Raw genomic sequence first — 225501 nt, 5'->3', positions numbered from 1 at the left:
TCGCCCACGCAGGCCACCACCACGTCACTCTCTTTTGCCGCGCTCACGGCGTCGGGGATCAGATCCGTGCGTTGTGAAACCGGCGATTGCTGCATCGGTTTACCGCCGCTGTCGCCCGGGAACACCGGCGCGCCCGCCATCCGTTTTTCGATAATGTGGCACCCTTTGGCGTAACGTATCTGCGATGCACCAAGGTACTGTTCCAGCGCCGCGCGCGGGGTGGTCACCTGCGAAGTCTCTTCAACCATATCGCTGATAATCAGGTGAACCGGGAAGCTGTAGCCGCTCAGTAACGCCAGTGGATCGTCCGCCGTCGGCCCCACTACCGCTACACGGGGTTTTCCGCCGAGGGGCAAAATGCCGTTATTTTCCAGCAGCGTGATCGATTTTGTTGCCACCTCGCGCGCCACCTGCCGGGTCGCCTCATTCTGCAAATCGATACCGTCTTCGTCGGCGTACGGTTTTTCAAACAGCCCAAGACGGAATTTTTCACTTAGCACGCGCGCCACAATCTCATCCACTTTCGCCATTGAGATGAGCCCACGCTCTACCGCTTCAGCCAGATGACGCGCGCAGTCATCCTTCGGCAGTTCCACGTCCAGCCCGGCATTAAACGCCAGCGCCGCCGATTGTGCTGGATCGTGAGAAATCCCGTGGTGCTGGTGCAGCAGGCTGACGCCGCCGTAATCCGCCACGATAATGCCGTCGAAGCCCCACTGTTCACGCAGCACGGTGGTGAGCAGAAAATGGTCGCTGTGCCCTGGCTGATTATCAATGTCGTGATAGGCTGGCATCACCGAACCGGCGTTGGCCAGCTTTACCGCCATCTCAAACGGCAGCAGGAAGGTATCGTTAAGCTCGCTGAAACCGAGATGGACCGGCGCATGATTGCGCGCCCCTTCGCTGAAGGAGTGGCCGACGTAATGTTTCAGGGTCGCCAGCAGATCGCGCTTATCGCCCTGTAACCCCTTCACGTACGCCGTCGCCATCACCCCTACCAGCCACGGATCTTCCCCAAAGGTCTCTTCCGTCCGTCCCCAGCGCACGTCGCGCGAGACATCCAGCACCGGGGCCAGCCCCTGCTGGCACCCGACAGACCGGGCCTCTTTGCCAATCTGCTCCGCCGCGCGCTGCACCAGCGCCGGGTCCCAGGTAGAACCGTAGTTCAGCGACGACGGGAACAGCGTTGCATCTTTGCACAGCAGCCCTACCAGACACTCCTCATGAAACAGCGCCGGAATGCCGAGCCGGGTCTCCTCCATCATCATGCGTTGCAGGCGGTTGGCGGCACGCACGCCGGTTTTTGCATCAACAATGTGCGTGCCGAGCGGGCGGGTGATCTGCCCGACGCCGAACTTCAGTCTTTCGCTGAGGGACGCCTGTTCGCTCACGCCGGCGAATTCATCGCTCAGATCGCTGCGCTCGCGGTGGTTGCCGTGTTCATCGAGGATCAGCCAGTACGCGTGCATTTGGGCAAATTTCTCTTCCGGCGTCATACGCGCCAGTAAATCAGCGACACGCTCGTGTACGGAACGTCCCGCGTCCTTGTAGATCGCAGTCATGGTTTACTCCTGTAGTGCGGATTGGGTTGCCGGGCTGAGCTGCCCCGCATCGTTTCGACTATCGCGTTTGCTGGCCAGCTCGCGGGCGATGCTGTCCACCAGCCGGCTGTTAAGTTTGTAGATGGCAAGGAGCGCCACCATGCAGAGGAACAGCGCGCAGGGGATCAGGCTGAACAGGGCATTGATGGTTGCGAGAACGTGAGGCGCCTGGTTTGCCTGACCGGGAGCGTAATCCACCATGCCAAGCACCCAACCGACCACCGCCCCACCCAGCGCCAGCCCAAACTTGATGGCAAACAGGGCGGTAGAAAAGACCAGCCCGTCCAGGCGGCGGCCGCTACGGTGTTCTTCGTAGTCCACCACATCGGAGAACATGGTCCATTGCAGCGGCGTGGTCAGGTTCTGAATAAAACTAAACACAATATTCAGACCGAATATCAGCCACACCTGCGAAGGCGGAATGAAGAAAATCAGCGCGCCAAAAATAACGAAAGAAATAATGGTCCACTGATAGGCACGCACCCGGTCAAATTTCCCCAGCAGACGTTCAGATAATAATGCGCCACTTAAGGAGGCCACCATGCCGGAAACAATAAAGGCAAAAACCAGTTCCGGACGTAACAGAACATAGTTAACGTAATACATGGTCGCAGAGCCACGCGTCACGACGGCGGTTAACAGTAAAATATTAAACAGAAAAACAATTCGCCACTGGCTATTGGCGGCCAGCAGTTTTAAATCCGTCAGCATCGAGCCGGAGGTGTCATTGCGCGGCGAGTAACGCTCCCGGGTCATAAAGAAGCAGCAGAAGAATAAAACAATACCCAGCAGCCCCATCAGGCTCATGGCATAGAAATAGCCTTTTTGCACATTCCCCTGGCCTAATAATGAGACCAGCGGCAGCGCGATGACGGTTACAATCAACCCGCCGATAAACGACAGGCCAAAGCGCCAGGATTGCAGCGAGTGGCGTTCGCGCGGGTCGAGCGTCAGCGCGCCAGGCATGGCACAGTAAGGGACGTTAATCGCGGAATAGATCAGACTCAGGATGGCATAGGTTACGCAGGCATAGACAATTTTCGCCGTCGCCCCGGCATCGGGTACGTAGAAGGTAATCAGGCAGCTCACGCCAAACGGAATGGCAAACCAGAGCAGCCAGGGACGAAAACGACCGTGGCGGGTCTGAGTGCGGTCCACCAGCGCGCCAATGCACGGGTCGACAAACGCATCGACCACGCGCACCACTAAAAACATGGTGCCCATAATGGCCGCAGGCAAACCGAATACGTCCGTATAGAAATAAGCGAGAAATAACGTTGCCGTTTGCCAGACCAGCGCGCTGGCCATATCGCCGAGGCCATAACCTATTTTATCTTTGGTACGTAATACAGAGGAGATTGTCATTGTTATTTGCCTTTTTATCAGGTTAAAACGTATTTCAACCAGTCGCGCATCATCCCGAAGGATGTACGCGGTAAGGCTCAAGTATTAGCAACGCCCTGCCCGCTAACAATTGTCTAAATTAACAGATAAATTATGATATTTGGTTTTTTGCTTTATTTGTGATGGTGAGCATATTCGCAGGAAAATAAAAAAGGCGAGGACAGATATCCTCGCCTTTTTCAGGTTGTGCAGGTTTTACTTGTTCAGCTCTGCCAGGCTCAGCCAGGTCTGCACCACGGTGTCCGGGTTCAGGGAGAGGCTATCAATCCCCTCATCCATCAGCCAGGCCGCAAAGTCTTCATGGTCAGAAGGACCCTGGCCGCAAATCCCGACATATTTACCCTGTTTCTTCGCCGCGCGGATGGCCATGGAGAGCAGCGCTTTCACCGCCTCGTTACGCTCATCGAACAGCTCAGAGACGACGCCGGAGTCGCGGTCCAGGCCGAGCGCCAGCTGCGTCATGTCATTCGAGCCAATGGAGAAGCCGTCGAAGTGCTCCAGGAACTGCTCGGCCAGCAGGGCGTTGGACGGAATTTCACACATCATGATGATCTTCAGCCCGTTCTCGCCGCGCTTCAGCCCCTGACGCGCCAGCTCGTCCACCACCGCTTTCGCCTGGTCCACGGTACGCACGAACGGGATCATGATCTCCACGTTGGTCAGCCCCATGTCATTGCGCACGCGTTTTACCGCCTCGCACTCCAGCGCGAAGCAGTCGCGGAAGCTTTCCGACACGTAGCGTCCGGCGCCGCGGAAGCCCAGCATCGGGTTCTCTTCTTCCGGCTCGTAGCGTTCGCCGCCCACCAGGTTGGCGTATTCGTTGGACTTAAAGTCCGACAGACGCACGATCACGCGTTTCGGGTAGAAGGCCGCGCCGAGCGTGGCGATCCCTTCCGTCAGACGACCCACATAGAACTCTCTCGGCGAGTCGTAACCCTTCATCATCTCGCGGATTTCGTTTTGCAGTTTTGCGTCCTGGTCGTCGAACTCCAGCAGCGCACGCGGGTGCACCCCGATCATACGGTTAATAATAAATTCCAGACGCGCCAGGCCCACGCCTTCGTTCGGCAGGCAGGCGAAGTCAAACGCGCGGTCCGGGTTGCCGACGTTCATCATGATCTTCAGCGGCAGGTCCGGCATGGTATCCACGCTGGAGCTTTTCACGCTGAAGTCGAGGATATCGGCATACACGTAGCCGGTATCGCCTTCGGCACAGGAGACCGTCACCTTCTGGTCGTCCTTCATGCGCTCGGTGGCATCACCGCAGCCGACTACCGCCGGGATCCCCAGCTCACGGGCGATAATAGCCGCGTGACAGGTACGGCCGCCGCGGTTGGTGACGATGGCAGCCGCTTTTTTCATGATCGGTTCCCAGTCCGGGTCGGTCATATCGGTCACCAGCACGTCGCCAGGCTGAATGCGGTTCATCTCGCTGATGTCGTGGATCACTTTCACCGGACCGGCACCGATGCGGTGACCAATTGCGCGGCCTTCCGCGACAATTTTGCCCTGCGCGTGCAGGGTGTAGCGCTCCATGACCTGACCGCGTGAACGTACGGTTTCCGGACGCGCCTGCACGATAAACAGCTTGCCGGTGTGTCCGTCTTTCGCCCACTCGATGTCCATTGGACGGCCATAGTGTTTTTCAATCTGCACCGCCTGCTTCGCCAGCTCTTCCACTTCGGCGTCGGTCAGTGAGAAGCGATCCCGCTGCTCCTGCGGCACATCTTCAATGGTGACCTGTTTGCCATGCTCTTGCGTCGGAGCATAGATCATGCGAATTTTTTTCGAACCCATGGTGCGACGTACCACTGCCGGACGGTTAGCCGCCAGCGTAGGCTTGTGCACGTAGAATTCGTCAGGGTTCACTGCCCCCTGCACCACCATCTCGCCCAGACCCCATGCGGAGGTGATAAACACCACCTGGTCGAAGCCGGATTCAGTGTCGATAGAGAACATCACGCCGGAAGAGCCTACGTCCGAGCGCACCATGCGCTGCACGCCGGCGGAAAGCGCGACGCCGCGATGGTCGTAGCCCTGGTGCACGCGATAGGAGATGGCGCGGTCATTAAACAGGGAAGCAAACACGTGCTTCACCGCCACCAGCACCGCATCGTAACCCTGAACGTTCAGGAACGTTTCCTGCTGACCGGCGAAAGAGGCGTCCGGCATATCTTCCGCGGTGGCGGAAGAGCGCACGGCAAAGGAGGCCTGCGCGTCGTCAGCGGAGAGCTGGTTGTACGCGTCGTGAATGGCTTTTTCCAGTTCCGGCTGGAAAGGTGTGTCGATAATCCACTGGCGGATTTGCGCGCCGGCTTTGGCAAGCTCGGTGACATCATCAATATCCGTTTTATCCAGCAGGTCGTAAATGCGCTGGTTTACACCGCTCTGGTCTAAAAACAGGTTAAACGCATCGGCGGTTGTGGCAAACCCGTTAGGTACGGAGACACCCATACCGGACAGATTTGTAATCATTTCACCCAGGGAGGCATTTTTGCCCCCAACTCTGTCTACATCATTCATGCCGAGTTGGTTATACCAAAGCACCAGCGGTGACGAGCCATTGTTGGACATCGAAACAATCCTTTTGTGATATTTGATCGGAGTAAGAAACACCTGACTACGTATTTATAATGGCATATTTATTTCCGCTAAAAAAACGGTGAATCGTGTAAGCAATTTAAATTTTCAACTTTTCGGACAGTTTCCCGGCACTCGCTAACCCGATGATTCCTATAGATTCCGGCAAAAACCATAGAAATAAAGCCGCTATTCGAAAAATGAAATCCACTTTTCAGGAAAATCAAAAACACCATTTCATTTTAAATTCAGATAAGTTCTTTGCTGTGAAATTAACTTTTTTAATTTATGCTTTCAGGCAATTACGTACGCTATTCAGGGTGGATAAAATGGATAATGCTGTCGATCGCCACGTTTTTTATATTTCTGATGGGACGGCGATAACCGCCGAGGTGCTGGGACACGCGGTGATGTCGCAGTTTCCGGTATCGATAAACAGCATCACGTTGCCGTTCGTGGAAAATGAGAGCCGGGCCAAAGCGGTCAAGGACCAGATCGACGCCATTTACCAGCAGACCGGCGTTCGTCCGCTGGTGTTCTATTCCATTGTGATCCCTGAGATCCGCAACATCATTTTGCAAAGCGAGGGCTTCTGTCAGGACATCGTGCAGGCGCTGGTTGCTCCCTTGCAAAGCGAGCTGAAGCTCGACCCGACGCCGATCGCCCACCGTACCCACGGGTTGAACCCCGGTAACCTGACCAAATACGATGCGCGTATTGCCGCCATTGACTACACCCTGGCGCACGACGACGGGATCTCGCTACGCAATCTCGACCAGGCGCAGGTGATTTTGCTCGGCGTGTCGCGCTGCGGTAAAACCCCCACCAGCCTTTACCTGGCCATGCAGTTTGGCATTCGCGCCGCCAACTACCCCTTTATTGCCGATGATATGGATAACCTGGTGCTGCCCGCCGCGCTCAAGCCGCTCCAGCATAAGCTGTTTGGGCTGACCATCAACCCGGAACGACTGGCAGCGATCCGCGAAGAACGTCGCGAGAACAGCCGCTACGCCTCGATGCGCCAGTGCCGAATGGAAGTCTCCGAAGTCGAAGCGCTGTACCGGAAAAATCAAATTCCCTGGCTGAACAGTACCAACTATTCAGTAGAAGAAATTGCCACCAAAATCCTCGATATCATGGGGCTGAATCGCCGCATGTACTAATATGCTAGTACATTATTCCGGTTTCAGTTATTATTACGCCATCCTCGGGGCGACGTGCCCCGAACTTGAAATCAGCAGGGATTGGTTTAAGGTGATGCCCATCACTTCCCGGTAGTCTGCCGATGAAGCAAAAAATTTCTGAGACATTCCATGAATAAAACCGACGAACTGCGCACCGCGCGTATTGATAGCCTGGTCACACCGGCTGAACTGGCCCGGCTGCATCCCGTTTCCGCCGAGGTGGCGGACCATGTGACGGCCTCCCGTCGCCGCATCGAAAAAATTCTCAATGGTGAAGACAAACGTCTTCTGGTGGTGATTGGCCCCTGCTCCATCCACGACCTCGACGCGGCAATGGATTATGCACAACGCCTTCAGACGCTGCGCGGCACGTATCAGGATCGCCTGGAGATCGTGATGCGTACCTACTTTGAAAAGCCGCGTACCGTCGTGGGCTGGAAAGGATTGATTTCCGATCCCGATCTGAACGGTAGCTACCGGGTGAATCACGGTATTACACTGGCGCGCAAGCTGCTGTTACAGGTTAACGAGCTGGGCGTGCCAACTGCCACCGAATTTCTGGATATGGTGACCGGACAGTTTATTGCCGACCTCATTAGCTGGGGCGCGATTGGCGCACGTACCACCGAAAGCCAGATCCACCGTGAAATGGCGTCGGCGCTTTCCTGCCCGGTGGGCTTCAAAAACGGAACGGACGGCAATACCCGAATTGCCGTAGATGCCATCCGCGCGTCACGCGCCAGCCATATGTTCCTCTCCCCGGATAAAAACGGCCAGATGACCATCTACCAGACCAGCGGCAACCCGTTCGGACATATCATTATGCGTGGCGGTAAAAAACCGAATTACCATGCAGAAGATATTGCCGCCGCCTGCGAAACGCTGGCGGAATTTGACCTGCCGGAGCATCTGGTGGTGGATTTCAGCCACGGCAACTGTCAGAAACAGCACCGCCGCCAGCTGGACGTCTGCGAGGAAGTTTGCCAGCAGATCCGCAGCGGCTCGACCGCCATTGCAGGAATTATGGCGGAGAGTTTTATCAAAGAAGGCACGCAGAAGATCGTCGCCGGACAGCAAATGGTCTACGGCCAGTCAATCACCGACCCGTGCCTGAGCTGGGAAGACAGCGAGCTGCTGCTGGAGAAGCTGGCTTCAGCCGTGGACACGCGCTTTTAAAATCCTGCCGGGTGACGCTGCGCTTACCCGGCCTACGGTACGTGCCCTTCTCCCTCTCCCCGTGGGAGAGGGTCGGGGTGAGGGCATCAGACCGCACCTCTCCCCCAAATTTGATCCCGTCACACAATTTTCACAAAAACGCTTGCCGTGAATTTGCAGTTTATTGATAATGATTATCATTGTTACATTGATTGTTATTTATAAACATTATGTCACCTACCGATAACAGCGCGGCAACGCCAACAAAAACACACACAGCACCGTCCCCTGCTCCCACCGATCGCCGAATCGACAGCAAAAGCCTGTTGGGTGAGGAGGGACGGGTCATTATCGAGCATGACGGCCAGCACTACCTGCTGCGCCAGACCAATGCCGGAAAACTGATCCTGACTAAATAAACCAGACAACACATTCGCCAGCCACCCAGGTGATCCCCAGGCAGCCAGCGCTTTTCAATTCTTATGGAGAGTTGCTATGCCACACCTGCAATCCGCGTCTTTACGCCCGTCTCTTCTGGCGCTGGCGATTGTCAGCACCCTGCCGGGCGTTACGTTTGCCGCCGCAGACGAGATCACCGTCACCGCCACCGGCAATGCCCGCAGCGCCTTTGAAGCCCCCATGATGGTGAGCGTGATTGACGCCACCGCGCCGGAAAACCAGACCGCCAGCTCCGCCGCCGACCTGCTGCGCAAGGTGCCCGGTCTGACGCTGGACGGCACCGGGCGCACCAACGGTCAGGACGTTAACCTCCGGGGCTATGACCGCCGTGGCGTGCTGATACTGGTGGATGGCGTGCGCCAGGGCACTGATACCGGACACCTGAACAGCACGTTCCTCGATCCGGCGCTGATCAAACGTATTGAAGTAGTACGTGGTCCTTCCGCCTTGCTGTACGGCAGCGGCGCGCTGGGCGGCGTAATTTCGTATGACACCGTCGACGCCAGCGATCTGCTGGATGCAGGTAAAAACAGCGGCTATCGCGTATTTGCTACCGGTGCAACGGGCGATCATAGCATCGGGATGGGTGCCAGCGCCTATGGCCGCACCGATACCCTGGACGGTCTGGTCTCCTGGTCCAGCCGCGATCGCGGCGACATTCGCCAGAGTGACGGCGCGAGGGCGCCAAACGACGAATCCATCAACAATATGCTGGCGAAAGGCAGCTGGAAAATCGATCCGGCGCAGACGCTGAGTGGCTCCCTGCGCTACTACAACAACGACGCGCAGGAGCCGAAAAATCCGCAGACCACGGATGCCAGCAGCAGTAACCCGATGACCGATCGTTCCACCATTCAGCGCGATGCCCAGCTTGGCTACCGCATTGCGCCAGCCGGAAACGACTGGCTGAACGCCGATGCGAAAATTTACTGGTCCGAAGCGCGGATCAACGCCCAGAACATCGACGCCAGCGGCGAGTTCCGTAAGCAGACTACCAAAGGCGGCAAAGTGGAAAACCGCACCCGCCTGTTCAGCGACTCCTTCGCCTCGCACCTGCTGACCTACGGGGGGGAATACTATCGTCAGGAGCAACACCCTGGCGGCGCGACCACCGGCTTCCCGGACGCGAAAATCGACTTCAGCTCCGGCTGGTTGCAGGATGAGATCACTCTGCGCGACCTGCCGGTAACGCTTCTCGGCGGGACGCGTTACGACAACTACCGCGGCAGCAGCGACGGTTACGACGACGTGGATGCGGATAAGTGGTCATCACGCGCCGGGTTAACCGTGAGTCCAGCCGACTGGCTGATGCTGTTCGGCTCTTACGCCCAGGCCTTCCGTGCGCCAACGATGGGCGAGATGTATAACGACTCGAAGCACTTCTCTATCGGCAGCTTCTACACCAACTACTGGGTGCCGAACCCGAACCTGCGTCCGGAAACTAACGAAACCCAGGAGTTCGGTTTTGGGCTACGTTTTGACGATCTGCTGCTCGCCAACGACGCGCTGGAGTTCAAAGCCAGCTACTTCGACACCAAAGCGAAAGATTACATCTCCACTACCGTCGATTTTGCGGCGGCCACCACCATGTCCTATAACGTACCAAATGCCAAAATCTGGGGCTGGGACATGATGGCGACCTACGCGACCAGTCTGTTCAACCTGGACGTGGCCTACAACCGCACACGCGGGAAAGATACCGACACGGGCGAATACATCTCCAGCATCAACCCGGACACCGTCACCAGCAAGCTGGATATCCCCGTGGCGCAAAGCGGCTTCTCCGTGGGCTGGATCGGCACCTTCGTCGAACGTTCAACGCACATCAGCAGCAGCTACAGCGAGCAGCCTGGCTACGCAGTGAATGATTTCTACGTCAGCTATAAAGGTCAGCAGCAGTTTAAAGGCATCACTACCACCCTCGTGCTGGGGAACGCCTTCGACAAAGCCTACTGGTCACCACAGGGCATCCCGCAGGATGGCCGCAACGGCAAGATCTTCGTCAGTTATCAATGGTAATTCCCTTCGGGGCAACGATTCAGAAGGATAAGATTATGGGTCACTACACACGCTGGCTTGAGCTTAAAGAAGAACATCCGGGTAAGTACGCCCGTGATATCGCCGGATTAATGCACATCAGCGAAGCAGAGCTGGCATTTGCGCGCGTTGGACACGACGCCTGGCGGCTGCGCGGTGAAATCCGTGAGATTCTGGCAGCGCTGGAATCGGTGGGGGAAACCAAATGCATCTGCCGTAACGAATACGCCGTTCACGAACAGGTCGGGGCGTTTACTAACCAGCACCTCGGCGGCCACGCCGGGCTGGTGCTGAATCCGCGCGCGCTGGATCTGCGTTTGTTCCTCAACCAGTGGGCGAGCGCGTTTCACATAAGTGAAACGACCTCCCGCGGCGAACGTCAGAGCATTCAGTTCTTCGATCATCAGGGCGACGCTTTACTGAAGGTCTACACCACGGATCACACCGACGTTGCCGCCTGGGGCGACGTGCTGACCCGTTTTATCATTGCCGATAACCCCACTCTGGCACTGAAGGCTGTCGATGCCCCTGCGCATTCCGACGGTGCTGATGCAGGCTCGGTGGAGAAAGAGTGGCGCGCCATGACCGATGTGCATCAGTTCTTTAGCTTACTGAAGCGCCATAACCTGAGCCGCCAGCAGGCGTTTCGTCTGGTGAGTGACGATCTGGCCTGTAAGGTGGATAACAGCGCGCTGGCACAGCTGCTGGAGACGGCGCGACAGGATGGAAACGAAATCATGATCTTCGTCGGCAACCGCGGCTGCGTGCAGATCTTCACCGGTGTGGTGGAAAAACTGACGCCCATGAAGGGCTGGCTGAACATCTTCAACCCAACCTTTACCCTGCATCTGCTGGAGGAGACTATCGCCGAGACGTGGGTAACGCGCAAGCCTACGGCGGACGGACACGTTACCAGCCTGGAGCTGTTTGCTGCGGACGGAACTCAGATCGCCCAGCTCTACGGGCAGCGTACCGAAGGCGAGCCTGAGCAGAGCCAGTGGCGCCGCCAGATTGACGCCCTGACGCCAGAAGGGCTGGCCGCATGAAAAACTGGTTCGCCCTGCTCTGCGCCCTGCCGCTGGTCGCCGTCGCCGCGCCGGAGAGAATTGTCGCCCTCGGCGGCGACGTGACGGAGATCGTCTACGCCCTCGGCGCGGAGTCTTCTCTGGTTGCGCGCGACAGTACCAGCCAGTGGCCGCAGGCGACAAACGCGCTGCCTGACGTGGGGTATCTTCGCCAGCTGAATGCGGAGGGGATTTTGTCCGTACGCCCGACGCTGGTGCTGGCAAGCGAACAGGCGCAGCCCTCTCTGGCGCTGAAACAGGTTGAACAGAGCCACGTCCGGGTGGTTACCGTTCCCGGCACGCCTGACCTGCGCGCGATTGACGAAAAAGTACGGGTGATAGCTCAGGCGACGCATCATGAGGCGCAAGGGGAAACCCTACGCAACTCGCTGCGTCAGGCGCTGGCGGCACTGCCCTCAACACCGCTCAACAAGCGGGTGCTGTTTATCCTCAGCCACGGCGGAATGACCGCAATGGCGGCCGGGCAACAGACCGGCGCGGATGCGGCAATACGCGCCGCCGGGTTGCAGAACGCCATGCAGGGCTTTACCCGCTATCAGCCGCTTTCCCAGGAGGGGGTGATGGCCAGCCAGCCGGATCTGGTGGTGATTTCGCAGGACGGTCTTAACGCGCTGGGCGGCGAAGAAAATCTGTGGAAACTGCCCGGCCTGGCGCAAACGCCAGCGGGACGAAGCAAGCAGGTGCTGGCTATTGATGACATGGCCCTGCTGGGCTTCAGCGTCCGCACGCCGAAAGCCATACAACAGCTGCGTGCCAGAGCGGAGCAACTGCCCTGATGTCCCGGCGCATCACGTTATCGTTATGGCTTCTGGCGGGGTTGCTTACCGTCATGACGTTCATGGCCACCGGTTTTGGGGCGTTACGCCTGCCGGTGAACGTGCTGTGGAGCGGCAGCGATGAGACGCTACGCCAGATCTGGCTCACCATCCGTCTGCCTCGCGTGCTGCTGGCGCTGGTGATTGGCGGATCGCTGGCGCTCGCCGGCTGCGTCATGCAGGGGCTGTTCCGCAATCCGCTGGCCGACCCGGGCCTGCTCGGGATCAGCAGCGGTGCGGCGCTGGCCGTCGCCCTGTGGGTGGTGCTCCCGCTCTCGCTGCCCGCGCTGGTGATGCTTTACGCCCCTATGCTGGCGGCATTTCTTGGGGCGCTGGCAGCCACAGGCGTGATCTTCCTGCTCAGCAAGCAGCGTGACACCTCTCTGTCACGTCTGTTGCTGGTGGGTATCGCCATCAATGCCCTGTGCGGTGCGGCAGTGGGTGTGCTTTCGTGGGTCAGCAATGACGCCCAGCTGCGTCAGCTTTCACTCTGGGGAATGGGAAGTCTTGGTCAGGCACAGTGGTCAACGCTGTTAGCCGTGACCTCGCTGATGGTGCCTGCCGTTCTGGCGATCTGGCGTTGTGCCAGCGCGTTAAATTTACTGCAACTGGGTGAGGAGGAAGCGCATTACCTTGGCGTGGACGTTGCCCTTGTACAGCGAATATTACTGTTATGCAGCGCCCTGCTGGTCGCTGCGGCTGTTGCCGTCAGCGGTGTGATTGGCTTTGTCGGACTCGTGGTGCCGCACCTGATGCGCATGTGGTTGGGCGCCGATCACCGGGCAACCCTCCCCGGCACGGTACTCGCGGGCGCATTACTGCTGTTGGTGGCGGATACGGTCGCGCGCACCCTGGTCGCTCCGGTAGAAATGCCGGTCGGCCTGCTCACCAGTATCCTTGGCGCTCCCTGGTTCTTATGGCTCATTTTTCGTCGTGGAGAACAGCATGGCTGAACGTTATACGGCTGAAAATCTTACTTTTACCCAATCTGGCCGCACGCTGACAGATAACGTTTCGCTGTCACTGTCGCAGGGAGAGCTGGTTACATTGATCGGCCCCAACGGCGCGGGGAAATCCACGCTGCTGCGGCTGCTGACCGGCTACCTGAAACCCGACAGCGGCGGCTGTTCGCTGGCGGGAAAAGCGCTGGATGAATGGCATCCGCAGACGCTGTCCCGCTATCGGGCAGTGATGCGCCAGCAGTCTCAGCCTGGATTTGACTGGCAGGTGGAGGAGATCGTTGGCATGGGGCGTGCGCCCTGGACGCGTCACCCGGAACCGTCGATTGTGCGTGAGGTGTTGCAGCTGACCGGTTGCCTGCCGCTGGCCGGCAGGCGTTATCATGCCCTCTCCGGCGGCGAGCAGCAGCGCGTCCAGCTCGCCCGCGCGCTGGCGCAGCTGTGGCGTGACGGAACGCCGCGCGGCTGGCTGTTTCTCGACGAACCCACTTCAGCGCTGGATCTCTACCACCAGCAGCATCTGCTGCGCCTGTTGAAATCGCTGACCCGTCAGGGCCATCTTCACGCCTGCGTGGTGCTGCACGATCTCAATCTTGCCGCATTATGGTCGGACCGGATCCTGCTGTTACACAACGGCAGGATTGTTTCTCAGGGCATACCGGAGACGGTTTTGCAGGCCGACGCGCTGGCACACTGGTACGGTGCGCAGGTGCACGTCGGCAGACATCCGGCGCACGCCGCACCGCAGGTTTTTCTCGCCCCTTAGCTTGAGCAGCTCACTTCCAGCCGCTTGCCCCAGTCCGGCGGGCGGCTGACATAGTCATCCTCCCGGTCGGCAAACGGCGTGCGCAGGGCGATATGCAGCCGATGCAGCTCGGTATAATCCCCCTGCTCTGCCTGCTCAATGGCCCGCTGCGCCAGCCAGTTGCGCAACACCATCGCCGGGTTAACCGCCTTCATCCGCGCCTGGCGGGTATCGTCATCAATCTGTTCCTGCTGTAAACGCGTCCGGTAAACGGCAAACCAGTCATCAAACGCCTGACGATCGATGAACTCGTCGCGCAGCGGTGACGCGGCGCTCTGCTGCGCGGTCTGGCTCAGCATACGGAAGGTTCGGGTATAGTCGCTGCCTTCACGCGCCATGATGGCAAACAGCCCATTCAACAGCGCGTTATCGCCTTTTTCCTGCGTCATCAGCCCCAGCTTGTTGCGCATTAACACACCATATTCCCGCAGCAGGATCTCCTGATAGCTGTCCAGCGCATCGTTCAGGGCATCGACGTCGATAAACGGCGACAGGCTTTGCGCAAGCCGCTGAAGGTTCCACAGCCCCACCGCAGGCTGGTTGTCGAAACGGTAACGCCCCTGATAGTCCGAATGGTTACAGATGTAACCCGGCTGATAGTCATCAAGGAAGCCGTACGGACCGTAGTCAAACGTCAGCCCTAACAGGGACATGTTGTCGGTATTCATCACCCCGTGGGCAAAGCCGACGGCCTGCCAGCGGGCAATCATTGCGGCAGTGCGCGCGACAATATCACGGAACCAGAGAACATAGCGGTCCGGCTCGTTTTGCAGGTGCGGCCAGTGACGGCGAAGGGCGTAATCGGCAAGCTGGCGGACCTTATCCGGCTCGCGGCGATAGTAGAAGTGTTCAAAATGACCGAAACGCAGATGGCTTTCCGCCACGCGGATCAGCATCGCCCCCTGCTCCATCGTTTCCCGGGCCACCGGCGTGTCGCTGGTGACAATGGACAGCGCGCGTGAGGTGGGGATCCCCAGGGCATGCATCGCCTCGGAAGCCAGACCTTCACGGATGGTTGAACGCAGCACCGCGCGGCCATCCCCCATGCGTGAGTACGGGGTTAGCCCTGCCCCTTTCAGGTGCCAGTCGAGCGTTTCGCCATTCGGCAGAAGTTGTTCACCCAGCAGGATGCCGCGGCCATCGCCGAGCTGTCCGGCCCAGACGCCAAACTGATGTCCGCTGTAGACCTGAGCCAGCGGCTTCATGCCCGGGAGCAGCGTTTCGCCGCCCCAGACGCCGGCGCCTTTTTCTGGCTGAAAAAGCGTCGAAGGGATGCCAAGCGAATCCGCTAATGCATCGTTATGCCAGATAAGACGCGCGTTCTGTAATGGCGTTGGCTTAAGCGCGGTGTAAAAGCCGGGTAATTCATCGTGCCAGTGAGCAGTAAAAGACAGGGTCATAAGTCCTCCTGCTTTAAGTGTAGAGGGTTTCCCTGGACGTAAACACGGGCGAAGAAAGGGGTTATTGCTGAACGAGAGTCGTGACCCGCTCTGCCGGGACGGCAGGCCACAGGCTTCCCTGCATTGCACCGAAATTGAAGGGCAGCACGCGTTCTAAGATGCCGTGATCGTCAATTCCCGAGACCATGACCGACTGACAATGCGGCGCGATCTGCCAGAGAATGGCGCGCATAAAAGGCTCAAACGAGAGTGCCGACGCGCGCTGCTGGATAAAGTTTTTATCCAGAATCACCCGTTTGAACAGACCATCATAAACCGGTTTAAGGGAAGATGCCCCTGCACCAAAGTTAGCCAGTACTAAGGGGAAATGGATCGCCATTCTTGCCAGACAGGGATCGTCTTTCCCGTTATTTAAACCTGGATAGTTCTCATTAACAGTAAACTCAAGAAACGGATAACGCTCGAGGATTGAAACAGCGTTCTCATTAGTTAATAAAAACTCAACAATTGCAGGTGTAATATTGATCCATGCAATTAACTGATGCTGAATAAAAAATAGCTTACAGGTATCGAGTAATTGCAGTTTCTCCTGAAACAGCGCTAATTCATCTTCCTGAGAAAGATGTGGGATAACCAGTTCAGTCGGGATCCGTACGTCCGCACCCACGCCAGTAAAGTTAACCAAAATCTCTAAACCTTTAAGCAAACCTGCACTATCACGCGCCGGAAGGAGTAAAAGTTCAGACTGGTAAGCATTATCTAGCGTAATAATCATCGCGCTTGTCCTGCATTAAAGATGAGAGAGAACATCCTGGAGCAATTGCAGGCACAATTCCACTGTCTTGATTTTAATAAGATTAATTTCATTCTTTCCGTATTAATTTTCAGATTTTTCCCTGAATCTAAATTAATTTTATCCTGGTTATTGAATAATAGCCAGTTTTAGATAAAACAGGCACATGCGGACATAAATAATTGGGCAAAAATTTAACTTTAATCATCCCGCAAGAAAAGCCTGACGTCTATTTTCACCGCCAGGCCCTCCGCACTGCATTTTTATGCAGCGGTTAAATACGTCTGGCCTGCCAGAAGTTTTTACGCCAGTAAACATTATCCAGAGAGGAGCGCATCACGCCACGGCTGGTCGAGGCATGAATGAACTGATTATCGGTATCATAGATGCCGACATGAAGGCCGTTTTCTCCGGAGCCCGTTTTAAAAAAGACCAGATCGCCGGGCAGGAGCTCGTCTTTATCAATTTCAGTGCCGATTTTCGCCTGCATACGCGTTTCACGCGGAAGCTGGAGGTCAAATTTATCGCGGAAGGTCATCAGCACGAATCCCGAGCAATCCACCCCGCCCCGGCTCATGCCGCCGTAGCGATAAGGTGTGCCGCGCCAGTTGCTGAGCTGATCGTTCAGGCTGGCAATGACCGTAATGGAATCGGAAAGCCGTGGGTTGGGCGGAGGTGCACGATGGCTGCTGCATCCTGCAAGAAAGAGCGCCGCAACAAGGAGAAACCAGAATCGCATTTCAGACGAATCCTCTGCTTTTTTTGTTCTTTCGGTAATTTAGCGTGCATCTATGCAGCTGTGCAAGAAAGGTTATTCCTGCGCCGTGGAAATGAGCATCTTGTGGCCTTCAATATCCAGCCTCCGGAACGACATGTGGTAAGCGCTCGCAAGATTGGCGGCCGTCAGCACGCTGTCGCGCGTTCCGCTGGCAATCAGCTTGCCACGCGCCAGCAACCACACCCGATGCGCGTGGCGCAACGTATGGTTCAAATCATGGCTGCTCATCACAATGGCGATCCCCTTGCGACACAGCGCGCTGAGCAGGGTATCCAGCGCTGCCTGCTGGGCAACGTCCAGCCCGCTCATCGGCTCGTCCAGCAGCAACAACCGCCCGTGAGGATTTCCCGCCGGATGGATCTGAAGGATGACGGCGGCCAGACGCACGCGCTGCCACTCGCCGCCGGAAAGCTGATTTGCCTGCCGGGTAAGCTTGTCGTCTAACCCGAGTGCCGCAGCAACCTCGTTGAGCAATCCCACCTGATTTTTGTCAGGCAGATGCAGCGTCAGGTAGTGCCAGACGGGCATCGCAAAGGGCGGAACCTGCTGCTGAACCAGATAGCTTCGACGGGAGGCAAGTGTAGCGGGTAGCCAGTCGACGAGCGATTGCCCGAGGAAGGTAATCTCCCCTTCCCCGCTGGTCAGCCCCGCCATACGCGCCAGCAGCGTGCTTTTTCCGGCGCCGTTTGGCCCAACCAGGTGAAGGATTTCACCTGCGTTGACTGCGGCAGTCACAGGCTCAAGACGTCCCTTCCCGGCAACGTCCGTGAGCTGCATCAGCAGCGTCATTATTTCGCCAGCGCCAGCTTGATTGATTCCATCACGATAGGATCTTCAGGCGTCATGTCAGGCGAAAAACGCTGCACGACCTCACCGTCACGGCCAATCAGGAATTTTTCGAAGTTCCACAGAATATCGTCCGGATAGAGCGGCGCGCGGCCTTTACTTGCCATACGCTCATAGAAACCACTCTCTTCAGGCGCAACGGCGGTCGGCGCCGCGGCCACCAGTTTGGCATACAGCGGATGACGATTTTCACCGTTCACGTCAATTTTGCTGAACATCGGGAACGTCACGCCATAGGTTGTGCTGCAAAAGGTCTTAATCTCCTCTTCGCTACCCGGCTCCTGGCCCAGGAACTGGTTGCACGGGAAGCCGAGTACGGTAAAGCCGTCTTTTTCCCAGGCTTTATGAATGTTTTCCAGCTGTTCATACTGCGGCGTAAGGCCACATTTCGACGCCACGTTCACGATGAGCAGCACCTTGCCCTTGTAGCCTTCCAGCGTGGTTTTCTCGCCGTCAATGGTCGTCACTTCGGTATTCAGAATATCAGACTGCATAGCATTCCCTCAGGTTGACTTACTGGTTGTGTTTTAACGTCCAGCTTTTAATAGTAGCCAGATAAAGACCGGCGCGCCCAGCGTTGCGGTCACCACGCCTATGGGCAACTCAGCGGCCGTCAGGGCGAGCCGGGCGATGATATCGGCAATCAGCAGCGTTGCCGCCCCGGCAACCGCCGAGGCCGGGAGCAGGGTTCGGTGGTCCGTAATGCCGCACAGGCGCAGCATATGCGGGATCACCAGCCCAATAAAGCCAATCGCCCCCGCCAGCGCCACGCTTACGCCTACCATCCAGCCAATGGCGATAACCAGCACGTTGCGCCAGAATCCAATCGGCATCCCGAGCTGGCGAGCAGACGTTTCGCCCAGCGCGAGAATATTAAGAGGCTGCGCCTGGAACGCCGTCCACAGGATGACCGGGATCAGGAGCACCATCAGCCACCCCTGACGCCAGTCAACACCCCCAAATCCCCCCATCATCCAGTACATTAACTGGCGCAGATCGAAGGAGGTGGAGAAGTAGACGGCCCAGGTCATCAGCGCACTACAGATGATCCCCAACGCTACCCCGGCAAGCAGCAGCCGACTGGTGGATATGTGGCGGCGGGCAAAGCGCAGAAGGATAAGGGTTATCAACAGCGCGCCAAGGATGGCGCTGAGGCTAATCCCCCAGCCGGAGAGCTCGCCTCCCCCCAGCATCACGGCGGCGATAAGCCCGACGCCTGCGCCATTCGAGACCCCGAGAAGCCCGGGTTCCGCCAGAGGGTTTTCAAATAATGCCTGCATGATCGTGCCGCACAGCGCCAGCGCAGCGCCGACTAAAAGGACAGCCAACGTCCGCGGCAGGCGGATCTGCCAGACAAAGAGCTGTCCTTCAGGCGTAAACCAGCTTTCCGGCCCCAGCCACCGATCGCCCGCACACAGGCTGACGGTGGTGGCGACAATCAACAGCACCCCGAGCAGACACAGGCGGCGAAGATCGGAGCGGTGCTGGCGGCGGGCAAGATCAAGCATAGACGATAGGTTATCCGGTTGAGATATCATTGATTTTACGGCGGGTTTAGCAAATAGCGCAAAGAAAAAAGGCCGCGTGAGCGGCCTTTTTAGTTAGTTCATATTACTCTGCTTTGGGCGTTGCGTTTTCGACACGGCTTTTTAACTTCTGTCCGGGTCTGAAGGTCACCACGCGGCGGGCTGTAATGGGAATATCTTCCCCCGTCTTCGGGTTACGGCCCGGACGTTGGTTTTTGTCTCGCAAATCAAAATTGCCAAAACCGGAGAGTTTAACCTGCTCACCATTTTCCAGAGCACGACGGATCTCTTCGAAAAACAGCTCTACCAGCTCTTTGGCATCCCGTTTGCTAAGCCCAAGCTTATCAAACAGATATTCTGACATTTCAGCTTTTGTAAGCGCCATAGGTTCAATCCCTCAATGATGCCTGGAATCGCTCTTTTAATGCCTCTACACATTTGGCGACGGTAGCGGCAATCTCCTCTTCTTCGAGTGTACGGCTGGTATCCTGAAGGATAAGGCTAATAGCGAGGCTCTTGAAACCTTCTGCTACGCCCTTGCCGCGGTACACGTCAAATAAGTTTACGCCAACTACCTGATTTACGCCAACTTTCTTACATTCGGCCAAAATATCTGCTGCGGGCACATTTTCAGCGACCACAACCGCGATATCACGGCGGTTTGCCGGGAAGCGGGAGACGTCCTGCGCCTGAGGAATGACGCGGTCTGCAACCGGGTTCCACTCCAGTTCGAATACGATGGTACGGCCATTCAGATCCAGCTTACGTTCCAGTTCCGGGTGAACAACCCCAATGAAACCAACACGTTTGCCGTCTAAATAGATCGCCGCACTCTGACCCGGATGCAGGGCTGGAATCGCTTCTGCGCGGAATTCAATTTCGGATAATTTACCGGTCAGATCGAGAATCGCTTCCAGATCGCCCTTCATATCGTAGAAATCAACCGTCCCTTTTGCCAGGTCCCAGTGCTCTTCAAAGCGATTACCGCTGATGGCGCCGGCCAGCATGAGATCCTGACGGATGCCTAAATTCGCCTGAGTATCCGGTACAAAGCGCAAACCGCTTTCGAAAATACGCACGCGGTTTTGCTGACGGTTCTGGTTATAAACGATAGTACCCAGCAGTCCCGTCCACAGGGACAGACGCATCGCTGACATCTCGCTGGAAATCGGGCTTGGCAAAATCAGCGCTTCCTGACCCGGGTGGATCAGCTGTTGCAGCTTAGGATCAACAAAGCTGTAGGTGATCACTTCCTGGTACCCTTTGTCGTTCAGCATGGTTTTCACACGCTTCAAAGACAGATCGGCCTCGCGATGGCTGCCCATCACCAGACCCGCCTGCACCGGCTCGTCAGGGATGTTGTTGTAGCCGTAAACGCGGGCCACTTCTTCCACCAGATCTTCCTCGATCTCCATGTCAAAACGCCAGGACGGCGCAACGGCTTTCCACTCGTCCTGACCCTCAGTAACTTCGCAGCCCAGACGCGTCAGAATGTCGGTCACCTGCGCATCGGCAACGTGGTGACCAATCAGACGATCCAGTTTGCTGCGGCGCAGGGTAATGGTCGCACGCTTCGGCAGCGTCGCTTCGTTGGTCACATCAATAACAGGACCCGCTTCGCCACCGCAGATGTCGATCAGCAGGCGAGTCGCACGCTCCATCGCTTTGTATTGCAGCGCAGGATCCACGCCACGCTCGTAGCGGTGAGAAGCGTCAGTGTGCAGACCGTGACGGCGTGCGCGGCCGGTGATGGAGAGCGGGCTGAAGAACGCGCATTCCAGCAGGACGTTTTGCGTCTCGTCGTTAACGCCAGAGTGCTCGCCGCCGAAGATCCCGCCCATCGCCAGCGCTTTGTTGTGATCGGCAATCACCAGGGTGTCAGCGTTCAGTTTCGCTTCGCTGCCGTCCAGCAGAACCAGGGTTTCTCCCTCTTTCGCCATGCGCACGACGATCCCACCTTCGATACGATCTTTATCAAAGGCGTGCATTGGCTGGCCCAGCTCCAGCAGAACATAGTTGGTGACGTCGACGACCGCATCGATAGAACGGATACCGCAGCGACGCAGTTTCTCTTTCATCCACAGCGGGGTTGGCGCTTTAACGTTAATACCTTTCACCACACGACCGAGGTAGCGTGGGCAGGCCTCAGGCGCGTCTACCTGTATCGGCAGCACGTCACTGATGGTTGCCTCAACCGGAGCGATCTCCGGCACGTTCAGTTCAGTCTGGTTCAGCACGGCCACGTCGCGGGCCACACCGATGATGCCTAAACAGTCAGCACGGTTTGGCGTTACGCTGATTTCGATGGTGTTGTCATCAAGCGTCAGGTATTCGCGGATATCAGTACCAACTGGCGCATCCTGCGGCAATTCAATAATGCCAGAGTGATCGTCGGAAATACCCAGTTCGGAGAAGGAGCACAGCATGCCTTCAGACGGCTCACCGCGCAGCTTAGCCGCTTTGATTTTGAAATCGCCCGGCAGCACCGCACCGACGGTCGCCACGGCCACTTTCAGGCCCTGACGGCAGTTTGGCGCACCGCAGACGATATCCAGCAGACGGTCACCGCCCACATTGACTTTTGTTACGCGCAGTTTGTCAGCGTTAGGGTGCTGACCGCATTCAACCACTTCGCCCACGACCACGCCGGTGAAGGCGCCAGAAACCGGCTCTACACCGTCAACTTCCAGACCCGCCATGGTGATCTGGTTGGAAAGCGCGTCGCTGTCCAGCGTGGTGTTCACCCATTCGCGTAACCACAGTTCACTGAATTTCATTGTTCTGTCCTGCCCTTATTTAAACTGTTTGAGGAAACGCAGATCGTTTTCGAAGAACGCACGTAAATCGGTTACGCCGTAGCGCAGCATTGTCAGACGCTCCATACCCATACCGAACGCAAAGCCGGAATACACTTCCGGATCGATACCCACGTTGCGCAGCACGTTTGGATGCACCATGCCGCAGCCCAGCACTTCCAGCCATTTGCCGTTTTTACCCATCACGTCAACTTCCGCAGACGGTTCGGTGAACGGGAAGTAGGACGGGCGGAAGCGAACCTGCAAATCTTCCTCAAAGAAGTTGTTCAGGAAATCGTGCAGCGTGCCTTTCAGGTTCGTAAAGCTGATGTTTTTATCAACAATCAGACCTTCCATCTGGTGGAACATTGGGGTGTGGGTCTGATCGTAGTCGTTACGGTATACGCGACCCGGCGCGATGATGCGGATTGGCGGCTCCTGCTCCTTCATGGTACGGATCTGAACGCCGGAAGTCTGAGTACGCAGCAGACGGGTAGCGTCAAACCAGAAAGTGTCGTGGTCAGCACGTGCCGGATGATGGCCAGGAATGTTCAGGGCATCGAAGTTGTGGTAATCATCTTCAATTTCCGGGCCAGTCGCCACGGTAAAGCCGAGCTCACCGAAGAAACTTTCAATACGATCGATAGTACGAGTCACCGGATGCAGACCGCCGTTTTCAATACGACGACCCGGCAGAGAAACGTCAATCGTTTCTGCCGCCAGACGCGCATTCAGTACTGCGCTTTCCAGCTCGGCTTTACGCGCGTTCAGCGCCTGCTGTACCTGCTCTTTGGCTTCGTTAATCACTGCACCGGCTGCCGGGCGCTCCTCTGCTGGCAGTTCACGCAGGGTAGTCATCTGAAGGGTCAAATGCCCTTTCTTGCCCAGATATTCGACGCGGACATTGTCTAACGCGGCAACATCTGAGGCCTGGTTAATGGCGGCCGTTGCACTGGCAACCAGCTCTGCGAGATGTGACATGGTTTTCCTCATTATGTCGGTGCAGACACCGAATTGTTGGACGTATTCTCTTAACTTCAGGCACAAAAAAAGCCTCCATCGGGAGGCTTATCTGGCGCTGTTTTTCGTTTCATCTTTCACGCGCTAGCCTCCTGAAGTCAGGTGCTAAAGTAAAAGAAGAAGCGGAAAATAGCAGCATTCATGCTTGCGTTACCTTGTAGGGTAAAAACCGTTAGACCTTATTGAAAAGCCTGCACGGATAAATGTCAATCTTCTGATGGTGTTAAATGAAAAGAGGAGGCAAAGCCCCCTCTCTCAACTGGCTTATGCCAGTGCTGCTTTCGCTTTTTCGACCAGAGCGGTGAACGCTACTTTGTCGAATACTGCGATGTCAGCCAGGATCTTACGGTCGATTTCAACAGAGGCTTTTTTCAGGCCGTTGATGAATTTGCTGTAAGAAATACCGTTCTGACGTGCTGCTGCGTTGATACGCGCAATCCACAGTTGACGGAACTGACGCTTACGCTGACGACGGTCACGGTAAGCGTACTGACCTGCTTTGATAACAGCCTGGAAGGCAACGCGGTATACGCGTGAACGCGCACCGTAGTAGCCTTTAGCTTGTTTCAAAATTTTCTTGTGACGTGCACGTGCAATTACACCACGTTTTACGCGAGCCATGTGTGCTCTCCTGTATCTATTCTAAGTTAAAAAAGTTAAACGTTAACGACTTATGCGTACGGCAGGCACGCGATGACCAGGCCCAGATCGCCTTTAGAAACCATGGCTTTTGGACGCAGGTGACGTTTACGCTTGGTAGCTTTCTTAGTCAGAATGTGACGCAGGTTAGCGTGCTTGTGCTTAAAACCACCTTTACCGGTTTTTTTGAAGCGCTTAGCAGCACCGCGTACGGTCTTAATTTTTGGCATTTTAATAACTTCCACTTCGCATTGTTAAATAAACGAAACATAGGCGAACAAAACCTATGGGGCCCGAAGGCTCCACAGATTTTGCTGCTTGAAGGCCTTACTGTTTCTTCTTAGGAGCGAGCACCATGATCATCTGGCGGCCTTCGATCTTCGTAGGGAAGGATTCGACTACTGCCAGTTCACTCAGATCGTCACGGACGCGGTTAAGCACTTCCATACCAATCTGTTGGTGGGCCATCTCACGACCGCGGAAACGCAGCGTGATCTTGGCCTTATCGCCATCTTCCAGAAAGCGAATCAGGCTGCGGAGTTTTACCTGATAATCGCCATCGTCGGTACCAGGACGGAATTTAATTTCCTTAACCTGGATAACTTTTTGCTTCTTCTTCTGTTCCTTAGAAGACTTACTCTTTTCATAAAGGAACTTGCCGTAGTCCATGATACGACAAACTGGCGGTTCGGCGTTAGGGCTGATTTCAACTAAATCTACTCCAGCTTCTTCAGCCTTTTCGATCGCTTCTCTCAGACTCACAATCCCCAGCTGCTCGCCTTCCAGACCTGTTAAGCGAACTTCCTGGGCGCGAATCTCGCCATTGATACGATTCGGACGTGCCGTTTGAACTCGTTTTCCGCCTTTAATACCTTATTCCTCCAGTTGTTGAAGACTGCGGCTGCGAATCTCTTGTTGCAGCTTCTCAATCACTTCACTTACGTCCAGGCTCCCCAGGTCTTTACCACGGCGGGTGCGAACGGCAACTTTGCCTGCTTCCACCTCTTTATCACCACAGACCAACATATACGGGACACGACGTAAAGTGTGCTCGCGGATTTTAAAGCCAATCTTCTCATTTCTCAAGTCTGCTTTTACGCGAATGCCCGCATTTTGTAGTTTCTGCGTCAATTCTTTAACGTAATCCGCCTGAGAATCGGTAATGTTCATCACCACTACCTGCACTGGCGCAAGCCAGGTTGGGAAGAAGCCTGCGAACTCTTCGGTCAGGATGCCGATGAAGCGCTCCAGTGAACCGAGAATCGCACGGTGAATCATAACCGGCACCTGACGCTCGTTGTCTTCGCCAACATAAGAGGCGCTTAAACGCTGCGGCAGAGAGAAGTCCAGCTGTACCGTTCCGCACTGCCATGCGCGATCGAGGCAGTCATACAGGGTAAATTCAATTTTCGGACCGTAGAATGCGCCCTCGCCCAGCTGGTATTCGAACGGAATACCGTTCTCTTCCAGTGCTACGGCAAGATCCGCCTCTGCGCGATCCCATGTCTCATCGCTGCCGATACGTTTTTCCGGACGCGTTGAGAGTTTGACCACGATCTTCTCGAAGCCAAAGGTGCTGTACATATCGTAGACCATACGAATACAGGCGTTAACTTCTTCACGGACCTGATCTTCAGTACAGAAGATATGCGCATCATCCTGAGTAAAGCCACGAACACGCATCAGACCGTGCAGCGCACCTGATGGCTCGTTACGGTGGCAGCTACCGAACTCCGCCATACGCAGCGGCAGATCGCGGTAGGATTTCAGACCCTGGTTGAAGATCTGAACGTGGCCCGGGCAGTTCATTGGCTTGATGCAGTATTCACGGTTCTCAGACGAAGTGGTGAACATCGCATCTTTGTAGTTGTCCCAGTGGCCGGTTTTTTCCCACAGCACACGGTCCATCATGAACGGGCCTTTCACTTCCTGGTACTGGTACTCTTTCAGCTTGGAGCGCACGAACGTTTCCAGTTCACGGAAGATAGTCCAGCCGTCGTTATGCCAGAACACCATCCCCGGCGCTTCTTCCTGCATATGATACAGGTCAAGCTGCTTACCGATTTTACGGTGGTCACGCTTAGCCGCCTCTTCCAGGCGTTGCAGATACGCGTTCAGGGCCTTCTTATCGGCCCACGCGGTACCATAAATACGCTGCAACATTTTGTTGTTGCTGTCGCCACGCCAGTAAGCGCCTGCGATTTTCATCAGTTTGAAGTGATGACAGAAGCGCATGTTCGGCACGTGCGGTCCACGGCACATGTCGACGTATTCCTGGTGATGGTACAAGCCAGGCTTGTCATCATGAGCGATGTTTTCATCAAGAATCGAGACTTTGTAGCTCTCGCCGCGCTTCACGAAGGTTTCACGCGCTTCGTGCCAGCTGACTTTCTTCTTAATGACGTCATAGTTGGTTTCGGCGAGCTCGTGCATTCGTTTCTCGAGCGCGTCGATATCTTCCTGAGTCAGGGTGTGGTCAAGGTCAACGTCGTAGTAGAAACCGTTGTCGATAACCGGGCCGATCGCCATTTTGGTGTTTGGCCAGAGCTGCTTAATAGCATGGCCTAACAGGTGCGCACAGGAGTGACGAATGATCTCCAGACCTTCTTCGTCTTTCGCGGTGATGATCGCAAGCGTTGCATCGCTTTCAATCAGATCGGACGCGTCTACCAGCTCACCGTTTACGCGACCTGCGATGGTTGCTTTTGCAAGTCCAGGACCGATATCCAGGGCAACATCCATTGGGCTAACAGCATGGTCGAAATGGCGTTGGCTGCCATCAGGAAGAGTAATTACAGGCATTTTATATCCTTATTTGCAGTGATGCCCCACACATAAGAGCATATACAAAGAAAATAATCGTGATTAAACAGTAGATTACGAAACCATCTGACCAACAATCGTCAAATTGGTTCGTCATCATGCACCTGCCGATTCAGATAAATGCGAATTTACGGCAAGCAGGGTAATGGTAACACTATTGAAAGGGCGAATGCACCTTCTGCGACCGTTTGAACCGTTCATCCTTTTGTCTGCGTTCATGAATTTTTGCTGACGGAGGCTCGCAATCCGAAAGTGCTGAGCTATTCTTGACTTGGTCCTTAAACATCGAAGGGGTATCACATGAATGTATCCAGCAAAACCGTTGTGATATTGAATCTACTTTCCGCTGCTTGCCTGGTATTGATTCTGGCTGACAGATTCCATTGGTTTTAAGCCGAACCGGTGTTCCGGCATAACCTGTTGTCCAGGGTTGAGCGCTTTCTGGCGCAGATTTTGGTAGACTAAGGGTATCAACTGACAAGGATTAGGTTATGCCAACAAAAAGATTTGCCGTGAAGCACTGGAAAATGGTCGTGGTGTTAATTGCTATTTGCGGCGCGATGTTGCTGCTGCGCTGGGCCGCAATGATCTGGGGCTAATATTTTGTCAGCGAAAACGTGCCGTGAATTTACTGAATAAATCTTAACTATCTTTACGATAATTTATGGTCCAAAACCGGTACGTCATAATCCGGTTTTCGACAGGCTGTGACAGCGTATATATTCCGTCACACGTGGCAGTTGAAATATCAGGACCACTCACCCGCCACCAGCTTGTGTACATCAAATGCATCATTCATTGACTGGCGGGTAGACTGAGAGCCAGGGGAAATGTTGGAGCCTGCTTCTACATCCGAGGCTTTAGCGATCCCGATTGGGCTGTTAACGTCACTGGCAGGTTGCGTCATATTATCAGCAGCAAATACGCCAAATGAAAGTGCGGAAAGCACCATAGCTGCTGTAGCGGTATTGATTTTTTTCATAATTTTATTCTCATACTTATTTAATGCGATATGCCTGAGGCGAGTTTTTCGCCTGTGCCGTAAGTGTAGATCTGGATCACATTCTTGCCTAGTCAAATTATTTATCAATTCGTGTCAAATAAACTGAATAAGCCCTGGTCGGCTAATTATGGAGAAATTATGAAGATGAAACCATACCCATTATTTTAAAACGCCGTTTAATATAAATAAGCACAGTTTCAGAAAATAAAAAAACGGGCCGAGAATAATCCCGGCCCGACGATATTACATTTTATAACCTAAAGAAATCGTGGTTCGGCGATCGGTATGTTCCGGCGCAGAATCAGGTGGGGATGAGTTCCAGGTTACGTTGTACGCCACCTTGAGTCCAAAGTGTTCGTTGATGGCCACATTCAACGCACTTTCTGAGTTCAGCGTTGTATCTTCAGCACCAAACACCGACACACCCTGGGTGAATTTTGCGTTGTCCGTCATCTGCCATGCATAGGTGCCCGATGCATAACCCAGCGGCTGGGTTTCATCTTCGCCGTTGGTGTACTCGTCGTAACGGACACCCGGACCGAATTCAAAACGCAGGCTGTGCACCGGCCCATTGAGGAACTGACGACCATAACCCGCAGTTACGACATCACGCTGGCGATAGCCGTTGTAGCGGTCAGTCAGCCAACTCGCCTGCCCGAACAGGTAGTCATAATCGGTCATGTTGTATCGGCTACGTCCGCCTACCGCGTATTTCTCTGATGAGCGTTGATCGTTAGCAGAGGTGTTGCTGGCATTTCCCCACAGCGACCAGGCCGTGGTGTTGCCGTACCAGGTCAGGGTGCTGTCTGCGGTCAGGGAGGAGCTTTTCGTATTACCGGATTGCGCCAGATACCCGGCATTCACGTTACCTTCAAAGGGTTTTTTGGCAGTGGAGGGATCGTCCATGACAGTAAAAACGGTATCATCGGCGGTTGCATTCAGTGACGCAAATACGCCACCCGCCAGCATCAGTGCTGCGGGTACTGTCTTCAAAAGCTTCATTTTATTTAAGGAGTCCGTACAACATAAAAAGAGACCGTCACGGTCTCGGAAACTTTCTTGCGGATCAATGACAAGGCGACCATAGAAAGGTAACAAATTATAAAAAGCCGCAAATAACATAGCAATATTTTCTTCTTTCATTTTTTGAATAAGAACGATCCCAAAACGTGTTTTATTTTATATGCCCGGCGCAGGTTATTTGTCAGCATTCATATTTAAAATCATACTGTTATTTACGTTGCCTTCCTGCCAAACGGTGCCAGGCTTAAAAGAACCCATGATAAAAGGAGGTCATGATGGCTTCGATTTATACGCTGACACTCTCCCCTTCCCTCGACTCCGCGACCATGACGCCGCAAATCTACCCGGAAGGTAAGCTGCGCTGTAGCGCGCCGGTGTTTGAGCCGGGCGGCGGCGGCATCAACGTGGCGCGCGCTATTACCCATCTCGGCGGAAAAGCCACCGCCATCTTCCCCGCTGGCGGCGCCACGGGAGAACATCTGGTTGCGTTGCTGGCAGATGAACAGGTGGCCGTAGACACCGTCGATGCTAAAGACTGGACCCGGCAGAACCTGCATGTCCATGTTGAATCCAGCGGCGAGCAATATCGTTTTGTGATGCCGGGGGCGAAATTAAGCGATGATGAGTTTCGTCAACTGGAAGAGAAAGTGCTGACCATTGAAAGCGGCTCATTACTGGTGATCAGCGGTAGCCTGCCGCCGGGCGTCAAAACAGAAAAACTGACGGCGCTGGTTCAGGCAGCGCTCCAGCGCGGCATCCGCTGCATTGTCGATAGCTCGGGCGAAGCCCTGAAGGCGGCGTTAGAACCCGGACAACTTGAACTCGTTAAACCTAACCAGAAAGAGCTCAGTGCCCTGGTTAATCGAGAACTTAGCCAGCCTGATGACGTTCGTACTGCCGCACAAGAGCTGGTACGTACGGGCAAAGCGCATCGCGTTGTGGTCTCTCTCGGTCCTCAGGGTGCGCTGGCCGTCGACAAGACGGGCTTTGTACAGGTTGTGCCACCGCCGATGAAAAGCCAGAGCACCGTGGGCGCCGGTGACAGTATGGTTGGCGCGATGGTGCTGAAGCTGGCGCAGGGCGCTTCGCTTCTGGAGATGGCACGCTATGGCGTCGCGGCAGGGAGTGCAGCCACCATAAACCAGGGAACGCGTCTGTGTTCGCTTGCGGATACCCAGAAAATTGTCGATTACCTGGCGAGAAGCTGAACCTGCTTCCCCTTCCCATGGAGGGGGAAGTCGCTAAACAGGGCATATCGACTATGCTAAGAAAACTTTCAGGATAACAACGAGGTGAATTATGAGCAGTGGTGATATCACCCGCTACGTCGTAACCGTGAATATTCATGAGGCGTCGCTGACCGAACTGAATGAACTCAACAACGCGTTCACGCGCGCCAATTTTCTGCTCACGCTGACGGACGATGAGGGCAATATTCACGATCTCGGCTCACTGGCATTTGGCCTGATAAGCCCGCTGAGTCAGGAAGAGGTGAAGGCGCTGGCCAGTAGTCTGGTGGAAAGCGTGACTGACAAAGCCACGGAAATTGATGTGGATAGCTGGGAAAACTGGCATAAAAAAGAACAATAAGTGCCCTGTACAAAATTAAACCGCTCAGTTGTGCGTTAGTTCCTGTTTTTTTATAGCCGTTTTGCGCTAACTTTATGATCTGGCAGACAACATGGGAGAGACATCATGTGGCAGGCTATCAGTCATCTTTTAAGTGAGCAACTGGGTGAAGGTGAAATTGAACTGCGTAACGAGCTGCCAGGCGGAGAGATCCATGCCGCATGGCATTTACGTTACGCCGGGCGCGATCTTTTCGTTAAATGTGATGAGCGTGAATTGCTCCCCATTTTTACTGCCGAAGCCGATCAGCTTGAGCTGTTATCGCGCAGTAAAACAGTCACCGTTCCGCAGGTTTTAGCCGTCGGTAGCGATCGTGACTATAGCTTTCTGGTGATGAACTATCTTCCCGCGCGCCCTCTGGATGCGCACAACGCCTTTATTCTCGGGCAACAGATCGCCCGTTTGCACCAGTGGAGCGATCAACCTCAGTTCGGGCTCGATTTTGATAACGACCTCTCCACTACCCCACAGCCAAACGCATGGCAGCGCCGCTGGTCGACCTTTTTCGCCGAGCAGCGCATCGGCTGGCAGCTGGAGCTGGCCGCTGAAAAGGGATTAGCGTTCGGCAACATCGACGCGATTGTTGAACACATTCAGCAGCGTCTGGCTTCGCATCAGCCTCAGGCTTCCCTTCTGCACGGAGATTTATGGTCAAACAACTGTGCACTTGGGCCTGATGGTCCCTATATATTTGACCCGGCCTGCTATTGGGGCGACAGAGAATGTGACCTCGCAATGCTGCCGTTGCACCCTGAACAGCCGCCGCAAATTTATGATGGCTATCAGTCTGTTTCGCCGTTACCTGCGGGTTTCCTTGATCGTCAGCCGGTTTATCAGCTGTACACCTTAATAAACCGGGCTATTTTGTTTGGCGGGAGTCATCTGGTGAATGCCCAGCGGGCGCTGGACCGCATTCTGGCGGCATAGCGGGAGGGGGCGGCTTCACGCCCCTTCCCTTAGGATTTACAGGAAGCCAAGCAGCGTAAAGAAGAAATACCCGGCCACAATGATAATGACCGGCAGGATGTAGAGCGGGAAAAACTGCACAAAAATGGTATGACGCGGAACGACAATGCGCGATTCGATCTGCTCGCGGCTCATCCCGTCAGGGCCTTTCGCCTTCTCGAGGATCAGCTGGTCTTCCACCCCTTCGCGCAAAAAGCGGGTCTGGCGACTCATGCGCGCGCCGGAGGCCTGCAACGCCATCGCGATAAATATCAACGCATAGATTATCCAGAAACCGACATTCAGCTGGTGGTGAAAATCCGGCGTGGGCGAGTTGAACCAGAAGACGTTCAGGAACGGGGTATTAAACCGCATCATCTCAATCATGACGTGCGCAAAATCAAGCATGACGGCATTGATGCCCGGCTGTTTTTCGCTGTGATCGTACATAAATTTGAGTACGGAGATCAGCGTTGAAATCAGGGCGGGAATGAAAATAACCCAACCAGCAATACGTTTTAAGACCGCGATGCGTCCAGCTTGTTGATACGTCATTAGTTCCTCTTCATAAAGACGCGTTATTTGTGCCTAAGTCTACCTGCTGTCGGTCATTTTCGCCCGCTCTTTGAATGCAATATGCTAAATTGCTTGTGCTTAGCACCGTTTGTCTTACCCCCAAGATAAGGAGATGTTGTAATGTCGACCCCGCGCCAGATACTTGCCGCTATTTTTGACATGGATGGATTGCTGATTGATTCCGAACCCCTGTGGGATCGGGCTGAACTGGACGTGATGGCCAGCCTCGGCGTCGATATCAGTCGTCGTAACGAGCTTCCCGATACCCTGGGGCTGCGCATCGATATGGTGGTTGACCTCTGGTATGCCCACCAGCCATGGGTTGGCCCGGATCGCGACGAAGTAACGGCGCGCATTATCAACCGCGCTATCTCCCTCGTAGAAGAGTATAAGCCGCTGTTGCCGGGCGTACGCGACGCTATCGCCCTGTGCAAGGCGCAAGGGCTGAAAGTGGGGCTGGCCTCGGCCTCACCGCTGCATATGCTGGAAAAAGTGCTGACGATGTTCGGGCTGCGCGACAGCTTCGACGCGCTGGCCTCGGCCGAAAAACTTCCTTACAGCAAGCCACATCCGCAGGTATATATGGACTGCGCCGCGAAACTGGGGCTGGATCCACTTACCTGTGTGGCGCTGGAAGATTCGGTTAACGGCATGGTGGCGTCCAAAGCCGCACGTATGCGCTCCATCGTTGTGCCGGCTGAAGAAGGCCGACACGATCCCCGTTTTGCCCTCGCAGACGTCAGGCTGACGTCTCTTGAAGAATTGACTGCCCGCCATCTGCGCGGGGAGTAACGCTCTTTCAGGCAGCTTCGGCTGCCTGCTTCGCCAAATCAAAACAACGTTTTACTTTATTTGCTTTTCTCATTCCAGACTCCTATTCTTACGTGCAGAATGACAATAACCTGACTTCTGAGGCGCGTATGATACTGGATGCTTTTACTCTGGCAGGAAAAGTGGCGATGGTGACCGGGTGCGATACCGGTCTGGGGCAAGGTATGGCCATTGCCCTCGCCCAGGCAGGATGCGATATCGTGGGGGTTAACCGCAAGGTTCCTGACGAAACGGCAGCGCGCGTTACGGCGCTGGGACGACGCTTTATCGCGATTCGCGCCGATCTTGGCAAGCAGGAGAGTATTCAGAGCGTGGTGGATACCGCAGTCGCTGAGATGGGCCGCATCGATATTCTGGTTAACAATGCCGGCACCATCCGCCGTGCCGATGCGCTGGAATTTAGCGAGAAGGACTGGGACGAGGTCATCGATCTCAATCTGAAATCGGTCTTTTTCCTCTCTCAGGCAGTGGCGAAACAGTTTATCGCGCAGGGTCAGGGCGGCAAGATTATTAACATTGCCTCCATGCTCTCCTTCCAGGGCGGCATCCGGGTGCCCTCCTATACGGCGTCCAAAAGCGGCGTGCTGGGCCTCACCCGCCTGCTGGCGAACGAATGGGCAACGCTGGGCATTAATGTGAATGCTATTGCGCCGGGTTACATGGCGACCAATAACACCCGGCAGCTTCGCGATGATGAGCAGCGCAGCCAGGCGATCCTCGACCGTATTCCGGCGGGTCGCTGGGGTCTGCCGGAGGATTTACAGGGTCCGGTGGTGTTCCTGGCCTCGTCGGCCTCTGATTACGTTAACGGTCATACCCTCGCCGTAGACGGTGGCTGGCTGGCGCGCTAACCGTGCGTTTGTGACAAAGAGTTACACCGTCACCTCTTTCACACACTGTATAAAAACCCTATACTGTATGAATCGACAGTTTACCGGGTTTTATCATGACGGCGGAAGGCCACCTGCTTTTTTCACTTGCCTGTGCAGTGTTTGCCAAAAACGCTGAACTGACCCCTGTGCTGGCACAGGGGGACTGGTGGCATATTGTCCCTTCCGCCGTGCTGACCTGCCTCCTGCCGGACATAGATCATCCAAAGTCATTCCTTGGCCAGCGGCTGAAGTGGATTTCAAAACCCATCGCCAGAGCCTTTGGTCATCGCGGGTTTACCCACAGCCTGCTGGCCGTATTCGGCCTGCTTACACTCTTCTATTTGAAGGTTCCGGAGAGCTGGATCGTCCCGGCGGATGCCATTCAGGGCATGGTGCTCGGCTACTTAAGCCATATCCTCGCCGATATGCTGACGCCAGCAGGTGTACCGCTGCTCTGGCCCTGCCGCTGGCGTTTCCGTCTGCCAATCCTCGTGCCGCAAAAAGGCAACCAGCTGGAGCGCGTTCTGTGTATGGCGCTGTTTGCGTATGCCGTGTGGATGCCGCAGACATTGCCCGAAAATGGTGCAGTGCGCTGGTCATCGCAAATGATCAACTCGCTACAATTTCAGTTCAATCGTTTTATTAATCACCAGATTGAACATTAAACCGACAATATAATCACTTTTGTCATAAACCATTCCATATGGATATAAGCGCGACATCACACTTCTGATAACCTTGCGCCAACAGGTTCGGTAAAAACCGACCGTATAATAAATCAGGAGAACGGGGATGAATTTTCCACTCATCGCGAACATTGTTGTGTTCGTCGTATTGCTATTGCTTCTCGCCCAGGCTCGCCACAAACAGTGGAGCCTGGCGAAAAAGGTACTGGTCGGTCTGGTCATGGGCGTGGTGTTTGGCCTGGCCTTACACGCCATTTACGGCTCCGATAGCCCGGTACTGAAAGATTCTATTCAGTGGTTCAACATTGTCGGTAACGGCTATGTACAGCTGCTGCAAATGATCGTTATGCCGCTGGTATTCGCCTCTATTCTGAGCGCCGTAGCCCGCCTGCATAATGCCTCTCAACTGGGTAAAATCAGTTTCCTGACCATTGGTACCCTGCTCTTCACCACGCTGATTGCGGCGCTTGTGGGTGTGCTGGTAACCAATCTGTTTGGCCTGACTGCTGAAGGTCTGGTGCAGGGTAGCGCTGAAACCGCGCGTCTGACGGCGATTGAGACCAACTACGTGGGTAAAGTGGCCGATCTGACCGTTCCGCAGATGGTGCTTTCCTTCATTCCGAAGAACCCGTTCGCTGACCTGACCGGTGCAAGCCCAACCTCCATTATCAGCGTGGTGATCTTCGCGGCATTCCTGGGCGTGGCTGCGCTCAAGCTGCTGAAGGACGATGCGCCGAAAGGCGAGCGCGTTCTGACAGCCATCGATACCCTGCAAAGCTGGGTGATGAAGCTGGTGCGTCTGGTCATGCAGCTGACGCCGTACGGTGTCCTGGCGCTGATGACCAAAGTCGTGGCAGGCTCTAACCTGCAAGACATCATCAAGCTTGGCAGCTTTGTGATCGCCTCTTATCTGGGGCTGGGCATTATGTTTGTGGTGCACGGTATCCTGCTGGGCGTGAACGGCGTTAGCCCGCTGAAATATTTCCGCAAAGTCTGGCCGGTGCTGACCTTCGCCTTCACCAGCCGTTCCAGCGCGGCATCTATCCCGCTGAACGTGGAAGCACAGACCCGTCGTCTGGGCGTACCGGAGTCTATCGCCAGCTTCTCGGCCTCCTTTGGCGCCACCATCGGGCAGAACGGCTGTGCGGGTCTCTACCCGGCGATGCTGGCCGTGATGGTTGCCCCAACCGTGGGGATTAACCCGCTGGATCCGGTCTGGATTGCGACGCTGGTGGGTATCGTGACCATTAGCTCCGCCGGTGTTGCGGGCGTGGGCGGCGGCGCGACCTTCGCTGCGCTGATCGTTCTGCCTGCGCTGGGACTGCCGGTGACGCTGGTTGCCCTGCTGATCTCTGTTGAACCGCTGATCGATATGGGGCGTACCGCCCTGAACGTGAGTGGCTCAATGACCGCCGGTACCCTGACCAGCCAGTGGCTGAAGCAGACCGACAAAACGATTCTCGACAGCGAAGAAGATGCGGAACTGGCCCATCGTTAATCACGGCTGAAATAAAAAAACCGCCTGCGGGCGGTTTTTTTATGGCTGTTATTCTTCAACCTCTTCATCCTGGCGGGTCTGCACAGCCCATCGCTGCGCCGATTCCGGCACCGTAAACGCAGGGGAGCGACGGAAGTGCTCGCCAATCAGCACGAAGGCAACGTATTTACCCCTTAACATCCAGACATCGCGAAAACCATCCACTTTCAGGGCATGGTCAGGCGGCGCGGGTTCAACGCGGGGCACATAGCTAATAACCTGGCGGTTTTGTTGACGAAGAGGTTTCATAAGCGACGGGTTCACTAAAGCAAATTCTTAAAGCAGGAAATTTCTATCATAGCCGATTCTCCCCCCACCCGTCGCGCCTGACGTGAGGCAGATGGCTCCTTTCACTAATCACTTATCTGAAAACGCTTAGTTCGCCTGCTAATTCATCACATTGTTCTATCCTTAATAGGGTTTTCAGGAACGAACAAAGGAGAATCGTGCAATGTCGAACAATGATAAACCACATCAAGCCCCTATTCATGGCACCGAAGAATCTCAACCGGGAATGGACTCACTCGCCCCTGCGGATGGCTCTCATAAACCGTCGCCGGGCCTGTCCGCGCCGGGCGAGCAACCTACTGCACCGGGAAGCGTGAAGTCGCCCGATACGGATAACGAGAAGTTAAAATCTCTCGATCCGCACCGCAAAGGGGGTGAAGGCTATGCGCTGACCACCAATCAGGGCGTGCGTATCGCCGATGACCAGAACTCCCTGCGCGCCGGAACGCGCGGCCCGACGCTGCTGGAAGATTTCATCCTGCGGGAAAAAATCACCCATTTCGACCATGAGCGTATTCCTGAGCGTATCGTTCACGCTCGCGGCTCCGCGGCGCACGGCTATTTCCAGCCGTACAAGAGCCTGAAGGCGATCACGAAGGCGGATTTCCTTTCCGATCCGAACAAAATCACACCGGTATTTGTGCGCTTCTCTACCGTACAGGGCGGCGCGGGTTCGGCCGATACGGTGCGTGATATCCGCGGCTTCGCCACCAAATTCTATACCGAAGAGGGCATTTTCGACCTCGTCGGGAATAACACCCCGGTTTTCTTCATTCAGGATGCGCATAAGTTCCCTGACTTTGTCCATGCGGTAAAACCAGAGCCACACTGGGCCATACCGCAGGGACAAAGTGCGCATGACACCTTCTGGGATTACGTCTCCCTGCAACCGGAAACCCTTCACAACGTGATGTGGGCGATGTCTGACCGGGGGATCCCACGCAGCTATCGCACCATGGAAGGGTTTGGTATTCATACCTTCCGTCTGATTAACGCCGAAGGTAAAGCGACTTTTGTGCGTTTCCACTGGAAACCGGTCGCGGGGAAAGCATCCCTGGTGTGGGATGAAGCACAGAAGCTGACCGGGCGCGATCCGGACTTCCACCGTCGCGAACTGTGGGAATCCATTGAAGCCGGTGATTTCCCGGAATACGAGCTGGGGTTACAGCTGATCCCGGAAGAGGACGAGTTCAAATTCGACTTCGACCTGCTCGACCCGACCAAGCTTATTCCTGAGGAGCTGGTGCCGGTTCAGCTGGTGGGCAAAATGGTGCTTAACCGCAACCCGGATAACTTCTTCGCGGAGAATGAGCAGGCTGCGTTCCACCCGGGCCATATTGTGCCGGGGCTGGATTTCACCAACGATCCGCTGCTACAGGGCCGTCTGTTCTCTTACACCGATACGCAGATCAGCCGTCTCGGTGGACCGAACTTCCACGAAATTCCTATCAACCGTCCGACCTGCCCGTACCATAACTTCCAGCGTGACGGGATGCATCGCCAGGATATCGATACCAACCCGGCGAACTACGAGCCAAACTCCATTAACGATAACTGGCCGCGTGAAACCCCGCCGGGGCCAAAACGTGGCGGATTTGAGTCGTATCAGGAGCGCGTGGACGGAACAAAAATTCGCGAGCGCAGCCCGTCATTCGGCGAATATTACGCTCAGCCTCGCCTGTTCTGGAACAGCCAGACCCCGATTGAACAGCAGCACATTATCGGCGGTTTCAGCTTTGAGCTGAGCAAAGTGGTGCGTACCTACATTCGCGAGCGCGTGGTCGACCATCTGGCGCATATTGATATCCAGCTTGCTCAGGGCGTGGCGAATAATCTCGGCATCACGCTGACTGACGAGCAATGCCATGCCGCACCGCCAAAAGACGTGAACGGGCTGAAGAAGGATCCGTCCCTGAGCCTGTACGCGGTACCTGGCGGGTCAATTAAAGGCCGCGTAGTGGCTATCCTGCTGAATGATAAACCGCGCGCCAGCGACGTGCTGGGGATCATGAAGGTGCTCAAAACCCAGGGCGTACATGCCAAACTGCTTTACTCCCGCATGGGTGAAGTGACAGCCGACGATGGCTCTGTCCTGCCAATTGCCGCGACCTTCGCCGGGGCACCGTCGCTGACGGTTGACGCGGTGATTATGCCGTGCGGCGACGTTGAGAGCCTGCTCGGTAACGGTGATGCCGCCTATTATCTGCTGGAAGCCTATAAGCACCTGAAGCCAATCGCCCTGGCAGGCGATGCGCGGAAGTTTAAATCTCTGCTGAAGGTACCGGATCAAGGGGAAGAAGGCATTGTCGAAGGTGATAACATTGACGATGCGTTTATGACCCGGTTGTTTGACCTGCTTGCCGCGCACCGCGTGTGGTCGCGCAGCAGCAAGACCGACCAGATACCGGCGTAAAAAAAAGCCGGGTGGCGCTGGGCTTACCCGGCCTACATTTCGATTGCTTTTGTAGGCCCGGTAAGGCGAAGCCGCCACCGGGCTTTATCTCAAAGATCCCTGAACGTCCCCAGACGATACCCACGCTCGGCAATCGCGTACTTCAACGACGCCGACGTCAGCACATCCAGTTCCGCCAGACGCGGCCAGCAGTAGGCGCTCTTACGTACGATGTTATCGACAAACGCCGGGTGCGCCATTACCTCAAGCGAGCGCTCCCCTTTCGCGGCGGACTCATCCAGCACCTTCAGGAACAGCGCTTCGTCGATCTCGTCGCCATAAAATGCGCTGCTGAACCCCTCCGTTGACGTCACCGCGACGTCCGGCAGCCCGCGCACCTCACGATCCACGCGCATCGCCACGCCTTTACGTTGCGCAAACTCTGCCACAAGCGGGAAAATCGCCGGGATCATATGCACATGATGATGGCTGTCAATATGGGTAGGCTCGCGGCCAAACACATCCACAAAGCGGTTAAACTGGCAATCCAGCTCGCGGGCAATCTCATCGAGCGGCAGAGCGTCCTGCTCCGCCATTTCCCAAATCCATTTCCCCAGCTGGCCGTCGCGCGTCAGGCCCGGCATTGGCGAAAGGGGCAACCCAAGCGTCAGCACAAAGTGCATGCCCACGCCCAGCTCGGGCAGCTCACGGCTTAACTGCGCCGCATGTTCCACCGCCTCACCGTTGATGAGCGCTGTTGTAGAGGTCACGACGCCCCGGCGACAGGCTTCAATAATGCCGTAGTTCTGCCCTTTTGACAGACCAAAATCATCGGCATTGACGATCAGCAGGTTTTCCATCGCGCCTCCTCTTAACGGTGTGTGAGTTTCAGTTTCTCAACCGTTGCAGCAAAGTTTGGCAGCCATTTTTCATGCGCCAGGATCATCTCACCCGCGAGTTTTTCAGCGTCACGGTCAGAATGCACCAGCGGGCTGAGGTTCAGCGCCAGCAGCACGTCATTCAGCTCGCCGCTCAGGGCCGCATTGCTCGCCGCCACTTCAAAGCCTTTGATGGTGTGAATCAGGCCCATCACCTTATCGTCGAAGTGGTTAATGCGGGGATGCGGTTTTGCACCCTCGCGCCCAAGGATGCAGGTCATCTCAACGGCCCAGTCTGCCGGGATATTATCGATGTGCCCGTGATGGGGAACATTTACATAGTGCTCGGCCTGCTTGTCATTGTAAATGGCGTTAATCACTTCACACGCGGCATCCGAATAGTATGCCCCGCCGCGCTGCTCCAGCTCTTTCGGTTTGACGTTCAGGTTCGGATCTTTATACAAATCAAAAAGCTGCTTCTCTACTTTCTGTACAACCTGAGCGCGTGCGCCACCTTTGTAGTATTCGCCCATTTCAATGGCCAGCATCTCTTTCTGCTTGAAGTAGTAGAGCAGATACGAGCACGGCAGCAGATTCAGGGAGCGGATCAGCCCTTCGCTGAACGGCAGATCGAAAATGTTTTTCACCGAGGCCGCGGTCAGGCGACCAGAGGCGACGCCGTCGAGCAGTTCCGCAAAGCGCGATTGCCCGTTCACTATCACATCTTTGATAAAGACCATGTGATTCAGGCCGAACAGATCAATGGACAGATCATCGTTATCGGTCAGTTCCAGTACATCGCGGATGAACATCTTCATGCCAATCGGAATATTGCAGACGCCGATAAAGCGTTTGAAACCGGTGTGGCGATAGACTGCCTCGGTGACCATCCCGGCCGGGTTGGTAAAGTTGATCACCCAGGCGTTCGGGCAGATCTCCTCCACGTCTTTAATGATGTCAAAAATGACCGGAATAGTACGCAGGCCTTTAAACAGGCCACCTGCCCCGTTGGTTTCCTGGCCCAGATAACCGTGGCTCAGCGGAATGCGCTCGTCCAGCTCACGCGCCTTCAGCTGGCCGACGCGCAGCTGCGTGGTCACGAAGTCAGCATCTTTCAGTGCCAGGCGGCGATCCAGCGTTTTATGCACGGTTAAGGGCACGCCCGCTTTTTCAACCATGCGTTTGCACAGTTCAAAAATAATATTCAGCTTCTCCTGACCTTCTTCAACATCCACCAGCCATAATTCGCTGACCGGTAATTCATGATACCGTTTCAGGAAACCTTCAAGTAATTCCGGGGTATAGCTGCTGCCGCCACCAATGGTTACGACTTTTAATTTCTGTTGCATAATATCTCCCTTAGCGTATCAGGTTAATCGCCTGCAAGGTATAGCGTACTCTTCCCGCTATTTGGGCAAGCCATTACGTCACGGTTCCTGGCGGATAAACCGCCGAAAGTTAATTAATTACCGTTAAATTTTTGCGGTAACTGTTCGGTGTGAATGAAGTCAATTTTTTAAAGGTTTTAATAAACAGGCTGGGGCTGCTGTAACCCGATTCGTAAGCGATATCGGTGACAGAGTAGTTAGTAATTTCCAGCTGTTTTTTGGCAAAGTTAATGCGGATTTCATTAATGATTTGCACAGGCGTTTTACGGTAATAACGCTGCGTGGCGCGCGTCAAATATTCCTGCGATTTACCCGACAGCGCCACCATATTCTCCAGGGCGTTATCGCTGAACTGTCCTTTATCGTGCATCAGCTCCACGGTACTGCGCAGCCACTGAGGAATATCATCCACCACCTGCTGTTCTTCACGGTGATGGCGGAGGCGATTCATGACGTAGAACGTCACGGTTTCAATAAATTCATCAAATTCATTGTCGCGGAAATTCAGCGATGCGATAACCTTTTCAATCCAGGTCATAAACTCATTTTTAACGCGATACACCTGTGACGCCACAAAGCAGAACGGCACCAGCGGCAGATAGTGCTTCTCGAAGAAACGCCTGCTCACCCCTACGTTCAGAATGCGCGTCGCACCAAACTCATAAAAGCTCTGGTGATAAGATCCCATTGGCAGGAAGACGAAATCGCCACGCTCAAGCAGGACGCGCTTACCGTTGATCTCCTGATAGTAGCGGCCGGTCAGAACAATCGTGAACTCGTAGTAGTCATGCTGGTGCAGACCGCTGGCGCTCTCCGTTTTGTTGTAAATCACCACGTGAAAATTTTTGCCATTAAACAGCTGTTGCTCATGTGCGGTTTTGATTTCCATCGTGCTGACCTCCTGCTACTTCAACTGACTTATTGCATCTTCTCGTGAAGCTCGATGAGCTCCGCGACCAGCTCGCGTGCCAGCATGGAGGTCATCAGATGATCCTGCGCATGTACCAGCACCAGACTCACTTTCATCTTCCCTTCGCCCTGGTCGCTTTCGATGAGCTTCGTCTGCACCAGATGCGCTTCGTTTAACGCTGTACGGGACTGCTCCATCATGGTTTTCGCGGCAACGAAGTCGCCCTGCTTAGCCTGCTTAAGCGCCGCATACGCCAGGCTGCGTGCCTGCCCGGAGTTGATGATGAGGCCCATCACCACCTCTTCCAGATCATTCTCTGCGGTTTCTTCGGCAACGATACTCTCTAAATCTAACATCTTTAAGCTCCTTTCCGCTGGCGCGGGTTGCCCCGCGCCGTGCAATTTTAGAATTTCAGTGCGAGGGCGATATCCTCTTCGCTCTCTTCTTCATCGATAACCGTTGCGGCCTTGTTCGCAATCGCCACGAACGGCATGTAGAGCAGGGTTGCAATCCCGAGGTTGAATATCGCCAGCAGGAAGGCCGCCACGCTACCGTTGGTGTTGAAGAACGCGCCCAGACCAGCCGGCATCGTCCACGGCGCAATGTTGGTCACCGGCGGGATAATGCCCAGGTAGTACGCCGTCAGCGTAATCGCGGCCAGCAGCGGCTGAACCAGGATGAAGGGAATGAACATCACCGGGTTCATGATAATTGGCAGACCAAACAGGATCGGCTCGTTAATCTGGAAGATGCCTGATGGCAGGGCCAGCTTCGCAACCTGACGATGGTCGGCGCGGCGAGAGACAATAAAGACCGCGATGATCAGACCCAACGTCGCCCCGGTACCGCCCAGGAAGATATAGGAGTCAAGCATCGGCTTCGCCCACACATGGAAGGTTTTACCGGCCGCCAGCGCCGCATCGACGGAGCCGTACTGCTGGTAAAGCGCGACGTTTTCCAGTGCCCACGGGGTCATAATACCGCTGTCCAGCGCCGCCAGTGCCAGTGAACCATGCACGCCGAAGAACCACAGCAGGGAGGTAAAGATGACATACGCCCAACCGACTACGCTACCCATCGACGCCAGCGGCGTTGAGATAGAGTCCATAATGATCTGGTGGAAGTTTGTGCCCCAGTGAGAGAGCGCCCAGGCAATAATCCCCATGATGGAGAGAATAATGAAGCCCGGAATCAACGCGGAAAAGGAACGAGAAACGGAGGCCGGAACGCTATCCGGCAAGCGGATAACCCAGTTACGGCGAATAATGAAGGTGAACATTTCGGCCACCACCAGCCCGATAATAATACCGGAAATGATGTTTGCCCCACCCAGCCAGTTGGCGCCAACGGCGTAAGCGTCACCCACGCTGTACGGTGTGACGGTCATGAACGCGGCAATGGACAGTAAGCCTGCCGCAAGCGGATCCACTTTACGCTCTTCCGCCAGCGCCATTCCGATAAAGAAAGGCGCCATTAGCGACATAATACCCAACGTACCATTGTATACGTTGCCGCCAATGGCTTTTAAACCATTAAGGGTTTCAATAGTTGAAGCATCTAACCTAATTCCTAATGAATAAAAAAAGGAACCTTCTCCAAAGCTCAGAAAAACGTTGTTAATTAAAACGAACATTGCCCCCGCTAATGTCAACGGCATTAATTTAATAAAGCCGTTCTTAATGGCATTAACGTGAGGCTGCTTTCCTATTTTAACAGCAAAAGGAAGGAGTACCTTTTCAAGTGAAGCGATGACTTTACTCATAGGAAAATACCCTTAAATGCCGCAACGACCGTTACGGCGTATTGTGTGTGAAATAACTCTTTGACGGGAAAAATAAAAAATTAATTAGCAGCTTTTTTAATCGCCGCAACGGCAGCTTTTAATACACCTAAACCATCAATCTTGCCGTATAAAACGGAATCGATCACTTCGACCGGCTTATTGGGTAGCAGACGCTGAATTTCTGGCAGCATATAAGCGATTTGCGGCCCGAGTAAAATAACGTCGGCTGTCTGACCCTTCTCGCCCGCCAGCGTTTCCGGAAACGCCTCAATCACCACAGGGACTTCATATTTTTCGGCCTGCGCGCGCATTTTGGAAACCAGCAGCGAAGTGGACATGCCCGCAGAGCAAAACAGATAGATATGTTTCTTTTCCATGATAACTTCCCTCTTGTTTGGCTACCCGCCGTCTCGCTATCACTCGACTCGCTATCCTGGCTGACGGGCAGTGTGCTGAACATTGTTTGTCGTTGAAGTGAGTATACGCAATGGTACAGGGAGGGGATAATTCTGGATAGACTGAAATTGTCTCTCATTGACCTGGCTTGTTGACTACCTTCACATTTCAGGCAAATAATTCGCGCCAAGAAATAAGATTCACGTATGCATAAAAAAACCGGCCTTCCGGCCGGTTTGTTAACGCTCTCAGGCAAGCAGGCTTACTGTGCCTTAGGTGCCTGTGGGTCGGTGTCGTATTCGGCACAGGTCTGGTAACCAGAATTGATCACGTGACCCGTATCATCCAGGGCGACAAAATAGGTCTCTGCCTTACCATCACGTTGACCCAGAATATAGGTCTGGCAGGTACCACGCGCGTGGATCATAGTGACTTCTGAAGAAGGTTTACCGGCAATGGCTGCAACCTGGGAACGCGTCATGCCTTTTTTGACGTCTTTTACCACTGGCTGTGTGAACTGATCTTTAGTGCGATCGTAAGCTGTACACCCTGCCAGCATAGTCAGTACCGCCGCTGCGCTTAAAATTCCTGCTACGTTCTTGTTCATATTCCGTCCTCTTGTTTATCAGCGTGTTAACTAAGCATGGGATAAAAATTACTATTGTTCAACTTTGCGAGTTACGCCAGACGAATTTCGGAAAATTCTAATAAAACAACGGTAAGCTGCTAAATCGCTGTAAAACAGTACACTCAAAACTGTGATCCTTGTCGTTTCCCCGACAAAGGGTTAGTTTTAACAGATCACACTTTCTGTTTGGTTCTGCATAGGGAGGGCGTAATGGCTCTGCAACAAGAAATTATTCAGGCGCTGGGCGCGAAACCTGCGATTGATGCCAATGAAGAGATCCGTCGTAGCGTTGATTTTTTGAAAGCTTACCTGTCTGCACACCCTTTCCTGAAGACGCTGGTGCTGGGCATCAGCGGCGGTCAGGATTCCACTCTGGCCGGTAAGCTGAGCCAGATGGCCATCTCCGAGCTGCGTGACGAGACCGGTGACACCGCGCTGCAATTTATTGCCGTACGTCTGCCGTATGGCGTGCAGGCCGACGAGCAGGACTGTCAGGATGCGATTGCGTTTATTCAGCCGGACCGTGTTCTTACCGTAAACATCAAAGGTTCGGTACTGGCCAGCGAGCAGGCCCTGCGTGAAGCCGGTATTGAACTGAGCGATTTTGTCCGCGGCAACGAGAAAGCCCGTGAGCGCATGAAAGCGCAGTACAGTATCGCAGGGATGACCAAAGGGGTCGTCGTCGGCACCGACCACGCCGCGGAAGCCATCACCGGCTTCTTTACCAAATACGGCGATGGCGGCACGGATATTAACCCCCTCTTCCGTCTGAACAAGCGTCAGGGCAAGCAACTGCTGGCGGCGTTGGGCTGCCCGGAGCACCTGTATAAGAAGGCGCCAACGGCGGACCTGGAGGACGATCGCCCTTCCCTGCCGGATGAAGCGGCGCTGGGCGTTACGTATGACAACATCGATGATTATCTGGAAGGCAAAACGCTCGACGAAGGTACCGCTAAAATTATCGAAGGCTGGTATCTGAAAACCGAGCATAAGCGCCGTCCGCCCATTACGGTGTTTGATGATTTCTGGAAAAAGTAAAAGCAAAACGGTAACTCCGCTTTGCAGGCCGGGTAAGGCGTAGCCGCCACCCGGCTCTTTTTTAACCACCGAACACCTGCTACACTGTATGCCTGAACAGTATATGGAGCAGTATGTGAGCAGGCGTCAATCCGCCCCGCGTCTTGAGTTTGAAGCGGCGGCTATCTACGAATATCCCGAGCATCTTCGCCCCTGGCTTGAGGCACTGCCTAAACAGCCTGGCGTCTATTTCTTCCACGGCGACAGCGACACCATGCCGCTCTATATCGGCAAAAGCGTGAATATCCGCAGCCGGGTGATGTCGCACCTGCGTACGCCGGATGAAGCATCGATGCTCAGGCAGTCCCGGCGGATCACCTGGATCGAGACGGCAGGCGAACTGGGCGCGCTTCTGCTCGAAGCCCGGCTCATCAAGGAACAGCAGCCGCTGTTTAACAAACGCCTGCGCCGCAACCGCCAGCTGTGTTCCTTGCAGATTAACGCAGGAAAACCGCAGATCGTTTATGCCCGGGAAGTGGATTTTTCGCATGAACCCAATCTTTACGGTCTGTTTGCCAACAAACGTGCCGCACTGCAAACCCTGCAATCCCTGGCTGATGAATTACAGCTTTGTTACGGCCTGTTAGGACTGGAAGCCACCACCCGTGGTCGCGCCTGTTTCCGCTCAGCGCTGAAACGCTGCGCCGGGGCGTGCTGTGGAAAAGAGAGCGTTGAAGAACATCATGCCCGGTTTATGGCTGGCCTTGCCTCTATCAGCGTTAACTGCTGGCCGTGGGAAGGCGCGGTGGCGCTGAAAGAAACCCGCGATGGGATGACGCACTATCACATCATCCGCAACTGGCTCTGGCTTGGCGCCGTTGAAAATCTGGATGACGCTACCGCTCTGCTGCGCACCCCTGCCGGTTTCGATCAGGATGGTTACAAAATTCTCTGCAAGCCACTGTTAACCGGAAAATATGAGATCATCGTCCTCAATGACCCGGCAGCCAGGTAATTTCACTGAACAGCAGCGACCCCTTCGTTTCCAGTAAACGGAGGGTATGACTGCCCGCTTCCCAGCTGGCGCCCTGATCGGCGGTCAGTAATTTGTCGCCCAGTTGCCAGGCGCCGCTTAATACGAATGCCACCCCACCGCGTGATGCGAAGGTAGTGAACGTCCGGGTAGCAACGCGCACCTTTGCCTGGCAGCAATCCCGTCGGGTCATGATGTTGAAGTCCATCGACATCTGCCCCTCTGTGAGCACGGCTTTCACCGCCAGATCGCCCGCAAATCGGTAAGGCTGATGATGCTTCAGGGTATGACAAAACGCCCTGCCTGCATCCAGGGTCACCTCGCCGCCCTCCAGCAGCGTAATCACCCGGTCGACGCCCGGGAACGCGGAAAATTCGCCGTTACTGGCGATGGAGGCAATACTGGCCCGCCAGAAAAAATCCCGCGTCGCGGGAGGAAAACAGCAAATCTCACGCGTCTCACCCGCACCATTACGCCAGAGACTGACCGGCATTTTACGGATATCAAAGAATTCCATGACCACTCCTGAAGGACGCACCGTGCGCCAGCGCATTTTCACAAACGTATTATCGGCAGCAGTCAGGCCAGACCTTAGGCATGGGATAAAAGAAAAACCGCCGGTCCTGTCCACAGCGTTTTCGCTTTTGTAGACAGGAGCCCGGCGGTCTTAAGAGAGTGAACCGATTATTCGGTTGGTGCAGGCATTTTACCTTCCGGCGCTGCACGTTCTGTCAGACGCTTCTCAAAATTGGCATTAAATTGCTTTTTCTGTTCCGGCGTCAGAATGTTGTAAATCTTGTTCTGGGTTTCCATATGGGCCAGCATGCGCGCTTTATGCTGCTCGGCCATTTTGTCGATCTGCGCTTCCGCTTTTGCTTTATCGAAGCTGTCGCTGGCAATGATGTCATGCATTGCGCGGCGCTCTTCCAGCGGAGGACGTTTCATCTGGTCACGCTGGCTTTTCATGATGTCGCGGATCTGCTGCTTCTGCGCATCGGTGAGGTTCAGATCTTTAAACATCATCATCTCATGGTGCATACCCGGCTTGCCTTTATGATGCATCATCATTTTGCCTTCCGTCGGCGCGGCGGTAGTGGTCGCGGTATCGGCGGCGAACGCCATGCTGGTAGCGCCCAGAGCCAGGGTAGAGGCAACAAACAGTGCAGTTAATTTACGCATAATGTCTTTCCTTACTTTCAGTTATTCTTCGGCGCTATGCCGTGTTGACGAGATTAACTTTACGGGGTTTATCGTCAATTAGTCAGAGCAACGGTAAAACAATGAAAGTGTAAAAAACAACTTTTCGCCAATTGTGGAGAAATTAAGGAAAAAGCGTGGAGAGATGAAACAAAAATATTCAACAGGATGATTTTAAAGAGATTATGGAGAAGTATAGCGAAGTGCCGTTTAATAATAAAGCAATTCTCCAGGAATATTCCGCAAACAATACCAGAGCGCTTTTAACGCTAAGAAATTTATTCTTCATTTCCCCTCCGGTCTGCGCGAGGGGAGACGATCAGGGCATTTTTTCCAGCATCAGGCCTGCTCGCAAACCAAACGCGACCGACGGATTAGGAAATAAAACATATTCCGTGGATTTCTGTACCGCATAGCGCGTCTCACCATCTTCCGCCACCAGGACGCCCTGGCGAAACGGCGTAAAGTTCAGCGTATGGGGCGCCATATGTAGCTGGAAAGCCTCGCTTTGACGCGTGATCTGCTGCACGACCCGATAGCGCACAACGGGTTCCCGGGAGGGTTCCGGCGCAACCCCGGCGAGCAACGCCCGAAGCGCCTGATGCGTAGGGGCAAAACGCGTCAGGTCGTTTTGCCCGAACGGCAGCGCTTTTCCCAGCTCCAGGGTGCAGGATAACGCGCCAACATTCTCGCAGGTGAAGTGGGTAAACGTGCCGCCTGGCGTCTGGTGGAAAACCAGCGCCTCCAGCCCCGCGTCGCCAAGCCAGGTCAGAAACGCCTCATCCCACGGCTGATCACGCTGAGGTAACACGCCAAAACGCACGTGGTACGAGGCGCGAATGGCCGTATGCAGATCGAGGTGCCAGCGCGTTTCCCCCGCCCCGGCAAAAAACGCCGTGACCACCTTCTCCAGCCATTGCGCGCGTGTCGTCTCATCACTCTGTGGAAACTGCGCCCAGCGACCACCAAACATGCGGTTGATGTCGCTCACGAGATACCGTTTATTTTGCGCCAGCGCAGGCGGATTTCCCAGCACCACCAGCAGACGGCAGTGCAGCGTGATCTCTGCGCGAAACAGCGCGCGCAGCAAAAGATCGACAATCTCCACGGGCGCGGTTTCGTTTCCGTGAATGCCGGTCGAAAGCAGCAGCGACAGGTCATATTCCCCCGTCGGCGTCAGTTCAAGCACGCCCCGCCCCAGCCATCGCCAGTGGAACGAGGGGCCTTCCCCCTCTTGCCGCTCCGGTGTCTCTTCGGCCAGCGTCAGCGCCAGTAAGTTTTCCATATCATCTCCTTAGCGCTGGAACGGATAAACCGATCCCAGTTGCAGGATGGTCGATAATGCATCCAGCGCCTCGCGGCCTTCGCGCAGCAGCTGCGGATCAACCAGATCGGCCTGAACCAGACGGTCGCGATAATAGCGGTCCACCCAGTCATTGAGGGTATTGAACAGCGTGTCGTTCATCATCACCGCCGGATTCACGGCCTGCATCTCCTCCGGCGTTAACACCACGCGCAGTCGCAGGCACGCAGGTCCCCCGCCGTTGGCCATACTTTCCCGCAGATCAAACACGCGCAGTTCATCAATCGGGTTATCCGCCTGCACCAGTTCGCTGAGATAGCGCCAGACGCCCTGATGGTTGCGGGACTCCTGCGGCAGCACCAGCATCATGCTGCCATCATCCCGGCTCAGCAGCTGGCTGTTGAACAGATACGTTTCGACCGCATCCTGTACGCTTACCGCCTGCGTGGGCACCTGAATCGGCATAAATCCCGGCACGCGTTCGCGCAGCGTGGCCAGCAACTTTTCCTGATGGGCAAACGCCTGCTCGTGGCAGAACAGCACCTGACGGTTGGAAACGGCAATGACGTCGTTATGAAACACGCCCTGGTCGATCACCTGCGGATTTTGCTGGGCAAAAATCACCTGAGAAGGATTAACCTGGTTCAGCCGCGCAACCGCCTGGCTTGCGGCTAAAGTTTGTCTCGCCGGATAACGAACCGGCGCGGCGTGGCCGCCCTCTTCCCGTCCATAGATAAACAGCTGCAAACCCGGCTCGCCATAGTCGCCGCCCAGACGGTTGTGGTTTGCCGCCCCTTCATCGCCAAACATCGCGACCTGCGGCAGCGCCGAATGTACCTCGAAATGCGCTTCATGATTAAAAATGGCGCGCAGCACGCGCCCGGTGGTCTCCGCTTCGCTGGCGCGGTGGAATTTGTTGTTCAGGTTAGCAACGGTCAGATGCACTTTGCCGTCCAGCGTATCCGCCGACGGCGCAACGGTGGCGGCATTCGCCACCCACATCGAGGAGGCTGAACTGGCCGCCGAAAGCAGGTGTGGCGTCTGCGTGCCTGCTTTTTCCACCACCTGTTCATCCGTACCGCTGAACCCCAGCTGGCGCAGCACGGCCACGTTTGGTCGCTCCTGAGGCGGGATCACCGCCTGCGGGAAACCGGCATCGGACAGCGCCTTCATTTTCAACAGACCCTGCTTCGCCGCCAGCTTCGGGTTCGAGACCTGGAAACGGTGCTTCGTCGAGGCTTCATTACCGAACGACAGCCCGGCATAGTGGTGCGTCAGCCCCACGAGGCCGTCAAAGTTAACCTCACGCGCTTTCATGGGCGTCACCCTCTGTAAAATCCAGCCCCGGATTCAGTGTCTCCGGCAGCGTCAGCGCCGGGGTTTCCAGGCTTGCCATCGGCCACGCGCAGTAATCGGCGGCATACCAGGCGCTGGCGCGATGGTTGCCCGACGCCCCTACGCCACCAAACGGCGCGGTGCTCGCCGCACCGGTCAGCGGTTTGTTCCAGTTCACGATCCCGGCGCGCGCTTCCAGCAGCAGCTGTTCGAATTTCTCGCGATGCGGCGATATCAGGCCGCTCGACAGGCCGTAGCGGGTGTTGTTGGCCATCTCGATCGCCGACTCAAAATCGTCATAGCGCCAGACGCACAGCAGCGGGCCAAAGACCTCTTCATCCGGCACGTTGCTCGTCGCACTCATCTCAATAATCCCCGGCGTCAGCAGCGACGTGCCCGGCTGAACCAGCTTCGGCTCCAGCAGGGTTTTCGCCCCGCGCGCCACGTGCTCCTGCCACGCTTTCAGCACGTTCAGCGCCGCCTGCGCGGAGATCAGCCCGCCGATAAACGGCTGCGGCTCGGCATCCCATTTCGCGGGAACCAGACGCGCGCTCACCTTCACCAGACGCTTCAGGAACGCATCCCCCTGCGCGCCGCGTTTAACCAGCAGGCGGCGGGCGCAGGTACAGCGCTGTCCGGCGGTAATGAACGCCGACTGAATGGTCAGATGGACCGCGGCATCGATATCATCCGGATCTTCCACAATCAGCGGGTTGTTGCCGCCCATCTCCAGCGCCAGAATTTTTTCCGGCTGCCCCGCCAGCTGACGATGCAGCTGATAGCCCGTTCCGGCACTGCCGGTGAACAGCAGACCGTCAATGTCGCTCAGCGCACTCAGCGCCTGACCTGTTTCACGCCCGCCCTGCACCAGATTCACCACCCCCGGCGGCAGCCCCGCCTGCTCCCAGAGTTTTATGACTGCTTCTCCGGTTAAGGGGGTTAACTCACTCGGCTTGAAGATGACGGTATTCCCCGCCAGCAGCGCAGGCACAATGTGCCCGTTCGGCAGATGTCCGGGGAAGTTATAAGGGCCAAACACCGCCAGCACCCCGTGCGGACGGTGGCGCAGCGTGGCGGCGCCGTCTGGCATCTCGGTATGCTGCTCGCCGGTGCGGGTATGGTACGCCTTCACCGATATCGCAATTTTGTTGATCATCGCCGTGACTTCGGTTGTTGCCTCCCAGCGCGGCTTGCTGGTTTCGCAGGCAATGATGCGGGTCAGCTCGGCTTTATTGGCCTCCAGCAGCGCAGCAAATTTCTCAACCAGCGCCTGGCGCTCGGAGAATGGCCGTTTCGCCCATGCCGGAAACGCGCGGCGTGCAGCCTGGCAGGCCTGCTCAACCTGCCCGGCGCTGGCGTCGTTCCCCGACCAGAGCACCTCCTGGCCGACCGGGTTAGTTTTTGTCCGCGCGTCACCTTCGCCCGTTACCCAGTCACCGTTAATCCATAGAGTCATGCTGTTTTCTCCTCAGGGCAGAGCCGCACCAGGCGAACCGTGTCGCCAGCGTTACATTTCAGGGCATCCAGTTGCGCAGCCGTCAGTACCAGACGCTCGCATGTTGGGTTGGTTCGCACCAGCATGGCGCGGAAGTTGGTGTAATTCTCGTTCGAGACCATGCAGGCTGGCCACTCGCCCGGCGCGGGCTGGCCTTCTGAAACCTCAACCAGGCGGCTTTTACGGATGGCGCGAACGCGGTCAATGTCGCATTCCAGCGTCGGGCCGCCGTCGAAGATGTCGACGTAGTTACGGTAGCGAAATCCCTCTTTCTCCAGCACTGCGCGGGCCGGGGCGGTTTGCGGGTGAACTTCGCCGATCACCGCCTGCGCTTCAGGCGTTAAGAAATGGGTATAAATAGGATGCTTCGGCATCAGCTCGGCGATAAACGCCTTCTGACCGGTACCGCACAGGTAATCCGCCCGGCTAAATTCCATGGAGAAGAAGCGTTCGCCCAGACTCTCCCAGAACGGCGAGTAGCCCGTCTCATCAATCACGCCGCGCATCTCCGCGACCACTTTTTCGTTGAAGCGGTCGCGAAAGGCGGCCATAAACATAAAGCGCGATTTGGAGAGCAGATAACCGTTGCCCTCTTTGCGCCAGTCCGGATCGAGAAACAGGGTGCAGAGTTCGCTGGCGCCGGTATGGTCATTACAGAGGAAGAGCGTCGGCAGCGCGTTGTAAACGTTCAGCTCTTTCGAGGCGTGGACCATCGTGCCGACGCGGTAGTTGTACCACGGATCGTTAAGCCCGACGGCCACCTCGATGGCGCAAATCCCCGCCACGGTTCCCGTGCCGTTATCTTCCAGCACGAACACATAGCCCTGTTCGCTTTTTGGCAACGTCCCCTGCCAGGTTTGCAGGGAGCGCTCAATGCGCGCCGACAGCGTTTTTTCATCGGCAGGCAGCGAGGTTAGCCCGCCCCCTGTCTTACCGGCAAGCTGCATAAGCCCGGCGAGATCGCCGTGCGCAACGGGACGGATGACCATCATGATGACACCCCGGACTTCACCTGTTCGCAGGCCAGCGCAAAACGATCTAACCCGGTTCTGACCTCTTCCTCGCTGACGATCAGCGCAGGGGCAAACCGCACCACGTTAGCACCGGCAATCAGCACCATTACGCCCTGCTTTGCCGCTTCCTGTGAAATCAGCTTCGCTTTGCCGGCAAACTCAGGGGCAAGCTCACAGCCTATTAACAGCCCCAGACCGCGGATCTCTTTGAACAAGCCGGTCTGGTTATTGATGGCAGTAAGGCGCTCAACAAACCACTGGTGACGCTGCTTCACGCCGTTCAGCACCTCAGGGGTATTGATGATATCCAGCACCTGTCCGGCGACAGCGGTTGCCAGCGGGTTGCCGCCGTATGTGGTGCCATGGGTGCCCACGGTCATCACGCTGGCGAATTTATCGGTGGTCAGCATCGCCCCCACCGGGAAACCGCCGCCGAGCGCTTTGGCTGTTGAGAGCACATCCGGGGTCACGCCATAGTGCATGTAGGCGTACAGCTCACCCGTGCGGCCCACGCCGGTCTGGACTTCGTCAAAAATCAGGACCGCGTTATGCCGATCGCACAGCTCGCGCAGCCCTTGCAGGAACGCTTTCTGGGCGGGCATGACGCCGCCTTCCCCCTGCATGGGCTCGACAATCACCGCACAGGTGGTGTCGTCAATCAGCTCGCTGGCAGAGTGTAAATCGTTATACGCCGCATGCCGGATATCCGGCGGCAGCGGCGCAAAATCCTGAGAATATGAGGGCTGACCACCCGCGCTGACGGTAAACAGCGTGCGGCCATGGAAGGCATTTTTAAAGGCTACGATGCCGCTCTTGTGCGCGCCGAATTTATCGTGCGCATATTTTCGCGCCAGCTTCAGCGCCGCTTCGTTCGCTTCCGCGCCGGAATTACAGAAAAAGACTTTTTCTGCGAAAGTGGCGTCGATCAGCTTCTTCGCCAGACGCAATGCCGGTTCGTTGGTATAACCGTTGCCGGTATGCCAGAATTTCGCCGCCTGGTCATTCAGCGCCTGCCGCAGCGCCGGGTTTGCATGCCCCAGCGCATTTACCGCAATCCCACCCGCAAAGTCGATATACTCTTTGCCCTGCTGATCCCACAGGCGAGAGCCTTCCCCACGTACCGGAATAAAAGCCGCCGGAGCGTATACCGGCATCATCCATTCATCGAAATTTTCACGCGTAACTGACAGAGACATAGCGACCTCACCCGGTAAATAAAAGGTTGTTTAAATGTTAAATAATTGAGTGTTTGCACTGTGAATGTAGATTGCAGCCTTCGTGCCAGCCAGCGATAAAAATGCATAAACGGGTTGGGGTAACAGAATATCAATGAGTTACAATATAGAGTTATTCACTTTTAATGCATAAATAGTGAATATTTTTACGACAAGCGGCGCTTTGCCGCATGAAAACAAGAAAGAGTATGCAGAGGCCAAATATAATTCTGGAATTGTGATCGCTCGCGAAATTTATCGGTCCTTTATGCCCTGTTCGAGGGCAAAACGCGCCGAAATGGTGCAAATATTGCACCGTCGGCATTATCTGTCGCAGTAATTGGGCGAAGCGGATAACAGACGACGTAAATTCTGCTACCATCCTTGCACTATTCACCTTGCATTGGCAGCGACTATGAAATTTGTCTCTTTTAATATCAACGGCCTGCGTGCCCGCCCTCACCAGCTTGAAGCGATTGTTGAGCAACATCAGCCAGATGTGATCGGCTTGCAGGAGACAAAAGTTCACGACGATATGTTCCCGCTCGAAGAGGTAGCGAAGCTGGGCTATAACGTTTTTTACCACGGTCAGAAAGGCCACTACGGCGTTGCACTGCTGACCAAAGATACGCCGGTGTCGGTGCGTCGTGGCTTCCCGGGTGACGATGAAGAGGCGCAACGCCGCATCATCATGGCGGAAATTCCTTCCGCGCTCGGCAATGTGACCGTCATCAACGGCTATTTCCCGCAGGGTGAAAGCCGCGATCATGAAACCAAATTCCCGGCCAAAGCGAAGTTTTATCAGGATCTGCAAAACTACCTGACAACCGAACTCAAAAAAGAAAACCCGGTGCTGATCATGGGCGACATGAATATCAGCCCGACGGATCTGGATATCGGTATTGGCGAAGAGAACCGTAAGCGCTGGCTGCGCACCGGCAAATGCTCTTTCCTGCCGGAGGAGCGCGAGTGGATGGAGCGCCTGCTGGGTTGGGGGCTGGTGGATACTTTCCGCACGGCTAACCCGGCGACGCAGGATCGCTTCTCGTGGTTTGACTATCGCTCTAAAGGCTTCGATGACAACCGGGGCCTGCGTATTGATCTGCTGCTGGCGAGCGCCCCCCTGGCCGAACGCTGCATCGAAACCGGTATCGACTATGACATCCGTAGTATGGAAAAGCCGTCCGACCATGCGCCGGTATGGGCAACGTTCAAGCTGTAAACTTCAGTGAATATTAAAAAAATCAGTCTCCTGTGCGCCCTTTTGGGCGCATTTGTTTTGACCGTTGTTTTGCTTCCTCCAGGCATACTCTCCCTCGACACGCTAAAAATGCACCAGCAAACGTTGCTCGATCGTGTGGAGCAGGCGCCTCTTCAGAGCGCGCTAGTCTATTTTGCGGTTTACGTTCTGCTCTCCGCGCTGTCAATCCCCGGAGCCGCGCTTCTGACGCTGCTCGGCGGGGCGCTTTTCAGCCTGTGGGAGGCGACGCTGTTGGTGTCATTTGCCTCGACGCTCGGCGCCACGCTTGCCATGCTCGTCAGCCGTTATCTGCTGCGCGACTGGGTGCAACGGCGCTTTGCCGCACAGATGAGCACGATAGATGCGGGAATGGATCGCGACGGCGCGCGCTACCTTTTTGCCCTGCGCCTGATGCCGTTGTTCCCGTTCTTTCTGGTCAATTTGCTGATGGGGCTAACCCGTCTCAGGGTGCGTCACTACTGGTGGGTCAGCCAGCTTGCAATGCTACCTGCCACCGTCATTTATCTGAACGCCGGACGCGAGCTGGGGAAACTCACCGCGCTGCGCGATATTCTGTCGCCGGGACTGCTGTTCGCCTTTACACTATTAGGGTTATTACCGCTGGTCACTCGCTGGCTGTTTTCCCGTTACATCCCTTCGATTAAAAAGTGAGGCATTATGCGCCGGGTGCGTTTTTGCGCGTTTCTGACGAGTCTGCTGCTGGCAACCTCTGCCTTCGCCGCAGAGAGCTGGCAATCCATTCAGCAACAGGCCACCGGGCAGACCGTCTGGTTTAACGCCTGGGGCGGTGACGAGGCCGTTAACCGCTACCTCGACTGGGTAAGCGACGAGATGAAAACGCACTACGCCATTAACCTGAAGATCGTTCATCTGGCCGATGCCGCCGACGCGGTGAAGCGGATCCAGACGGAACATGCCGCAGGACGCAGCAGTAACGGGTCGGTGGATCTACTCTGGGTAAACGGGGAAAACTTCCGCAACCTGAAAGCGGCAAACCTGCTGCTCACCGGCTGGGCGCAAACCCTGCCCAACTGGCGCTACGTCGATACCCGTAAACCGGTAACGGAAGATTTTGCCATCCCGACCGATGGGGCAGAATCCCCGTGGGGCGGCGCGCAATTAACCTTTATCGCCCGTAAAGCGAGTACGCCGACACCACCGGCAGATCCCCACGCGCTGCTGGTATACGCCCGACAGCACCCTGGCAAGGTGAGCTATCCGCGACCGCCGGATTTTACCGGCACGGCGTTTCTTGAGCAGCTACTGCTGGCGCTGACCGCCCATCCGGAGGCGTTAAAAAACGCGCCAGACAGAACCTTTGCGCAGGTCACCGCGCCGCTGTGGGATTACCTTGATACGCTGCACCCCCTGCTGTGGCGCGAAGGGAACGATTTTCCTCCGTCGCCTGCGCGCATGGATACGCTGCTGGCCAGCGGCAGTCTGAACCTGTCGCTCACCTTTAACCCCGCCCATGCGATGCAAAAGGTGGCGAGCGGTGAACTGCCTGCCGACAGCTACAGTTTCGGCTTTCTCAAAGGCATGATCGGCAACGTCCATTTTGTCGCCATCCCGGCAAACGCCAGCGCGAGCGCAGGCGCGAAGGTGGTGGCGAATTTCCTGCTGTCACCGCAGGCGCAGATCCGCAAAGCTAATCCTGCCGTCTGGGGTGACCCGAGCGTGCTGGATGGCGAAAAACTGCCTGCGAAAGCGGCAAAACAGCTTCGCGCCTTTACCCCCTCAGGCACGCCTGATGTACTTCCCGAACCTCACGCCGCCTGGGTTAACGCCCTGGAGCAGGAATGGCTTCGCCGCTACGGAACCCGCTAAGCGGGCTGGTCTGGGCGGCAATGGCGGTCATCTATCTGCCACTGCTTCCCGCCAGCGGCATGCTGCTGGCCCCGGCGTTTTCTCCCGGCAACTGGGCGACGCTGTTTGCCGACCCGCAGCTGCCGCAGGCGCTGGCCGCCACGCTGGTTTCCACGCTTATCGCGACGCTGGGCTCACTGTTTATCGCCCTGACCCTGCTTGCGCTTCTCTGGCCGGGTGAAGGCTGGCAGCGCCTGAGCACCCGTCTGCCGTGGCTGTTAGCCGTGCCGCACGTCGCCTTCGCCACCAGCGCGCTGCTGCTGTTTGCGGAAGGGGGGCAGTTTTACCGGATCTGTACGGTCTGTTCGCCGCAGCTTGACCGCTACGGTATCGGGCTTGGCCTGACGCTTGCGGTCAAAGAGAGCGCGTTCGTTCTGTGGGCAATCTACGCCGCGCTGCCTGAAAAGCGTCTCGCACAGCAGAAAATCGTCCTGCATACCTTCGGCTACGGACGAATGCAGGCGCTCAACTGGCTCGTCCTCCCGGCAATCGCCCCCGCGCTGGGCGCAGTCATGCTGGCGGTGCTGGCCTGGTCGCTTTCCGTGGTGGATGTGGCGATCGTGCTCGGGCCAGGCAACCCGCCTACGCTGGCGGTACTGGCCTGGCAGTGGCTCGCCCAGGGCGATGCACAACAGCAAACAAAGGGAACGCTGCTGTGTCTGGTGTTGCTCCTGCTGCTGGCGGCGCTTGCCGCGGTGGGATACGGCTTCTGGACGGCATGGCGGCGCGCCCAGCGTGACCCCTCCGGAATTCGTCACGCTTCGCATACTGCGCTGCCCGCACGGACGCTGGGCGGGTTACTGCCGCTGTGCGGCGTCCTCTGTGCGCTGGTTCTGCTGATGCTGGCACGCCGGGACGACATCGGCCCCGTCAGCGACAGCCTTTCACTGGGACTGCTGTCCAGCCTGACAGCGCTGGCCATCCTCATGCTCTGGCTTGAGTGGGGACCCCAGCGCGGCGCGGTGTGGGTCTGGCTGCCGCTCGCCCTCCCGGCGCTGCCCCTCGTGTCCGGGCAATATGCCGTGGCGCTGTGGCTGGGCATCGACGGCCAGTACGCTGCGGTGCTCTGGAGCCATATGCTCTGGGTTCTCCCGTGGATGCTCCTGGTGCTGCAACCGGCCTGGCGCAGGCTCGATCCCCGGCTTATCCTCACCGCCAGAACGCTGGGCTGGCGACAGGCGAAAATTTTCTGGTTGGTGAAATGCCCCCTGATGATTCGTCCGGCCCTGCTGGCCTTTGCCACCGGCTTTTCCGTGAGCATGGCCCAGTACATGCCGACCCTCTGGCTGGGAGCGGGACGTTTCACCACCCTGACGACGGAGGCGGTCGCCCTCAGCAGCGGCGGCAGCATTCCGATCCTCGCCAGCCGGGCGCTGGGTCTGTTGCTGTTGACCAGCAGCGTATTTGCCCTTGCCGCGCTGCTCTCCCGGCTCGTGGGCCGTCACAGACAAGGATTACGTTAATGCTGAACGTGAAAAATCTCACCATTGCGCCACTCTTCCGTGAGGTCAACTTCCGCGTCCCGGCGGGGGAGATTGTCACGCTGATGGGGCCCTCCGGGAGCGGGAAATCGACCCTTTTCGCCTGGATGGTGGGGGCGTTATCCGCTGATTTTAAGGCGCACGGCGAGATATGGCTGAACGATCGCCGCTGCGATATGCTCCCCGTGGAAACGCGCGGGATCGGCATTCTGTTTCAGGATGCCCTGCTGTTTGACGCCTTCAGCGTGGGGCAAAACCTGATGCTGGCGCTGCCGGCGCACATCGTCGGGCGCGCCCGCCGCAACGCGGTAGAACAGGCCCTGGACACTGCCGGGCTGGCAAACCACTACGCCAGCGATCCGGCGACCCTTTCCGGCGGCGAGCGCGCCCGGGTCAGCCTGTTGCGCGCTCTTCTCGCCCAGCCGCAGGCATTGCTGCTCGACGAGCCGTTCAGTCGACTGGATAAAACGCTGCGCGCCTCATTCCGGGCGTGGGTATTCGAGGTTACTCGCCAGCGCAGGATCCCGGTGGTGCTGGTCACGCATGATGAGGACGATATTCCGCCCGGCGGCGAGGTGATTGAGATTTCTCGCTGGCAATAATGTGCTAACGCAATGTTTTTGGCTTCAGGAGAGACGACAATGCCCCCCTCTTTTAATGACGTCAGGTTTTTCGATGAAACGTGTTTCTCAACTGACCGCGCTGGCCTTGCTCTGCGGCCTCGCCTCACTCTCCTCCACGGCGGCTGATATGCCCCACTCCCTCACGCTGGACCAGCTCCAGGCGCAAAACGGCGCGGTAATTGATACGCGCGTCAGTGCGTTCTTTAACGGCTGGCCGCAGACCCTGAGCGGAACGTCCGGGCATGAACCCGCCGCGCTTAATCTCTCTGCCAGCTGGCTTGGGGCAATGAGCGATGAACAGCTCAGCGGCTGGGCAAAACAACATCGGCTTACGCCAGACATGCCGGTTGCGCTCTATGGCAACGATGATGACAACCAGACCGTCAAAACGCGGCTGGAGAAAGCGGGCTTTACCCACGTCTCCACCCTGAGCGATGCCCTGCAACAATCCGACCGTCTGCAACGTCTGGCGCATTTCGAACAGCTGGTTTATCCGCAGTGGATCCGCCAGTTGCAGCAGGGCAAACCCGTTACCGCCGCACCAGCCGGAGAGTGGAAGGTGATCGAGGCTGGCTGGGGTGCGCCGAAGCTTTATCTCCTGAGCCACATTCCCGGTGCGGGCTATATCGACACCAATGAAGTGGAAAGCGAACCGCTGTGGAATAAGGTTTCTGACGAAAAGCTGAAAGCGATGCTGGCGAAGCACGGGATCCGTCACGATACCACCGTCATTCTGTACGGTCGCGACGTGTATGCCGCCGCGCGCGTGGCGCAGATCATGCTCTACGCGGGCGTGAAGGATGTGCGAATTCTGGATGGCGGCTGGAAGGCGTGGTCCGACGCCAGCCTGCCCGTTGAGCGCGGAACGCCTGCAAAGGTGAAGCCAGCCCCTGATTTTGGCGCGCCGATCCCGGGCCAGCCCCGGCTGATGGTGGATATGGAGCAGGCCCGGGGAATGCTGCACCGTCAGGACGCCTCGCTGGTGAGCATTCGTTCCTGGCCAGAGTTTATCGGTGAAACCAGCGGCTACAGCTATATCAAGCCAAAAGGTGAGATTGCCGGTGCGCGCTGGGGCCATGCGGGCAGCGACGCGACCCACATGGAAGATTTCCACAATCCGGATGGCACCATGCGCAGCGCCGACGATATTGCCGCCATGTGGAAAACGTGGAATATCCTGCCGGAGCAGCACGTTGCGTTTTACTGTGGTACCGGCTGGCGCGCGTCTGAAGCCTTTATGTACGCCCGCGCCATGGGCTGGCAGAACGTTGCCGTCTACGACGGCGGCTGGTACGAATGGAGCAGCCATCCGCAGAACCCGGTCTCCACCGGGGAGCGCGGACCGGAGAGCGCACGCTAGCGGGGAAGTGATTTCAGCGTGATGTAACCGCTCCAGATGCGCGTTGTGGTGGTCAGCCAGCACAACGCGCCAAACGTCCAGGCAAACAGCGCGAAATGCGCCGGAAACAGGCAGCACAGCGCAAACAGCGCGATGGTCTCCGTTCCTTCCGTTAATCCCCCAATGTAATAAAGCGACTTGTGCGCATAGCCGGGGTTGTCGATATCATGCTTCCCCGCCAGCGCGGCAAAGGCCAGAAAACTGCTGCCCGTCCCCATAAACGCGAACAGCAGCCAGGCGGCGGCGATCGCGTTATCAGCCGGAGCGGCCAGCGCAAAGCCAAACGGCACCAGGGCGTAGAACAGGAAGTCGAGGGCGATATCAAGAAATCCTCCCGCGTCCGTCAGGCCACGGCGACGCGCCAGCGCGCCGTCCAGACCATCCAGCAGCCGGTTCAGCACAATGGCGATCAGCGCCGCCGGATACCAGCCCAGCGCCAGAAACGGTAACGCCAGCACGCCAATCGCAAACCCGGCGAGCGTTAAGCCATCAGGCGTGATAAACGGTCTATCCAGCGCGGCGGCCAGCTGATTTAACCCGGGTTTCAGTCGGGGGTGCAGATGTTTATCCAGCATGCGGTTTACCTTTAAACGTGGCGCACAGCCCCTGAGCCGGGATATCCAGCGCGGCGTTAAAGCGGGCGGAAAGATTCTGAAAGGCAATCAGAGCCGTCATTTCGGTGATGGTCTCTTCCGTAAAGTGGCGCTTCAGCAGACTTTTGATATTTTCATCCACCTGAGGCGGCGTGGCGGTGACCGCTTCCGCATAGGCCAGCGCCGCGCGCTCCTCTTCGCTGAACAGGGTGGAATTTTGCCAGTCGCTGACGGCCTGCACTTTATCCAGCGCCCCGCTCCGCTCGGCCAGACGCAGGCTGTTGGCATCAATACAAAATGCGCATTGGCAGATCTGCGAGACCCGCGTCATTAGTAGCGATCGCAGAACCGGCGTCAAACGCGCCTTGCGCCGCTCCAGATAGCCGACAAACAGCGCCACCAGCCAGAAAAGACGCGGCATGCGCCCCCACCAGCGCGTGGGGTTCAGCACCGCGCCGAAGTGTTTTTTCTGCATGGCGGCGATGGGGCTGAGGCTGACGGGAAGGGTTTCCATGGGCGCAACCCAGGCGGATGTCTCTTTCACCTGATTCTCCTGATGACTGGACTCTTTGGAAGGGCACGATAATATGTCGTTTTTCGCTATTAATTATTGACGAACATGCTGAAAACACTCGATGTGGTTGCGGCCATCCTCGAAAAAGAGGGCAAGATTTTGCTGGCGCAGCGTCCCGAACATGCCGATCAGCCAGGAATGTGGGAATTTGCAGGCGGGAAGGTTGAAGCCGGTGAGACCCAGCCGGAAGCGCTGATCCGCGAACTGCGCGAAGAGCTCGGCATTGAGGCCGTGCCCGCGCGGTATGTGGCAAGCCACCAGCGGGAGGTGTCGCAGCGGCTGATTCACCTCCACGCCTGGCATGTGCCTGAATTTAGCGGTCAGCTGAAGGCGCATTATCACTCGGCGCTGGTATGGTGCACGCCAGAAGACGCGTTCACGTATGCTTTAGCCCCGGCGGATATACCGCTGCTGGAGGCGTTTATTCTTTTACGCGACGCCAGACCAGCGGGTTTGTACTGAGGGTGCGTTCATCACGCTGGCACTGCAACAGCACGCCATCTGCCCTGACCACTGCGCCTTCGGAATAGTTTTGATCCTGATAGATACAGCACTGATTACACGGCTGCGCACGCTGGCCGCCAGCGCTAAAGACCTCTGGCGGCACGTTGACCTCGACATCCGGGCGAATGCGGTCAGCCTGTGCCCCGGCGGACACCATCAAACATAACGCGGCCATTGCGTAACGGTTCATAGACTTTATTTCCTTTGCATCGTTTATATCTATAACGGTCGATCCGGACGGGATCTTTAATTTATCTCGTCATCGCTTTTGGTTATGACGCGCGCCCTGTCATTAATTTCCCTTGCGGCATAAATTTCTGCTTGCCTCTCAAAGCGGTGCGGGTGGTATAGTCAAAAAAACGACACAAAACATCTACGCCACACGCATAAATTATTATAAGAGGTTCTTATATCTATGGATCAGACACGCTCTCTGGAAAGCTTTCTTGCCCATGTTCAGCAGCGCGACCCGCACCAAAGCGAGTTTGCCCAGGCCGTTCGTGAAGTCATGACCACCCTGTGGCCCTTCCTTGAGGAAAATCCGCGTTACCGTCAGATGGCGCTGCTTGAACGTCTGGTAGAGCCGGAGCGCGTCATCCAGTTCCGCGTGGCGTGGGTGGACGACCGCAATCAGGTGCAGGTCAACCGCGCGTGGCGCGTGCAGTTTAACTCCGCCATTGGGCCGTTTAAGGGCGGGATGCGCTTCCACCCCTCGGTGAACCTGTCGATTCTGAAATTCCTCGGCTTCGAGCAGACCTTTAAAAATGCGCTCACTACCCTGCCGATGGGCGGCGGTAAAGGCGGGAGTAATTTCGATCCGAAAGGCAAGAGCGAAGGCGAAGTGATGCGCTTCTGCCAGGCGCTGGTCACTGAGCTCTATCGCCACCTTGGGCCGGACACCGACGTTCCTGCCGGGGATATCGGCGTGGGGGGGCGTGAAGTGGGCTTTATGGCCGGGATGATGAAAAAGCTCTCCAACAACAGTGCCTGCGTCTTTACCGGCAAAGGTCTGTCGTTTGGCGGTAGCCTGATTCGCCCGGAAGCGACGGGTTATGGTCTGGTCTATTTCACCGAAGCGATGCTTAAGCGTCACGGGCTGAGCTTCGAGGGGATGCGCGTGGCGGTCTCCGGCTCCGGCAACGTGGCGCAGTACGCTATCGAGAAAGCGATGGCGTTTGGCGCGCGCGTGGTGACCGCCTCCGATTCCAGCGGTACCGTGGTGGATGAAGCTGGCTTTACGGCAGAAAAACTGGCGCGTCTGTGCGAAATCAAAGCCAGCCGTGACGGTCGGGTAGCGGATTATGCCCGTGAATTTGGCCTGACCTATCTGGAAGGTAAACAGCCGTGGGGCGTGCCGGTGGATATCGCCCTGCCGTGCGCGACGCAAAACGAACTGGACGTGGATGCCGCCCGGACGCTGATTAGCAATGGCGTGAAAGCGGTAGCGGAAGGGGCAAATATGCCCACCACTATTGAAGCGACCGACCTGTTCCTGGACGCGGGCGTGCTGTTTGCGCCAGGCAAGGCGGCGAACGCTGGCGGCGTGGCAACATCCGGTCTGGAAATGGCGCAAAACGCCGCGAGAATGGGCTGGAAGGCAGAGAAAGTGGATGCCCGTCTGCACCACATCATGCTCGATATTCATCACGCCTGCGTGGAGTACGGCGGCGAGGCCTCGCAAACTAACTACGTGCGCGGGGCGAATATCGCCGGGTTCGTGAAGGTGGCCGATGCGATGATCGGACAGGGTGTGATTTAGTTTCGCTGCATTCTCGCCCTTGTAGGCCCGGTAAGCGTTAGCGCCACCGGGCTTTTTTCAGGCCGCAGAGGGGCTTTCGCCGGGTGGCGGCTTCGCCTTACCCGGCCTACGGTTTAAGCGGTTGTATTTTTGGCTGCGCTTTTCTTCTTTTTGAACGGTTTCTTCGCCCCGCCGCCCGGGGCGACCATTCCCCGGAATCGCTTCACTGGCGTACTGCGCGCCTGGTCAATCAGCTGATAAAGCGTCCCTACCAGCGGCTGCATAAAGTCCTGATAACGGCACTGCTTTTCGCTGATCTGCGTCAGCACCGACTCCCAGTGCGCGGTCATGTCCGGTCTGGCCGCCAGTTCAGGGAGGGAGTGGATGAGCGCCCGTCCCGGCTCTGTTGAGTGGATGTAACGCCCCTTCTTCTCAAGGAAACCACGCTTGAACAGTAATTCGATAATTCCCGCGCGGGTCGCCTCCGTACCCAGACCGTCTGTGGCGCGCAGGATCTTCTTCAGATCTTTATCCTGCACAAAGCGGGCGATGCCGGTCATGGCCGACAGCAGCGTCGCGTCGGTGAAATGGCGCGGCGGCTGGGTTTGTCGTTCAACCACTTCGCCCTTCTCGCACAGCAGTTCGTCGCCTTTGGCCACGACCGGCAGCGGCGTGCCGTCGTTCTCTTCGTCACGCTCTTTGTTGCCGAGCAGCGTGCGCCAGCCCGCTTCTGCAAGGAAACGCGCTTTGGCGATAAATTTGCCTTTGGCAATTTCCAGTTCAATAACGCACTTGCGGAACACCGCGTCCGGGCAGAACTGCATCAGATACTGACGCGCGATCAGGTTATAGACCTTTGCTTCGTTGTCGGTCAGGTTGACGTTGCTGGTGCGCGCCGTCGGGATTATCGCGTGGTGAGCATCGACTTTTTTATCGTCCCAGCAGCGGTTATGGGTATCCGGGTTTACCGCCGGTTGCGGCAACAGATCCGGCGCATGGACGCCAATGGCATTCATCACCGAGTGGCGTCCGGCGAAGTGTTCTTCCGGCAGATAGCGGCTGTCCGAACGCGGATAGGTGATCAGCTTGTGGGTTTCGTAGAGCTTCTGGCAGATATCGAGCACGTTCTGCGCGCTAAGACCAAAGCGCTTAGCCGCCTCAATCTGCAACGCCGAAAGGGAGAACGGCAGCGGTGCGGGCTCCGTTTCCCGTTTGTCGTTATAGCTGGTGACGATTGCGGGCTGGCCGGTAATGCGGTTGACCACGTGCTCCGCCAGCGGGCGATGCAGCAGCCGTCCCTCTTCGTCCTGATATGACTCACAGGCATCGCTTGGCTGCCAGACGGCGGTAAAGCGTTCGTCTTTCGGCGTGACGATATGCGCTTTGACTTCGAAGAAGTCTTTGGCGACGAAATTTTCGATCTCTTCGTCGCGACGCACCACCAGCCCCAGCACCGGTGTCTGGACACGACCGACGGAGAGTACGCCCTGATAACCCGCGTTGCGCCCGAGAATGGTGTAGGCGCGGGTCATGTTGATCCCGTATAGCCAGTCCGCACGGGCACGCGCCAGCGCGGAGACACACAGGGGAATAAATTCGCTGTTGGCGCGCAGGCGTGAAATGGCCCGCTCTACCGCCTGAGGGTTGAGGTCGTTGATCAGGCAGCGCTGCACCTGCTGGCGCTTTTCCGGCGCCAGCTCCAGGTAGTCCAGCACTTCATCGACCAGCAGTTGCCCTTCCCTGTCCGGGTCACCCGCGTGGACCACTTCCGTCGCCTCATGCAGGAAGCGCTTAATGACGTTGAGCTGTTTGGTGACGGAAGGACGCGGTTGGAGACGCCACTTTTCCGGCACAATCGGTAGATCGTTGAGATTCCAGCGGGCGTAGCGGCTGTCGTAGACATCCGGCTGCGCCTGTTCAAGCAGGTGACCGATACACCAGGTGACCACCTGCCCGTTACCGCATTCGATAAAGCCGTCGCCTTTGCGATGCGGCCTGGGCAGCACATCGGCGATGGCACGCGCCAGACTCGGCTTTTCGGCAATAAACAACCGCATCGTATTAACGGATCTCAATCATCGGGCGACCACCGCGGGCGGTCACCAGCTCACCAATGGCCGTCAGGGTGATGCCAAACTCGGCAGCCGTCGCCTGAACGTCAGCTTCAGCTTCCGGCGTCACCGCCAGCAGCAGGCCGCCGGAGGTTTGCGGATCGCACAGCAGGTTACGCCACGCTTCCGGCATTTCGCCCATTAAATGGCCGTAGCTGGCGAAGTTGCGCTGCGTCCCGCCCGGCACTGCGCCCTGAGCAATATACTCTTCCACGCCCGGCAGCTTCGGCACATCCTGATACCAGACCTGCGCCTGCACGCCCGCGCCCTGACAGACTTCAGAGAGGTGCCCCAGCAGACCAAAACCGGTCACGTCGGTCATGGCGTTCACGCCGTCGATATTGGCGAATGCCGCACCGGCGAGGTTCATCTGGCACATCACTTCCGTTGCCAGACCGATATGCTCGGGCTTCAGCAGGGATTTCTTCTCGGCAGTGGTCAGTACGCCAATGCCCAGCGGCTTAGTGAGGAACAGCTTGCAGCCCGCCTGCGCGGTGCTGTTGCGCTTCACGCGCTCGGTCGGCACCACGCCGGTGACGGCCAGGCCGAAGATCGGCTCCGGCGCATCGATAGAGTGACCACCGGCCAGGGCAATACCCGCCTGCTGGCAGGCAAAGCGTCCGCCTTCGATCACGTCGCGGGCAATCTCCGGCGGGAGGGTGTTAATCGGCCAGCCCAGAATGGCGATCGCCATAATCGGTTTACCGCCCATCGCAAAGATATCGCTGATGGCGTTGGTGGCCGCAATGCGCCCGAAGTCGAACGGGTTGTCGACAATCGGCATAAAGAAGTCAGTGGTGCTGATAATGCTGGTGCCGTTACCCAGGTCATAAACCGCTGCATCGTCACGCGTTTCGTTACCGACAAGCAGGTTCGGGTCGACAAACTTCGCCTGTTCACTGTGCAGGATGGTCTCCAGCACTTTCGGGGAAATTTTACAACCGCAACCGGCTCCGTGGCTGTATTGCGTTAAACGAATGGTTTGCTCGCTCATGGACGTCTCCTGTCATCTCAATCGCGCTATGGTAGCGCTCATTCCATAAAGAGGTAAGTATGACTGTCTGAATTCTGCGGCGGATGCTCAGAATCCAGACAGTTTAGCGCGGGTGATTAAAAACGGCTGACGAAAGGCGTAGTGTCCGGCACGCTAATGGTGCTGGAAGCTTTAAGCTGCGGGGTGCCGAGATAGAGGAAGCCGACAATTTTATCATGTTCGCCGCAGGAGAAACCTTCCCGCACGGCGGCGCTCCCGGTCAGCGGCCCGGTACGCCAGATGCCGTTAAAGCCCTGCGCGACGGCGGCCATCTGCATTGCCATTACCGCGCAACCGGCAGACATCTCCTGCTCCCAGACCGGCACTTTATGATCGGCCTGACATTTTGCGACTACCGCGATGATCATCGGCGCACGGAACGGCGCGTTACGGGCTTTATCAATCCCCTTCTCATCCTGGCCTGCGGCAACAGCCCCCTGCTCCAGCAGCTGGCTGAAGCGGTCGCGCCCTTCGCCTTCAATGATAAAGAAGTGCCACGGTTGCAATGTGCCATGGTCCGGCGCACGCATTCCGGCACGCAGAATGTTTTCCAGCTGCTCGCCGACGGGTGCCGGTTCGGCCAGGCGGGAAGCGCTACGACGGTTAACAAGCAGTTCAAGTGCGTCCATTGGTTAACTCCTTTCATGAAATTTACTCACAAAATTAACACGACAGCAGAATTTGTTACAGCGTGGCAGGCGATTCCTGCTGACAAGTGGCGGTTGGGTCATTACGATAACCGCACATTACCGTCCCGTGGCGACGGAAACAGTCCTTTTCTGGTTAGGGAGAATACATGCGAACCCTTTGGCGAATCTTTGCCGGTTTCTTTAAATGGACGTGGCGACTGCTCAACTTCGTCCGCAACCTGGTGATGAACATCTTCTTCATCTTCCTGGTCCTGGTATGCGCAGGTATCTGGATGCATATCAGCAATGCAAACCAGTCGCAGCATTCGACGCGCGGCGCGCTGTTACTCGATATCACCGGGGTGATTGTTGATAAGCCATCGACCAGCAACCGTCTGGGCGTGATTGGTCGCCAGCTGTTCGGCGCAACGTCAGACCGTCTTCAGGAAAACTCCCTGTTTGATATTGTCGACACCATCCGTCAGGCTAAAGACGATCGTAACATTACCGGTATCGTGCTGGACCTGAAAGATTTTGCCGGCGCCGATCAGCCGTCAATGCAGTACATCGGTAAAGCGCTGCGCGAATTCCGCGACAGCGGTAAACCGGTTATTGCGATTGGCGACAGCTACACCCAGGGACAATATTATCTGGCGAGCTTTGCCAATAAGATCTGGCTTTCGCCACAGGGCACGGTCGATCTGCATGGCTTCGCCACTAACGGTCTGTACTACAAATCGCTGCTCGACAAGCTGAAGGTCACCACCCACGTCTTCCGCGTCGGGACCTATAAATCCGCCGTGGAGCCGTTTATCCGCGATGATATGTCCCCTGCCGCCCGTGAAGCGGACAGCCGCTGGATTGGCGAGCTGTGGCAGAACTACCTCGGCACCATTGCCGCTAACCGTCAGATTACCGCTGAGCAGGTCTTCCCGGGCGCGCGCGGCGTGCTGGACGGCCTGCGCAAGGTGGACGGCGATACAGCGAAATACGCGCTTGATAACAAACTGGTCGATCAGCTGGGTTCCAGCGCTGAAATTGAAAAAGCGCTGACCAAACAGTTCGGCTGGAGTAAAGAGGATAAAAACTACAGCGCCATCAGCATGTATGACTACGCCGCGAAAAAGCCGGACGACAGCGGTGACAGCATCGCCGTGGTGTTTGCTAACGGGGCCATTATGGATGGCGAAGAAACGCCGGGGAACGTCGGCGGGGACACCACCGCGTCGCAGATCCGCGATGCGCGCCTGGATCCGAAAGTGAAGGCGATTGTCCTGCGGGTGAACAGCCCTGGCGGCAGCGTCAGCGCCTCTGAAGTAATCCGTGCTGAACTGGCCGCCGCGCGCGCCGCAGGCAAGCCGGTAGTGGTCTCGATGGGCGGCATGGCGGCTTCCGGGGGCTACTGGATCTCGACGCCAGCCAACTACATTGTGGCTAACCCAAGCACGCTGACCGGCTCGATTGGCATCTTCGGCGTGATCAACACCGTAGAGAACAGCCTGGATTATCTCGGCGTCCACACCGACGGCGTTTCCACCTCGCCGCTGGCGGACGTGTCCGTTACCAAATCCCTGCCGCCTGAGGTGTCTGAGATGATGCAGCTCAGCATTGAGAGTGGCTATAAACGTTTCATCACGCTTGTTGCGGACTCGCGTAAAAAGACGCCCGATCAGATTGACCAGATCGCTCAGGGCCACGTCTGGACCGGCCAGGACGCGAAGAGCAACGGCCTGGTAGACAGCCTGGGTGACTTCGACGACGCCGTGAAGAAAGCGGCGGAGCTGGCGAAGCTCAAGCAGTGGCACGTGGACTATTATCAGGACGAACCAACGTTCTTCGATATGGTCATGGACAGCATGTCCGGCTCCGTTCGTGCCATGCTGCCGGACGCGCTTCAGGCTTATCTGCCGGCGCCGGTGGCGACCGCGGCGAAAGCCATGAAAGCAGAGAGCGACAAGCTCGCAGCCTTTAATGATCCACAAAGCCGCTACGCGTTTTGCCTGACCTGTGCGAACGTGCGTTAAAAACCGTCCCCTCTTCCCGTGAAGAGGGGATTTTTTCTTTTGAAGAACAAGAACTCATTACCATGCAGAAGAAATCAATTTATGTCGCCTATACCGGCGGTACCATCGGTATGCAGCGCTCAGAAAATGGCTATATCCCGGTTTCCGGCCACTTACAGCGCCAGCTGGCGCTTATGCCTGAATTCCACCGTCCGGAAATGCCGGACTTTACCATCCACGAATATGAGCCGCTGATGGACTCCTCCGACATGACGCCGGAAGACTGGCAGCATATTGCGGACGATATTAAAGCCCATTACGACCAGTACGACGGCTTCGTGATCCTGCACGGCACCGACACCATGGCGTTCACCGCCTCGGCGCTCTCCTTCATGCTGGAGAACCTGAGCAAGCCCGTCATCGTGACCGGCTCGCAGATCCCGCTGGCGGAACTGCGTTCAGACGGGCAGATCAACCTGCTTAACTCCCTGTACGTGGCCGCTAATTACCCGATCAACGAGGTAACGCTGTTCTTCAACAACCGGCTGTACCGCGGGAACCGTACCACTAAAGCGCACGCCGATGGCTTTGACGCTTTTGCCTCACCTAACCTGCAACCGCTGCTGGAAGCGGGGATCCATATCCGTCGTCTGGGCACGCCGCCCGCACCAAATACCGCAGGCGAACTGATCGTTCACCCGATCACCCCGCAGCCGATCGGCGTGGTGACGATTTATCCGGGTATTTCCGCCGACGTGGTGCGCAACTTCCTGCGCCAGCCGGTAAAGGCGCTAATACTGCGCTCCTATGGTGTGGGTAACGCCCCGCAGAACGGTGAATTCCTGAAAGAGCTTCAGGAGGCGAGCGATCGCGGGATTGTGGTGGTCAACCTCACCCAGTGTATGTCCGGCAAAGTCAATATGGGCGGCTACGCCACCGGTAATGCCCTGGCGCACGCTGGCGTGATCAGTGGTTTCGATATGACCGTTGAGGCAACGCTGACTAAACTTCACTATTTACTGAGTCAGGATCTGGATATTGATTCCATTCGCCGCGCCATGATGCAAAACCTGCGCGGTGAACTGACGCCGGACGAATAAGGAGGTCCCATGAAGCAACGCGCCCTGTTACTGGTCGATTTGCAAAATGATTTCTGTGCGGGCGGTGCGCTGGCCGTCGCGGAAGGTGACAGCACCGTAGACGTCGCGAATTCGCTGATTGAGTGGTGTAAAGCTCGTGGTGAAGCGGTGGTGGCGAGTCAGGACTGGCATCCGGCAAACCACGGCAGCTTTGCCAGCCAGCACAACGTTGAGCCTTACAGCCAGGGCGAACTGGACGGGCTGGCGCAAACCTTCTGGCCCGATCACTGCGTGCAGCAGACGGAAGGCGCTGAGCTGCATCCGCTGCTGAACCAGAAGGCCATCGACGCGGTGTTCCACAAAGGTGAAAACCCAACCATCGACAGCTACAGCGCGTTCTTTGATAACGGTCATCGTCAGAAGACGGCGCTGGACGCGTGGTTGCGCCACCATGAGATCACCGAGCTGATTGTGCTGGGCCTGGCGACGGATTACTGCGTGAAGTTCACCGTGCTGGATGCGCTCCAGTTGGGCTATACCGTGAATGTCATCACCGACGGCTGTCGCGGGGTAAATATTCAGCCGCATGACAGCGCTCAGGCGTTTATGGATATGGCCGCAGAAGGCGCAACGCTGTATACGCTGGCTGACTGGATGGAGACGCAGGCGTAAGCTTTTTAGCCGGGTGACGGCTTAGCCTTACCCGGCCTACTTTCTCTGGTTTTGTAGACCGGGTAAGCGTCAGCGCCACCCGGCATTTCTTCCCCAATCCCCATAAAGTGAACTCCCTCGCATCACAAGCGAAACGGCGATGCTATTCTCTTCAGGCTGTTTTTTCGCCACGCCTTTTCTGTGGCGTGGTTATTTTTGTTCAGTCAAAGAGGAAATTATATGAAACGTTTGCCCTTGCTGGCAGCATTACCCTTGCTTTGCGCGTCACTGGCTTCCGCCGCGCCCCTGATGTCCGTGGGTTACTTCAATGGGGGTGGCGATGTTACCGCCGGACCGGGTGGCGATATTAATAAACTGGACGTCCGCCAGATCACCCACCTCAACTACTCGTTTGGTCTGGTCTATAACAACGAGAAAGACGAAACCAACGCCGCGCTGAAAGATCCGGCAAAACTGCATCAAATCTGGTTATCACCTAAGGTGGCATCCGATCTGGCGTTACTTCCTCAGCTTCGTAAACAAAACCCGAACCTGAAAGTCCTGCTTTCCGTTGGCGGCTGGGGGGCGCGTGGTTTTTCTGGCGCAGCGGCAACCAAAGAGAGTCGCGCGGTATTTATTCGCTCCGCGCAGGAGATCGTCAGTAAATACGGCCTGGATGGGATCGACCTGGACTGGGAATATCCGGTCAACGGCGCGTGGGGACTGGTCGAGAGCACCCCTGCCGACCGGGATAATTTCACCGCGCTGTTAAAAGAGATGCGTGACGCGTTTGGTAAGAAAAAGCTGGTCACGATTGCGGTGGGCGCGAATGCGGAAAGTCCGAAAAGCTGGGTGGATGTGAAAGCCATTGCCCCCCTGCTCGATTACATCAACCTGATGACCTACGACATGGCGTACGGTACTCAGTATTTTAACGCGAATCTGTATGACTCCAGCGCCTGGCCAACGGTGGCTGCCGCAGACAAGTACAGCGTCGATTTTGTGGTGAATAACTATCTGGCCGCCGGGCTGAAGCCGCAGCAGATGAACCTCGGAATTGGTTTCTATGGGCGCGTGCCGAAGCGCGCCGTTGAACCGGGTATCGACTGGAGCAAATCGGACGCGCAGAACAATCCGGTGACGCAGCCCTACTTCGGGCCGCAGGAACTGGGCCTGTTCAAATCGCTTGGCTATGATCTGACCAAAGATACCTATGTGAAATACAACGATATCGTCCGCAAGCTGCTGAACGATCCGCAGAAACGCTTTACCGAGCACTGGGACGAACAGGCGAAGGTGCCGTGGCTGTCGGTGAAATCCGCCGACGGGAAGGCGCTGTTTGCGATTTCCTATGAGAACCCGCGATCCGTGGCGATCAAAGCGGATTACATTAAGGAGAAAGGTCTGGCTGGCGCCATGTTCTGGGAGTATGGGGCTGACGACGAAAACCAGCTCGCGAAACAGCTGGCGGAGTCGCTTGGGATCCCGCACTAAAGTGCAGTGTGCCGGGTGGCGCTAGCGCTTACCCGGCCTACATGGGATCTTTATTTGAAGGTCGCAATCGGCTTCGGCGCGATGCCGAACTCTTCTTTCAGCTCGCGCTTGCTTTTCATCACCATCTGACCGTTTGTGTCGATGGTCATGTGCTGGGCGTCGGTATTGTGACGCGCCTGCCACAGCATCACCAGTTGCAAACTGTTCTTTTTTTGCTCAGGTGTGAGCGCCACACCGTCCGGCCATTTTCCCAGCTCAACGGCCGTTACCAGACGCTGATAAACCTCCGGGGTCATACCTGCAATCATGTCATCAATATTCATGATCTCTCCCTTTCAAAGGAATAATTTGCTGAATCGTTTTTTCAACCCTTGGTCTGGTCGCCGTTTTCATCATCGGTAAAGCTCATGGAAGCCGAATTTACGCAGAAACGCTCCCCCGTCGGCTGCGGGCCATCCGGGAAGACATGCCCGAGATGGGCGTCACAGTTCCCGCAGCGAATTTCGGTGCGCACCATGCCGTGCGAGGTGTCCGTCAGGTAGCGGATCGCATCATCGCTGACAGGCTCGTAAAAGCTCGGCCTGCCGCAGCCAGAATCGTACTTCGTCTGGGAGTTAAACAGCGGTGCATCACACACCAGGCAGTGGTAGACGCCTTCCCGTTTATTGTGCAGCAAACGCCCGGAAAACGGCGGTTCTGTGCCGTGATTTTGCGTCACGTAAAACTGCATCTCTGTAAGGTTTTTTTTCAAATCGTCGGGGTTACGTTGGTTCGACATATGCTTACATCTCGCTGTTGAAACAGACATCTTTTAACCCAGATTCTAACAAAACATTAACACCCGCGCGTGCACTTTTGTTCTAAACTTATGTGTCGCGAAAAGGCGGTCAGGCAATTGTGATCAATTTCACATTTTAATCCTGCGAGGCCTTTAAAATTCCGGGCGCAGCCCCCATGTGGTTGCTAGCTCAAAGGGAAAGTGAGGCGAGTCAGTCGCACAAACGTTAGTCACAGGATTGATTTGTCGCAATGATTGACACGATTCCGCTTGACGCTGCGTAAGGTTTTTGTAATTTTACAGGCAACCTTTTATTCACTAACAAATAGCTGGTGGAATATATGACTATCAAAGTAGGTATCAACGGTTTTGGCCGTATCGGCCGTATTGTTTTCCGTGCTGCTCAGAAACGTTCTGACATCGAAATCGTTGGTATCAACGATCTCCTGGACGCTGAATACATGGCGTACATGCTGAAGTACGACTCAACTCACGGTCGTTTCGACGGCACCGTTGAAGTGAAAGACGGCCACCTGGTTGTTAATGGCAAAACCATCCGCGTTACTGCTGAGAAAGACCCAGCTAACCTGAAATGGAACGAAATCGGTGTTGACGTTGTAGCTGAAGCTACCGGTATCTTCCTGACCGACGAAACTGCACGTAAACACATCACTGCGGGTGCGAAGAAAGTTGTTCTGACTGGTCCTTCCAAAGACAACACCCCAATGTTCGTTCGCGGTGCAAACTTCGAAACTTACGCTGGCCAGGACATCGTTTCCAACGCATCCTGCACCACCAACTGCCTGGCACCGCTGGCTAAAGTTATCAACGACAACTTCGGCATCATCGAAGGTCTGATGACTACCGTTCACGCAACCACCGCTACTCAGAAAACCGTTGATGGCCCGTCTCACAAAGACTGGCGCGGCGGCCGTGGCGCGGCTCAGAACATCATCCCATCTTCTACCGGTGCTGCTAAAGCAGTAGGTAAAGTACTGCCAGAACTGAATGGCAAACTGACTGGTATGGCGTTCCGCGTTCCAACTCCTAACGTATCCGTTGTTGACCTGACCGTTCGTCTGGAAAAAGCTGCTTCTTATGAAGAAATTAAGAAAGCAATCAAAGCTGCTTCCGAAGGCCCAATGAAAGGCGTTCTGGGTTACACCGAAGACGACGTTGTATCTACCGATTTCAACGGCGAAGTGTGCACTTCCGTGTTCGATGCTAAAGCAGGTATCGCACTGAACGACAACTTCGTGAAACTGGTTTCCTGGTACGACAACGAAACTGGCTACTCTAACAAAGTACTGGACCTGATCGCTCACATCTCCAAATAAGTTGAGATGAGTGCTTGATCCTAAAAGGCGACTTCGGTCGCCTTTTTTATTGTTTTTAGACAGAGGATTGCTTAATGATTAATAAAATTTTTGCACTTCCGGTAGTCGAACAACTTACCCCTGTGCTCTCCCGCCGTCAGATCGACGGTGCTGATATCATCGTCGTTGATCATCCACGCGTTAAAGCCTCCGTAGCGCTCAATGGTGCCCACCTGCTCTCCTGGAAACCAGAAGGTGAAGAAGAAGGCCTGTGGCTGAGCGAGGCCACCTCGTTCAAAAAAGGGGCGGCGATCCGCGGCGGCGTACCGATCTGCTGGCCATGGTTTGGCCCGTCAGCGCAGCAGGGTTTACCCTCACACGGTTTCGCCCGTAACCAGCAGTGGACGCTGAAAGCCCACAACGAAGATGAAAACGGTGCGGTGTTGACCTTTGAACTCCAGCCGAATGATGAAACGCGTGCCCTGTGGCCACACGAGTTCACCCTGTATGCCCGCTTCAAGCTGGGTAAAACCTGCGAAATTGAACTGGAAGCGCACGGCGAATTCGAAACAACGTCCGCCCTGCACACCTATTTCAACGTAGGCGACATTCAGGCCGTTAAGGTGAGCGGACTTGGCGATACCTTTATCGACAAAGTGGATAACGCGAAAGAAGGCAAGCTGGACGACGGCGTGCAGACTTTCCCGGATCGTACCGACCGCGTGTATCTGCACCCGGAAGCCTGTAGCGTCATCCACGACAGCGCGCTGAACCGCGGTATTGATGTGGTTCATCACCACCACAGCAACGTGGTGGGCTGGAACCCGGGCCCTGCCCTTTCCGTCAGCATGGCGGATATCCCGGATGACGGTTACAAGACCTTCGTGTGCGTGGAAACCGCGTGCGTGACCGCGCCGCAGAAAACCAGCGAAGAAAAACCGTCCCGCTTAGGCCAGACGATCAAGATTGTGAAGCGCTAATATTGTTCAGGCATCATAAAAAACAAACGGGGCGCTAGCGCCCCGTTTTAATGCATCACGTTCTGGTCAGAACTTGTAAGTCACACCCACGGAGAAGATGCCAGACCAGGACTTGTCGACCATCGGGCTGTCTTTCACTTCATCGCTCAGACGAATGTAACGGCCAGTACCGTATACATTCCAGTCACCGAGGAAGTTATACGAGGCGGTGAGTTCCAGGTACGGGTCCCAGCCATCATCCGCGCTGTAGCTCTTCAGACCACTGCGGCGAGACTCCGCTTTAGACACGCCATAGTAGTAGTCGTTGTAATTCTCGCTGCTGTACTGCACACCGATACCCGGCGTCAGCGTCACTGCGCCGTTGGTATAGCGATAAAGCCACGCCAGATCCCAGATGAAGCCGTTGCTGTTGTCCAGGGTATCGCCCGCCAGCGCAGTGCGCAGGAAGCCATACTCGGTATTATGGACGTAAGAAAGCCCCGCCATCAGTGAGCTTCTGCGTTTGTCCAGCTGACGAAGCGCATTGCTGTCGCTGTCGCCTGGTTTAAAGTGCGTTGGATCGTAATAGGCCATGATGGAGAGCTTATCGGCCGTATCGTTCCACAGATAGTAGCCACCGCCCAACCCACGGAACCAGAAGTTATCGCCTTCATAGGTGACAACGGGGACAGGATAAACGTCGCGGTCATACTGCTTGTACGGGCTGTTAATCACGCCAGCACCCGCGCCAACAGTCCACTGGCTCTCAGCCTGTACGGTGCTCGCTGCGGTAGCGGCAAGGATGCCCAATGCCAGAAGTTTGAGTTTGGTCACAATCCATTCTTTCCTGTAGTCAAATAATCAGCGGGTGAAGTGTAACCGCCATTCCCGTACATCCCAAAATTTTTTGCGCGCTAATCCGTTTGATTAACCCGTTATTTTTCATTTTTCAGATGACATCCCGCTTTCATTTATGTGACCGATAAATGAAAAACCCGCTTTTCGCTTATAACCGCAGTGGAAATTTTTGGATGAGTTATTGATATGTCATTGAAAGTAGATTTTATCCGTATGCAAGTTTTGCAATTGCCATCTACGCTTTAATTTAAGAAGAGGTTTTGCTGAACACCCTGCGGTTCATAGCCTTCGACCTGGCACACAGGTTGCTGCTCTGGCAGTGAGGTGCGAAAAATTCTCTTCCGGGAGCCTCCACTACTCATACGAACGGCTCTTATCCTGTGCTAAAAAACGAAAGGACGGCATGCCATGAATATATTCGATCACTATCGCCAGCGCTACGAAGCTGCCAAGGACGAAGAGTTCACACTGCAGGAGTTTCTTACCATTTGTCGGCAAGATCGCAGTGCCTATGCCAATTCGGCAGAACGGCTATTGATGGCTATTGGTGAGCCAAACATGGTTGATACTGCCCTGGAGCCACGGCTTTCCCGTCTATTTTCGAATCGGGTGGTCGCCCGATACCCGGCGTTTGAAGAGTTCTATGGCATGGAAGACGCCATTGAGCAGATCGTCTCCTACCTGAAGCATGCCGCTCAGGGGCTGGAAGAGAAGAAACAGATCCTTTATCTGCTGGGTCCTGTCGGTGGGGGTAAATCCTCCCTGGCTGAACGGCTGAAAGCGCTGATGCAGCGCGTGCCGATCTATGTGCTGAGCGCCAACGGCGAACGCAGCCCGGTCAATGACCATCCGCTGTGCCTGTTTAATCCGCAAGAGGATGCGCAAATTCTGGAAAAAGAGTTTGGCATTCCGCATCGCTATCTCGGTACGATCATGTCGCCGTGGGCGGCAAAACGTCTGCACGAGTTTGGCGGGGACATCACCAAGTTCCGCGTCGTGAAAGTGTGGCCGTCTATCCTCGAGCAGATCGCCATCGCTAAAACTGAACCCGGTGACGAGAACAACCAGGATATCTCGGCGCTGGTGGGTAAAGTCGATATCCGTAAGCTGGAGCATCACGCGCAAAACGACCCGGATGCCTACGGTTATTCCGGTGCGCTGTGCCGCGCCAACCAGGGGATTATGGAATTTGTCGAGATGTTTAAAGCACCGATCAAAGTGCTGCATCCGCTACTGACCGCCACCCAGGAAGGGAACTACAACGGGACAGAAGGTATTTCCGCCCTGCCGTTTAACGGGATTATCCTTGCCCACTCTAACGAATCTGAATGGGTGACCTTCCGTAACAACAAAAACAATGAGGCGTTCCTTGACCGTGTGTATATCGTCAAAGTGCCTTATTGCCTGCGGATCTCCGAGGAGATCAAGATTTACGAAAAACTGCTCAACCACAGTGAGCTGGTCCATGCCCCTTGCGCACCGGGAACGCTGGAAACGCTGTCGCGCTTCTCGATCCTGTCGCGCCTGAAAGAGCCGGAAAATTCCAGCATCTACTCAAAAATGCGCGTGTATGACGGTGAAAGCCTGAAGGATACCGACCCGAAAGCGAAATCGTACCAGGAATACCGCGATTACGCCGGGGTCGACGAAGGGATGAACGGTTTGTCGACGCGTTTCGCGTTTAAGATCCTCTCCCGCGTCTTTAACTTCGACCACGCGGAGGTGGCCGCCAACCCGGTACATCTGTTCTACGTGTTGGAACAGCAAATTGAACGTGAACAGTTCCCACAGGAGCAGGCTGAACGCTACCTGGAGTTCCTGAAAGGCTACCTGATCCCGAAATACGCCGAGTTTATCGGCAAAGAGATCCAGACCGCCTACCTGGAATCCTATTCCGAATACGGCCAGAACATCTTCGACCGGTACGTCACCTACGCTGACTTCTGGATCCAGGATCAGGAGTATCGCGACCCGGATACCGGCCAGCTGTTTGACCGTGAATCCCTGAACGCGGAACTTGAAAAAATCGAGAAACCAGCCGGGATCAGCAATCCGAAAGACTTCCGAAACGAGATTGTGAACTTCGTGCTGCGCGCCAGAGCGCATAACAACGGCCGCAATCCGAACTGGACCAGCTACGAAAAACTGCGCACGGTTATAGAGAAGAAAATGTTCTCTAACACGGAAGAGCTATTGCCGGTCATCTCGTTCAACGCCAAAACCTCAACCGACGAGCAGAAAAAGCACGACGATTTTGTCGACCGTATGATGGAGAAAGGCTATACCCGCAAACAGGTCCGCCTGCTCTGTGAATGGTATCTGCGCGTGCGTAAATCGTCTTAAAACAAGTGCCCGGTAACGCGCTTACCGGGCCAACAAAATGTCCGGCACTTACGGACGCTGCAAGTTGGCAAATGCAGTACGGGGGATATATGACCTGGTTTATTGACCGGCGTCTTAACGGCAAAAACAAGAGCACGGTGAATCGCCAGCGCTTCTTGCGCCGTTATAAAGCGCAAATTAAACAGTCGATCTCCGAGGCCATCAACAAACGCTCGGTGACCGACGTCGACAGCGGCGAATCCGTCTCCATCCCTAACGATGACATCAGCGAACCGATGTTTCATCAGGGGCGTGGCGGCCTTCGCCATCGCGTGCACCCAGGTAATGACCACTTCGTCCAGAATGACAGAATCGAGCGGCCCCAAGGCGGAGGCGGCGGTTCTGGCAGCGGTCAGGGGCAGGCCAGCCAGGACGGTGAAGGCCAGGACGAGTTCGTCTTTCAGATTTCAAAAGACGAATATCTCGACCTGCTGTTTGAGGATCTGGCCCTGCCGAATCTGAGAAAGAATCAGCACCGTCAGCTCAACGAATACAAAACCCATCGCGCGGGTTATACCGCAAACGGGGTACCCGCCAACATCAGCGTGGTGCGTTCACTGCAAAACTCGCTGGCGCGACGCACGGCGATGACGGCAGGCAAACGGCGCGAACTGCGCGAGCTGGAAACCAGCCTGGAAGTGGTGGAAAACACGGAGCCGGCACAACTGCTGGAAGAGGAGCGCCTGCGAAAAGAGATCGCCGAACTGCGGGCGAAGATCGACCGGGTGCCGTTTATCGACACGTTCGACCTGCGCTACAAGAACTACGAAAAACGGCCGGAGCCTTCCAGCCAGGCAGTAATGTTCTGCCTGATGGACGTGTCAGGTTCAATGGATCAGGCCACCAAGGATATGGCTAAGCGTTTTTATATTCTGCTCTATCTGTTCCTGAGCAGAACGTATAAGAACGTGGAGGTGGTCTACATCCGCCATCACACTCAGGCGAAAGAGGTGGATGAACATGAGTTCTTTTACTCGCAGGAGACCGGCGGCACCATCGTGTCGAGCGCCCTGAAGCTGATGGACGAGGTGGTGAAGGAGCGCTACGATCCGGCGCAGTGGAATATCTACGCCGCGCAGGCATCGGATGGCGATAACTGGGCGGATGACTCGCCGCTGTGTCATGAAATTCTGGCGAAGAAGATCCTGCCGGTGGTGCGTTACTACAGCTACATTGAAATTACCCGTCGCGCCCACCAGACGCTGTGGCGTGAGTATGAGCATCTGCAAGCGATGTTCGATAACTTTGCGATGCAGCACATTCGTGACCAGGATGACATCTACCCGGTCTTCCGGGAACTGTTCCAGAAACAGTCGTCCACCAGCAACGCATGACCCAACAGCCAGCGCACCCGCTGGCTGTTTTCTTTCAGCCCTCTCCGTCCCGTGCTAATGTAGCAAGCTACGTATTGGCAAATCACAGGTGAAATCGTTATGTCTGATGACGTGATCGGGACGACGACCCATCAGCGGCTAATCAGCTTATTAACCGAGCAGGAGGCGCGCTTTCGCGTGGTGGCGCATGAGGCCGTTGGGAAATGCGAAGCGGTCAGTGAAATTCGCGGGACCGATCTCCGGCAGGGTGCAAAAGCACTGGTCTGCAAGGTAAAAGGCAACGGTGTTAAGAAACATATTCTGGCAATCCTCGCCGCCGATCGGCAGGCCGATCTGAGCCTTCTGGCCAGTCATTTCGGTGGGCTAAAGGCCTCTCTCGCCAGTCCGGCTGAAGTGGATGCGCTTACCGGCTGCGTTTTCGGCGCCATTCCCCCCTTCAGCTTTCATCCGGATCTGACGCTGGTCGCCGATCCGCTGCTGTTTGAGCGCTTCGATGAGATCGCCTTTAACGCCGGCCTGCTGGAAAAGTCGGTGATTATGGACACCCAGGACTATCTGCGTATCGCCCGTCCTGAACTGGTGACGTTCCGTAAACAATAAATACTGCGGCTGGCTAACGGTCAGCCGTTTTCCAGCAGCAGCACGGAAGCTATCAAAATAATCGCGATAATAAAAAACGATGAGGAGATAATCAGCGTTTCGACAAACATAGGATCGCTCATGATGCCCTCTGCTTTGCCCATTTGCCTCTTTTTTACCCCCGCACAATGACAGTTAAATGACAATGACGCGTCCGTGAAATGACTATTTTTTCGCTGAAACGATTCGCTGTTGACTATCCTCCCCCGTATGAAGTCACTGTTTAAATACTTTATTTGTTACCGGTATCACGAAAAGAAATTTACGTAACCCCGATGCCAGATCTCGCAATTGTTAACCTTTTCATCATGGTTAACCCTGTTTACGGAGCACATCAAAAATAAACCTTACACTGGCAAGGTGAATACAATGACCGAAATAATTACCCGTAAAGAAAAGATCAGTTATGGGTTAGGCGATATGGCGAGCCATATTGGGCTGGATAACGTCATTATTTTTCTGACGTTTTACTATACGGACGTGGTGGGGCTACCTGCCGCATTCGTGGGCACCATGTTTCTTCTGGCGAGAACCGCCGATGCCATAATAGACCCGGCGATGGGCTATATCGCAGACAGGACGCGCACGCGCTGGGGCAAATTCCGCCCCTGGATGCTGTGGCTGGCGCTGCCCTTTGGCGCAAGTTGTCTGCTGACCTACGCCGTGCCGGCGTCGCTCGATCTGCACGGTAAAATGATTTTCGCCACCGTCAGCTATACCCTGATGATGCTGATGTACACCGCAATCAATATTCCCTATTGCTCCATGGGCGCGGTGATCACGCCCGACAACGATGCGCGAATTTCCCTCCAGTCCTATCGTTTTTTCCTGGCCACGCTGGGTGGCGCGCTGTCGACATTCTTTATGATGCCGCTCGCAGAGTTTTTAGGCGGCGATGATAAATTACTGGGCTACCGCTGGGCGATGGCCATTATGGCGACCATCGCGGTCGTCATGTTCTGGATCTGCTTCGCCAATACGCGTGAACGTATTAAGGCTCCCGCCACCCACAATAATTATCTTGCGGAACTGCGGGATTTATTACGAAACGACCAATGGCGGGTTGTCGCCGTCCTGGTATTAACCAACATTGGTTTTGGCGTTATTCGCCTTGGCGCAATGATGTATTTCGTCACTTATTATCTCGGTAGCGCGAGCTATTTTATGTGGATGCTCGGGGCGCATATTCTCGGGAAAGCCGCAGGCAGTGCGCTGGCCAAACGTCTGACGCAGAACGTCAGCAAAGTGCAGATGTTTGGATACTGTTCCGTACTGGCGGGGGTACTCAGCATCGCCCTGTTCTTTGCGCCTAAGTCAGTGCTTATTCTGGTGCCCATGACGTTTATCGTCTCCACCCTTTACCAGGCCACCACCACGCTGATGTGGGTAATGATGGCGGACGTCGCCGATTACGGCGAATGGAAACAGGGCAAACGCATGGACGGCGTGATCTTCTCCACCTTCCTCGCCGTACTCAAGCTGGGAATGGCGATCAGCGGCGCGATTGTTGGCTGGACGCTGGGCTTAAGCGGCTATGTCGCCAACGCCCCGGAACAGACCACCACGGCCATGTACTGCATCATCGCCCTCTTCACCGTCGTGCCTGGCGTCTTGTCACTCTGCGCGTTTGCCACGCTGCGCTGGTACAAGCTCGACGACAGCACAATGCAATCCATCCATCTTGCCAAACACCCTGTTTAGAAGGACGCGTTTTCCATGAGTGAGCTGATCCAACATTCCAACAGTATCGAATGGCGTTTTGAACGCCAGATCCTGCGTATTGAACCGTGGGGTGAAAACAGCCTGCGCGTCAGGGCCACCTGCTCCCCGGCTTTTGATGAGGCCTTACAGGCACTGTTGCCCGCCGCCCCTTGCCAGGCTGAGATTGTCGCCGAAGCGGAAAGCCTGACGCTGCGCAACGGCAATATTACCGCGACGCTGAATCTTAAAGGTCAGTTGGCCTTCTACAATCAGCGCGGCGAACTGCTGCTGGAAGAGATGTGGCGCCAGCGTTCAACGGTGGGTATCGGTGCCAGCGAGAAGAGCCAGGATAAATATGTCAGCGCCCTGAAGCTGGATGGCCGCGAATTTAAGCCGCTAATGGGGGGGAAATATCAGCTCACCGTCCGGTTTGAATCGCGTCCGGATGAACGCATCTATGGCATGGGTCAGTATCAACAGCCGTGGCTGGATCTGAAAGGCTGTACGCTGGAACTGGCGCAGCGCAACTCCCAGGCCAGCGTGCCCTTTATGCAGTCCAGCCTTGGCTATGGCCTGCTGTGGAACAACCCGGCGATTGGTGAAGCCAGCTTTGCAAAAAATCAGACGGAATGGCGCGCCCGCGTCACAGGAGAAATGGACTACTGGATCACCGCCGCCGACACGGTGGCGGATATCACCCGCCAGTATGTGAAAGCCACCGGTACTCCGCCCTCCGCCCCGGCGTTTATCAGCGGGCTGTGGCAGTGCAAATTACGCTACCGCACCCAGCAGGAGGTGCTGGAGGTTGCGCGGGAGTATCGCCGCCGTAATCTGCCGCTGTCGGTGATGGTCATCGACTTTTTCCACTGGCCGAATCAGGGCACCTGGTGCTTCGACCCCGTAGACTGGCCCGATCCTGAAGGGATGGTCGACGAGCTGCGCGAAATGGGTATTGCGCTGATGGTGTCGGTGTGGCCAACGGTAGAGGCGCGCAGCCCTCTCTACCCGCTGATGAAAGCCAAAGGCTGGCTGGTCAGCAGTGAACGTGGCGTGCAGGTCAACCTCGATTTTATGGGCAATACCACCTTCTTTGATGCGACCCATCCTGAGGCGCGGAAATTCGTCTGGGATACGGTGAAGAAAAATTACTACGACATGGGCATTAAGCTGTTCTGGCTGGACGAAGCCGAACCGGAATACCGCGCCTATGATTTTGACAACTATCGCTACCACGCCGGTCCGGTGCTGGAAGTGGGTAATCGCTACCCGCGTGACTTTGCGCAGGGCTTTTACGATGGGCTCCAGGCAAACGGCGAAACCGACATTGTTAACCTGGTACGCTGCGCCTGGGCAGGCAGCCAGCGCTTCGGCGTGCTGGCGTGGTCGGGTGATGTCCACTCCTCGTTCCATGCTTTTCGCAATCAACTCGCCGCGGGACTGAATATGGGGCTGGCGGGAATCCCATGGTGGACGACCGATATCGGCGGCTTCCAGGGAGGGAACGTTAACGACCCGGCGTTCCACGAATTACTGATCCGTTGGTTCCAGTGGGCGGTGTTTACACCGGTTCTGCGCATGCACGGCTATCGCGAACCGCAGATCCAGCCCCCGGAGCGCTACCGTGACGGCATTCCTCAGTGTAACAGCGGTTCGCCTAATGAGCTGTGGAGTTACGGAGAAGAGAATTACGCCATCATGCAGCACTGGCTTACCGTGCGCGAAACCCTGCGCCCGTATATTGACGCGTTGTACCAGCAGGCTCATCTGCACGGAGACCCGCTCATGCGTCCGCTGTTCTGGCACTATCCGCAGGATAAGCAGAGCTGGGCGTGTGAAGATCAGTATCTGTTTGGCGAAGATCTTCTGGTGGCGCCGGTTATGCAGGCCGGTCAGCGTGAGCGCGATGTCTGGCTGCCGACGGGCAATAGCTGGATCGCTCTCAACGGTGAGCGCTACGCCGGTGGGGAGCATATCCGGGTGCCTGCGGCGCTGGAAACCATCCCGGTGTTTATCCGCGAAGGAAGTCCACTTATCCAGCAGCTGGTGGACTGACGTCAGGCAAGTGCCCAAAAATAGACAATTTTTTCAGTAAAGCCTGCCTGCCGTCGCGTTTGCGCGTAAAGTAAGCAGGCTTACTATTTTTGGCAAGGATCCCGTCATGTTCGACCCTACTCTGCTCATACTTCTGGCCCTGGCTGCTCTGGGTTTTGTCAGCCACAACACCACCGTCGCGATTTCCATTCTGGTCCTGATCATCGTTCGCGTCACACCATTGAATACCTTCTTCCCGTGGATAGAAAAACAGGGGCTTACCATCGGGATCATTATTTTGACCATCGGTGTGATGGCCCCGATTGCCAGCGGAACGCTACCGGCCTCCACGCTGCTGCACTCCTTTGTAAACTGGAAATCGCTGGTGGCGATTGCGGTGGGCGTTTTTGTCTCATGGCTTGGCGGGCGCGGCGTGACGCTGATGAGCAGCCAGCCTTCACTGGTGGCCGGGCTGCTGGTGGGCACCGTGTTAGGCGTGGCGCTGTTTCGTGGCGTGCCGGTTGGCCCGCTGATTGCTGCCGGACTGGTTTCGCTGTTTATCGGGAAGTCGTAGTCAGGCTGGCGATATAGCGGGCGGGCGTCTGTCCCAGTCCTTTCTTAAACATGGTGATGAAGGCGGTGGTGGAGTCATACCCCAGCGCCTGCGCCGCCTGCTGAACCGACTTTCCGCCGATCAAAAACTGCAATGCGACAATCAGCTGGAGCTGGTGCCGCCAGCGGCGAAAGCTCAAGCCAGTCTCTTTCACCACCAGCCGCGCCAGATTGCGTTCGCTCATGGCAAAGTGGCTGGCCCACTGCGCCAGCGTCTGCCAGGCGGCAGGTTCGTTTGCCATGGTCTCACTCATCAGGCGAATTTTTGGATGCGGAGATACCGGCAGCTGTAGATGCTCCTGCGGTTGCAGGGGCAGTTCATCAAACAGGACGTCAACCAGCCTTCCGGTAGCGGGAAGAGGCAGTTCCTCCCGTGACCTGTCCGCAAGCGCCAGCACCAGCTCCCGCACCAGGGGCGATATTTTCAGCGTACAGGTACGCGTCGGCAATTCGAGCGCACCGGGTTCAATAAACAGCAGACAAAGCTGCGCGCCGGGCGTCGCCTTGTTGCTGTGCGGCGTTTGTCCCGGGATCCACACCGCATACTGGGGCGGCACCATCAGCATCGCGTTCTCCACTTCACAGGTGATCGCTCCCCCCAGCGCCATAATCAGCTGCCCTTTGCGGTGCTGATGCAGCGGAATATATTGTTCCTGTGCCACCACGCGGATGCGAAAGGCCACCGCCGCGTCGTGCTGGCTATCGGGATCGTAGCCGTCGAGCCCCAGTCCGTACATAAAGTTGTCCGATATTAGCGATAAACTGTCATTTTAGCCTGATTTCAACCACGACTTAAATCGGTATGGTATGCGCTCGCCTGAACGTAAGAGACAATAATGACTACTGCTATTCAACCTTCCGGGAAACAGGGTACGCTGCTGATTGCAGGCATCCTGATGATTGCCACGACGCTGCGCGTCACCTTTACCGGTGTCGCCCCCCTGCTCGATACCATCCGACAGGACTATGGCTTAAGCACGGCGCAAACCGGCCTGCTCACGACGCTGCCTCTGCTGGCCTTCGCCTTTATCTCTCCCCTTGCCGCAGGCGTCGCCCGGCGCCTGGGCATGGAGCGCAGCCTTTTTATCGCTCTGCTGCTGATTTGCATCGGGATTGGCGTACGTTCGCTGCCGTCGGCCTCGCTGCTGTTTATCGGTACGGCGATCGTAGGCTGTGGGATTGCGCTGGGCAATGTCCTGTTACCTGGCTTAATCAAACGTGATTTTCCGGGCCAGGTCGCAAAACTGACGGGGGCTTATTCGCTGACGATGGGAGCCGCTGCTGCCGCAGGGTCGGCGCTGATCGTCCCGCTGTCGCTGGGGAGTGGTGGCTGGCACGGGGCGCTGTTGATGCTGATGTTCTTCCCGCTGGTGGCGCTGCTGCTGTGGTTACCGCAATGGCGCCAGAAGCCGGCCGCCACCCTGACCGGAGCGGGCGCGCTGCACAATCGGGCTATCTGGCGCTCGGCGCTCGCCTGGCAGGTGACGCTTTTTCTGGGCATTAACTCGCTGATTTACTACGTCATTATCGGCTGGTTACCCGCGATTTTGCTTAGCCATGGCTACAGCGAAACGCAGGCTGGCTCCATGCACGGGCTTCTCCAGCTGGCAACCGCGGTTCCCGGTCTCGCCATTCCGCTGATCCTGCACCGTCTTAACGATCAGCGTGGCATTGCCGGGCTAGTCGCCCTGATGTGCGCCGTCAGCGCAGCCGGGTTCTGGTTCGCGCCGGGGCTGGCCGTCGTCTGGACGCTGGTGTTTGGCTTTGGATCCGGCGCCACCATGATCCTCGGCCTGACGTTTATCGGGCTGCGCGCCAGCTCGGCCCATCAGGCCGCGGCGCTCTCCGGCATGGCACAGTCGATTGGCTATCTTCTGGCGGCCTGTGGCCCACCGCTGATGGGGAAAATTCACGATACCGCCGGAGACTGGCGCATTCCGCTGCTCGCCTGCGCGCTGGCCGCGGTGGTGATGGCGTTATGCGGTATGCTTGCCGGGCGTGACCGGGAGATCACACCCCGCTGACATTCAAGGCAGACCCGGAGGTCTGCTTTTTTTATCCCTGCGCCGCCCGCAGCATGGCCTGTACCAGCACGACCGGGCGCCCTTGCAGCGCGGCCCGCTCATGCTGGAACAGGGTGAGGACAAAGAAAGGATGGGTTACCAGCTCTGCCGCGCGGATCTCGCCCTGCTCGTCCCAGCCCGTTACGCGCATGTCGCCCCGCTCAAGCTGGTCGGCAAACTCAGGTGAGACGCCGTAATTGCAGTGATACCCCTCCTGAATTTCCGGCTTGCCATACGCTTTAGCAATCAGCGTGTTATTCCGCAGCTCGATCGCGTCGGTTTTTTCCACCAGCGAGCAGGTCAGCGGCGCAATTACCATCCTTCCCTCGGTGTCGGTTTCGGCATGGCCTGCATCGTGCCAGCCCAGTACATTACGCGCATACTCAATCAGCGCATGCTGGAACCCGCCGCAGGTGCCGAGAAAGGGGATGCTATTCTCACGCGCGTAACGCGCCGCAATAAACGCCGCCTCGGTGTTTTTATACGGGCTTGCCGGTACCAGCCAGATGGCATCGTACCCGACGAGGTCTTCGGCGCTGGTCAGCTCAGGCGTGGCGAGCCAGTCATAATCAGCGGTGAGATCCAGAACCGCAGCGGCGTCGTCAATCGCCAGCGGGATCGCCTGGTGCGCAATAACATCGGGATTGTAATCACCAACCAGCGCAATGCGCAGCGTCGTTTTAACCGGGGAGAGTTCCATCAGAGATTCCTTATGCCGGAGGATTTTCAGATAACATAAGGAACCTCAGACTACCGATCTTTTGCAATTATCACAATACCTTAAATTGGGTGGATAAAAGCCGGGTGCTATAGTGTTCTTGCAGAACGTCGTAAGGAAATGAGGAGGACCCATGATTCAATGTAAACGCGTGTATGAGCAGGCGACCTCAAAAGACGGTTACCGGATCCTGGTCGACAGACTCTGGCCGCGAGGGATAAAAAAGACCGACCTCGCCTGCGATGAGTGGTGTAAAGCGCTAACGCCGTCCAGCGAACTGCGAAAAGCCTTTCACAGTGAAACGATAGATTTCACCGCGTTCAGTGAAGCCTATCGCAAAGAGCTGGCGCAGCATCCGGATGAAGGCAAACGCCTGGCGGCTCTCGCCAAACAGCAGACCGTGACGCTACTCTATGGGGCGAAAAATACGGAGCAGAATCACGCGCAGGTACTGGCGGACTGGCTGCGTAAACTGTGATTAACCGATCGCCAGCTCATCCACGTTGTGTGGCATCTCGTCGGGAGTAAGCGGCATCAGATGTTCCGGGCGAACAAACGCAAAACCGTGCTGATTATCAAAGGCATAAACATCACCGGTGACCAGCCACAGCGCACGCGCTGTCGTGGCGGGTAATTGCGTCATGACGCCGTTAACCGGGTTCACAAAACGCTGGCCCGGCTGACAGAGGCCAAACAGCTCGACGGATTTACCGATATTTCGACGGCCTGCCGCCGTACGCGCACCCACGATCATCGCCATGCTGCCCGGTTTTAACTGAAACATACTTCTTCTCGCAAACGTACTGCCAGAAACTGGCTAAGAACAATCCTAAAGAGAAGTGTATCGCAGTTTTATTGCCGTTGTCATCTGGTCGGTTGCGGGTGATCGCGGCGGTAGAGATCCCATTCATCGATCACTTCCCCGCCTGGCAATTTGCACTCGGTACGTACGCCCTGCGGGCTTTGAACAGGGATTTGCTCTCCCCCTTTCTCCAGACAGTACACTGACGCCGGGTTTGCCATACCAATAGCGTGCGGCGGTTGAGGCGCATCAGGAGGGGTTGTCTTTGTTGAGCAGGCGGCCAGCGGTAAAACCAGCGCCAGGAGAAGATATTTCATTATCATGATCCTTCAGGGTGTAAAAACGTCAGAGTAACGGGTCATCGCCGTTTTCTCCATGATTTCTCCATTAAACCTGCACGATTCCCCCTTATAGTGATGCCTGTTCTCACACTGACCAGAGAACATCATTCCGTAATCAAGATGTTTTGCCCCGATCTCAACATCGGGGCTTTTTTTTAGCTTCACCCTCATCCGCCTCCAGAAGAATCTATAAAATTAATCCTGTTCATGTTTTACTATGGCTGGAGTCTATATTTTCAGCACAACATGCAGATACAGAGGTCTTCTGCATGGGAGTCATCCTGCCTCATGTCAGATATCATTCTTGCCCGTGTTTCAGAAACCCTCTCCACTGAGCAATCTCTCGACAGTCTGGTGCGTCAGCTACTGGAAATGCTGGAAATTGTGACGGATATGGAATCAACCTACCTGACGAAAGTCGATATCAATGCGCGTTTGCAGCACATTTTATATGCCCGTAACAGCAAGCAAATGCAGATCCCGGAAGGGTTCAGCGTGCCCTGGGACGAAACGCTGTGTAAGCGCGCCATCGACAGCGACACGTTGTTCAGTAACGAGGTGCCCGACCGCTGGCCGGAGTGTGAAGCGGCCAAAGCACTGGGCATTACAACCTATATGAGCGTGCCGGTTCACCTGGCTGACGGTTCTCTGTATGGCACGCTTTGCGCGGCCAGCACCGCACAGAAACAGTTCAGCGAGCGTGGCGAGCAGGTGATCAGACTCTTTGCCGGTTTAATTGGTCAGTACATTCAGAAAGAGTCGCTTGTGCTTCAGCTTCGCGAAGCAAATGCGGCGCTCATTGCCCACTCTTACACCGACGCCCTTAGCGGCCTGCCGAATCGTCGCGCCATTTTTGAAAACCTTACCACCCTGTTCTCACTGGCGCGCCATTTTAACCGCAACGTCATGATGGCCTTTATTGACCTCGATGATTTCAAGCGAATCAATGACCAGTACGGGCATGAGGCGGGCGATCGCTTCCTTGTACAGGTCGGCAAGCGACTGACTCACGAGCAAACGCAGGATGAGATTATTGGCCGGCTCGGCGGCGATGAATTTCTGGTTGCCAGCCTGAGTCACAGCGATGATGGCGACGCCAGCAAAGGGGTCAACGCAATCAAAACCCGCCTCAATGGTCTTATTGCGGGCGAATACAGGTTAGGCAATGCCACTATTCTTTATCCCGGCGCAAGCCTTGGCGTCGTTATTGTTGATCCTCACCGCACTGATGAAGATAGCGCCCTGCGCACCGCAGACCTCGCGATGTATCAGGATAAAAAAGGAAAAAGCAAAACAGGCTTTGTCGCGTTAGATTAAAATCGTACACTCTACGGCCTTATACAAACTCAAACAGGTGATGGCATGAGAATAGGGATCCTCTTTCCGGTGGTTATTTTTATCACGGCGGTGGTGTTTTTAGGCTGGTTTTTCCTTGGTGGTTACGCCGCGCCGGGGGCTTAAATGAGAAAAACGACCATCATCATGCTGATTGTCGCCATCGTGGCCGTCGCCGGTACGCAGTTGGGCTGGTGGTAACGCCCAAAGTAAAAAGGCCGCCGTCAGGCAGCCTTTTTTAACTCAGGTCAGATTTAGCTTTTGATTTTTCTGTAAATAAACAGAACAACCAGCGCGCCAATCACCGCGACGACAAAGCTGCCGAAGTTGAAGCCATCAACTCTGCCAAAGCCGAACAGGGTACTGATCCAGCCACCGACGACTGCACCCACAATCCCCAGAATGATCGTGACGATGAAACCGCCGCCATCTTTGCCCGGCATAATCCACTTCGCCAGGATCCCCGCAATCAGCCCAAAGATAATCCAGGATAAAATTCCCATAGCTTTCCTCTCTGTATGGTTTTTGTCATTAAATCAACGACACAGAAAAGGATAGCACAGGATCTGAGAAAGGAAATTTGTGATAGGAATCACACGGTTCGTTTGATTAAAATATAAGCAGTAAAAAAATGCCGTTCCACACTCATCGTGGGGTTGCATCTTTTACTGAGAAAGATTATCTTTCTCATTACTGAATAGTTGAGCAAATCACTCAGGTATTCAGTACGACATTGCTCACATTGCTTCCAGTATTTCTTGCCCACTCTTGAGTGGGCTTTTTTTTGCCCGAACCCACCAAAATCTGGCGTTTCTTCAGTGGAGGTGAAACGCTATTCTCTGTGGCTGCTGAACAACAAAAACGTTGATAACATGAACGTATCAAGCAAGTTTGTCATCTGCCTTAATCTTGTTTCTGCCAGTACGTTACTGCTACTGCTCTCAACACGGTTTGAGTGGTTCTGAGATGAAAGGAGCATGGCATAATGGCTTTCCTTTCGATTCCGTGCAGCCTCAACTCTCATACTTGTAGCTTTTATGACCTGTGTTAAGATCCCTGCACCTCAGGACGTGGTGGGACAACAGGAAAATGAAGAAGGCCATTGCCGTTGCTATCATCTCAACCTTTATGGTCGTCCTGTCGCTGTATGCGGTTAACGCCATTATCGCTGAGCAGCAAAAGAACCGGCAGAGGGAGATCTCCCACACGCTCTTAAGCTATTCTGAAGAGTTAACGCAAAATATCGCCAGTACGCTTATAAATACCTCCGCGCAGGGATGCGATAGCGCCAGTCTGAACGACTACCGAAAATTAAAGATGCGAAGTCTCTATTTCGCCGATGTGGGGTTTATTGAAAAGGGGAAAATCACCTGCACCGCGTTTTGGGGCAAGCTGGCAAATCCCATCGCCCTTCCCTCTGAGCTGCATAATACCCAGAACGGATTCAGCCTGGCGCAGTTTTCGCAGAAAGATTTCTTTGTCGGCAATGCGACAATCTATAACCACCTTATTATCTTCACCTCCCGTTCAGCCTACGATAAATTTGCCCCCGTTACCGCCAACTATTCGCTTCGTTCTTCCACTAAAGATTTCGGCCGCACCTTTTTCACCGTTACGCCGCCATCAGAAAACTTCAGCCGCTTACAGTCTCTGTTATTTACGCTGGCTGTGACAGAGTGCAGTACACGCTGGGATTTGTGCGTTACCGTCACACACCATGATGCCGGACTGGCTTCGCTCTCCCACGTAGTGATGGTGCTTCTGTGCTTGTTTTTATACTTTATCTGGGTATCCCTGACGCTGTTTTCTCTTCGACTTTATGAAGACCGACGTTCTCTGGAACGAACGCTGGTCAAAGCGGTAAAAGCGAATACCATCAGCGTTCATTTTCAGCCTGTTATTCGGGTTGCTGATAAGAAAATCGTCGGGGTTGAAGTGTTATCAAGATGGCAGGATAACAATCACAAAGAGGTTTCTCCTGAGCTGTTTATCCCGTTAATTAAAAAAATTGGCCTGTATAACGTTTATTATCAGAACATGATAAAGAAATCCCTGGCGGAAATTGCCGCGCTGGCCGCTGAACATCAGTTAATGATTTCACTGAACGTTGGCCGGACGGAAATTGAAGACGGCAAATTCCTGGCGGTATTACGTCATGAATGCTCAGAGAACGCGATTCCCTTATCGTTAATCAAAGTTGAGTTATCCGAAAATGGCGTTTCCACCGCGGCCATCCTTGAAGAGTTTTGTGAGGAGCTTAAATCGGCAGGCGTCAAAATTTCAATAGACGATTTTGGTGTGCAAAACTCTAATCTGGCCAGGCTATCAAATCTCAAATATGACGAAATCAAGGTGGATAAGTCGTTAGTGGACGGCATCAGCGAGCACTATAAACAGGATATCCTGGTGATCTTCAGCGACGCGCTAGCTAAACTGCACAAAACCCTTGTTTTTGAAGGGGTTGAAAGCGAAACGCAATATCAGTTCATCGCGCAGAGATACCCCGATGCCCTCGTACAAGGCTGGTACTTTTCGAAGTCGCTAACCCGGCACGACCTCGCCAGGCTGCTGGCAGACTCAGCGCGATGACGCGTTATTCATTGCCCCACTGATTCAGGAAGTTCGCAATATCGTCAATGCGCGCTTCGTCTATCTCCGCCTGGACAGCCATCTCCCGCTGCGCCTCTTCACTGATTTCCTCATTGTTGTATAAGCGAGTGAGCAGCAGCTGGAAATAGTGTGCCAGCGGCGTACGCTCTGCCTCTTCTACCGGTTTCGCCGTTTCAGTCGCATACTCGTCGACGATGTCATAATACTTGAGCGGGATATCATGGGTCATAGCGTTGTTTCCGTCTTGTGTGCATAAAAAACGGGAACCCTCAGGCTCCCGTTGTCATTTAACCCAGCGAGTGGATTACATGTTCGCGATAATCGCGTCGCCAAACTCTGAGCATTTCAGCAGTTTAGCGCCTTCCATCAGACGTTCAAAGTCATAGGTGACGGTTTTCGCGTTAATCGCGCCTTCCATACCCTTAACGATCAGGTCTGCGGCTTCGAACCATTCCATATGACGCAGCATCATCTCTGCGGACAGAATGATAGAGCCTGGGTTGACTTTGTCCTGGCCTGCGTATTTAGGTGCAGTACCGTGAGTTGCTTCGAACAGGGCGCACTCGTCACCGATGTTCGCGCCCGGGGCGATACCGATACCACCCACTTGCGCGGCCAGCGCATCGGAGATGTAGTCACCATTCAGGTTCATACAGGCGATCACGTCATACTCAGCAGGTCGCAGCAGGATCTGTTGCAGGAACGCATCGGCAATCACATCTTTAATGATGATCTCTTTACCGGTGTTCGGGTTCTTAATTTTCTGCCATGGGCCGCCGTCGATCAGTTCACCGCCGAACTCTTCGGTCGCCAGCTGGTAGCCCCAGTCTTTGAACGCGCCTTCGGTGAACTTCATGATGTTGCCTTTGTGAACCAGGGTCACAGAGTCACGATCGTTGGTGATAGCGTATTCGATGGCGGCACGCACCAGACGCTTGGTCCCTTCTTCGGAGCACGGCTTGATGCCGATGCCGCAATGCTCAGGGAAGCGAATTTTCTTCACACCCATCTCTTCGCGCAGGAATTTAATCACTTTTTCTGCATCAGCAGAGTCCGCTTTCCATTCGATACCGGCGTAGATGTCTTCTGAGTTTTCACGGAAGATAACCATGTCGGTCAGTTCCGGGTGCTTAACCGGGCTTGGGGTGCCCTGGTAGTAACGCACCGGACGCAGACACACATACAGATCCAGTTCCTGACGCAGCGCCACGTTCAGGGAGCGAATGCCGCCGCCAACTGGCGTGGTCAGAGGGCCTTTGATAGCAACGCGATAGTCGCGGATCAGGTCCAGCGTTTCGGCTGGCAGCCAGACGTCCTGGCCATAAACTTGAGTCGATTTTTCACCGGTGTAAATTTCCATCCAGGAAATTTTACGCTCGCCTTTGTAGGCTTTCTCAACAGCGGCATCAACCACTTTCAGCATTGCCGGGGTAACGTCTACGCCGATACCGTCGCCTTCAATGAACGGGATAATCGGGTTGTGAGGAACGTTAATCTTGCCGTTTTGCAGGGTGATCTTTTTACCTTCCGCCGGAACAACTACTTTGCTTTCCATTAACCTCTCCTTCGAGCGCTTCTGGTTGTTACTGATCTTATGTTAATAAATTGTAATGAGCCTTCCGATAGTACCTGATTGTCCGACGCCATGAAAGGTCTTCGTTATTAGGCTATAATGCGGCAATTGATAACGCCTGAAAATACCATGACGAAAACTTCTTTTAGAAAACACCGGGTTGAGCGATTCAGCTCACGACAAGCCACCAGAAGAACGCCAGAACCCCAGCCAACGCGGGTCATACTGTTCAATAAACCCTACGATGTATTGCCGCAGTTTACCGACGAGGCCGGGCGCAGCACGCTGAAGGACTTTATTCCCGTTCAGGGAGTGTACGCGGCGGGACGTCTGGATCGTGACAGCGAAGGGTTGCTGGTGCTCACCAATGACGGCGTGCTCCAGGCCAGGCTCACTCAGCCGGGCAAGCGTACCGGGAAAATTTACTTTGTGCAGGTTGAAGGCGAGCCGGACGACGCGTCGCTGGCAAAACTGCGTAACGGCGTAACGCTGAACGACGGTCCCACCCTGCCGGCTGGTATTGAGCGCGTGAATGAACCCGAGTGGTTGTGGCCGCGCAACCCGCCGATTCGTGAGCGGAAATCCATTCCCACCAGCTGGCTTAAAATAACCCTTTATGAAGGCCGCAACCGACAGGTCAGGCGCATGACTGCGCATGTGGGCTACCCTACCCTGCGACTCATTCGCTATGCCATGGGCAGCTACACGCTGGACTCGCTGGCAAACGGGGAATGGCGGGATGTTACCCCTAAGGAGAACTGATGTTTAAACCTCATGTTACGGTCGCCTGCGTGGTCCATGCGCAGGGGAAATTCCTGGTGGTGGAAGAGACCATCAATGGCAAAGCGCTGTGGAACCAGCCTGCCGGGCATCTTGAAGCCAATGAAACCTTACGCCAGGCGGCAGCCCGTGAGCTGTGGGAGGAGACGGGTATCCGCGCCGAACCGCAGCATTTTATCCGTATGCATCAGTGGATAGCGCCTGACCAGACGCCTTTCCTGCGCTTCTTATTCGCCGTTGAACTTAACGAAACGTGCGCCACTGAACCGCACGACGACGATATCGATCGCTGCCTGTGGGTGACTGCCGAGGAGATCCTGAACGCGCCAAACCTGCGTTCGCCGCTGGTGGCGGAAAGCATCCGCTGCTGGCAGTCTGCGGCGCGCCTGCCGCTGGATGTCATTGCAGAATTTAACTGGCCGTTTACAGAGGGTGTCAATGGTGGGGGGGCGTGATAGAATACGCCGCCTTGAAGTTCAATGTCGTGAGTATTCCATGTCAGATAACAGCCAGAAAAAAGTAATCGTCGGCATGTCCGGCGGTGTCGATTCCTCCGTTTCCGCCTACCTGTTGCAGCAACAGGGCTATAAGGTGGAGGGCCTGTTCATGAAGAACTGGGAGGAAGACGATGGCGAGGAATACTGCACTGCCGCTGCGGATCTCGCCGATGCGCAGGCCGTGTGCGATAAGCTCGGCATCGAACTGCACACCGTTAACTTTGCCGCAGAATACTGGGACAACGTTTTTGAACTCTTCCTCGAAGAGTACAAAGCGGGCCGCACGCCAAACCCGGATATCCTGTGCAACAAAGAGATCAAATTCAAAGCCTTCCTGGAATTCGCCGCGGAAGACCTGGGCGCAGACTACATTGCGACCGGCCACTACGTGCGTCGCGCGGATGTGAATGGCAAAAGCCAGCTGCTGCGCGGCCTGGACGGCAACAAAGATCAGAGCTACTTCCTCTATACGCTGAGCCACGAACAGATTGCCCAGAGCCTGTTCCCGGTCGGCGAGCTGGAAAAGCCGGAAGTGCGTAAGATTGCTGAAGATCTGGATCTGATCACCGCGAAGAAAAAAGACTCCACCGGTATTTGTTTTATCGGCGAGCGTAAATTCCGCGAGTTCCTGGGGCGCTACCTGCCTGCACAGCCGGGCAAAATCGTCACCGTTGACGGCGATGAGATTGGTCAGCACCAGGGGCTGATGTACCACACTCTCGGCCAGCGTAAAGGTCTGGGTATCGGCGGCACCAAAGAGGGCAGCGAAGATCCGTGGTACGTGGTCGACAAAGACGTCGAAAACAATATTCTGGTTGTGGCTCAGGGTCACGACCACCCGCGCCTGATGTCCGTTGGACTGATCGCGCAACAGCTGCACTGGGTCGATCGCGAGCCGCTGAAAGGCACGCTACGCTGCACAGTGAAAACGCGCTACCGCCAGACGGACATCCCTTGCACCGTAACCGCACTGGATGACGATCGCATTGACGTGCGTTTCGACGAGCCGGTTTCCGCCGTTACCCCTGGCCAGTCTGCTGTTTTCTACAGCGGCGAAATTTGCCTCGGCGGTGGGATCATTGAACAGCGCCTGCCGCTGCCTGCTGTTTAAACCGTTTGCACACATAAAGGAGACCGTGTGGCGAAGAACTATTATGACATCACCCTGGCGCTGGCGGGAATTTGCCAGTCAGCCCGTCTGGTGCAACAGCTGGCGCATCAGGGTCATTGCGACGCTGATGCCCTGCACGTTTCACTCAACAGCGTTATCGATCTTAACCCAGGCTCCACGCTGGGCGTCTTTGGCGGCAGTGAAACCAATCTTCGTCTCGGTCTTGAAACTCTGCTCGGCGTGCTCAACGCCAGCAACCGTCAGGGGTTGAACGCGGAACTGACCCGCTACACCTTAAGCCTGATGGTGCTGGAACGTAAGCTTAATGCGGCAAAAGGCGCAATGAATACCCTGGGCGACCGCATCGCCGGGCTACAGCGCCAGCTCGACCACTTTGACCTCCAGTCTGAGACCCTGCTCAGCGCGATGGCCGGTATCTACGTTGACGTGATTAGCCCGCTAGGCCCGCGTATTCAGGTCACCGGTTCGCCTGCCGTATTGCAAAGCCCACAGGTACAGGCGAAGGTACGCGCTTCGCTGCTAGCAGGCATCCGTGCCGCCGTGCTGTGGCAACAGGTCGGCGGTGGCCGCCTACAGTTAATGTTTTCTCGTCATCGCCTGACGACTCAGGCAAAACAAATTCTTGCTCATTGTTAACCTCCCGGAGTTGCGAATTATGGAATTATCCTCACTGACCGCCGTATCCCCTGTCGATGGACGCTACGGCGATAAAGTCAGCGCGCTGCGCGGGATCTTCAGCGAATATGGCCTGCTGAAGTTCCGTGTTCAGGTTGAAGTACGCTGGCTGCAAAAGCTGGCCGCCCAGACAGCAATCAAGGAAGTTCCTGCTTTTGACGCAAAGGCAAACGATTACCTTGATAAAATCGTTGCTGAGTTCAGCGAAGAAGATGCCGCGCGCATTAAAACCATCGAACGCACCACCAACCACGACGTGAAAGCGGTTGAATACTTCCTGAAAGAGAAAGTGGCAAGCGTCCCTGCCCTGCACGCGGTATCTGAATTTATTCACTTCGCCTGTACGTCTGAAGATATTAACAACCTGTCTCACGCGCTGATGCTCTCTACCGCGCGGAAAGAGGTAGTACTCCCTTACTGGCGTAAAATCATTGATGCGGTGAAAGCGCTGTCCGTGGAATACCGCGACATTCCGCTGCTGTCCCGTACTCACGGCCAGCCAGCAACCCCATCCACCATGGGTAAAGAGATGGCGAACGTGGCGTACCGCATGGAACGCCAGTATCGTCAGCTGGAGCAGGTTGAGATCCTCGGCAAAATCAACGGCGCGGTGGGTAACTACAACGCCCACATCGCCGCGTACCCGGAAGTGGACTGGCACCAGTTCAGCGAAGAGTTTGTGACCTCTCTGGGGATCCAGTGGAACCCGTACACCACCCAAATTGAGCCGCACGACTACATCGCCGAGCTGTTTGACTGCATTGCGCGCTTCAACACCATCCTGATCGACTTCGATCGTGATGTATGGGGTTACATCGCCCTGAACCACTTCAAGCAGAAGACCATCGCCGGGGAAATCGGTTCGTCCACCATGCCGCACAAAGTGAACCCAATCGACTTCGAAAACTCCGAAGGTAACCTGGGTCTGGCGAATGCCGTGTTGCAGCATATGGCGAGCAAGCTGCCGGTATCCCGCTGGCAGCGCGACCTGACTGACTCCACGGTGCTGCGTAACCTGGGCGTAGGTATTGGCTACGCGCTGATCGCCTACCAGTCCACCCTGAAAGGTGTGAGCAAACTGGAAGTTAACCGCGACCGTCTGCTGGACGAGCTGGATCACAACTGGGAAGTGCTGGCGGAGCCGATTCAGACCGTGATGCGTCGTTACGGCATCGAAAAACCGTACGAGAAACTCAAAGAGCTGACCCGCGGTAAACGCGTTGATGCTGAAGGTATGAAACAGTTTATCGACGGTCTGGCGCTGCCAGAAGAAGAAAAAGCGCGCCTGAAAGAGATGACCCCGGCAAACTATATTGGCCGTGCCATCGCTATGGTTGACGAGCTGAAGTAATCGCCCTTCCCCCTTTCCACCTGGAAAGGGGGCTGCTTTACATCATCGAGCCGACATTTCACGTCACATTATCTGTTTTGCCGGGATTAGAGCCTGCCGTCAGGCTGAATGTTATTTTTTGCCGTGGAATAACTTTCCGGAATATACCGTTTTAAGCCGAACGGGCACAGTTTGAACTGGCACGGGGTTTCAGCCGTGCACGGGCGATCCATCTCCTGTCGGTTGCCTGGACACGCGTTTTTCTGTTTGAACCCCATCCAGCCTATTGATGTAAAGGGCATTGCCTGCGCTATCCATACTCTACGCCGCCGATCGTTAATCAGGATCCCCTGGTTTGAAGTGGTGATGATTTCACCTGTACGAACGTAATAATCTCCCTTTAACCACAGGATATAATTCAGGCCATACTGTGTTTCAACTTTGCAAAAGATGGTTCCGCTTTCCGGGCTCGCAATAGTCTCAACAACCTTCCATTCCATAAAGTCCTCTTTACTCGCTATATTGCTGTTTTGTTGTGTAAAAATGCTGCTTTTCTGGCACATCTTATGCAAATCTAATTTCGCACCATAAAATAAGCGTAGACAAAGCCAGGCATAGTGAGAACATCCTTACAAAAAAAAGGGCAATATTTACAAAACTGGCGTGCCCGTGCTGTCCAAAAAGCGACTCGCCTTCAACAGTTCATAAACGGATGGCTGTTTTATCGGGATTGCGAAAGCTTGCGAAAACAAGTCAGTTTATATTACCCGCGCCTGCTGGGGGCGCATGAGGCTTACGTGAGTTGGATGGGTGATATGAACCAGGCTCAGGTCAACATACTTAATAATCAGGTGCCTGGCGTCATCCCCCCTGTGTTCGGGAGCATGAAAAAAATCATTTAATTTCATTGCGCTGGTGTCAACCTGAATAATCAGCGTTAAACTATTCATACCATTTATAAAGGGAGAAGTGATGATGCGCGTACTGGTTGTTGAGGATAACGCATTGCTACGCCATCACCTGAAAGTTCAACTTCAGGAGATGGGTCATCAGGTGGATGATGCTGAAGACGCAAAAGAGGCCGATTATTATCTCAATGAACACCTGCCGGACATCGCCATTGTCGATTTAGGGCTGCCGGATGAAGACGGATTGTCCCTTATCCGCCGCTGGCGTAGCCATGACGTTTCCCTGCCGGTACTGGTGCTGACTGCCCGCGAAGGCTGGCAGGACAAGGTTGAAGTCCTGAGCGCTGGCGCGGATGACTACGTGACCAAACCCTTCCATATTGAAGAAGTCGCTGCGCGTATGCAGGCGCTGCTGCGCCGCAACAGCGGGCTGGCGTCACAGGTTATCTCTCTGCCGCCGTTCCAGGTGGACCTCTCTCGCCGCGAATTTTCTATTAATGATGAAGTGATCAAGCTGACCGCATTCGAATACACCATCATGGAAACACTGATCCGTAACAACGGTAAAGTGGTGAGCAAAGATTCCCTGATGCTTCAGCTCTATCCGGATGCCGAGCTGCGCGAAAGCCACACCATTGACGTGCTGATGGGTCGCCTGCGTAAAAAAATTCAGGCGCAGTACCCGCATGACGTGATCACCACCGTGCGTGGTCAGGGCTACCTGTTCGAATTACGCTAAATGAAAGGGATATTGCGCCACATTTTACCCCTTTCGCTGCGGGTTCGCTTTTTGCTGGCAACCGCCGCCGTCGTGCTGGTGCTGTCGCTCTCTTATGGGATGGTGGCGTTGGTCGGTTATAGCGTGAGCTTCGATAAAACCACCTTCCGCCTGCTTCGCGGCGAAAGTAACCTGTTTTATACCCTGGCGAAGTGGGAGAACAACCGAATCACCGTCGAGATGCCGGAAAACCTGAATCAGCAGAGCCCGACGCTGGCGCTGATCTATGATGAAAAAGGGAAATTGCTTTGGGCCCAGCGCGATGTCCCGTGGTTGAAAAAGCGCATCCGTCCGGAATGGCTGAAAACCAACGGTTTTCATGAAATAGAAGCCGACCTCAACTCCACCAGCAGCCTGCTGCGTGACGATCGCGCCTTACAGATTAAGCTTAATGAGATCCGGGCCGAAGATGACGACACGGAGATGACCCACTCTGTGGCCATCAACCTTTACCCCGCCACCCTGAACATGCCGCAGTTAACCATTGTGGTGATCGATACCATACCGGTTGAGCTGAAACGCTCGTATATGGTCTGGAACTGGTTTGTGTATGTTCTGGCTGCCAACCTGCTGCTGGTGATCCCTCTCCTGTGGGTTGCTGCGTGGTGGAGCCTCCGCCCGATTGAATCCCTTGCCAAAGAGGTGCGCGAGCTGGAGGAACATCACCGCGAGAAGCTAAACCCGGAGACCACGCGTGAGCTGACCAGCCTGGTGCGCAACCTCAACCGCCTGCTGAAAAGCGAACGTGAACGCTACGACAAGTATCGCACGACGCTCACCGACCTTACGCACAGCCTGAAAACCCCGCTGGCCGTGATGCAGAGTACCCTGCGTTCCATGCGCAGTTCGAAAATGAGCGTGGATGACGCCGAGCCGGTGATGCTGGAACAAATCAGCCGTATTTCACAGCAGATCGGCTATTACCTGCACCGCGCGAGCATGCGTTCCGGAAGCGCCCTGTTGAGCCGTGAACTGCACCCGGTAGCCCCGCTGCTGGATAACCTCACCTCTGCGCTGAACAAGGTGTACCAGCGTAAAGGGGTCAACATCAGTCTGGATATCTCACCGGAAATTAGCTTTGTCGGTGAGAAAAATGACTTTATGGAAGTGATGGGAAACCTGCTCGATAACGCCTGCAAATATTGTCTGGAGTTTGTCGAGGTGTCCGCGCGGGTAACGGATAACGAACTGCATATTATCGTTGAGGATGATGGTCCTGGCATTCCCCGTAATAAACGCGAAGTGGTGTTCGATCGCGGCCAGCGCGCCGATACGCTGCGGCCAGGCCAGGGCGTCGGATTATCCGTCGCCAGGGAAATCGTCGATCAGTACGAGGGCAAGATTGAAACCGCTGAAAGTTTGCTGGGCGGTGCCCGTATGGAAGTCATTTTTGGCCGCCAGCATCCCGTATCGAACGATAGTTGACCCGAAATGTGAAAAATACGCGGATCTCGCAGTCAGGGGGCGGTGCTTCCGTTATAATCCGTCTCAGTAAGAGCCTGCGGAATACAAAAATATGGATTATCAATTAACGCTTAACTGGCCCGAATTTATTGAACGTTACTGGCAAAAACGCCCGGTCGTTCTTAAACGCGGGATCAGCAATTTTATCGACCCTATTTCTCCTGACGAACTCGCTGGTCTGGCGATGGAAAACGAGGTAGACAGCCGTCTGGTGAGCCACCAGGACGGGAAATGGCAGGTCAGCCACGGTCCCTTTGAAAGCTACGATCACCTGGGCGAAAACAACTGGTCTTTACTGGTGCAGGCGGTCAACAACTGGCACGAACCCACCGCAGCCTTAATGCGTCCCTTCCGCGCCCTGCCAGACTGGCGAATGGACGATCTGATGATCTCCTTCTCCGTTCCCGGTGGCGGCGTGGGTCCGCATCTGGATCAGTACGACGTGTTTATCATTCAGGGTACCGGGCGCCGTCGCTGGCGCGTGGGCGAAAAAGTGCCAATGAAGCAGCACTGCCCGCACCCGGATCTGCTTCAGGTTGATCCGTTTGAAGGGATCATTGATGAAGAGCTGGAGCCAGGTGACATTCTCTATATCCCACCGGGCTTCCCGCATGAAGGTTATTCCCTGGAAAACTCGCTGAACTATTCGGTTGGTTTCCGCGCGCCAAGCGGGCGCGAGATGATCAGCGGATTTGCTGACTATGTTTTACAGCGTGAGCTGGGCAGCTACCGTTACAGCGATCCGGACGTTCCGGCGCGTGAGCACCCGGCGGATATTCTGCCAGAGGAGCTGGATAAGCTGCGCGGGATGATGCTGGATCTGATCAACGAACCGGAGCACTTCAGACAGTGGTTTGGCGAGTTTATCAGCCAGTCGCGTCACGAACTGGACGTCGCACCGCCAGAGCCGCCGTATCAGGCAGATGAAATTTATGATGCGCTCCAGCAGGGCTATAAGCTGGTTCGTCTGGGCGGATTACGCGTACTGCGCATTGGCGAAGAGGTATTCGTCAACGGCGAGCGCCTGGACTCTCCGCATCGCCCGGCGCTGGAAGCGATTGCCAGCCATATGGTGCTGACTGCGGATACCTTTGGCGACGCACTGGACGATCCCTCCTTCCTCGCCATGCTGGCCGCGCTGGTGAACAGCGGGTACTGGTTTTTTGAGGACTGAGCCGCTTTAATGCCCGGTGACGCTGCGCTTACCGGGCCTACGATCGAAATGTAGGCCGGGTAAGGCGTAGCCGCCACCCGGCATAAAACATTACCGCTTCGCGGTTAACTCCGCTATCCGCACGATCACCTGCACCGCTTTCTCCATCCCTTCCAGCGTCACGAATTCATGCTTGCCGTGGTAGTTATATCCACCGGTAAACAGGTTCGGGCACGGCAGGCCCATAAACGACAGCTGTGAACCATCGGTACCGCCACGGATCGGTTTCATCACCGGCTCGATGTCACAATCGCGCATCGCCTGCTGGGCGATATCAAGAATATGCGGATGCTCCATCACCTTATCGCGCATATTGTAATAGCTGTCTTCGATGATGAGTTCAATATAGCAATCCGGATGTAGCCCCTTGCCGACCTTTTTCGCGATCTCCATCATCTTACGTTTGCGTGCTTCAAAGGCTTTGCGGTCGAAATCGCGGACAATATAGTGCATCTGCGCGCTGTCCACGGTCCCCTTGATGCTGGTCAGATGATAAAAACCCTCATACCCTTCCGTCATCTCCGGGCTCTCTTCGGCGGGCACTTCCGCATGAATACGCGCAGCCAGCGACAGCGCATTCACCATCACCCCTTTCGCAGACCCCGGGTGCACGTTGTTCCCAACGATTTTGATCGTCACCGATGCCGCGTTAAAGTTTTCATACTCCAGTTCACCCACGCCGCCACCGTCGACGGTGTAGGCCCACTGCGCGTTAAACGCCTCAACGTCAAAGTGTTTCGCGCCTTTTCCAACCTCTTCATCCGGCGTGAAGGCCACGCGGATATCGCCATGTGGGATATTTTTGCCCTTCAGCACCGCCAGCGCCGTCATGATCTCGGCGATGCCCGCTTTGTCATCGGCCCCCAGCAAGGTTTTGCCGTCAGTGGTGATTAACGTCTGCCCCAGCAACTGATGCAGTACCGGGAACATCACCGGCGACAGCACTTCGTCGCCAATGCCCAGCGCAATATCACCGCCGCGATAGTTTTCAACAATCTGCGGGTTTACGTGTTTACCGCTAAAATCAGGTGAGGTATCGACATGAGAAATAAAGCCAATTGCCGGGATATCGCCGTCAATATTCGCCGGCAGCGTTCCCATCACGGTCCCTTTTTCGCTGAGCGTGACATCAACCAGCCCCATGGCCTCCAGCTGCTCTTTCAGCAGATTTAGCAGCTTCCACTGGCCTTCGGTGCTTGGCACCTGTCGGACCCCCGGCTTAGATTGGGTATCCAGCGAAACGTAATGTAAGAAACGCTCAAGTAGTTTATCCATGCAGTCACCCTCACTTTTTGTGACAACATTATCATTAAGCAGCAAAACGCAAATATTGCGTCAGGTCACTTTTATCCCGCAAACGAGAACTTTTTACGTTTATATCGTTGTGCGTTAATAAATGTAGCTTATGAATAAGTGAGAAGGATTGGCGATTCAATGGGTTTGCCGTAGAATGTCCGCCCTCATTACGAGTCACCAAGGTGGTTACACACAAACCCCGCTTCAGTCTGCTGCCTGAGGCGTCTATATGGGACAGCGCGAAAATTGAATACACAACCCCGTTCCCTTTCACCGCTGGTGCAACTGGAACGAATTCGTAAAAGTTTCGATGGCAAAGATGTCATTTCCGACCTTAATCTGACCATCAATGACGGTGAGTTTCTCACGCTGCTCGGCCCCTCCGGCTGCGGCAAAACTACCGTCCTGCGCCTTATCGCCGGGCTGGAAAGCGTCGATAACGGCCATATCCATCTTGAGAACCAGGACATAACCCAGGTTCCAGCCGAAGATCGCCACGTCAATACCGTCTTTCAGAGCTATGCCCTGTTCCCGCACATGACCGTGTTTGAGAACGTGGCGTTTGGCCTGCGGATGCAAAAAACACCGGCCAGCGAGATCCCACCTCGGGTTACCGAAGCCCTGCGCATGGTACAGCTGGAGGCGTTCGCCCAGCGCAAGCCGCATCAACTTTCCGGTGGTCAGCAGCAGCGTGTGGCCATTGCCCGCGCAGTGGTCAACAAACCTCGCCTGCTCCTGCTGGATGAATCCCTCTCCGCGCTGGACTACAAGCTGCGCAAGCAGATGCAGAACGAGCTGAAAGCGCTTCAGCGTAAGCTCGGCATCACGTTCGTGTTTGTCACGCACGATCAGGAAGAAGCCCTGACCATGTCAGACCGTATCGTGGTGATGCGCGACGGCAAGATTGAGCAGGATGGCACCCCGCGTGAAATTTACGAAGAGCCGAAAAACCTGTTCGTCGCCAGCTTTATAGGCGAAATCAATATTTTCAACGCCACGGTGATTGAGCGTCTGGACGAGCAGCGCGTTCGCGCGAACGTGGAAGGCCGCGAATGCAATATTACCGTCAACTTTGCCGTCGAGAAGGGGCAAAAGCTCAACGTCCTGCTGCGCCCGGAAGATCTCCGCGTTGATGAGATCCACGACACGGCTGACGTCGAAGGTCTGATCGGTTACGTTCGCGAACGCAACTACAAAGGGATGACCCTCGAATCCGTTGTGGAACTGGAAAACGGCAAAATGGTGATGGTCAGCGAGTTCTTTAACGAGGACGATCCGGACTTCGACCACTCGCTGGATCAGAAAATGGTCATCAACTGGGTAGAAAGCTGGGAGGTTGTACTGGCTGATGAAGAACACAAGTAAGTTCCAGAATGTGGTGATTGCCACGATCGTCGGTTGGCTTGTGTTGTTTGTCTTTCTACCCAACCTGATGATCATCGTAACCAGCTTCCTGACCCGCGACGACGCGAACTTCGTCGCGATGGTCTTTACGCTGGACAACTACGCGCGCCTGCTCGATCCGCTCTATTTTGACGTGCTGCTGCACTCGCTCAATATGGCGCTGATTGCTACCCTCGCCTGTCTGGTGCTGGGGTATCCATTCGCCTGGTTCCTGGCCCGCCTGCCGCAAAAAGTACGGCCGCTGCTGCTGTTTTTACTGATTGTACCCTTCTGGACCAACTCGTTAATCCGCATCTACGGGCTGAAAATCTTCCTCAGCACCAAAGGTTATCTGAACGAGTTTCTGCTGTGGCTGGGGGTGATCGAGACGCCGATCCGCATCATGTTCACCCCGGGCGCGGTGATTGTCGGCCTGGTCTATATCCTGCTGCCGTTTATGGTGATGCCGCTCTACTCCAGCATTGAAAAGCTCGATAAACCGCTGCTGGAAGCGGCGAAAGACCTGGGCGCCAGTAAGTTACAAACCTTTGTCCGCATCATTATTCCGCTGACCATGCCGGGTATTATCGCCGGCTGTCTGCTGGTCATGCTGCCTGCGATGGGCCTGTTCTACGTATCGGACCTGATGGGCGGGGCGAAAAACCTGCTGATCGGTAACGTGATTAAGAGCCAGTTCCTGAATATCCGCGACTGGCCGTTCGGCTCGGCCACCAGCATAACGCTGACGGTGGTGATGGGACTGATGCTGCTGGTTTACTGGCGTGCATCACGCCTGCTGAATAAGAAGGTGGAGCTGGAATGATCGGTCGACTGCTTCGCGGCGGTTTTATGACCGCCATTTATGCGTATCTCTATATTCCGATAATCATTTTGATCGTGAACTCCTTTAACAGCTCACGCTTCGGGATCAACTGGCAAGGGTTTACCACCAAATGGTATGGCCTGCTGATGAACAATGACAGCCTGCTACAGGCCGCTCAGCACTCGCTGACGATGGCGGTATTCTCTGCCACCTTCGCGACGCTGATTGGCTCGCTGACCGCCGTGGCGCTGTACCGCTACCGTTTTCGCGGTAAGCCGTTCGTCAGTGGCATGCTGTTTGTGGTGATGATGTCCCCGGATATCGTGATGGCCATTTCACTGCTGGTGCTGTTTATGCTGCTGGGCGTCCAGCTCGGTTTCTGGTCGCTGCTGTTCTCGCATATCACCTTCTGTCTGCCGTTTGTGGTGGTAACCGTCTACGCGCGTCTGAAAGGGTTCGACGTACGCATGCTGGAAGCGGCGAAAGATCTGGGTGCGAGCGAGATGACCATTCTGCGCAAAATCATTCTGCCGCTGGCGATGCCCGCCGTGGCAGCAGGATGGCTGCTCAGCTTTACCCTGTCGATGGACGACGTGGTCGTGTCCTCCTTCGTCACCGGGCCGAGCTATGAAATTCTGCCGTTGAAGATCTACTCAATGGTTAAAGTCGGTGTTTCACCCGAAGTGAACGCGCTGGCGACTATTCTGTTGGTGTTATCGCTGGTTCTGGTAATTGCCAGCCAGGTTATTGCTCGTGATAAAACAAAATCTCAGGGGACACAGAAATGAAAAAAATGCTTGCCGCTGCGGCACTGGTGCTCGGAATGGGCGCCGCGCATGCTGATGACAGCAAAACGCTCTATTTCTATAACTGGACCGAGTATGTGCCGCCGGGCCTGCTGGAGCAGTTCACCAAAGAGACGGGCATCAAGGTGATCTATTCGACCTACGAGTCGAATGAAACCATGTACGCCAAGCTCAAAACCTATAAAGATGGCGCGTATGACCTGGTGGTGCCGTCGACCTATTTCGTCGACAAGATGCGCAAAGAAGGCATGATCCAGAAGATCGACAAAACGAAGCTAACCAATTTTTCAAACCTCGATCCTGAGATGCTAAACAAGCCGTTCGACCCGAACAACGACTACTCCATTCCGTACATCTGGGGCGCGACGGCAATTGGCGTCAACAGCGATGCCATTGATCCAAAAACGGTTTCATCCTGGGCTGACCTGTGGAAGCCGGAATACAAAAGCAGCCTGCTGTTAACCGACGATGCGCGCGAAGTGTTCCAGGTTGCGCTGCGTAAACTCGGCTATTCCGGTAACACCACCGATCCGAAAGAGATCGAAGCGGCGTATAACGAACTGAAAAAGCTGATGCCAAACGTGGCGGCGTTCAACTCGGATAACCCGGCTAACCCGTATATGGAAGGTGAAGTGAATCTGGGTATGGTCTGGAACGGCTCTGCGTTTGTGGCGCGTCAGGCCGGGACGCCGCTGGAGGTGGTCTGGCCGAAGGAGGGCGGCATCTTCTGGATGGACAGCCTCGCGATCCCGGCGAATGCGAAAAACGTCGAGGGCGCCCTGAAGCTGATCAATTTCCTGCTGCGCCCGGATGTGGCAAAAGAGGTGGCGGAAACCATCGGCTACCCGACGCCAAACCTGGCCGCGCGGAAGCTGTTAAGCCCTGAAGTGGCAAATGATAAATCGCTTTATCCGGACGCTGAAACCATCAGCAAAGGGGAATGGCAGAACGACGTCGGTGACGCGAGCCGCCTGTATGAAGAGTATTATCAGAAGCTAAAAGCAGGCCGTTAATGCACAACGGGCGACGCAATGTCGCCCGTTACTCTTACAGCCCCTTCAGGAGTTTATCCACAAAGGCTGGCACCACCTCGCTCGCCAGACCGTAATGTTTCTCTTCAAACTCGCTCCCGACCTGGCTTGGCTCCAGATTAAGCTCCACCGTATGGGCACCTTGCAGTCGCGCTTCGTGAACAAATCCTGCCGCCGGATAGACATGTCCTGAGGTACCAATGGCGATAAAGACGTCCGCCATAGCCAGGGCGCTGTAGATCTCATCCATTCCCAGCGGCATTTCGCCAAACCAGACCACATGCGGACGCAGACGCGAAGGGAACTGACAGCAGTGGCAGCGGTCTTCGTCCAGCACGTCCTCTTTCCAGTCCAGCACCTGACCACTCCATGCGCACCGCACCTTGAGCAGTTCGCCGTGCATGTGAATGATGTTGTGGTTTCCGGCCCTTTCGTGAAGATTGTCGATGTTCTGCGTGACCAGCAGAAAACGATCCCCCAGCGCTTCCTCCAGCTTTGCCAGCGCCAGGTGCGCCGCATTCGGCGCAATCTCCGGCTGCTGAAGCTGGCGACGGCGGGCGTTGTAGAACGCCTGCACCAGCGCCGGGTCGCGGGCGAAACCTTCCGGCGTCGCCACATCTTCAACTCGGTGTTCTTCCCACAGTCCGTCCGCCGCGCGGAAGGTCTGAATACCGGATTCGGCGGAGATCCCCGCCCCGGTCAACACCACCACTCTGGGTTTATCCATCGCTTCTGGCATCATCCTGTCTCTGAAAAAGATCCGCTGACGCAGGCGTTCACGTAAGCGGCGTTTATTTTTGCGAAAACGGCTGAGTCGACCCTGGCGACGCGACAGCATAATAACCTCGTAAACTAATCGGTGAGATGAAGGAATGCGGCTCCGCGCATGCCTCCTGCGTCCCCGTGTCGCGCGCGTTCAATGCGCGGCACGCGGGCGACCGGCAATAAATGTCGGGGCAGACGCCCGGACAACTGTTCCGTAATCGCAGTGAAATTTGACAGCCCTCCCCCGATCACCAGCAGATCCGGGTCGACGATGGTCAGGATATTCCCCAGGCACACGGCCAGCAGGTCGAGATAGCGTTCAACGTGCTCTCGCGCCTGCGCATCCCCTTGTTCCCACAGGGTAATGATTTGGGGAGCGTCATGTTTCTGATGATAGAAGTGTTCATAAAGCCATGCAAACCCACGGCCTGAAAGGTAACTCTCAATACAGCCGTGCTGACCACAACCGCAGCGGATCAACGGGAAATCACGTCCGACAACATCCAGTGCATCCACCGGCAGACGGATATGACCAAATTCGCCGGTAATGTAGCTGCGCCCGGTAATGGGCTTACCGTTAATGACTATCCCGCCCCCCACGCCGGTTCCGAGGATCAGCCCCATCACCAGCGGATAGCGACGAAACTCGTCGTCCCAGGCCTCTGAGAGAGCAAAACAGTTGGCATCGTTGTCTAAGCGCACGTCGCGCTCAAGGAGAGCAGAAAGATCGGCACGCAGCGGTTTGCCGCTGGCGGCAGGAACGTTGGCGGCATACAGCGTGCCATCGTCGGTTTCGGGCATACCCGGAATACCAATGCCGACGCTGCCTTTGACGCCAAAGCGTTCATCCGCTTGCGCCACCAGCGCGGCAATGGCGGTTAAAAATTCATCGTAGCTTTCGCGCGGCGTGGGTACGCGGGTTTCCCATTGTAGCTTAAGGTCTTTATCGAACACGCCGAGCGCAATCTTGGTGCCGCCAATATCAAATCCGTAATACATGATGCATTCCTCTGTTTGATTCAGCGGCCAAAAGACCGCTAAACCATGACGAAATTACTGGCCACTTAATACCCTCGCCGGATCAATTCGGCTTGCGCGACGCGCCGGATACCAGCTTGCCAGCAGACTCAGTAAAAGTGCTGTCACCAGCACATAAATAACGTCCAGCCAGTGCAGTTCAGACGGCAGGAAGTCAATAAAATAGATATCGCCTGACAGGAACTGATGGCCAATAAGCGCTTCAATTCCGTTAATAATCGGCGTCAGCTGAAGGGAAACCACCACGCCGATCGCCACACCGCAAAGGCTGCCAAACAGCCCCGCCAGCAAACCGTACCAGACGAAGATGGCGCGAATAAGACCGTCTTTCGCCCCTAAGGTACGCAGCACGGCGATGTCGCCGCTCTTATCCTTAACGGCCATGACCAGCGTCGAGACGATATTAAAACACGCCACCCCAATCACCAGCACCATCGCCAGATACATAATCGCGCGGATCATCTGGATATCACGGTACATATACCCGTAAGTGCCGATCCAGCTTTTGATGTAGACATAGTTATTGGTCACGCTGCCAGCGTCACGCACCAGTTTATTGGCGTTGAAGACGTCGTTAACCTTAATGGCAATGCCCGTCACGCTGTCGCTCATATCCAGATACTGGCGCGCATCTTCCAGCGGCACCATCGCGAAGCTGTGATCGAGCTGGCCGCTCAGCTGCAAAATACCGGTGACGTGCAGACGTACGCGCTTAGGCTGCTGCAATTTGTGATCAGCGCTGGCGTTCGGGATCATGATCGAGACCCAGTCGCCCTGCTTCACCTTCAGCGCATCGGCAACGCCTTTGCCCATGATGATCTGCTGCTCGCCAGCCTTAAAGTTTGCCCATGCGCCATTTTGCACATAGCGCGGCAGCGCGCTCAGACGCTCTTCCTGACGAGGATTTACCCCTTTCACCTGAATGGCGCGCAGGTTTACCCCGCTCTCTACCAGCCCGGTAAAGTTGATGTAAGGTGCAGCCGCCGCAATGCCGGGCACCTTTTCCACTTTGTTAAGGGCATCACGCCAGTTGGACCACGGCTGGTTAGCCGGCTCGATTTCACCGTGGGGGACAACGGCCAGAATGCGGTTATTCAGTTCACGCTCAAAGCCGTTCATGGCGCTTAAGCCCACGATCAACACCGCCACGCCCAGGGCGATACCGATGGTGGAGATCACGGAGATAAGGGATACCATCCCGCTCCGGCGACGACCGCGGCTAAAGCGTAACCCGATGAGTAACGATAACGGTGAAGCCATTACTCCGCTCCCATCAGCGTCAGTTCAGCATTCAGACGACCGTCGCGCATTTCCAGCTGACGCCCCATCCGCTTAGCCAGTTGTAAATCGTGGGTGACCACCAGAAACGCGGTTCCCTGCGCGGCGTTCAGTTCGCCGAGAAGCTGGAAAATGCTGTCTGCGTTACGCGCATCGAGGTTACCTGTCGGTTCATCCGCCAGCACCAGGCGCGGGTTGTTGACCAGCGCACGGGCGATGGCCACACGCTGACGCTCACCGCCGGAAAGCTCAGACGGACGGTGATTTCCGCGATGACCCAGCCCTACCGCTTTTAGCATGTCGCTGGCGCGGGCATTAATTTCCGCGGGTTTCTTTTTACCAATCAGCAGCGGCATTGCGACGTTTTCCAGCGCCGTAAAGTCCGGCAGCAGATGGTGGAACTGATAGATAAAGCCCAGCTCGCGGTTACGCAGCTCGGCTTTCGCCGTAGACGACATTTTACTCAGCGGCTGCCCGGAGAAGATCACATCGCCTTCGGTTGGCGTGTCCAGCCCGCCAAGCAGATGCAGCAACGTACTTTTACCGGAACCGGAGCTGCCGACAATCGCCATCATCTCGCCTTCACCCACGCTAAAACTCACATTGTGCAACACGTCGGTCTGCACAGTGCCTTCCTGATAGCGTTTGGACAGGTTGTCGCACTGCAACAGGATCTTATTCATAACGTAAAGCCTCAGCGGGTTGAGTGGCGGCAGCCCGCCAGGAAGGATAAAGCGTAGAGAGCAGCGCAATGGCCATCGCGGCCAGCGCAATACCGACCACCTGGAGCGGCTCGATAGCCACCGGCAGCGCCGCGCCATCAAGCAGCGCGCCAATAATCGGCATGAGATTGTTGAGCTGGCTGGCGAGCAGCGCCCCCAGCGCCGCGCCGAGCAGCGCGCCGATGATGCCGGCGCTGGCGCCCTGGACCATAAATACCGCCATGATCTGGCGCGGAGTCAGCCCCTGAGTTTGCAGAATGGCGACTTCGCCTTGCTTCTCCATCACCATCAGCCCGAGCGAGGTGATGATATTAAACGCGGCAACGGCCACGATCAGGCTCAGCAGCAGCCCCATCATGTTTTTCTCCATGCGCACGGCCTGGAACAGTTCGCCCTTCCGGTCGCGCCAGTCCTGCCATTTCGTCCCTTCCGGTAGCGTCTGCTGGCTAAGGGTATCCACCTTCAGTGGCGCATCAAGCCACAGACGCCAGCCGGTGATATTTCCCGCCGGGTAGCGCATCAGACGCGAGGCGTCCTGAATGTTAACCAGCATCTGGTAACCATCGACTTCGCTGTTCGCCGCAAACGTGCCAATCACGTTGAACAGGCGCTGGCTTGGCAGACGCCCCATCGGCGTAAACTGACTGGCTGACGGCACCATCACGCGCAGCTGATCGCCACGGTTGACCCCGAGCTGCCCGGCAAGCTGCTCGCCGAGGATGACGTTGTATTTACCCGCTTCCAGGTCGGTTTGTTTCACATTGACCAGGAACGGCGTCAGCGGATCTTTTTGCGCCGGATCGATACCCAGCATCACCCCGACCGCCACGCTACGGGCGCTTTGCAGCACCACATCGCCCGTCGTGAGCGGCGCAACGCGCGTGACACCCTGTAACTTCACCGCGCTTTCCGGCAGCTGTTGCGGATTAACGGAACCCTGAGTGGAAGAGAGAACGGCCTGCGGCATCAGCCCCAGGATATTGTTTTGCAGCTCGCGCTCGAAGCCGTTCATGACGGAAAGCACCGTCACCAGTGCCATCACGCCAAGCGTAATGCCAATAGTCGAAAGCCAGGAGACAAAGCGACCGAAGCGGTCCGCGGCGCGCCCACGCATGTAACGTAAGCCTATAAAGAGTGCGACAGGTTGATACATGAAATCCGTCTGTTTGCTGATAGCAGACCCACGAGTATATAAGCGAATCCGCTAAGCGTAAATGACTGAAACCGTAAGATTCGGTAATCATTTTTCCGAAAAATTCAGATAAATCATCATGCTACTGACTGAACTTCCGCCAGACAGCCTCCACCTTTTCCGAAAATCGTCCTGATACAGACTGTTACCCGTTACATCAGGGTTTCATTTTACAACAATCGTCCTTTCGTTTATGGCAACAAGGTCGTCACGCACAATGAAACAAAAAGCATTATGGATTAACCAGATAAAAGGTCTGTGCATCTGCCTGGTGGTGATTTACCACTCGGTGATCACCTTTTATCCTCACCTGGACGGGCTACAGCATCCGTTATCGGGCCTGCTCGCCAAATGCTGGGTCTACTTTAATCTTTACCTTGCCCCGTTCCGTATGCCGGTGTTTTTCTTTATCTCCGGCTATTTGATCCGTCGATATATTGACGAGGTGAACTGGCGCACCAGTCTCGACAAGCGGATCTGGAGCATTGTCTGGGTTTTGGCCCTGTGGGGCGTCCTGCAATGGCAGGCGCTGACTCATCTGAATGCCTGGCTCGCCCCCGAGCGAGAGCTGGCGACAGCATCCAATGCGGCCTACGCCGATTCCGTTTCAGGGTTTGTACGGGGAATGCTCACGGCCAGCACCAGCCTATGGTATTTGTACGCCTTAGTGGTCTACTTTACGCTCTGTAAGCTGCTGAGCCGCTGGAAACTGCCGATGCTGGGGCTTCTGGCGCTGGCAAGCATCGCCATCAACTTCCTGCCGTTACCGTGGTGGGGAATGAACAGCGTGGTACGCAACATGGTCTACTACAGCCTCGGCGCATGGTACGGCGCGCAGTTGATGGCGTGGATGAAAGGGATGAATTTGCGCCGCAGCTGGCTGATCCTCATCGCCTCTGGTGCGGTGTCGGTGGTGCTGTGGTTCGCTAACGTCCCTCTGCCGCTCTCTCTGCTGTCAATCGTGGTTATCATGAAGCTCTTTTACAGCTTCGAGCAGCGTTATGCCGTTCATCCCAATAACCTGCTGAACGTGATCGGTTCAAACACCATCGCGATATATACCACCCACCGCATTTTAATCGAGGCATTTAGCCTGCTCCTGATCCGCGAAATGAATGCGGCGTACTGGCCGATCTGGGCGGAGTTAACGCTGATTCTGGTCTACCCGTTTATCAGCCTGCTCGTCTGCACGCTGGTTGGGCTGGGGGCACGTAAGCTCTCAACCGCCCTCTTTGGCGATCTTTTCTTCTCCCCTCCCGCGCGGCTTTCGCCCGTGCCCACAACCCGCTAACTAACCCTGTCCCATGCGGACTACAAAATAAGGCCTGCACAGACGGCTCCCTCTCCCTATGGGAGAGGGCTGGGGTGAGGGTGAACATACAGCTGTGGTGCTCGTTCCGTTCACCTTATATTCCTTGCTATTCTATAACCGCACGAGCGGTGAACGTGCCAGGGTGGCTCAGTCGCCACCACCCTGGCAACCCGGGCTCCCGGCGGTAAATCGTCGCTTCGCGATACCCTCGGCTTATTCCTTCCGGCTATCGGGTCGGGCATGAGCCTGCATCCATGCAGGCCACGCCCTCTCGGCGCATCCCTGCGCCTCGCCCCGGCCTTCAGGAAACGCCTCAGCGATTTACAGCCGGACCAGGGCATCGCTGAAAGCCCTCAGTTAGTCTGAAGACAACGTTATTGCTTCTGCTTTCAAATTACTGAGGAACCCTCTACCCATCCGGGGGCACTTTCCCTCTTGTGCGGTTACGATTTGCTTATGTAAAACGATCGAGGATAATAAAGACATTGCGTATCAGTGATATGCCCCAATACTGTTGGTATATCCCCAAGAGACTCTGACATAGCCATGCCTGAACACTATCGTTACTCCTTGCCTGTCAAAGCGGGCGACCAGCGCCAGCTGGGCGAACTCACGGGCGCGGCCTGCGCCACCCTGGTGGCGGAAATTGCTGAGCGGCATCCAGGGCCGGTGGTGCTGGTTGCCCCGGACATGCAAAACGCTCTGCGCCTGCACGACGAAATTCGTCAGTTCACCGATAGCCTGGTGTTCAGCCTGGCCGACTGGGAAACGCTTCCCTACGACAGTTTTTCTCCGCACCAGGAGATCATCTCTTCGCGCCTGTCGACGCTGTATCAGCTTCCCACCATGCAGCGCGGCGTGCTGATTGTACCGGTGAACACCCTGATGCAGCGCGTCTGTCCGCACAGCTATTTGCACGGCCATGCGCTGGTGATGAAAAAAGGCCAGCGCCTGTCGCGCGATGCCCTGCGCGTGCAGCTGGACGGAGCCGGCTATCGACATGTCGACCAGGTGATGGAGCACGGCGAATATGCGACGCGCGGTGCGCTGCTGGATCTCTATCCGATGGGCAGCGATCGGCCATATCGTCTGGATTTCTTTGATGATGAGATCGACAGCCTGCGCGTGTTCGACGCTGACACCCAGCGCACGCTGGAGGAAGTGGACTCCATTAACCTACTGCCCGCCCATGAGTTCCCGACGGATAAAACCGCCATCGAGCTGTTCCGCAGCCAGTGGCGCGACAGGTTCGACGTGAAGCGCGATGCCGAACATATCTACCAGCAAGTCAGCAAGGGCACCCTTCCGGCCGGGATCGAGTACTGGCAGCCCCTGTTCTTTAACGAACCGCTGCCGGCGCTGTTCAGCTACTTCCCGGCGAATACGCTGATTGTTAACACCGGGGATATCGACGCCAGTGCCAGCCGCTTTGAAAGCGAAACGCGCGCCCGCTTTGAAAACCGGGGCGTTGACCCGATGCGTCCGCTGCTGCCGCCGGAAATGCTGTGGCTACGTACCGACGAGCTGAACGCCGAGCTGAAACGCTGGCCGCGCATGCAGCTCAAAACCGACGCGCTTGCCGAGAAGGCGGCGAACACCAATCTCGCGTTCCGGACGCTGCCTGACCTGGCCGTCCAGGCGCAGCAGAAATCCCCGCTTGATAATCTGCGCAAGTTTCTTGAGTCCTTCACCGGGCCGGTGGTCTTCTCCGTTGAAAGTGAGGGTCGCCGTGAAGCGCTGGGCGAACTGCTGGGACGGATCAAAGTTGCGCCGAAACGCATTCTTCGCCTGAGCGAAGCGACCGGAAATGGCCGTTACCTGATGATCGGCGCCGCCGAGCACGGATTCATTGATACGCTCAATAACCTGGCGTTGATTTGTGAAAGCGACCTGCTGGGCGAGCGCGTCGCGCGCCGTCGTCAGGACAGCCGTCGCACCATCAACCCGGACACCCTGATCCGTAACCTGGCCGAACTGCACCCCGGTCAGCCGATCGTTCACCTTGAACACGGGGTGGGTCGCTATCAGGGGATGACCACCCTCGAAGCAGGCGGCATCAAAGGTGAATACCTGATGCTGACCTACGCCAACGACGCCAAACTGTACGTGCCGGTGTCGTCCCTGCACCTGATCAGTCGCTACGCCGGGGGCGCGGAAGACAACGCGCCGCTGCATAAGCTGGGCGGCGATGCCTGGGCGCGCGCGCGCCAGAAGGCAGCGGAAAAAGTGCGCGACGTGGCCGCCGAGCTGCTGGATATTTACGCCCAGCGTGCGGCCAAAGAGGGCTATGCGTTTAAGCATGATAAAGAGCAGTATCAGCTGTTCTGCGACAGCTTCCCGTTTGAAACTACGCCGGATCAGGCCCAGGCCATTAACGCCGTGCTGAGCGACATGTGCCAGCCGCTGGCCATGGACCGCTTGGTCTGCGGTGACGTGGGCTTCGGCAAAACCGAAGTGGCGATGCGTGCCGCCTTCCTGGCGGTGGAAAACAACAAGCAGGTGGCGGTGCTGGTGCCGACTACCCTCCTCGCCCAGCAGCACTTCGACAACTTCCGCGACCGCTTCGCCAACTGGCCGGTGCGCATTGAGATGCTGTCGCGTTTTCGCAGCGCCAAAGAGCAGACGCAAATCCTGGAACAGGCAAGCGAAGGCAAAATTGATATTCTGATCGGCACTCACAAGCTGCTGCAAAGCGACGTGAAGTGGAAAGATCTGGGGCTGCTGATCGTGGATGAAGAGCACCGCTTCGGGGTGCGCCATAAAGAGCGCATCAAAGCGATGCGCGCCGACGTCGACATTCTGACCCTGACCGCAACGCCGATCCCGCGCACCCTGAACATGGCGATGAGCGGCATGCGCGATCTGTCGATTATCGCTACCCCACCGGCGCGCCGTCTGGCGGTGAAAACCTTTGTTCGCGAGTACGACAATCTGGTGGTGCGCGAGGCGATCCTGCGCGAAGTGCTGCGCGGCGGCCAGGTGTATTACCTGTATAACGACGTTGAAAATATTCAGAAAGCCGCCGACAGGCTGGCAGAGCTGGTACCGGAAGCGCGCATCGCCATTGGTCACGGCCAGATGCGCGAGCGCGAGCTGGAGCGGGTGATGAACGATTTCCACCACCAGCGTTTCAACGTGCTGGTGTGTACCACCATCATTGAGACCGGGATCGACATTCCAACGGCGAACACCATCATCATCGAACGTGCGGATCACTTCGGCCTGGCCCAGCTGCACCAGCTGCGCGGGCGCGTCGGGCGCTCGCACCATCAGGCCTACGCCTGGCTGCTGACGCCGCATCCGAAGGCGATGACCACCGACGCGCAAAAGCGTCTGGAAGCTATCGCCTCACTGGAAGATCTGGGTGCTGGCTTTGCGCTGGCGACCCACGACCTGGAGATCCGCGGCGCCGGTGAGCTGCTGGGTGAAGACCAGAGCGGCTCCATGGAAACCATCGGTTTCTCGCTGTATATGGAGCTGCTGGAAAATGCCGTCGACGCGCTTAAAGCCGGACGTGAACCGTCTCTGGAAGATCTCACCAGCCAGCAGACCGAAGTGGAACTGCGCATGCCTTCTCTGCTGCCGGATGATTTTATTCCTGACGTGAATACCCGTCTGTCGTTCTACAAACGCATTGCCAGCGCGAAAAGCGAAGGCGAGCTGGAAGAGATCAAAGTCGAACTGATTGACCGTTTTGGGATATTGCCCGATGCGGCGCGCAACCTGCTGGATATTGCCCGCCTGCGTCAGCAGGCGCAGAAGCTGGGCATTCGCAAGCTTGAAGGCAATGAGAAAGGCGGCGTCATTGAGTTTGCCGAGAAGAACCACGTCGATCCGATGTGGCTGATTGGCCTCCTGCAAAAACAGCCGCAGCATTTCCGTCTTGATGGCCCGACGCGTCTGAAATTTACTCAGGATCTGACGGAACGTAAAACCCGCATGGACTGGGTGCGTAACTTTATGCGTCAGCTGGAAGAGAACGCCATCGCATAACGGTATCCCCCGCCAGCGCCCGGCTGGCGGGGGGACAATTTACAAACTCTTTGCACTTCGCCCGAACTTCCCGACTATACATTCGCCATAATTATCATTAACGCCTTATAAAACAATAACCTTATCATTTGTATGGATTATGATAATGATGATTTCTTCGCGTTTTACCCGCTGGTTAACTCTGTTTGCGCTTGCCGCGACGGTTGCCGTCGCGCTCCCTGCTCGCGCAAATACCTGGCCTCTTCCGCCTGCCGGCAGCAACGTCGTAGGTGAAAACCGCTTTCACGTGGTTGAAAACGATGGCGGTTCGCTGGAAGCGATTGCCAAAAAATATAACGTCGGGTTCCTGGCGCTGTTGCAGGCCAACCCGGGCGTAGATCCATACGTGCCCCGGGCAGGCAGCGTACTGACGATTCCGCTGCAAACCATCCTGCCGGACGCGCCGCGTCAGGGCATTGTGATTAATCTCGCCGAGCTGCGTCTGTATTACTACCCGCCGGGCAAGAACGAAGTGACCGTCTACCCTATCGGTATTGGTCAGTTGGGGGGCGATACGCTCACGCCTACCATGGTCACCACCGTCTCTGATAAGCGCGCTAATCCAACCTGGACCCCGACGGCAAACATTCGCGCCCGTTATAAAGCTCAAGGTATCGACCTGCCTGCCGTGGTGCCTGCTGGCCCGGATAATCCGATGGGGCACCATGCGATTCGCCTGGCGGCATACGGTGGGGTTTATCTTCTGCACGGAACGAATGCGGATTTCGGGATCGGGATGCGCGTCAGCTCCGGCTGCATTCGCCTGCGCGATGACGATATCAAAACGCTCTACCGCGTGATCGCCCCTGGCACGAAAGTGAATATCATTAATACGCCGATTAAAGTGTCTAAAGAGCCGGGTGGCGTCCGTCTGGTTGAGATCCACCAGCCGCTATCGAAAAACATCAATGACGATCCGCAGACGCTGCCGATTAATCTGAATGCCTCAATGGTGAGCTTTAAAACGAATGCCAATACCGATGGCGCGGTGATGGAGCGGGCGATGGAAGCGCGCTCGGGGATGCCAACCGATGTCACGCGGCATCATGAGGTTGCTCAGCAATCAATGTAAAGCAGTAATAACGACAAACGCCCTGCATCAGCAGGGCGTTTTTTATTGCAGTGGCATAACGGAGGGTTGCGTTACGCTTATTTGTAGATAACAGCGGTACCGTGCAGGGTGTTAGGACCGGTCACAGAGGTGATGCGGAATGATTTCGCACCCATTTCGTCAGCTTTTTGTGCCAGCTGATCTTCCAGAGAGCCCAGATTAGTCCCGGCAGTGGCAGAGATGGTACCGACTTTCTGCTGGTCTGCTGGCGTGGATTGCACTTCAACAGCAGCGAAGCTTGCGAAAGAGAGTGAACTCAGAACGGCGGCAGCGATGAGGGTTTTAACGTTTTTCATGATTTTATACCTTTAGGCAGATGATGTAGTAGTCGTTAGTTATTTAGTTAACGATCGATAGGTAAATGATAGATGTGATCCAGGTCACACGTCAACCCATTTTTATAATGGTCGTTAAATTAATTTCATTTGCCTTATATTTCATAAAGATAAAATTAAATTATTTTTCAGAAATCACCGCTGGTCGTTGCAGACGTTTATTTTTATAATGACTATTCAACAAAACAACAGAGGACCAACGGCACATGACAACCGATGTTACGCGTTGCGCGAAGAAAAGCCGTGGCCGACCAAAAGTGTTCGACAGGGATGCGGCGCTCGATAAGGCCATGACGCTCTTCTGGCAGCATGGGTATGAAGCCACGTCGCTTTCCGATCTCGTGGAAGCAACGGGCGCGAAAGCCCCTACCCTGTACGCAGAGTTCACCAACAAAGAAGGCTTATTCCGGGCCGTTCTGGACAGATACATCGCGCGCTTCGCGGCAAAACATGAAGCCCAGCTGTTCTGCGAAGAAAAAACGGTTGAGCAGGCATTGCAGGATTATTTCACGGCAATCGCGACCTGCTATACCAGCAAGGACACGCCTGCGGGCTGTTTTATGATCAACACCTCCGCGACCCTCGCGGCATCGTCTAAAGAGATTGCCAACACGGTCAAATCGCGACATGCGATGCAGGAGGAGACGCTCAGCACGTTTCTGGCTCAGCGTCAGCAGCGCGGCGAAATACCGGCGCATTGCCGTCCGCAGGAGCTTTCCCAGTATCTGAGCTGTATTTTACAGGGGATGTCCATCAGCGCCCGTGAAGGCGCGACGCTGGAAAAATTGCAGGGGATTACGCAAACAACGCTGCGCCTGTGGCCTGAACTTCTTAAACTCTGACGCAAAAAAAGCTCCTCAGCCTGAGCGCATGAGGAGCTAAGTTCAGAGAACATCTTTTTTACACTTTGTTATTCAGTATCAGCTGACCATTGCTGTCGAGAGGGATCTGCGTGCCAGGATCTTTATCCATGCGGATTTTGCCCTGCTGATCGCCAATTTTGTAGGTTACGTCGTAGCCCAACATTTTTTCAGACTTGTCATACACGGTTTTACAGCGCTGCTGCGTTGTGGTGTAGGTATCATTTTCCTGCATCGCGCCCTGTACCTGGTTACCGGCATAACCGCCACCCAGCGCACCAACCACCGTCGCGACATCCTTACCACGGCCGCCACCAAACTGATGACCAATCACCCCACCAGCAACCGCGCCCAGCACGGAGCCAGCGATACGGTTTTCATCCTGAACCGGACGACGATGGGTGACAGAAACATTACGGCACTCCTGACGAGGCGTCTTGACCGACTCTTTGATCGGTGTAACGGAAACCACCTGCGCATACTGCGGGCCACGATCAAGTACGTTCAGACTGGCAACGGCAGCCACACCTAACGCAGCTGCGACGCCAATCCCTATACCCGCCAACATTGATTTATTCACGGGACTTCCTCCTTTGTTGCAATTGGTAGCAATTTTGCAGCGCAATAAACGCTTCGCCAATAAGATAAAGGATCAAAATCAGGGCTGTTGACCGGGACAACGTGGGTTTAAGAGAACTCTTAAGCGTCAGGAGGGAAATGCACAGCATGATGTGCTAAGAATTCCCTCCGGAGGGCCCGGAGGGAGAGAGAAATTAGTGCAGCTTCAGGCGTGGACGGATCACGCGGTTGATGCGGCCAACCAGCATCATCAGGCCGGTTTTGAAGTAGCCGTGCAGCGCAATCTGGTGCATACGGTACAGAGAAATGTACACGAAGCGGGCGATGCGCCCCTCCACCATCATGGAGCCGCGCATCAGGTTACCCATCAGGCTGCCCACGGTGGAGAAGTTTGAGAGCGACACCAGAGAGCCGTGGTCTTTGTAGACATAGGCTTTCATCGGTTTGCCTTTCATCTGCGCCAGGATGTTATGCAGCACGAGGCTTGCCATCTGGTGCGCGGCCTGAGCGCGAGGCGGTACAAATCCGCCTTCCGGACGTGCGCAGGAGGCACAGTCGCCAATGGCGAAGATGTCCGGATCGCGCGTGGTTTGCAGCGTCGGCTCTGTCACCAGCTGGTTAATGCGGTTCGTCTCCAGCCCACCGATATCTTTCATGAAATCAGGCGCTTTGATCCCCGCAGCCCAAACCATCAGGTCGGCCTGGATATATTCGCCGTCTTTGGTATGCAGGCCGCCCTCATCCGCGCTGGTCACCATGGTCTGGGTCAGCACGCGCACGCCCAGTTTGGTCAGCTCGTTGTGCGCCGCGCCGGAAATACGCGGCGGCAGCGCAGGCAGAATACGTTCACCTGCTTCCACCAGCGTCACATTCAGCGCTTCGTTAGTCAGCCCTTTGTAGCCGTAGCTGTGCAGCTGTTTGACCGCATTGTGCAACTCCGCCGATAATTCAACGCCCGTTGCGCCGCCGCCCACGATAGCAATGTTGACCTTGCCGTTAGCACCCATGTTGTTGGTGTACTTCAGGAACAGGTTAAGCATCTCCTGATGGAAACGACGCGCCTGATGCGGGTTATCCAGGAAGATGCAGTGCTCTTTTACGCCTGGGGTGTTGAAATCATTGGAGGTACTGCCCAGGGCCATCACCAGCGTGTCATAGGCCAGCTTGCGCTCAGGAACCAGCAACTCGCCTTTATCATCACGCAGCTCAGCCAGCGTGATGGTTTTGTTTTCACGATTGATATCCACCACCGAACCCAGCTGGAACTGGAAATGGTGGTTACGCGCATGCGCCAGATAGCTCAGCGCATCCACGCCCTCATCCAGCGACCCGGTCGCCACTTCGTGCAGTAACGGCTTCCACAGATGACTGTGGTTACGATCCACCAGCGTGATTTTGGCTTTCTTACCGCGACCCAGCTTCTTACCCAGCTGTGTCGCCAGCTCCAGTCCGCCAGCACCACCGCCGACAATCACTATCTTTTTCAATGGCGTAGTCAACGTGACCCCCTCAAATTATTAACCAATTGTTAATTAAAAGTTATATAAATAACCCTTAATTAACAACAGGTTACTGCGCTGAAACCATTCAGATTCATTGAGAATAGCACGTCAGGCGCATTGGTCATACCAAAATTGATATGTATCAAGTTTTGATGGTTTAAAAGTAGACAACTCTGACAAAAAAGAGGCCCGGTACGCTTTCACGTACCGGGCCTTTATCAGGTTCAGGGAGATCAGCCCAGCGTTTTAAAGGCTTTAATACGCTGCAAGTGCGGGGAAATGTTTTTGAACTTGTGGGTCTGCTCTTCGTCCCAGACAATTTCGTAGTAATGGTGCAGAAGCTCGGCGGCGCGGGAGCTGTTCAGCGCTTCATCGTTGCGGGAGAGGATCACCAGACACCGATCGCGGTTCTTTTCACGGAAATTGCTCACGCATTTAGTTGCGATGTCGGCGTACTCCTCCGGGCGATCGATTTTGCCTTCCATGTTTTCGTTTGGAAAGAGGTTAGGATTAAAAATGACCTGACGGATATCGCACAAAAAACCGATGCGCTCTGCCCAGTATCCTCCTAACCCCACGCCGCAGATCAGCGGGCGATCGTCGATATTGAGCTGCAACATTTTATCCACTTCTTTAAGCAGATGCTGCATGTCATGCTTCGGATGACGTGTGCTGTAACTGATCAGCCGGACATCCGGATCGATAAACTGCAATTGCAGCACTTTCTCATGATTACCAGGACTGTTTGAGTCAAAACCGTGTAAATAAATGATCATCGTCTCACCACGCTACGCCTTCCGGGATGAATTAAAGGGCTGCTTTATGTGCCTGCCAGCGCTCGTTCAGGGCTTCAAGCCGGGCGTTTACCGTTTTCCAGCGCGCCGAGTCCATCAGCTCCTGACGACTAAATGAACCTTTATGATACAATTGTGTAACACGTTCAGCATTGATCGGCGACAGGTTATCCAGCACGCTCACCGCCCCTTTACGATTATTGCAGACGAGGATCATATCGCAACCCGCATCCAGCGAAGCCTGCCCACGTTCGGCATAGCTTCCCATGATCGCCGCCCCTTCCATGGATAAATCGTCAGAGAAAATTACGCCATTGAAGCCTAATTCCTGACGCAGCACGGTTTTCAGCCAGTGCGGAGAGCCGCTGGCCGGACGCGGATCGATCTCACTGTAGATGACGTGCGCAGGCATGATGGCATCCAGCTTGTTATCAGCGATCAGCGAGCGGAAAACCGACATGTCTTTGGCGCGAATGTCTGCTTCCGGGCGCGGATCGCGCGGGGTTTCTTTATGGGAATCCGCCGTCACCGCCCCGTGGCCCGGGAAATGTTTGCCGGTGGTTTTCATGCCCGCAGCATGCATACCGTCAATAAAGCGCGTCGCCATTGCCAGCGCAATACGCGGATCGTCATGATACGAACGCTCACCAATTGCCGCGCTAATGTGTCCTACGTCCAGCACCGGGGCGAAGCTGATGTCGATATCCATGGCGATCATCTCGCTGGCCATCAGCCAGCCGGCGTCCTGCGCCAGTTGACCGCCCTCTTCGATCCCCAGCAGCGCAGCAAAAGATTGCGCGGCGGGTAAATGGGTAAACCCTTCGCGGAAACGCTGCACACGCCCACCTTCCTGGTCTACGGCCACCACCAGGTGATTGCGCGACGCCGCACGGATCTGGCGAACCAGCTCACGCAACTGCTCCGGATCATGATAATTGCGGGTGAAAAGAATCAGCCCCCCTACCAGCGGATGCGCCAGAATTTCGCGCTCTTCCGCATCCAGCTCAAACCCTTCGACATCCAACATTACTGGACCCACACCTACCTCTCTTATCCTTTCGTTTGTAACTGACGCCAGGCATCATTTGCCAGCGCAATAAATTGTTTGTCATCTGTCTGCTGAAGGCGCATTTCAAACCATCCCGCCATCAGCATCAACACCCACGGACGCCAGCGCGCGACCTGCCGCGCAAGGGTGAGCGCATTGATGTTGGCGTTTCGGGCATAGGCGGTTATCAGCTGCTCGCGCGACGCCTCATCAGGCATCCAGACCGCAGCGAGTTCGAGCGCCACGTCACCGTCTCCGGCATATTCCCAGTCGATAAGTTTCTCGCCTGCCGTGGTATGAACGATATTACCCGCGTGGACATCCATATGCAGCGGCGCCAGACGTAACGCCTGCGGCTCTCTCGCTCTGCGTAGCCGCTTAAGCTGCGCCAGCCAGTAGGGCGTGCGTCGTCCAGGCGCAGCCTGCTGCCAGTAGTGATCCAGCAAAGGAAGTAACGTTACCCGCCAGCCCAGACGCGGCTGGCGATGCAGATGATACAGCATGGCTGCAAGCGCAGGCGTATCGGGAAGCTCGCTTTTGATCTCACCCGCAATAAACGCCACCGCCATCCAGTCTCTGATAAAGAGATGAGGTTGTGGCGCAAGGTCAGCGGGCAGGCGCTTCAGGGCGCGGAACTGGCGACGAAAATGGGAGGCAGGCGCGGCGGCATCGTGATGCTGACGTAAAACCAGCCGATGGTCGCCACGCTCAATAATGCAACTCGCGCCGCCAAGCCCGGCGGGGGCTTGCGGCGCGATAACACGGTACTGAGGGAAATAACGCGTCAGGACGTCATGACGCGTGCGCTTATTGTTGCGTAACGGCACCTTTACCTGACCAGATAATTTCGCCGGTCTGAACCAGCATTAACTGCATCTGCAACGACGGCGTGTTCACGTTGCCTGTCGCGTTAGAATAAAGGACATACTGCGCGCCAACGTTGCGGGCAATACCAATCGCTTTACTGCGCGAACCCAGGCTGTCCTGAGGCGACAGACCAAGCTGCTGCTTGGCGACCGCGAGCTGCTGAGCTGAGACCAGCGTAAATTTACCGTTGTTTGCCAGCGCGTTGCGCAGGGTTTCCGTCGCTTCTCCCGCATTCAGGGAACCGTTTGTACGGTTGTTCACGCTGTCCACCAGCAGCACGCTGCCGGGCGTAACGCCCTGTGCCTGCAACATTTTGCCCACCATCGGCTGCATTGCGCCGTTCCAGTCATAGTGGCGTACTCGCGGCGCAGGCTGTGCGGTGTCGTCCGGATGTTCGATCGGGCCAGGCTGCGCCGGAATGGTCGGTACAGACGGCACGGTTGGAACAGGCTGCGCTGGCGTTGTTGGCTGTTCCGTTCCCGGCTTCGCCTGATCTACCGGTGCTGGTTCTTCCGTTCGCGTCACACAACCCGCCAGAAAGAGTGCAAAAGCACTCAGGAGCGCATAACGGCTCATTGTTTTAATCAAGGTTCACTCCTTACAAATAAAGATAAAGTCTCACCTTATGTGCACCCAGATAGCTGGCGCTGCCGTAGAGCGTGACTGACGATCTTGCCGGGATGGTCACGCTGCGCGGCGCCTCAAGCGGGTGCATCTCAAGACCTCTCACGTCATACCAGTAGAAGCGATAATGCACCGTCACTGGCTCTTGCCTTTCGTTATAGAGCGTAGAGGAGGCTGAAGACTGGATTTCGCTTATGGTCAGCGAAGGCTTCTCCGCCGTGATGCCCGCAGCAAGCACTGAGGACTCCATCACCAGCGTCTGTTCTTCACTGACCGGGATGGCGGGACGCGCGCTGCACCCAACCATTACCAGCGTCACGATCAGCGCTGCAATACGCCCAGTTAACATATTAAAGACCTTTATGTGCCAGCATCGGTCCCAGTGGACGTCCACCCAGCAGATGCATATGAATATGATAGACTTCCTGGCCGCCATGGCGATTACAGTTCATGATCAGACGGTATCCGTCTTCAGCAATCCCTTCCTGCTCTGCGATTTTCGCGGCTACCGTAAGCATACGGCCCAGCGCCACTTCATGCTCGGTTTTAACGTCATTAACGGTCGGGATCAGAATATTGGGAATAATAAGGATGTGCGTCGGCGCCTGGGGAGAAATGTCGCGGAAAGCCGTGACCAGTTCATCCTGATAGACAATATCCGACGGAATTTCGCGGCGGATAATTTTACTGAAAATCGTTTCTTCAGCCATGACCTTTTCCTTTTAAGTTTAATCTGGCGTCGTGCGTCCGTTGTTAACACACATTGTCTGATTTACTGCGTGACACAAGACAAGAGTATGAGCGAGTTTCTCCTGTCCTTTCAACCTTCTCCCGTGATTTCTTTCCTGATTGTCCGCCATCTGGCTTAAGAGGCATCGCTTTAGGACATTTCTTTTCTGAAACCTTATTTCAGTTCATTCCGAAACATCTGTTTACAGCGTTAATCACAATGCGTATATTTCGCATTTGCATTTTCATGCGCATTTTTAACATAGAAAACGACGTCAGCCCGTGCTAGCGGGACTGTCGCGAATTACCTTCACCATTCACTAAGGGTTTGATGATGTCTTTCATTAATCACACCAGGGATGGGCAACATCAGCCTGCCGCAACACCTTCGTTGCTGGCCGCCTGCATTGCTATGGCATTGACGCCAACCGCCGCTTTCGCTGCTTCAACCACCGAAGATACCGTCGTCGTAGACGGGGGTTTTGACAACACACAGGATCTTTCTGCCAGCCAGGATCAGGATTACAGCGTAAAAACCACCACCACCGGCACCAAACTGTTGCTGGTTCCCCGCGACATCCCACAGTCCGTCAGCGTTATCAGCCAGCAACGTATGGCTGACCAGAATCTGCAATCCATCGGACAGGTGCTGACGAATACCACGGGCATTACGGCCCAGGTGCAGGACAGCGACCGTACCGTGTTTTACTCACGCGGCTTTTTCGTCAGCAACTACGCCTATGACGACCTGCCAACCTCCATCAGTGAAGTGTGGAACTTTGGTGATACCGCCGCGGATACCGCGATTTATGACCGCATCGAAGTGGTTCGCGGCGCCACCGGCCTGATGTCCGGCACCGGCAACCCGGCGGCGTACGTTAATATGGTGCGTAAGCACGCGGACAGCCCGGAATTTAAAGGTAACGTCTCCGCCAGCTACGGCAGCTGGGACAAGCAGCGCTACGTGCTGGATCTCCAGGCGCCGCTGGTAGAGTCAGGTAAGGTACGGGGCCGTCTGATTACCGGTTATCAGGACAACGACAGCTTCGTGGATAACTACCACTACCGGAAGAAATTCCTCTACGGTGTGATGGACGCGGATGTCACCGACAGCACCACCCTCTCGGTAGGGTATGAGTATCAGGAAAGCCATACCGCCGACCCAACCTGGGGCGGGCTGCCGACCTGGTACAGCGACGGAAGTAAGACCCACTACAATCGCAGCCAGACTGTCGCACCTGACTGGGCTTATTCAGATAAAGACAGCACCCGCATCTTCGCTAACCTGACTCAGCGTTTCGATAATGGCTGGGAAGCGCACATCAACGGTATGCACGCTGAAACCAACTTCGACTCCAAACTGATGTATATGTCCGGCTATCCGGATAAAGAGACCGGTGCGGGCCTGGTGGGTTACGGCGGCTGGAACCGTGGGGAACGTAAACAGGATGCGGTTGACGCCTTCCTGCGCGGCGGCTTCGATCTCTTTGGCCGTCAGCACGAAATGATGTTCGGCGGCAGCTTCAGCCGTCAGCGTAACCATTACGACAACTCCATGCCGGATGCGGTATACGGCATGGTTGATGTCGGCAACTTTAAGAACTGGAACGGGAACATCGCCGATCCCCAGTGGACGCCGTGGAAACTCTACAGCAAGGATGATATTCGCCAGTCTTCAGCCTATTCGTCGGCTCGTTTCTCGCTGGCCGATCCGCTGCACCTGATCCTGGGCGCGCGCTACACCCAATATAACATTCGTTATAACCCGGCAGGATCGCCGAATACCCGTCTGGAAAGCACCAAAGATGATGTCACGCCGTACGCCGGCCTGGTGTATGACATCAATGAGGACTGGTCGACCTACGTCAGCTATACCTCTATCTTCCAGCCGCAGGATAAGCGCGATGCCAGCGGACGTTATCTTGACCCTACCACGGGTAAAAGCTACGAAGCCGGGGTGAAGGCGGACTGGTTTAATACCCGCCTCACCACCTCGCTGGCGATTTTCCGCATTGAGCAGGATAACGTCGCCAGCAACACCTATACCTACATGCCGAGCGGTGAGTCGATCTATGAATCGCTGGACGGGGTGGTCAGCAAAGGGGTCGAGTTCGAGCTCAACGGTGCCCTGACCGATAACTGGCAGCTGACCTTCGGCGCGACGCGTTACATCGCAGAAGATAAGAATGGCAACGCCGTCAGCTCCGATCAGCCGCGCACAACCATGAAGCTCTTCACCCGCTATCAGTTGCCAATGCTGCCGGAACTGACCGTGGGCGGTGGCGTAAACTGGCAGAACAAAGTGTGGACGGACGTGGAAGGTGGCCCGGCAGGACGTTCCCGCGCGGAGCAAGGCAGCTATGGGCTGGTGAACCTGTTCAGCCGTTATCAGGTCACCAAAGATTTTGCGGTGCAGGCGAACGTCAACAACCTGTTCGACAAAGAGTATTACGATTACGTCGGCTCTTATGTAGTGTATGGCGCGCCGCTGAACGTCTCGGTGAGCGCGAGCTACGACTTCTGAGTGACAGAAGCCCGGTGGCGCTGCGCTTACCGGGCCTACCCATCACGTAGGCCGGGTAAGGCGCAGCGCCACCCGGCACCACAAACCGCAGTAATAAAAAAGGCAGCCATTCGGCTGCCTTAGTCTCCCCAGGTCACAGCTTAGTTGTTGCGGATGTACTCATCCATTTCGGTTTTCAGGTTATCGGATTTCGTACCGAAGATTGCCTGAACACCAGAACCTGCAACAACGACGCCCGCTGCGCCCAGTTTTTTCAGACCCGGCTGGTCTACTTTCGCAACGTCGGCAACACTCACACGCAGACGAGTGATACACGCGTCCAGGTTAGTGATGTTCTCTTTACCACCGAAGGCAGCTACCAGAGCAGGCGCCATTTCGCTGGTCGCACCGGCTTTGCTGTCTTCCGTTGCATCTTCACGACCCGGCGTTTTCAGGTCCAGTGCTTTGATCAGCACGCGGAAGACGGTGTAGTACACCACTGCGTAGCCCGCACCCACAATTGGGAACAGCCACAGCTTGCTGCTGTTACCGGACAGAACGATGAAGTCGATCAGACCGTGAGAGAAGGACGTACCGTCACGCATACCCAGCAGGATACAGATTGGGAATGCCAGACCTGCCAGTACCGCGTGGATGATGTACAGGATCGGCGCAACGAACATGAAGGAGAACTCGATCGGCTCGGTGATACCGGTCAGGAACGAGGTCAGCGCTGCGGAGATCATGATACCGCCCACTTTTGCACGGTTCTCTGGTTTAGCAGAGTGCCAGATCGCAATTGCGGCGGCCGGCAGACCGTACATTTTGAACAGGAAGCCACCAGACAGTTTACCTGCCGTTGGGTCACCCGCCATGTAGCGTGGGATGTCGCCGTGGAACACCTGGCCTGCTGCGTTGGTGTATTCACCAATCTGCATCTGGAATGGAACGTTCCAGATGTGGTGCAGACCAAATGGTACCAGGCAGCGCTCAATGAAGCCGTAGATACCGAACGCCACAACCGGGTTCTGGTAAGCCGCCCACTGAGAGAAGGTCTGGATTGCCGTACCGATTGGTGGCCAGATGAAAGACAGAACCACACCGGTGAAAATCGCGGCCAGACCAGAAATGATCGGCACAAAACGTTTACCCGCGAAGAAGCCCAGATACTCAGGCAGCTTGATGCGATAGAAGCGGTTAAACATATACGCTGCAATCGCACCGGAGATGATACCACCGAGAACACCGGTGTCCGCCAGATGCTTAGCGGCAATCTCTTCAGCAGGTAAATGCAGTACCAGCGGCGCAACCACAGCCATGGTTTTCACCATGATGCCGTAAGCAACAACGGACGCCAGCGCGGATACACCGTCGTTATTGGTGAAGCCCAGAGCAACACCGATAGCGAAGATCAGCGGCATGTTAGCAAAAACAGAACCGCCTGCTTCGGCCATCACGTGGGAAACTACGGCTGGCAGCCAGCTGAAGTTTGCAGAACCGACACCCAGCAGGATACCTGCGATAGGCAGTACGGATACTGGCAGCATCAGCGATTTACCGACCTTTTGCAGGTTAGCAAATGCATTCTTAAACATAATTGAGAGTGCTCCTGAGTATTTGTGCTTTTTTTACGTTTTCACGCATTGGCCCGGGGGGAGTACCGCGCCGTGGACAGGACATCTAAGCGCCCTTTATTTATTACACAGAGTAAAATAATTCCCTCTGAGTTTGTTTGACGGCTATCACGTTTCAGTTCAAGACGGCCAAAAAACTTGCAGATATTTACATAAAGCATGTCTGGATGTGTCTAAAAACGCCATCACCGCCCCAAATGAGGCGGTGAACTTTACTCGTTTTACTTATTAATTACGAGCCTAAAAATAACAGGCGTATCAAACAGATTGCAGGCGGGCGGGGTCGATATGGAACAGACTGGCGAAGTTTTCCGTTGTCACGCGAGCCAGCTCTTCAATACTGACACCTTTCAGAACGGCCATATACTCAGCGACATCCCGGGTCATCGCTGGCTGATTTTCTTTGCCGCGATGAGGCACCGGTGCCAGGTACGGGGAATCGGTTTCCACCAGAATACGATCCAGCGGAACATATCGCGCCGCATCACGCAGTTGCTCAGCATTCCGGAACGTTACAATCCCCGAGAACGAGATATAAAAACCTAAATCAAGCAGCTTACCCGCCGTTTCTCTGTCTTCAGTGAAACAGTGTAGTACGCCACCGCAATCCGTCACCTTTTCTTCCCGCAGGATCGCCAGCGTGTCGGCGCGCGCATCGCGGGTATGAACGATAACCGGCTTATTCAGTTCACGGCCAATACGGATGTGGTTGCGGAAGGATTCCTGCTGGCGAGGTTTCGTTTCCGGGGTGTAGAAATAGTCGAGACCGGTCTCGCCCATCGCCACTACGCCCTCTTCTGCGGCAAGACGGCGTAAATCCTCAACGTCGTACGCTTCATCCTGATTCAGCGGATGCACGCCGCAGGAGAAGACGACATTATCGCGCTCGCCTACCAGTTCACGCATGGCGCGGTAACCCGGCAACGTGGTCGCCACGGCCAGGCAAAATTTCACATTGCGGGCGGCGGCTTTCGCCAGCACGTCGTCCACATTTTTATGCAGGGACTGATAATCCAGGCCATCAAGATGGCAGTGTGAGTCGACTAAAAACATAACGTCTCTCTCAGAGGTGGGAAACCGGCGGTATGACGCCCGGTTGCAGGTAGTGTTCGATACGCAGTAACTGGTCGGTCAGTAAAAGCTCGCGATTGAGACCGGTTACCGTCAAAAGTTGTTCACGACTCTGGCAGATATCATGAAGGATAGCGTGCAGCGACTGCCCTGACAGGCGATTCGCCAGCGTGGTGACCAGCGCCCACACGTCAGGGTTAGTCAGAAGCGTCGCCCCCTGCTGGATTTTGAGCGCATCCAGCAGCAGCGCGGCCAGCCAGTGCAGCCGTTCCGGTGCCTGATCGCTGTTCAGCGCTGGCAGCACGCTCAGCCAGTCATGGCTGTCGAGGGCTGATTCAACCGCACGACATAGCGTTTCACGCTGGGACCACACTTCCGGCTGCAATAAGGCCAGCGCAGCCGCAGGCGCACCGCTGCACAGGCGCAACGCCGAGCGCGCCGCATCTTGTGACACCGTCACTTCTCGCTCAAGCCAGGCGAGCGCCCAGGATTCCTGAGGGACAGCGAGGTGGTGAAGACGGCAGCGACTGCGCAGCGTCGCCAGCAAGCGTTCCGGCTCGCGGCAGGAGAGGAAAAACCAGGTATTCTCTGGCGGCTCTTCCAGGGTTTTTAACAGGGCGTTGGCTGCGGCTTCCGTGAGCAGCGCGGCGTCTTTCAGCCACACCACTTTCGCCCCCCCCAGACGCGCATATTCGTACAGTTTCTCACTGACCTCACGCACCGCGTCGATACCGAGCGTATTTTTGCCCTTCTCGGGTTCGAGGGTGTAATAGTCAGGATGCGTGCCCGCCTGCATAAGCTGGCAACCCCGGCATTTACCGCAGCTTTTATGTCCTTCCGGCTGTTGGCACATCAGAAAGCGGGTGATGGCGTAAATCAACGCATCATCACCCATTCCCGGCAGCGCCTGGATCAGTAACGCATGATGCCCCCGACCAACCTGATAGCTGCCGATCAGCTGTTCAAAGTGTGGGCGCAACCATGGATACCATTTCATGCCTGCTGCTCCTGTAGCCACTGCGTAACGGTCTGCTGAATATCACGCGTAACGTCTTCAAGGGATTGCGTCGCATCGATGGTACGAATGGTCTTGTCCTGCCCGGCCAGTTCCAGATAACGCGCACGGGTGCGGTTAAAGAAATCAAAAGACTCCTGCTCAATGCGGTCCAGTTCGCCGCGGGCACGGGCGCGCTTCAGGCCCACCTCAGGGGTCACGTCCAGATACAGCGTCAGGTCAGGACGGAAATCGCCCAGAACCGCGTCGCGAAGCGTAGCCAGCATGGTCTGGTCGATACCCCGGCCACCGCCCTGATACGCCTGGGTTGAGAGATCGTGGCGATCGCCAATCACCCATTTCCCTTCTGCCAGAGCGGGTTTGATCACCGTCTCCACCAGCTGAACGCGCGCCGCATAGAACATCAGCACTTCCGCTTTGTCGGTAATAACTTCATCGCCAACGGATTTGATATCCAGAACCAGGCTGCGCAGTTTTTCCGCCAGCTGCGTACCGCCCGGCTCGCGGGTGAAGACCATGTCGGCGACGCCAAGCGACGTAAGCGTATCCACCACCACGTTACGGGCGGTGGTTTTGCCCGCCCCTTCGAGTCCCTCAATGACAATGTATTTACTGCGCATTTTTTTCCTTAAGTGCCTTCAGATAGTCCTGAACGGAGCGATTGTGGCTGGCCAGGTTGGTATTAAACGTATGCCCCCCTTTTCCGTCAGCCACAAAATAGAGATACGGCGTTTTGGCCGGGTGCGCGGCGGCCTTCAACGATGCTTCACTCGGCGTCGCAATCGGTCCAGGCGGCAGGCCGCTAATCACGTAGGTATTATACGCCGTTGGCGTCTCCAGATCTTTTCTGGAAATCCTGCCGTTGAAGTTTTCGCCCATGCCGTAGATGACGGTAGGATCGGTTTGCAAACGCATGCCGATGCGCAGACGGTTAATAAACACCGAGGCAACCTGGTCACGTTCGGCAGCAACGGCCGTCTCTTTCTCGATGATCGAGGCCATCGTCATGAACTGGTTTTGATCTTTATAAGGCAGGCCCTCTGCTCGCCCTTTCCAGGCAGCGTCTACCGCCGCGACCATTTTGTTGTGCGCGCGCTTCAGAATGGCCACATCCGTCGTGCCTGCCGTATACATCCACGTATCGGGCCAGAACCAGCCTTCCACCCACTCGGGATGTTCGAATTTTAAGGCGTCTGCCACGGTCTGGTAGCGGTCATCTTTCAGCGTATGCTTAATGTATGGCGCGTCCCGCAGCTGCCTGAGGTAATCGCTCAGACGCATACCTTCCACAAAACGCAGCGGGAACTGGGCTTCTTTACCACTCTCCAGCAGTTGCAGCATCTCGCGCACGGTCATGCCAGGGGTAAAGCGATAGGTGCCGGCCTTGAAATGGGACAGGTCCGGTTCAATACGCAGCAGCCACTGGAATACGCGTGGGCGATTGATAATTTTGTCGTCATACAGCTGCTGACCAAGCGCCTGCCGCCCGGTCCCCGCTTTCAGGGTAAAAATCGTCTCGTCTTTTATCAGGATCTGACTCTCCGCCAGCTGACGGACTTTCCACACTCCCGCTCCGCCAGCGATACCGAACGCAACGATAAGAAGGAGGACAAAGCGTAACATTTTCTTCATGACTACCTGGTTTGCTCACATAACGGGGCCAGAAACTGGAACAGCTCGCGGGATGACCAGCATTTGCGGCCATAAGCGCGAACGGGGACAACGGGCATCAGCGCATTGCAGATTACGACTTCATCGGCAGACAGCAGCGCCTCTTCCTTAGCGTTGACTTCGACAACGCGAAAGCCTGCGCGTGCCAGCTGGTGCAGACAAAACTGCCGCATAATGCCGTTGACGCCGGCCTGCTCCAGCGAAGGCGTGAACACGTCACTGCCCTTCCGCCAGAGTAAATTAGCCGCACAGCATTCCGTAATGTACCCTTCGCTGTCAAGAACCAGCGCCTCCCCGGCCTCCGTCTGCTCAAGATGAGTACGAATAAGCACCTGTTCAAGGCGGTTGAGATGTTTTATGCCAGCGAGCATCGGGTTTCGCCCCAGACGTACCGGACTTAACGCCATGGCTACGCCCTCTTCACGCCAGTGCGCATAATGGGAAGGATAATCTGAAACGGAAAGGATCCGCGTAGGATGCAGACAGGCAGAACCGCTATAGCCCCGGCCACCGCTCCCGCGGCTAATAATGACTTTCAGGACGCCGCTTGCTTTATCTGACGCCAGCCGACGCATTTCACTTTCAAGAATGTCCCACTGCGAGAAGGGGATCAGTAATGCTTCGCAGGCTTTTTGTAAACGAAGGATATGGGCCCCGAGCAGACACACGCCACCGTCGAGAATACGCGCAGTCGTGAAACAGCCATCGCCAAACTGGGTCGCCCTGTCGCTTGCCGGCAGCGTGTCTTGCTCAAGGCCATTAATTAAAAACATGGTGGCTCCTTATGCGTGGAGGCTCAGTCTGGCAGGATGTGAGCAGCCGGACAAGGGGATTTCACCTAATAAAAAAGGCCCGGCAAGCGGACCTTTTTTTATCGTCAGCGACTAACCAGACTCAGACCTTTTTGAAGATCAGAGAACCGTTAGTTCCACCGAAGCCGAAGGAGTTACACAGGGTATACTCCATACCGCTAACCTGGCGCGCTTCGTGAGGAACGAAGTCCAGATCGCAACCTTCATCCGGATTATCCAGGTTGATGGTTGGCGGTACAGCCTGATCGCGCAGCGCGAGAATAGAATAGATTGACTCTACTGCCCCCGCAGCACCCAGCAGGTGACCGGTCATGGATTTCGTGGAGCTTACCATTACGCGGCCGGCAGATTCGCCGAAGATAGACTTAACAGCCTGCGCTTCTGCTTTATCGCCCGCAGGGGTAGACGTCCCATGCGCGTTAACGTAGCCAATCTGTGCCGGCGTAATGCCCGCATCGCGAATGGCGTTTTCCATCGCCAGCGCAGCGCCTGCGCCGTTCTCTGGAGGAGACGTCATGTGATAAGCATCGCTGCTCATGCCAAAGCCAACAACTTCAGCATAAATTTTCGCGCCACGTTTTTTCGCGTGTTCGTACTCTTCCAGTACGATCATGCCTGCACCGTCACCCAGTACGAAACCGTCACGGTCTTTATCCCACGGACGGCTCGCCGCCTGCGGATTATCGTTTCGGGTAGAGAGCGCACGCGCTGCACCGAAGCCACCGACGCCCAGCGGGGTACTGGCTTTTTCAGCGCCGCCCGCAACCATAGCATCTGCATCGCCGTACGCAATGATACGCGCGGCCTGGCCGATGTTATGCACGCCAGACGTACAGGCTGTCGCGATTGAGATGCTTGGGCCACGCAGGCCGAACATAATGGTCAGGTGACCTGCCACCATGTTGACAATCGTAGACGGAACGAAGAACGGGCTGATTTTACGCGGGCCGCCATTCATCAAAGATGTATGGTTTTCTTCAATCAGACCAAGACCGCCAATCCCGGAGCCGATAGCGGCGCCGATACGGGTCGCGTTCTCTTCCGTAATCTCAAGGCCAGAATCCTGCATGGCCTGAACGCCAGCGACAATTCCATATTGAATGAAGGCATCCATCTTGCGCTGTTCTTTGCGCGAGATGATCTCTTCACAGTTAAAATCCTTTACTAAGCCAGCAAATTTCGTTGCATAGGCGCTAGTATCGAAATGGTCGATTAGGCTGATGCCGCTCTGACCGGCAAGGAGAGCTTTCCAGGTGGACTCTACGGTATTGCCGACAGGAGACAACATGCCAAGTCCGGTCACAACTACACGACGCTTAGACACGCTTGTCCTCCAGGGAGGGATAAAAAAAGAGATTCGTGGGACAACAAAAGATAAAACTCAGGCGGTCGAATGACCGCCTGGAGATGTTCACTTACGCCTGGTGACCGTTGATGTAATCAATGGCAGCCTGAACGGTGGTGATTTTCTCAGCTTCTTCGTCCGGAATCTCAGTATCAAACTCTTCTTCCAGAGCCATTACCAGCTCAACGGTGTCAAGAGAATCTGCGCCCAGGTCTTCAACAAAGGAAGCGGAGTTCACAACTTCTTCCTGCTTAACGCCCAGCTGTTCGCCGATAATTTTCTTAACGCGTTCTTCGATAGTGCTCATACTCTTAAATTTCCTATCAAAACTCGCTTTCGCGATGGTTTTCGTAGTGTATAAAATGTTGAAAAATTTGCAACTAAATCCCGGCAGGTCTTACCACGATTTTACGTTATTTTGAGGCCATTTGCCCAAATAACGCAAATATTTTCGATCGTGATTAAACCATGTACATCCCGCCGTTGACGTGGAGGGTTTCACCAGTGATGTAACCCGCTTCGTCAGAGGCTAAAAATGCAACCGCGCTGGCGATTTCTTTAGGGTCGCCAAGACGACCCGCCGGAACTGCCGCCAGCGTACCCGCACGCTGCTCATCAGTCAGCGCACGCGTCATGTCCGTTTCAATAAAGCCCGGAGCAACAACGTTTACAGTAATTCCGCGGGACGCGACTTCACGCGCCAGCGACTTACTGAAACCGATCAGACCTGCTTTCGCCGCAGCGTAGTTAGCCTGACCAGCATTTCCCATGGTACCAACCACAGAACCTACAGTGATAATACGACCATGACGCTTTTTCATCATAGCGCGCATTACCGCTTTTGACAGACGGAATACAGATGACAGGTTGGTTTCGATAATATCGTTCCACTCGTCGTCTTTCATTCGCATCAGCAGGTTGTCGCGAGTGATCCCGGCATTATTGACCAGAATATCCACTTCGCCAAACTCTGCGCGAATATTTTCCAGAACAGATTCGATAGATGCTGGTTCAGTCACATTCAGTACCAGACCTTTACCGTTCGCACCCAGATAGTCGCTGATGGCCTGTGCGCCATTCTCACTGGTCGCAGTCCCGATCACCGTCGCGCCGCGCGCAACCAGTGTTTCAGCAATAGCGCGCCCAATACCGCGGCTTGCGCCGGTCACCAGGGCAATTTTTCCTTCAAAACTCATGGTATTCCTCTTTTATTGCGAGAGTGCCGCTTTCATGGCTTCCGGCTCGTTAATCGCCGAGGCAGTCAGGGTGTCTACAATACGTTTTGTCAGACCGGTAAGTACCTTACCTGGACCAACTTCATACAGATGTTCAACGCCCTGAGACGCCATAAATTCAACGGTTTTAGTCCACTGAACCGGGCTGTAGAGCTGGCGAACCAGCGCGTTACGGATAGCCTCCGGCGCGGTTTCGCACTGCACATCGACGTTATTCACAACGGAAATCGTCGGTGCGTTAAAGGTCATTTTTTCCAGCTCAACCGCCAGCTTATCGGCAGCGGGCTTCATCAGCGCGCAGTGAGACGGCACGCTCACCGGCAGGGGCAGTGCACGTTTTGCGCCCGCAGCTTTACAGGCAGCGCCTGCACGCTCAACCGCTTCTTTATGACCCGCGATAACCACCTGGCCTGGCGAGTTAAAGTTTACCGGAGAAACGACCTGACCTTCAGCAGATTCTTCACAGGCTTTAGCGATAGACGCATCATCCAGACCGATGATGGCAGACATGCCGCCCGTGCCCTCTGGCACCGCTTCCTGCATGAATTTACCACGCAATTCAACCAGGCGTACCGCGTCAGCGAAGGCAATCACCCCTGCGCAGACCAGCGCAGAGTATTCACCCAGGCTATGACCCGCCATCAGCGTCGGCGCTTTGCCGCCCTGCTGCTGCCATACGCGCCACAATGCGACGGAGGCTGCCAGCAGTGCCGGTTGAGTCTGCCAGGTTTTGTTCAGCTCTTCAGCGGGGCCCTGTTGGGTCAGCGCCCACAGATCATAACCCAGCGCGTCAGAGGCTTCACGGAAAGTCTCTTCAATAACCGGATAGTTTGCTGCCATTTCAGACAACATCCCAACAGTTTGCGAGCCCTGTCCCGGGAACACAAAAGCAAATTGCGTCATTTTTTAATCCTTATCCTAGAAACGAACCAGCGCGGAACCCCAGGTGAACCCGCCACCAAAGGCTTCAAGCAAGACCAGTTGGCCCCGTTTAATTCGTCCATCGCGTACCGCTTCGTCAAATGCGCACGGTACCGATGCCGCAGAGGTGTTGCCGTGGCGATCAAGCGTCACCACAACGTTATCCATAGACATGCCCAGCTTCTTCGCCGTCGCGCTGATGATACGCAGGTTCGCCTGATGCGGCACCAGCCAGTCGAGTGCGGTGCGTTCAAGGTTATTGGCTTCCAGCGTCTCATCGACAATATGCGCAAGCTCAGTCACCGCCACCTTGAATACTTCATTACCTGCCATGGTGAGGTAAATGGAGTTATCAGGATTAACGCGATCGGCGTTAGGCAGCGTTAACAGCTCGCCGTAGCGGCCATCGGCATGCAGGTGCGTGGAGATGATGCCCGGCTCTTCGGACTGCCCCAGCAGCACCGCGCCCGCGCCATCGCCAAAAATAATGATCGTGCCGCGATCGGTTGGATCGCAGGTACGCGCCAGCACATCAGCGCCGATCACCAGCGCATATTTTACGGCGCCCGATTTTACATACTGATCGGCGATGCTCAGCGCATAAGTGAACCCCGCGCACGCTGCTGCAACATCAAATGCCGGACAGCCTTTGATGCCGAGCATGTTCTGCACCTGGCACGCTGCGCTTGGGAAGGCATGCGTGGCAGAGGTTGTCGCCACCACAATAAGCCCGATCTGTTCTTTATCAATGCCAGCCATCTCAAGCGCTCGCTGAGCGGCTTCGTAGCCCATGGTGGACACAGTTTCGTCTGGCGCGGCGATACGACGTTCACGGATACCTGTGCGCGTGACAATCCACTCGTCAGACGTATCTACCATTTTTTCAAGATCGGCGTTGGTACGCACTTGTTTTGGCAGGTAGCTGCCGGTACCTAAAATCTTCGTATACATGTACGCTCAGTCACTTTTAGCTAATACAGATCCCAGGCGAGCGGCAATCCTCTGAGGGACTTGACGCTGCACCGCCTGCACTGCCTGTTCAATCGCGACGGTAAATGCTCGCTGATTGGCGGCGCCATGACTCTTAATCACGATGCCGCGCAATCCTAACAGACAGGCGCCATTATACTGGTCGGGGTTGAGGTGACTGAATCGCCGCGTCAGGCTTTTTTGTAACCAACGCTTTAATAAAATCAGCCACCAGGACCTTTTTTTACCTTCTCCCTGCGATTTCAGCAGAGAAAGGAACATTCGTACGACCCCTTCCATGGTCTTCAACGTCACGTTTCCGGTGAAGCCATCACACACTAATACATCCGTTTTGCCCGTCAGCAACTCATTGGCTTCGAGATAACCAATATAGTTGATGGAGGGGACCTGTTTGAGTATTTCCGCAGCGTCGCGGATACTGTCCAGGCCTTTAGTCTCTTCTTCACCAATATTCAGTAAAGCAACGCGGGGATTGTTAATCCCGACCACGTCTTCAGCCAGCACCGACCCCATAACGGCAAACTGAGCCAGCATTGTACTATCACAATCCACGTTAGCGCCCAGATCCAGCACCACCGTTTTGCCCTTCTGCTGATGCGGTAATACCGTCACCAGCGCCGGACGCTCAATGCCCTCAATCGGCTTGAGCAATAATTTCGACAGCCCCATCAGCGCGCCAGTATTTCCCGCGCTGACGCAAGCCTGCGCTCGCCCTTCTTTCACCAGCTCCAGCGCCATTCGCATAGAGCTGCCACGGCTATTACGAATAGCCTGCGATGGCCGGGCATCACTGGCAATAACTGACTGCGCAGGAATAATCTGCAGACGCGAACGTTGTTCAAAGTCAGCTTTTGCAAGTAATGGCGTGATTGTGTCGGGATTACCGACTAAAAGAAGTGTGAGTTGCGAATTAGAATTCAGTGCCTGCAATGCTGCAGGCACTGTCACGGTAGGGCCAAAATCTCCCCCCATGACATCTAACGCCAGGGTTAGACGTGTCAAGGTATCGTCGCAGCCTGGTTCGGTAAACTCCCCGTTTGCACGGGGAAGTTCCTCACTAAGCCTAATCACGCTGACGCGTGATTACTTAGTGATAACCTTGCGGCCGCGGTAGAAACCGTCAGCGGTGATGTGGTGACGCAGGTGTTTCTCACCAGAAGTCTTGTCTACAGACAGGCTGGTAACTGCGGTCAGCGCGTCATGGGAACGACGCATGCCACGTTTGGAACGGGTTGGTTTATTCTGTTGTACGGCCATGGACCTTACTCCTCAATTACTTACGCTTTAAGCTGGCTAATACGGCAAATGGGTTTGGTTTTTGCGCTTCATCAGGCAGTTCCCCAAAGACCATGTCCGCCTCGGACACTTCACAGTGTTCAGAATCATGCACCGGAACGACTGGCAGGGAGAGGATGACTTCATCTTCAACCAGCGCCAGAAGATCGATTTCACCGAATTCGTTAACCTCAATCGGCTCATATGCTTCCGGGAGTGCTTCAGCCTGTTCGTCAGAACGAACCGGACTAAAACAATACGTTGTGTGAACATGCTGTACAAACGGTTTCCCGCAACGCTGACATTCGAGCGTTACCGTCACCTTTGCATCACCGGTTAACACGGCGAGACGCTGGTTGTCGATAGCGAACGACATGGAGCATTCTACATCACTGTCCACACTGACTACAGATTCGGCAATACGCTCAGCCTGATCGGAAGAATAGATTCCTTCGTAATCGAGGCGTTTTTGAGCCGTACGAACCGGATCAAGAGTCAGGGGTAATTTTACCTTTTGCATAGGGCGCGCATATTAACTTTGTAACGTCATAGAGTCAAAGAAAAAGGCAACCAGAGCTGCCTTTTGCCAATTATTCGCACACATTGCGGCCTGTAGTTTAAAATGGCTGGCATCGATACGCTATATCTGGTGATAAAAATATGCCAAATCTCGTCCTTGCTTCCACTTCACCTTATCGCCGAATGCTGCTGGAAAAGCTCGGGATCCCGTTTGAATGCGCTGCGCCGGAGGTGGATGAAACGCCACAGCCGGGCGAGTCACCGCGTCATCTGGTGACCCGTCTCGCGAAAGAGAAAGCACAGTCGCTGGCCGTACGTTACCCCGCACATCTGATTATAGGCTCCGATCAGGTTTGTGTGCTGGACGGCGAAATCACCGGCAAACCGCATACGGAAGAAAACGCCTGCCAGCAGCTGTTGCGTGCGCGAGGCGGTATCGTGACCTTTTATACCGGCCTGGCGCTTTATAATTCGGCTTCCGGTCATCTGCAAACCGAGTGCGAGCCGTTTGATGTGCACTTCCGTCATCTTAGCGAGCAGGAGATTATGGATTATGTGCGTCGGGAACGTCCGCTGAACTGTGCAGGGAGCTTTAAAAGTGAAGGACTAGGGATTGCGTTGTTCGACAAGCTCGATGGCCGCGATCCCAACACGCTGGTGGGGTTGCCGCTGATTGCGCTGTGCCAGATGTTAAGGCGAGAAGAGTGTAATCCGCTGACGATGTGACCGTTGCGGCCTGATGCTCACAGGGAGAGGGAGAAAAACATGTTGGCCGGGTAAGCGCAGCGCCACCCGGCACAAAATCAGCCGCGCAGAACTTTCAGACAGCGTTTGAGCTGCTCATCCAGCGGCGCTTCAATACGGATAACTTCGCCGGTATTAGGATGGGTAAATTTCAGCGCTGCCGCGTGCAGGAACAGACGCGACAGCCCTGTTCCCGCCAGCTGCTTATCAAATTCGCGATCGCCATAGCGGTCATCAAACGCAATCGGATGGCCCGCAAACTGGGTATGGACGCGAATCTGGTGGGTACGCCCCGTCACCGGACTACAGCGCACCAGCGTGGCGAATTCGTAGCGCTCTTCAACTTTAAAGCGCGTCTCAGACGGTTTCCCTTCCTGATTAACACGAACAATGCGCTCGCCGCTTTGCAGAATATTTTTCAGCAGCGGCGCCTGCACCACTTTCACGTGGGACTGCCACTGGCCGCGAACCAGCGCCAGGTAATCTTTCTGCATCCCTTTTTCACGAAGTTGCTCGTGCAAAGAACGCAGCGCAGAACGTTTTTTCGCCACCAGCAGCACGCCAGAGGTATCGCGGTCAAGACGGTGAACCAGTTCGAGGAAACGCGCTTCCGGGCGCAGCGCGCGTAACCCTTCAATCACGCCGAAGCTCAGACCGCTCCCCCCGTGTACCGCCGTTCCGGACGGTTTATTCAGCACCAGAATGTGGTCGTCCTCATAAAGGATAACGTCGCTCAGGGCCGCGACTTTTTGCAGCTTCGGAGAAACGACCTCTTCTTCACGCTCTGCAACACGTACCGGTGGAATCCGGACTTCATCGCCCGCCTCGAGCTTATACTCTGGCTTCACGCGTTTTTTGTTCACCCGCACCTCGCCCTTACGCAAGATGCGATAAATCATACTTTTTGGCACGCCCTTCAACTGGGTGCGCAAAAAATTATCGATACGTTGCCCCGCCTCGTCGTCGGCGATGGCAACCATTTTTACGGCTGGAGTCTCTGTTTTCATGGTTGGCGATTCTAAATAGCGTCAGACATTAGCGCCACTCATTTTTCTATGCTTATATTTACTTTTATCCGGACCACTCCCCTTTCGCGCAATCGATTTGGTGGTTATTAAACCAATCACCCCCTTGAAGTGAAGAAACTGTGAGTAACCGGGTGATAATTGGTAAAAGTCATCTTGCTATAACCCGGCGAGCAGTGGAATAATGAATCCGTTTTCCGCGTTAAATCCGGGTTTTGTAAGGATGTCGACGGAATGACCAATTTTGTCTGACCGATCATCCACGCAGCAATGGCGTAAGACGTATTGATCTTTCAGGCAGTTAGCGGGCTGCGGGTTGCAGTACTTCCCGGTATAAGGATTGTTCTCTGGAGAGTTTTCCCAGGCAATTCCCCTGATAATTGCGCTGTGTTTCCGTATGAAACACAGGCAACCGACACTCTGCGCCTCTTAAGCGAGCGACAACCGTGAGGTTGGCGACGTGAATAGACACGAGGCCATCGGTTCATACCCCGGAAAGCGTCACCTTGCCCGCAGCTTTGTCGTCAATGTAAGAATAACGAGTAAGTTACGATGAAAAGAATGTTAATCAACGCAACTCAGCAAGAAGAGTTGCGTGTCGCCCTTGTGGATGGGCAGCGCCTGTACGATCTGGATATCGAAAGTCCTGGACACGAACAGAAAAAAGCGAACATTTACAAAGGCAAAATCACCCGCATTGAACCAAGCCTTGAAGCTGCATTTGTCGATTACGGTGCTGAGCGTCACGGTTTCCTTCCTCTCAAAGAAATCGCCCGCGAATATTTTCCTGCAAACTACAACTCCCATGGCCGTCCGAACATTAAAGATGTTCTGCGTGAAGGTCAGGAAGTTATCGTCCAGATCGATAAAGAAGAGCGTGGCAACAAAGGTGCCGCACTGACCACCTTTATCAGCCTGGCAGGAAGCTATCTGGTATTGATGCCAAACAACCCGCGTGCGGGTGGCATCTCTCGCCGTATCGAAGGCGATGACCGTACCGAGCTGAAAGAAGCGCTGGCAAGTCTCGAGCTGCCAGACGGCATGGGCCTTATCGTGCGCACCGCAGGCGTCGGCAAATCTGCCGAAGCGTTGCAGTGGGACCTGAGCTTCCGTCTGAAGCACTGGGAAGCCATCAAGAAAGCGGCTGAGAGCCGTCCTGCTCCGTTCCTGATCCACCAGGAAAGCAACGTTATTGTGCGTGCCTTCCGTGATTATCTACGTCAGGACATCGGTGAAATTCTGATTGATAACCCGAAAGTGCTTGAGCTGGCTCGCCAGCACATCGCCGCGCTGGGTCGCCCGGATTTCACCAGCAAAATTAAACTGTACACCGGTGAAATCCCGCTGTTCAGCCACTATCAGATTGAATCCCAGATCGAGTCTGCCTTCCAGCGTGAAGTGCGTCTGCCGTCCGGCGGTTCTATCGTAATTGATACCACCGAAGCGCTGACCGCTATCGACATCAACTCCGCGCGTGCAACCCGTGGCGGCGACATCGAAGAGACCGCCTTCAACACCAACCTTGAAGCCGCTGATGAAATCGCCCGCCAGCTCCGCCTGCGCGACCTGGGTGGTCTGATTGTTATCGACTTCATCGACATGACCCCGGTTCGCCACCAGCGTGCGGTTGAAAACCGTCTGCGTGAAGCGGTGCGCCAGGATCGCGCACGTATCCAGATTAGCCATATCTCGCGCTTCGGCCTGCTGGAAATGTCCCGTCAGCGTCTGAGCCCGTCACTCGGCGAGTCCAGCCATCACGTCTGCCCGCGCTGTTCCGGTACGGGTACCGTGCGTGACAATGAATCGCTCTCCCTCTCTATTCTGCGTCTGATTGAAGAAGAAGCGCTGAAAGAGAACACCAAAGAGGTTCACGCCATCGTTCCGGTGCCGATTGCCTCCTACCTGCTGAACGAAAAACGTGCAGCGGTAAGCGCAATTGAAGCGCGTCAGGGCGGTGTTCGCTGCATCATCGTGCCAAACGACGAGATGCAAACCCCGCACTATCACGTGCTGCGCGTGCGTAAAGGCGAAGAGACAAGCACCCTCAGCTACCTGCTACCGAAGCTGCATGAAGAAGAAATGGCGCTGCCATCGGATGAAGAGCCTGCCGAGCGTAAACTGCCTGAGCAGCCTGCATTAGCAACCTTCATCATGCCGGAAGCCCCGCCGGAAGCGACGCTGGAAAAACCAGCGGCAAAACCTGCCGTGCAAAAGGCGGCCCCTGCCGCGCCAAAAGCGCAACCTGAGCAGCCGGGTCTCCTGAGCCGCATCTTCGGCGCGTTGAAAAAAATGTTTGCTGGCGAAGAAGTTCAGCCTGAGCAGCCGAAAGAAGCGCCAAAAGAAGCGAAACCAGAGCGTCAGCAGGACCGTCGTAAGCGTCAGAACAATCGTCGCGATCGTAATGACCGCAACGACCGTAGCGATCGTAACGAGCGCCGTGATAATCGTTCCGAGAACAACGAAGGTCGTGAACAACGCGAGGACAACCGTCGCAACCGTCGCGAGAAGCAACAGCAGAACGTTGAAGATCGTGAGATTCGCCAGCAGGCGGGCGATGAGTCCGAGAAGAGCAAACAGCGTGACGAGCAGCAACCTCGCCGCGAGCGTAACCGTCGTCGTAACGACGAGAAACGCCAGGCCCAGCAGGAAGTCAAAAACCTGAACCGCGAAGCGCCTGTTGAACAGCAGGACACGGAGCAGGAAGAGCGTACTCAGGTTATGCCGCGTCGTAAGCAGCGTCAGCTGACCCAGAAAGTACGTGTGGGTGCTGTTCAGACGGAAGAAAACGACATTATCGCGGTTGAAACAGCAGAAAGCACAACGGGTACCCAGGTTGCAAAAGTTGACCTACCAGCCGTAGTGGAAAATCAGGTTGAGCAGGACGAAAGCAGCGAAAACCGTGACAACGCAGGTATGCCGCGTCGCTCCCGTCGTTCTCCGCGTCACCTGCGCGTGAGCGGCCAGCGTCGTCGTCGCTACCGTGACGAGCGTTACCCGACTCAGTCGCCAATGCCGCTGACCGTGGCGTGCGCGTCACCTGAGATGGCATCCGGTAAAGTCTGGATCCGTTATCCGGTTGCTCGCCCGGAGCAGGCTGTTGAAGAACAGGCTGTGACCGAAGAGGTGATTGCACCGGTAGCAGCGGTGGAAGACGTCGTGACTGAAGCGGCAACCGTGGTTGAACCGCAGGTTGTTGACACGGCGGCACCGCAGGCTGTGGAAGTGGAAACGACCCATCCTGAAGTGATTGCTGCGCCGGTTGATGCCGCCCCGCAGATCATTGCCGAAGAAGATACCGTGGTGGCTGAAGAAGTCGCGGAGGAAGCTGAACCAGTCTCCGCAGCAGAAGAGCCCGCAGACGTTGCCGTCGAAACGGTGACGGAAGAGGTTGTTCAGGACGTCGAGATTCAGGTTGAGCCTGTTGTCGAAGAGGTCAAAGAGGCTGAAGTGAAATCCGAGCCGGTTGAGGTCGTTGCCGCTCCAGCGCCTGCTCACGTTGCTACCGCGCCGATGACTCGCGCCCCGGCACCTGAGTATGTACCTGAAGCGCCACGCCATAGCGACTGGGTTCGTCCGGCATTCAACTTCGAAGGCAAAGGTGCTGCCGGTGGTCACAGTGCAACGCATATGGCTACTGCGCCAGCTACTCGTCCTCAGCCTGTTGAATAACGCACGCTAAGACTGAAAGCCGACCTTCGGGTCGGCTTTTTTATGGCTGTTGCAGGGGCTTTCTCATTCCGGTGACCTCCGGCATTATCTGCCGCATCAGCTCCAGAAAACGCCGCAAGCGCGCCGGATAATAACGAGACCAGGGGTAAACCAGATGTACCGGTAACGCTGCCGGCTGCCACTCTGGCAGTAGATGCACCAGTCTTCCTTCCTGAATATCATCCTGTACTGTCCAGCTGGATACCACCGCCACACCCAGCCCGGTGAGTGCCGTATTGCGCGCCACATACAGGCTGTCGGTACTCAGCCGTGGCGTAATGGTAACCCGCGCCGGGGCAGATGATGCATCGTGGAAAAGCTCCACATGGCGTTGATAAAAAGAGCTGATGGCAATCCAGGGAAGCTGCTGCAAATCTTCCGGCGTTTTAACCGCGGGGTAACGGGCCAGTAATTCCGGTGAAGCCACCACCGAGCGCGGCACTTCAGCCAGCAGCACGGACACGGTTGCCGGATCGACTTCCACACCCACCCGAATAGCACAGTCAAGGTTGTCGCCGAGGAAATCAACCGAGCGATCGTTGAGCATCCACTCTACAGAAAGCTGGGGATAGCGCTGTAAAAATTCGGTTAACGGTTTCAGAAGCTGATCCTGGCCAAACGCGTGCGGGGCGCGCACCCTCAGCACCCCAACCGGTTCATCTTCCGTCTGCCCTACCTCGTCTTCCAGCGCCAGCCAGCTGTCAATCACCCGTCGGGCATGCTGATAGCAGCGTTCGCCGTCATCGGTCAGCCGGGTCGTATGGGTTGTGCGCAACATCAGACGTACTCCCAGCATGGTCTCAAGCGACTGCAACCGTCGGCTCACCGTGGCCTGGGTTGTTGCCAGCTGACGTGCCGCCGCAGAAAGAGACCCCGCCTCCACAATGCGAACAAACGTTCGCATCAGTTCTACCCGATCTATACGCTCAGACCTTTTCATACCATTTTTACCCATACGCCACACGTATAAGCGTTTTACCACCGCGCCCGCTACCGTCGCAAGGCGTACTGATAAAAAATAGCCGCACACGACGAATGAGGTACATCTTATGAACACAACCACCACCCGGGCAGTAAGCCGCTGGGTAATCTTAATGCTGGCGCTCGGTGCGGGCTTTAGCGTGGCATCCATCTATTATGCCCAGCCTCTGCTGCCGCTGATGGGCTCAGACCTGCATCTGAGCATCGAAGGCATGGGCATGGTCCCGACGCTCACCCAGGCGGGTTATGCCCTGGGCATCCTGTTTCTGCTCCCGCTCGGCGATCGTCATGACCGCAGAACGCTGATCCTGATAAAAAGCGCGGCCCTGGCGCTGTTCCTGCTGGGTTGTAGCCTGACCGGACAACTGCACTCCCTGCTGCTCACCAGCCTGCTGATTGGCATGGCCGCCACCATGGCGCAGGATATTGTCCCGGCCGCAGCGATCCTCGCGCCGGAAGGCAAACAGGGAAAAACGGTCGGCACGGTGATGACCGGCCTGCTGCTGGGGATTTTGCTCTCCAGAACCGTGAGCGGCGTGGTGGGTGAAGCCTTTGGCTGGCGGGTGATGTATCAGCTTGCCGCCGCAAGTATTGCCTTTATTGGCGTGGTGATGTGGGCCGTGCTTCCCCGCTTCGCCGTTCACTCCACGCTGAGCTACCCGGCGCTGATGCGCTCCATGGAGCACCTGTGGCGTCGTTACCCGGCACTGCGTCGCGCGGCGCTGGCTCAGGGTTTTCTGTCGATTGCCTTTAGCGCATTCTGGTCAACGCTGGCGGTCATGCTGCTGGAACGGTATCACCTTGGCAGCGCCGTAGCGGGTGGATTTGGTATTGCCGGAGCCGCTGGTGCGCTGGCTGCACCGCTGGCAGGGGGTCTGGCAGATAAGCTGGGCGCCGGTAAAGTGACCCAGCTGGGTGCCGCGCTGGTGACCCTCTCGTTTGCCCTGATGTTCATGATGCCGGCACTGGGTGTACACGGTCAGTTGATCCTGATTGCCCTCTCCGCGGTCGGTTTCGATCTCGGCTTGCAGTCCAGCCTCGTGGCCCACCAGAACCTGGTCTACAGCCTTGAGCCGCAGGCCCGCGGACGCCTGAACGCCCTGCTGTTTACCGTCATTTTCATCGGAATGGCGCTGGGTTCGGCATTAGGCAGCAATATCTATACGCTGGCAGGCTGGTCTGGCGTGGTGGCTCTGGCAACCCTGTGTGGTGCCATTGCGCTGGCTATCAGAGTGATTGAAAGCGCCCGGGTGCTGTCCGCACAGGCAGAAAGTGTGTAAAAAAAATGCCCAACCCGGACGGGTTGGGCAGTCAAAACATGCCCAGTTTCAAGACATGTCAAACAGGTCAGAGTCTTATTTGTTCATCTGGAACAAAGACATACCCTGCATATCGCTAAAGGCTTTATACGAGGCCTGCAACGCCGCCTGCTGCATGGTGTAGGACGAAATCACCGAGTTCCAGTCCACGTCAACCAGGTTACTCATCTGCTGCGTCTGACCCAGCGCGCGGTCTTCACCCAGAGCGTCCAGCTTGCCCAGCTCATCCAGCTTGATGCCGAGGTCGGCGCGCACGGTCAGCACGTTGTTGAGGGAGTTGCTCAGGCCACGGTTGGCTTTATCAATAGCCGCCGTAAACGCCTCGGCTTTCGTTTCGTCCTCCCCAATCGGCGTATTTAACGCTTCAATTGCGGAGTCGAGGATCTTAAACAAATTCGTTTCCGGCGCACTACCATCTGGCTCTGGCTTGGCATTGCTGGTGAAGCTATCGAAAACTTCAGTGCCCGTATGGCTAATTTGCATCGTGCGCGCGGAGTCAACCTGCTGGCTGATTGGCGTTCCGCCGCCCTTATAATCACCCGTCGCCTGGTCGAAAGCCGCCGCTTCGGTCTTGTAACCGGAAAAAATATAGCGACCGTTACCGTCCGTGCTGTTAGCCAGGTTCATGAGCTGATCGCGAATACCTTGCAGGTTCGTGGCCAGCGAAGCGCGGTCATCGTCACTTAACGTACCGTTGCCCGCATTGACAATCTTTTCCTGAGCAGCCTGGATGGCGGTTGTCACTTGCGATAACACGTTCTCTTCCAGCGAGACTTTCGTCGTAGCGAAGGAGCGTGCCAGCGCATACTGGCTGTTTTGCGTTTGGGCCTGAGAGAGCACAACGGCCTGCGAGGCGGCAATCGGATCGTCAGACGGACGGTTGATACGCTTCCCCGTAGACATCTGCTCGCCGTAGCTGAGCCAGAGACTTTGGGAGTTCGTCACGCCGCGCATGCTTTGCTCATACATCATTTGAGTACTAATACGCATTTTTTATGCCTCAGCCTTAGCGGATATTGATCAATGCATCAAACAGCGTGCTCGCCGTTTGCAGCACCTGCGCATTCGCCAGATAGTACTGCTGATAGCGTTGCAGGTTGCCATACTCTTCATCCAGGTTAACCCCGGAGATTGACTGCTGTTGTTTGGTCAGCTGCGTCACCACGTTAACTTTGGTTTCGCTGCTGGTTTTCAGCGACGCCGTGGTGCTGCCCACCGTACTGACCAGCGCGGCATAAGCATCGTTAAAGGTTTTGTTCCCTCCTACCAATTTGGCGCTCTGTAAATCCAGCAGCTTCTGGCCATTGGTATTGTCGCTTTCGCCGCTTCCTTTCGCGGAGGCCATCGCCAGTTTGGATTCGTCGCTGATCGCTACGTCCATATTCACAATGACGTCATTCACCGGTTTGACGATGAAACTGTCTTTATTATCGGCTGAGCCGCTAATCTTAACGTTGAGACCATCAAACGACAGATTACCGCTGGCGTCAGGCTTGGCCGTGAAGCTGGTGTTGTCCGACAGACGCGTGATTGTCCAGTCAGTACCGTTGTACTCAACTTTATAGTTTGTCGCCTGAACCTTTGTACTGTCCGTCATCGTGGCCGTAACGGACGCGCTTCCGGTGTTTTTACCGTTACTCAGCACTGCCGGAGAGCCAAAATCAAACAGCTTGCCGCCTGCATCCCCGTTGGCATCAAAGCCAGCCTGGTGCTGGGTATTCATGGCATCCGCAAACGCCAGCGCCATCTGGTTAAGGGTGTTTCGCGCCTGATCCAGATCCTGAGAACGGAACGTTAACAGCCCCCCAAGCGACCCCGTGGTGATCTGTTTTTCTGAGATTTCCACGTTGCCCGCAGCGGCATCCACATACGCAATTGTTGTACGCGCTGGGTCCGCACTGGATTTCACCGCCGCCAGCTGGCTGGCGTTGCTGCCCTGTACCAGTGTGTAACCATTGGCGATAGAGATGTTGTAGGTGCCGCTGTCCTGTACGGTGACGTTCACACCGACAATCTTGTTCAGTTCACTCACCAGCTGATCGCGCTGATCGAGCAGTTCATTCGGGGATGCGCCCGCACCGACGCCAGTCAGCCGGGAGATCTGATCGTTAAGATTGGCAATCTGTTTCGCGTAGTTATTGATCTGATCGACGCTGGTAGAAATCGCCGTATTGACCTGTGCATCCTGATCGCGGAGATATTGATCGTTGGTTTTAAACTGGTTTACCAGACCATCCGCCTTCCCGAGTACCGTCTGGCGTGCAGCCGGATCTTCTGCGTTACTCACCAGCGTTTGCAGGCTTTTAAAGAAATCCTGGAGGTTGGCAGAAAGCGAGTTTGTGGTATCAGAAAGCACGTCATCAATTTTTGACATCTGCTGGTAGCGCGTGGTCAGCCCACTGCTCTGGTTCTGCGCCGCGCGCAGCTGGTTGGTGATAAACGCATCATATTCACGCTGAACACCGGAGACATAGACCCCGTTACCCACCCAGCCACCGCCGGTCAGGGTGCTGTTTGATGCCCCCAGAATGGTGGTCTGGCGGGTATAACCTGCCACGTTGTAGCTTGAAATATTATTACTGACGGTATTGAGTGCCGACTGCGCAGCACTGAGGCCACTCATGGCGCTGTTAATCAAACTGGACATGGGGGTTCCTTTTATACGTTCAGACACGAGTCCTGATGAAGGTTATCGGCAACCTCCACCGGGACTTGAGAACTTTCAGAACAGATTTTCGAGATCTGTGCTATACGCTTTGCTGACCTTCTCAGACATAGATTTCAGCTGCTGGATCATGCTGGTCAGCTTGCGCGCATAATTTGGATCGGTCGCGTAGCCAGCATTCTGCAATGCCTGAGCGCCCTGCTCTGGCGTGGCGGCCTGGGTCACGGCGGTGTAGCGCGGATTCCGGCTCAGCAGCCCGACATAATCCGACAACGCTTCCAGATAAGAGCTGTAGACGCGGAATTTGGCTTTCACCTTCACTGCCGCACCGTTCTCATATTCGGTGGTGGTGATCTCGGTGGTCGGCCCTTTCCAGCTGGAGGTGGCCTTCACGCCAAAAATGTTGAAGCTCGGCTCACCGTTCTCCCTGCGGATCTGACGTTGCCCCCAGCCCGACTCCAGCGCCGCCTGCGCCAGAATCAGATGGTGCGGCACGCCGCTCTCTTCACTGGCAAGACGCGCCGGCAGGGAGAGCTGCGCCAGGAAGTCTTTGCTGTCGCCGGAGAGCGGCTCGTCACGCGTTTCTGCCGGCTTCGGCATCGCCTTACGCACCATCTGCGTCAGCGCCTGATTTTGATAACTGGTCACCTTTTCCAGATCAAACTTCAGCGGCACCTGCTGCAGGGCCTCTTCAGGCGGGAGCCCCTGAGCGGCTGCGGTCTGCTTCACGATCATGTCCGCCAGGCCGAGCCCCTTTCCGGCGGTCATTTGCTGGGCAATCTGCTGATCGTACATGCTGGTGTAAAGCCGCGTGGAATCGCTGCTGAACATGCCATCTTTCGGCAGGGTTTCACGCATGCTTTTCAACATCATCTGTACGAACATGCCTTCCACCTGACGGGCAACCGGGCGGATATTCGCCGCCGGATCCTTGCCCGCTTTGGTTTTCAGCTCGTTGAGCGACTGGGCATCCCAGGCGGCACTGGTCAACAGTTTGCTATCGGTCAGCATTTAGATGATTTCCAGTCTGGCGCGCAGGCAGCCTGCACTTTGCATGGATTGCAGAATGGACATCAGATCCATTGGCGTTGCACCCAGCGCATTCAGAGCACGCACCACGCTGTTCAGGTTGGCGCTGGAGCGCACGCTCTGCAACGAACCGCCGCTCTGTCGCAAATCAATCTGCGTTTGCGGGGTCACTACCGTCTGACCGCCACCAAACGGGGTATCCGGCTGGCTGACGTTGGCCGAGCGGTTAACCGTGACGGAGAGATTGCCCTGCGCCACGGCGCAGCTGTCCAGCGTCACTTCGCGGTTCATCACCACCGAGCCGGTACGGGAGTTGATAATGACTTTCGCATCCTGTACCGGCACGTTCACTTCCATATTCTGGATATCGGCCAGCAACCGCACCTGGTTGCTGCTGCCGGTTGACGTGCGGATCTGTACGGTACGGGCATCCAGCGCGGTGGCGCTGCCGTAGCCCCGGCTGCGGTTGATGGTGTCAGCGATCTGCTGCGCCATCGTAAAGTCTTCGTTATTCAGTTGCAGGTTAATGGTGTTGCCGGTGCCGAACTGGGTCGGCAGCTCACGTTCGATGATCGCGCCGTTGGTAATACGTCCCCCGTTCAGCTGGTTCACCTGCACGCTGCTGCCGCCCGCCGACGCGCCTGCTCCGCCAACCAGAATGTTGCCCTGCGCCAGAGCATACACCTGGCTGTCGACGCCTTTCAGCGGCGTCATCAGCAACGTACCGCCGCGCAGGCTTTTGGCGTTACCCATCGACGAGACAACCACGTCGATGGTCTGCCCCTGACGCGCAAAGGCCGGATAAGACGCGGTCACCATCACGGCCGCCACGTTTTTCAGCTGCATGTTGGTCCCGGCCGGTACGGTAATACCGAGCTGCGAGAGCATGTTGTTCAGGCTCTGGGTGGTGAACGGCGTCTGGGTCGTCTGGTCACCCGTCCCATCCAGCCCCACCACCAGGCCGTAGCCAATCAGCGAGTTTTCGCGCACGCCCTGCACGCTGGTGAGATCGCGTATGCGATCGGCCTGCGCAACGGTAGCGACCAGCGACAGCGCCACGGCGAAGAGAAATTTATACATAGGTCACCTCGCTTACATCGGCGATAAGTTAAGGAAGAAGCGTTGCAGCCAGCCCATATTTTGCGCTTCGTTGATGTAGCCGTTGCCGACGTACTCAATGCGCGCATCCGCCACCTGGGTGGACGGTACGGTGTTGGTGCCGCTGATAGTGCGAGGGTTAACCACACCGGAGAAGCGAATGAATTCCGTACCCTGGTTAATGGCGATCTGTTTTTCGCCCACCACGTGCAGGTTGCCGTTCACCAGAACCTGGTCAACCGTAACCGTCAGCGTTCCGCTGAAGGTGTTGCTGGCGTTCGCACCACCTTTACCGTTAAAGGTATTGCCGCCGGAGGCTTCCACATCCGCACGGGCGTTGCCGAACAGCCCTTGCAGATAGCGCGGCACGGTGTCGAAGCCAAAATTGGTTTTGCCGTCGCGGCTGGCGTTCGCCGACGAGCTCTTACTCGCACTGACGTTTTCCTGCAACACAATGGTCAGCGTATCGCCAACGTTACGCGGACGACGGTCTTCAAACAGCGGCTGATAACCGTAGTTAATCGGCTGCGCGGTCTGGAAAATAGAGCCGTTCACCACCGGCGCGGGGCCGGGAACGGGTTGGGCGGTAGTCGCACCCTGTACCAATGGTTTAGACGGGATCCAGGCACACCCGCTGAGGGTGACGGCCAGAACAGTCAGGATCGGATAACGAAACGCCGCGTTTTTTTGCATTGCCTTCATCTTCGAAAACAGGGAGCCGGTGCGACGTTTACCGCACCGGGCTACACCTTAGAGTTGCGTCAGTTTTTGCAGCATCTGGTCGGTCGTCGACACTGCTTTACTGTTAATTTCATAGGCGCGCTGGACCTGGATCATATTCACCAGCTCTTCCGCCACGTTAACGTTCGAGGTTTCCACATACCCCTGATACAGCAGCCCCGCCCCGTTCAGGCCCGGGGTACTTTCATTTGGCGTGCCGGAAGACTGCGTTTCGGTGTAGAGGTTCTCGCCGATGCTTTCCAGTCCGGTATCGTTCATGAAGGTGGTCAGGTTGAGCTGTCCAACCTGGACCGGCGCGGCCTGACCTTGCTGAGTGACGCTGACGATACCGTCACGACCAATGGTGATACTCAGCGCGTTCGCCGGTATGGTGATCGCAGGCTGAACCTGGAAACCGCCCGCCGTCACCAGCTGACCATTCTGATCCACCTGGAACGAACCATCGCGGGTATAGGCGGAGGTCCCGTCAGGCAGCTGCACCTGGAAGAAACCCTGACCTTTAATGGCAACGTCTTTACTGTTGTTGGTCTGGGACAGGTTGCCCTGGCTGTGCAGACGCTCGGTGGCGACCGGGCGCACGCCGGTACCAATTTGCAGACCGGACGGCAGCGTGGTTTGCTCAGAAGACTGCGCCCCTGGCTGACGAATCGTTTGATAAAGCAAATCTTCGAAAACCGCACGCTGGCGCTTGAAACCATTGGTGCTGACGTTTGCCAGGTTGTTGGCAATCACATCCATATTGGTTTGCTGTGCGTCCAGACCGGTTTTCGCGATCCATAAAGAACTGATCATAGGGAGTCCTGTTAACTCATAGCCAGAAGTTGGTTAGCCTTGCCTGCGTTTTCATCGACGCTGCTGATGATTTTCATCTGCATTTCGAAGCGGCGGGCGCTGGCGATCATGTCGGTCATGGCTTCCACCGGTTTGACGTTACTGCCTTCCAGCACGCCGGACATCACGCGGATGGTCGGGTCGGCCTGTAACGTGGCGCCACGCGTGGCCTGCGCCGCCTGGGTCAGACGGAACATCCCGTCATCGCCACGCTGCACTTCGTTGCCTTCCGCTTTCACCAGCTTCAGACGACCGACAGGCGCAACGGTGTTCGCCGGGTCGCCCGGGTTTAACGCCGAGATCGTCCCGTCTGCCGCAATGGTCAGCTCTGACCCTTCCGGCACCGTCAACGGACCGGCTTCGCCCATCACCGGATGCCCCTGAATCGTCAGCTGCCCGGTGGCGCTCACCTGGATATTACCGTTGCGGGTATACCCTTCCCCGCCGTCAGCCGTTTGCACCGCCAGCCAGCCGTCCTGCTGAAGGGCAACGTCCAGCGGACGCGCGGTGTAATCCATCTGACCTGGCGTCATGTCGGCGCCCGGCGTGGAGGCGGTGACCAGCGTACGCGTGGGCAATGACAGCCCTTCTACCGGCACCGCACGCAGCGCGTTGAGCTGCGCACGAAAACCTGGCGTGGAAGCGTTCGCAAGGTTGCTGGCGGTAACAGCTTGCTGATTGAGCGTCTGGCTTGCTGCGCCCATCGCTGTATATATTGCGTGATCCATTGCGCTTTCCCGTCAGCTGCTTAACGCAGGTTAACCAGCGTGTTGAGGATCTGATCCTGGGTTTTGATGGTCTGCGCGTTGGACTGGTAGTTACGTTGCGCGACGATCATGTTCACCAGCTCTTTACTCAGATCGACGTTGGAGGCTTCCAGCGCACCGTTAGTCAGCGTGCCGAAGTTACCGGAACCCGCGGTTCCCAGCAGGGCAACCCCGGAAGACTGCGTGGCAGACCAGACGTTATCCCCTTCGGATTTCAGGCCTTCGTTGTTGGCGAAGTTTGCCAGCACGATCTGGCCCAGCACCTGGGTCTGTTCGTTCGAATAGTTACCGACAACGGTACCGTCATCGTTGATCTGGTAGCTCACCAGATCGCCCGGCTTATAGCCGTTCTGGCTCGTCGCCACGATGTTGTTCGCACCGGTGTTTTGCTGCATGGAGTTGGCGAAACTCATGTCAAACGTGGCTGGCGTCGCGCCCGGAACGGTGCCCGTTGTAATCTTGATATCATCGCCACCCGTCAGCACACCACTCTCGTTAAAGGTCAGCGTGGTTGCCAGTTTCGCTGCATCTCCCGCTACGCTGCCGTCCTGCGAATACACTTTCCAGGAGTTAGCTGGCGTCTCGTTTTTGACATAAAACAGGTTCATGTTGTGCGCATTACCCTGGCTGTCAAACACCGTCACGGTGCCTTTCTTGTTGTAAGAGTCAGGGTTGGACGGATCGAAGGCGACGGTTGGCGCGGTATCGGTGGAGTTCAGGTTGATCTGCTGAGAGGCAGTGGTGGTGGACTTCGCCGCCATCAGCGTCGTTGGGATGGAGATCGCCTGCGGATTCGCACCGGTTTGCACCGTAGGCGGCGTGCCGGCAACCGGATAACCGGTTAACTGAAGCCCCTGCATGTTCACCAGGTTACGGTTTTCATCCAGCTTGAACTGGCCGTTGCGGCTGTAGAACACGGAACCGTTGGCATCCACCATACGGAAGAAACCGTTCTGGCTGATGGCGACGTCCAGACCGCGACCGGTGTTGGTGGTCGTCCCGTCGGTGAAGTCCTGGGTGATACCCGCAACCTTCACGCCCAGGCCCACTTTAGAGCCTGCAAACATATCTGCAAAAGACGCAGAACCGGATTTAAAACCATAGGTCGCGGAGTTGGCGATGTTGTTGCCAATGACGTCCAGGTTGGTGGCCGCAGCATTCAGGCCGCTGACCGCTTGAGAAAAGGCCATGACTTACTCCTGATAAGTATGAAGGCTTAGATAATCTGCCGAACTTCGTCGAGTGTGGTGGTACCGGAGGTACCCAAATCCAGTTTGTTACCATCGCTACCTTTGATGACGCCCTGAACCAGGGCAAACTGTAGCGGCTGAGCCACCAGCTGAGTGGTGCCGTTGCTGGCGCTAATCGCAATCTGATACGAGCCGTTAGGCGCTTTAGTGCCGTCGGTCAGGCTGCCATCCCAGGTAAAGGTATGAACGCCCGCTTTAAGCTCGCCAATCTCAATCGTGCGCACCACGTTGCCGCTGGCGTCTTTGATTGTGGCGGTGACTTTGTCGGCCGGCTGCTGCAACTCAACGCCAAACGGCGTGGTGGTGGTGGTGGACGTGCCATCGGTAGTGCTGGTGCCCGCCAGAATCGTGGTCCCCGGGATCATCACCCCGTGACCGATCAGGTTGGCGGCCTGCAAGGACTGGCTGTTATCGATTTGACCGGAGACCGAGCCGAGCGTGGTGTTCAGTTTCTCAATGCCGCTGACGGTACTGATCTGCGCAAGCTGCGTGGTCAGTTCGTTGTTCTGCATCGGATTGGTCGGGTCCTGATTTTTCAGCTGCGCCACCAGCAGGGTCAGAAAGCTGCTCTGTAAATCGGAGGCATTGCTCCCGGTGAGAGAGCTGGAACCGGTCGCACTGCTGGTGCTGTTGACGCCGGTATTTGTCGGGTCATTCACGTTTACGGCGATGGACATGCGTGTCTCCTTTACTGGCCGAGAGTGAGTGTTTTGAGCATCATGCTCTTCACGGTATTAAGCACTTCGACATTTGCCTGGTAACTGCGCGACGCGGACATGGAGTTCACCATCTCCCCGACCACATCCACGTTCGGCATTTTCACGTAGCCGCTGGCATCCGCAAGCGGGTTGCCTGGCTCGTAAACCAGCTTGTCGGGCGCCTGGCTCTCAACCACATCCGCCACTTTTACGCCGCCCGTTGCCGCACCCGGTGCAGCATCAACCTGGAAGACAACCTGTTTAGCGCGATACGGTTGCCCGTCAGGGCCGGTCACGCTGTCGGCGTTGGCCAGGTTACTGGCGGCCACGTTCAGTCGTTTGGACTGCGCCGTTAATGCCGAACCGGCGATATCAAAAATATTCAGCAAGGCCATTTACTAATTGCCCCCCTGTAGGACGGTCATCATGCCTTTAATTTGCCCGCCGAGTAGCGTCAGACCTGTCTGGTATTGCAGGCTGTTATCGGCAAACTGTGTGCGCTCCCGGTCCATGTCGACGGTATTGCCATCAAGCGAGGGCTGATCGGGAATACGGTAAAGCAGGTCGGTCGTTGGCGCGGTCATCGCCTGAGCGGGAATATGACGTGAGGATGTCAGGGCCAGTGAGACACCCGTTCCTTCGGCACGTCCACGCTCCATCACTTTTTTGAGTTCACTGGAAAAATCAATATCGCGCGCCTGATACCCGGGGGTATCCGCGTTGGCGATATTGGCGGCTAAAATCTCCTGCCGCTGGGCGCGTAAATTGAGCGCTTCCTGCTGAAAACGTAACGCGGCGTCGAGTTTATCGAGCATGTCTCCTCCGCTGATGAGAAAATTTCAGTTCACAGCTTAAATCTCACCCCGTCTCCCCTATCGACGGAATAAGCGCAAAATGCGTCGCTATTTGTTGCGTTGATGGAAAACCACTGCGGGTAGAATTTGCTAAATTCTGGACATGGTGGAACGTGCGATGCGGACTTTTAAACGTGGCCTGGCGGCGACCCTACTGCTTTTAAGCCCTCTGGTGCAGGCTGAGGGGTTAGAAGACCAGCTCAATGCATTCTTTGCGCAGAAGCTGGCCGGTTTCAGCGATGACGTACGCGTGACCGTGCGCACCCCGCCTAACCTTTACCCTTCCTGCGAAGCCCCGTCATTTAGCGTGACCGGCAGCACCCGCTTATGGGGCAACGTGAACGTGCTGGCGCGTTGCGCCAACGAAAAACGCTATTTACAGGTTGCGGTTCAGGCGACGGGCAATTATGTTGTCGCCGCCGTTCCCATTCCCCGGGGCAGCCTGCTGCAACCTGACAGCGTAACGCTGAAGCGAGGCCGTCTGGATCAGCTTCCACCGCGGACGATGCTGGATATCAACCAGGCTCAGGAGGCGGTCAGCCTGCGCGATGTCGCTCCTGGACAGGCGATACAGCTATCCATGCTGCGCCAGGCGTGGCGGGTGAAAGCAGGACAACAGGTGATGGTGGTCGCCAATGGCGAAGGCTTTAGTATCAACAGTGAAGGAAAAGCGCTGAATAATGCCGCAGTGGCACAAAATGCCCGGGTCAGAATGTCCTCAGGCCAGGTGGTCAGCGGCACGGTCGGTCCTGATGGGAATATTCTGATTAACCTGTAATCTTTTTAAAGATTTCGCGGCGACTGCCGATAAATATTCAACAAATGATGATGTCAGGCGCAAACGCCGCGAACCCTCGATGAGGACAACACTATGAGCATTGATCGTACATCAGCCCTGAAGCCGGTTAGCACTGTACAACCTCGCGAAACGAATGAGGCTGCCCCGCAAAAAACGCGTCTGGAAAAAACGTCGACGGCTAACAGCACCAGCGTCACGCTGAGCGATGCGCAGTCGAAGCTGATGCAGCCAGGCAGCAGCGATATCAATATGGAACGTGTTGAAGCGCTGAAAACGGCTATCCGTAACGGCGAACTGAAAATGGATACCAGCAAAATCGCTGATGCGCTGATTCAGGACGCACAGAGTTTCCTCCAGAGTAACTAACCGTATGAGTCGACTGTCAGAAATACTGGATCAGATGACGGTGGTCCTGAACGACCTGAAAACGGTGATGGATGCAGAACAGCACCACCTCTCTTCTGGTCAAATCAACGGCAGCGCGTTGCAACGCATAACTGAAGATAAAAGCTCGCTGCTGGCGACCCTGGATTATCTGGAAAAACAGCGACGCGCTGAGCAAGACGCGAAACGCAGCGCCAATGATGAGATCAACGAACGCTGGCAGACCATTACAGAAAAAACCCAGCATCTTCGCGATCTTAACCAGCATAACGGCTGGCTGCTGGAAGGACAGATTATCCGTAATCAGCAGGCGCTTGAAGTGTTAAAGCCCTATAAAGAGCCGGGGCTGTACGGTGCGGATGGTCAGACGGCCACGGCACGTATCACGGGTGGGAAAAAGATTTCGATTTGACGCAGTAGCGGCACGTCATGAAGCGGGGAGCACCTTCTGGTGAACTCCCCTTTTGGCGTTTATACCGTGCGGCGGGTGAACTCTTTCACTTTGAAGCCAAGCACCGCCAGCATGGCAAAGTACGCCACCACACCGACCACCACCACGGCCATCAGACGCATCAGGCGGTAAGGCATGGTGCCCTGCGCCCACTCAGGCATGACATACAACATGCCAACCAGCGCGGCCGCCATCACCACTACCGCAATCGCCAGACGCAGCAGGAAGCTTGCCCAGCCCGGCTGCGGTGTGAAGATATCCTGCTTGCGCAGCTGCCAGTACAGCAGCCCGGCGTTCAGACAGGCCGCCAGACCAATCGACAATGACAGCCCCGCGTGTTTCAGCGGTCCAATAAACGCCAGGTTCATCAGCTGCGTCATGATCAGCGTCACAATGGCAATCTTAACCGGCGTTTTGATGTCCTGACGTGAATAGAAACCGGGCGCAAGCACCTTCACGACAATCAGCCCCATCAGCCCCACCGAGTAGGCTACGAGCGCACGCTGGGTCATAGCGGCATCAAAGGCGGTGAACTTTCCATACTGGAACAACGACACCGTCAGCGGTTTCGCCAGGATCCCCAGCGCCACCGCGCTTGGCAGCGCCAGCAGAAAACAGAGACGCAGGCCCCAGTCCATCAGGCGGCAGTATTCATCGTGGTTGCCGCTGGCGAAACTTTTCGACAGCGACGGCAGCAGAATAGTCCCCAGCGCCACGCCCAGCACCCCGGATGGAAACTCCATCAGACGATCGGCGTAGTACATCCAGGACACCGAGCCCGACACCAGGAAAGAGGCGAAGATGGTATTGATGATCAGCGAGATCTGGCTAACGGACACGCCGAGTATCGCCGGTCCCATCTGTTTGATAACGCGCATTGCGCCCGCATCTTTGAAATTAATGCGCGGCAGAACCAGCATGCCGATTTTTTTCAGGTGCGGAAGCTGGTAAGCAAGCTGTAACACGCCGCCGACGGTCACGGCCCAGGCCAGCGCCAGCACCGGTGGGTTAAAATGCGGCGCGGCGAACAGCGCAAAGCCAATCATGCTGACGTTGAGGAACGTGGGGGCAAAGGCCGGAACGGAGAAGCGGTTCCAGGTATTCAGGATGGCACCCACCAGCGACGCCAGCGAAATCAGCAGAATATAGGGGAAGGTTATACGCAGCAGTTGGGTGGTCAGGGTAAATTTATCCGCTGTGTCAGCAAAACCCGGCGCCGTCACCATGATCACCCAGGGCGCTGCCAGCATCCCCAGGACGGTCACGATCGCCAGCGCCAGCGTCAGTAATCCGGAAACGTAGGCCACAAAGACGCGAGTGGCATCTTCGCCCTGTTTGCTTTTATATTCTGCGAGGATCGGAACAAATGCCTGTGAAAAGGCCCCTTCGGCAAAAATACGGCGCAGCAGGTTTGGCAGCTTAAAGGCGACGAAAAAGGCGTCAGTCGCCATCCCGGCGCCAAAAACCCTTGCCACAATGGCATCGCGCGCAAAGCCAAGCACGCGGGAAAACATGGTCATCGAGCTGACGGCCGCCAGCGATTTTAATAAGTTCATTAACGTGAAGTTCCACAACCCTACGGATTTCCAGGACGGGCAAGCGTTAGCGCCACCCGGCAAAGCCAACAAGCGGCGCTTAGTCTAACCGGATTTCAACGAATTACTATCGGCAGATGTTACAACGCGTTATTCCGACATGGCTTCGCGCCAGAGTCGTTCCACAATGCGCTGCGCCAGAATAGCCTGCTCCCCGGACGTTTCAGGAACCGTCTGATTCTGCACGCAGGTGATGAAGTGACGCGCGCAGCCCACGAAGCCACGCTGCTCCAGGGTGCTTTGCCAGCCGGGAACCGGTAACGCGACCACGCCATTGCCCTTCTCTTCCCGCCACTCTCGCATATCGGTGACGTCATACAGCGCGCCATCCGTAACGGCCTGCACGGACTCGCGCTGGCTGCCCGCCCGACGATGCATGCTGGTCGTCACCTGCAAATGCTCAACGGCAAAATGATGTTCGGCGTAAACCATCTCACCCTGCTCGTTGGTCAGCAGCGTGCCGCTTTGCAGCTGGGCTTTTCCGTTACTCAGCCACAGGGCCGTATCCACGACGTGGAGATAATCATCCAGCAGCGTGAAGCGCAGGTCGTTAGGCCCCACGCTGTCGGTACGGTGCTTATCCATACGCAGAGAGGCGAACGAGCCGGACTGCGCTTTAAGCTGCTGATAGAGCGGCGCAAAACGGCGGTTGAAGCCGACCATCAGCGTCAGCTTTTTACGCGCGGCCAGCTCAATCAGTCGTTCAGCATCCTGTACATTTTCCGCCAGGGGTTTATCCACGCAGACGTGAACGCCTGCGTTCAGCAACTCGCTCACCACCTGGTAGTGCGTCGCGGTTGAGGTATGCACAAATACCGCATCACATTCACGGGCTAAATCCTGTAGCGAACCGGCATAAGGGATGCGCCAGGTTTTGCAGATGCGCTCTGCTTTCTCGCGGGTGGGCGACCACGCCCCTTGCAGCGTCCAGTCGGACGCGGCGCCTAAAACGGGCAGCCAGGCTTTTTGCGCGATCCCTCCCAGCCCCACAACACCAATGCGTAATGTTGTCACGATTAATCTCCCAGATGTGCGAGTAACGCATCCAGACGCTGCTTCAGCCCGGCAACCTCGTCTTCCAGGGCTGCCACGCGCGCGGTCAGGCTGTCGTTTGATGCTGGCGTGTCGGATTCTACGGCCAGCGCAGAGGGCTCAACGTCGCCGCTAAACAGGTGCATGTAGCGGCTTTCACGCTTGCCCGGCTCGCGTGGCAGACGCACCACGTAAGGACCGTCCTCGCGTGAGGCCAGCCCCTCCAGCGTCTTTTCAACGTCCTGCATATCCTGAAACTCATACATGCGGGAGGCGCGCGTGCGCAGTTCCCCCGGCGTCTGCGCCCCGCGCAGCAGCAGCGTGGTGATCACTGCCACTTCTGCGGCGCTGAGTTTTAAATCGCCAAATTCGGAATTACAAAAGCGCTGTTCATATTTAGTGACGCGATTGCCGAAGCCGCTGACGGTGCGCAGGTAGTGGCGCTTCACCAGCTCATCAAGGATATCCTGCACCTCGTGCTCGCCAAGGTTCATCACCGGCTCACGGTTCGTCTTCTGGTTGCAGGCCATCGTGACGGCATTCACGGACAGTGGATACTGTTCCGGCGTGGTGACCTGCTTTTCCAGAAGGCAGCCGATCACGCGCGCTTCGGCGCCATTTAACTGATATTTCATTTTTTCTCCTTAACGACCCGCGGTCCACTCCTGGGTGGTGAGCGCGGTGAGCACATGGTCCCGCCACTCGCCGTCAATCAGCAGATAATCTTTGGCATAGCCCTCTTTCTCAAACCCCAGGCGGGCCAGCAGATCGCCGCTGCGCTTATTGTGCGGCATGTAGTTGGCCATAATGCGATGGATATGTTGCGTGCGCTGCATGTAGCGAATCGCCGCCGTCAGCGCCTCAAACATGAGCCCCTGCCCCTGCCATTTCTGACCGATGGAGTACCCGAGATAGCAGGCGTGAAACGACCCGCGTACCACGTTTGAAAAATTGGCAATGCCAACGATCTCTTTCTCTTCCGGATCGAGAAGCGCGAAATAAAACGCACTTCCCTGTTTATGAAATTCCGCAATCATACTGAGGCGCGCCTGCCAGCCAGAGGGGTAGCAGTGGCTCTCGTCCCGAACGGGTTCCCAGGGTTTTAAAAACTGGCGATTCTCGGCGTAATAATCCGCCAGACGCCAGGCATCACGCTCATGCACCAGACGAACGACCAGCCTGTCCGTCGTCAGACGCACTTTTGGCACATTACTGCGATAGCCAAACATCGTTACCACTCCTTCCCGTCGCTTCTGCTCTGCCTGTTAGCTTTACTATACCTGCGCCTGTGCCTTCTGTGAAAACAGTGACATACCATTTTGATCGCTTTTCACATTTTTCGATGAGAACTCTCTATCAAAGCACCTTTTTGATAAAAAAATATTGTCACCAGCGGGTATGGGAAAAAGCCCGGCGACACCGCAGAATGTTAGCGTGCTCACCTTTTATTTTCCCTGGAGGGAAAATGTCCCGCGTATCACAGGCCAGGAGCCTGGGTAAATATTTCCTGCTCGTCGATAACATGCTGGTCGTGCTCGGCTTTTTTGTCGTTTTTCCGCTTATATCGATTCGTTTTGTCGATCAAATGGGCTGGGCGGCATTGATGGTCGGGATCGCGCTGGGTCTACGCCAGTTTGTACAACAGGGTCTGGGCGTGTTTGGCGGCGCAATAGCCGACCGCTTCGGCGCGAAACCGATGATCGTCACCGGCATGCTGTTACGTGCGGCGGGATTCGCCACCATGGCAATCGCTCATGAACCCTGGCTGCTGTGGTTCTCCTGTTTCCTTTCCGGGATTGGCGGCACCCTTTTCGACCCACCGCGTACCGCGCTGGTGGTTAAGCTTATCCGTCCGCAACACCGGGGGCGCTTCTTTTCGATTTTGATGATGCAGGACAGCGCTGGCGCGGTGGTGGGCGCCCTGCTGGGAAGCTGGCTGCTGCAATACGATTTCCGCCTGGTCTGCGCCACCGGCGCGGTGTTGTTTATTCTCTGCGCGCTGTTTAACGGTCTGTTTCTGCCCGCGTGGAAGCTGTCGACGGTGAAGGCGCCTGTGCGGGAAGGGCTTGACCGCGTGCTGAGCGATAAACGCTTCGTCACCTATGTGTTAACCCTGACCGGCTACTACATGCTCGCCGTGCAGGTCATGCTGATGCTACCCATTATGGTTAACGATATTGCCGGCACGCCGGCAGCGGTGAAATGGATGTATGCCATTGAGGCCTGCCTCTCTCTGACGCTGCTCTATCCGATTGCCCGCTGGAGCGAGCGCCGTTTCCGGCTTGAGCACCGTCTGATGGCCGGGCTGTTGCTGATGACGCTGAGCATGATGCCCATCGGCCTGGTGAGTTCGCTTCAGCAACTGTTTATGCTCATCTGCACCTTCTATATTGGCTCAATCATTGCCGAGCCAGCCCGTGAAACGCTGAGCGCGTCACTTGCCGACGCCCGGGCCCGAGGCAGCTACATGGGCTTCAGCCGTCTCGGGCTGGCGCTTGGCGGCGCACTGGGTTACACCGGTGGTGGCTGGCTGTTTGATGCCGGAAAAGCGCTCCATCAGCCGGAGCTGCCGTGGGTCATGCTCGGCATGGTCGGCTTTATGACGCTGATTGCCCTCTGGTGGCAGTTCAGTGATAAACGCAGCACCCGCGGGATGCTGGAGCCTGGCGCCTGACCCCTTTCATTATCAGTTTTTTCTGCTGGTTTCTGTTGGATCACCCTGACATACTGGCGTATCAGGACAGATGCGCCGATTTTATGTTGAGGAACGCCATGAAAAAGATCGTTATTGCCGCTGCGTTAATTGTCAGTGGTCTGCTGGTGGGATGTAACCAGCTTACGCAGTACACCGTCAGTGAGCAGGAAATTAATCAGGCGCTGGAAAAACATAATAACTTTTCAAAAGATATCGGCGTGCCCGGCCTTGCGGATGCGCATATCGTCCTGACGAATCTCGCCAGCCAGATTGGGCGCGAGGAGCCTAACAAAGTCACCCTTTCCGGCGATGCCAGCCTCGATATGACCTCGCTCTTCGGCAATCAGAAAGCGGATATCAAGCTGAAGCTCAAGGCGCTGCCGGTCTTTAATAAAGAGAAAGGGGCCATTTTCCTGCAAGAGATGGAAATCGTCGATGCAGTTGTGACGCCGGAAAAAATGAAACCGGTGCTGCAAACGCTGATGCCGTATCTCAACCAGTCGTTGCAGAACTACTTTAACCAACAGCCTGCCTATGTTCTGAGCGAAGACAAGAGCAAAGGCGAATCTCTGGCGAAAAAATATGCCAAAGGGATAGAGGTGAAACCGGGTGAAATCATCATCCCTTTCACCGACTAAACACTCCGGGCGCTCAGGCGCCCGTTTTTTTTAACGGAATAGTGTGCAAACGAAAACGTTTCCGCTTATGATTTGTGTCCGGCAAAAACAGCCCTCTTATGACTGATCTCTTTCAAGCCGGAGCTTCCATGACTGTACAATCCCAGGTTCTCAAAATCCGCCGCCCAGACGACTGGCATATCCATCTTCGTGATGGCGACATGCTGAAAACCGTCGTGCCGTATACCAGCGAAATTTATGGCCGTGCGATTGTTATGCCTAACCTGGTTCCGCCAGTCACTACCGTCGAGGCCGCGATTGCCTATCGCCAGCGTATCCTTGACGCCGTTCCGGCCGGACACGATTTTACCCCATTGATGACCTGCTACCTGACGGACTCGCTGGATCCGAATGAAGTTGAGCGCGGGTTTAACGAAGGTGTATTCAACGCCGCGAAGCTCTACCCGGCGAATGCCACCACCAACTCCAGCCATGGGGTGACCAGTATTGATGCCATCATGCCTGTTCTGGAGCGTATGCAAAAACTGGGCATGCCGCTGCTGGTGCACGGGGAAGTGACCCACGCTGACATTGATATTTTCGATCGCGAAGCACGTTTTATCGAAACGGTCATGGAGCCGCTGCGCCAGCGTCTTCCTGGGCTGAAAGTGGTGTTTGAACACATTACGACTAAAGATGCCGCAGAGTATGTCCGGGATGGAAACGAGCTGATTGCCGCCACCATCACCCCGCAGCACCTGATGTTTAACCGTAACCACATGCTGGTGGGCGGCGTTCGCCCACATCTGTATTGTCTGCCGATCCTCAAGCGCAACATCCACCAGCAGGCGCTACGTGAGCTGGTCGCCAGCGGCTTCCCGCGCGCGTTCCTCGGCACGGATTCCGCCCCGCATGCCCGTCACCGTAAAGAGGCGAGCTGCGGCTGTGCAGGCTGTTTTAACGCCCCGACCGCCCTGGCAAGTTACGCAACCGTGTTTGAAGAGATGAATGCGTTAGACCATTTCGAAGCCTTCTGCTCCCTTAACGGCCCGCGTTTCTACGGTCTGCCGGTTAATGACACGTTCATTGAGCTGGAGCGCAAAGAAAGCCAGGTTGAAGCGTCGATTGCGCTCACCGACGATACGCTGATCCCCTTCCTGGCCGGTGAAACCGTAAACTGGACGGTAAAACGCTAAAAAAATCGCGCCCCCTGTTGTCAAACCGACAATATAACTGTATAAATAAACAGTATATTACACAGGGGGCATTTATGCGTATCGAAGTCACCATAGCCAAATCCACCGTCCTGCCTGCTGGCGCACTCGACGCTCTGGCGGGTGAACTATCCCGACGTATTAACAGCACTTTTCCTGAAAACGATGGTGCCGTAACGGTACGTTATGCGACAGCAAACCATCTTTCCGTCATCGGCGGCGCGAAAGAAGACAAAGAACGCATCAGCGAAATTTTGCAGGAAACATGGGAAAGCGCCGACGACTGGTTCATCACTGATTAAAATTTGCTCCCTCATTGTGTTTTTTTGCCGGGTCGCCCCGGCTTTTTTTCGTTTCGTCTCCTGAAAGTTCAAAATATTTCAGCATCTTCTTAGAAAATCGTGAACAAGATGGCGTTTTATTGTTCGAACAATCCTAAAAAGCATAAAAATGTGTTGCTACCCGTTTATTTTTTCCTTCTGAACCCTTATTAATTGATATACTGAAATTGCTTTCAGAAAAACATGCATTGAACCTCAAAGTCGTTGTCTTCTAACACGCATTAAGGGGGTTATAATGGAAAAGAATAGTGAAGTCATCCAGACCCATCCGCTTGTTGGCTGGGATATCAGCACCGTAGACAGCTACGATGCGCTGATGCTGCGTTTGCACTACCAGACCCCAAATCAGCAAAACCGTGATGAAGCGGAAGTTGGACAGACGCTGTGGCTTACAACAGACGTCGCCCGTCAGTTTATCTCTATTTTAGAAGCAGGCATCGCAAAAATAGAATCTGGCGACTATCAGGAAAATGAGTATAAACGGCATTGACCTTATGCCCCTTTTCACTCAACAGGCACCCTCGCGGTGCCTTATTTATTTCGCTCTTGTATAAGCCCACTTAGTTAATTACTCTGCTAACAAAGCGTTAGTAAAGAGAAGCCTATGAAATACGATTTAATCATTATCGGAAGCGGCTCCGTAGGATCTGCCGCCGGTTATTACGCCACGCAGGCGGGTCTGAAAGTGCTGATGATTGACGCCCACCTTCCCCCCCACTCTGAAGGAAGCCATCACGGCGATACCCGTCTGATCCGTCACGCTTACGGTGAAGGTGAACGTTATGTACCGCTGGTGCTTCGGGCTCAGACGCTGTGGGATGAGCTGACCGCCCTCACCGAAGATCGCATTTTTGAGCGCACCGGGGTCGTTAACCTGGGGCCAGCCAGCTCCACGTTTCTGGCGACCGTCGAGGAGAGCGCGAAAGCCTACCGCCTGGACGTCGAGCGTCTGGATGCAAACGGCATCATGGCGCGCTGGCCGGAAATTTCTGTCCCTGACGACTACATTGGGTTGTTTGAAGCCAACTCTGGCGTGCTGCACAGCGAAACGGCCATTAAGACCTGGATTGATCTCGCCGCCAAAGCGGGCTGCGCGCAGTTGTTCAACTGTCCGGTCACGGGCATCACCCACCATGCAGAGGGTTCAACCGTCACCACCTCTGAAGGTGAATATACCGCCACGCGTCTGCTGGTGAGTGCGGGAACGTGGGTGACGAAACTGCTGCCGGACCTGCCCATCCAGCCGGTGCGAAAAGTCTTCTCCTGGTTCCAGTCTGACGGGCGTTACAGCAGCCAGAACAAATTCCCGGCGTTTACAGGCGAGTTACCCAATGGCGACCAGTTCTACGGTTTTCCCTCGGAAAAAGACGCGCTCAAGATTGGCAAACATAACGGCGGGCAGGTAATTTCCTCTGCGGAAGAACGCAAGCCTTACGGTGCTTATCCGCAGGATGGTTCCGAAGCCTTCACATTCCTGCGTAATATCCTGCCGGGCGTAGGCGGGTTGCTTTACGGCGCAGCGTGCACCTACGACAACACCCCGGATGAAGATTTTATCATCGACACCCTGCCGGGACACGATAACACCCTGCTCGTAACCGGGCTCAGCGGTCACGGGTTTAAATTTGCCTCTGTGTTAGGTGAAATCGCCGCCCAGTTTGCGCAGGGGATCGCGCCTTCGTTTGATCTCAAGCCCTTCGCGCTCTCGCGCTTTAACCGATAATACCTCTACAGGCTCCGAATAACCGGGGCCTGTTTAGCGAGAGGGGCATGATGCGCAGACTGGTGAATTACCTTATCAATAACATCCGCGAGCATTTCATGCTCTACATTGTTCTTTGGTCGCTGCTGGCGATCATTGACGTTATCTATATTGTATTCTTCTGAAAATTCTCGCTGACGTTTATTGACACTCCTTTAAATTTATTTAACTTATATTTTTTAAAAAACGTCACCTCAAATTTATTGAACGAAGCGATTGAAATACATTGCGGAAACACATTCAAATTCGCTGAAATAAATTAAATAAAAAACATTATTCATTTTTTTCAGTTGCATTATTTATTTAACCCGTCCATTTTTATTGCTCAGTCATTTGAGAACGGAAATTCATATGCAATGGCGTAACTCCTCCCGTCGCTACGGAATAATATCCATGTGTTTACACTGGCTATTTGCACTTGCCGTCTATGCCATGTTTGGTCTCGGCCTGTGGATGGTGACATTAAGCTATTATGACGGTTGGTATCATCAGGCCCCCGAATTGCACAAAAGCATTGGGGTTCTGCTGATGATGGGTCTGGTTTTTCGCGTGATCTGGCGACATATCTCTCCGCCCCCTCCAGCACCCAAAAGCCATGGCCGACTTACCCGCATAAGCGCTGTTGGCGCACATATCGCACTCTATGCCCTGCTGTTTGCCATTCTGATCAGCGGCTATCTTATTTCGACCGCAGACGGTAAACCGATCAGCGTGTTTGGGCTTTTTGACGTCCCAGCCACGCTGGCTGACGCCGGTTCACAGGCTGACACCGCAGGTGTGGTTCATCTGTGGCTGGCATGGAGCGTGGTGATCCTGTCTGTCCTGCATGGCCTTGCGGCCCTGAAACATCACTTTATTGATAAAGACGATACGCTGAAGCGCATGCTTGGCCGTTCGTCAGTTGACTCTGGAGCATAAAATGAAAAAACGCCTGTTGGGTATCGCATTAGGTTCGCTGCTATTTACCACCGGTTCGGCCATTGCCGCTGACTATAAAATTGATAAGGAGGGCCAGCATGCCTTTGTCAATTTCCGTATTCAGCATCTGGGTTACAGCTGGTTATATGGCACATTCAATGATTTCGATGGCACATTTACTTTCGACGAGAAAAACCCTGCTGCCGATAAAGTGAACGTCACCATTAATACCAACAGCGTCGACACTAATCACGCCGAGCGTGATAAACATCTGCGCAGCGCTGAATTTCTGAACGTGGGCAAATTCCCGCAAGCTACTTTCGCGTCGACAGAGGTGAAGAAAGACGGTGATAAGCTCGCTATTACCGGTAATCTGACGCTGAACGGCGTAACAAAACCGGTCACACTGGATGCCAAATTAATTGGACAGGGCGACGATCCGTGGGGTGGCAAACGTGCTGGCTTTGAAGCCGCAGGCAAAATTCATCTGAAAGATTTTAATATCACCACGGATTTAGGCCCGGCATCGCAGGATGTTGAGTTGATTATTTCGGTGGAAGGCGTTCAGCAGAAGTCATAAAACAGGCCCGGCAGGCTTTCGCGCCGCCGGGCAGTGTTTTACTCCGGGTCCGGAATACCAAGTTTGGTATTCAGTCGGCCCCGGGATTTATTAAAGATCTTATTCCCGTTCTCGCGTCCGGCACGGCGACGACGTTGCTCTTCTTCAGGCAAGATACTCTCTTCACTGCACAGCTCGCTACAGCAGCCATTAAACTTCTCGGCACATGCAGGGCACTGAATAAACAGCAGATGACATCCGTCGTTTTTGCAGTTGGTATGCGTATCGCACGGCGTACCGCACTGGTGGCAGTGCGCGATCACGTCCTCTGAAATTCGCTCGCCCATACGCTCGTCAAACACAAAGTTCTTACCGATAAAACGCACCGGTAAACCCTGCTCACGGGCGCGACGGGCATACTCAATGATCCCACCCTCAATGTGCCAGACTTTATTAAACCCGTTGTGCTTCATCCAGGCGCTGGCTTTTTCACAGCGGATCCCCCCGGTGCAGTACATAACGATCTTTTTGTCTTTATGCTCCTGCATCATCTCAACGGCTTTTGGCAGTTGCTCGCGGAAGGTGTCGGCAGGAATTTCCATCGCATTCTCGAAGTGACCCACTTCATATTCGTAGTGGTTACGCATATCAATGAACACCGCATCCGGATCGTCGAGCATCGCGTTCACTTCAGCGGCCTTCAGGTACTCCCCCACATTAGCGGCATTGAAGCTCGGATCGTCAATGCCATCCGCCACAATACGCTCGCGCACCTTCATGCGCAGCACCCAGAATGATTTACCGTCATCATCCAGCGCAATGTTCAGGCGTAAGCCGTTAAGCGCCGGATCAAACCCGTAAAGGAGGTCGCGGAAGGCGCTGACCTTGCTTTCCGGCACGCTGATCTGCGCGTTAATCCCCTCACGCGCCAGATAGACGCGACCAAACACGTTCAGGGCGGTGAAAGCCTGGTAAAGCGCATCGCGGGTCGCCTGGGGATCATCGATGGTGAAATACTTATAGAAAGAGATCGTTGTGCGCGGTTCGGTTTCGGCCAACATACGCGCTTTCAACATCTCATTCGAAACGCGGTTGTGTAACACTGGCATGGTGTACAAGTCCTGCAATCGTTGAGAAATAAAAATCGGTCGGCATGATATAGCAAACAAAGACAATTTACATCCACACAATTTACGCTACATTTCAGTCAACCTGATTAATCAGACTTAACATTTGCATATTCTTTCATGTTTCGATGACAGACATTTTGGCTATGCCTTAAAAAATGAGACAATATCCTTTCAGGACGTTAGAACACAGGACAGACATGACCCAGTTACCGAAATTTACTGCCGCGCTTTTGCATCCCCGCTATTGGTTAACATGGTCAGGCATTGGCTTGTTGTGGCTAATTGTACAGCTGCCTTATCCCGTCATTTTCCGCATGGGTAAAGGACTGGGCCGCATTGCTCAGCAGTTTATGAAGCGTCGCGCCAGGATCGCGTATCGTAACCTTGAGCTTTGTTTTCCTCAGATGAGTGAATCTGAGCGCCACGACATGGTGGTTAAAAACTTCGAATCTGTCGGCATGGGGCTGATGGAGACCGGTATGGCCTGGTTCTGGTCGGATAAACGCATGGCGCGCTGGACGGAAGTGGCCGGGACCGGCATGGAGCCGGTGCATACTCTTCAGGCCAACCAGACTGGCGTCCTGCTGATTGGCGTTCATTTCCTGACGCTCGAAATTGGCGCGCGGATGTTCGGCATGCAGGCGCCGGGTATAGGCGTTTATCGTCCTAACGATAATCCGGTGATCGATTTGATCCAGACCAACGGACGCATGCGCTCCAATAAAAGCATGATCGATCGCAAAGACCTGAAAGGGATGATCCGCGCCCTGAAAGCAGGTGAAGTGGTCTGGTATGCCCCGGATCATGACTATGGCCCGCAATCCAGCGTGTTTGTCCCGTTCTTTGCGGTGGAAGATGCAGCGACGACCACCGGGACCTGGATGCTGGCGCGGATGTCCAAAGCGGCTATCGTGCCGTTTGTGCCGCGCCGTAAACCAGACGGTTCAGGCTATCAGCTCATCATGCTGGAGCCGGAACTCGCGCCACCGCTGATTGATGCAGAAACCACCGCCCGCTGGATGAACGGCGTTGTCGAGAAATGCATTATGCTCGCGCCGGAGCAGTACATGTGGCTGCATCGCCGCTTTAAAACCCGGCCTCAGGGCGTCCCTTCCCGGTATTAACCTGCGTGCGGCCTTCCGGGCCGCATGTTGTTTTAGCTTTAAAAGCTCCCCGTCATTGCGGCAATCATACCCCGGGCGCATAATTAGCAGGCTTATTACCTCACTGTTCACGGTGCCCTGCACCTCATTATGCGGATAGTTATGTCCCCCACAGATGCTCCCATAAACTGGAAACGTAACCTGACGGTTGCGTGGCTGGGTTGTTTTCTTACTGGCGCCGCCTTTAGCCTGGTGATGCCCTTCCTGCCCCTCTACGTTGAACAGCTCGGCGTCACCGGACATAGCGCCCTGAATATGTGGTCCGGCCTGGTGTTCAGCATTACGTTCCTGTTCTCCGCCATTGCGTCGCCTTTCTGGGGTGGGCTGGCGGATCGCAAAGGCCGCAAAATTATGCTGCTGCGCTCCGCGCTCGGCATGGCGATCATTATGCTGCTGATGGGGGTGGCGCAGAATGTCTGGCAGTTCCTGATACTACGCGCGCTTCTGGGCCTGCTCGGGGGATTTATCCCTAACGCCAACGCCCTGATCGCCACCCAAATCCCGCGCCAGAAAAGCGGCTGGGCGTTGGGCACGCTATCCACTGGCGGCGTAAGCGGCGCACTGCTGGGCCCACTGGCGGGCGGGCTGCTGGCCGACCACTACGGACTGCGGCCGGTATTCTTCATTACCGCCAGCGTGCTGTTCCTCTGCTTCCTGGTGACGCTTATCTGTATCCGCGAGAATTTCACGCCCGTGGCCAAAAAAGAGATGCTGCACGCCCGGGATGTGCTGGCCTCGCTGAAAAACCCAAAGCTGGTGCTGAGCCTGTTTGTAACCACCATGATTATCCAGGTGGCCACCGGTTCAATCGCGCCTATACTGACGCTCTACGTACGCGACCTGGCGGGAAACGTCAGCAATATCGCCTTTATCAGCGGCCTAATCGCCTCTGTTCCCGGCGTGGCGGCGCTACTGAGCGCGCCGAGGCTCGGCAAGCTGGGAGACCGTATCGGCCCGGAAAAGATCCTGATCTGCGCCCTGATCGTCTCCGTCCTGCTGCTGATCCCCATGGCGTTGGTGCAGTCTCCGTGGCAGCTCGGCGTCCTGCGCTTCCTGCTGGGGGCTGCGGATGGTGCGCTACTCCCGGCTGTACAGACGCTGCTGGTCTATAACTCCACCAACCAGATAGCCGGTCGTATTTTCAGTTATAACCAGTCGTTTCGCGATCTGGGTAACGTCACCGGACCGCTGGTCGGCGCGGGGATTTCGGCCAGCTTCGGTTTCCGGGCGGTCTTTATCGTGACGGCAGGCGTCGTGCTGTTCAACGCCGTTTATTCGTGGCTCAGCTTATCCCGGGCGCTACGCCCGGCGCGAATAAGACAACATCGTGACGGCTAATTTTCGCATTCATACTTGCAAAATCACATAATCAGCTATTCTTTCCCTGAATAACTTCACGAAAAACAGGGAGACACCAATGACCATGTACGCCACGCTGGAAGCAGCGTAAAGTAAAATACATAGATGTTTTATGTCATTACATTTACGGTCATAAGTACGTACTTTAGCCTTCGGCTGTATCAGTCCGTCCTTTCAAAATCCCCGGGTTCGTTTTAAACACGCTTCACCTATAACCTTATACTTCATACGTCATTGAAAGCTCCCTATAAGGGGTGTATATTCTCACAAGCTGTTCATCCAAACAGTACGCAAAGATAAGGAAATGTAATGGCAGATAATTCAGAATCTTTTGCAACAATAGAACAAATTACCTCACGCCCTAATTTTTCTTCTGATTTAGAAATTACTGTTAAAAGTTTTCGTTCTCTTGTAGGACGCTATCATCTTAGTGAGAGTGTGAAGTGCCAGGTAAAAACCGAGCATGGGAACTGTGGTCAAAAACATCAGCATGGATATCTTGGTGTTGATGATACTGGACATGAAGGTTTAATTGGAGGCATTTGTGGGGATAAGTACTTTGGTGAGCACACGCAATATATACAGGAAAGAAATCGTATTGATGCTGAGCTTGACAGGCGTGAGAGCATAGAGAAACTAATATCTTATAAAGATAATTTTTTAGCCTTATCTTCTACGTACGCTAATTTATTGAAAGAAACTCACAACATAAAAAATAAAATCAATTATTTATATAAAGGCTTTCCTGACATAGTACTTACTTATCTTTATCAAGCCCAAAGAACGCAAAATTGGGATTTATATATTGATGTGTTGCGTCATACTCGTGGTGAAAAGGGAATGACGAGTAATTGGTATATTGAAAAACTCTGTACTTTTCCACCCTTGCCGTCTCAACAAGAAATTAAAAGTTTGTTAGGGAAAATTGAGAGCTTGCAATCTATTTTCAACGAGGCCTGTTCAAAAAAACTAGATGAACTTGGAACGCCAAAATTGAAAAGTTACGTGAAAAGCATTTCCGAATTCTCAGAATTAGAGACTTCTTTTAACAAACATCACAAAAACACTGAAGACTTCATTAGAAAAGAAAACATCTTTAATCTATATTATGCCTGTGCAAATACTAAGGACAAATATAGTACTATCAAAACAATTTTATACCTTATGAAGAATTCAAATCCAACTGAAGCATCAGTTAGAAAAAAATGTGATGAGATTGAAGCTGCAACAAGAAAAAGATTTGATAATTGTGAAATCCGATACAACAAAAAAGTAATGAAGTTTAAGAAGAATAGCTTAGGTTAAGCATAAAAGCCCCTGATAGGGCTTTTTATTGTCACCTCTAAACCTCCTCCCTAGGAGGTGGTTTAGAGGTGACAATAAAAAAGGGCTATTTAGCCCCTTTTATTTTTTAGCGTTTTAAGCATTGTAATTACACGCTCAATTTTAATATCAAGCATATGTACACTATCTTCTAATTTTTTTAATGTCTTCTTCATTTGATCTTGTTCCTGCTCAAGCGAAGTTAGAGACTGATCCATCAAAGCAACTTTCGTTTCAACGGTAGAAATACGTGCATCTAATTCGTCTGAGTCAGATGTAAAATCCCTATAAACAGTCCAGCACAATACTAAATAAAATGAGGTATTAGCGATTGGCCTGAAACTTTCTTAGTACTAAGCGTGTGACCAAGAACAGTATGGTAGCGTAGATAAGTACCATCAGGATTAAGGCGATGAACCTTACCGGATCTGCATCAGCTTCATATGAACCACTCAGGCCAGAACCGAAAGTACTATAGGCGGTATCCATAACCCATTGAGTTAGTCCATTGAGAGGCTTACCGAAACTTGATAGCCACCATGCAAAGACAATACAGATACTGTATATGGCCGCATTCTTAACGAATCCTGCACTTCGCATAGTCGCTCCCCCCTTGTACATCAACATAACCATATGCCATCAATCCAGTCCTTGATCCTGGTACTTTAACCTTTTTAGTACGGAGCAACTGACTACGTACAGTATAGAAATCGGGTCGATTGACGAATGTAATACACCCCTCTGAGAAACCAGAACCATCTGGCCTGAGTGGATGTAACCGGAAGCTACCACGAGATACACCGTTAATCATTATACTATCTGTCATGGTTTGAGCACTGAAGAGTGCAAACCATTCGGAGTGGTCATTACCTGTGATTGTATCAACGCCCCAGGCCCGGATCTTATTCAATGTAGAGCCAGTTGGCCTATCAACTAACCAGTACCGTCCAGTAGGTATTGCACTGTTTGGTAAGTACGCACAGTTTGGATCATTGGTATATGGGTTTTGCCCACTAAAAACCGAGAAAGTTCCTATTCCATAGACGTGTAATTTGGCGTAGCCATTATTATCAATATCGTCGTATGTCATCCTCATTATTTGCATTTTCTTTTCCCGGCTCTTTGCATATAACGATTCTAACATATGCTATCTAAACAAACAGCCTCCTAAATGTAGTGAGTCTAAAAATCAACTTAAATTATCTTATTTCATAAGAATGCTATGTTATTCAATCGTATTTGTTTAGCTATCTTTATTATCGATATATTATGCATTTTTTGAAAACTTTGAAATAAGATTTCTTGAGTTAGGAATGTCATACTCTTTCCCTTCAACATCTAATACGGTAATGTTTTCTAACTCATAAGCATTGCCATCATCATCTGTGATTACTAAATCCCTGAATTCGATTTGAAACATTTCCCTTTGCTTTTCTTTAAGTATAAAACCATTTTTTTCAAAAATATGTCTGGTATTATTCCCTTCATAATGGCATAGAATCCCTTCTAATACAGCATCACGCCTACCAACATTAAGAACGGTCACTTCAATTTTATAAGCCTTTTCGTAAACCGGTTCGTATACAACTCGCCCTGTAATTTTCAATCTTGATCTATCATGCCATGCCGTTCGACCTGAAAAAAATAAGGAAGTACATGCTATGATAAATGAAAGTACAGAAAAACAAATAGTTAACACATCTTTGTATTTAGCTGCTACTGTTAATATGCTCATTTTTTCTCAACTATTATTTTTAATCTTTCGACACTTAAGACTTCACTTCCCCTATGTATCATTGCATGACAGTTTGGACAAAGGGGAACCATATCTTCAATCGGATGTACTACATAGCTCTCACCTACTGTATGCAGTGGTTTGATATGATGAACGTGTATAAATCCTTTACCGTGTTCGCCATAGACTTTCTCAAAGTCAAACCCACAACACTTGCAAGAAGTACCGTGATGGTCAATACACGCCTGCCGTGCTTTTGGATCACGTTCGTAGGAGTTTACTGTAACTTGCTTTTTTGCACCTTCAGCGAAGTTTTCAGGTGAGGTAATTTCATCAGGAAACAGATTAGGTAAGAAGTCTGCATACCAGACAGTACCTTCTTTTCGAAGGTAACGCTTTTCAAGTTTAGGGGTAAAACGTTTGATAACAGCTACATCTCTATCCTCATCGTTTCGCCCCTGCTCCATATCAAACGTGAAAAGATCATAACCTTCAGCTATCAACTGGATGTGTTCAATAGCTTGAATGTATCCCAGATTTTTTCTTGTCCTACCATCAACTACTTTGGTTTTCCACCGCTCCCTTAGTATAACTGATCTTTCTTGCTCTTTCTGAACATCCCAAGCACCAAAGATCACCATTTTCTTGTCGTGATTAACAAATGACCAACTCCAATTCCAGTTACTACAAGTAGCACCATGCGACTGGATAAATTGTTTTCTGTTCATGTTATCCCTCTCTTAAGTACCTCTTTGTACACAAAAATTGCACACTTGATCCAGTACTTTATGTAGTTATCAAATGGCATCATAGTAAGGGGAAATGACCGGAGCGAGAGGTGTGAAATTGGCGGGGCATTTCGTACTTACCAATTCATTTTAGGTACTTCACTTGCTGTACTAACACCTATCGAGCAAAGCGAGAAGAAACGTCTTCCGCCTTTTCGAGTACAGCGAGAAAAAAGGAACGTTTCTAACCAATACTACGAGGAGTTCACGACGAGTAGGTAACGCTGTACCTTAGCATCTTTGAATTACACTTTTCATCTTTAGTACGTTGTCTATAGCAACGTAACCCCCCATTAGACATACTCTGAACGATCATAGGACTACCGCACTCATAGCATTTAGTTAGGCCGTTAAATAAATTCCGTTTGACCTGCTCCCCGTTGATTAGTACACCCCGATGTTAGTAATGTCTTCATAAGCCACATGAGGACATCCCCATGAAGAAGCGTTTTTCCGACGAACAGATCATCAGTATTCTCCGCGAAGCCGAAGCTGGGGTACCCGCCCGTGAACTCTGCCGCAAGCATGCCATTTCCGATGCCACGTTTTACACCTGGCGTAAGAAGTATGGCGGTATGGAGGTGCCTGAAGTTAAGCGCCTGAAGTCGCTTGAGGAAGAGAACGCCAGACTCAAGAAGCTGCTTGCCGAAGCCATGCTGGATAAAGAGGCGCTTCAGGTGGCTCTTGGGCGAAAGTACTGACGACAGACCAGAAGCGGGAAGCCGTGATGTTGATGTGTGATGCGACCGGTCTGTCGCAACGTCGTGCCTGCAGGCTTACAGGTTTATCCCTGTCGACCTGCCGCTATGAGGCTCACCGTCCGGCTGCTGATGCGCATTTATCAGGGCGCATCACTGAGCTGGCACTGGAGCGCAGGCGTTTTGGCTACCGTCGTATTTGGCAGTTGCTGCGCCGTGAAGGGCTTCATGTTAATCATAAGCGCGTGTACCGGCTTTATCACCTCAGTGGCCTGGGCGTAAAACGCAGAAGACGTCGTAAAGGGCTGGCAACAGAACGTCTGCCGCTGCTCCGTCCGGCGGCGCCCAATCTGACCTGGTCGATGGATTTCGTCATGGACGCACTTTCCACCGGTCGCAGGATCAAGTGTCTTACCTGCGTCGATGATTTCACAAAGGAATGCCTGACGGTCACTGTTGCCTTTGGGATTTCAGGCGTTCAGGTCACGCGTATTCTGGACAGCATTGCACTGTTTCGAGGCTATCCGGCGACGATAAGAACTGACCAGGGGCCGGAGTTCACTTGCCGTGCACTGGATCAATGGGCCTTTGAGCATGGTGTTGAGTTGCGCTTAATCCAGCCGGGCAAGCCAACGCAGAACGGATTTATTGAGAGCTTTAACGGACGATTTCGCGATGAATGTTTGAATGAGCACTGGTTCAGCGATATCGTTCATGCCAGGAAAATTATTAATGACTGGCGGCAGGATTATAACGAATGCCGCCCGCACTCCACGCTGAATTATCAGACACCGTCTGAATTTGCAGCGGGCTGGAGAAAGGGTCATTCTGAGAATGAAGATTCCGACGTTACTAACTGAGTGTTGTATCTAATCGTGGGGGCAGGTCACAGATAACTTGTGATCGAGCTTATAGCTGTAGATTTGCCCCGTTTCAACTTCAACAATATCAATGTTACGTTTGATCAGAAAAGTAAACTCATCGATTGCATCATAGCCCTGCTTCCTGGAAAACCTGTCAACACTCTCGATCAGCAAACAACCTTCAGTAATTTCTCCTGATCTTACACGTTCCTTGAACCGCCCCAATGAGCCCTTCGTGAAGTTGTGTCCGGCGTAGCCTGACAAGCCTTTATCACTTTCCAGTACTTCATGATTGCTTGGATCAAGCTGATACCCTAATTCAGCGGGTAATTTAGCGTTTTCGAGGAAGTCTAATACTGTACTAATCTGGCGCTCTAAGCCAAAAGCATCAACCTGCTGCAAACTCGATACCCTACTATAGATGTAGGCTTTGACAGTTCGCATTCATGCACCTATACATTTGATAAACATAATCATTGAGGAACTCATTATGTCCGATAAAGAATATGTATTCTATAGTACGCTGGAAGAAGCAATTGATGCCGCTCGCGAAGAGTTCCTCGCCGATAATCCCGGCGTTGAGGAAGAAGATGCTGACGTGCAACAACTTAATATCCAAAAATACGTTCTACAGGACGGCGATATTATGTGGCAGGCCGAATTCTTTGCTGATGAAGGTGAAGATGGTGAATGTCTGCCGATACTGAGTGGTGAAGGTGCACAGGCGGTATTCGACGGCGACTATGACGAAATTGAGTTACGTCAGGAGTGGCTGGAAGAAAATACGCTGCACGAATGGGACGAAGGTGAGTTTCAGCTCGAACCGCCGCTGGATACCGAAGAGGGTCAGGCCGCAGCGGACGAATGGGACGAGCGATAAGTCACCGCTACTCGTAGGGGCCGTGGCTGGCATCGATGGGCAGCAGTAGCGTGTCGAAAATCAGCGAAAACGGCAGATCGAGCACGGTGAGATAGCGCCATGCGGAATCACGGACATCCCACTGTACGCCGGGGTAGTACTGATTCCCGTGGCCCTGCCCGGGGATGGTGCGGCTGATAATGCTGCCGCAACCGCTGAGCAGGCATGCCATCATGACGACAATGATTACTTTCATTTCTGACCTCTAAAAAAATACCGGCGATTAAGCCGGTATTTTATTTGGCGGGTGGCGCTTCGCTTACCCGCCCTACTTAACAACTTACTTCGCCTTAAGGGCCAGCGGATTGAGCTTCACGTCCTTGTAGTAGTTCACCCACGAAGAGTATCTCTCCGGAGAGGACCACACGCGGTAGTGAAGCCGTGCCATCGTCACCGGATCGCTCAACAACACCAGACGACGGTCGCGGTTAAGCTTTTCTGGCGTCTCGTTCAGCGCCTGCTCAACGTGGCGATCGCGGGCGATCTCCAGCACCTGGCTGGCGCGGTGACGCGCCGTCGCCATCGCGGTTGCCAGCGCGTTGAATGACGGGTTAAACACGGCATGCATAAAGCCATCATCCAGCGTGCGTTTGCGGTTCTGCTCCAGATAGGTATCGGTATCCACCAGCACCTGCGGCGGAGAATACTCTTCCGGGATCAGGAACAGCTTCCAGCGTTTGGTACGCAGGCCCACCGTGGAACGGCTGGAGATCACCGACACAAACGGCGACAGGATCAGCGAGAAGACGATTGGCGCCAGCCAGAACAGGAAACGCAGATCCAGCCAGGCCATACCAACGGCCCACACCAGGCCCAGCAGCAGCTGAGAGCCGTGGCGCATAAAGGCTTCACTCCACGGCGTAGAGTCATCGTCACGCTGCGGTGAATTCCACACCACTTCCCATCCCAGGAACGCGCTCACCACAAACACCGTATGGAACAGCATACGCACCGGGGCCAGCAGGACCGAGAACAGCACTTCCAGCAGCAGTGAAAGGGTCACGCGGCAGAAACCACCGTACTCCTTCGAACCTTTGCACCAGATCAGAATGATACTGAGCAGCTTAGGCAGGAACAGCAGCACCATGGTCGACGCGAACAGCGCGATCGCAAGCTCCGGACGCCACTGCGGCCACACCGGGAACAGTTGGCGCGGTTGCAGGAAATACTGCGGCTCCGTCAGGGCATGCACAACCTGCAACGCGGTTGAGAGCGCCAGGAACATAAACCACAGCGGCGCAGACAGATAGGACATAACGCCCGTCAGGAACACAGCACGGTGAACAGGGTGCATCCCTTTCACCAGGAACAGGCGGAAGTTCATCAGGTTACCGTGACACCAGCGGCGGTCGCGTTTGAGCTCATCCAGCAGGTTCGGCGGCAGCTCTTCATACGAGCCAGGCAGATCGTAGGCAATCCAGACGCCCCACCCTGCGCGACGCATCAGCGCAGCTTCCACAAAGTCATGCGACAGAATGGACCCGGCAAACGACCCTTCACCCGGCAGCGGCGCCAGGGCGCAGTGCTCGATGAATGGCTTCACGCGGATAATGGCGTTGTGGCCCCAGTAGTGGGATTCACCCAACTGCCAGAAGTGCAGACCGGCAGTAAACAGCGGCCCGTAGACGCGGGTCGCAAACTGCTGGCAGCGCGCATACAGCGTGTCCATACCGGACGCTTTTGGCGAGGACTGAATAATTCCCGCGTTCGGGTTGGCTTCCATCAGACGGACCAGCCCGCTCAGGCAGTCGCCGCTCATCACGGAGTCTGCATCCAGTACCACCATGTAGCTGTACTGGTTACCCCAGCGACGACAGAAGTCATCGATGTTTCCGCTCTTACGCTTAACACGACGACGACGACGACGGTAGAAGATCTGCCCTTCGCCCTGCACCTCGGCAATCAGCTCCATCCAGGCTTTTTGCTCCGCCACGCAGATATCCGGATTGTAGCTGTCGCTCAGGATATAGACGTCGAAATGCGCCGCGTTACCGGTCGCCTTCACGGACTCCCAGGTAGCACGCAGCCCGGCGAATACGCGGTCAACGTCTTCGTTACAGATAGGCATGATCAGCGCGGTACGGTGCTCAGGATTGAGGGGCTCATCCCCGACCGTCGACGCGGAAATGCTGTATTTGTCACGCCCCATCAGCAGTTGCAGGAAGCCCATCAGCGCCGTCCAGAACCCGGCGGAGACCCAACAGAACAGCACCGCGAACAGCAGAAGAATGCCGCTCTGTAAAATATACGGCAGCAGCTGCATGAAGGAGACCCAGATATCCTGGCCAATCATGTCAGCAGGGTTAATCAACGCCCAGCCCTGGTACGGCAGAATGGTTTTCATGTACCAGGTGGCGACAACCGTCTGCGCCAGCGTCAGCAGCAGCAGAATGTAACGACGAATCGTTCCCACGGTACGCCATTTCTGCTCGGATGCCTGCTGTTCTTTGGTCAGACGTGACAGATAGCGCGGCGTCACGTCACGCCCACGCAGGCGATCCCAGAAGCGGCCCACCGGGTTGGTGCGCCACGGATCGGGGAACATGGAGGAACGCGTGGCCTTCGGCATCGCCTGTAGCTGGTCACGCCCTTCGTCATCCTTGATTAGCTGCCCTTCTGCCAGCGAGTCCGGCCATGCCTGCTCCAGACGTGCCTTCACTGACCCCAGCGGCGTATCATCATCACGGGAAAAGTGACGATGTTCACCATCCAGCGCGGTGTGAACCGCGCGGATGTCGCTCGCAGGGAGTGCCGCTTTTTCAATGTCCGTCAGCGGCATGGCATCAATATATTCAGATGTATTATTCATTGGCAGGTAGCTGATAGCTCCAGGTTTCACTCAGCGGCTTATCGTTACTGACCAGCGCGGCGCGCATTTCAGTGGTCTGTTTCGGATCTTTCACCTTCACGCGCAGGGTCAAACGCCACCCTTTGGTGACCGGGTTGTAACGCACGGCGTTCTCAACGATTTCACCGTTATCGCCAATGCTGGCCTGTGCCGTCACGGCAGTATCCGGGGCCAGTTTTTTCATATCCTGCCCGGTGAAGTCCACGATAAATGCCAGCGTGCCATCCGGCTGACGAATCAGGTTGGACTGCTTCACGTCACCCGTCGAACGACGCGTCTGCATCACGTACGCGTTATCGGGTGCGTGCAGTTTGTCTTCGTCACGGCTGAAGGTGATCGCATACTTGAAGTTCATCTCTTTACCGGCTTCCGGCAGCTGATCCGGTGTCCAGTACGCCACAATGTTATCGTTGGTTTCATCGTTAGTTGGAATTTCAACCAGCTCAACCTTGCCTTTACCCCAGTCGCCTTTCGGCGTAACCCAGGCGCTTGGACGCAGATCGTAGCGGTCATCCAGATCTTCAAAGCGGGAGAACTGACGGCCACGTTGCAGCAGACCAAAGCCCTGCGGGTTTTCCATCGCAAAGCTGCTGACGGCGAGGTGTTTCGGGTTGTTCAGCGGACGCCAGATCCACTCGCCGTTACCCGCATGAATGGAGAGGCCGTTGGAATCATGCAGTTCAGGACGGAAATTGGTCGCCGGAGAGGGCTGGTTCGGCCCAAACAGGAACATGCTGGTCAGCGGCGCGACGCCCAGTTTGCCCACTTTATCGCGCAGGTAAACTTTAGACTGTACGTCAACCACCGTGTCACGCCCTGGCATGATCACGAAGCGATAAGCGCCTGTCGCACGAGGGGAGTCCAGCAGCGCATAAATTGTCAGACGTTTGTCGGTTGGTTTTGGACGTTCGATCCAGAACTCGCGAAAACGTGGAAATTCTTCACCTGATGGCAGCGCGGTATCAATTGCCAGACCGCGCGCAGAAAGCCCGTACACCTGCCCCGCGCCAATCACGCGGAAGTAGCTGGCGCCAAGCATGCTGACGATTTCGTCGTTTTTATCTTTGCTGTTAATCGGATAAAGCACCTTGAAGCCTGCGAAGCCGAGGTCTTTTACCGTGTCTTTATCGTGTTGCACATCGCCAAAATTGAAATAATCCGGGCTGTACTTGATTTTGCGTACCGCGGTCGCCGTCACTTCGTTGATGGCAACCGGCGTGTCGAAGTACATACCCTGGTGGTAAAATTCAAGCTTGAACGGGGTTTTAATATTGTTCCAGTACGCTTTATCGTGATTGAACTGGATCTGCTGATAGTCCGCGTATTTCATGTCGCGGAAAACGGAGGGCAGGTTACTTTTTGGCGCTTCGTAGCTCTTGGCCGCCATCGATTTAGCCTGTTTTGCGACATCATCGATGTTAAAGGCCAGTGCAGATGAGGTATACAGTGACAACAGCACTGCTACACCCAACCAACGCATTTTCATCATTTGTGGTTTATGTTTCATAATAAGTAAGCACTTCCCCCTTTGTGTGCTTATATCGATCCGATCCATTTTAATGGAAACTCAGGCAATCCGACAACATTATCACTGCTTTGTTCAGCTCGCTGGCTCATGGATTAAGCAAATGAAAGAACCCGCTTTTCACTTTGCGTGCTTATCCTGGAGACAGGGTGTCGGTCTTGGTGTAGGGTTGGCTCCGAATGTAACCATTATGAGCCTTAGGGATAAGGCGAAAAGTCTGAGAATGCGCAAAGTTATATGAGCACAACCCCTGTACAACGTGAATATTTCCTCGACTCGATCCGCGCATGGCTCATGCTATTGGGGATCCCTTTTCATATTTCACTGATCTATTCCAGCCACACCTGGCACGTGAACAGCCAGATGCCCTCCTGGTGGCTGACGCTGTTTAATGATTTTATCCATGCCTTCCGCATGCAGGTGTTTTTTGTCATTTCCGGTTATTTCTCTTACATGCTCTTCTTGCGCTATCCCCTCAAACGATGGTGGAAAGTGCGCGTGGAGCGCGTGGGCATACCGATGTTGACGGCCATTCCGCTGCTGACGCTGCCGCAGTTCATCATGTTGCAGCATGTTAAAGGCAAGGCGGAAAACTGGCCGAATCTCTCCTTCTATGAGAAATACAACACCCTGGTCTGGGAGCTGATTTCCCACCTCTGGTTCCTGCTGGTACTGGTGGTGCTAACCACGGTGAGTTTGTTGATCTTCAGCCAGCTGCGCCAGCGCGCGAGCACCGCATCCTCGACCTTCTTCGCCAACATCACCCTGGGCAAGCTGTCTCTGCTGTTTCTTGCGCTGGGGGTCGCGTATGCCGCCGTCAGGCGTACCCTGCTCATTGTCTACCCTCCCATTCTGAGCGATGGGCTGTTTAATTTCGTGGTGATGCAGACCCTGTTTTACATTCCCTTCTTCCTGATTGGGGCGCTGGCATTTATTCATCCCCGGCTTAAAGCGCTGTTTACCACCCCCTCCCCCTGGTGTGCGGTGGGTGCTGCGCTGGCCTTTGCCGCCTATCTTCTCAATCAGCGCTATGGCAGCGGGGACGCATGGATGTATGAGACAGAGAGCGTGATAACGATGCTGATGGGCCTGTGGATGGTTAACGTGGTGTTCGCCCTTGGCCATCGTCTGCTGAATTTTAAATCCAGTCGCGTCACCTATTTCGTTAATGCTTCGCTGTTTATCTACCTGGTTCACCATCCGCTGACGCTGTTTTTCGGGGCGTACATTACACCGCATATCGCCTCGAATGCGCTGGGCTTCTTCACCGGCCTGGTCTTTGTGGTTGGCATTGCCATCGTGTTGTATGAAATCCATCTGCGGATCCCGCTTTTGCGTTTCCTGTTCTCAGGCAAACCTCAGGTTAAAGCGGGATAACAAAACGGCGCCTCCAGGGCGCCGTTTTTGCACTTCAGACATCAAAATGCCTGGCTGCGCGCGGTCAAAATCCGCTGATACAGGTCGGCGGTGTGCTCATCGAAACAGACAAAAATGACTTTTTCCGGCATGGGTTTGAGGGAAAGGTAGTGATAAACGGTATTCACGGCGATTGTAGCTGCCGCTTCCTTTGGATAACCGTATACCCCGGTGCTAATGGCGGGGAACGCCATGGTCTTATACCCGTTATCCGCCGCAAGCCGAAGGCAGTTCCGATACGCCTGCTCCAGAATCTCAGCCTCATGGCGGTCGCCACCGTGCCAGACGGGTCCAACGGTATGGATCACCGCTTTGGCCGGGAGATCGCCTGCAAGCGTAATAACAGAATGCCCCGGCGGGCATTCTCCCTGCTGCTGACGCACGGTTTTGCATGCTTTAAGGAGTTGAGGGCCTGCGGCCCGGTGAATGGCACCGTCCACCCCGCCCCCACCCATCAGGGAGGAATTGGCTGCGTTGACGATCACGTCAACGTGTACCGTCGTGATATCGCCATGAATAACGTCGATTTGCGGTCTCATAAACACCCTCTGCAACCCGCCTTTTTCATCAGTGTATCGCAGAGGGAGAAGGAGAAAAACTGCCGTGAAAAAAACGTCGGTTAGCGGTAATCCACCTGAACGACCGCAAGCGTTTTCTGTTCATTCAGGTATTTCATACTGACAGCGGCCAGAGCTGAATGAGGATGATGGCCCCGGAGCGCCTCGTCATAACTGATGGTATGCGTTTTCATACGGTTATTTTCCGGGCAGGAGATCGCAAACTGCTGATGCCGGGGCGTGACTTCGCACGGGTCAGCGACCACCGCGCCACGAAAATGAATCACCCCACCATTTTCTATAGTTGCTGAATAAGCCGGAGATAAAAAAGAGGACAGGATCAGTCCCAGACCAGAAATAATACACGCTGCGGATTTGAACATTATTTGTACTCCTCAATGAAATTCGTCCTTGAGGGGTAAAAACGCTCCGTTATGACGTATCAATTTAAGCAACCCGATGACTGGGTTCTTGATATCAGCATAGCTTACCTGTGCAGCGCCGCCACTTTATTAAATCATTGATTTCATGAATTATTAAAGCGTACTTGCCGGTGCGTTCCACTGCTGTGATAAATGAAGCGATTTTCCATCGGAAACGGTGACGATTATTTTTACCGCATCCCCTGAACGAATATTTAAACTGATTCGCGTTAAATCAATCGGCTGATTAGCGGGTATAAAAAGAGTATTTTTCTGCCGCGATGTACTTTGTCCCGCTTGCCCCTGTCGGACAGATAACACCTCAACCTGACATTCGCAGGCGTCTGCCAGCGTGACCTGAGGAATAATGGTTGTCATATTTGCCTGCTGTGAGGTGCTGAACGTTATCTGGCTGGCAAGCGCGGCAAGGAGAATGAAGGTGCTCATGAGATCCTCCCGAAAAAAAACAGGGCACATGCCCTGTTTTTTGGTACAGAAATGAATCAGTACTGATGTGCGGTCGCGTTGTTGCCAAAGCCAACCTGGTGCACAGTCACCGTTGAGCCGGACGCTGTCTGGTCTACCGCCGCGCCGTTGCCGCCGCCGAACTGTTTCACGTTGATAACAGAGTCTTTGCTATTCCACTGGTCGATGGTGGCGCTGTTACCAAAGCCTTTTTGCAGCAGATCGATAGAACTGTCATCAGAGCCCTGACCAACATCTGCGCCGTTACCGCCACCGTGCTGGGTAATGGTCAATTCAGAATCTCGGGCGTCCGTCTGCAAAGCAAGCGCGGAGTTACCGCCGCCGTACTGGTAAATGCTCAGGGTTGAGTCAGGGCCGTTATTGCCGCCACCCCAGCCACCTCCGTGGCCGCCGCCAAATTGTGGTACCGCACCTGCGAAAGCACTGCCAGAAACTACGATTGCTGCAATAACTGCCACTTTGAAAAGTTTCATGGTAAACCCCCATCGGATTGATTAAGGCGTCACACATCGCTAGCGTTGAATAACGCGAATAGCCATTTGCGACTGTCTCTGTACTACAACTGCTGTTTTCTGCGTACCATACTGCGTTATATTCGCCCTGTTACCCGAGCCTTTCTGGATAATCATGGCGGTGTTGCCAAAAGCGCCCTGCTTAATACTCGCATCGTTGCCGTTACCGGTCTGATCGATATAAGCAAGGTTATACGTCCCTGACTGATCAACATGCGCGCGGTTATTCCCGCCCTCCTGGGAAATAATGGACAGCAATTTAGAACCGCCCTGGCGTACATCAGCATTATTACCTGCGCCCTGTTGACCAATAATGGCTGCCTGATTGTATGAAGCTTTACTTAATTCATTTATCGCAAAATTATATTCAGAACTGGCTAAATCTGAATCACCTGCGATTACAAACCCAGGCGCACCCAGTAATGTAAACATCATAAACAACATTTTGTTTTTCATGCTGTCACCCTGGACCTGGCTATAAAATAGGTATGTCTTTACCCGTTAACGCGATTCGTTTTGTTAACGCCGCGTTACGGAAAAGAGTATGTCTGCCGAAACATATTTAATATCTCACCCGTGTGCCTTATTTTTATATGCTCATTCACCTCAAAGTCGTAAATCTCGCCTGAAACGACGCGACACACCACTAATGCAGAAATAAATTCTTGTCTGAGCGTCTGGACAACAGCGAGACAGGCTGTCCAACCTGTACCGGCTTCTACAGACAAACATGGCAATGTCTTTTGCCAGGTGCGTGACACGAAGCAAGTTTTCTTAAGAAAAATTTCCAGCTTAGAGAAGTCTTAACTTTTTAGCTGAGTTCATACTTTTTACCGGCTGGCTTACAATAATTAAAAGCTCAATAATTCAATTCTTTATAATATATTGTATGACTTTCAAAATCTGTGCACGTTTATACACCTGTACAACTTTCCCCTTATCTTAAAATCTATTCACCCTGCAAAATACACAACTTAATATCGAATTTTACATTCTGTTACATGATTAACACTTGCTTTAAAGTTTGCAATAGCTAGATTGAAAACAGCAGTACGTTATTTGTTTTTAATTTTACCGCCTCCTTTGGAGGAAGGTTTTTTAACTACACACAGCAGTGCCACACCTGTCAGTACTTCTGGTGCCTTTTTCAATAATACGAGGGCAGCTGCCGGGTGTCATAAATAACGTGGGGTTTCATCATGTTTAATGAAGTCCATAGCTTACCCGGTCATACATTATTGTTGATCACAAAACCTTCCCTACAAGCGACAGCGTTATTGCAGCATTTAAAACAATGCCTCTCGCTTAACGGGAAACTGCATAATATTCAACGTTCTTTTGATGATATCGCTCCTGGCAGCATCATTCTTCTCGATATGATGGAAGCGGATAAAAAACTGGTCCATTACTGGCAGGATAATTTAAGCAGGAAAAACAATAATATCCGCGTATTGTTATTAAATACGCCTGATGAGTATCCTTTCCGCGATATTGAGAGCTGGCCGCATATTAACGGCGTGTTTTACATCACTGAAGAAGAAAACCGTGTCGTGGAGGGTTTGCAGGGCATATTGCGGGGGGAGTGTTATTTCTCGCAAAAACTGGCCAGCTACCTCATTACCCACTCCGGAAATTATCGCTATAACAGTTCAGAATCTGCACTTCTGACGCACCGTGAGAAAGAGATCCTCAATAAACTGCGTATTGGTGCTTCAAATATTGAAATCGCCCGTTCGTTATTTATCAGCGAAAATACGGTTAAGACGCATCTTTATAATCTTTTCAAAAAGATAGCTGTTAAAAATCGCACGCAGGCGGTGTCGTGGGCCAACGATAACCTCAGGCGTTAATAGCATGAAACGCACCCTAAGTTGGATTGCCGCCGCAGGCATTATGCTTGCTGCCGGAAACCTTCAGGCTGTTGAGGTGGAAGTTCCCGGACTGTTGACCGACCACACCGTCACCTCTGTCGGACACGATTTTTATCGTGCCTTCAGCGATAAGTGGGAAAGCGATTATCCGGGTAACTTAACCATCAACGAACGGCCCAGTGCGCGGTGGGGAAGCTGGATCACAATAACCGCTAATCAGGACGTTATTTACCAGACTTTTTTATTCCCAACGAAAAGAGACTTCGATCAGAACGTCGCTTTCGCGCTGGCACAAACAGAAGAAGCTATTAACCGCCTACAGTTAGACAAAGCCCTTTTGAGCACAGGCGATTTAGCAAAAGATGAGTTCTAGCAACGACACCTATTTCGGAGGCTGTAATGCGTCTCGCACACACAGTGATTTCGTTAATGCTCATTGCGCCGTTGAGCTGGGCCGGAAATATGACATTCCAGTTCCGCAACCCTAATTTTGGCGGCAACCCGAATAACGGAGCCTTTATGCTTAACCAGGCTCAGGCTCAAAACTCTTATAAAGACCCCAGCTATGACGATGATTTCGGTATCGAGACCCCGTCGGCCCTGGATAATTTCACTCAGGCCATCCAGTCGCAAATATTAGGTGGCTTATTAACCAACATTAATACCGGAAAACCCGGCCGGATGGTCACTAACGACTTTATCGTCGATATTGCCAATAAAGACGGGCAGCTTCAGTTAAATGTGACAGACCGAAAAACCGGTAAAACGTCGACAATCCAGGTTTCCGGTTTGCAGACCAGTTCAACTGATTTCTAAACAACCCCGAAATAAGGACAATTATTATGCAGCGCTTTTTTATTTTAGTTGCAGTGTGCTTATTAAGCGGTTGTTTAACTGCCCCGCCAAAAGAAGCCGCTAAACCCACCCTGATGCCTCGTGCCCAGAGCTACCGGGATCTGACGCATCTGCCGGTCCCTACCGGGAAGATATTCGTCTCGGTCTATAACATTCAGGATGAGACGGGCCAGTTCAAACCGTATCCGGCCAGTAACTTCTCGACGGCCGTACCGCAGAGCGCCACCGCGATGCTGGTCACCGCCCTGAAAGATTCTCGCTGGTTTATCCCGCTGGAACGTCAGGGGCTGCAAAACCTGCTTAACGAACGAAAAATCATTCGTGCCGCGCAGGAGAATGGTACCGTTGGCGTCAATAACCGCATGCCGCTACAGTCTCTCACCGCAGCCAATATCATGGTGGAAGGCTCGATTATCGGCTACGAAAGTAACGTGAAATCGGGCGGCGCGGGTGCGCGTTACTTTGGCATCGGGGCCGACACGCAGTATCAGCTGGATCAGATTGCCGTCAACCTGCGCGTGGTTAACGTGAGCACGGGTGAGATATTATCCTCCGTGACCACCAGCAAAACGATTCTCTCTTATGAAGTGCAGGCCGGGGTGTTCCGCTTTATCGATTACCAGCGTCTGCTGGAGGGTGAAATTGGCTATACCTCTAACGAGCCGGTCATGCTGTGTCTGATGTCGGCCATCGAAACCGGCGTGATTTTCCTGATTAATGACGGTATCGATCGCGGCTTGTGGGATCTTCAGAATAAAAGTGACGTGAGTAATGCGGTGCTGGTGAAATACCGTGAGATGTCGGTGCCGCCGGAGTCATAATCGGCGGCGCATAAAAAAGGCGAGATTTCCGTCTCGCCTTTTTTTATTTACTTACCGCAGGAACGCTCTGGCTCTTCTCGCGTCGGGCCGCAAGCCAGAGGCCGCTGTTCTTCATGGCGTAGCCAAACAGTAACCCCAGCATGAGCGAAGGGACCACCAGCTTCCAGTCCCCCTGCCCCGCAAAGGTCGCGCAGGCACCCATGAACGTGCCGGGCACAAAGGACAACAGCAGATGTTTTGCCTGAACGCACATCAGGAAGGCCACAATGCCGGTGATGGCGTACCCCAGGATTTCCACCTGCGGCGCCAGCGCGCTGCCTTTCATAATGACCAGCGCCCAAATCACACCGCTCATCAGAGTACAGCCGGAGATGAAGAGCCCTTTGAGACCACCCTGCGGGCAGGCGAAATAGGCCGTGCAGCCAAGAAAACCAGCCCAGCTCAACAAGCCGAGAGAGACAGCCACCCAACCCCAGAGGCCGGAGAGGATGCCAGTCGTGATTGCAATACAAAGTAGTATGTTCATGGTGCGCATCTTAGCAGATGCGCACCATAGAAATGAGATCAGAAGCACATTACGTGCAAGTTGAAATGCATCGTTGCAGGATTTTTGTGATTCAAATCACTCTTCGTTCTCTTCTTCCAGCTCGTCCCACATGGCAGCGATGGCGTCACGCGTCAGCGGAGCCAGCGCTCTCCAGAACGGCGAGGTGGCATGGGCTTCAACTTTACCCAGGAAGGTGCCAACCCACGGAAGCAAATACGTTTCGAACAGGGTTTCAATCGCCTCGTTCTCATCATCACCTGCATTATCTTCAATCCAGGAGGCCGCCAGCAGCAGGGTACCGATATGATCGGCAGGCATATCCGTCAGCGGCATGCCGCGTTCTGAAAGAAACGCCCGAACTTCCGCTTCGGTCGCACCTTCCTGCCAGGCAGAACGATACGGCGACACGCGACACTCTTCCCCCACAAACAGCGCGTTGTAATCCGTTGAAATCTGCTGCATATCGCAGCTTTTTTGCAAGCGTTCCAGCAACTCATCCTGTTCCAGCGGCCAGCTCTGCGCCAGTTTACCTTCACGAATCAGGGTAAACAGCGGAACCAGCAGCGGATCCTGCGGCTGGCGGTAATATAAGGTGCCCAGCACGCGGCAAAGGATGGAAAACTCATTCATGTTTTTATTCCGTTATTAATTAAAGATCGGCAAATTCATCAATCGGCGCCATGCCGCGCGACTCAAGGAAGTCGAGCATACGACGCGGCGTTACGTTCAGGATCTGTTCTTCCGGGAAATTCACGTCCCGCAATATTTTCAGGCACTCGCTGAAATCACCCAGCGTGAAGGCCGTGTGTGAATCAGAGCCCAGCGCCACCATGCCGCCCGCGTCACGCACGGCCGCCGCCACTTCGCGGCAGTTGGCTTCACTGCCCTTACGCGAGTGAACAAAGGAGGAGTTGTTAATCTCCAGCGCCACGCGGTGCTTCGCTGCCGCCTGCGCCACGGCCTGAATATCAATCGGGTATTTCGGATTTCCCGGGTGGCTGATAATGTGCACGTTGCCGCTGGCAATAGTGGCAATCATCGCTGCGGTGTTGGTCTCTTTATCCTGGGGCGCAAAGACCGGCTCGTGGAAGCCGGCGAGGATCAGATCTAACGAGGTCAGCATCGGGCCGGTGCAGTCAATCTCACCGTCAGTATTTTTGATGTTCGCTTCGATGCCGCGCAGTATCCCGATACCGTCCACCAGGCGTGGCCAGATACGCATATTCACAAAATGCCAGTAGTGCGGCGCATCCGCCATATCCGGACCGTGATCGGTTATCGCAAACAGTTTAATGCCTTTCAGCTTCGCCTGAGCGATATAATCATGGAGGTTACTGTAAGCGTGGGTACTGGCGACGGTGTGCATATGCAGGTCAACGGGATACATCTTTCTCTCCTCTGCGGTTTTTCCAAAGGATAGCAGTTATCAGCGGCGAATATTAGCAAAAACCCGGCGAACGCCGGGTTTCTCTCAGTAGCCTCGCTGTCTGTCGACCTGTCCGGTCACCGCGTTGCCCTTCTCTATTTCGCTGATGGTATGCGAGATGTACGCCACGGCCTCCGCCGGTCGCGTCACGGCCGCAATATGAGGCGTCATCGCCACGCGCGGATGTGCCCAGAGCGGGCTGTCTGTCGGCAGCGGTTCGCGGCTATAGACATCCAGCATTGCGCCTTTCAGTTTACCGCTATCCAGCGCTTTCAGCAGATCGTCTTCCACAACGTGTACCCCGCGCGCCAGGTTCATTAAGTAGCTGTCTTCTGCCAACTGGTTGAGGAGCGTGCCATTGATAATGCCGACCGTTTCCGCCGTATTCGGCAGCAGGTTAATGAGGACGCGAGTCCCTTTCAGGAACGCCGGGAGTTCGTCCGTTCCGGCAAAGCTCTCGACGCCTGGATAATCCTTACGGCTCCGGCTCCAGCAGCGCAGTGGGAAGCCCCACGGCGCGAGCGCTTCGGCGACTTTCGAGCCCAGTACACCCGCGCCGAGGATGCCGATGGTGAAATCTTCATGCTGATAATCCGGAAGCGGTTCCCAGTGGGATTGCTGTTTAAACGCCTGATAATCGTCGAAACGTCGGAACCAGTGCAGCACCTGGCTCACGGCATATTCCTGCATCTGCTGCCCCATACCGGTATCTTCCAGACGAAACAGGGGAATATCCTCCGGCAGCATTTCAGGGTGTGCCTTCAGCTTACTGAGAATGGAATCCACACCCGCACCAAGAGCAAACACCGCCTTCAAACGGCGTCCCTGAAGCATTTCGACCGGGGGGTGCCAGACCAGCGCGTAGTCGGCATGTTCATTATCGCCCTGTTTCCATTCGCGAACGCGTGCGCCAGGCAGTGCCGCCGTGAGCGCGTTAATCCAGTAAGCCGTATCAAAAGTGGGGTGATAGAAGATAATATCCATAGTCATTGCCTTTTATTGCGCTGTTTTATTTTCATTTCCAACTGGCTTGCCAGCATAACAAATTTATCGCTAAACCGCGTTGCTGATAAAAGAGGCGCATTTCGCACATTTCGGAATCAGGTTGCCTGAAGTTTGTCTAAACACGCTAAATTACTGAAAAAGTGGGTTGACGGCAGTACGGCTTTTCCTTACATTAGCGCCCGTCCCGACAACAACGGGATGACAATATGGTGAGGTGTCCGAGTGGCTGAAGGAGCACGCCTGGAAAGTGTGTATACGGCAACGTATCGGGGGTTCGAATCCCCCCCTCACCGCCATATTTGAAGAAGAGCTCGCATGAAAATGCGGGCTTTTTTTTCGCATGTTGCACGCCTTTGGGGGGATGAGAACCCCCGACCGGGGTTCGACAACTGGCGCAGCCAGTTGGACAGACTGAGAGCGTAGCGAACAGGCTGCCCGAAGGGCGAGCGAAGCGAGTCAATCCCCCCCTCACCGCCATATTCAAGACAAGAGCTCGTACGTAAGTACGGGCTTTTTTTCTTTTATATTCTCCGTAAGGAGATTCGCTCCCTGCGTTCTTTATGTCGGGTGGCGCTACGCTTACCCGACCTACAAAAAGCTAGTCTTCAACCATCTTTGCATACTCTTCGGTGAGAAAATCCACCAGCGTCCTGACCGATGGCAGCAGGCCGCGCCGGGATGGATACACCGCGTGGATCACTTCCCGTCTGGGTTCCCAGGCATTCAGCACCCGAACAAGTTCACCTGAAGCCAGCTGATCCTTCACCATCAAAATGGGCAGCTGTACCACGCCCACGCCCGCCATCGCCGCCTCCCGCAGCGCCAGCATGTCGGTAGTCACCAGGCGCGGCGTGAAGTGAATTTCTGCCTTTGCGCCCTCCGGCCCGCTCAACTCCCACTTATGCAGGTGCTTGCCCGCCCCCATACTTAACCCCGGCCACTCGCTGAGTTCAGAGGGCATCGCCGGGTTGCCCATCCGTTCAATCAGTGCCGGCCCGGCAACCAGACAGTGACCCCTGTCCGCCAGCACCCTTAATACTAAATCGCTGTCATCAAACGGACGAGGACGAACGCGGATTGCCACATCCACCCCCTCCGCCACCAGATCGACCCGGCGGTTGGTGGCTTCAAGCTGGAGGTTGATCCCCGGATAGCGCGCCATAAACCGTGCCAGCATGGGCCCCACGTGAACGTGCAGCAAGGTGACAGGACAGGTGATCCGGACCATACCGCGCGGCTCAGCCTGTAAAGCAGCCACCGCCTCCTCCGCAGCTTCAGCTTCCACCAGCATGGCTTTACAGTGCTGATAGAACGTCTGCCCCACCTCCGTCACCGCAAACTGCCGCGTGGTACGTTGGATCAACCGAACGCCCAGGCGTTCTTCCAGCTGCGCAATCCGACGGCTCAGTTTCGACTTAGGCTGATCGAGCGCCCGACCCGCCGCCGCAAAGCCACCATGCTCCACCACCTTCACAAACCATACGAAATCATTGAGATCCTGCATACGCCTCCATTGTTCCATTTAAGGAACAGTGAATGTCATTTTTGCTATCTACCGGGATATTAACCCTGAATGTAAGCTAATTCCATCAACAGGACATCAGGAGTTAATCATGAAAAACGTAACAGGCGTGTATACCGCACCTCGTCCGCACTGGGTCGGTGACGGTTTTCCGGTTCGTTCGATGTTTTCTTACCAGACGCACGGCGAGCCCCTGAGCCCGTTCCTGCTGCTGGACTACGCCGGACCGCATACCTTCCCGGCGGACGGCGCGAAACGCGGCGTGGGCGAGCATCCTCATCGCGGTTTTGAAACGGTGACCATCGTCTACTCAGGCGAAGTGGAGCACCGTGATTCCACCGGCAGAGGCGGCGTTATTGGCCCAGGCGACGTGCAGTGGATGACGGCAGGCGCAGGCATTTTGCACGAGGAGTTCCACTCCAGCGCGTTTTCGCAGAAAGGCGGTGAACTGAAAATGATGCAGCTGTGGGTCAACCTGCCCGCCAAAGACAAAATGGCGACGCCTGGCTACCAGAGCATCACTCAGGCGGATATCCCGGTGGTCACCCTGCCGGATAACAGCGGAACATTGCGCGTGATTGCTGGCCGTTTTGGAGAGGTAACCGGCCCGGCGCATACCTTCTCACCGCTGAACGTGTGGGATCTCGCGCTGCGCCAGGGTAGCCATCTGACGCTCAATCAGCCCGAAGGCTGGAGCACGGCGCTGGTTGTCGTTGAAGGCAGCGTGACGGTGAACGGCACCACGCATGCCGGTGAGGCGCAACTGGTCGTGCTGAGTCAGAGCGGTGACAAACTGCATCTCGAAGCCAGCAGCGATGCCAAAGTGCTGCTGATGGCCGGGGAGCCGCTGAATGAACCCATCGTGGGCTATGGCCCGTTTGTGATGAACAGTAAAACCGAAATTGCCGAGGCTATTCGCGATTTCAACTCCGGCCGCTTTGGCCAAATCTAAACGTAATAAGGAGCGCATTATGTCTACCCCTGCAAACTTCAACGGTGCACGTCCCGTTATTGACGTAAACGATGCCGTTATGCTGCTTATCGATCACCAGAGCGGGCTGTTCCAGACCGTAGGAGACATGCCAATGCCTGAGCTGCGCGCCCGTGCAGCAGCGCTGGCAAAAATCGCCTCGCTGGCGAAGATCCCGGTGATCACCACGGCGTCGGTTCCACAGGGACCGAACGGCCCGCTTATCCCGGAGATCCACGCCAACGCGCCGCACGCACAGTATGTGGCACGCAAGGGTGAGATCAACGCCTGGGATAACCCGGAGTTCGTGGCGGCGGTGAAAGCCACCGGGCGCAAAACGCTGATTATCGCGGGGACGATCACCAGCGTCTGCATGGCCTTCCCGTCCATCAGCGCGGTGGCGGACGGATATAAAGTGTTTGCGGTGATTGATGCCTCCGGCACCTACAGCAAAATGGCGCAGGAGATCACCCTGGCGCGCGTAGTGCAGGCAGGCGTGGTGCCGATGGACACGGCTGCTGTTGCTTCCGAAATTCAGCGCACGTGGAACCGTGAAGATGCGGGTGAATGGGCTGAGGTGTACACACACATCTTCCCGGCCTACCAGCTGCTGATCGAAAGCTACAGCAAAGCGCAGGACGTGGTGAAAAATAGCGAAGTGCTCGATTCGCAGCGTTAATCCTGCGCGCTGCGACATAAGCTGATTAAGGCTTAACCGAACAAGCACGAATGCTGAAAATCTGCTTGACCGTTTTAGCGCAACTCCCTATAGTAGCGCCCCGTTGCCCCCCAAGCGGTCAGGCAGCAAAACAATATGGTGAGGTGTCCGAGTGGCTGAAGGAGCACGCCTGGAAAGTGTGTATACGGCAACGTATCGGGGGTTCGAATCCCCCCCTCACCGCCATATTTAAGATGAGAGCTCGTACGAAAGTACGGGCTTTTTTCTTTTATATTCTCCGAAAAGGGGGGGATGAGAACCCCCGACTGGGGTTCGACAACTGGCGGCAGCCAGTTGGACAGACTGAGAGCATAGCGAACAGGCTGACCGCAGGGCGAGCGAAGCGAGTCAATCCCCCCCGGTGCGACACGAGCTGCCTCACCTACAAAAAAAAGCCCGTACAAAAGCACGGGCCTGTCTCAACCATTCCTCAGCTATTCAGCTTTCCAGCCGGTTGCTTTCCCTCGGGAGCAAGTATCTGGCCAATATTCAAACCCGCTTCATCCTTACGCTCCTCCAGCCAGTAATCCGCATTTTTAATCCCCAGCCGAACCGGGTCAAAGTGTGGATCCAACCCCTGTGCATTCTGGATTTCATAATCCTTCAGGCTGGCAAACGCTTTTTTATGCAACAGAACGATGGCAATAATGTTGAGCCATGCCATCAGCCCTACGCCGATATCCCCTAATCCCCAGGCCAGATCCGCGGTGCGTACCGTGCCATATACCGTCGAAGCCATCAGACACAGCTTGAGCAGGAACGTCAGCCACGGGCGATGAATCTTACGGTTGATGTAGGCGATATTCGTTTCAGCGATGTAGTAGTAAGCAATGATCGTGGTGAAGGCAAAGAAGAACAGCGCGATGGCAACAAAGTAATTACCGAAGCCCGGCATCATACTTTCCATTGCCGTCTGGACATATCCCGGTCCTGCGGCCACGCCTGCTATTCCGGTATAGAGCGCTGCGCCGTCGACGCCCTGCACGTTATACAGCCCGGTGATCAACAGCATAAACCCGGTCGCGGAGCAGACAAACAGCGTGTCGATGTACACGGAGAACGCCTGAACCAGCCCCTGTTTCACCGGATGGCTTACGGCCGCCGCCGAGGAGGCATGTGGCCCGGTACCCTGCGCCGCCTCGTTGGAATAGACGCCACGCTTCACGCCCCACATGATGGCCTGGCCCAGAATAGCGCCAAACCCAGCTTCAAGGCCAAAAGCACTTTTCCAGATCAGCAATATAACTGAAGGAAGCTGATCAATATTGATAGCGATAATCACGCACGCGACAATAATATAGCCGAGCGCCATAAACGGAACCACCATACTGCTAAAGCTGGCAATCCTTTTTACGCCACCAAAAATAATAAAACTCAACAGCACAGCAAGTAACGCCGCCGTGACATTTGGGCTCAGACCAAAGGCAATATCCAGGCTCGCACCAATAGAGTTTGCCTGCACACCTGGCAGTAATAATCCGCAGGAGAAAATCGTTACGATGGCAAATAACCATGCGTACCACTTCACGCCTAACCCTTTCTCAATATAAAAGGCAGGACCACCACGATATTCGCCGTTAATTTTCTCTTTATAAACCTGACCTAACGTGGATTCGACAAAAGCAGAGCTTGCCCCCAAAAATGCCACGATCCACATCCAGAAAAGCGCACCGGGTCCACCAAAGGTAATGGCGGTCGCTACACCGGCAATATTCCCTGTCCCCACGCGGCCCGCCAGCGTCATCGTCAGCGCCTGAAACGACGACACGCCTGCCTCGGTAGGACGCCCCTGAAACATCAGGGTAATCATAAGTTTTATATGCCGTAATTGCAGAAAGCGACTACGCAGCGAGAAATAGAGGCCGACACCCAGACATAAAAATATTAACGCCGGGCTCCAGATAACACCATTAATTGCACTAACCAGTTCGTTCATGTATGACCCTTAGCGTGATGTTCCAGAGGAAACGATCCCCTGGCGAGTTTCTTTTTAGAATTTTGTCTGAACAAGTACGAAACATAGATAATTACCCAAAAGACACCAACTTAATTTTTACTGCTTAGTCATGTTCTGTGACAACATTCACGTTTAATTTTAAACCAATAATTAGCATGATCATTATATTCATAGATATTTTGTGGGTATTATAAATACATATCACATTTCCGTGACCTGTATAAAAAGCGTTCGCAGCAAATTAACAGTAATATTATTATTACCGCAAAACGGGGCGTAAATCCCGTTGAATGCTATAGGAAATAAATATGATTTAAAAAAGCCACGCGTGCAGAGGGAATAAAGGAAGCTTCCCGGCATAACGCCGGGAAGAAATGACTTAAAATGTGAAATGATCTTAGTCGGAGTACACTTCCAGCGTTCGTTGGCACAGCGCTGAGCGGACGCAGTCCTCTTTTGTGAAGCGGACCACCCCTATCATCTCATCTTCATCAAAACGTGACATGGCATCGCTCAGGCCGGACTTCACGCCCGACGGCAGGTCACACTGGGTAATATCGCCGTTGACGATAACCGTCACGTTCTCCCCGAGGCGCGTTAAAAACATCTTCATTTGCGCAGCGGTCACATTCTGAGCCTCGTCAAGAATAACGACCGCATTTTCAAATGTACGTCCGCGCATATAGGCGAACGGCGCGATTTCCACCTTGCCAATCTCTGGTCGCAGGCAGTACTGCATAAAGGAAGCGCCCAACCGCTTCACCAGCACGTCATAGACGGGCCTGAAGTACGGGGCAAACTTCTCGGAAATATCGCCGGGCAGGAAGCCCAGATCTTCATCCGCTTGCAGTACCGGACGGGTAACGATGATCCTTTCCACGTCCTTATGAATCAGCGCCTCCGCCGCTTTGGCGGCGCTGATCCAGGTTTTCCCGCATCCGGCTTCCCCGGTTGCAAAGATGAGCTGTTTACTCTCGATAGCATTCAGGTAGTGCGCCTGAGCTTCATTCCGCGCCACAATTGGCGATGCATCGCGGCTGTCCCGCGCCATGCCAATGGATTCTACGCCGCTCATCTGCACAAGCGAGGTGACCGATTCTTCTTCACGCTGCTTATGGCTACGTGAATCCCGTCTCAGCACACGTTTTGCTTCACGACGAGCTTTGATCACTGCTTTCTGTCTTCCCATGGATAGCACCTTGAGTTGTTGGTATTCATCACACGCGCCAGCATTGGCACGATTATGCGCACGAACATCAGAGGGTTGGCTTCCTTGTAAGCCATTGCTTGCATTACCGGATGACGATATACAACGGCTACGCGCACCGTTATGCACGTCGGTAGAAAAAGGTTCTTGAGGTGAAGGAGAGAATTTGGTGGTGAAGAAATCGCTGCCGGAGTCTGAGCCTCCGCGCCGGGTACTGCGGTTGATGTGTTTACCTTGTCCAGTACAGGACGCAACCATTCGCGATCTCCATAGTGAGTTAGCATCACTGCCGGGAACTACCGCTGTCTTCTCTTAAGTACATCAGGAATTATCATAAATGCAACATTTATTTTACCTGAATGCAACTTTTAGGACTGCCCCTACATGGAAAATCAGTCTTATATAGAAATATTACAGAAATATAACAATAAGATAGTCCTTCGAAAAAATAATGTCCCCGCGAACTGTCGCAGGGACGATTATCAGGCTTCTATCAGACCCTGAGCGAGCCAGGCGTTCGCGTCACGCGCGCCGGGCAGGGCAAAGAAATAGCCGCCGCCGATGGGCTTAATATATTCCTCCAGCGCTTCGCCGTTGAGCCGCTTCTGCACGGTGAGGAATCCCTTCTCCAGATCGTGCTGATAGCAGACAAACAGCAGTCCCATATCAAGCTGACCGGAGTTGGTCACCCCCAGCGAGTAGCTGTAGCCCCTGCGCATCATCAGGCTGGATTGCGTCTCTTTGGTGCGAGGATTGGCGAGGCGAATATGGCTGTCCAGCGCGATGACATCCCCGTTCGGATCGCGGGCGTAGTCGGGTTCATCGTGCTCGTGCTTCATGCCGAGCGGTGCGCCGGTTTGCTTATCGCGACCGAAGATAGTTTGCTGCTCTTTCAGCGGCGTGCGGTCCCAGAACTCCACGTGGAACTGAATGATACGCACCGCCTGATAGGTGCCTCCGACCGCCCAGGCCGGTTCGCCCTGATCCGCCGTCACCCATACCACGTTCTTCATCAACGCGGTATTGCTGCTGTCCGGGTTGGCGGTGCCGTCTTTGAAGCCCAGCAGGTTGACCGGCGTCTCTTTCCCTTTACTGCGCGCGGCGTGGTCAGAGATAAAACCTTCCCGCTTCCAGCGCACGCTCAGCAGATCCGGGGTGTGCTTGATAATATCGCGCAGGGCATGGATCACCGTATCCTGGGTATTAGCGCAGATCTGCAACAGCAGATCGCCGTGGCACAGCGCCGCGTCGAGAGAATCATTCGGGAATCGCGTCATTTTTTGCAGCGCTTTCGGCTTCTGCTTCGCCAGTCCGTAGCGATCATCAAACAGCGATTCCCCCACCGACACGGTGATGGTCAGATTATCGGGAGCGATAAACGCGCCGAGGATGCCGGAATCCATCGGCGGCAGGCGCGGATTCGGTGTTTCCGGTGCGGGACCGCCGGCGGTGAGGAAGGCAATACGCGTGGTCAACAGCCTGAACAGACGCTCAAGGTCGGCTTTATCACTCGCCAGCGAATCGAAAGCCACCAGCATCATCGAGGCCTGCTGCGGCGTCAGGATCCCCGCCTGGTGCTCACCATAAAACGGCTGCGTTTCCATACGCGCATCCGGGGAGAGCGTGCCAGGGGCGCTTTGCGGTTTTGCCGCATGCGCCACCGGACAGCCTCCCGCCAGGGCAAACGCGCCGCCCAGCGCCCCTACCCCTTTTAACAACCGACGTCGGGAAGGTTCCGCCACGTCGTATTCGTCATGCTTGTTCATCGCTTAATCCAGACCCAGTACACCACGCAGCAGGGAGAGATCTTCCGCCAGGGTGGTTATCGGGCCTTTCAGCGCGTTACGGTCAGCATCGGTCAGCTTGTCGTAGGTTTCGAACCCGTCTTTGGTGCGGTATTTCGCCAGGATAGCGTCAACTTTCTTAAAGTTGGCATCCACTTTCGCCAGCAGCTCGCCGTTCTCTTTTTTCAGCTGAGGCCGCAGCAGCTCGACAATTTTCTGTGCGCCGTCGACGTTCGCCTGGAAGTCCCACAGGTCGGTGTGGCTGTAACGATCTTCTTCACCGCTGATTTTGCTGGCGGCCACTTCTTCAATCAGGCCCGCTGCGCCACCCACCACTTTCGACGGTGGGAATGCCAGCTCGCTGATGCGTTTTTGCAGCTCCAGCACGTCGCTGTTGAGCTGCTCGGCGTATTTCTCCATCCCACTGGTGGAGTTATCGCCAAACAGGGCTTTTTCCAGACGGTGGAAGCCGGTGAATTTCGGATCGGCGGCCTTCTGCTCGTAGTCGTCTTCACGGGCGTCAATGCTGCCATCGAGGTCAGAGAACAGTTCGGCAATCGGCTCAATGCGCTCGTAGTGCTGACGGGTAGGCGCATACAGGGATTTCGCTTTTTCGATGTCGCCCGCTTTCACCGCGTCGGTAAAGGCTTTGGTGCCTGCCACCAGGTCCGCTGTCTCTTTGGTGACGTAGGCTTTATAGGCGGTAATGGCGTCGCCGAGGCTCAGCAGCGCCGTGCCTTTGGCCGCGTCCGCCGTCGCTGCGCCTTTGACGATCAGCTTACCTTTCGGGTTAGTCAGCAGGCCGCAGGTCATGTCATATTCCCCGGGCTGAAGATTTGCGGTCATCTTCTGGCTGAAGCCCGGCGCGATATTCTCGCGCTCTTCCACCACCATCACGCCTTTCAGAATTTCCCACTCCAGCGCCTTCTGGCTGTGGTTCTGAATAATAAACTGCGTTTTACCGCTGTTAACCGTGATGGTCATCGGCTCGCACTGTTTATCGTTGACGGTGACTTTTACCTGCGGAATATCTGCCGCCTGAGCGGTGAAGGCAGACACGAACAGCGCGGCAATGCCTGCGCATAACGCACTACGACGGAACTGAATGGCCATGACTCTTCCCTTTAAAAGTATGTTGTAACTAAAACAGCACTTACGGCGCTACGCGCGACGTCTGCGAGCCGGTACGCGGCGGCATAGCGAACAGGATCAGCGCCGGAACCAGATAGATAAAGTACATCGCCACTTCGCTGACGCTCGGCGTTTCCTGGTAGCCGAAGATCCCTTCGAGCAGGGTACCGGTCAGTGAATGGGTCGACAGGACGTTGCTGAGATCGAACGCCACGCCCTGGAAGTGGTTCCACAGACCCGCTTCGTGGAAGGCGCGGATCGCCCCTGCCGCCAGCCCTGCGGCCACCAGCAGAATAAACAGGCTGGTCCACTTGAAGAACGCGCCCAGGTTAAGACGAATGCCGCCCCAGTAGAGCAGGAAGCCAAGCACAACCGCCGTGGCCAGCCCGAGCACCGCGCCCAGTGGGGGCCAGATGCCCACGTCCTGCTGAAAAGCCGCGAGCAGGAAGAACACAGACTCCAGGCCTTCACGCGCCACGGCGAAAAAGACCATCATGATCAGCGCCCAGCCGTGGTGGTTGCCTTTTTGCAGGGCGTTATCCACCGCCTGCTCAAGCTGTACCTTCACGTTACGGGAGACCTTGCGCATCCAGAACACCATCCAGGTGAGGATCACCACCGCAATCACGGCGACGATCCCTTCAAACAGCTCCTGCTCTTTCTGCGGGAACTCCCCGGTGGTTTCGTTGATGAGGATACCGAGGCCCAGGCAGAGCGCCGCAGCAAGGAAAACCCCAACCCACATGACGCCAATCCAGCGTCCGCGCTGGGTACGCTTCAGATAACTGGCGATAAGGCTAACAATCAGGGCCGCTTCAAGGCCTTCACGTAACATAATGAGAAAAGGAACAAACATGCCGACACCTTAAATGTTTATCGCGGTCAACTGATGCAAAGAAAAGTAAATTCTTGTGATAGTGATTATCATTACGGCAACAAGAAAAACAAGCGAAATGTGTTGCGTTTTGATGACCAGATGTAAACGCATTGCGGAGTAATAATTGCCTGAGTAACCGTTACGTTTATAAGGTATAACGAAAATGCCCATTTACGGTTAACCGGGGCTGTGGCTAAATGTCCGCCTCGAAAACCAACTGAAAATAAGCCATGTTTAAAATTGTCCATTTCCTGCTGGCGCTGGTGATTATTCTTGCGCTCGCCTGGCTGGTGAGTTTCGACCGCCGAAAAATTCGTATTCGTTTCGTTTTACAGCTGATCGTGATCGAAATCGCGCTGGCGTTCTTTTTCCTCCACGCAGAAAGCGGCCTGTTTATTATTAAATACGTTTCCGGTTTCTTTGAGTCGCTGCTTAAATTCGCTGCCGAAGGGACGAATTTTGTCTTTGGCGGGATGGGTGAAAAAGGGCTGGCGTTCATTTTCCTTGGCGTGCTCTGCCCCATTATTTTTATCTCGGCGCTGATTGGTATTCTTCAGCACTGGCGTATTCTGCCGATCTTTATTCGGGTGATCGGGACGCTGCTGTCAAAACTGAACGGCATGGGCAAGCTGGAATCCTTTAACGCGGTGAGTTCGCTGATCCTCGGTCAGTCGGAAAACTTCATTGCCTACAAAGGCGTGCTGGGCGATCTCTCCTCGCGTCGTCTGTTTACGATGGCTGCCACGGCCATGTCGACGGTTTCGCTGTCGATTGTCGGGGCCTATATGACTATGCTCGACGCCAGGTTTGTCGTCGCGGCGCTGATCCTGAACATGTTCAGCACCTTTATTATTCTTTCGGTCATTAACCCGGCCCGCCCGGAAGCGGAGCCGGATATCAGGCTGGAAAAACTGCACGAATCCCAGAGCTTCTTTGAAATGCTGGGCGAGTATATTCTGGCCGGTTTTAAGGTGGCGATGATTATTCTGGCGATGCTGATTGGCTTTATCGCCCTTATTAGCGCCATTAACGCCCTCTTCTCCGGCATATTTGGCATGAGCTTCCAGCAGATTCTGGGTTATGTGTTTTATCCGCTGGCGTGGCTTATTGGTATTCCGCTGAGCGATGCCTTAAGCGCGGGGAGCATTATGGCAACTAAACTGGTGGCGAATGAATTTGTGGCGATGATCGAGCTGCAAAAAATAGCCCATCAAATGTCACCGCGCGGGCTGGGGATTTTGTCCGTGTTCCTGGTATCGTTCGCTAACTTCGCTTCCATTGGCATTGTGGCGGGGGCAATAAAAGGTCTGAATGAGCAACAGGGTAACGTGGTGTCGCGGTTTGGTTTACGCCTGGTATACGGGGCAACGCTGGTAAGCCTGCTGTCGGCGAGCTTTGCGGGGTTGGTGCTGTAAGTTTTGTGCCCGGCGGCGCTTCGCTTGCACGGGCCTACGATACAACAACGGCGGGTTATCCCGCCGTTTTCATTAAAACTGCACGCACACCGGCTGGTCGACCCGCATCACCGACTCCTGCGCGAAGCGTGACTTATAGATCCCGCGCAACGCTTCGATATTCTTCTCACTCTGCGCGTCTTTAGCGTGGATCAGCATCAATGCCTTGCTCGGCTCGCGCGCCACTTTTCCATCATTCCCCAGCCACTGACCGCGCGCATCAAATACCGTTAAACCATCGCGAAAGCGTGGCGTCACGTCCTGGTCGACAAACTGCTGCCATTCGTTGCCTGTAATTTGCGCCCCGGCAGGACGGTTTAAGCCGAAATAGAGCGTGGTCTGCTGCATCTGATTTTCTGCTTTGCAGGTTTCTACCGCTGCGTGCTGTGCGGGTGCGGTACAGCCCGCCAGCATCACGAATGCCGCCGCCATCAACCCTGTTTTAATCATCATTTATTATTACTCACACTGGTGAACGGTCTGTTCCCTCTCCCCACCGGGGAGAGGGTTAGGGTGAGGGGAAATTACTCAGCCTGGAGCTTAGACGGCGGCGCTGAGTGATAGTGCGCGTCCGCCTCCGCAAAGCGTTTCTGCATAGACGCAGACGGCGCTTTACCCAGCAGGCTAAACACCACGATACCGAGGCTGCCGAAGATGAAGCCCGGAATGATTTCGTACAGGCCCAGCCACGCGAACTGTTTCCAGACGATAACGGTTACCGCACCGATAATCATCCCCGCCAGCGCGCCGTTGCGGGTCATGCGTGACCACAGTACAGAGAACAGCACCACCGGACCAAATGCCGCACCGAAGCCCGCCCAGGCGTAGCTCACCAGCCCCAGGACGCGGTTTTCCGGGTTTGCCGCCAGCGCAATCGCCACCAGCGCAACCACCAGCACCATAAAGCGCCCTACCCACACCAGCTCTTTCTGGCTCGCGCCCTTACGCAGGAACGCTTTGTAGAGGTCTTCGGTGATGGCGCTGGAGCACACCAGCAGCTGACAGCTCAGGGTGGACATCACCGCCGCGAGGATCGCGGAGAGCAGAATACCGGCAATCCACGGGTTGAACAGGATCTGCGCCAGCTCGATGAACACGCGCTCGGCGTTCTGGTTCACCGCGCCCGCCTGCGCCGGGTTGTTGTTGAAGTACGCGATACCGAAGAAGCCGACCGCACACGCCCCCGCCAGACACAGGATCATCCACGTCATGCTGATGCGACGCGCGTGAACGATGGTGTGGTGAGAATCCGCCGCCATGAAGCGCGCCAGAATGTGCGGCTGGCCGAAGTAGCCCAGGCCCCAGCCCATCAGAGAGACGATGGCGACGAAGTTCAACCCTTTCAGCATATCGACGTTTTCGATGCTCTTCTGCTTGATCACTTCCAGCGATTCGCCAAAGCCGCCGACGGTGAAAATGACAATCACCGGAGTCAGGATCAGGGCGAAGATCATCAGGCTCGCCTGCACGGTATCGGTCCAGCTTACCGCCAGGAATCCGCCCACGAAGGTATAGAGGATGGTTGCTGCGGCGCCGGCCCACAGGGCGGTTTCATAGCTCATGCCGAAGGTGCTTTCGAACAGGCGCGCGCCCGCCACGATGCCGGAGGCACAGTAGATGGTGAAGAACAGCAGGATCACCACCGCGGAGATAATGCGCAGGATACGGCTGTTATCTTCAAAGCGTCCGGTGAAGTAGTCCGGCAGCGTCAGTGCGTTGTTGTTGGCTTCGGTGTGCACGCGCAGACGGCCTGCCACCAGCTTCCAGTTGATCCACGCGCCAACGGTCAGGCCGATGGCGATCCAGCTTTCGGAGATACCGGAGATGAAAATCGCGCCCGGCAGCCCCATCAGCAGCCAGCCGCTCATGTCGGAAGCGCCCGCAGAGAGTGCGGTGACCATCGGGCCTAAGCTGCGCCCGCCGAGGATGTAGTCGTCAAAGTTTTTAGTGGAACGCCATGCCAAAAACCCTATCAGGATCATGCCAAAAATATAAACGAGAAATGTCACCAGCATCGGTGTGCTAATAGCCATTCAAATTCTCCAAAATGTCGAGCGACAACCGTCCGGGTTGCCTTGTTATGTCATCACCGGAACGTAGTGATGTGTGTATGTGTTTCCGTTGGGCGCGCTATCCTGCCGTATACGCATCCCACTGACAAACGATTTAACACTGCATTTACATGAATTTCATCCCTGGTTTTATACGTCTTTCCTATAGGTTGCACTCGCTCACGCTTTTACGGGTTGCACCTTTAAAAAGTGTTAAGCACCGCATAAAAACTGGGCTCAGAAACCGCCGCACGTTCTTTTTCACAGCTAACTAATCGTTAACAATCCATTCATTTTCCAGCTTGCAGACCAGGTCACATTTAACACGGTTGCACAAAGTTGCAACATGGTGGATATTTCACGCTATCAACAGAACGCTATTACAGAACAACAGGAGTTTTGGCATGGGGATGACCACCATGGGGGTTAAGCTGGATGACGCTACCCGCGAACGGATTAAAACCGCTGCGACCCGCATCGACCGCACACCGCACTGGTTAATCAAGCAGGCGATTTTTAACTATCTGGAAAGACTGGAGAGTGAAGAAGGTCTGCCGGAGCTGCCTGCCCTGCTGGCGGGTGCAGCGAACGAAAGCGAAGAGGCCGCGACGGCCGTTGAAGAGAACCACCAGCCGTTCCTGGAATTTGCCGAGCAGATCCTGCCGCAGTCCGTCAGCCGCGCCGCCATTACCGGCGCCTACCGCCGTGCCGAAACCGACGCCGTGCCGATGCTCCTGGAGCAGGCGCGCCTGCCGGAAGCCGTTGCCGCTCAGGCGCACAGCCTCGCGTATCAGCTCGCCGACAAGCTGCGTAACCAGAAAACCGCCAGCGGACGCGCCGGTATGGTGCAGGGTCTGTTGCAGGAGTTCTCCCTCTCCTCGCAGGAAGGCGTGGCGCTGATGTGTCTGGCGGAAGCGCTGCTGCGTATTCCGGATAAAGCCACCCGCGATGCCCTGATCCGCGACAAAATCAGCAACGGCAACTGGCACTCCCACATTGGCCGCAGTCCGTCCCTGTTCGTTAACGCCGCCACCTGGGGCCTGCTGTTTACCGGCAAGCTGGTCTCCACCCATAACGAAGCCAACCTGTCGCGCTCTCTGAACCGCATCATCGGCAAGAGCGGCGAGCCGCTGATCCGCAAGGGCGTGGACATGGCGATGCGCCTGATGGGCGAGCAGTTCGTCACCGGGGAAACCATTGCCGAAGCGCTGGCGAACGCCCGCAAGCTGGAAGACAAAGGCTTCCGCTACTCCTACGACATGCTGGGTGAAGCGGCGCTGACCGCCGCCGACGCGCAGGCCTACATGGTCTCTTACCAGCAGGCGATCCACGCCATCGGTAAAGCGTCCAACGGTCGCGGTATTTATGAAGGTCCGGGCATCTCTATCAAGCTTTCCGCCCTGCACCCGCGCTACAGCCGTGCGCAGTACGACCGGGTGATGGAAGAACTCTACCCGCGCCTGAAGTCCCTGACCCTGCTGGCGCGCCAGTATGACATCGGCATCAACATCGACGCCGAAGAGGCGGACCGTCTGGAGATCTCCCTCGACCTGCTGGAAAAACTGTGCTTCGAGCCGGAGCTGGCGGGCTGGAACGGGATTGGTTTCGTTATCCAGGCCTACCAGAAACGCTGTCCGTTCGTCATTGATTACCTGATTGACCTGGCCAGCCGCAGCCGTCGCCGCCTGATGATCCGTCTGGTGAAGGGCGCCTACTGGGACAGCGAAATCAAACGCGCCCAGATGGAAGGTCTGGAAGGTTATCCGGTCTATACCCGCAAGGTCTATACCGACGTCTCTTACCTCGCCTGCGCGAAAAAACTGCTCGGCGTGCCGAACCTGATTTATCCTCAGTTCGCCACCCACAACGCCCACACCCTGGCGGCGATCTACAGCCTCGCGGGTCAGAACTACTATCCGGGCCAGTACGAGTTCCAGTGCCTGCACGGCATGGGTGAACCGCTGTACGAGCAAGTGACCGGTAAAGTGGCCGACGGCAAGCTGAACCGTCCGTGCCGAATCTATGCCCCGGTAGGTACCCACGAAACCCTGCTGGCCTACCTGGTGCGTCGTCTGCTGGAGAACGGGGCGAACACCTCCTTCGTTAACCGCATCGCCGATACCACCCTGCCGCTGGACGAACTGGTGGCCGATCCGGTACAGGCCGTTGAGAAGATGGCGGCGCAGGAAGGCCAGATTGGTCTGCCGCATCCGAAGATTGCCCTGCCGCGCGAGCTGTATGGTGCAGGTCGCGTCAACTCGGCGGGTCTGGATCTCGCCAACGAACACCGTCTGGCGTCGCTCTCTTCTGCCCTGCTAAACAGCGCATTGCAGAAGTGGCAGGCCAGGCCGATCCTTGAGCAGTCCGTTGAGGACGGTGAAATGCAGCCGGTGATCAACCCGGCAGAGCCGAAGGATATCGTCGGCTACGTGCGCGAAGCCACGGAAGCGGAAGTGGAGCAGGCCCTGGAGAGCGCGGTGAACAACGCGCCAATCTGGTTTGCCACCCCGCCGCAGGAGCGTGCCGCCATTCTGGAACGCGCGGCGGTGCTGATGGAAGATCAGATGCAGCAGCTTATCGGCATTCTGGTGCGTGAAGCGGGTAAAACCTTCAGCAACGCCATCGCCGAAGTGCGCGAGGCGGTCGACTTCCTGCACTACTACGCCGGTCAGGTGCGCGATGATTTCGACAACGAAACCCACCGTCCGCTCGGCCCGGTGGTGTGTATCAGCCCGTGGAACTTCCCGCTGGCGATCTTCACCGGCCAGATTGCCGCGGCGCTGGCCGCAGGCAACAGCGTGCTGGCGAAACCGGCAGAGCAGACCCCGCTGATCGCCGCCCAGGGCATTAACATTCTGCTGGAAGCGGGCGTACCGGCGGGCGTGGTGCAGCTGCTGCCAGGGCGCGGTGAAACGGTCGGGGCCAAACTGACCTCCGATAACCGCGTACGCGGCGTGATGTTTACCGGTTCGACCGAAGTGGCCTCCCTGCTGCAACGCAACATCGCCACCCGTCTGGATGCGCAGGGCCGTCCTACCCCGCTGATCGCTGAAACCGGCGGCATGAACGCCATGATCGTGGACTCCTCCGCGCTCACCGAGCAGGTCGTCGTTGACGTGCTGGCCTCTGCCTTCGACAGCGCGGGCCAACGCTGTTCCGCCCTGCGCGTACTGTGCTTACAGGATGACGTGGCTGACCACACGCTGAAGATGCTGCGCGGTGCGATGGCGGAATGCCGCATGGGCAACCCGGGCCGTCTCACCACCGACATCGGGCCGGTGATCGACGCGGAAGCCAAAGCCAACATTGAAAATCACATTCAGACCATGCGTGCCAAAGGCCGTCCGGTGTTCCAGGCGGTGCGCGAGAACAGCGAAGATGCCCGCGAGTGGCAGACAGGCACCTTCGTGCCGCCAACGCTGATTGAGCTGGCAAGCTTCGACGAGCTGAAAAAAGAGGTCTTCGGTCCGGTACTGCACGTGGTGCGCTACAACCGTAACAACCTCAACGAGCTGATCGATCAGATCAACGCCTCGGGTTACGGCCTGACGCTTGGCGTGCATACCCGTATCGACGAAACCATTGCCCAGGTGACCGGCAATGCTAAAGTCGGCAACCTGTACGTCAACCGCAACATGGTTGGCGCGGTCGTGGGCGTGCAGCCGTTCGGCGGTGAAGGTCTCTCCGGCACCGGCCCGAAAGCGGGCGGTCCGCTCTATCTGTACCGCCTGCTGGCAAACCGTCCGGAAAATGCGCTGGGCGTGACGCTGGCGCGTCAGGACGCGGAATATCCGGTGGATGCGCAGGTGAAAGCCGTGCTGACCCAGCCGCTGGACGCGCTGATTAAGTGGGCTGAAAATCGTCCCGAGCTGCATGCGATTGCACAGCAGTACGGCGAGCTGGCGCAGGCGGGAACACAGCGTCTGCTGCCGGGTCCAACCGGTGAGCGCAACACCTGGACGCTGATGCCGCGCGAGCGTGTGCTGTGCGTGGCGGATAACGAGGAGGATGCGCTGGTGCAGCTGGCAGCCGCAACGGCAACGGGCTGTGAGGTGCTGTGGCCGGAAGATGCCCTGCATCGCGACCTCGCCAAACAGCTGCCAAAAGCGGTCTCGGCCCGCATTCGCTTTGCGAAAGCCGATGCCCTGCCGACCCAGCCGTTTGACGCGGTGATCTACCACGGTGATTCTGACCAGCTGCGCGAACTGTGCGAGCAGGTGGCGGCCCGCAGCGGCGCGATTGTCTCGGTGCAGGGCTTCGCCCGCGGGGAGACCAACCTGCTGCTGGAGCGCCTGTACGTTGAGCGCTCGCTCAGCGTTAACACCGCGGCGGCGGGCGGTAACGCCAGCCTGATGACAATCGGTTAATCGTGTAAACTCTCCCCGGTGACGCTACGCTTACCGGGGCGACAAAATAGCCCAGGCCGGATAAGCACAGCGTATCCGGCTTTTTTACATGGAGGGGATGATGAAAAGAGTATTTCTCGCAGGTGCAGCCCTGCTCATGAGCGCCAGCGCGCTGGCCGACGAGTGCGATAACGCGACCACCCAGCTTGAACTGAACACCTGTAGCGCGCAGCAGTACCAGGCCGCCGATAAAAAGCTCAACGAGACGTATCAGGCCGCCATCAAACGTGCGGCAGCGCCTCAGCGCGATCTCCTGAAAAAGGCGCAGCAGGCGTGGATTAGCCTGCGCGACGCGGACTGTGCGTTTATCGGTTCGGGTACGGAAGGTGGGAGCGTTCAGCCAATGATTGTTAACCAGTGTCTGGCGGAGAAAACCGCGGAGCGCGAAGCGTTTCTGGCCACGCTGATGCAGTGTGAAGAGGGCGACTTAAGCTGTCCTCTTCCGCCGGGAAACTAGCGCACGCGGATCCCTTCGATAATCATCCGCTGTACGTTTTCCAGGGTGCTCTGGAAAAACGCCTCGTCCTCGAGCGTTTTACCGGTCACCGCCTCGACCTGGGCCGCGAAGTCAGCGTAGTGCTGGGTTGAGGCCCAAATCATGAAGATCAGATGATGCGGATCGACGGGCGCCAGTTTTCCGCTGGCGACCCATCCGGCAATAATGGCCGATTTATCGTCCACCAGCTGCTTTAGATCTCCCGTCAGCTCCGCCTGCAACAGCGGCGCGCCCTGCAACATCTCCAGGCAGAACAGCCTTGATGCCTGCGGGTAATCACGCGATACCTCCAGCTTCAGGCGTATGTACTCCTCTATCGCCACCAGCGGGGCCAGCTCTTCGCGAAACGCCTTGAGAGGTGCCAGCCAGATATCGAGGATCTGCTGCATCACCGCGATATAGAGCGCCTCTTTTGACGGGTAGTAGTAGAGCAGATTGGTTTTGGACACCCCGGCCTGCTCCGCCACCTGCTCCAGGCGCGTACCGTGAATACCAAACTGCGAAAATGTCTCCAGCGCAGCGCTGAGGATCGCCTGTTTCTTGGCGCTCACCGCCTGCGAACGTTTACCGGGTGTTTTCACTGCGCCTTGTGTCATTTTCGCTCTCCATTTTCTGTCCTGCGCTCAGCATAGCAAAACCCCCGTCTCGCCACGACCTTCTGCACCCTCAGCGCGCATGAGTGCCTGTTTTCTGTGCAATGATTTTGACCATCCAGTCCACATTTTCGCTGTTAATTTTAACAACCATCATTTAACACATTAATAACAAAGTGATTTTCAAAACTGGCACTGCCTTTGCAAAAACATCGTGACACCTGCGACGTAATGAAGAGAGGTTCGTGATGAAAATTGGCGTATTTGTACCGATCGGCAACAACGGCTGGCTTATCTCGACCACTGCCCCGCAATACATGCCGACCTTTGAGCTGAATAAAGCCATCGTGCAGAAAGCGGAGCACTACCACTTCGACTTTGCCCTCTCGATGATCAAGCTGCGCGGTTTCGGCGGTAAGACCGAATTCTGGGACCACAACCTGGAGTCTTTCACCCTGATGGCGGGCCTGGCGGCGGTAACCTCGCGCATCCAGATTTACGCCACCGCCGCCACCCTTACCCTTCCCCCGGCAATCGTGGCGCGGATGGCCTCCACCATCGACTCCATCTCCGGCGGGCGCTTTGGCGTTAACCTGGTCACCGGCTGGCAAAAGCCGGAGTACGAGCAGATGGGGATCTGGCCGGGGGACGATTACTTCTCCCGTCGCTACGACTACCTGACTGAATATGTGCAGGTGCTGCGCGATCTGTGGGGCACCGGCAAAAGCGATTTCAAAGGCGACTTCTTCACCATGAACGACTGCCGTGTCAGCCCGCAGCCGTCGGTGCCGATGAAGGTGATATGCGCCGGACAGAGCGACGCGGGAATGGAATTCTCGGCGAAATACGCCGACTTCAACTTCTGCTTCGGCAAAGGCGTTAACACCCCGGCCGCCTTCGCGCCCACCGCGGCACGCATGAAAGCGGCCGCCGACAAAACCGGGCGCGACGTGGGCTCCTACGTGCTGTTTATGGTGATTGCCGACGAAACCGACGACGCCGCGCGCGCCAAATGGGAACGATACAAGGACGGCGCGGATGACGAAGCGCTGAGCTGGCTTACCGAGCAGAGCCAGAAGGATACCCGCTCCGGCGCGGACACCAACGTTCGCCAGATGGCCGACCCGACGTCTGCCGTCAATATCAACATGGGCACCCTGGTTGGCTCGTATGCCAGCGTCGCCAGAATGCTCGACGAAGTGGCTGCCGTGCCCGGCGCCGAAGGCGTGCTGCTGACCTTCGATGATTTTCTCACCGGCGTGGAAACTTTCGGCGAGCGCATTCAGCCGCTGATGCAGTGCCGTGCCCACATCCCTGCCGTGACGAAGGAGGTGGCGTAATGACGACCCTCAACGCTCGCCCGGAAGCCATTACCTTTGACGCGCAGCGCAGCGCGCTGATCGTGGTGGATATGCAAAACGCCTATGCCAGTAAAGGCGGGTATCTGGATCTGGCCGGGTTTGACGTCTCCACCACGCAGCCGGTGATTGAGAACATCAAAACCGCCGTGAGCGCCGCGCGTGCTGCGGGCATGCTGATCGTCTGGTTCCAGAACGGCTGGGACGACCAGTACGTCGAGGCTGGCGGTCCCGGCTCACCCAACTTTCACAAATCCAACGCCCTGAAAACCATGCGTCAACGGCCCGAACTCCAGGGCACGCTGCTGGCGAAAGGCGGCTGGGATTATCAGCTGGTGGATGAGCTGGTACCGGAGGCCGGCGATATCGTGCTGCCGAAACCGCGCTACAGCGGCTTTTTCAATACCCCGCTCGACAGCCTGCTGCGCAGCCGGGGCATTCGTCATCTGGTGTTCACCGGCATCGCCACCAACGTCTGCGTGGAGTCGACCCTGCGCGACGGCTTTTTCCTCGAGTATTTTGGGGTGGTACTGGAGGATGCCACCCATCAGGCCGGGCCGGATTTTGCCCAGAAAGCCGCCCTGTTCAATATCGAAACCTTTTTTGGCTGGGTCAGTAACGTCAATGATTTCTGCGACGCGCTGGATCCCCCGCTCGCCCGCATCGCCTGAGGAGAACCGCTATGCCGAAATCCGTGATTATTCCGCCGGGCACCAGCACCCCGATTGCCCCGTTTGTGCCCGGCACCCTCGCCGACGGCGTGGTGTATGTATCGGGCACGCTGCCGTTTGATAAAGACAACAACGTGGTGTTTATCGATGACCCAAAGGCGCAAACCCGCCACGTGCTGGAGACGATCAAAACCGTGATCGAAACGGCGGGTGGCACTATGGAGGACGTGACCTTCAACAGCATCTTTATCACCGACTGGAAAAACTACGCCGCGATTAACGAGATTTACGCGGAGTTTTTCCCCGGCGATAAACCGGCGCGGTTTTGCATCCAGTGCGGGCTGGTAAAGCCCGAAGCGCTGGTTGAAATTGCCACCGTTGCGCACATCGCGAAGTGAGGCGGCCATGAAACTGTCCATTTCACCGCCCCCCTTTGCGGGCGCGCCCGTGGTGGTACTGATTGCCGGGCTCGGCGGCAGCGGCAGCTACTGGCTGCCCCAGCTCGCCGTGCTGGGGCAGGAGTATCAGGTGGTGTGCTACGACCAGCGGGGCACGGGGAATAACCCGGATACCCTGCCGGAAGACTACACCCTCGCACACATGGCCGACGAGCTTGCGCTGGCGTTAGCCGAGGCCGGGATCGCCCGTTACTGCGTGGTCGGCCACGCGCTGGGGGCGCTGGTCGGCCTGCGGCTGGCCATCGATAAGCCCGACGCCCTCACCGCGCTGGTCTGCGTCAACGGCTGGCTGACCCTCAATGCCCATACCCGCCGCTGTTTTGACGTTCGCGAACGTCTGCTGCATGCGGGCGGCGCGCAGGCGTGGGTAGAGGCACAGCCGTTGTTCCTCTACCCGGCAGACTGGATGGCCGCCCGCGCCCCGCGGCTGGAGGCCGAGCACGCGCTGGCGCTGGCCCATTTTCAGGGCAAAGCCAATCTGCTGCGCAGGCTGCATGCCCTGAAACAGGCCGATTTCAGCCGCCACGCTGCACGCGTTCGCTGCCCCGTACAGATTATCTGTTCCACCGACGATCTGCTGGTGCCGTCCGTCTGCTCCGCTGAACTGCACGCCGCCCTCCCGCACGCCCGCAAAACGGTCATGCGCCAGGGCGGGCATGCCTGCAATGTGACCGCGCCGGACATCTTTAACACTCTGCTGCTGAACGGGCTTGCCAGCCTGCTGCACAGCCCAGAACCCGCTTTGTAAGGAGCTTGAATGAGCGAAGCCATCACGCCCGCCGCGCTGGAAACGCTGTTTACCGGCGCACGTACCCATAACGGCTGGCTGGATATACCGGTCAGTGACGAGACGCTGCGCGAGATTTATGACCTGATGAAATGGGGGCCGACGTCCGCCAACTGCTCCCCGGCGCGCATTGTGTTTGTGCGAAGCCCGGAAGGAAAAGAGAAGCTGCGCCCGGCGCTCTCCAGCGGCAACCTTGAGAAAACGCTCACTGCCCCGGTCACGGCGATTGTCGCCTGGGACAGCGAGTTTTATGAGCGCCTGCCTGAACTGTTCCCACACGGCGATGCCAGAAGCTGGTTTACCGCAAGCCCCGCGCTGGCGGAAGAGACCGCCTTTCGCAACAGCTCAATGCAGGCCGCGTACCTGATTTTCGCCTGTCGCGCGCTCGGGCTGGACACCGGGCCGATGTCGGGTTTTGACCGGGAAAAAGTGGACGCGGCCTTTTTCACGGGCACGCTACTCAAAAGCAATCTGCTGATTAACATCGGCTATGGCGATACGACCAAACTGTACGGACGCCTGCCGCGTCTGGCCTTTGACGATGCCTGCGGGCTGGCGTAAGGAGCGAACGTGATGACACCGGATAAACAAACCTTTCGCGACGCTATGGCCTGCGTCGGCGCAGCGGTCAATATCATTACCACCGACGGCCCGGCAGGCCTGGCGGGCTTCACCGCCAGCGCGGTATGCAGCGTCACGGATTCCCCGCCTACCCTGCTGGTGTGCCTGAACCGCGGCGCGTCGGTCTGGCCGATTTTCAGCGAGAACCGCACCCTGTGCGTTAACACGCTGAGTGCCGGACAGGAGCCTTTATCCAACCTGTTTGGCGGGAAAACGCCGATGGCGGACCGCTTTGCCGCTGCCCGCTGGCAGACAGGCGACACGGGCTGCCCGCGTCTGGAAAATGCGCTGGCCTCGTTCGACTGCCGCATCAGCCAGGTGGTGAGCGTTGGCACTCACGACATTCTGTTTTGCGACATCGTATCCATCGTACGCCACCCGGCGCCGCAAGGGCTGGTGTGGTTCGACCGCGGCTATCACGCACTTATGCGACCCGCCTGTTAATCCGCATTCAGGAGACAGATCATGTTCGGACTTCCCCACTGGCAGTTGAAATCGACCTCCACAGAAGAAGGCGTGGTCGCGCCGGATGAAAGGCTCCCGCTCGGGCAGACAATGGTGATGGGCGTGCAGCATGCGGTCGCGATGTTTGGTGCGACGGTGCTGATGCCCATGCTGATGGGGCTGGATCCTAACCTCGCCATTTTGATGTCGGGTATGGGTACCCTGCTGTTCTTTTTTGTCACCGGCGGGCGTGTGCCCAGCTATCTGGGCTCCAGCGCCGCCTTCGTGGGGGTGGTCATTGCAGCGACCGGGTTTAACGGTCAAGGTATTAACCCCAACCTGAGCGTGGCCCTCGGCGGCATTATCGCCTGTGGGCTGGTCTACACCCTGACCGGTCTGGTGGTGATGAAAGTCGGCACGCGCTGGATCGAGCGGATGATGCCCCCCGTCGTCACCGGGGCGGTGGTGATGGCGATAGGCCTGAACCTCGCGCCGATTGCGGTGAAGAGCGTTTCCGGCTCACCATTTGAAAGCTGGATGGCGGTGATAACGGTGCTGTGCATCGGCGTGGTGGCGGTCTTTACGCGCGGCATGATCCAACGGCTGCTGATCCTGGTCGGGCTGATTGCGGCCTGTCTGGTCTACGCGCTGCTGGCGAACGTGTTCGGTCTCGGCAAACCGGTTGATTTCACACTGATTCACCAGGCCGCCTGGTTCGGCCTGCCGCAGATGACCTCACCCACCTTTAACGCTCAGGCGATGATGCTCATCGCGCCTGTCGCGGTGATTCTGGTGGCTGAAAACCTGGGCCACCTGAAAGCCGTAGCGGGAATGACCGGGCGCAATATGGATCCGTATATGGGGCGGGCGTTTGTGGGAGACGGTCTGGCGACCATGCTCTCCGGCTCGGTCGGCGGCAGCGGCGTGACGACCTACGCGGAAAACATCGGCGTGATGGCTGTGACCAAAGTCTACTCGACGCTGGTCTTCGTGGCGGCGGCGGTGATGGCGATGCTGCTCGGCTTTTCCCCGAAATTCGGCGCATTGATCCACACCATCCCGGCCCCCGTGATTGGCGGCGCCTCGATTGTGGTATTTGGTCTGATTGCCGTGGCAGGGGCACGTATCTGGGTGCAGAATCATGTTGATCTGAGCCAGAACGGTAACCTGATCATGGTGGCGGTAACTCTGGTGTTGGGGGCGGGTGATTTCGCCCTGACGCTGGGCGGGTTTACGGTGGGCGGGATTGGCACGGCGACCTTCGGCGCGATCCTGCTCAACGCCCTGCTGAGCCGCCGGGTGGCTGCCGCGCCGCAGGGCGCCGTGGTGACTCAGGATCCGTGAAATCAACACGTCGGGTAACGGCGACGCCTTACCCGACCTGCATGTTCCTTAAGAGCGATCACGCCTGCTCAAACAGTCGTTCTATAGATTGCGTGGGGAAGAACAGCGAACTGCTGTTTTCACCTGCCAGCGGGATAAACCCCAGCTTCAGATAAAATCGTTTGGCCCGTTCGTTAAGCGCATCCACAAAAATTCCGTGGACGCCAACAGCCTGCGAGGCCAGATAAACAACGCGCATAGCGTGTGTGACAAGCGTTGTTCCCCACTCGTTTCCCTGGAGTTCTTTATGGACAGCCAGACGCCCCAGCGTCACGCTGGGGACGTTGCTGTATGGGATGCGGCGCTGCTGAGTCTTTGAAGGAAGCATCGCTTTTTCAAAGCAACTTCCCGAGAGTGTGTAATAGCCCAGGACACGCGGATGGTCGCGTTCTTTAAGCAGGTAGCCGCGTAAAATACGCCCGCCGTGCTGACGTATCAGGTGCTCGGTAAGGAAGGCATTTAGCGAGGGTTCACCACAATCGAAATCGCCGAAATCGTAATCGGTTCCCTCTGATAACATTTCGATCGTGAGATTTGCCACGACGCTTCACTCCATGTTTCGAAGACGTTTCGCCGCTCGCTTCAGGCGTTCATTTGGCTCTGGCGGATTGTCGATGGCATCCATAACGGCAATCCATGAGGCTTCGTTTAATACGAGACGCCGATGCTGTTCGATGACTTCGGCAGCACGCTCTGACGCACTGTTCACCATAAACTGGGTGATCGTTTGGTTGGTCATCGCCGCCGCTTCTTCAATCATTGTTTTGTCTTCGTCCGACAGGCGAAGATCGATACGCTGTTTTTTGAGTGCTGGCATGGTTTCATTTATCGTGTACAGTTTTCATCCGTACACATCGTAGTTAAACCTGCCCTTTATTTCAATCAAAAGCTTATTCGGCCGTTAAATCGTTCACCGCATTCCGACGCTTTCTGAGCTTTAACTCACTCACCAGCACGCCGAGAACAATAAACGCCGCGCCCACCAGCGCCAGCAGCGGCAGACGCTCCCCGGCGAGTCGCCCGAAAATACCCGCCCATACCGGTTCACCGGTATAAATGACCGTCGCCCGTGTCGGGGATACGCTGCGCTGCGCCCAGTTCATGGTGACCTGGATAATGGCGCTGAAAATACCCAGCCCCAGCGCTACGACGATAAGCCCGGTAGACATCGGCGGGACGGACTCCCCTGCCGGCACCATCGTCGCGAACGCCACCAGCGACGCGGTGGCAAGCTGCACGACCGTCACCCGCTTGACGTCCACTTTTCCTGCCCAGGCGCTAATCAGAATAATTTCTGCCGCAATGGCAACGGCCCCCACCAGAGTGATGATCTCCCCCGGCCCCAGCGCCAGCAGATTATTTTCCGGCCCGGCTAATAAAATAAGGCCGATGAACGCCAGCACGATGCCAATGCACGACATCAGGCCCGGCATTCTGCCGAGGCACAGCCACTGCAACAGCGGCACCAGCGGTACGTACATGGCGGTGATGAAGGCAGATTTACTGCTGGAGATAGACTGGAGCCCCCACGTTTGCAGGCTGTAGCCCATGGCAATCGCCACGCCAATGGCGACACCCGCCTTAAGCTCTCTCAGGGTCAACCCGCGCAGGGTTTTCAGCGAAATAAGCGCCACGGCAATCGCCGCGGTTGCAAAGCGCAGCCCCACGAAGAAAAACGGATCGCTCATCGTGACCGCGTACTGAACGGCAAGAAAGGTTCCGCCCCAGAACATGGTGATCAAAATCAGGATCGCTTCCTGAGGCTTAATGGAGAAGGTAAAACGGGAAACGGACATGGGACACCAGCACGAAGAATCAATCCTGTAGTGTGCGATGCCTTTGATGACAGTTCAATGTAGCAGACATAAAAAAACCGCCGGGAAACCCGGCGGCAGGGAGTTGACCCGGCGTACTACTTGTTGCTGCCGTGGCTATTTTTACCCCCTTTTTTACCAGCCTCTGATGCGCGCTGAGGGTCGTTTTTGAAGTTGCCCCCGCTAGACTGGCCACCTTTACGACCTGCTTCTGATGCTCTTTCACGGTCTTCAGCGAAATTACCTGAACCACCACGATGGTTTGCCATCTCTAACCTCCAGAGTGTGAAACATTAGACATCATATTGCATTCAGTAAAAGAGGATTCTTTCACCTCGCGGCTCAAGGGCAGTGCCTTTATCTGTGCCGCGTGAAACTAAGCTTAGTGTAATGCGGCTATCCGGCAAGCGAGAGGTAATATTCTGCAACATGATCTCAGCCTTTCGTATGAAATATCGGGGAAGTTATTCATAAGCCATTCTTATATTTTGAAAAATCCGCGCCGCGAAAGTTGTTTCATTTTGCTACAAGGCGCGTAACCAAAAGATATTGTTATATATCAAAGAAATGCCGTTCATTTTTGCAGTCTGGCTGTGATGTCATATCTTTAAAGGAACGCAGCGATCCGCTGTAAGAAAAACCAACGAGGAGTGATGCAAAATGGCAAAAGTTCTGGTGCTCTATTATTCCATGTATGGACACATTGAAACCATGGCTCACGCAGTAGCAGAAGGCGCAAACAGAGTAGACGGCGTTGAGGTCGTGGTTAAACGCGTACCGGAAACCATGCAGGCGGAAGCCTTCGCCAAAGCCGGGGGGAAAACACAAAACGCCCCGGTCGCCATCCCGCAGGAGCTCGCGGACTATGATGCCATTATCTTCGGCACCCCGACCCGCTTCGGCAATATGTCCGGCCAGATGCGCACCTTCCTCGACCAGACGGGCGGGCTCTGGGCCTCCGGCGCGTTATACGGCAAGCTGGCCAGCGTGTTCAGCTCTACCGGCACGGGCGGCGGCCAGGAGCAGACGATCACCTCCACCTGGACTACTCTTGCCCATCATGGGATGGTGATTGTGCCGATTGGCTACGGCGCACAGGAACTGTTCGATGTTTCCCAGGTTCGTGGCGGGACACCGTATGGTGCGACCACCATTGCCGGTGGCGATGGTTCACGTCAGCCAAGCAATGAAGAACTTTCAATCGCCCGCTATCAGGGTGAATACGTCGCGGGTCTTGCCAAAAAACTGAACGGCTAACCCAACAGGAGGACAAGTATGCCAACTCAAGAATCCAAAGCTCACCACGTGGGCGAATGGGCAAGTTTACGCAATACCTCTCCGGAGATTGCCGAAGCCATCTTTGAAGTCGCCAATTATGACGAAAAGCTGGC

Annotated in this window: 233 protein-coding genes, 2 tRNA genes, 1 other RNA gene and 1 other annotated feature (2 of these 237 running past the window's edge); of the genes, 106 read left to right on the top strand and 130 right to left on the bottom strand. The window is 55.3% G+C overall.

Going from position 1 to position 225501, the window contains the following annotated elements; all coding sequences use genetic code 11:
* The 3 genes from ACQG1Y_RS09520 to ppsA all read right to left on the bottom strand — a co-directional run.
* On the bottom strand, positions 1–1562 hold the 5' portion of the coding sequence (locus ACQG1Y_RS09520) for a glycoside hydrolase family 3 N-terminal domain-containing protein (RefSeq protein WP_368740509.1). The gene continues 814 nt to the left of window position 1, outside the view; the window shows 1562 of its 2376 coding nt (coding positions 1–1562); the start codon lies at positions 1560–1562; the stop codon falls past the left edge of the window.
* A gap of 3 nt (positions 1563–1565) precedes the next feature.
* On the bottom strand, positions 1566–2966 hold the full coding sequence (locus ACQG1Y_RS09515) for an MFS transporter (RefSeq protein WP_103269970.1): 1401 nt from the start codon (positions 2964–2966) through the stop codon (positions 1566–1568).
* A gap of 234 nt (positions 2967–3200) precedes the next feature.
* Positions 3201–5579, bottom strand: a complete 2379-nt coding sequence (gene ppsA, locus ACQG1Y_RS09510; protein ID WP_017384643.1) for a phosphoenolpyruvate synthase — start codon at positions 5577–5579, stop codon at positions 3201–3203.
* Positions 5580–5914: 335 nt separating this feature from the next.
* On the opposite strand from ppsA, the gene ppsR reads away from it, so the two are divergent.
* The 8 genes from ppsR (at position 5915) to ACQG1Y_RS09470 (ending at position 14045) form a co-directional block, all read left to right on the top strand.
* Positions 5915–6748, top strand: coding sequence for a posphoenolpyruvate synthetase regulatory kinase/phosphorylase PpsR (gene ppsR, locus ACQG1Y_RS09505; RefSeq protein ID WP_017384644.1), 834 nt, complete (start codon positions 5915–5917; stop codon positions 6746–6748).
* 150 nt (positions 6749–6898) lie between these two features.
* Positions 6899–7945, top strand: coding sequence for a 3-deoxy-7-phosphoheptulonate synthase AroH (gene aroH, locus ACQG1Y_RS09500; protein WP_015570722.1), 1047 nt, complete (start codon positions 6899–6901; stop codon positions 7943–7945).
* A gap of 209 nt (positions 7946–8154) precedes the next feature.
* Complete coding sequence (hemP, locus tag ACQG1Y_RS09495) at positions 8155–8343, top strand: hemin uptake protein HemP (protein ID WP_015570723.1); 189 nt, start codon at positions 8155–8157, stop codon at positions 8341–8343.
* Positions 8344–8419: 76 nt separating this feature from the next.
* The gene (locus tag ACQG1Y_RS09490; RefSeq protein ID WP_017693583.1) at positions 8420–10402 is read left to right on the top strand and encodes a TonB-dependent hemoglobin/transferrin/lactoferrin family receptor; all 1983 of its coding nucleotides are present in this window, start codon (positions 8420–8422) and stop codon (positions 10400–10402) included.
* 35 nt (positions 10403–10437) lie between these two features.
* The gene (gene chuS / locus ACQG1Y_RS09485) at positions 10438–11466 is read left to right on the top strand and encodes a hematinate-forming heme oxygenase ChuS (RefSeq protein WP_023296351.1); all 1029 of its coding nucleotides are present in this window, start codon (positions 10438–10440) and stop codon (positions 11464–11466) included.
* Complete coding sequence (locus tag ACQG1Y_RS09480) at positions 11463–12281, top strand: heme/hemin ABC transporter substrate-binding protein (RefSeq protein ID WP_045347453.1); 819 nt, start codon at positions 11463–11465, stop codon at positions 12279–12281. The genes chuS and ACQG1Y_RS09480 overlap by 4 nt, the downstream gene beginning before the upstream one ends.
* Positions 12281–13273, top strand: a complete 993-nt coding sequence (locus ACQG1Y_RS09475) for a FecCD family ABC transporter permease (RefSeq protein WP_368740508.1) — start codon at positions 12281–12283, stop codon at positions 13271–13273. The genes ACQG1Y_RS09480 and ACQG1Y_RS09475 overlap by 1 nt, the downstream gene beginning before the upstream one ends.
* The gene (locus ACQG1Y_RS09470) at positions 13266–14045 is read left to right on the top strand and encodes a heme ABC transporter ATP-binding protein (RefSeq protein ID WP_017384649.1); all 780 of its coding nucleotides are present in this window, start codon (positions 13266–13268) and stop codon (positions 14043–14045) included. The genes ACQG1Y_RS09475 and ACQG1Y_RS09470 overlap by 8 nt, the downstream gene beginning before the upstream one ends.
* On the opposite strand, the gene selO is transcribed toward ACQG1Y_RS09470, so the two are convergent.
* From selO to thrS, 14 genes are all read right to left on the bottom strand, one after another.
* Positions 14042–15484 carry a protein adenylyltransferase SelO gene (gene selO / locus ACQG1Y_RS09465; RefSeq protein WP_045907489.1) on the bottom strand — a complete coding sequence of 481 codons (1443 nt, stop codon included), beginning with the start codon at positions 15482–15484 and terminating at the stop codon, positions 14042–14044. The two genes, ACQG1Y_RS09470 and selO, sit on opposite strands and share 4 nt — an antisense overlap.
* 61 nt (positions 15485–15545) lie before the next feature.
* Complete coding sequence (locus ACQG1Y_RS09460; RefSeq protein ID WP_032104825.1) at positions 15546–16259, bottom strand: EAL domain-containing protein; 714 nt, start codon at positions 16257–16259, stop codon at positions 15546–15548.
* Between the two features lie 292 nt (positions 16260–16551).
* The gene (locus ACQG1Y_RS09455; protein ID WP_017693586.1) at positions 16552–17016 is read right to left on the bottom strand and encodes an NlpC/P60 family protein; all 465 of its coding nucleotides are present in this window, start codon (positions 17014–17016) and stop codon (positions 16552–16554) included.
* Between the two features lie 72 nt (positions 17017–17088).
* Entirely contained in the window at positions 17089–17844 is a 756-nt protein-coding gene (gene btuD, locus ACQG1Y_RS09450; RefSeq protein ID WP_032653288.1) for a vitamin B12 ABC transporter ATP-binding protein BtuD, read from the bottom strand.
* Positions 17844–18395: a glutathione peroxidase gene (locus ACQG1Y_RS09445; protein WP_017384653.1), complete on the bottom strand. Its 552-nt coding sequence runs from the start codon at positions 18393–18395 to the stop codon at positions 17844–17846. The genes btuD and ACQG1Y_RS09445 overlap by 1 nt, the downstream gene beginning before the upstream one ends.
* Before the next feature lie 33 nt (positions 18396–18428).
* The gene (gene btuC / locus ACQG1Y_RS09440) at positions 18429–19409 is read right to left on the bottom strand and encodes a vitamin B12 ABC transporter permease BtuC (protein ID WP_032653286.1); all 981 of its coding nucleotides are present in this window, start codon (positions 19407–19409) and stop codon (positions 18429–18431) included.
* Positions 19410–19512: 103 nt separating this feature from the next.
* Positions 19513–19812 (bottom strand): integration host factor subunit alpha, encoded by a 300-nt coding sequence (ihfA, locus tag ACQG1Y_RS09435; protein ID WP_003857805.1) that lies wholly within the window; start codon positions 19810–19812, stop codon positions 19513–19515.
* A 4-nt stretch (positions 19813–19816) separates the two neighbouring features.
* A complete protein-coding gene (pheT, locus tag ACQG1Y_RS09430; protein WP_032648054.1) occupies positions 19817–22204 on the bottom strand; it encodes a phenylalanine--tRNA ligase subunit beta in 2388 nt (795 codons plus the stop codon).
* Positions 22205–22219: 15 nt separating this feature from the next.
* A complete protein-coding gene (gene pheS / locus ACQG1Y_RS09425; protein WP_003857809.1) occupies positions 22220–23203 on the bottom strand; it encodes a phenylalanine--tRNA ligase subunit alpha in 984 nt (327 codons plus the stop codon).
* Between the two features lie 62 nt (positions 23204–23265).
* Positions 23266–23390: a sequence feature (Phe leader region), on the bottom strand.
* Entirely contained in the window at positions 23341–23385 is a 45-nt protein-coding gene (gene pheM, locus ACQG1Y_RS09420; RefSeq protein WP_001386830.1) for a pheST operon leader peptide PheM, read from the bottom strand. Its footprint overlaps the feature before it by 45 nt.
* A gap of 116 nt (positions 23391–23506) precedes the next feature.
* Positions 23507–23863, bottom strand: coding sequence for a 50S ribosomal protein L20 (gene rplT, locus ACQG1Y_RS09415; protein WP_000124850.1), 357 nt, complete (start codon positions 23861–23863; stop codon positions 23507–23509).
* Between the two features lie 50 nt (positions 23864–23913).
* Positions 23914–24111, bottom strand: coding sequence for a 50S ribosomal protein L35 (gene rpmI, locus ACQG1Y_RS09410; RefSeq protein ID WP_001124225.1), 198 nt, complete (start codon positions 24109–24111; stop codon positions 23914–23916).
* 97 nt (positions 24112–24208) lie between these two features.
* Positions 24209–24751 carry a translation initiation factor IF-3 gene (gene infC, locus ACQG1Y_RS09405; RefSeq protein ID WP_023616141.1) on the bottom strand — a complete coding sequence of 181 codons (543 nt, stop codon included), beginning with the start codon at positions 24749–24751 and terminating at the stop codon, positions 24209–24211.
* Between the two features lie 3 nt (positions 24752–24754).
* Complete coding sequence (gene thrS, locus ACQG1Y_RS09400; RefSeq protein WP_003857814.1) at positions 24755–26683, bottom strand: threonine--tRNA ligase; 1929 nt, start codon at positions 26681–26683, stop codon at positions 24755–24757.
* Between the two features lie 321 nt (positions 26684–27004).
* Here thrS and yncL (ACQG1Y_RS09395) point away from each other — a divergent pair, with 321 nt between their 5' ends.
* Positions 27005–27097: a stress response membrane protein YncL gene (gene yncL / locus ACQG1Y_RS09395; RefSeq protein WP_017384656.1), complete on the top strand. Its 93-nt coding sequence runs from the start codon at positions 27005–27007 to the stop codon at positions 27095–27097.
* 98 nt (positions 27098–27195) lie between these two features.
* A complete protein-coding gene (yniD, locus tag ACQG1Y_RS09390; protein ID WP_003857815.1) occupies positions 27196–27303 on the top strand; it encodes a small membrane protein YniD in 108 nt (35 codons plus the stop codon).
* A 149-nt stretch (positions 27304–27452) separates the two neighbouring features.
* On the opposite strand, the gene ACQG1Y_RS09385 is transcribed toward yniD, so the two are convergent.
* On the bottom strand, positions 27453–27686 hold the full coding sequence (locus ACQG1Y_RS09385; protein ID WP_246933338.1) for a hypothetical protein: 234 nt from the start codon (positions 27684–27686) through the stop codon (positions 27453–27455).
* A 264-nt stretch (positions 27687–27950) separates the two neighbouring features.
* Complete coding sequence (locus tag ACQG1Y_RS09380; RefSeq protein ID WP_026080717.1) at positions 27951–28709, bottom strand: DUF481 domain-containing protein; 759 nt, start codon at positions 28707–28709, stop codon at positions 27951–27953.
* Between the two features lie 296 nt (positions 28710–29005).
* Between ACQG1Y_RS09380 and pfkB the strand changes: the two genes are divergently transcribed.
* From pfkB to ACQG1Y_RS09365, 3 genes are all read left to right on the top strand, one after another.
* Positions 29006–29938 (top strand): 6-phosphofructokinase II, encoded by a 933-nt coding sequence (pfkB, locus tag ACQG1Y_RS09375; RefSeq protein ID WP_032670978.1) that lies wholly within the window; start codon positions 29006–29008, stop codon positions 29936–29938.
* Positions 29939–30029: 91 nt separating this feature from the next.
* Positions 30030–30320: a type V toxin-antitoxin system endoribonuclease antitoxin GhoS gene (gene ghoS, locus ACQG1Y_RS09370; protein WP_003857822.1), complete on the top strand. Its 291-nt coding sequence runs from the start codon at positions 30030–30032 to the stop codon at positions 30318–30320.
* A 105-nt stretch (positions 30321–30425) separates the two neighbouring features.
* Positions 30426–31286 carry a fructosamine kinase family protein gene (locus ACQG1Y_RS09365; protein WP_015570740.1) on the top strand — a complete coding sequence of 287 codons (861 nt, stop codon included), beginning with the start codon at positions 30426–30428 and terminating at the stop codon, positions 31284–31286.
* Positions 31287–31322: 36 nt separating this feature from the next.
* Here ACQG1Y_RS09365 and ACQG1Y_RS09360 read toward each other — a convergent pair whose 3' ends face one another.
* Positions 31323–31859, bottom strand: a complete 537-nt coding sequence (locus tag ACQG1Y_RS09360) for a YniB family protein (RefSeq protein ID WP_015570741.1) — start codon at positions 31857–31859, stop codon at positions 31323–31325.
* A gap of 141 nt (positions 31860–32000) precedes the next feature.
* Here ACQG1Y_RS09360 and hxpB point away from each other — a divergent pair, with 141 nt between their 5' ends.
* From hxpB to tcyP, 4 genes are all read left to right on the top strand, one after another.
* Complete coding sequence (hxpB, locus tag ACQG1Y_RS09355; protein WP_003857825.1) at positions 32001–32672, top strand: hexitol phosphatase HxpB; 672 nt, start codon at positions 32001–32003, stop codon at positions 32670–32672.
* Positions 32673–32800: 128 nt separating this feature from the next.
* Positions 32801–33562, top strand: a complete 762-nt coding sequence (kduD, locus tag ACQG1Y_RS09350; RefSeq protein WP_017384658.1) for a 2-dehydro-3-deoxy-D-gluconate 5-dehydrogenase KduD — start codon at positions 32801–32803, stop codon at positions 33560–33562.
* A 95-nt stretch (positions 33563–33657) separates the two neighbouring features.
* The gene (locus ACQG1Y_RS09345; protein WP_015570742.1) at positions 33658–34248 is read left to right on the top strand and encodes a metal-dependent hydrolase; all 591 of its coding nucleotides are present in this window, start codon (positions 33658–33660) and stop codon (positions 34246–34248) included.
* 127 nt (positions 34249–34375) lie between these two features.
* Complete coding sequence (tcyP, locus tag ACQG1Y_RS09340; RefSeq protein ID WP_015570743.1) at positions 34376–35767, top strand: cystine/sulfocysteine:cation symporter; 1392 nt, start codon at positions 34376–34378, stop codon at positions 35765–35767.
* Positions 35768–35815: 48 nt separating this feature from the next.
* Here tcyP and cedA read toward each other — a convergent pair whose 3' ends face one another.
* Positions 35816–36070: a cell division activator CedA gene (gene cedA, locus ACQG1Y_RS09335; protein WP_071524159.1), complete on the bottom strand. Its 255-nt coding sequence runs from the start codon at positions 36068–36070 to the stop codon at positions 35816–35818.
* 187 nt (positions 36071–36257) lie between these two features.
* On the opposite strand from cedA, the gene katE reads away from it, so the two are divergent.
* The gene (katE, locus tag ACQG1Y_RS09330; protein WP_368740507.1) at positions 36258–38507 is read left to right on the top strand and encodes a catalase HPII; all 2250 of its coding nucleotides are present in this window, start codon (positions 36258–36260) and stop codon (positions 38505–38507) included.
* Between the two features lie 89 nt (positions 38508–38596).
* Here katE and chbG read toward each other — a convergent pair whose 3' ends face one another.
* From chbG to osmE, 7 genes are all read right to left on the bottom strand, one after another.
* Positions 38597–39346 (bottom strand): chitin disaccharide deacetylase, encoded by a 750-nt coding sequence (gene chbG, locus ACQG1Y_RS09325; RefSeq protein ID WP_017693595.1) that lies wholly within the window; start codon positions 39344–39346, stop codon positions 38597–38599.
* An 11-nt stretch (positions 39347–39357) separates the two neighbouring features.
* Complete coding sequence (locus ACQG1Y_RS09320; protein WP_032653271.1) at positions 39358–40713, bottom strand: 6-phospho-beta-glucosidase; 1356 nt, start codon at positions 40711–40713, stop codon at positions 39358–39360.
* Positions 40714–40822: 109 nt separating this feature from the next.
* Positions 40823–41641 carry a transcriptional regulator ChbR gene (gene chbR, locus ACQG1Y_RS09315; RefSeq protein ID WP_426736733.1) on the bottom strand — a complete coding sequence of 273 codons (819 nt, stop codon included), beginning with the start codon at positions 41639–41641 and terminating at the stop codon, positions 40823–40825.
* A gap of 29 nt (positions 41642–41670) precedes the next feature.
* On the bottom strand, positions 41671–42018 hold the full coding sequence (chbA, locus tag ACQG1Y_RS09310) for a PTS N,N'-diacetylchitobiose transporter subunit IIA (protein WP_003857835.1): 348 nt from the start codon (positions 42016–42018) through the stop codon (positions 41671–41673).
* 47 nt (positions 42019–42065) lie between these two features.
* Complete coding sequence (chbC, locus tag ACQG1Y_RS09305; protein WP_017384664.1) at positions 42066–43424, bottom strand: PTS N,N'-diacetylchitobiose transporter subunit IIC; 1359 nt, start codon at positions 43422–43424, stop codon at positions 42066–42068.
* 80 nt (positions 43425–43504) lie between these two features.
* Positions 43505–43822, bottom strand: coding sequence for a PTS N,N'-diacetylchitobiose transporter subunit IIB (gene chbB / locus ACQG1Y_RS09300; RefSeq protein ID WP_015570750.1), 318 nt, complete (start codon positions 43820–43822; stop codon positions 43505–43507).
* Positions 43823–44103: 281 nt separating this feature from the next.
* The gene (osmE, locus tag ACQG1Y_RS09295; RefSeq protein ID WP_003857836.1) at positions 44104–44448 is read right to left on the bottom strand and encodes an osmotically-inducible lipoprotein OsmE; all 345 of its coding nucleotides are present in this window, start codon (positions 44446–44448) and stop codon (positions 44104–44106) included.
* A 231-nt stretch (positions 44449–44679) separates the two neighbouring features.
* Here osmE and nadE point away from each other — a divergent pair, with 231 nt between their 5' ends.
* Both nadE and cho read left to right on the top strand, forming a co-directional pair.
* Positions 44680–45507: an ammonia-dependent NAD(+) synthetase gene (gene nadE / locus ACQG1Y_RS09290; RefSeq protein WP_003857837.1), complete on the top strand. Its 828-nt coding sequence runs from the start codon at positions 44680–44682 to the stop codon at positions 45505–45507.
* 115 nt (positions 45508–45622) lie between these two features.
* Positions 45623–46501, top strand: a complete 879-nt coding sequence (cho, locus tag ACQG1Y_RS09285) for an excinuclease Cho (RefSeq protein WP_072204511.1) — start codon at positions 45623–45625, stop codon at positions 46499–46501.
* On the opposite strand, the gene ves is transcribed toward cho, so the two are convergent.
* The 7 genes from ves to astC all read right to left on the bottom strand — a co-directional run bounded on the left by ves (position 46479) and on the right by astC (position 54058).
* Positions 46479–47036, bottom strand: a complete 558-nt coding sequence (ves, locus tag ACQG1Y_RS09280; RefSeq protein WP_017384666.1) for an environmental stress-induced protein Ves — start codon at positions 47034–47036, stop codon at positions 46479–46481. The two genes, cho and ves, sit on opposite strands and share 23 nt — an antisense overlap.
* Positions 47037–47203: 167 nt before the next feature.
* Positions 47204–47698, bottom strand: a complete 495-nt coding sequence (gene spy / locus ACQG1Y_RS09275) for an ATP-independent periplasmic protein-refolding chaperone Spy (RefSeq protein ID WP_015570753.1) — start codon at positions 47696–47698, stop codon at positions 47204–47206.
* Between the two features lie 337 nt (positions 47699–48035).
* A complete protein-coding gene (gene astE, locus ACQG1Y_RS09270) occupies positions 48036–49001 on the bottom strand; it encodes a succinylglutamate desuccinylase (RefSeq protein ID WP_368740506.1) in 966 nt (321 codons plus the stop codon).
* Between the two features lie 9 nt (positions 49002–49010).
* Positions 49011–50336, bottom strand: a complete 1326-nt coding sequence (gene astB / locus ACQG1Y_RS09265; RefSeq protein ID WP_023303517.1) for an N-succinylarginine dihydrolase — start codon at positions 50334–50336, stop codon at positions 49011–49013.
* A complete protein-coding gene (gene astD, locus ACQG1Y_RS09260; RefSeq protein WP_368740505.1) occupies positions 50323–51810 on the bottom strand; it encodes a succinylglutamate-semialdehyde dehydrogenase in 1488 nt (495 codons plus the stop codon). Before astD ends, astB begins: the two co-directional genes overlap by 14 nt.
* Positions 51807–52841, bottom strand: coding sequence for an arginine N-succinyltransferase (astA, locus tag ACQG1Y_RS09255; protein WP_047637419.1), 1035 nt, complete (start codon positions 52839–52841; stop codon positions 51807–51809). The genes astD and astA overlap by 4 nt, the downstream gene beginning before the upstream one ends.
* Entirely contained in the window at positions 52838–54058 is a 1221-nt protein-coding gene (gene astC, locus ACQG1Y_RS09250; RefSeq protein WP_032104258.1) for a succinylornithine/acetylornithine transaminase, read from the bottom strand. Before astC ends, astA begins: the two co-directional genes overlap by 4 nt.
* Positions 54059–54491: 433 nt before the next feature.
* On the opposite strand from astC, the gene xthA reads away from it, so the two are divergent.
* The 6 genes from xthA (at position 54492) to ACQG1Y_RS09220 (ending at position 60667) form a co-directional block, all read left to right on the top strand.
* The gene (gene xthA / locus ACQG1Y_RS09245; RefSeq protein WP_015570756.1) at positions 54492–55298 is read left to right on the top strand and encodes an exodeoxyribonuclease III; all 807 of its coding nucleotides are present in this window, start codon (positions 54492–54494) and stop codon (positions 55296–55298) included.
* A gap of 6 nt (positions 55299–55304) precedes the next feature.
* On the top strand, positions 55305–55988 hold the full coding sequence (locus tag ACQG1Y_RS09240) for a TVP38/TMEM64 family protein (RefSeq protein WP_032670087.1): 684 nt from the start codon (positions 55305–55307) through the stop codon (positions 55986–55988).
* 6 nt (positions 55989–55994) lie between these two features.
* Complete coding sequence (locus ACQG1Y_RS09235) at positions 55995–57164, top strand: ABC transporter substrate-binding protein (RefSeq protein WP_426736732.1); 1170 nt, start codon at positions 55995–55997, stop codon at positions 57162–57164.
* Positions 57137–58666, top strand: coding sequence for an ABC transporter permease subunit (locus tag ACQG1Y_RS09230; RefSeq protein ID WP_032670969.1), 1530 nt, complete (start codon positions 57137–57139; stop codon positions 58664–58666). Before ACQG1Y_RS09235 ends, ACQG1Y_RS09230 begins: the two co-directional genes overlap by 28 nt.
* Complete coding sequence (locus tag ACQG1Y_RS09225) at positions 58666–59286, top strand: ATP-binding cassette domain-containing protein (RefSeq protein ID WP_032670089.1); 621 nt, start codon at positions 58666–58668, stop codon at positions 59284–59286. The genes ACQG1Y_RS09230 and ACQG1Y_RS09225 overlap by 1 nt, the downstream gene beginning before the upstream one ends.
* A gap of 73 nt (positions 59287–59359) precedes the next feature.
* Positions 59360–60667, top strand: a complete 1308-nt coding sequence (locus tag ACQG1Y_RS09220; RefSeq protein ID WP_047731598.1) for a sulfurtransferase — start codon at positions 59360–59362, stop codon at positions 60665–60667.
* Here ACQG1Y_RS09220 and ACQG1Y_RS09215 read toward each other — a convergent pair.
* Positions 60664–61281, bottom strand: a complete 618-nt coding sequence (locus ACQG1Y_RS09215) for a CDP-alcohol phosphatidyltransferase family protein (RefSeq protein WP_045141483.1) — start codon at positions 61279–61281, stop codon at positions 60664–60666. The genes ACQG1Y_RS09220 and ACQG1Y_RS09215 overlap by 4 nt on opposite strands.
* Positions 61271–61843 carry a carboxymuconolactone decarboxylase family protein gene (locus tag ACQG1Y_RS09210; protein ID WP_047741377.1) on the bottom strand — a complete coding sequence of 191 codons (573 nt, stop codon included), beginning with the start codon at positions 61841–61843 and terminating at the stop codon, positions 61271–61273. The genes ACQG1Y_RS09215 and ACQG1Y_RS09210 overlap by 11 nt, the downstream gene beginning before the upstream one ends.
* Before the next feature lie 75 nt (positions 61844–61918).
* Here ACQG1Y_RS09210 and ACQG1Y_RS09205 point away from each other — a divergent pair, with 75 nt between their 5' ends.
* The gene (locus tag ACQG1Y_RS09205) at positions 61919–62335 is read left to right on the top strand and encodes a pyrimidine (deoxy)nucleoside triphosphate diphosphatase (RefSeq protein ID WP_017693607.1); all 417 of its coding nucleotides are present in this window, start codon (positions 61919–61921) and stop codon (positions 62333–62335) included.
* Here ACQG1Y_RS09205 and ACQG1Y_RS09200 read toward each other — a convergent pair.
* Complete coding sequence (locus tag ACQG1Y_RS09200; protein ID WP_003857857.1) at positions 62295–62567, bottom strand: YnjH family protein; 273 nt, start codon at positions 62565–62567, stop codon at positions 62295–62297. The genes ACQG1Y_RS09205 and ACQG1Y_RS09200 overlap by 41 nt on opposite strands.
* Before the next feature lie 225 nt (positions 62568–62792).
* Here ACQG1Y_RS09200 and gdhA point away from each other — a divergent pair, with 225 nt between their 5' ends.
* Positions 62793–64136 carry an NADP-specific glutamate dehydrogenase gene (gene gdhA, locus ACQG1Y_RS09195; RefSeq protein ID WP_154123310.1) on the top strand — a complete coding sequence of 448 codons (1344 nt, stop codon included), beginning with the start codon at positions 62793–62795 and terminating at the stop codon, positions 64134–64136.
* Between the two features lie 113 nt (positions 64137–64249).
* Here gdhA and ACQG1Y_RS09190 read toward each other — a convergent pair whose 3' ends face one another.
* The 3 genes from ACQG1Y_RS09190 to ACQG1Y_RS09180 all read right to left on the bottom strand — a co-directional run bounded on the left by ACQG1Y_RS09190 (position 64250) and on the right by ACQG1Y_RS09180 (position 67888).
* On the bottom strand, positions 64250–66172 hold the full coding sequence (locus ACQG1Y_RS09190) for a DNA topoisomerase III (RefSeq protein WP_017384681.1): 1923 nt from the start codon (positions 66170–66172) through the stop codon (positions 64250–64252).
* 4 nt (positions 66173–66176) lie between these two features.
* Positions 66177–67220 (bottom strand): selenide, water dikinase SelD, encoded by a 1044-nt coding sequence (selD, locus tag ACQG1Y_RS09185; RefSeq protein ID WP_058700345.1) that lies wholly within the window; start codon positions 67218–67220, stop codon positions 66177–66179.
* A 116-nt stretch (positions 67221–67336) separates the two neighbouring features.
* A complete protein-coding gene (locus ACQG1Y_RS09180) occupies positions 67337–67888 on the bottom strand; it encodes an NAD(P)H nitroreductase (protein WP_023303509.1) in 552 nt (183 codons plus the stop codon).
* A 167-nt stretch (positions 67889–68055) separates the two neighbouring features.
* Between ACQG1Y_RS09180 and sppA the strand changes: the two genes are divergently transcribed.
* The 4 genes from sppA (at position 68056) to ACQG1Y_RS09160 (ending at position 73115) form a co-directional block, all read left to right on the top strand.
* On the top strand, positions 68056–69912 hold the full coding sequence (gene sppA, locus ACQG1Y_RS09175) for a signal peptide peptidase SppA (RefSeq protein WP_032653247.1): 1857 nt from the start codon (positions 68056–68058) through the stop codon (positions 69910–69912).
* 62 nt (positions 69913–69974) lie between these two features.
* Positions 69975–70991 carry an asparaginase gene (gene ansA / locus ACQG1Y_RS09170; RefSeq protein WP_023303507.1) on the top strand — a complete coding sequence of 339 codons (1017 nt, stop codon included), beginning with the start codon at positions 69975–69977 and terminating at the stop codon, positions 70989–70991.
* A 9-nt stretch (positions 70992–71000) separates the two neighbouring features.
* Complete coding sequence (gene pncA, locus ACQG1Y_RS09165) at positions 71001–71642, top strand: bifunctional nicotinamidase/pyrazinamidase (protein WP_017384686.1); 642 nt, start codon at positions 71001–71003, stop codon at positions 71640–71642.
* A gap of 219 nt (positions 71643–71861) precedes the next feature.
* On the top strand, positions 71862–73115 hold the full coding sequence (locus tag ACQG1Y_RS09160) for a glycoside hydrolase family 18 protein (protein ID WP_017384687.1): 1254 nt from the start codon (positions 71862–71864) through the stop codon (positions 73113–73115).
* A gap of 50 nt (positions 73116–73165) precedes the next feature.
* Here the strand turns inward: ACQG1Y_RS09160 and ACQG1Y_RS09155 are convergent, their stop codons facing one another.
* Together ACQG1Y_RS09155 and msrB are read right to left on the bottom strand one after the other, a co-directional pair.
* Positions 73166–73438: a YeaC family protein gene (locus tag ACQG1Y_RS09155; protein WP_252049579.1), complete on the bottom strand. Its 273-nt coding sequence runs from the start codon at positions 73436–73438 to the stop codon at positions 73166–73168.
* A gap of 41 nt (positions 73439–73479) precedes the next feature.
* Positions 73480–73893, bottom strand: a complete 414-nt coding sequence (gene msrB, locus ACQG1Y_RS09150; RefSeq protein ID WP_426736731.1) for a peptide-methionine (R)-S-oxide reductase MsrB — start codon at positions 73891–73893, stop codon at positions 73480–73482.
* A 341-nt stretch (positions 73894–74234) separates the two neighbouring features.
* On the opposite strand from msrB, the gene gapA reads away from it, so the two are divergent.
* Together gapA and ACQG1Y_RS09140 are read left to right on the top strand one after the other, a co-directional pair.
* On the top strand, positions 74235–75230 hold the full coding sequence (gene gapA / locus ACQG1Y_RS09145; RefSeq protein WP_006809136.1) for a glyceraldehyde-3-phosphate dehydrogenase: 996 nt from the start codon (positions 74235–74237) through the stop codon (positions 75228–75230).
* A 74-nt stretch (positions 75231–75304) separates the two neighbouring features.
* Positions 75305–76189: a D-hexose-6-phosphate mutarotase gene (locus ACQG1Y_RS09140; RefSeq protein WP_045907480.1), complete on the top strand. Its 885-nt coding sequence runs from the start codon at positions 75305–75307 to the stop codon at positions 76187–76189.
* A gap of 66 nt (positions 76190–76255) precedes the next feature.
* Here ACQG1Y_RS09140 and ACQG1Y_RS09135 read toward each other — a convergent pair whose 3' ends face one another.
* Positions 76256–77002, bottom strand: a complete 747-nt coding sequence (locus ACQG1Y_RS09135) for a MipA/OmpV family protein (RefSeq protein WP_017384691.1) — start codon at positions 77000–77002, stop codon at positions 76256–76258.
* Positions 77003–77434: 432 nt separating this feature from the next.
* Here ACQG1Y_RS09135 and yeaG point away from each other — a divergent pair, with 432 nt between their 5' ends.
* The 3 genes from yeaG (at position 77435) to ACQG1Y_RS09120 (ending at position 81342) form a co-directional block, all read left to right on the top strand.
* Positions 77435–79369 (top strand): protein kinase YeaG, encoded by a 1935-nt coding sequence (yeaG, locus tag ACQG1Y_RS09130; RefSeq protein WP_400215135.1) that lies wholly within the window; start codon positions 77435–77437, stop codon positions 79367–79369.
* 89 nt (positions 79370–79458) lie between these two features.
* The gene (locus ACQG1Y_RS09125; RefSeq protein ID WP_032670956.1) at positions 79459–80742 is read left to right on the top strand and encodes a YeaH/YhbH family protein; all 1284 of its coding nucleotides are present in this window, start codon (positions 79459–79461) and stop codon (positions 80740–80742) included.
* Between the two features lie 99 nt (positions 80743–80841).
* Positions 80842–81342, top strand: coding sequence for a YbaK/prolyl-tRNA synthetase associated domain-containing protein (locus tag ACQG1Y_RS09120; RefSeq protein WP_015570783.1), 501 nt, complete (start codon positions 80842–80844; stop codon positions 81340–81342).
* Positions 81343–81362: 20 nt separating this feature from the next.
* Here the strand turns inward: ACQG1Y_RS09120 and yoaI are convergent, their stop codons facing one another.
* Positions 81363–81464, bottom strand: a complete 102-nt coding sequence (gene yoaI / locus ACQG1Y_RS09115; protein WP_368740503.1) for a small membrane protein YoaI — start codon at positions 81462–81464, stop codon at positions 81363–81365.
* A gap of 286 nt (positions 81465–81750) precedes the next feature.
* Here yoaI and ACQG1Y_RS09110 point away from each other — a divergent pair, with 286 nt between their 5' ends.
* The 3 genes from ACQG1Y_RS09110 (at position 81751) to ACQG1Y_RS09100 (ending at position 85687) form a co-directional block, all read left to right on the top strand.
* Positions 81751–83082, top strand: coding sequence for a glycoside-pentoside-hexuronide (GPH):cation symporter (locus ACQG1Y_RS09110; RefSeq protein WP_045336308.1), 1332 nt, complete (start codon positions 81751–81753; stop codon positions 83080–83082).
* A gap of 15 nt (positions 83083–83097) precedes the next feature.
* Entirely contained in the window at positions 83098–85134 is a 2037-nt protein-coding gene (locus ACQG1Y_RS09105) for a glycoside hydrolase family 31 protein (RefSeq protein WP_368740502.1), read from the top strand.
* 106 nt (positions 85135–85240) lie between these two features.
* On the top strand, positions 85241–85687 hold the full coding sequence (locus ACQG1Y_RS09100; RefSeq protein WP_003857881.1) for a DUF441 domain-containing protein: 447 nt from the start codon (positions 85241–85243) through the stop codon (positions 85685–85687).
* Here the strand turns inward: ACQG1Y_RS09100 and ACQG1Y_RS09095 are convergent.
* A complete protein-coding gene (locus ACQG1Y_RS09095; protein ID WP_017384695.1) occupies positions 85671–86462 on the bottom strand; it encodes an AraC family transcriptional regulator in 792 nt (263 codons plus the stop codon). The two genes, ACQG1Y_RS09100 and ACQG1Y_RS09095, sit on opposite strands and share 17 nt — an antisense overlap.
* Before the next feature lie 99 nt (positions 86463–86561).
* Between ACQG1Y_RS09095 and ACQG1Y_RS09090 the strand changes: the two genes are divergently transcribed.
* On the top strand, positions 86562–87749 hold the full coding sequence (locus tag ACQG1Y_RS09090) for a CynX/NimT family MFS transporter (protein ID WP_032670105.1): 1188 nt from the start codon (positions 86562–86564) through the stop codon (positions 87747–87749).
* 31 nt (positions 87750–87780) lie between these two features.
* Here the strand turns inward: ACQG1Y_RS09090 and ACQG1Y_RS09085 are convergent, their stop codons facing one another.
* Positions 87781–88488 (bottom strand): CTP synthase C-terminal region-related (seleno)protein, encoded by a 708-nt coding sequence (locus tag ACQG1Y_RS09085; RefSeq protein ID WP_017384697.1) that lies wholly within the window; start codon positions 88486–88488, stop codon positions 87781–87783.
* Between the two features lie 151 nt (positions 88489–88639).
* Between ACQG1Y_RS09085 and ACQG1Y_RS09080 the strand changes: the two genes are divergently transcribed.
* Positions 88640–88984, top strand: a complete 345-nt coding sequence (locus ACQG1Y_RS09080; protein WP_015570789.1) for a DUF488 domain-containing protein — start codon at positions 88640–88642, stop codon at positions 88982–88984.
* Here ACQG1Y_RS09080 and ACQG1Y_RS09075 read toward each other — a convergent pair whose 3' ends face one another.
* Positions 88985–89290 (bottom strand): periplasmic protein, encoded by a 306-nt coding sequence (locus tag ACQG1Y_RS09075; protein ID WP_032670952.1) that lies wholly within the window; start codon positions 89288–89290, stop codon positions 88985–88987.
* A gap of 80 nt (positions 89291–89370) precedes the next feature.
* A complete protein-coding gene (locus tag ACQG1Y_RS09070; RefSeq protein WP_015570791.1) occupies positions 89371–89625 on the bottom strand; it encodes a putative hemolysin in 255 nt (84 codons plus the stop codon).
* 312 nt (positions 89626–89937) lie between these two features.
* On the opposite strand from ACQG1Y_RS09070, the gene ACQG1Y_RS09065 reads away from it, so the two are divergent.
* From ACQG1Y_RS09065 to yoaJ, 3 genes are read left to right on the top strand one after another with little or no spacing between them, the layout of a single operon-like run.
* The gene (locus tag ACQG1Y_RS09065; RefSeq protein WP_368740501.1) at positions 89938–90966 is read left to right on the top strand and encodes a sensor domain-containing diguanylate cyclase; all 1029 of its coding nucleotides are present in this window, start codon (positions 89938–89940) and stop codon (positions 90964–90966) included.
* A 45-nt stretch (positions 90967–91011) separates the two neighbouring features.
* Entirely contained in the window at positions 91012–91110 is a 99-nt protein-coding gene (locus ACQG1Y_RS09060) for a YoaK family small membrane protein (RefSeq protein ID WP_015570793.1), read from the top strand.
* Positions 91111–91185, top strand: coding sequence for a protein YoaJ (gene yoaJ / locus ACQG1Y_RS09055; protein ID WP_015570794.1), 75 nt, complete (start codon positions 91111–91113; stop codon positions 91183–91185).
* Positions 91186–91238: 53 nt separating this feature from the next.
* Here the strand turns inward: yoaJ and ACQG1Y_RS09050 are convergent, their stop codons facing one another.
* Positions 91239–91487 (bottom strand): GlsB/YeaQ/YmgE family stress response membrane protein, encoded by a 249-nt coding sequence (locus ACQG1Y_RS09050; RefSeq protein ID WP_003857896.1) that lies wholly within the window; start codon positions 91485–91487, stop codon positions 91239–91241.
* A gap of 369 nt (positions 91488–91856) precedes the next feature.
* Here ACQG1Y_RS09050 and yncL (ACQG1Y_RS09045) point away from each other — a divergent pair, with 369 nt between their 5' ends.
* Both yncL (ACQG1Y_RS09045) and ACQG1Y_RS09040 read left to right on the top strand, forming a co-directional pair.
* Positions 91857–91949, top strand: a complete 93-nt coding sequence (gene yncL, locus ACQG1Y_RS09045) for a stress response membrane protein YncL (protein WP_071524166.1) — start codon at positions 91857–91859, stop codon at positions 91947–91949.
* Positions 91950–92073: 124 nt separating this feature from the next.
* Positions 92074–93573 carry an EAL domain-containing protein gene (locus tag ACQG1Y_RS09040; protein ID WP_180262957.1) on the top strand — a complete coding sequence of 500 codons (1500 nt, stop codon included), beginning with the start codon at positions 92074–92076 and terminating at the stop codon, positions 93571–93573.
* A gap of 4 nt (positions 93574–93577) precedes the next feature.
* On the opposite strand, the gene ACQG1Y_RS09035 is transcribed toward ACQG1Y_RS09040, so the two are convergent.
* Positions 93578–93823, bottom strand: coding sequence for a YmjA family protein (locus ACQG1Y_RS09035; RefSeq protein ID WP_022650806.1), 246 nt, complete (start codon positions 93821–93823; stop codon positions 93578–93580).
* 75 nt (positions 93824–93898) lie between these two features.
* Positions 93899–95149 carry an NADP-dependent isocitrate dehydrogenase gene (gene icd, locus ACQG1Y_RS09030; protein ID WP_003857898.1) on the bottom strand — a complete coding sequence of 417 codons (1251 nt, stop codon included), beginning with the start codon at positions 95147–95149 and terminating at the stop codon, positions 93899–93901.
* A gap of 117 nt (positions 95150–95266) precedes the next feature.
* Between icd and rluE the strand changes: the two genes are divergently transcribed.
* The 5 genes from rluE to purB are packed head-to-tail and all read left to right on the top strand — an operon-like array spanning position 95267 to position 99602.
* A complete protein-coding gene (gene rluE / locus ACQG1Y_RS09025; protein ID WP_017384702.1) occupies positions 95267–95929 on the top strand; it encodes a 23S rRNA pseudouridine(2457) synthase RluE in 663 nt (220 codons plus the stop codon).
* Positions 95929–96402 carry an NUDIX hydrolase gene (locus ACQG1Y_RS09020; protein WP_032619915.1) on the top strand — a complete coding sequence of 158 codons (474 nt, stop codon included), beginning with the start codon at positions 95929–95931 and terminating at the stop codon, positions 96400–96402. The genes rluE and ACQG1Y_RS09020 overlap by 1 nt, the downstream gene beginning before the upstream one ends.
* Positions 96403–96442: 40 nt before the next feature.
* Positions 96443–97555 (top strand): tRNA 2-thiouridine(34) synthase MnmA, encoded by a 1113-nt coding sequence (gene mnmA, locus ACQG1Y_RS09015; protein WP_032103856.1) that lies wholly within the window; start codon positions 96443–96445, stop codon positions 97553–97555.
* Positions 97556–97582: 27 nt separating this feature from the next.
* Positions 97583–98212 carry a high frequency lysogenization protein HflD gene (gene hflD, locus ACQG1Y_RS09010; protein ID WP_006809213.1) on the top strand — a complete coding sequence of 210 codons (630 nt, stop codon included), beginning with the start codon at positions 97583–97585 and terminating at the stop codon, positions 98210–98212.
* A gap of 19 nt (positions 98213–98231) precedes the next feature.
* Complete coding sequence (gene purB / locus ACQG1Y_RS09005; RefSeq protein WP_017693620.1) at positions 98232–99602, top strand: adenylosuccinate lyase; 1371 nt, start codon at positions 98232–98234, stop codon at positions 99600–99602.
* Between the two features lie 86 nt (positions 99603–99688).
* Here the strand turns inward: purB and ACQG1Y_RS09000 are convergent, their stop codons facing one another.
* The gene (locus tag ACQG1Y_RS09000; RefSeq protein WP_168728655.1) at positions 99689–100081 is read right to left on the bottom strand and encodes a hypothetical protein; all 393 of its coding nucleotides are present in this window, start codon (positions 100079–100081) and stop codon (positions 99689–99691) included.
* A 475-nt stretch (positions 100082–100556) separates the two neighbouring features.
* Here ACQG1Y_RS09000 and phoP point away from each other — a divergent pair, with 475 nt between their 5' ends.
* The 3 genes from phoP (at position 100557) to ACQG1Y_RS08985 (ending at position 103905) form a co-directional block, all read left to right on the top strand.
* Entirely contained in the window at positions 100557–101228 is a 672-nt protein-coding gene (gene phoP, locus ACQG1Y_RS08995) for a two-component system response regulator PhoP (RefSeq protein WP_026094318.1), read from the top strand.
* Positions 101229–102692: a two-component system sensor histidine kinase PhoQ gene (gene phoQ, locus ACQG1Y_RS08990; RefSeq protein ID WP_368740500.1), complete on the top strand. Its 1464-nt coding sequence runs from the start codon at positions 101229–101231 to the stop codon at positions 102690–102692.
* A 91-nt stretch (positions 102693–102783) separates the two neighbouring features.
* Positions 102784–103905, top strand: coding sequence for a JmjC domain-containing protein (locus ACQG1Y_RS08985; RefSeq protein ID WP_368740499.1), 1122 nt, complete (start codon positions 102784–102786; stop codon positions 103903–103905).
* Between the two features lie 90 nt (positions 103906–103995).
* On the opposite strand, the gene pepT is transcribed toward ACQG1Y_RS08985, so the two are convergent.
* A complete protein-coding gene (gene pepT, locus ACQG1Y_RS08980) occupies positions 103996–105219 on the bottom strand; it encodes a peptidase T (RefSeq protein WP_006809220.1) in 1224 nt (407 codons plus the stop codon).
* A gap of 237 nt (positions 105220–105456) precedes the next feature.
* On the opposite strand from pepT, the gene potA reads away from it, so the two are divergent.
* Genes potA through potD form a run of 4 tightly spaced genes read left to right on the top strand, consistent with a single transcriptional unit; the run spans position 105457 to position 109265 of the window.
* Entirely contained in the window at positions 105457–106605 is a 1149-nt protein-coding gene (gene potA, locus ACQG1Y_RS08975; RefSeq protein ID WP_162837914.1) for a spermidine/putrescine ABC transporter ATP-binding protein PotA, read from the top strand.
* The gene (gene potB, locus ACQG1Y_RS08970) at positions 106589–107446 is read left to right on the top strand and encodes a spermidine/putrescine ABC transporter permease PotB (RefSeq protein WP_017693625.1); all 858 of its coding nucleotides are present in this window, start codon (positions 106589–106591) and stop codon (positions 107444–107446) included. Before potA ends, potB begins: the two co-directional genes overlap by 17 nt.
* Positions 107443–108234: a spermidine/putrescine ABC transporter permease PotC gene (gene potC, locus ACQG1Y_RS08965; RefSeq protein ID WP_015570805.1), complete on the top strand. Its 792-nt coding sequence runs from the start codon at positions 107443–107445 to the stop codon at positions 108232–108234. Before potB ends, potC begins: the two co-directional genes overlap by 4 nt.
* The gene (gene potD / locus ACQG1Y_RS08960; RefSeq protein WP_015570806.1) at positions 108231–109265 is read left to right on the top strand and encodes a spermidine/putrescine ABC transporter substrate-binding protein PotD; all 1035 of its coding nucleotides are present in this window, start codon (positions 108231–108233) and stop codon (positions 109263–109265) included. Before potC ends, potD begins: the two co-directional genes overlap by 4 nt.
* Positions 109266–109299: 34 nt before the next feature.
* Here the strand turns inward: potD and cobB are convergent, their stop codons facing one another.
* From cobB to lolC, 5 genes are read right to left on the bottom strand one after another with little or no spacing between them, the layout of a single operon-like run.
* Positions 109300–110121 carry a Sir2 family NAD+-dependent deacetylase gene (gene cobB, locus ACQG1Y_RS08955; RefSeq protein ID WP_006809226.1) on the bottom strand — a complete coding sequence of 274 codons (822 nt, stop codon included), beginning with the start codon at positions 110119–110121 and terminating at the stop codon, positions 109300–109302.
* A gap of 14 nt (positions 110122–110135) precedes the next feature.
* Entirely contained in the window at positions 110136–111047 is a 912-nt protein-coding gene (gene nagK, locus ACQG1Y_RS08950) for an N-acetylglucosamine kinase (protein WP_032670943.1), read from the bottom strand.
* A gap of 54 nt (positions 111048–111101) precedes the next feature.
* The gene (gene lolE, locus ACQG1Y_RS08945; protein ID WP_032619921.1) at positions 111102–112346 is read right to left on the bottom strand and encodes a lipoprotein-releasing ABC transporter permease subunit LolE; all 1245 of its coding nucleotides are present in this window, start codon (positions 112344–112346) and stop codon (positions 111102–111104) included.
* A complete protein-coding gene (gene lolD, locus ACQG1Y_RS08940; RefSeq protein WP_015570809.1) occupies positions 112346–113047 on the bottom strand; it encodes a lipoprotein-releasing ABC transporter ATP-binding protein LolD in 702 nt (233 codons plus the stop codon). Before lolD ends, lolE begins: the two co-directional genes overlap by 1 nt.
* Positions 113040–114239, bottom strand: coding sequence for a lipoprotein-releasing ABC transporter permease subunit LolC (gene lolC, locus ACQG1Y_RS08935; RefSeq protein WP_017384712.1), 1200 nt, complete (start codon positions 114237–114239; stop codon positions 113040–113042). Before lolC ends, lolD begins: the two co-directional genes overlap by 8 nt.
* Before the next feature lie 256 nt (positions 114240–114495).
* On the opposite strand from lolC, the gene ACQG1Y_RS08930 reads away from it, so the two are divergent.
* From ACQG1Y_RS08930 to ldtC, 3 genes are all read left to right on the top strand, one after another.
* Positions 114496–115569, top strand: coding sequence for an acyltransferase family protein (locus ACQG1Y_RS08930; protein ID WP_023296315.1), 1074 nt, complete (start codon positions 114496–114498; stop codon positions 115567–115569).
* Between the two features lie 567 nt (positions 115570–116136).
* Positions 116137–119583: a transcription-repair coupling factor gene (mfd, locus tag ACQG1Y_RS08925; protein ID WP_017693631.1), complete on the top strand. Its 3447-nt coding sequence runs from the start codon at positions 116137–116139 to the stop codon at positions 119581–119583.
* A 145-nt stretch (positions 119584–119728) separates the two neighbouring features.
* Positions 119729–120694: a L,D-transpeptidase LdtC gene (gene ldtC / locus ACQG1Y_RS08920; protein WP_368740498.1), complete on the top strand. Its 966-nt coding sequence runs from the start codon at positions 119729–119731 to the stop codon at positions 120692–120694.
* A gap of 77 nt (positions 120695–120771) precedes the next feature.
* Here the strand turns inward: ldtC and bhsA are convergent, their stop codons facing one another.
* The gene (gene bhsA, locus ACQG1Y_RS08915) at positions 120772–121029 is read right to left on the bottom strand and encodes a multiple stress resistance protein BhsA (protein ID WP_006809234.1); all 258 of its coding nucleotides are present in this window, start codon (positions 121027–121029) and stop codon (positions 120772–120774) included.
* Positions 121030–121274: 245 nt separating this feature from the next.
* On the opposite strand from bhsA, the gene ACQG1Y_RS08910 reads away from it, so the two are divergent.
* Positions 121275–121910: a TetR/AcrR family transcriptional regulator gene (locus tag ACQG1Y_RS08910; RefSeq protein WP_015570813.1), complete on the top strand. Its 636-nt coding sequence runs from the start codon at positions 121275–121277 to the stop codon at positions 121908–121910.
* Between the two features lie 58 nt (positions 121911–121968).
* On the opposite strand, the gene ACQG1Y_RS08905 is transcribed toward ACQG1Y_RS08910, so the two are convergent.
* From ACQG1Y_RS08905 to hinT, 8 genes are all read right to left on the bottom strand, one after another.
* Positions 121969–122508, bottom strand: coding sequence for a glycine zipper 2TM domain-containing protein (locus tag ACQG1Y_RS08905; RefSeq protein ID WP_368740497.1), 540 nt, complete (start codon positions 122506–122508; stop codon positions 121969–121971).
* A gap of 193 nt (positions 122509–122701) precedes the next feature.
* Positions 122702–124006 (bottom strand): NAD(P)/FAD-dependent oxidoreductase, encoded by a 1305-nt coding sequence (locus ACQG1Y_RS08900; protein ID WP_017693633.1) that lies wholly within the window; start codon positions 124004–124006, stop codon positions 122702–122704.
* A gap of 236 nt (positions 124007–124242) precedes the next feature.
* Positions 124243–124785, bottom strand: a complete 543-nt coding sequence (gene ycfP / locus ACQG1Y_RS08895; RefSeq protein WP_006809239.1) for an alpha/beta hydrolase YcfP — start codon at positions 124783–124785, stop codon at positions 124243–124245.
* Positions 124786–124816: 31 nt separating this feature from the next.
* Entirely contained in the window at positions 124817–125842 is a 1026-nt protein-coding gene (gene nagZ, locus ACQG1Y_RS08890; protein WP_368740496.1) for a beta-N-acetylhexosaminidase, read from the bottom strand.
* 11 nt (positions 125843–125853) lie between these two features.
* Complete coding sequence (gene thiK / locus ACQG1Y_RS08885; protein ID WP_032670940.1) at positions 125854–126678, bottom strand: thiamine kinase; 825 nt, start codon at positions 126676–126678, stop codon at positions 125854–125856.
* On the bottom strand, positions 126659–127303 hold the full coding sequence (lpoB, locus tag ACQG1Y_RS08880) for a penicillin-binding protein activator LpoB (RefSeq protein ID WP_085929697.1): 645 nt from the start codon (positions 127301–127303) through the stop codon (positions 126659–126661). The genes thiK and lpoB overlap by 20 nt, the downstream gene beginning before the upstream one ends.
* Before the next feature lie 13 nt (positions 127304–127316).
* The gene (locus ACQG1Y_RS08875) at positions 127317–127691 is read right to left on the bottom strand and encodes a YcfL family protein (RefSeq protein ID WP_003857939.1); all 375 of its coding nucleotides are present in this window, start codon (positions 127689–127691) and stop codon (positions 127317–127319) included.
* A 1-nt stretch (position 127692) separates the two neighbouring features.
* Entirely contained in the window at positions 127693–128052 is a 360-nt protein-coding gene (gene hinT, locus ACQG1Y_RS08870) for a purine nucleoside phosphoramidase (protein WP_006809243.1), read from the bottom strand.
* Between the two features lie 353 nt (positions 128053–128405).
* Here hinT and fhuE point away from each other — a divergent pair, with 353 nt between their 5' ends.
* Positions 128406–130595, top strand: coding sequence for a ferric-rhodotorulic acid/ferric-coprogen receptor FhuE (gene fhuE, locus ACQG1Y_RS08865; protein WP_017693635.1), 2190 nt, complete (start codon positions 128406–128408; stop codon positions 130593–130595).
* Positions 130596–130735: 140 nt separating this feature from the next.
* On the opposite strand, the gene ptsG is transcribed toward fhuE, so the two are convergent.
* The 14 genes from ptsG to yceD form a co-directional block, all read right to left on the bottom strand.
* Positions 130736–132169 (bottom strand): PTS glucose transporter subunit IIBC, encoded by a 1434-nt coding sequence (ptsG, locus tag ACQG1Y_RS08860; protein ID WP_003857942.1) that lies wholly within the window; start codon positions 132167–132169, stop codon positions 130736–130738.
* A gap of 297 nt (positions 132170–132466) precedes the next feature.
* A complete protein-coding gene (locus ACQG1Y_RS08855) occupies positions 132467–133261 on the bottom strand; it encodes a metal-dependent hydrolase (RefSeq protein WP_368740926.1) in 795 nt (264 codons plus the stop codon).
* A 10-nt stretch (positions 133262–133271) separates the two neighbouring features.
* On the bottom strand, positions 133272–134276 hold the full coding sequence (gene holB / locus ACQG1Y_RS08850) for a DNA polymerase III subunit delta' (protein WP_015570820.1): 1005 nt from the start codon (positions 134274–134276) through the stop codon (positions 133272–133274).
* A complete protein-coding gene (gene tmk / locus ACQG1Y_RS08845) occupies positions 134273–134914 on the bottom strand; it encodes a dTMP kinase (protein ID WP_003857946.1) in 642 nt (213 codons plus the stop codon). The genes holB and tmk overlap by 4 nt, the downstream gene beginning before the upstream one ends.
* Entirely contained in the window at positions 134904–135926 is a 1023-nt protein-coding gene (gene yceG / locus ACQG1Y_RS08840) for a cell division protein YceG (protein ID WP_265187898.1), read from the bottom strand. Before yceG ends, tmk begins: the two co-directional genes overlap by 11 nt.
* A gap of 2 nt (positions 135927–135928) precedes the next feature.
* Positions 135929–136738 carry an aminodeoxychorismate lyase gene (gene pabC / locus ACQG1Y_RS08835; protein WP_368740927.1) on the bottom strand — a complete coding sequence of 270 codons (810 nt, stop codon included), beginning with the start codon at positions 136736–136738 and terminating at the stop codon, positions 135929–135931.
* Positions 136739–136859: 121 nt separating this feature from the next.
* Positions 136860–138101, bottom strand: a complete 1242-nt coding sequence (fabF, locus tag ACQG1Y_RS08830) for a beta-ketoacyl-ACP synthase II (RefSeq protein ID WP_032104090.1) — start codon at positions 138099–138101, stop codon at positions 136860–136862.
* Between the two features lie 91 nt (positions 138102–138192).
* The gene (gene acpP, locus ACQG1Y_RS08825; RefSeq protein ID WP_003857954.1) at positions 138193–138429 is read right to left on the bottom strand and encodes an acyl carrier protein; all 237 of its coding nucleotides are present in this window, start codon (positions 138427–138429) and stop codon (positions 138193–138195) included.
* Positions 138430–138583: 154 nt separating this feature from the next.
* Complete coding sequence (gene fabG, locus ACQG1Y_RS08820) at positions 138584–139318, bottom strand: 3-oxoacyl-ACP reductase FabG (protein WP_003857956.1); 735 nt, start codon at positions 139316–139318, stop codon at positions 138584–138586.
* A gap of 12 nt (positions 139319–139330) precedes the next feature.
* Positions 139331–140260 (bottom strand): ACP S-malonyltransferase, encoded by a 930-nt coding sequence (gene fabD / locus ACQG1Y_RS08815; protein ID WP_015570824.1) that lies wholly within the window; start codon positions 140258–140260, stop codon positions 139331–139333.
* Positions 140261–140275: 15 nt separating this feature from the next.
* The gene (locus tag ACQG1Y_RS08810) at positions 140276–141229 is read right to left on the bottom strand and encodes a beta-ketoacyl-ACP synthase III (RefSeq protein WP_017384725.1); all 954 of its coding nucleotides are present in this window, start codon (positions 141227–141229) and stop codon (positions 140276–140278) included.
* A 6-nt stretch (positions 141230–141235) separates the two neighbouring features.
* Entirely contained in the window at positions 141236–142270 is a 1035-nt protein-coding gene (gene plsX / locus ACQG1Y_RS08805) for a phosphate acyltransferase PlsX (protein ID WP_017693638.1), read from the bottom strand.
* A gap of 81 nt (positions 142271–142351) precedes the next feature.
* Positions 142352–142525, bottom strand: a complete 174-nt coding sequence (gene rpmF, locus ACQG1Y_RS08800; RefSeq protein ID WP_003857964.1) for a 50S ribosomal protein L32 — start codon at positions 142523–142525, stop codon at positions 142352–142354.
* 16 nt (positions 142526–142541) lie between these two features.
* Complete coding sequence (gene yceD, locus ACQG1Y_RS08795; protein ID WP_003857966.1) at positions 142542–143063, bottom strand: 23S rRNA accumulation protein YceD; 522 nt, start codon at positions 143061–143063, stop codon at positions 142542–142544.
* A gap of 140 nt (positions 143064–143203) precedes the next feature.
* Between yceD and ACQG1Y_RS08790 the strand changes: the two genes are divergently transcribed.
* Positions 143204–143788, top strand: coding sequence for a Maf family protein (locus tag ACQG1Y_RS08790; protein WP_017693639.1), 585 nt, complete (start codon positions 143204–143206; stop codon positions 143786–143788).
* Positions 143789–143865: 77 nt separating this feature from the next.
* Here ACQG1Y_RS08790 and rluC read toward each other — a convergent pair whose 3' ends face one another.
* The gene (gene rluC, locus ACQG1Y_RS08785) at positions 143866–144813 is read right to left on the bottom strand and encodes a 23S rRNA pseudouridine(955/2504/2580) synthase RluC (protein WP_003857970.1); all 948 of its coding nucleotides are present in this window, start codon (positions 144811–144813) and stop codon (positions 143866–143868) included.
* Between the two features lie 570 nt (positions 144814–145383).
* On the opposite strand from rluC, the gene rne reads away from it, so the two are divergent.
* Entirely contained in the window at positions 145384–148500 is a 3117-nt protein-coding gene (gene rne / locus ACQG1Y_RS08780; protein WP_047057621.1) for a ribonuclease E, read from the top strand.
* A gap of 40 nt (positions 148501–148540) precedes the next feature.
* Here rne and ACQG1Y_RS08775 read toward each other — a convergent pair whose 3' ends face one another.
* Positions 148541–149494 carry a LysR family transcriptional regulator gene (locus tag ACQG1Y_RS08775; protein WP_032671510.1) on the bottom strand — a complete coding sequence of 318 codons (954 nt, stop codon included), beginning with the start codon at positions 149492–149494 and terminating at the stop codon, positions 148541–148543.
* Between the two features lie 94 nt (positions 149495–149588).
* On the opposite strand from ACQG1Y_RS08775, the gene ACQG1Y_RS08770 reads away from it, so the two are divergent.
* Positions 149589–150800 (top strand): MFS transporter, encoded by a 1212-nt coding sequence (locus ACQG1Y_RS08770; protein WP_126495578.1) that lies wholly within the window; start codon positions 149589–149591, stop codon positions 150798–150800.
* A 75-nt stretch (positions 150801–150875) separates the two neighbouring features.
* On the opposite strand, the gene flgL is transcribed toward ACQG1Y_RS08770, so the two are convergent.
* From flgL to flgB, 11 genes are all read right to left on the bottom strand, one after another.
* Positions 150876–151829, bottom strand: coding sequence for a flagellar hook-associated protein FlgL (gene flgL, locus ACQG1Y_RS08765; protein ID WP_017384730.1), 954 nt, complete (start codon positions 151827–151829; stop codon positions 150876–150878).
* A gap of 16 nt (positions 151830–151845) precedes the next feature.
* Positions 151846–153486, bottom strand: coding sequence for a flagellar hook-associated protein FlgK (gene flgK / locus ACQG1Y_RS08760; RefSeq protein WP_368740929.1), 1641 nt, complete (start codon positions 153484–153486; stop codon positions 151846–151848).
* Between the two features lie 75 nt (positions 153487–153561).
* Positions 153562–154515, bottom strand: a complete 954-nt coding sequence (gene flgJ, locus ACQG1Y_RS08755; RefSeq protein WP_033487239.1) for a flagellar assembly peptidoglycan hydrolase FlgJ — start codon at positions 154513–154515, stop codon at positions 153562–153564.
* A complete protein-coding gene (locus tag ACQG1Y_RS08750; protein ID WP_017384733.1) occupies positions 154516–155613 on the bottom strand; it encodes a flagellar basal body P-ring protein FlgI in 1098 nt (365 codons plus the stop codon).
* A 12-nt stretch (positions 155614–155625) separates the two neighbouring features.
* On the bottom strand, positions 155626–156324 hold the full coding sequence (flgH, locus tag ACQG1Y_RS08745; protein WP_003857987.1) for a flagellar basal body L-ring protein FlgH: 699 nt from the start codon (positions 156322–156324) through the stop codon (positions 155626–155628).
* A gap of 57 nt (positions 156325–156381) precedes the next feature.
* On the bottom strand, positions 156382–157164 hold the full coding sequence (gene flgG / locus ACQG1Y_RS08740) for a flagellar basal-body rod protein FlgG (RefSeq protein WP_000625853.1): 783 nt from the start codon (positions 157162–157164) through the stop codon (positions 156382–156384).
* An 11-nt stretch (positions 157165–157175) separates the two neighbouring features.
* The gene (locus tag ACQG1Y_RS08735; protein WP_003857990.1) at positions 157176–157931 is read right to left on the bottom strand and encodes a flagellar basal body rod protein FlgF; all 756 of its coding nucleotides are present in this window, start codon (positions 157929–157931) and stop codon (positions 157176–157178) included.
* A 20-nt stretch (positions 157932–157951) separates the two neighbouring features.
* Complete coding sequence (flgE, locus tag ACQG1Y_RS08730; protein WP_015570832.1) at positions 157952–159160, bottom strand: flagellar hook protein FlgE; 1209 nt, start codon at positions 159158–159160, stop codon at positions 157952–157954.
* 26 nt (positions 159161–159186) lie between these two features.
* Complete coding sequence (gene flgD / locus ACQG1Y_RS08725) at positions 159187–159897, bottom strand: flagellar hook assembly protein FlgD (protein WP_058689469.1); 711 nt, start codon at positions 159895–159897, stop codon at positions 159187–159189.
* A gap of 11 nt (positions 159898–159908) precedes the next feature.
* A complete protein-coding gene (gene flgC / locus ACQG1Y_RS08720) occupies positions 159909–160313 on the bottom strand; it encodes a flagellar basal body rod protein FlgC (protein ID WP_003857997.1) in 405 nt (134 codons plus the stop codon).
* A 3-nt stretch (positions 160314–160316) separates the two neighbouring features.
* Positions 160317–160733, bottom strand: a complete 417-nt coding sequence (gene flgB, locus ACQG1Y_RS08715; protein WP_003857999.1) for a flagellar basal body rod protein FlgB — start codon at positions 160731–160733, stop codon at positions 160317–160319.
* Positions 160734–160890: 157 nt separating this feature from the next.
* Here flgB and flgA point away from each other — a divergent pair, with 157 nt between their 5' ends.
* From flgA to flgN, 3 genes are all read left to right on the top strand, one after another.
* Positions 160891–161550, top strand: a complete 660-nt coding sequence (flgA, locus tag ACQG1Y_RS08710; RefSeq protein WP_023296301.1) for a flagellar basal body P-ring formation chaperone FlgA — start codon at positions 160891–160893, stop codon at positions 161548–161550.
* A gap of 93 nt (positions 161551–161643) precedes the next feature.
* Positions 161644–161937, top strand: coding sequence for a flagellar biosynthesis anti-sigma factor FlgM (gene flgM / locus ACQG1Y_RS08705; protein ID WP_003858002.1), 294 nt, complete (start codon positions 161644–161646; stop codon positions 161935–161937).
* Between the two features lie 4 nt (positions 161938–161941).
* On the top strand, positions 161942–162367 hold the full coding sequence (gene flgN, locus ACQG1Y_RS08700) for a flagella biosynthesis chaperone FlgN (protein WP_003858003.1): 426 nt from the start codon (positions 161942–161944) through the stop codon (positions 162365–162367).
* Positions 162368–162426: 59 nt separating this feature from the next.
* Here flgN and murJ read toward each other — a convergent pair whose 3' ends face one another.
* From murJ to rimJ, 4 genes are all read right to left on the bottom strand, one after another.
* The gene (gene murJ / locus ACQG1Y_RS08695) at positions 162427–163962 is read right to left on the bottom strand and encodes a murein biosynthesis integral membrane protein MurJ (RefSeq protein ID WP_109937564.1); all 1536 of its coding nucleotides are present in this window, start codon (positions 163960–163962) and stop codon (positions 162427–162429) included.
* Positions 163963–164091: 129 nt separating this feature from the next.
* Complete coding sequence (locus tag ACQG1Y_RS08690) at positions 164092–165015, bottom strand: Gfo/Idh/MocA family protein (protein WP_017384736.1); 924 nt, start codon at positions 165013–165015, stop codon at positions 164092–164094.
* Positions 165016–165017: 2 nt separating this feature from the next.
* Positions 165018–165668, bottom strand: a complete 651-nt coding sequence (locus ACQG1Y_RS08685) for a YceH family protein (protein ID WP_316378026.1) — start codon at positions 165666–165668, stop codon at positions 165018–165020.
* A 9-nt stretch (positions 165669–165677) separates the two neighbouring features.
* Complete coding sequence (gene rimJ, locus ACQG1Y_RS08680) at positions 165678–166262, bottom strand: ribosomal protein S5-alanine N-acetyltransferase (protein WP_003858007.1); 585 nt, start codon at positions 166260–166262, stop codon at positions 165678–165680.
* A gap of 236 nt (positions 166263–166498) precedes the next feature.
* Between rimJ and mdtH the strand changes: the two genes are divergently transcribed.
* The 9 genes from mdtH to ACQG1Y_RS08635 all read left to right on the top strand — a co-directional run bounded on the left by mdtH (position 166499) and on the right by ACQG1Y_RS08635 (position 173160).
* Positions 166499–167707: a multidrug efflux MFS transporter MdtH gene (mdtH, locus tag ACQG1Y_RS08675; RefSeq protein ID WP_003858008.1), complete on the top strand. Its 1209-nt coding sequence runs from the start codon at positions 166499–166501 to the stop codon at positions 167705–167707.
* A gap of 98 nt (positions 167708–167805) precedes the next feature.
* A complete protein-coding gene (locus ACQG1Y_RS08670) occupies positions 167806–168366 on the top strand; it encodes a lipoprotein (protein ID WP_017384739.1) in 561 nt (186 codons plus the stop codon).
* Positions 168367–168494: 128 nt separating this feature from the next.
* Positions 168495–169541: a dihydroorotase gene (gene pyrC / locus ACQG1Y_RS08665; protein WP_045347286.1), complete on the top strand. Its 1047-nt coding sequence runs from the start codon at positions 168495–168497 to the stop codon at positions 169539–169541.
* A gap of 74 nt (positions 169542–169615) precedes the next feature.
* A complete protein-coding gene (dinI, locus tag ACQG1Y_RS08660) occupies positions 169616–169861 on the top strand; it encodes a DNA damage-inducible protein I (RefSeq protein ID WP_003858011.1) in 246 nt (81 codons plus the stop codon).
* Between the two features lie 274 nt (positions 169862–170135).
* Positions 170136–170390: a biofilm formation regulator BssS gene (gene bssS / locus ACQG1Y_RS08655; protein WP_015570838.1), complete on the top strand. Its 255-nt coding sequence runs from the start codon at positions 170136–170138 to the stop codon at positions 170388–170390.
* Between the two features lie 114 nt (positions 170391–170504).
* Positions 170505–171623 (top strand): N-methyl-L-tryptophan oxidase, encoded by a 1119-nt coding sequence (solA, locus tag ACQG1Y_RS08650; RefSeq protein WP_017693647.1) that lies wholly within the window; start codon positions 170505–170507, stop codon positions 171621–171623.
* 50 nt (positions 171624–171673) lie between these two features.
* Positions 171674–171787, top strand: a complete 114-nt coding sequence (locus ACQG1Y_RS08645) for a YceO family protein (protein WP_003858014.1) — start codon at positions 171674–171676, stop codon at positions 171785–171787.
* Positions 171788–172013: 226 nt separating this feature from the next.
* Positions 172014–172580, top strand: coding sequence for a cytochrome b (locus ACQG1Y_RS08640; RefSeq protein WP_017384743.1), 567 nt, complete (start codon positions 172014–172016; stop codon positions 172578–172580).
* A 1-nt stretch (position 172581) separates the two neighbouring features.
* Entirely contained in the window at positions 172582–173160 is a 579-nt protein-coding gene (locus ACQG1Y_RS08635) for a YceI family protein (protein WP_017384744.1), read from the top strand.
* Positions 173161–173198: 38 nt separating this feature from the next.
* Here ACQG1Y_RS08635 and ACQG1Y_RS08630 read toward each other — a convergent pair whose 3' ends face one another.
* Complete coding sequence (locus ACQG1Y_RS08630) at positions 173199–174248, bottom strand: rhodanese-related sulfurtransferase (protein ID WP_015570841.1); 1050 nt, start codon at positions 174246–174248, stop codon at positions 173199–173201.
* Positions 174249–174466: 218 nt separating this feature from the next.
* On the opposite strand from ACQG1Y_RS08630, the gene ACQG1Y_RS08625 reads away from it, so the two are divergent.
* From ACQG1Y_RS08625 to ACQG1Y_RS08615, 3 genes are all read left to right on the top strand, one after another.
* The gene (locus ACQG1Y_RS08625) at positions 174467–175393 is read left to right on the top strand and encodes a Kdo(2)-lipid IV(A) acyltransferase (RefSeq protein ID WP_032647968.1); all 927 of its coding nucleotides are present in this window, start codon (positions 174467–174469) and stop codon (positions 175391–175393) included.
* A gap of 141 nt (positions 175394–175534) precedes the next feature.
* Positions 175535–176770 carry a multidrug efflux MFS transporter MdtG gene (gene mdtG, locus ACQG1Y_RS08620; protein ID WP_017384746.1) on the top strand — a complete coding sequence of 412 codons (1236 nt, stop codon included), beginning with the start codon at positions 175535–175537 and terminating at the stop codon, positions 176768–176770.
* 330 nt (positions 176771–177100) lie between these two features.
* Entirely contained in the window at positions 177101–178096 is a 996-nt protein-coding gene (locus tag ACQG1Y_RS08615) for a hypothetical protein (protein ID WP_032104447.1), read from the top strand.
* 595 nt (positions 178097–178691) lie between these two features.
* Here the strand turns inward: ACQG1Y_RS08615 and ACQG1Y_RS08610 are convergent.
* From ACQG1Y_RS08610 to ACQG1Y_RS08595, 4 genes are all read right to left on the bottom strand, one after another.
* Positions 178692–179204 (bottom strand): DUF2778 domain-containing protein, encoded by a 513-nt coding sequence (locus tag ACQG1Y_RS08610; protein WP_320684199.1) that lies wholly within the window; start codon positions 179202–179204, stop codon positions 178692–178694.
* A gap of 177 nt (positions 179205–179381) precedes the next feature.
* Positions 179382–179849, bottom strand: a complete 468-nt coding sequence (locus ACQG1Y_RS08605; RefSeq protein WP_332944841.1) for a hypothetical protein — start codon at positions 179847–179849, stop codon at positions 179382–179384.
* Complete coding sequence (locus tag ACQG1Y_RS08600; RefSeq protein WP_368740682.1) at positions 179846–180577, bottom strand: HNH endonuclease; 732 nt, start codon at positions 180575–180577, stop codon at positions 179846–179848. The genes ACQG1Y_RS08605 and ACQG1Y_RS08600 overlap by 4 nt, the downstream gene beginning before the upstream one ends.
* A gap of 265 nt (positions 180578–180842) precedes the next feature.
* Positions 180843–181022 (bottom strand): zinc ribbon domain-containing protein, encoded by a 180-nt coding sequence (locus ACQG1Y_RS08595; protein WP_426737148.1) that lies wholly within the window; start codon positions 181020–181022, stop codon positions 180843–180845.
* Positions 181023–181074: 52 nt separating this feature from the next.
* Between ACQG1Y_RS08595 and ACQG1Y_RS08590 the strand changes: the two genes are divergently transcribed.
* A protein-coding gene (locus ACQG1Y_RS08590; RefSeq protein ID WP_087451024.1) for an IS3-like element ISSen4 family transposase occupies positions 181075–182195 on the top strand; the annotation gives its coding sequence in 2 pieces (ribosomal slippage) (positions 181075–181333 and positions 181333–182195; 1122 coding nt in all).
* Positions 182196–182204: 9 nt separating this feature from the next.
* Here the strand turns inward: ACQG1Y_RS08590 and ACQG1Y_RS08585 are convergent.
* Positions 182205–182642 carry a recombinase family protein gene (locus tag ACQG1Y_RS08585; protein ID WP_426736730.1) on the bottom strand — a complete coding sequence of 146 codons (438 nt, stop codon included), beginning with the start codon at positions 182640–182642 and terminating at the stop codon, positions 182205–182207.
* A 46-nt stretch (positions 182643–182688) separates the two neighbouring features.
* On the opposite strand from ACQG1Y_RS08585, the gene ACQG1Y_RS08580 reads away from it, so the two are divergent.
* Positions 182689–183078: a MysB family protein gene (locus tag ACQG1Y_RS08580; RefSeq protein WP_047353567.1), complete on the top strand. Its 390-nt coding sequence runs from the start codon at positions 182689–182691 to the stop codon at positions 183076–183078.
* A gap of 7 nt (positions 183079–183085) precedes the next feature.
* On the opposite strand, the gene ACQG1Y_RS08575 is transcribed toward ACQG1Y_RS08580, so the two are convergent.
* From ACQG1Y_RS08575 to mdoG, 3 genes are all read right to left on the bottom strand, one after another.
* Positions 183086–183313, bottom strand: coding sequence for a YceK/YidQ family lipoprotein (locus tag ACQG1Y_RS08575; protein ID WP_003858030.1), 228 nt, complete (start codon positions 183311–183313; stop codon positions 183086–183088).
* A gap of 84 nt (positions 183314–183397) precedes the next feature.
* Positions 183398–185926, bottom strand: coding sequence for a glucans biosynthesis glucosyltransferase MdoH (mdoH, locus tag ACQG1Y_RS08570; protein ID WP_003858032.1), 2529 nt, complete (start codon positions 185924–185926; stop codon positions 183398–183400).
* Complete coding sequence (gene mdoG, locus ACQG1Y_RS08565) at positions 185919–187472, bottom strand: glucans biosynthesis protein MdoG (protein ID WP_426736729.1); 1554 nt, start codon at positions 187470–187472, stop codon at positions 185919–185921. Before mdoG ends, mdoH begins: the two co-directional genes overlap by 8 nt.
* Before the next feature lie 255 nt (positions 187473–187727).
* Between mdoG and mdoC the strand changes: the two genes are divergently transcribed.
* Positions 187728–188867: a glucans biosynthesis protein MdoC gene (mdoC, locus tag ACQG1Y_RS08560; RefSeq protein ID WP_017384749.1), complete on the top strand. Its 1140-nt coding sequence runs from the start codon at positions 187728–187730 to the stop codon at positions 188865–188867.
* Positions 188868–188908: 41 nt separating this feature from the next.
* On the opposite strand, the gene ymdB is transcribed toward mdoC, so the two are convergent.
* From ymdB to csgB, 5 genes are all read right to left on the bottom strand, one after another.
* Positions 188909–189445 (bottom strand): O-acetyl-ADP-ribose deacetylase, encoded by a 537-nt coding sequence (gene ymdB, locus ACQG1Y_RS08555; protein ID WP_368740684.1) that lies wholly within the window; start codon positions 189443–189445, stop codon positions 188909–188911.
* Positions 189446–189525: 80 nt separating this feature from the next.
* Positions 189526–189846: a type 1 fimbrial protein gene (locus ACQG1Y_RS08550; protein WP_017384751.1), complete on the bottom strand. Its 321-nt coding sequence runs from the start codon at positions 189844–189846 to the stop codon at positions 189526–189528.
* Between the two features lie 153 nt (positions 189847–189999).
* A complete protein-coding gene (gene csgC / locus ACQG1Y_RS08545; RefSeq protein ID WP_023296298.1) occupies positions 190000–190332 on the bottom strand; it encodes a curli assembly chaperone CsgC in 333 nt (110 codons plus the stop codon).
* A 56-nt stretch (positions 190333–190388) separates the two neighbouring features.
* Entirely contained in the window at positions 190389–190844 is a 456-nt protein-coding gene (gene csgA, locus ACQG1Y_RS08540; RefSeq protein WP_003858043.1) for a curli major subunit CsgA, read from the bottom strand.
* Positions 190845–190883: 39 nt separating this feature from the next.
* On the bottom strand, positions 190884–191339 hold the full coding sequence (gene csgB / locus ACQG1Y_RS08535) for a curli minor subunit CsgB (RefSeq protein WP_032670145.1): 456 nt from the start codon (positions 191337–191339) through the stop codon (positions 190884–190886).
* A gap of 743 nt (positions 191340–192082) precedes the next feature.
* Here csgB and csgD point away from each other — a divergent pair.
* Genes csgD through csgG form a run of 4 tightly spaced genes read left to right on the top strand, consistent with a single transcriptional unit; the run spans position 192083 to position 194430 of the window.
* Positions 192083–192733, top strand: a complete 651-nt coding sequence (gene csgD, locus ACQG1Y_RS08530; RefSeq protein ID WP_032670146.1) for a biofilm master transcriptional regulator CsgD — start codon at positions 192083–192085, stop codon at positions 192731–192733.
* Between the two features lie 4 nt (positions 192734–192737).
* Complete coding sequence (gene csgE / locus ACQG1Y_RS08525; protein WP_003858052.1) at positions 192738–193127, top strand: curli production assembly/transport protein CsgE; 390 nt, start codon at positions 192738–192740, stop codon at positions 193125–193127.
* Positions 193128–193153: 26 nt separating this feature from the next.
* On the top strand, positions 193154–193570 hold the full coding sequence (csgF, locus tag ACQG1Y_RS08520; protein ID WP_003858054.1) for a curli production assembly/transport protein CsgF: 417 nt from the start codon (positions 193154–193156) through the stop codon (positions 193568–193570).
* Positions 193571–193596: 26 nt separating this feature from the next.
* Positions 193597–194430, top strand: coding sequence for a curli production assembly/transport protein CsgG (gene csgG / locus ACQG1Y_RS08515; protein WP_003858055.1), 834 nt, complete (start codon positions 193597–193599; stop codon positions 194428–194430).
* Positions 194431–194473: 43 nt separating this feature from the next.
* On the opposite strand, the gene ACQG1Y_RS08510 is transcribed toward csgG, so the two are convergent.
* The 4 genes from ACQG1Y_RS08510 to ghrA all read right to left on the bottom strand — a co-directional run bounded on the left by ACQG1Y_RS08510 (position 194474) and on the right by ghrA (position 197387).
* Positions 194474–194956: a DUF1097 domain-containing protein gene (locus ACQG1Y_RS08510; RefSeq protein WP_072203222.1), complete on the bottom strand. Its 483-nt coding sequence runs from the start codon at positions 194954–194956 to the stop codon at positions 194474–194476.
* Between the two features lie 96 nt (positions 194957–195052).
* A complete protein-coding gene (locus ACQG1Y_RS08505; protein ID WP_017693653.1) occupies positions 195053–195607 on the bottom strand; it encodes a TorD/DmsD family molecular chaperone in 555 nt (184 codons plus the stop codon).
* Positions 195608–195626: 19 nt separating this feature from the next.
* Entirely contained in the window at positions 195627–196364 is a 738-nt protein-coding gene (locus ACQG1Y_RS08500; protein WP_003858061.1) for a phosphatase, read from the bottom strand.
* A gap of 84 nt (positions 196365–196448) precedes the next feature.
* Positions 196449–197387 carry a glyoxylate/hydroxypyruvate reductase GhrA gene (ghrA, locus tag ACQG1Y_RS08495; protein WP_017384758.1) on the bottom strand — a complete coding sequence of 313 codons (939 nt, stop codon included), beginning with the start codon at positions 197385–197387 and terminating at the stop codon, positions 196449–196451.
* 229 nt (positions 197388–197616) lie between these two features.
* Between ghrA and ACQG1Y_RS08490 the strand changes: the two genes are divergently transcribed.
* Positions 197617–197704, top strand: a tRNA-Ser gene (locus tag ACQG1Y_RS08490).
* 44 nt (positions 197705–197748) lie between these two features.
* Positions 197749–197885, top strand: a non-coding RNA gene (locus tag ACQG1Y_RS08485) — RtT sRNA.
* Between the two features lie 121 nt (positions 197886–198006).
* Here the strand turns inward: ACQG1Y_RS08485 and ACQG1Y_RS08480 are convergent.
* Positions 198007–198912 (bottom strand): LysR family transcriptional regulator, encoded by a 906-nt coding sequence (locus ACQG1Y_RS08480; protein ID WP_017384759.1) that lies wholly within the window; start codon positions 198910–198912, stop codon positions 198007–198009.
* Positions 198913–199021: 109 nt separating this feature from the next.
* Between ACQG1Y_RS08480 and ACQG1Y_RS08475 the strand changes: the two genes are divergently transcribed.
* The 3 genes from ACQG1Y_RS08475 to ACQG1Y_RS08465 all read left to right on the top strand — a co-directional run bounded on the left by ACQG1Y_RS08475 (position 199022) and on the right by ACQG1Y_RS08465 (position 200804).
* Positions 199022–199882 carry a pirin family protein gene (locus tag ACQG1Y_RS08475; protein WP_047741392.1) on the top strand — a complete coding sequence of 287 codons (861 nt, stop codon included), beginning with the start codon at positions 199022–199024 and terminating at the stop codon, positions 199880–199882.
* 19 nt (positions 199883–199901) lie between these two features.
* Positions 199902–200579: an isochorismatase family protein gene (locus ACQG1Y_RS08470; RefSeq protein WP_003858068.1), complete on the top strand. Its 678-nt coding sequence runs from the start codon at positions 199902–199904 to the stop codon at positions 200577–200579.
* Between the two features lie 137 nt (positions 200580–200716).
* Positions 200717–200804: transfer RNA gene (locus tag ACQG1Y_RS08465), tRNA-Ser, on the top strand.
* A 244-nt stretch (positions 200805–201048) separates the two neighbouring features.
* Here ACQG1Y_RS08465 and ACQG1Y_RS08460 read toward each other — a convergent pair.
* From ACQG1Y_RS08460 to efeU, 5 genes are all read right to left on the bottom strand, one after another.
* Positions 201049–202554, bottom strand: coding sequence for an alanine/glycine:cation symporter family protein (locus ACQG1Y_RS08460; RefSeq protein ID WP_062937650.1), 1506 nt, complete (start codon positions 202552–202554; stop codon positions 201049–201051).
* A 418-nt stretch (positions 202555–202972) separates the two neighbouring features.
* Complete coding sequence (gene phoH, locus ACQG1Y_RS08455; RefSeq protein WP_032670149.1) at positions 202973–203764, bottom strand: phosphate starvation-inducible protein PhoH; 792 nt, start codon at positions 203762–203764, stop codon at positions 202973–202975.
* A gap of 500 nt (positions 203765–204264) precedes the next feature.
* The gene (efeB, locus tag ACQG1Y_RS08450; RefSeq protein WP_023296295.1) at positions 204265–205548 is read right to left on the bottom strand and encodes an iron uptake transporter deferrochelatase/peroxidase subunit; all 1284 of its coding nucleotides are present in this window, start codon (positions 205546–205548) and stop codon (positions 204265–204267) included.
* A 3-nt stretch (positions 205549–205551) separates the two neighbouring features.
* Entirely contained in the window at positions 205552–206679 is a 1128-nt protein-coding gene (gene efeO / locus ACQG1Y_RS08445) for an iron uptake system protein EfeO (protein ID WP_368740685.1), read from the bottom strand.
* Positions 206680–206719: 40 nt separating this feature from the next.
* Positions 206720–207553, bottom strand: coding sequence for an iron uptake transporter permease EfeU (efeU, locus tag ACQG1Y_RS08440; RefSeq protein ID WP_310865202.1), 834 nt, complete (start codon positions 207551–207553; stop codon positions 206720–206722).
* Between the two features lie 251 nt (positions 207554–207804).
* On the opposite strand from efeU, the gene ACQG1Y_RS08435 reads away from it, so the two are divergent.
* Positions 207805–208989, top strand: a complete 1185-nt coding sequence (locus ACQG1Y_RS08435; RefSeq protein WP_017384766.1) for a NupC/NupG family nucleoside CNT transporter — start codon at positions 207805–207807, stop codon at positions 208987–208989.
* A gap of 72 nt (positions 208990–209061) precedes the next feature.
* Here the strand turns inward: ACQG1Y_RS08435 and ACQG1Y_RS08430 are convergent, their stop codons facing one another.
* Together ACQG1Y_RS08430 and putP are read right to left on the bottom strand one after the other, a co-directional pair.
* Positions 209062–209481: a DUF3574 domain-containing protein gene (locus tag ACQG1Y_RS08430; RefSeq protein ID WP_047057596.1), complete on the bottom strand. Its 420-nt coding sequence runs from the start codon at positions 209479–209481 to the stop codon at positions 209062–209064.
* A gap of 71 nt (positions 209482–209552) precedes the next feature.
* The gene (gene putP / locus ACQG1Y_RS08425) at positions 209553–211061 is read right to left on the bottom strand and encodes a sodium/proline symporter PutP (protein ID WP_017384768.1); all 1509 of its coding nucleotides are present in this window, start codon (positions 211059–211061) and stop codon (positions 209553–209555) included.
* 422 nt (positions 211062–211483) lie between these two features.
* Here putP and putA point away from each other — a divergent pair, with 422 nt between their 5' ends.
* Together putA and ACQG1Y_RS08415 are read left to right on the top strand one after the other, a co-directional pair.
* Complete coding sequence (putA, locus tag ACQG1Y_RS08420) at positions 211484–215446, top strand: trifunctional transcriptional regulator/proline dehydrogenase/L-glutamate gamma-semialdehyde dehydrogenase (protein WP_368740686.1); 3963 nt, start codon at positions 211484–211486, stop codon at positions 215444–215446.
* A 100-nt stretch (positions 215447–215546) separates the two neighbouring features.
* Positions 215547–215942 (top strand): lysozyme inhibitor LprI family protein, encoded by a 396-nt coding sequence (locus ACQG1Y_RS08415; RefSeq protein ID WP_017384770.1) that lies wholly within the window; start codon positions 215547–215549, stop codon positions 215940–215942.
* Here the strand turns inward: ACQG1Y_RS08415 and rutR are convergent.
* Positions 215939–216577, bottom strand: a complete 639-nt coding sequence (gene rutR, locus ACQG1Y_RS08410; protein ID WP_033487258.1) for an HTH-type transcriptional regulator RutR — start codon at positions 216575–216577, stop codon at positions 215939–215941. The two genes, ACQG1Y_RS08415 and rutR, sit on opposite strands and share 4 nt — an antisense overlap.
* A 245-nt stretch (positions 216578–216822) precedes the next feature.
* On the opposite strand from rutR, the gene rutA reads away from it, so the two are divergent.
* From rutA to rutG, 7 genes are read left to right on the top strand one after another with little or no spacing between them, the layout of a single operon-like run.
* Positions 216823–217914, top strand: a complete 1092-nt coding sequence (gene rutA / locus ACQG1Y_RS08405; RefSeq protein ID WP_003858092.1) for a pyrimidine utilization protein A — start codon at positions 216823–216825, stop codon at positions 217912–217914.
* Positions 217914–218603, top strand: a complete 690-nt coding sequence (gene rutB, locus ACQG1Y_RS08400) for a pyrimidine utilization protein B (protein ID WP_045349209.1) — start codon at positions 217914–217916, stop codon at positions 218601–218603. Before rutA ends, rutB begins: the two co-directional genes overlap by 1 nt.
* An 11-nt stretch (positions 218604–218614) precedes the next feature.
* Positions 218615–219001, top strand: a complete 387-nt coding sequence (rutC, locus tag ACQG1Y_RS08395) for a pyrimidine utilization protein C (RefSeq protein WP_015570870.1) — start codon at positions 218615–218617, stop codon at positions 218999–219001.
* A 7-nt stretch (positions 219002–219008) separates the two neighbouring features.
* A complete protein-coding gene (rutD, locus tag ACQG1Y_RS08390) occupies positions 219009–219809 on the top strand; it encodes a pyrimidine utilization protein D (protein WP_023296287.1) in 801 nt (266 codons plus the stop codon).
* A 9-nt stretch (positions 219810–219818) separates the two neighbouring features.
* A complete protein-coding gene (locus tag ACQG1Y_RS08385; protein ID WP_032104810.1) occupies positions 219819–220409 on the top strand; it encodes a malonic semialdehyde reductase in 591 nt (196 codons plus the stop codon).
* Positions 220410–220421: 12 nt separating this feature from the next.
* On the top strand, positions 220422–220913 hold the full coding sequence (gene rutF, locus ACQG1Y_RS08380; protein WP_015570873.1) for an NADH-dependent FMN reductase RutF: 492 nt from the start codon (positions 220422–220424) through the stop codon (positions 220911–220913).
* A gap of 21 nt (positions 220914–220934) precedes the next feature.
* Positions 220935–222257 (top strand): pyrimidine utilization transport protein G, encoded by a 1323-nt coding sequence (gene rutG / locus ACQG1Y_RS08375; protein ID WP_047741395.1) that lies wholly within the window; start codon positions 220935–220937, stop codon positions 222255–222257.
* A gap of 58 nt (positions 222258–222315) precedes the next feature.
* On the opposite strand, the gene ACQG1Y_RS08370 is transcribed toward rutG, so the two are convergent.
* The 4 genes from ACQG1Y_RS08370 to ACQG1Y_RS08355 all read right to left on the bottom strand — a co-directional run bounded on the left by ACQG1Y_RS08370 (position 222316) and on the right by ACQG1Y_RS08355 (position 224379).
* The gene (locus ACQG1Y_RS08370; RefSeq protein WP_032647926.1) at positions 222316–222837 is read right to left on the bottom strand and encodes a GNAT family N-acetyltransferase; all 522 of its coding nucleotides are present in this window, start codon (positions 222835–222837) and stop codon (positions 222316–222318) included.
* A gap of 6 nt (positions 222838–222843) precedes the next feature.
* The gene (locus ACQG1Y_RS08365) at positions 222844–223113 is read right to left on the bottom strand and encodes a DUF1778 domain-containing protein (RefSeq protein ID WP_015570876.1); all 270 of its coding nucleotides are present in this window, start codon (positions 223111–223113) and stop codon (positions 222844–222846) included.
* 73 nt (positions 223114–223186) lie between these two features.
* Complete coding sequence (locus ACQG1Y_RS08360; RefSeq protein ID WP_032653183.1) at positions 223187–224092, bottom strand: DMT family transporter; 906 nt, start codon at positions 224090–224092, stop codon at positions 223187–223189.
* 116 nt (positions 224093–224208) lie between these two features.
* Entirely contained in the window at positions 224209–224379 is a 171-nt protein-coding gene (locus ACQG1Y_RS08355) for a general stress protein (RefSeq protein WP_001273664.1), read from the bottom strand.
* A 391-nt stretch (positions 224380–224770) separates the two neighbouring features.
* Between ACQG1Y_RS08355 and wrbA the strand changes: the two genes are divergently transcribed.
* Positions 224771–225367, top strand: coding sequence for an NAD(P)H:quinone oxidoreductase (wrbA, locus tag ACQG1Y_RS08350; protein WP_086524393.1), 597 nt, complete (start codon positions 224771–224773; stop codon positions 225365–225367).
* Between the two features lie 18 nt (positions 225368–225385).
* A protein-coding gene (locus ACQG1Y_RS08345; protein WP_006809324.1) for a YccJ family protein crosses the window boundary here: on the top strand, positions 225386–225501 show its 5' portion. 112 nt of this gene lie beyond the right edge of the window; only the first 116 of its 228 coding nucleotides appear in the window; its start codon is at positions 225386–225388; its stop codon lies off the right edge, out of view.

This window comes from Enterobacter cloacae complex sp. 397G4, from assembly GCF_050031515.1.
GTDB lineage: Bacteria > Pseudomonadota > Gammaproteobacteria > Enterobacterales > Enterobacteriaceae > Enterobacter > Enterobacter hormaechei_C.
This window is presented reverse-complemented; position numbering and strand designations above follow the sequence as displayed.

Bases quoted from the DNA above. Each gene is read 5' to 3' on its own strand.
- ACQG1Y_RS09515 (WP_103269970.1), bottom strand. From the start codon at position 2,966: ATGACAATCTCCTCTGTATTACGTACCAAAGATAAAATAGGTTATGGC.
- ppsA (WP_017384643.1), bottom strand. From the start codon at position 5,579: ATGTCCAACAATGGCTCGTCACCGCTGGTGCTTTGGTATAACCAACTC.
- ppsR (WP_017384644.1), top strand. From the start codon at position 5,915: ATGGATAATGCTGTCGATCGCCACGTTTTTTATATTTCTGATGGGACG.
- aroH (WP_015570722.1), top strand. From the start codon at position 6,899: ATGAATAAAACCGACGAACTGCGCACCGCGCGTATTGATAGCCTGGTC.
- hemP (WP_015570723.1), top strand. From the start codon at position 8,155: ATGTCACCTACCGATAACAGCGCGGCAACGCCAACAAAAACACACACA.
- ACQG1Y_RS09490 (WP_017693583.1), top strand. From the start codon at position 8,420: ATGCCACACCTGCAATCCGCGTCTTTACGCCCGTCTCTTCTGGCGCTG.
- chuS (WP_023296351.1), top strand. From the start codon at position 10,438: ATGGGTCACTACACACGCTGGCTTGAGCTTAAAGAAGAACATCCGGGT.
- ACQG1Y_RS09480 (WP_045347453.1), top strand. From the start codon at position 11,463: ATGAAAAACTGGTTCGCCCTGCTCTGCGCCCTGCCGCTGGTCGCCGTC.
- ACQG1Y_RS09475 (WP_368740508.1), top strand. From the start codon at position 12,281: ATGTCCCGGCGCATCACGTTATCGTTATGGCTTCTGGCGGGGTTGCTT.
- ACQG1Y_RS09470 (WP_017384649.1), top strand. From the start codon at position 13,266: ATGGCTGAACGTTATACGGCTGAAAATCTTACTTTTACCCAATCTGGC.
- selO (WP_045907489.1), bottom strand. From the start codon at position 15,484: ATGACCCTGTCTTTTACTGCTCACTGGCACGATGAATTACCCGGCTTT.
- ACQG1Y_RS09460 (WP_032104825.1), bottom strand. From the start codon at position 16,259: ATGATTATTACGCTAGATAATGCTTACCAGTCTGAACTTTTACTCCTT.
- ACQG1Y_RS09455 (WP_017693586.1), bottom strand. From the start codon at position 17,016: ATGCGATTCTGGTTTCTCCTTGTTGCGGCGCTCTTTCTTGCAGGATGC.
- btuD (WP_032653288.1), bottom strand. From the start codon at position 17,844: ATGACGCTGCTGATGCAGCTCACGGACGTTGCCGGGAAGGGACGTCTT.
- ACQG1Y_RS09445 (WP_017384653.1), bottom strand. From the start codon at position 18,395: ATGCAGTCTGATATTCTGAATACCGAAGTGACGACCATTGACGGCGAG.
- btuC (WP_032653286.1), bottom strand. From the start codon at position 19,409: ATGCTTGATCTTGCCCGCCGCCAGCACCGCTCCGATCTTCGCCGCCTG.
- ihfA (WP_003857805.1), bottom strand. From the start codon at position 19,812: ATGGCGCTTACAAAAGCTGAAATGTCAGAATATCTGTTTGATAAGCTT.
- pheT (WP_032648054.1), bottom strand. From the start codon at position 22,204: ATGAAATTCAGTGAACTGTGGTTACGCGAATGGGTGAACACCACGCTG.
- pheS (WP_003857809.1), bottom strand. From the start codon at position 23,203: ATGTCACATCTCGCAGAGCTGGTTGCCAGTGCAACGGCCGCCATTAAC.
- rplT (WP_000124850.1), bottom strand. From the start codon at position 23,863: ATGGCTCGCGTAAAACGTGGTGTAATTGCACGTGCACGTCACAAGAAA.
- rpmI (WP_001124225.1), bottom strand. From the start codon at position 24,111: ATGCCAAAAATTAAGACCGTACGCGGTGCTGCTAAGCGCTTCAAAAAA.
- thrS (WP_003857814.1), bottom strand. From the start codon at position 26,683: ATGCCTGTAATTACTCTTCCTGATGGCAGCCAACGCCATTTCGACCAT.
- yncL (WP_017384656.1), top strand. From the start codon at position 27,005: ATGAATGTATCCAGCAAAACCGTTGTGATATTGAATCTACTTTCCGCT.
- yniD (WP_003857815.1), top strand. From the start codon at position 27,196: ATGCCAACAAAAAGATTTGCCGTGAAGCACTGGAAAATGGTCGTGGTG.
- ACQG1Y_RS09385 (WP_246933338.1), bottom strand. From the start codon at position 27,686: ATGAAAAAAATCAATACCGCTACAGCAGCTATGGTGCTTTCCGCACTT.
- ACQG1Y_RS09380 (WP_026080717.1), bottom strand. From the start codon at position 28,709: ATGAAGCTTTTGAAGACAGTACCCGCAGCACTGATGCTGGCGGGTGGC.
- pfkB (WP_032670978.1), top strand. From the start codon at position 29,006: ATGGCTTCGATTTATACGCTGACACTCTCCCCTTCCCTCGACTCCGCG.
- ghoS (WP_003857822.1), top strand. From the start codon at position 30,030: ATGAGCAGTGGTGATATCACCCGCTACGTCGTAACCGTGAATATTCAT.
- ACQG1Y_RS09365 (WP_015570740.1), top strand. From the start codon at position 30,426: ATGTGGCAGGCTATCAGTCATCTTTTAAGTGAGCAACTGGGTGAAGGT.
- ACQG1Y_RS09360 (WP_015570741.1), bottom strand. From the start codon at position 31,859: ATGACGTATCAACAAGCTGGACGCATCGCGGTCTTAAAACGTATTGCT.
- hxpB (WP_003857825.1), top strand. From the start codon at position 32,001: ATGTCGACCCCGCGCCAGATACTTGCCGCTATTTTTGACATGGATGGA.
- kduD (WP_017384658.1), top strand. From the start codon at position 32,801: ATGATACTGGATGCTTTTACTCTGGCAGGAAAAGTGGCGATGGTGACC.
- ACQG1Y_RS09345 (WP_015570742.1), top strand. From the start codon at position 33,658: ATGACGGCGGAAGGCCACCTGCTTTTTTCACTTGCCTGTGCAGTGTTT.
- tcyP (WP_015570743.1), top strand. From the start codon at position 34,376: ATGAATTTTCCACTCATCGCGAACATTGTTGTGTTCGTCGTATTGCTA.
- katE (WP_368740507.1), top strand. From the start codon at position 36,258: ATGTCGAACAATGATAAACCACATCAAGCCCCTATTCATGGCACCGAA.
- chbG (WP_017693595.1), bottom strand. From the start codon at position 39,346: ATGGAAAACCTGCTGATCGTCAATGCCGATGATTTTGGTCTGTCAAAA.
- ACQG1Y_RS09320 (WP_032653271.1), bottom strand. From the start codon at position 40,713: ATGCAACAGAAATTAAAAGTCGTAACCATTGGTGGCGGCAGCAGCTAT.
- chbR (WP_426736733.1), bottom strand. From the start codon at position 41,641: ATGGAAATCAAAACCGCACATGAGCAACAGCTGTTTAATGGCAAAAAT.
- chbA (WP_003857835.1), bottom strand. From the start codon at position 42,018: ATGTTAGATTTAGAGAGTATCGTTGCCGAAGAAACCGCAGAGAATGAT.
- chbC (WP_017384664.1), bottom strand. From the start codon at position 43,424: ATGAGTAAAGTCATCGCTTCACTTGAAAAGGTACTCCTTCCTTTTGCT.
- chbB (WP_015570750.1), bottom strand. From the start codon at position 43,822: ATGGAAAAGAAACATATCTATCTGTTTTGCTCTGCGGGCATGTCCACT.
- osmE (WP_003857836.1), bottom strand. From the start codon at position 44,448: ATGAACAAGAACGTAGCAGGAATTTTAAGCGCAGCGGCGGTACTGACT.
- nadE (WP_003857837.1), top strand. From the start codon at position 44,680: ATGGCTCTGCAACAAGAAATTATTCAGGCGCTGGGCGCGAAACCTGCG.
- ves (WP_017384666.1), bottom strand. From the start codon at position 47,036: ATGGAATTCTTTGATATCCGTAAAATGCCGGTCAGTCTCTGGCGTAAT.
- spy (WP_015570753.1), bottom strand. From the start codon at position 47,698: ATGCGTAAATTAACTGCACTGTTTGTTGCCTCTACCCTGGCTCTGGGC.
- astE (WP_368740506.1), bottom strand. From the start codon at position 49,001: ATGGAAAACTTACTGGCGCTGACGCTGGCCGAAGAGACACCGGAGCGG.
- astB (WP_023303517.1), bottom strand. From the start codon at position 50,336: ATGAAAGCGCGTGAGGTTAACTTTGACGGCCTCGTGGGGCTGACGCAC.
- astD (WP_368740505.1), bottom strand. From the start codon at position 51,810: ATGACTCTATGGATTAACGGTGACTGGGTAACGGGCGAAGGTGACGCG.
- astA (WP_047637419.1), bottom strand. From the start codon at position 52,841: ATGATGGTCATCCGTCCCGTTGCGCACGGCGATCTCGCCGGGCTTATG.
- astC (WP_032104258.1), bottom strand. From the start codon at position 54,058: ATGTCTCTGTCAGTTACGCGTGAAAATTTCGATGAATGGATGATGCCG.
- xthA (WP_015570756.1), top strand. From the start codon at position 54,492: ATGAAATTTGTCTCTTTTAATATCAACGGCCTGCGTGCCCGCCCTCAC.
- ACQG1Y_RS09235 (WP_426736732.1), top strand. From the start codon at position 55,995: ATGCGCCGGGTGCGTTTTTGCGCGTTTCTGACGAGTCTGCTGCTGGCA.
- ACQG1Y_RS09230 (WP_032670969.1), top strand. From the start codon at position 57,137: ATGGCTTCGCCGCTACGGAACCCGCTAAGCGGGCTGGTCTGGGCGGCA.
- ACQG1Y_RS09225 (WP_032670089.1), top strand. From the start codon at position 58,666: ATGCTGAACGTGAAAAATCTCACCATTGCGCCACTCTTCCGTGAGGTC.
- ACQG1Y_RS09220 (WP_047731598.1), top strand. From the start codon at position 59,360: ATGAAACGTGTTTCTCAACTGACCGCGCTGGCCTTGCTCTGCGGCCTC.
- ACQG1Y_RS09215 (WP_045141483.1), bottom strand. From the start codon at position 61,281: ATGCTGGATAAACATCTGCACCCCCGACTGAAACCCGGGTTAAATCAG.
- ACQG1Y_RS09205 (WP_017693607.1), top strand. From the start codon at position 61,919: ATGCTGAAAACACTCGATGTGGTTGCGGCCATCCTCGAAAAAGAGGGC.
- ACQG1Y_RS09200 (WP_003857857.1), bottom strand. From the start codon at position 62,567: ATGAACCGTTACGCAATGGCCGCGTTATGTTTGATGGTGTCCGCCGGG.
- gdhA (WP_154123310.1), top strand. From the start codon at position 62,793: ATGGATCAGACACGCTCTCTGGAAAGCTTTCTTGCCCATGTTCAGCAG.
- ACQG1Y_RS09190 (WP_017384681.1), bottom strand. From the start codon at position 66,172: ATGCGGTTGTTTATTGCCGAAAAGCCGAGTCTGGCGCGTGCCATCGCC.
- selD (WP_058700345.1), bottom strand. From the start codon at position 67,220: ATGAGCGAGCAAACCATTCGTTTAACGCAATACAGCCACGGAGCCGGT.
- ACQG1Y_RS09180 (WP_023303509.1), bottom strand. From the start codon at position 67,888: ATGGACGCACTTGAACTGCTTGTTAACCGTCGTAGCGCTTCCCGCCTG.
- sppA (WP_032653247.1), top strand. From the start codon at position 68,056: ATGCGAACCCTTTGGCGAATCTTTGCCGGTTTCTTTAAATGGACGTGG.
- ansA (WP_023303507.1), top strand. From the start codon at position 69,975: ATGCAGAAGAAATCAATTTATGTCGCCTATACCGGCGGTACCATCGGT.
- pncA (WP_017384686.1), top strand. From the start codon at position 71,001: ATGAAGCAACGCGCCCTGTTACTGGTCGATTTGCAAAATGATTTCTGT.
- ACQG1Y_RS09160 (WP_017384687.1), top strand. From the start codon at position 71,862: ATGAAACGTTTGCCCTTGCTGGCAGCATTACCCTTGCTTTGCGCGTCA.
- ACQG1Y_RS09155 (WP_252049579.1), bottom strand. From the start codon at position 73,438: ATGAATATTGATGACATGATTGCAGGTATGACCCCGGAGGTTTATCAG.
- msrB (WP_426736731.1), bottom strand. From the start codon at position 73,893: ATGTCGAACCAACGTAACCCCGACGATTTGAAAAAAAACCTTACAGAG.
- gapA (WP_006809136.1), top strand. From the start codon at position 74,235: ATGACTATCAAAGTAGGTATCAACGGTTTTGGCCGTATCGGCCGTATT.
- ACQG1Y_RS09140 (WP_045907480.1), top strand. From the start codon at position 75,305: ATGATTAATAAAATTTTTGCACTTCCGGTAGTCGAACAACTTACCCCT.
- yeaG (WP_400215135.1), top strand. From the start codon at position 77,435: ATGAATATATTCGATCACTATCGCCAGCGCTACGAAGCTGCCAAGGAC.
- ACQG1Y_RS09125 (WP_032670956.1), top strand. From the start codon at position 79,459: ATGACCTGGTTTATTGACCGGCGTCTTAACGGCAAAAACAAGAGCACG.
- ACQG1Y_RS09120 (WP_015570783.1), top strand. From the start codon at position 80,842: ATGTCTGATGACGTGATCGGGACGACGACCCATCAGCGGCTAATCAGC.
- yoaI (WP_368740503.1), bottom strand. From the start codon at position 81,464: ATGAGCGATCCTATGTTTGTCGAAACGCTGATTATCTCCTCATCGTTT.
- ACQG1Y_RS09110 (WP_045336308.1), top strand. From the start codon at position 81,751: ATGACCGAAATAATTACCCGTAAAGAAAAGATCAGTTATGGGTTAGGC.
- ACQG1Y_RS09105 (WP_368740502.1), top strand. From the start codon at position 83,098: ATGAGTGAGCTGATCCAACATTCCAACAGTATCGAATGGCGTTTTGAA.
- ACQG1Y_RS09100 (WP_003857881.1), top strand. From the start codon at position 85,241: ATGTTCGACCCTACTCTGCTCATACTTCTGGCCCTGGCTGCTCTGGGT.
- ACQG1Y_RS09095 (WP_017384695.1), bottom strand. From the start codon at position 86,462: ATGTACGGACTGGGGCTCGACGGCTACGATCCCGATAGCCAGCACGAC.
- ACQG1Y_RS09090 (WP_032670105.1), top strand. From the start codon at position 86,562: ATGACTACTGCTATTCAACCTTCCGGGAAACAGGGTACGCTGCTGATT.
- ACQG1Y_RS09085 (WP_017384697.1), bottom strand. From the start codon at position 88,488: ATGGAACTCTCCCCGGTTAAAACGACGCTGCGCATTGCGCTGGTTGGT.
- ACQG1Y_RS09080 (WP_015570789.1), top strand. From the start codon at position 88,640: ATGATTCAATGTAAACGCGTGTATGAGCAGGCGACCTCAAAAGACGGT.
- ACQG1Y_RS09075 (WP_032670952.1), bottom strand. From the start codon at position 89,290: ATGTTTCAGTTAAAACCGGGCAGCATGGCGATGATCGTGGGTGCGCGT.
- ACQG1Y_RS09070 (WP_015570791.1), bottom strand. From the start codon at position 89,625: ATGAAATATCTTCTCCTGGCGCTGGTTTTACCGCTGGCCGCCTGCTCA.
- ACQG1Y_RS09065 (WP_368740501.1), top strand. From the start codon at position 89,938: ATGTCAGATATCATTCTTGCCCGTGTTTCAGAAACCCTCTCCACTGAG.
- ACQG1Y_RS09060 (WP_015570793.1), top strand. From the start codon at position 91,012: ATGAGAATAGGGATCCTCTTTCCGGTGGTTATTTTTATCACGGCGGTG.
- ACQG1Y_RS09050 (WP_003857896.1), bottom strand. From the start codon at position 91,487: ATGGGAATTTTATCCTGGATTATCTTTGGGCTGATTGCGGGGATCCTG.
- yncL (WP_071524166.1), top strand. From the start codon at position 91,857: ATGAACGTATCAAGCAAGTTTGTCATCTGCCTTAATCTTGTTTCTGCC.
- ACQG1Y_RS09040 (WP_180262957.1), top strand. From the start codon at position 92,074: ATGAAGAAGGCCATTGCCGTTGCTATCATCTCAACCTTTATGGTCGTC.
- ACQG1Y_RS09035 (WP_022650806.1), bottom strand. From the start codon at position 93,823: ATGACCCATGATATCCCGCTCAAGTATTATGACATCGTCGACGAGTAT.
- icd (WP_003857898.1), bottom strand. From the start codon at position 95,149: ATGGAAAGCAAAGTAGTTGTTCCGGCGGAAGGTAAAAAGATCACCCTG.
- rluE (WP_017384702.1), top strand. From the start codon at position 95,267: ATGCGGCAATTGATAACGCCTGAAAATACCATGACGAAAACTTCTTTT.
- ACQG1Y_RS09020 (WP_032619915.1), top strand. From the start codon at position 95,929: ATGTTTAAACCTCATGTTACGGTCGCCTGCGTGGTCCATGCGCAGGGG.
- mnmA (WP_032103856.1), top strand. From the start codon at position 96,443: ATGTCAGATAACAGCCAGAAAAAAGTAATCGTCGGCATGTCCGGCGGT.
- purB (WP_017693620.1), top strand. From the start codon at position 98,232: ATGGAATTATCCTCACTGACCGCCGTATCCCCTGTCGATGGACGCTAC.
- ACQG1Y_RS09000 (WP_168728655.1), bottom strand. From the start codon at position 100,081: ATGGAATGGAAGGTTGTTGAGACTATTGCGAGCCCGGAAAGCGGAACC.
- phoP (WP_026094318.1), top strand. From the start codon at position 100,557: ATGCGCGTACTGGTTGTTGAGGATAACGCATTGCTACGCCATCACCTG.
- phoQ (WP_368740500.1), top strand. From the start codon at position 101,229: ATGAAAGGGATATTGCGCCACATTTTACCCCTTTCGCTGCGGGTTCGC.
- ACQG1Y_RS08985 (WP_368740499.1), top strand. From the start codon at position 102,784: ATGGATTATCAATTAACGCTTAACTGGCCCGAATTTATTGAACGTTAC.
- pepT (WP_006809220.1), bottom strand. From the start codon at position 105,219: ATGGATAAACTACTTGAGCGTTTCTTACATTACGTTTCGCTGGATACC.
- potB (WP_017693625.1), top strand. From the start codon at position 106,589: ATGAAGAACACAAGTAAGTTCCAGAATGTGGTGATTGCCACGATCGTC.
- potC (WP_015570805.1), top strand. From the start codon at position 107,443: ATGATCGGTCGACTGCTTCGCGGCGGTTTTATGACCGCCATTTATGCG.
- potD (WP_015570806.1), top strand. From the start codon at position 108,231: ATGAAAAAAATGCTTGCCGCTGCGGCACTGGTGCTCGGAATGGGCGCC.
- cobB (WP_006809226.1), bottom strand. From the start codon at position 110,121: ATGCTGTCGCGTCGCCAGGGTCGACTCAGCCGTTTTCGCAAAAATAAA.
- nagK (WP_032670943.1), bottom strand. From the start codon at position 111,047: ATGTATTACGGATTTGATATTGGCGGCACCAAGATTGCGCTCGGCGTG.
- lolE (WP_032619921.1), bottom strand. From the start codon at position 112,346: ATGGCTTCACCGTTATCGTTACTCATCGGGTTACGCTTTAGCCGCGGT.
- lolD (WP_015570809.1), bottom strand. From the start codon at position 113,047: ATGAATAAGATCCTGTTGCAGTGCGACAACCTGTCCAAACGCTATCAG.
- lolC (WP_017384712.1), bottom strand. From the start codon at position 114,239: ATGTATCAACCTGTCGCACTCTTTATAGGCTTACGTTACATGCGTGGG.
- ACQG1Y_RS08930 (WP_023296315.1), top strand. From the start codon at position 114,496: ATGAAACAAAAAGCATTATGGATTAACCAGATAAAAGGTCTGTGCATC.
- mfd (WP_017693631.1), top strand. From the start codon at position 116,137: ATGCCTGAACACTATCGTTACTCCTTGCCTGTCAAAGCGGGCGACCAG.
- ldtC (WP_368740498.1), top strand. From the start codon at position 119,729: ATGATGATTTCTTCGCGTTTTACCCGCTGGTTAACTCTGTTTGCGCTT.
- bhsA (WP_006809234.1), bottom strand. From the start codon at position 121,029: ATGAAAAACGTTAAAACCCTCATCGCTGCCGCCGTTCTGAGTTCACTC.
- ACQG1Y_RS08910 (WP_015570813.1), top strand. From the start codon at position 121,275: ATGACAACCGATGTTACGCGTTGCGCGAAGAAAAGCCGTGGCCGACCA.
- ycfP (WP_006809239.1), bottom strand. From the start codon at position 124,785: ATGATCATTTATTTACACGGTTTTGACTCAAACAGTCCTGGTAATCAT.
- ACQG1Y_RS08875 (WP_003857939.1), bottom strand. From the start codon at position 127,691: ATGTTAACTGGGCGTATTGCAGCGCTGATCGTGACGCTGGTAATGGTT.
- hinT (WP_006809243.1), bottom strand. From the start codon at position 128,052: ATGGCTGAAGAAACGATTTTCAGTAAAATTATCCGCCGCGAAATTCCG.
- fhuE (WP_017693635.1), top strand. From the start codon at position 128,406: ATGTCTTTCATTAATCACACCAGGGATGGGCAACATCAGCCTGCCGCA.
- ptsG (WP_003857942.1), bottom strand. From the start codon at position 132,169: ATGTTTAAGAATGCATTTGCTAACCTGCAAAAGGTCGGTAAATCGCTG.
- ACQG1Y_RS08855 (WP_368740926.1), bottom strand. From the start codon at position 133,261: ATGTTTTTAGTCGACTCACACTGCCATCTTGATGGCCTGGATTATCAG.
- holB (WP_015570820.1), bottom strand. From the start codon at position 134,276: ATGAAATGGTATCCATGGTTGCGCCCACACTTTGAACAGCTGATCGGC.
- tmk (WP_003857946.1), bottom strand. From the start codon at position 134,914: ATGCGCAGTAAATACATTGTCATTGAGGGACTCGAAGGGGCGGGCAAA.
- yceG (WP_265187898.1), bottom strand. From the start codon at position 135,926: ATGAAGAAAATGTTACGCTTTGTCCTCCTTCTTATCGTTGCGTTCGGT.
- pabC (WP_368740927.1), bottom strand. From the start codon at position 136,738: ATGTTTTTAATTAATGGCCTTGAGCAAGACACGCTGCCGGCAAGCGAC.
- acpP (WP_003857954.1), bottom strand. From the start codon at position 138,429: ATGAGCACTATCGAAGAACGCGTTAAGAAAATTATCGGCGAACAGCTG.
- fabG (WP_003857956.1), bottom strand. From the start codon at position 139,318: ATGAGTTTTGAAGGAAAAATTGCCCTGGTGACCGGCGCAAGCCGCGGT.
- fabD (WP_015570824.1), bottom strand. From the start codon at position 140,260: ATGACGCAATTTGCTTTTGTGTTCCCGGGACAGGGCTCGCAAACTGTT.
- ACQG1Y_RS08810 (WP_017384725.1), bottom strand. From the start codon at position 141,229: ATGTATACGAAGATTTTAGGTACCGGCAGCTACCTGCCAAAACAAGTG.
- rpmF (WP_003857964.1), bottom strand. From the start codon at position 142,525: ATGGCCGTACAACAGAATAAACCAACCCGTTCCAAACGTGGCATGCGT.
- yceD (WP_003857966.1), bottom strand. From the start codon at position 143,063: ATGCAAAAGGTAAAATTACCCCTGACTCTTGATCCGGTTCGTACGGCT.
- ACQG1Y_RS08790 (WP_017693639.1), top strand. From the start codon at position 143,204: ATGCCAAATCTCGTCCTTGCTTCCACTTCACCTTATCGCCGAATGCTG.
- rluC (WP_003857970.1), bottom strand. From the start codon at position 144,813: ATGAAAACAGAGACTCCAGCCGTAAAAATGGTTGCCATCGCCGACGAC.
- rne (WP_047057621.1), top strand. From the start codon at position 145,384: ATGAAAAGAATGTTAATCAACGCAACTCAGCAAGAAGAGTTGCGTGTC.
- ACQG1Y_RS08775 (WP_032671510.1), bottom strand. From the start codon at position 149,494: ATGGGTAAAAATGGTATGAAAAGGTCTGAGCGTATAGATCGGGTAGAA.
- ACQG1Y_RS08770 (WP_126495578.1), top strand. From the start codon at position 149,589: ATGAACACAACCACCACCCGGGCAGTAAGCCGCTGGGTAATCTTAATG.
- flgL (WP_017384730.1), bottom strand. From the start codon at position 151,829: ATGCGTATTAGTACTCAAATGATGTATGAGCAAAGCATGCGCGGCGTG.
- flgK (WP_368740929.1), bottom strand. From the start codon at position 153,486: ATGTCCAGTTTGATTAACAGCGCCATGAGTGGCCTCAGTGCTGCGCAG.
- flgJ (WP_033487239.1), bottom strand. From the start codon at position 154,515: ATGCTGACCGATAGCAAACTGTTGACCAGTGCCGCCTGGGATGCCCAG.
- ACQG1Y_RS08750 (WP_017384733.1), bottom strand. From the start codon at position 155,613: ATGTATAAATTTCTCTTCGCCGTGGCGCTGTCGCTGGTCGCTACCGTT.
- flgH (WP_003857987.1), bottom strand. From the start codon at position 156,324: ATGCAAAAAAACGCGGCGTTTCGTTATCCGATCCTGACTGTTCTGGCC.
- flgG (WP_000625853.1), bottom strand. From the start codon at position 157,164: ATGATCAGTTCTTTATGGATCGCGAAAACCGGTCTGGACGCACAGCAA.
- ACQG1Y_RS08735 (WP_003857990.1), bottom strand. From the start codon at position 157,931: ATGGATCACGCAATATATACAGCGATGGGCGCAGCAAGCCAGACGCTC.
- flgE (WP_015570832.1), bottom strand. From the start codon at position 159,160: ATGGCCTTTTCTCAAGCGGTCAGCGGCCTGAATGCTGCGGCCACCAAC.
- flgD (WP_058689469.1), bottom strand. From the start codon at position 159,897: ATGTCCATCGCCGTAAACGTGAATGACCCGACAAATACCGGCGTCAAC.
- flgC (WP_003857997.1), bottom strand. From the start codon at position 160,313: ATGGCCTTGCTGAATATTTTTGATATCGCCGGTTCGGCATTAACGGCG.
- flgB (WP_003857999.1), bottom strand. From the start codon at position 160,733: ATGCTCGATAAACTCGACGCCGCGTTACGTTTTCAGCAGGAAGCGCTC.
- flgA (WP_023296301.1), top strand. From the start codon at position 160,891: ATGCGGACTTTTAAACGTGGCCTGGCGGCGACCCTACTGCTTTTAAGC.
- flgM (WP_003858002.1), top strand. From the start codon at position 161,644: ATGAGCATTGATCGTACATCAGCCCTGAAGCCGGTTAGCACTGTACAA.
- flgN (WP_003858003.1), top strand. From the start codon at position 161,942: ATGAGTCGACTGTCAGAAATACTGGATCAGATGACGGTGGTCCTGAAC.
- murJ (WP_109937564.1), bottom strand. From the start codon at position 163,962: ATGAACTTATTAAAATCGCTGGCGGCCGTCAGCTCGATGACCATGTTT.
- ACQG1Y_RS08685 (WP_316378026.1), bottom strand. From the start codon at position 165,668: ATGAAATATCAGTTAAATGGCGCCGAAGCGCGCGTGATCGGCTGCCTT.
- rimJ (WP_003858007.1), bottom strand. From the start codon at position 166,262: ATGTTTGGCTATCGCAGTAATGTGCCAAAAGTGCGTCTGACGACGGAC.
- mdtH (WP_003858008.1), top strand. From the start codon at position 166,499: ATGTCCCGCGTATCACAGGCCAGGAGCCTGGGTAAATATTTCCTGCTC.
- ACQG1Y_RS08670 (WP_017384739.1), top strand. From the start codon at position 167,806: ATGAAAAAGATCGTTATTGCCGCTGCGTTAATTGTCAGTGGTCTGCTG.
- pyrC (WP_045347286.1), top strand. From the start codon at position 168,495: ATGACTGTACAATCCCAGGTTCTCAAAATCCGCCGCCCAGACGACTGG.
- dinI (WP_003858011.1), top strand. From the start codon at position 169,616: ATGCGTATCGAAGTCACCATAGCCAAATCCACCGTCCTGCCTGCTGGC.
- bssS (WP_015570838.1), top strand. From the start codon at position 170,136: ATGGAAAAGAATAGTGAAGTCATCCAGACCCATCCGCTTGTTGGCTGG.
- solA (WP_017693647.1), top strand. From the start codon at position 170,505: ATGAAATACGATTTAATCATTATCGGAAGCGGCTCCGTAGGATCTGCC.
- ACQG1Y_RS08645 (WP_003858014.1), top strand. From the start codon at position 171,674: ATGCGCAGACTGGTGAATTACCTTATCAATAACATCCGCGAGCATTTC.
- ACQG1Y_RS08640 (WP_017384743.1), top strand. From the start codon at position 172,014: ATGCAATGGCGTAACTCCTCCCGTCGCTACGGAATAATATCCATGTGT.
- ACQG1Y_RS08635 (WP_017384744.1), top strand. From the start codon at position 172,582: ATGAAAAAACGCCTGTTGGGTATCGCATTAGGTTCGCTGCTATTTACC.
- ACQG1Y_RS08630 (WP_015570841.1), bottom strand. From the start codon at position 174,248: ATGCCAGTGTTACACAACCGCGTTTCGAATGAGATGTTGAAAGCGCGT.
- ACQG1Y_RS08625 (WP_032647968.1), top strand. From the start codon at position 174,467: ATGACCCAGTTACCGAAATTTACTGCCGCGCTTTTGCATCCCCGCTAT.
- mdtG (WP_017384746.1), top strand. From the start codon at position 175,535: ATGTCCCCCACAGATGCTCCCATAAACTGGAAACGTAACCTGACGGTT.
- ACQG1Y_RS08615 (WP_032104447.1), top strand. From the start codon at position 177,101: ATGGCAGATAATTCAGAATCTTTTGCAACAATAGAACAAATTACCTCA.
- ACQG1Y_RS08610 (WP_320684199.1), bottom strand. From the start codon at position 179,204: ATGACATACGACGATATTGATAATAATGGCTACGCCAAATTACACGTC.
- ACQG1Y_RS08605 (WP_332944841.1), bottom strand. From the start codon at position 179,849: ATGAGCATATTAACAGTAGCAGCTAAATACAAAGATGTGTTAACTATT.
- ACQG1Y_RS08600 (WP_368740682.1), bottom strand. From the start codon at position 180,577: ATGAACAGAAAACAATTTATCCAGTCGCATGGTGCTACTTGTAGTAAC.
- ACQG1Y_RS08585 (WP_426736730.1), bottom strand. From the start codon at position 182,642: ATGCGAACTGTCAAAGCCTACATCTATAGTAGGGTATCGAGTTTGCAG.
- ACQG1Y_RS08580 (WP_047353567.1), top strand. From the start codon at position 182,689: ATGTCCGATAAAGAATATGTATTCTATAGTACGCTGGAAGAAGCAATT.
- ACQG1Y_RS08575 (WP_003858030.1), bottom strand. From the start codon at position 183,313: ATGAAAGTAATCATTGTCGTCATGATGGCATGCCTGCTCAGCGGTTGC.
- mdoH (WP_003858032.1), bottom strand. From the start codon at position 185,926: ATGAATAATACATCTGAATATATTGATGCCATGCCGCTGACGGACATT.
- mdoG (WP_426736729.1), bottom strand. From the start codon at position 187,472: ATGAAACATAAACCACAAATGATGAAAATGCGTTGGTTGGGTGTAGCA.
- mdoC (WP_017384749.1), top strand. From the start codon at position 187,728: ATGAGCACAACCCCTGTACAACGTGAATATTTCCTCGACTCGATCCGC.
- ymdB (WP_368740684.1), bottom strand. From the start codon at position 189,445: ATGAGACCGCAAATCGACGTTATTCATGGCGATATCACGACGGTACAC.
- ACQG1Y_RS08550 (WP_017384751.1), bottom strand. From the start codon at position 189,846: ATGTTCAAATCCGCAGCGTGTATTATTTCTGGTCTGGGACTGATCCTG.
- csgC (WP_023296298.1), bottom strand. From the start codon at position 190,332: ATGAGCACCTTCATTCTCCTTGCCGCGCTTGCCAGCCAGATAACGTTC.
- csgA (WP_003858043.1), bottom strand. From the start codon at position 190,844: ATGAAACTTTTCAAAGTGGCAGTTATTGCAGCAATCGTAGTTTCTGGC.
- csgB (WP_032670145.1), bottom strand. From the start codon at position 191,339: ATGAAAAACAAAATGTTGTTTATGATGTTTACATTACTGGGTGCGCCT.
- csgD (WP_032670146.1), top strand. From the start codon at position 192,083: ATGTTTAATGAAGTCCATAGCTTACCCGGTCATACATTATTGTTGATC.
- csgE (WP_003858052.1), top strand. From the start codon at position 192,738: ATGAAACGCACCCTAAGTTGGATTGCCGCCGCAGGCATTATGCTTGCT.
- csgF (WP_003858054.1), top strand. From the start codon at position 193,154: ATGCGTCTCGCACACACAGTGATTTCGTTAATGCTCATTGCGCCGTTG.
- csgG (WP_003858055.1), top strand. From the start codon at position 193,597: ATGCAGCGCTTTTTTATTTTAGTTGCAGTGTGCTTATTAAGCGGTTGT.
- ACQG1Y_RS08510 (WP_072203222.1), bottom strand. From the start codon at position 194,956: ATGAACATACTACTTTGTATTGCAATCACGACTGGCATCCTCTCCGGC.
- ACQG1Y_RS08505 (WP_017693653.1), bottom strand. From the start codon at position 195,607: ATGAATGAGTTTTCCATCCTTTGCCGCGTGCTGGGCACCTTATATTAC.
- ACQG1Y_RS08500 (WP_003858061.1), bottom strand. From the start codon at position 196,364: ATGTATCCCGTTGACCTGCATATGCACACCGTCGCCAGTACCCACGCT.
- ghrA (WP_017384758.1), bottom strand. From the start codon at position 197,387: ATGGATATTATCTTCTATCACCCCACTTTTGATACGGCTTACTGGATT.
- ACQG1Y_RS08480 (WP_017384759.1), bottom strand. From the start codon at position 198,912: ATGCAGGATCTCAATGATTTCGTATGGTTTGTGAAGGTGGTGGAGCAT.
- ACQG1Y_RS08475 (WP_047741392.1), top strand. From the start codon at position 199,022: ATGAAAAACGTAACAGGCGTGTATACCGCACCTCGTCCGCACTGGGTC.
- ACQG1Y_RS08470 (WP_003858068.1), top strand. From the start codon at position 199,902: ATGTCTACCCCTGCAAACTTCAACGGTGCACGTCCCGTTATTGACGTA.
- ACQG1Y_RS08460 (WP_062937650.1), bottom strand. From the start codon at position 202,554: ATGAACGAACTGGTTAGTGCAATTAATGGTGTTATCTGGAGCCCGGCG.
- phoH (WP_032670149.1), bottom strand. From the start codon at position 203,764: ATGGGAAGACAGAAAGCAGTGATCAAAGCTCGTCGTGAAGCAAAACGT.
- efeB (WP_023296295.1), bottom strand. From the start codon at position 205,548: ATGAACAAGCATGACGAATACGACGTGGCGGAACCTTCCCGACGTCGG.
- efeO (WP_368740685.1), bottom strand. From the start codon at position 206,679: ATGGCCATTCAGTTCCGTCGTAGTGCGTTATGCGCAGGCATTGCCGCG.
- efeU (WP_310865202.1), bottom strand. From the start codon at position 207,553: ATGTTTGTTCCTTTTCTCATTATGTTACGTGAAGGCCTTGAAGCGGCC.
- ACQG1Y_RS08435 (WP_017384766.1), top strand. From the start codon at position 207,805: ATGTTTAAAATTGTCCATTTCCTGCTGGCGCTGGTGATTATTCTTGCG.
- ACQG1Y_RS08430 (WP_047057596.1), bottom strand. From the start codon at position 209,481: ATGATGATTAAAACAGGGTTGATGGCGGCGGCATTCGTGATGCTGGCG.
- putP (WP_017384768.1), bottom strand. From the start codon at position 211,061: ATGGCTATTAGCACACCGATGCTGGTGACATTTCTCGTTTATATTTTT.
- putA (WP_368740686.1), top strand. From the start codon at position 211,484: ATGGGGATGACCACCATGGGGGTTAAGCTGGATGACGCTACCCGCGAA.
- ACQG1Y_RS08415 (WP_017384770.1), top strand. From the start codon at position 215,547: ATGAAAAGAGTATTTCTCGCAGGTGCAGCCCTGCTCATGAGCGCCAGC.
- rutR (WP_033487258.1), bottom strand. From the start codon at position 216,577: ATGACACAAGGCGCAGTGAAAACACCCGGTAAACGTTCGCAGGCGGTG.
- rutA (WP_003858092.1), top strand. From the start codon at position 216,823: ATGAAAATTGGCGTATTTGTACCGATCGGCAACAACGGCTGGCTTATC.
- rutB (WP_045349209.1), top strand. From the start codon at position 217,914: ATGACGACCCTCAACGCTCGCCCGGAAGCCATTACCTTTGACGCGCAG.
- rutC (WP_015570870.1), top strand. From the start codon at position 218,615: ATGCCGAAATCCGTGATTATTCCGCCGGGCACCAGCACCCCGATTGCC.
- rutD (WP_023296287.1), top strand. From the start codon at position 219,009: ATGAAACTGTCCATTTCACCGCCCCCCTTTGCGGGCGCGCCCGTGGTG.
- ACQG1Y_RS08385 (WP_032104810.1), top strand. From the start codon at position 219,819: ATGAGCGAAGCCATCACGCCCGCCGCGCTGGAAACGCTGTTTACCGGC.
- rutF (WP_015570873.1), top strand. From the start codon at position 220,422: ATGACACCGGATAAACAAACCTTTCGCGACGCTATGGCCTGCGTCGGC.
- rutG (WP_047741395.1), top strand. From the start codon at position 220,935: ATGTTCGGACTTCCCCACTGGCAGTTGAAATCGACCTCCACAGAAGAA.
- ACQG1Y_RS08365 (WP_015570876.1), bottom strand. From the start codon at position 223,113: ATGCCAGCACTCAAAAAACAGCGTATCGATCTTCGCCTGTCGGACGAA.
- ACQG1Y_RS08360 (WP_032653183.1), bottom strand. From the start codon at position 224,092: ATGTCCGTTTCCCGTTTTACCTTCTCCATTAAGCCTCAGGAAGCGATC.
- ACQG1Y_RS08355 (WP_001273664.1), bottom strand. From the start codon at position 224,379: ATGGCAAACCATCGTGGTGGTTCAGGTAATTTCGCTGAAGACCGTGAA.
- wrbA (WP_086524393.1), top strand. From the start codon at position 224,771: ATGGCAAAAGTTCTGGTGCTCTATTATTCCATGTATGGACACATTGAA.